199 protein-coding genes, 2 tRNA genes and 6 pseudogenes (2 of these 207 only partly in view) are annotated in these 226,652 nt (G+C 66.2%); 102 read left to right on the top strand and 105 right to left on the bottom strand.

Annotated elements, in window-relative coordinates:
* Nucleotides 1-2, bottom strand: a 2-nt sliver of a protein-coding gene (locus CHINAEXTREME_RS16885) for an ABC transporter ATP-binding protein (RefSeq protein ID WP_007140912.1). 907 nt of this gene lie to the left of the window's left edge; only 2 of the gene's 909 nt are visible here; its start codon straddles the left edge of the window (only 2 of its three bases are visible, at nt 1-2); its stop codon lies beyond the left edge, outside the window.
* A gap of 314 nt (nt 3-316) precedes the next feature.
* On the opposite strand from CHINAEXTREME_RS16885, the gene CHINAEXTREME_RS16880 reads away from it, so the two are divergent.
* Nucleotides 317-2,158, top strand: coding sequence for a histidine kinase N-terminal 7TM domain-containing protein (locus tag CHINAEXTREME_RS16880; protein ID WP_238593306.1), 1,842 nt, complete (start codon nt 317-319; stop codon nt 2,156-2,158).
* A 22-nt stretch (nt 2,159-2,180) separates the two neighbouring features.
* On the opposite strand, the gene CHINAEXTREME_RS16875 is transcribed toward CHINAEXTREME_RS16880, so the two are convergent.
* Nucleotides 2,181-4,901, bottom strand: a complete 2,721-nt coding sequence (locus CHINAEXTREME_RS16875; RefSeq protein ID WP_007140914.1) for a DNA-directed DNA polymerase — start codon at nt 4,899-4,901, stop codon at nt 2,181-2,183.
* Nucleotides 4,902-5,040: 139 nt separating this feature from the next.
* Here CHINAEXTREME_RS16875 and CHINAEXTREME_RS16870 point away from each other — a divergent pair, with 139 nt between their 5' ends.
* The 3 genes from CHINAEXTREME_RS16870 (at nt 5,041) to CHINAEXTREME_RS16860 (ending at nt 7,817) form a co-directional block, all read left to right on the top strand.
* Nucleotides 5,041-5,739, top strand: coding sequence for a hypothetical protein (locus tag CHINAEXTREME_RS16870; protein ID WP_238593305.1), 699 nt, complete (start codon nt 5,041-5,043; stop codon nt 5,737-5,739).
* Nucleotides 5,740-5,789: 50 nt separating this feature from the next.
* Nucleotides 5,790-6,191: a universal stress protein gene (locus tag CHINAEXTREME_RS16865; protein ID WP_007140916.1), complete on the top strand. Its 402-nt coding sequence runs from the start codon at nt 5,790-5,792 to the stop codon at nt 6,189-6,191.
* A 108-nt stretch (nt 6,192-6,299) separates the two neighbouring features.
* On the top strand, nt 6,300-7,817 hold the full coding sequence (locus tag CHINAEXTREME_RS16860; protein WP_007140917.1) for an MATE family efflux transporter: 1,518 nt from the start codon (nt 6,300-6,302) through the stop codon (nt 7,815-7,817).
* 6 nt (nt 7,818-7,823) lie between these two features.
* Here the strand turns inward: CHINAEXTREME_RS16860 and CHINAEXTREME_RS16855 are convergent, their stop codons facing one another.
* The 4 genes from CHINAEXTREME_RS16855 to CHINAEXTREME_RS16840 all read right to left on the bottom strand — a co-directional run bounded on the left by CHINAEXTREME_RS16855 (nt 7,824) and on the right by CHINAEXTREME_RS16840 (nt 10,344).
* Entirely contained in the window at nt 7,824-8,348 is a 525-nt protein-coding gene (locus CHINAEXTREME_RS16855) for a hypothetical protein (protein ID WP_007140918.1), read from the bottom strand.
* A 426-nt stretch (nt 8,349-8,774) separates the two neighbouring features.
* Nucleotides 8,775-9,050 carry a DUF7521 family protein gene (locus CHINAEXTREME_RS16850; protein WP_044962062.1) on the bottom strand — a complete coding sequence of 92 codons (276 nt, stop codon included), beginning with the start codon at nt 9,048-9,050 and terminating at the stop codon, nt 8,775-8,777.
* A 95-nt stretch (nt 9,051-9,145) separates the two neighbouring features.
* Entirely contained in the window at nt 9,146-9,493 is a 348-nt protein-coding gene (locus tag CHINAEXTREME_RS16845) for an ArsR/SmtB family transcription factor (protein WP_007140920.1), read from the bottom strand.
* Nucleotides 9,494-9,591: 98 nt separating this feature from the next.
* Entirely contained in the window at nt 9,592-10,344 is a 753-nt protein-coding gene (locus CHINAEXTREME_RS16840; RefSeq protein WP_007140921.1) for an alpha/beta hydrolase family protein, read from the bottom strand.
* A 420-nt stretch (nt 10,345-10,764) separates the two neighbouring features.
* Between CHINAEXTREME_RS16840 and CHINAEXTREME_RS16835 the strand changes: the two genes are divergently transcribed.
* From CHINAEXTREME_RS16835 to CHINAEXTREME_RS16815, 5 genes are all read left to right on the top strand, one after another.
* Nucleotides 10,765-11,889, top strand: a complete 1,125-nt coding sequence (locus tag CHINAEXTREME_RS16835; RefSeq protein WP_029601758.1) for a polysaccharide deacetylase family protein — start codon at nt 10,765-10,767, stop codon at nt 11,887-11,889.
* Nucleotides 11,886-13,259 carry a hypothetical protein gene (locus tag CHINAEXTREME_RS16830; protein ID WP_007140923.1) on the top strand — a complete coding sequence of 458 codons (1,374 nt, stop codon included), beginning with the start codon at nt 11,886-11,888 and terminating at the stop codon, nt 13,257-13,259. Before CHINAEXTREME_RS16835 ends, CHINAEXTREME_RS16830 begins: the two co-directional genes overlap by 4 nt.
* 99 nt (nt 13,260-13,358) lie before the next feature.
* A complete protein-coding gene (locus CHINAEXTREME_RS16825; RefSeq protein ID WP_007140924.1) occupies nt 13,359-14,975 on the top strand; it encodes a lipopolysaccharide biosynthesis protein in 1,617 nt (538 codons plus the stop codon).
* Nucleotides 14,976-15,046: 71 nt separating this feature from the next.
* Entirely contained in the window at nt 15,047-15,184 is a 138-nt protein-coding gene (locus tag CHINAEXTREME_RS21555; RefSeq protein ID WP_007140925.1) for a hypothetical protein, read from the top strand.
* Nucleotides 15,185-15,868: an alpha/beta fold hydrolase gene (locus tag CHINAEXTREME_RS16815; RefSeq protein WP_076738758.1), complete on the top strand. Its 684-nt coding sequence runs from the start codon at nt 15,185-15,187 to the stop codon at nt 15,866-15,868. It begins immediately after the preceding gene.
* 34 nt (nt 15,869-15,902) lie between these two features.
* Here the strand turns inward: CHINAEXTREME_RS16815 and CHINAEXTREME_RS16810 are convergent, their stop codons facing one another.
* A complete protein-coding gene (locus CHINAEXTREME_RS16810) occupies nt 15,903-17,021 on the bottom strand; it encodes a DUF354 domain-containing protein (protein ID WP_007140927.1) in 1,119 nt (372 codons plus the stop codon).
* A 178-nt stretch (nt 17,022-17,199) separates the two neighbouring features.
* On the opposite strand from CHINAEXTREME_RS16810, the gene CHINAEXTREME_RS16805 reads away from it, so the two are divergent.
* From CHINAEXTREME_RS16805 to CHINAEXTREME_RS16795, 3 genes are all read left to right on the top strand, one after another.
* Complete coding sequence (locus CHINAEXTREME_RS16805; protein WP_010546851.1) at nt 17,200-18,621, top strand: prenyltransferase/squalene oxidase repeat-containing protein; 1,422 nt, start codon at nt 17,200-17,202, stop codon at nt 18,619-18,621.
* The gene (locus tag CHINAEXTREME_RS16800) at nt 18,618-19,913 is read left to right on the top strand and encodes a glycosyltransferase (protein ID WP_007140929.1); all 1,296 of its coding nucleotides are present in this window, start codon (nt 18,618-18,620) and stop codon (nt 19,911-19,913) included. Before CHINAEXTREME_RS16805 ends, CHINAEXTREME_RS16800 begins: the two co-directional genes overlap by 4 nt.
* Nucleotides 19,914-20,067: 154 nt before the next feature.
* Entirely contained in the window at nt 20,068-21,087 is a 1,020-nt protein-coding gene (locus tag CHINAEXTREME_RS16795) for a GNAT family N-acetyltransferase (protein ID WP_007140930.1), read from the top strand.
* Nucleotides 21,088-21,124: 37 nt separating this feature from the next.
* Here CHINAEXTREME_RS16795 and CHINAEXTREME_RS16790 read toward each other — a convergent pair whose 3' ends face one another.
* From CHINAEXTREME_RS16790 to CHINAEXTREME_RS16775, 4 genes are all read right to left on the bottom strand, one after another.
* Nucleotides 21,125-22,435, bottom strand: a complete 1,311-nt coding sequence (locus tag CHINAEXTREME_RS16790) for a DUF7405 family protein (protein WP_007140931.1) — start codon at nt 22,433-22,435, stop codon at nt 21,125-21,127.
* Nucleotides 22,436-22,445: 10 nt separating this feature from the next.
* Nucleotides 22,446-24,371, bottom strand: coding sequence for a twin-arginine translocation signal domain-containing protein (locus CHINAEXTREME_RS16785; RefSeq protein ID WP_007140932.1), 1,926 nt, complete (start codon nt 24,369-24,371; stop codon nt 22,446-22,448).
* Nucleotides 24,372-24,532: 161 nt separating this feature from the next.
* A complete protein-coding gene (locus tag CHINAEXTREME_RS16780) occupies nt 24,533-26,176 on the bottom strand; it encodes an alkaline phosphatase family protein (RefSeq protein ID WP_076738757.1) in 1,644 nt (547 codons plus the stop codon).
* Between the two features lie 128 nt (nt 26,177-26,304).
* Nucleotides 26,305-27,384 carry a polysaccharide deacetylase family protein gene (locus CHINAEXTREME_RS16775; protein WP_007140934.1) on the bottom strand — a complete coding sequence of 360 codons (1,080 nt, stop codon included), beginning with the start codon at nt 27,382-27,384 and terminating at the stop codon, nt 26,305-26,307.
* A 561-nt stretch (nt 27,385-27,945) separates the two neighbouring features.
* On the opposite strand from CHINAEXTREME_RS16775, the gene CHINAEXTREME_RS16770 reads away from it, so the two are divergent.
* Entirely contained in the window at nt 27,946-29,163 is a 1,218-nt protein-coding gene (locus CHINAEXTREME_RS16770; protein ID WP_029601760.1) for a carboxylate--amine ligase, read from the top strand.
* Nucleotides 29,164-29,207: 44 nt separating this feature from the next.
* Here CHINAEXTREME_RS16770 and CHINAEXTREME_RS16765 read toward each other — a convergent pair whose 3' ends face one another.
* Entirely contained in the window at nt 29,208-29,492 is a 285-nt protein-coding gene (locus CHINAEXTREME_RS16765; protein ID WP_007140936.1) for a hypothetical protein, read from the bottom strand.
* A gap of 110 nt (nt 29,493-29,602) precedes the next feature.
* Here CHINAEXTREME_RS16765 and CHINAEXTREME_RS16760 point away from each other — a divergent pair, with 110 nt between their 5' ends.
* Entirely contained in the window at nt 29,603-30,838 is a 1,236-nt protein-coding gene (locus CHINAEXTREME_RS16760) for a sulfatase (RefSeq protein ID WP_007140937.1), read from the top strand.
* Between the two features lie 126 nt (nt 30,839-30,964).
* On the opposite strand, the pseudogene CHINAEXTREME_RS16755 reads toward CHINAEXTREME_RS16760, so the two are convergent.
* From CHINAEXTREME_RS16755 to CHINAEXTREME_RS16715, 9 genes and pseudogenes are all read right to left on the bottom strand, one after another.
* Nucleotides 30,965-31,609: pseudogene (locus CHINAEXTREME_RS16755) on the bottom strand (RNA-guided endonuclease TnpB family protein); the annotation flags it as partial.
* A pseudogene (locus CHINAEXTREME_RS16750) lies at nt 31,608-32,257 on the bottom strand (transposase); the annotation flags it as partial. The pseudogenes CHINAEXTREME_RS16750 and CHINAEXTREME_RS16755, both read right to left, overlap by 2 nt.
* Nucleotides 32,258-32,312: 55 nt before the next feature.
* Nucleotides 32,313-32,954: pseudogene (locus tag CHINAEXTREME_RS16745) on the bottom strand (RNA-guided endonuclease TnpB family protein); the annotation flags it as partial.
* Complete coding sequence (locus CHINAEXTREME_RS16740; protein WP_004056662.1) at nt 32,951-33,106, bottom strand: DUF2080 family transposase-associated protein; 156 nt, start codon at nt 33,104-33,106, stop codon at nt 32,951-32,953. The pseudogene CHINAEXTREME_RS16745 and the gene CHINAEXTREME_RS16740, both read right to left, overlap by 4 nt.
* A 200-nt stretch (nt 33,107-33,306) precedes the next feature.
* On the bottom strand, nt 33,307-34,980 hold the full coding sequence (locus tag CHINAEXTREME_RS16735; RefSeq protein ID WP_029601725.1) for a hypothetical protein: 1,674 nt from the start codon (nt 34,978-34,980) through the stop codon (nt 33,307-33,309).
* Between the two features lie 314 nt (nt 34,981-35,294).
* Nucleotides 35,295-36,854, bottom strand: coding sequence for a flippase (locus CHINAEXTREME_RS16730; protein ID WP_007142970.1), 1,560 nt, complete (start codon nt 36,852-36,854; stop codon nt 35,295-35,297).
* A complete protein-coding gene (locus CHINAEXTREME_RS16725) occupies nt 36,854-38,551 on the bottom strand; it encodes an alkaline phosphatase family protein (RefSeq protein WP_029601724.1) in 1,698 nt (565 codons plus the stop codon). Before CHINAEXTREME_RS16725 ends, CHINAEXTREME_RS16730 begins: the two co-directional genes overlap by 1 nt.
* A gap of 214 nt (nt 38,552-38,765) precedes the next feature.
* Nucleotides 38,766-40,649 carry a hypothetical protein gene (locus CHINAEXTREME_RS16720; protein ID WP_007142968.1) on the bottom strand — a complete coding sequence of 628 codons (1,884 nt, stop codon included), beginning with the start codon at nt 40,647-40,649 and terminating at the stop codon, nt 38,766-38,768.
* Nucleotides 40,650-40,980: 331 nt separating this feature from the next.
* Complete coding sequence (locus CHINAEXTREME_RS16715; RefSeq protein ID WP_007142967.1) at nt 40,981-42,030, bottom strand: DUF1616 domain-containing protein; 1,050 nt, start codon at nt 42,028-42,030, stop codon at nt 40,981-40,983.
* A 321-nt stretch (nt 42,031-42,351) separates the two neighbouring features.
* On the opposite strand from CHINAEXTREME_RS16715, the gene CHINAEXTREME_RS16705 reads away from it, so the two are divergent.
* The 3 genes from CHINAEXTREME_RS16705 to CHINAEXTREME_RS16695 all read left to right on the top strand — a co-directional run bounded on the left by CHINAEXTREME_RS16705 (nt 42,352) and on the right by CHINAEXTREME_RS16695 (nt 46,695).
* Nucleotides 42,352-43,362 (top strand): lipid II:glycine glycyltransferase FemX, encoded by a 1,011-nt coding sequence (locus CHINAEXTREME_RS16705; protein ID WP_007142966.1) that lies wholly within the window; start codon nt 42,352-42,354, stop codon nt 43,360-43,362.
* 324 nt (nt 43,363-43,686) lie between these two features.
* Nucleotides 43,687-45,303 (top strand): alkaline phosphatase family protein, encoded by a 1,617-nt coding sequence (locus tag CHINAEXTREME_RS16700; RefSeq protein WP_007142965.1) that lies wholly within the window; start codon nt 43,687-43,689, stop codon nt 45,301-45,303.
* Nucleotides 45,304-45,498: 195 nt separating this feature from the next.
* On the top strand, nt 45,499-46,695 hold the full coding sequence (locus CHINAEXTREME_RS16695; RefSeq protein ID WP_007142964.1) for a tyrosine-type recombinase/integrase: 1,197 nt from the start codon (nt 45,499-45,501) through the stop codon (nt 46,693-46,695).
* Between the two features lie 134 nt (nt 46,696-46,829).
* Here the strand turns inward: CHINAEXTREME_RS16695 and CHINAEXTREME_RS16690 are convergent, their stop codons facing one another.
* From CHINAEXTREME_RS16690 to CHINAEXTREME_RS16650, 9 genes are read right to left on the bottom strand one after another with little or no spacing between them, the layout of a single operon-like run.
* Nucleotides 46,830-48,671, bottom strand: coding sequence for a Na(+)/H(+) antiporter subunit D (locus CHINAEXTREME_RS16690; RefSeq protein ID WP_007142963.1), 1,842 nt, complete (start codon nt 48,669-48,671; stop codon nt 46,830-46,832).
* Nucleotides 48,668-50,581, bottom strand: coding sequence for a proton-conducting transporter transmembrane domain-containing protein (locus CHINAEXTREME_RS16685; protein ID WP_007142962.1), 1,914 nt, complete (start codon nt 50,579-50,581; stop codon nt 48,668-48,670). Before CHINAEXTREME_RS16685 ends, CHINAEXTREME_RS16690 begins: the two co-directional genes overlap by 4 nt.
* The gene (locus CHINAEXTREME_RS16680) at nt 50,581-52,146 is read right to left on the bottom strand and encodes a monovalent cation/H+ antiporter subunit D family protein (protein WP_007142961.1); all 1,566 of its coding nucleotides are present in this window, start codon (nt 52,144-52,146) and stop codon (nt 50,581-50,583) included. Before CHINAEXTREME_RS16680 ends, CHINAEXTREME_RS16685 begins: the two co-directional genes overlap by 1 nt.
* Entirely contained in the window at nt 52,139-52,495 is a 357-nt protein-coding gene (locus CHINAEXTREME_RS16675; RefSeq protein ID WP_007142960.1) for a cation:proton antiporter subunit C, read from the bottom strand. The genes CHINAEXTREME_RS16680 and CHINAEXTREME_RS16675 overlap by 8 nt, the downstream gene beginning before the upstream one ends.
* The gene (locus CHINAEXTREME_RS16670; RefSeq protein ID WP_007142959.1) at nt 52,488-53,066 is read right to left on the bottom strand and encodes an MnhB domain-containing protein; all 579 of its coding nucleotides are present in this window, start codon (nt 53,064-53,066) and stop codon (nt 52,488-52,490) included. The genes CHINAEXTREME_RS16675 and CHINAEXTREME_RS16670 overlap by 8 nt, the downstream gene beginning before the upstream one ends.
* Nucleotides 53,067-53,606: a DUF4040 domain-containing protein gene (locus CHINAEXTREME_RS16665; protein WP_007142958.1), complete on the bottom strand. Its 540-nt coding sequence runs from the start codon at nt 53,604-53,606 to the stop codon at nt 53,067-53,069. It abuts the gene before it with no gap.
* Nucleotides 53,603-53,962 carry a monovalent cation/H(+) antiporter subunit G gene (mnhG, locus tag CHINAEXTREME_RS16660; protein ID WP_007142957.1) on the bottom strand — a complete coding sequence of 120 codons (360 nt, stop codon included), beginning with the start codon at nt 53,960-53,962 and terminating at the stop codon, nt 53,603-53,605. The genes CHINAEXTREME_RS16665 and mnhG overlap by 4 nt, the downstream gene beginning before the upstream one ends.
* Nucleotides 53,959-54,246 carry a cation:proton antiporter gene (locus tag CHINAEXTREME_RS16655; RefSeq protein ID WP_007142956.1) on the bottom strand — a complete coding sequence of 96 codons (288 nt, stop codon included), beginning with the start codon at nt 54,244-54,246 and terminating at the stop codon, nt 53,959-53,961. Before CHINAEXTREME_RS16655 ends, mnhG begins: the two co-directional genes overlap by 4 nt.
* A complete protein-coding gene (locus CHINAEXTREME_RS16650; RefSeq protein ID WP_029601721.1) occupies nt 54,243-55,280 on the bottom strand; it encodes a monovalent cation/H+ antiporter subunit E in 1,038 nt (345 codons plus the stop codon). Before CHINAEXTREME_RS16650 ends, CHINAEXTREME_RS16655 begins: the two co-directional genes overlap by 4 nt.
* A 258-nt stretch (nt 55,281-55,538) precedes the next feature.
* Between CHINAEXTREME_RS16650 and CHINAEXTREME_RS16645 the strand changes: the two genes are divergently transcribed.
* Entirely contained in the window at nt 55,539-56,738 is a 1,200-nt protein-coding gene (locus CHINAEXTREME_RS16645) for a thiolase family protein (protein WP_007142954.1), read from the top strand.
* A 106-nt stretch (nt 56,739-56,844) separates the two neighbouring features.
* Nucleotides 56,845-57,921, top strand: a complete 1,077-nt coding sequence (locus CHINAEXTREME_RS16640) for a quinone-dependent dihydroorotate dehydrogenase (protein ID WP_007142953.1) — start codon at nt 56,845-56,847, stop codon at nt 57,919-57,921.
* Nucleotides 57,922-57,944: 23 nt separating this feature from the next.
* Here CHINAEXTREME_RS16640 and CHINAEXTREME_RS16635 read toward each other — a convergent pair whose 3' ends face one another.
* The 3 genes and pseudogenes from CHINAEXTREME_RS16635 to CHINAEXTREME_RS22565 all read right to left on the bottom strand — a co-directional run.
* The gene (locus CHINAEXTREME_RS16635) at nt 57,945-58,184 is read right to left on the bottom strand and encodes a hypothetical protein (RefSeq protein WP_007142952.1); all 240 of its coding nucleotides are present in this window, start codon (nt 58,182-58,184) and stop codon (nt 57,945-57,947) included.
* A 319-nt stretch (nt 58,185-58,503) separates the two neighbouring features.
* Nucleotides 58,504-59,886: an allantoinase AllB gene (gene allB, locus CHINAEXTREME_RS16630; protein WP_010546829.1), complete on the bottom strand. Its 1,383-nt coding sequence runs from the start codon at nt 59,884-59,886 to the stop codon at nt 58,504-58,506.
* 289 nt (nt 59,887-60,175) lie between these two features.
* Nucleotides 60,176-60,350, bottom strand: a pseudogene (locus tag CHINAEXTREME_RS22565) (ABC transporter permease); the annotation flags it as partial.
* 244 nt (nt 60,351-60,594) lie between these two features.
* Between CHINAEXTREME_RS22565 and CHINAEXTREME_RS16620 the strand changes: the two are divergent.
* From CHINAEXTREME_RS16620 to CHINAEXTREME_RS16600, 5 genes are all read left to right on the top strand, one after another.
* On the top strand, nt 60,595-61,602 hold the full coding sequence (locus CHINAEXTREME_RS16620; protein WP_044962021.1) for an NAD-dependent epimerase/dehydratase family protein: 1,008 nt from the start codon (nt 60,595-60,597) through the stop codon (nt 61,600-61,602).
* A 194-nt stretch (nt 61,603-61,796) separates the two neighbouring features.
* Entirely contained in the window at nt 61,797-62,150 is a 354-nt protein-coding gene (locus CHINAEXTREME_RS16615; protein WP_007142949.1) for a hypothetical protein, read from the top strand.
* Between the two features lie 139 nt (nt 62,151-62,289).
* Entirely contained in the window at nt 62,290-62,532 is a 243-nt protein-coding gene (locus CHINAEXTREME_RS16610) for a hypothetical protein (protein ID WP_007142948.1), read from the top strand.
* A gap of 199 nt (nt 62,533-62,731) precedes the next feature.
* Complete coding sequence (locus tag CHINAEXTREME_RS16605; RefSeq protein WP_007142947.1) at nt 62,732-63,229, top strand: helix-turn-helix transcriptional regulator; 498 nt, start codon at nt 62,732-62,734, stop codon at nt 63,227-63,229.
* A gap of 166 nt (nt 63,230-63,395) precedes the next feature.
* A complete protein-coding gene (locus CHINAEXTREME_RS16600; protein ID WP_076738756.1) occupies nt 63,396-65,414 on the top strand; it encodes a DUF7282 domain-containing protein in 2,019 nt (672 codons plus the stop codon).
* Nucleotides 65,415-65,690: 276 nt separating this feature from the next.
* On the opposite strand, the gene CHINAEXTREME_RS16595 is transcribed toward CHINAEXTREME_RS16600, so the two are convergent.
* Together CHINAEXTREME_RS16595 and CHINAEXTREME_RS21935 are read right to left on the bottom strand one after the other, a co-directional pair.
* Complete coding sequence (locus tag CHINAEXTREME_RS16595; RefSeq protein ID WP_007142945.1) at nt 65,691-66,194, bottom strand: DUF7344 domain-containing protein; 504 nt, start codon at nt 66,192-66,194, stop codon at nt 65,691-65,693.
* Between the two features lie 189 nt (nt 66,195-66,383).
* Nucleotides 66,384-66,554 carry a DUF7563 family protein gene (locus tag CHINAEXTREME_RS21935; RefSeq protein ID WP_007142944.1) on the bottom strand — a complete coding sequence of 57 codons (171 nt, stop codon included), beginning with the start codon at nt 66,552-66,554 and terminating at the stop codon, nt 66,384-66,386.
* 646 nt (nt 66,555-67,200) lie between these two features.
* Here CHINAEXTREME_RS21935 and CHINAEXTREME_RS16590 point away from each other — a divergent pair.
* From CHINAEXTREME_RS16590 to CHINAEXTREME_RS16580, 3 genes are all read left to right on the top strand, one after another.
* Nucleotides 67,201-67,533, top strand: a complete 333-nt coding sequence (locus tag CHINAEXTREME_RS16590) for a winged helix-turn-helix domain-containing protein (protein WP_007142943.1) — start codon at nt 67,201-67,203, stop codon at nt 67,531-67,533.
* Between the two features lie 301 nt (nt 67,534-67,834).
* Nucleotides 67,835-68,110 carry a PadR family transcriptional regulator gene (locus CHINAEXTREME_RS16585; RefSeq protein WP_007142942.1) on the top strand — a complete coding sequence of 92 codons (276 nt, stop codon included), beginning with the start codon at nt 67,835-67,837 and terminating at the stop codon, nt 68,108-68,110.
* 323 nt (nt 68,111-68,433) lie between these two features.
* Nucleotides 68,434-69,444, top strand: a complete 1,011-nt coding sequence (locus CHINAEXTREME_RS16580) for a DUF1616 domain-containing protein (protein ID WP_007142941.1) — start codon at nt 68,434-68,436, stop codon at nt 69,442-69,444.
* A gap of 274 nt (nt 69,445-69,718) precedes the next feature.
* Here CHINAEXTREME_RS16580 and CHINAEXTREME_RS16575 read toward each other — a convergent pair whose 3' ends face one another.
* On the bottom strand, nt 69,719-70,255 hold the full coding sequence (locus CHINAEXTREME_RS16575) for a DUF7344 domain-containing protein (protein ID WP_007142940.1): 537 nt from the start codon (nt 70,253-70,255) through the stop codon (nt 69,719-69,721).
* Between the two features lie 457 nt (nt 70,256-70,712).
* Here CHINAEXTREME_RS16575 and CHINAEXTREME_RS16570 point away from each other — a divergent pair, with 457 nt between their 5' ends.
* The 6 genes from CHINAEXTREME_RS16570 to CHINAEXTREME_RS16545 all read left to right on the top strand — a co-directional run bounded on the left by CHINAEXTREME_RS16570 (nt 70,713) and on the right by CHINAEXTREME_RS16545 (nt 77,069).
* Nucleotides 70,713-71,300, top strand: a complete 588-nt coding sequence (locus CHINAEXTREME_RS16570; RefSeq protein ID WP_007142939.1) for an acyltransferase — start codon at nt 70,713-70,715, stop codon at nt 71,298-71,300.
* A complete protein-coding gene (locus tag CHINAEXTREME_RS16565) occupies nt 71,297-72,538 on the top strand; it encodes a DegT/DnrJ/EryC1/StrS family aminotransferase (RefSeq protein WP_007142938.1) in 1,242 nt (413 codons plus the stop codon). The genes CHINAEXTREME_RS16570 and CHINAEXTREME_RS16565 overlap by 4 nt, the downstream gene beginning before the upstream one ends.
* Entirely contained in the window at nt 72,535-73,575 is a 1,041-nt protein-coding gene (locus CHINAEXTREME_RS16560; protein ID WP_007142937.1) for a Gfo/Idh/MocA family protein, read from the top strand. The genes CHINAEXTREME_RS16565 and CHINAEXTREME_RS16560 overlap by 4 nt, the downstream gene beginning before the upstream one ends.
* On the top strand, nt 73,575-75,077 hold the full coding sequence (locus CHINAEXTREME_RS16555) for a nucleotide sugar dehydrogenase (protein ID WP_007142936.1): 1,503 nt from the start codon (nt 73,575-73,577) through the stop codon (nt 75,075-75,077). Before CHINAEXTREME_RS16560 ends, CHINAEXTREME_RS16555 begins: the two co-directional genes overlap by 1 nt.
* Complete coding sequence (locus CHINAEXTREME_RS16550) at nt 75,064-76,209, top strand: glycosyltransferase family 2 protein (protein ID WP_044962014.1); 1,146 nt, start codon at nt 75,064-75,066, stop codon at nt 76,207-76,209. The genes CHINAEXTREME_RS16555 and CHINAEXTREME_RS16550 overlap by 14 nt, the downstream gene beginning before the upstream one ends.
* A gap of 236 nt (nt 76,210-76,445) precedes the next feature.
* On the top strand, nt 76,446-77,069 hold the full coding sequence (locus CHINAEXTREME_RS16545) for a trimeric intracellular cation channel family protein (protein WP_394295317.1): 624 nt from the start codon (nt 76,446-76,448) through the stop codon (nt 77,067-77,069).
* 28 nt (nt 77,070-77,097) lie between these two features.
* Here the strand turns inward: CHINAEXTREME_RS16545 and CHINAEXTREME_RS16540 are convergent, their stop codons facing one another.
* The 5 genes and pseudogenes from CHINAEXTREME_RS16540 to CHINAEXTREME_RS16520 form a co-directional block, all read right to left on the bottom strand.
* Nucleotides 77,098-78,210 (bottom strand): DUF354 domain-containing protein, encoded by a 1,113-nt coding sequence (locus tag CHINAEXTREME_RS16540; RefSeq protein WP_007142933.1) that lies wholly within the window; start codon nt 78,208-78,210, stop codon nt 77,098-77,100.
* A 72-nt stretch (nt 78,211-78,282) separates the two neighbouring features.
* Entirely contained in the window at nt 78,283-79,275 is a 993-nt protein-coding gene (locus CHINAEXTREME_RS16535) for an NAD-dependent epimerase/dehydratase family protein (RefSeq protein ID WP_007142932.1), read from the bottom strand.
* Nucleotides 79,272-80,214: pseudogene (locus tag CHINAEXTREME_RS16530) on the bottom strand (DUF362 domain-containing protein). The gene CHINAEXTREME_RS16535 and the pseudogene CHINAEXTREME_RS16530 overlap by 4 nt, the downstream one beginning before the upstream one ends.
* A 2-nt stretch (nt 80,215-80,216) precedes the next feature.
* On the bottom strand, nt 80,217-81,389 hold the full coding sequence (locus tag CHINAEXTREME_RS16525; RefSeq protein ID WP_007142930.1) for a Gfo/Idh/MocA family protein: 1,173 nt from the start codon (nt 81,387-81,389) through the stop codon (nt 80,217-80,219).
* A 305-nt stretch (nt 81,390-81,694) separates the two neighbouring features.
* The gene (locus CHINAEXTREME_RS16520) at nt 81,695-82,657 is read right to left on the bottom strand and encodes a polysaccharide deacetylase family protein (RefSeq protein ID WP_010546826.1); all 963 of its coding nucleotides are present in this window, start codon (nt 82,655-82,657) and stop codon (nt 81,695-81,697) included.
* Nucleotides 82,658-83,037: 380 nt separating this feature from the next.
* On the opposite strand from CHINAEXTREME_RS16520, the gene CHINAEXTREME_RS16515 reads away from it, so the two are divergent.
* Together CHINAEXTREME_RS16515 and CHINAEXTREME_RS16510 are read left to right on the top strand one after the other, a co-directional pair.
* Nucleotides 83,038-84,630: an alkaline phosphatase family protein gene (locus tag CHINAEXTREME_RS16515; protein ID WP_029601717.1), complete on the top strand. Its 1,593-nt coding sequence runs from the start codon at nt 83,038-83,040 to the stop codon at nt 84,628-84,630.
* Nucleotides 84,631-84,735: 105 nt separating this feature from the next.
* A complete protein-coding gene (locus tag CHINAEXTREME_RS16510; protein ID WP_007142927.1) occupies nt 84,736-85,164 on the top strand; it encodes a hypothetical protein in 429 nt (142 codons plus the stop codon).
* Nucleotides 85,165-85,267: 103 nt separating this feature from the next.
* Here the strand turns inward: CHINAEXTREME_RS16510 and CHINAEXTREME_RS16505 are convergent, their stop codons facing one another.
* Nucleotides 85,268-86,593 (bottom strand): hypothetical protein, encoded by a 1,326-nt coding sequence (locus CHINAEXTREME_RS16505; protein ID WP_010546825.1) that lies wholly within the window; start codon nt 86,591-86,593, stop codon nt 85,268-85,270.
* A 416-nt stretch (nt 86,594-87,009) separates the two neighbouring features.
* Between CHINAEXTREME_RS16505 and CHINAEXTREME_RS16500 the strand changes: the two genes are divergently transcribed.
* From CHINAEXTREME_RS16500 to CHINAEXTREME_RS16490, 3 genes are all read left to right on the top strand, one after another.
* Complete coding sequence (locus tag CHINAEXTREME_RS16500) at nt 87,010-88,800, top strand: hypothetical protein (protein ID WP_007142925.1); 1,791 nt, start codon at nt 87,010-87,012, stop codon at nt 88,798-88,800.
* Between the two features lie 383 nt (nt 88,801-89,183).
* Nucleotides 89,184-90,131 carry a hypothetical protein gene (locus CHINAEXTREME_RS16495; protein ID WP_029601716.1) on the top strand — a complete coding sequence of 316 codons (948 nt, stop codon included), beginning with the start codon at nt 89,184-89,186 and terminating at the stop codon, nt 90,129-90,131.
* A 481-nt stretch (nt 90,132-90,612) separates the two neighbouring features.
* Complete coding sequence (locus CHINAEXTREME_RS16490) at nt 90,613-92,391, top strand: hypothetical protein (RefSeq protein ID WP_007142923.1); 1,779 nt, start codon at nt 90,613-90,615, stop codon at nt 92,389-92,391.
* A 527-nt stretch (nt 92,392-92,918) separates the two neighbouring features.
* Here CHINAEXTREME_RS16490 and CHINAEXTREME_RS16485 read toward each other — a convergent pair.
* Nucleotides 92,919-93,518 carry a DUF7344 domain-containing protein gene (locus tag CHINAEXTREME_RS16485; protein ID WP_010546824.1) on the bottom strand — a complete coding sequence of 200 codons (600 nt, stop codon included), beginning with the start codon at nt 93,516-93,518 and terminating at the stop codon, nt 92,919-92,921.
* Nucleotides 93,519-94,257: 739 nt separating this feature from the next.
* Here CHINAEXTREME_RS16485 and CHINAEXTREME_RS16480 point away from each other — a divergent pair.
* A complete protein-coding gene (locus CHINAEXTREME_RS16480; RefSeq protein WP_007142921.1) occupies nt 94,258-95,223 on the top strand; it encodes a transcription initiation factor IIB in 966 nt (321 codons plus the stop codon).
* On the opposite strand, the gene CHINAEXTREME_RS21930 is transcribed toward CHINAEXTREME_RS16480, so the two are convergent.
* Together CHINAEXTREME_RS21930 and CHINAEXTREME_RS16475 are read right to left on the bottom strand one after the other, a co-directional pair.
* Nucleotides 95,216-95,392, bottom strand: coding sequence for a hypothetical protein (locus tag CHINAEXTREME_RS21930; RefSeq protein ID WP_007142920.1), 177 nt, complete (start codon nt 95,390-95,392; stop codon nt 95,216-95,218). The two genes, CHINAEXTREME_RS16480 and CHINAEXTREME_RS21930, sit on opposite strands and share 8 nt — an antisense overlap.
* 63 nt (nt 95,393-95,455) lie before the next feature.
* Entirely contained in the window at nt 95,456-97,183 is a 1,728-nt protein-coding gene (locus tag CHINAEXTREME_RS16475; RefSeq protein WP_007142919.1) for a methyl-accepting chemotaxis protein, read from the bottom strand.
* 157 nt (nt 97,184-97,340) lie between these two features.
* Between CHINAEXTREME_RS16475 and CHINAEXTREME_RS16470 the strand changes: the two genes are divergently transcribed.
* On the top strand, nt 97,341-99,296 hold the full coding sequence (locus CHINAEXTREME_RS16470) for a DEAD/DEAH box helicase (RefSeq protein ID WP_007142918.1): 1,956 nt from the start codon (nt 97,341-97,343) through the stop codon (nt 99,294-99,296).
* Between the two features lie 188 nt (nt 99,297-99,484).
* Nucleotides 99,485-101,350 (top strand): ATP-binding protein, encoded by a 1,866-nt coding sequence (locus CHINAEXTREME_RS16465; RefSeq protein ID WP_007142917.1) that lies wholly within the window; start codon nt 99,485-99,487, stop codon nt 101,348-101,350.
* Between the two features lie 5 nt (nt 101,351-101,355).
* Here CHINAEXTREME_RS16465 and CHINAEXTREME_RS16460 read toward each other — a convergent pair whose 3' ends face one another.
* Complete coding sequence (locus CHINAEXTREME_RS16460) at nt 101,356-102,486, bottom strand: DegT/DnrJ/EryC1/StrS family aminotransferase (protein WP_007142916.1); 1,131 nt, start codon at nt 102,484-102,486, stop codon at nt 101,356-101,358.
* Nucleotides 102,487-102,755: 269 nt separating this feature from the next.
* On the opposite strand from CHINAEXTREME_RS16460, the gene CHINAEXTREME_RS16455 reads away from it, so the two are divergent.
* Together CHINAEXTREME_RS16455 and CHINAEXTREME_RS16450 are read left to right on the top strand one after the other, a co-directional pair.
* The gene (locus tag CHINAEXTREME_RS16455; RefSeq protein WP_007142915.1) at nt 102,756-104,387 is read left to right on the top strand and encodes an alkaline phosphatase family protein; all 1,632 of its coding nucleotides are present in this window, start codon (nt 102,756-102,758) and stop codon (nt 104,385-104,387) included.
* A 3-nt stretch (nt 104,388-104,390) separates the two neighbouring features.
* Nucleotides 104,391-105,407, top strand: coding sequence for a lipid II:glycine glycyltransferase FemX (locus tag CHINAEXTREME_RS16450; RefSeq protein WP_007142914.1), 1,017 nt, complete (start codon nt 104,391-104,393; stop codon nt 105,405-105,407).
* Between the two features lie 26 nt (nt 105,408-105,433).
* Here CHINAEXTREME_RS16450 and CHINAEXTREME_RS16445 read toward each other — a convergent pair whose 3' ends face one another.
* Nucleotides 105,434-105,766, bottom strand: coding sequence for a MarR family transcriptional regulator (locus CHINAEXTREME_RS16445; RefSeq protein WP_007142913.1), 333 nt, complete (start codon nt 105,764-105,766; stop codon nt 105,434-105,436).
* Nucleotides 105,767-105,988: 222 nt separating this feature from the next.
* Between CHINAEXTREME_RS16445 and glmM the strand changes: the two genes are divergently transcribed.
* Nucleotides 105,989-107,335 (top strand): phosphoglucosamine mutase, encoded by a 1,347-nt coding sequence (gene glmM / locus CHINAEXTREME_RS16440; protein WP_007142912.1) that lies wholly within the window; start codon nt 105,989-105,991, stop codon nt 107,333-107,335.
* A gap of 216 nt (nt 107,336-107,551) precedes the next feature.
* On the opposite strand, the gene CHINAEXTREME_RS16435 is transcribed toward glmM, so the two are convergent.
* Entirely contained in the window at nt 107,552-107,761 is a 210-nt protein-coding gene (locus CHINAEXTREME_RS16435; RefSeq protein WP_007142911.1) for a DUF7563 family protein, read from the bottom strand.
* 406 nt (nt 107,762-108,167) lie between these two features.
* Here CHINAEXTREME_RS16435 and glmU point away from each other — a divergent pair, with 406 nt between their 5' ends.
* Nucleotides 108,168-109,355: a bifunctional sugar-1-phosphate nucleotidylyltransferase/acetyltransferase gene (glmU, locus tag CHINAEXTREME_RS16430; protein ID WP_007142910.1), complete on the top strand. Its 1,188-nt coding sequence runs from the start codon at nt 108,168-108,170 to the stop codon at nt 109,353-109,355.
* A gap of 279 nt (nt 109,356-109,634) precedes the next feature.
* Here glmU and glmS (CHINAEXTREME_RS16425) read toward each other — a convergent pair whose 3' ends face one another.
* Nucleotides 109,635-111,449, bottom strand: coding sequence for a glutamine--fructose-6-phosphate transaminase (isomerizing) (gene glmS / locus CHINAEXTREME_RS16425; protein WP_007142909.1), 1,815 nt, complete (start codon nt 111,447-111,449; stop codon nt 109,635-109,637).
* 780 nt (nt 111,450-112,229) lie between these two features.
* On the opposite strand from glmS (CHINAEXTREME_RS16425), the gene CHINAEXTREME_RS16420 reads away from it, so the two are divergent.
* On the top strand, nt 112,230-114,305 hold the full coding sequence (locus CHINAEXTREME_RS16420; RefSeq protein WP_007142908.1) for a cation:proton antiporter: 2,076 nt from the start codon (nt 112,230-112,232) through the stop codon (nt 114,303-114,305).
* Nucleotides 114,306-114,467: 162 nt separating this feature from the next.
* Nucleotides 114,468-114,653 (top strand): DUF5786 family protein, encoded by a 186-nt coding sequence (locus CHINAEXTREME_RS16415; RefSeq protein ID WP_007142907.1) that lies wholly within the window; start codon nt 114,468-114,470, stop codon nt 114,651-114,653.
* Nucleotides 114,654-114,810: 157 nt separating this feature from the next.
* Here CHINAEXTREME_RS16415 and CHINAEXTREME_RS16410 read toward each other — a convergent pair whose 3' ends face one another.
* From CHINAEXTREME_RS16410 to CHINAEXTREME_RS16385, 6 genes are all read right to left on the bottom strand, one after another.
* Nucleotides 114,811-115,656 carry a helix-turn-helix domain-containing protein gene (locus CHINAEXTREME_RS16410; RefSeq protein WP_007142906.1) on the bottom strand — a complete coding sequence of 282 codons (846 nt, stop codon included), beginning with the start codon at nt 115,654-115,656 and terminating at the stop codon, nt 114,811-114,813.
* Between the two features lie 378 nt (nt 115,657-116,034).
* Nucleotides 116,035-119,358 (bottom strand): bacterio-opsin activator domain-containing protein, encoded by a 3,324-nt coding sequence (locus CHINAEXTREME_RS16405; protein WP_007142905.1) that lies wholly within the window; start codon nt 119,356-119,358, stop codon nt 116,035-116,037.
* Between the two features lie 202 nt (nt 119,359-119,560).
* Complete coding sequence (locus CHINAEXTREME_RS16400) at nt 119,561-119,983, bottom strand: universal stress protein (protein ID WP_007142904.1); 423 nt, start codon at nt 119,981-119,983, stop codon at nt 119,561-119,563.
* Nucleotides 119,984-120,128: 145 nt separating this feature from the next.
* A complete protein-coding gene (locus CHINAEXTREME_RS16395; RefSeq protein WP_007142903.1) occupies nt 120,129-120,803 on the bottom strand; it encodes a cytochrome c biogenesis CcdA family protein in 675 nt (224 codons plus the stop codon).
* The gene (locus tag CHINAEXTREME_RS16390; protein WP_007142902.1) at nt 120,803-121,447 is read right to left on the bottom strand and encodes a TlpA family protein disulfide reductase; all 645 of its coding nucleotides are present in this window, start codon (nt 121,445-121,447) and stop codon (nt 120,803-120,805) included. The genes CHINAEXTREME_RS16395 and CHINAEXTREME_RS16390 overlap by 1 nt, the downstream gene beginning before the upstream one ends.
* A 2-nt stretch (nt 121,448-121,449) precedes the next feature.
* The gene (locus tag CHINAEXTREME_RS16385; RefSeq protein ID WP_007142901.1) at nt 121,450-122,265 is read right to left on the bottom strand and encodes an SCO family protein; all 816 of its coding nucleotides are present in this window, start codon (nt 122,263-122,265) and stop codon (nt 121,450-121,452) included.
* A 262-nt stretch (nt 122,266-122,527) separates the two neighbouring features.
* Here CHINAEXTREME_RS16385 and CHINAEXTREME_RS21550 point away from each other — a divergent pair, with 262 nt between their 5' ends.
* The 4 genes from CHINAEXTREME_RS21550 to CHINAEXTREME_RS16370 all read left to right on the top strand — a co-directional run bounded on the left by CHINAEXTREME_RS21550 (nt 122,528) and on the right by CHINAEXTREME_RS16370 (nt 126,144).
* Nucleotides 122,528-122,701, top strand: coding sequence for a hypothetical protein (locus tag CHINAEXTREME_RS21550; protein WP_156875547.1), 174 nt, complete (start codon nt 122,528-122,530; stop codon nt 122,699-122,701).
* 206 nt (nt 122,702-122,907) lie between these two features.
* A complete protein-coding gene (locus CHINAEXTREME_RS16380) occupies nt 122,908-124,734 on the top strand; it encodes an alpha,alpha-trehalose-phosphate synthase (UDP-forming) (protein ID WP_007142899.1) in 1,827 nt (608 codons plus the stop codon).
* Nucleotide 124,735: 1 nt separating this feature from the next.
* Complete coding sequence (gene otsB / locus CHINAEXTREME_RS16375; RefSeq protein WP_007142898.1) at nt 124,736-125,626, top strand: trehalose-phosphatase; 891 nt, start codon at nt 124,736-124,738, stop codon at nt 125,624-125,626.
* 167 nt (nt 125,627-125,793) lie between these two features.
* Nucleotides 125,794-126,144, top strand: coding sequence for a winged helix-turn-helix domain-containing protein (locus CHINAEXTREME_RS16370; RefSeq protein ID WP_007142897.1), 351 nt, complete (start codon nt 125,794-125,796; stop codon nt 126,142-126,144).
* A gap of 98 nt (nt 126,145-126,242) precedes the next feature.
* On the opposite strand, the gene CHINAEXTREME_RS16365 is transcribed toward CHINAEXTREME_RS16370, so the two are convergent.
* Together CHINAEXTREME_RS16365 and CHINAEXTREME_RS16360 are read right to left on the bottom strand one after the other, a co-directional pair.
* Nucleotides 126,243-127,049, bottom strand: coding sequence for a hypothetical protein (locus CHINAEXTREME_RS16365; protein WP_007142896.1), 807 nt, complete (start codon nt 127,047-127,049; stop codon nt 126,243-126,245).
* A gap of 60 nt (nt 127,050-127,109) precedes the next feature.
* On the bottom strand, nt 127,110-127,415 hold the full coding sequence (locus tag CHINAEXTREME_RS16360) for a hypothetical protein (protein ID WP_007142895.1): 306 nt from the start codon (nt 127,413-127,415) through the stop codon (nt 127,110-127,112).
* 263 nt (nt 127,416-127,678) lie between these two features.
* Here CHINAEXTREME_RS16360 and CHINAEXTREME_RS16355 point away from each other — a divergent pair, with 263 nt between their 5' ends.
* Complete coding sequence (locus CHINAEXTREME_RS16355; RefSeq protein WP_007142894.1) at nt 127,679-128,251, top strand: DUF5804 family protein; 573 nt, start codon at nt 127,679-127,681, stop codon at nt 128,249-128,251.
* Nucleotides 128,252-128,309: 58 nt separating this feature from the next.
* On the opposite strand, the gene CHINAEXTREME_RS16350 is transcribed toward CHINAEXTREME_RS16355, so the two are convergent.
* The 3 genes from CHINAEXTREME_RS16350 to CHINAEXTREME_RS16340 all read right to left on the bottom strand — a co-directional run bounded on the left by CHINAEXTREME_RS16350 (nt 128,310) and on the right by CHINAEXTREME_RS16340 (nt 131,274).
* On the bottom strand, nt 128,310-129,062 hold the full coding sequence (locus tag CHINAEXTREME_RS16350) for a hypothetical protein (RefSeq protein WP_238593304.1): 753 nt from the start codon (nt 129,060-129,062) through the stop codon (nt 128,310-128,312).
* Between the two features lie 82 nt (nt 129,063-129,144).
* Nucleotides 129,145-130,119, bottom strand: coding sequence for a PLP-dependent cysteine synthase family protein (locus CHINAEXTREME_RS16345; RefSeq protein WP_007142892.1), 975 nt, complete (start codon nt 130,117-130,119; stop codon nt 129,145-129,147).
* A gap of 93 nt (nt 130,120-130,212) precedes the next feature.
* Complete coding sequence (locus CHINAEXTREME_RS16340) at nt 130,213-131,274, bottom strand: Leu/Phe/Val dehydrogenase (RefSeq protein WP_007142891.1); 1,062 nt, start codon at nt 131,272-131,274, stop codon at nt 130,213-130,215.
* A 161-nt stretch (nt 131,275-131,435) separates the two neighbouring features.
* On the opposite strand from CHINAEXTREME_RS16340, the gene CHINAEXTREME_RS16335 reads away from it, so the two are divergent.
* Both CHINAEXTREME_RS16335 and CHINAEXTREME_RS16330 read left to right on the top strand, forming a co-directional pair.
* Nucleotides 131,436-131,765 (top strand): hypothetical protein, encoded by a 330-nt coding sequence (locus CHINAEXTREME_RS16335; protein WP_007142890.1) that lies wholly within the window; start codon nt 131,436-131,438, stop codon nt 131,763-131,765.
* Nucleotides 131,766-132,010: 245 nt separating this feature from the next.
* Nucleotides 132,011-132,382 (top strand): TlpA family protein disulfide reductase, encoded by a 372-nt coding sequence (locus tag CHINAEXTREME_RS16330; protein WP_007142889.1) that lies wholly within the window; start codon nt 132,011-132,013, stop codon nt 132,380-132,382.
* Nucleotides 132,383-132,418: 36 nt separating this feature from the next.
* Here the strand turns inward: CHINAEXTREME_RS16330 and CHINAEXTREME_RS16325 are convergent, their stop codons facing one another.
* Nucleotides 132,419-134,659, bottom strand: a complete 2,241-nt coding sequence (locus CHINAEXTREME_RS16325; RefSeq protein ID WP_007142888.1) for a thioredoxin domain-containing protein — start codon at nt 134,657-134,659, stop codon at nt 132,419-132,421.
* Nucleotides 134,660-134,719: 60 nt separating this feature from the next.
* Nucleotides 134,720-135,217 (bottom strand): small multi-drug export protein, encoded by a 498-nt coding sequence (locus tag CHINAEXTREME_RS16320; RefSeq protein ID WP_007142887.1) that lies wholly within the window; start codon nt 135,215-135,217, stop codon nt 134,720-134,722.
* Nucleotides 135,218-135,366: 149 nt separating this feature from the next.
* Between CHINAEXTREME_RS16320 and CHINAEXTREME_RS16315 the strand changes: the two genes are divergently transcribed.
* Nucleotides 135,367-135,783, top strand: coding sequence for a hypothetical protein (locus CHINAEXTREME_RS16315; protein WP_007142886.1), 417 nt, complete (start codon nt 135,367-135,369; stop codon nt 135,781-135,783).
* A gap of 109 nt (nt 135,784-135,892) precedes the next feature.
* Here CHINAEXTREME_RS16315 and acnA read toward each other — a convergent pair whose 3' ends face one another.
* The 6 genes and pseudogenes from acnA to CHINAEXTREME_RS16285 form a co-directional block, all read right to left on the bottom strand.
* A complete protein-coding gene (gene acnA / locus CHINAEXTREME_RS16310) occupies nt 135,893-138,658 on the bottom strand; it encodes an aconitate hydratase AcnA (protein ID WP_007142885.1) in 2,766 nt (921 codons plus the stop codon).
* 111 nt (nt 138,659-138,769) lie between these two features.
* Nucleotides 138,770-139,642 (bottom strand): fructosamine kinase family protein, encoded by an 873-nt coding sequence (locus tag CHINAEXTREME_RS16305; protein WP_007142884.1) that lies wholly within the window; start codon nt 139,640-139,642, stop codon nt 138,770-138,772.
* A gap of 14 nt (nt 139,643-139,656) precedes the next feature.
* Nucleotides 139,657-140,220: a dihydrofolate reductase gene (locus tag CHINAEXTREME_RS16300; RefSeq protein WP_007142883.1), complete on the bottom strand. Its 564-nt coding sequence runs from the start codon at nt 140,218-140,220 to the stop codon at nt 139,657-139,659.
* A gap of 1 nt (nt 140,221) precedes the next feature.
* Nucleotides 140,222-141,239: pseudogene (gene thyA / locus CHINAEXTREME_RS16295) on the bottom strand (thymidylate synthase).
* Nucleotides 141,240-141,302: 63 nt separating this feature from the next.
* The gene (locus tag CHINAEXTREME_RS16290) at nt 141,303-143,348 is read right to left on the bottom strand and encodes a prolyl oligopeptidase family serine peptidase (protein WP_010546820.1); all 2,046 of its coding nucleotides are present in this window, start codon (nt 143,346-143,348) and stop codon (nt 141,303-141,305) included.
* A 104-nt stretch (nt 143,349-143,452) separates the two neighbouring features.
* Nucleotides 143,453-144,421, bottom strand: coding sequence for a C-terminal binding protein (locus CHINAEXTREME_RS16285; protein WP_007142881.1), 969 nt, complete (start codon nt 144,419-144,421; stop codon nt 143,453-143,455).
* Between the two features lie 165 nt (nt 144,422-144,586).
* Between CHINAEXTREME_RS16285 and purD the strand changes: the two genes are divergently transcribed.
* On the top strand, nt 144,587-145,936 hold the full coding sequence (purD, locus tag CHINAEXTREME_RS16280) for a phosphoribosylamine--glycine ligase (RefSeq protein WP_007142880.1): 1,350 nt from the start codon (nt 144,587-144,589) through the stop codon (nt 145,934-145,936).
* Between the two features lie 4 nt (nt 145,937-145,940).
* On the opposite strand, the gene CHINAEXTREME_RS16275 is transcribed toward purD, so the two are convergent.
* The 7 genes from CHINAEXTREME_RS16275 to CHINAEXTREME_RS16250 all read right to left on the bottom strand — a co-directional run bounded on the left by CHINAEXTREME_RS16275 (nt 145,941) and on the right by CHINAEXTREME_RS16250 (nt 152,933).
* Nucleotides 145,941-146,297 (bottom strand): hypothetical protein, encoded by a 357-nt coding sequence (locus tag CHINAEXTREME_RS16275; RefSeq protein ID WP_007142879.1) that lies wholly within the window; start codon nt 146,295-146,297, stop codon nt 145,941-145,943.
* A gap of 93 nt (nt 146,298-146,390) precedes the next feature.
* The gene (locus CHINAEXTREME_RS16270; protein ID WP_007142878.1) at nt 146,391-147,953 is read right to left on the bottom strand and encodes a globin-coupled sensor protein; all 1,563 of its coding nucleotides are present in this window, start codon (nt 147,951-147,953) and stop codon (nt 146,391-146,393) included.
* Between the two features lie 372 nt (nt 147,954-148,325).
* Entirely contained in the window at nt 148,326-149,672 is a 1,347-nt protein-coding gene (locus CHINAEXTREME_RS16265; RefSeq protein WP_007142877.1) for an aminotransferase class III-fold pyridoxal phosphate-dependent enzyme, read from the bottom strand.
* Nucleotides 149,673-149,722: 50 nt separating this feature from the next.
* Complete coding sequence (locus CHINAEXTREME_RS16260) at nt 149,723-151,018, bottom strand: MgtC/SapB family protein (RefSeq protein WP_007142876.1); 1,296 nt, start codon at nt 151,016-151,018, stop codon at nt 149,723-149,725.
* A 221-nt stretch (nt 151,019-151,239) separates the two neighbouring features.
* Nucleotides 151,240-151,515, bottom strand: a complete 276-nt coding sequence (locus CHINAEXTREME_RS16255) for a PadR family transcriptional regulator (RefSeq protein ID WP_005576842.1) — start codon at nt 151,513-151,515, stop codon at nt 151,240-151,242.
* Nucleotides 151,516-151,976: 461 nt separating this feature from the next.
* Nucleotides 151,977-152,123: a hypothetical protein gene (locus tag CHINAEXTREME_RS21925; RefSeq protein WP_007142875.1), complete on the bottom strand. Its 147-nt coding sequence runs from the start codon at nt 152,121-152,123 to the stop codon at nt 151,977-151,979.
* Between the two features lie 132 nt (nt 152,124-152,255).
* Nucleotides 152,256-152,933: a hypothetical protein gene (locus CHINAEXTREME_RS16250; RefSeq protein ID WP_007142874.1), complete on the bottom strand. Its 678-nt coding sequence runs from the start codon at nt 152,931-152,933 to the stop codon at nt 152,256-152,258.
* Between the two features lie 236 nt (nt 152,934-153,169).
* On the opposite strand from CHINAEXTREME_RS16250, the gene CHINAEXTREME_RS16245 reads away from it, so the two are divergent.
* The 3 genes from CHINAEXTREME_RS16245 (at nt 153,170) to CHINAEXTREME_RS16235 (ending at nt 156,514) form a co-directional block, all read left to right on the top strand.
* Nucleotides 153,170-153,931 carry a DUF7117 family protein gene (locus CHINAEXTREME_RS16245; protein ID WP_007142873.1) on the top strand — a complete coding sequence of 254 codons (762 nt, stop codon included), beginning with the start codon at nt 153,170-153,172 and terminating at the stop codon, nt 153,929-153,931.
* Between the two features lie 217 nt (nt 153,932-154,148).
* Entirely contained in the window at nt 154,149-156,140 is a 1,992-nt protein-coding gene (locus CHINAEXTREME_RS16240; RefSeq protein WP_007142872.1) for an OPT family oligopeptide transporter, read from the top strand.
* Nucleotides 156,141-156,163: 23 nt separating this feature from the next.
* Nucleotides 156,164-156,514 carry a PqqD family protein gene (locus CHINAEXTREME_RS16235; protein ID WP_007142871.1) on the top strand — a complete coding sequence of 117 codons (351 nt, stop codon included), beginning with the start codon at nt 156,164-156,166 and terminating at the stop codon, nt 156,512-156,514.
* Between the two features lie 4 nt (nt 156,515-156,518).
* Here CHINAEXTREME_RS16235 and CHINAEXTREME_RS16230 read toward each other — a convergent pair whose 3' ends face one another.
* Nucleotides 156,519-157,424 carry a bifunctional methylenetetrahydrofolate dehydrogenase/methenyltetrahydrofolate cyclohydrolase gene (locus CHINAEXTREME_RS16230; protein ID WP_029601712.1) on the bottom strand — a complete coding sequence of 302 codons (906 nt, stop codon included), beginning with the start codon at nt 157,422-157,424 and terminating at the stop codon, nt 156,519-156,521.
* A gap of 177 nt (nt 157,425-157,601) precedes the next feature.
* Nucleotides 157,602-158,552, bottom strand: a complete 951-nt coding sequence (locus CHINAEXTREME_RS16225) for a hypothetical protein (RefSeq protein WP_007142869.1) — start codon at nt 158,550-158,552, stop codon at nt 157,602-157,604.
* Between the two features lie 192 nt (nt 158,553-158,744).
* Here CHINAEXTREME_RS16225 and CHINAEXTREME_RS16220 point away from each other — a divergent pair, with 192 nt between their 5' ends.
* Complete coding sequence (locus CHINAEXTREME_RS16220) at nt 158,745-159,446, top strand: hypothetical protein (protein ID WP_007142868.1); 702 nt, start codon at nt 158,745-158,747, stop codon at nt 159,444-159,446.
* 21 nt (nt 159,447-159,467) lie between these two features.
* Here CHINAEXTREME_RS16220 and glyA read toward each other — a convergent pair whose 3' ends face one another.
* Nucleotides 159,468-160,715 carry a serine hydroxymethyltransferase gene (glyA, locus tag CHINAEXTREME_RS16215; protein ID WP_007142867.1) on the bottom strand — a complete coding sequence of 416 codons (1,248 nt, stop codon included), beginning with the start codon at nt 160,713-160,715 and terminating at the stop codon, nt 159,468-159,470.
* A gap of 185 nt (nt 160,716-160,900) precedes the next feature.
* Between glyA and CHINAEXTREME_RS16210 the strand changes: the two genes are divergently transcribed.
* From CHINAEXTREME_RS16210 to CHINAEXTREME_RS16175, 8 genes are all read left to right on the top strand, one after another.
* On the top strand, nt 160,901-163,192 hold the full coding sequence (locus CHINAEXTREME_RS16210) for a hypothetical protein (RefSeq protein WP_029601711.1): 2,292 nt from the start codon (nt 160,901-160,903) through the stop codon (nt 163,190-163,192).
* 524 nt (nt 163,193-163,716) lie between these two features.
* A complete protein-coding gene (gene tbsP / locus CHINAEXTREME_RS16205; protein ID WP_007142865.1) occupies nt 163,717-164,535 on the top strand; it encodes a transcriptional regulator TbsP in 819 nt (272 codons plus the stop codon).
* A gap of 346 nt (nt 164,536-164,881) precedes the next feature.
* The gene (locus CHINAEXTREME_RS16200; RefSeq protein WP_007142864.1) at nt 164,882-165,166 is read left to right on the top strand and encodes a hypothetical protein; all 285 of its coding nucleotides are present in this window, start codon (nt 164,882-164,884) and stop codon (nt 165,164-165,166) included.
* Between the two features lie 161 nt (nt 165,167-165,327).
* On the top strand, nt 165,328-166,032 hold the full coding sequence (locus tag CHINAEXTREME_RS16195; protein ID WP_007142863.1) for an RNase P subunit p30 family protein: 705 nt from the start codon (nt 165,328-165,330) through the stop codon (nt 166,030-166,032).
* Nucleotides 166,016-166,693, top strand: coding sequence for a class I SAM-dependent methyltransferase (locus CHINAEXTREME_RS16190; RefSeq protein ID WP_007142862.1), 678 nt, complete (start codon nt 166,016-166,018; stop codon nt 166,691-166,693). The genes CHINAEXTREME_RS16195 and CHINAEXTREME_RS16190 overlap by 17 nt, the downstream gene beginning before the upstream one ends.
* Nucleotides 166,690-167,184, top strand: a complete 495-nt coding sequence (locus tag CHINAEXTREME_RS16185; protein ID WP_007142861.1) for an Rpp14/Pop5 family protein — start codon at nt 166,690-166,692, stop codon at nt 167,182-167,184. The genes CHINAEXTREME_RS16190 and CHINAEXTREME_RS16185 overlap by 4 nt, the downstream gene beginning before the upstream one ends.
* Before the next feature lie 4 nt (nt 167,185-167,188).
* Nucleotides 167,189-167,944 (top strand): archaeal proteasome endopeptidase complex subunit alpha, encoded by a 756-nt coding sequence (gene psmA / locus CHINAEXTREME_RS16180; RefSeq protein WP_007142860.1) that lies wholly within the window; start codon nt 167,189-167,191, stop codon nt 167,942-167,944.
* Nucleotides 167,945-168,376: 432 nt separating this feature from the next.
* A complete protein-coding gene (locus tag CHINAEXTREME_RS16175) occupies nt 168,377-169,102 on the top strand; it encodes a ribosome assembly factor SBDS (RefSeq protein ID WP_007142859.1) in 726 nt (241 codons plus the stop codon).
* A 61-nt stretch (nt 169,103-169,163) separates the two neighbouring features.
* Here CHINAEXTREME_RS16175 and CHINAEXTREME_RS16170 read toward each other — a convergent pair whose 3' ends face one another.
* Nucleotides 169,164-169,484, bottom strand: a complete 321-nt coding sequence (locus CHINAEXTREME_RS16170) for an FUN14 domain-containing protein (RefSeq protein WP_029601710.1) — start codon at nt 169,482-169,484, stop codon at nt 169,164-169,166.
* A 352-nt stretch (nt 169,485-169,836) separates the two neighbouring features.
* On the opposite strand from CHINAEXTREME_RS16170, the gene hflX reads away from it, so the two are divergent.
* The 3 genes from hflX to CHINAEXTREME_RS16155 all read left to right on the top strand — a co-directional run bounded on the left by hflX (nt 169,837) and on the right by CHINAEXTREME_RS16155 (nt 172,812).
* Nucleotides 169,837-171,138, top strand: a complete 1,302-nt coding sequence (gene hflX, locus CHINAEXTREME_RS16165; RefSeq protein WP_007142857.1) for a GTPase HflX — start codon at nt 169,837-169,839, stop codon at nt 171,136-171,138.
* Nucleotides 171,139-171,298: 160 nt separating this feature from the next.
* Nucleotides 171,299-172,456 carry a thiolase family protein gene (locus CHINAEXTREME_RS16160; protein ID WP_007142856.1) on the top strand — a complete coding sequence of 386 codons (1,158 nt, stop codon included), beginning with the start codon at nt 171,299-171,301 and terminating at the stop codon, nt 172,454-172,456.
* Nucleotides 172,453-172,812, top strand: a complete 360-nt coding sequence (locus tag CHINAEXTREME_RS16155) for an OB-fold domain-containing protein (protein WP_007142855.1) — start codon at nt 172,453-172,455, stop codon at nt 172,810-172,812. Before CHINAEXTREME_RS16160 ends, CHINAEXTREME_RS16155 begins: the two co-directional genes overlap by 4 nt.
* Nucleotides 172,813-172,827: 15 nt before the next feature.
* On the opposite strand, the gene CHINAEXTREME_RS16150 is transcribed toward CHINAEXTREME_RS16155, so the two are convergent.
* Nucleotides 172,828-173,736, bottom strand: a complete 909-nt coding sequence (locus tag CHINAEXTREME_RS16150) for a DUF7547 family protein (protein ID WP_007142854.1) — start codon at nt 173,734-173,736, stop codon at nt 172,828-172,830.
* Nucleotides 173,737-173,855: 119 nt separating this feature from the next.
* Here CHINAEXTREME_RS16150 and CHINAEXTREME_RS16145 point away from each other — a divergent pair, with 119 nt between their 5' ends.
* The 3 genes from CHINAEXTREME_RS16145 to CHINAEXTREME_RS16135 all read left to right on the top strand — a co-directional run bounded on the left by CHINAEXTREME_RS16145 (nt 173,856) and on the right by CHINAEXTREME_RS16135 (nt 175,837).
* Nucleotides 173,856-174,515 (top strand): DUF7504 family protein, encoded by a 660-nt coding sequence (locus CHINAEXTREME_RS16145; RefSeq protein WP_029601708.1) that lies wholly within the window; start codon nt 173,856-173,858, stop codon nt 174,513-174,515.
* A 55-nt stretch (nt 174,516-174,570) separates the two neighbouring features.
* A complete protein-coding gene (locus tag CHINAEXTREME_RS16140) occupies nt 174,571-175,323 on the top strand; it encodes a ribonuclease H-like domain-containing protein (protein ID WP_007142852.1) in 753 nt (250 codons plus the stop codon).
* Between the two features lie 85 nt (nt 175,324-175,408).
* Nucleotides 175,409-175,837 (top strand): acyl-CoA thioesterase, encoded by a 429-nt coding sequence (locus CHINAEXTREME_RS16135; protein WP_007142851.1) that lies wholly within the window; start codon nt 175,409-175,411, stop codon nt 175,835-175,837.
* A 76-nt stretch (nt 175,838-175,913) separates the two neighbouring features.
* Here the strand turns inward: CHINAEXTREME_RS16135 and CHINAEXTREME_RS16130 are convergent, their stop codons facing one another.
* The 6 genes from CHINAEXTREME_RS16130 to CHINAEXTREME_RS16105 all read right to left on the bottom strand — a co-directional run bounded on the left by CHINAEXTREME_RS16130 (nt 175,914) and on the right by CHINAEXTREME_RS16105 (nt 180,127).
* Nucleotides 175,914-176,207, bottom strand: a complete 294-nt coding sequence (locus CHINAEXTREME_RS16130; protein WP_007142850.1) for a HalOD1 output domain-containing protein — start codon at nt 176,205-176,207, stop codon at nt 175,914-175,916.
* A gap of 957 nt (nt 176,208-177,164) precedes the next feature.
* Nucleotides 177,165-177,238: transfer RNA gene (locus tag CHINAEXTREME_RS16125), tRNA-Thr, on the bottom strand.
* 16 nt (nt 177,239-177,254) lie between these two features.
* Nucleotides 177,255-177,833 (bottom strand): GNAT family N-acetyltransferase, encoded by a 579-nt coding sequence (locus CHINAEXTREME_RS16120; protein ID WP_007142849.1) that lies wholly within the window; start codon nt 177,831-177,833, stop codon nt 177,255-177,257.
* A gap of 288 nt (nt 177,834-178,121) precedes the next feature.
* On the bottom strand, nt 178,122-178,793 hold the full coding sequence (locus CHINAEXTREME_RS16115; RefSeq protein ID WP_007142848.1) for a CBS domain-containing protein: 672 nt from the start codon (nt 178,791-178,793) through the stop codon (nt 178,122-178,124).
* A 151-nt stretch (nt 178,794-178,944) separates the two neighbouring features.
* Complete coding sequence (locus CHINAEXTREME_RS16110; protein ID WP_007142847.1) at nt 178,945-179,706, bottom strand: GTP cyclohydrolase III; 762 nt, start codon at nt 179,704-179,706, stop codon at nt 178,945-178,947.
* Between the two features lie 94 nt (nt 179,707-179,800).
* On the bottom strand, nt 179,801-180,127 hold the full coding sequence (locus tag CHINAEXTREME_RS16105) for a DUF5785 family protein (protein WP_007142846.1): 327 nt from the start codon (nt 180,125-180,127) through the stop codon (nt 179,801-179,803).
* Between the two features lie 123 nt (nt 180,128-180,250).
* Between CHINAEXTREME_RS16105 and CHINAEXTREME_RS16100 the strand changes: the two genes are divergently transcribed.
* Nucleotides 180,251-180,799 (top strand): type IV pilin, encoded by a 549-nt coding sequence (locus CHINAEXTREME_RS16100; RefSeq protein WP_007142845.1) that lies wholly within the window; start codon nt 180,251-180,253, stop codon nt 180,797-180,799.
* A 103-nt stretch (nt 180,800-180,902) separates the two neighbouring features.
* On the opposite strand, the gene mct is transcribed toward CHINAEXTREME_RS16100, so the two are convergent.
* Entirely contained in the window at nt 180,903-182,075 is a 1,173-nt protein-coding gene (gene mct / locus CHINAEXTREME_RS16095) for a succinyl-CoA:mesaconate CoA-transferase (protein ID WP_007142844.1), read from the bottom strand.
* Nucleotides 182,076-182,212: 137 nt separating this feature from the next.
* Between mct and glmS (CHINAEXTREME_RS16090) the strand changes: the two genes are divergently transcribed.
* The 6 genes from glmS (CHINAEXTREME_RS16090) to CHINAEXTREME_RS16065 all read left to right on the top strand — a co-directional run bounded on the left by glmS (CHINAEXTREME_RS16090) (nt 182,213) and on the right by CHINAEXTREME_RS16065 (nt 188,043).
* On the top strand, nt 182,213-182,668 hold the full coding sequence (glmS, locus tag CHINAEXTREME_RS16090; RefSeq protein ID WP_010546818.1) for a methylaspartate mutase subunit S: 456 nt from the start codon (nt 182,213-182,215) through the stop codon (nt 182,666-182,668).
* Nucleotides 182,669-184,117 (top strand): methylaspartate mutase subunit E, encoded by a 1,449-nt coding sequence (locus CHINAEXTREME_RS16085; protein WP_007142842.1) that lies wholly within the window; start codon nt 182,669-182,671, stop codon nt 184,115-184,117.
* Nucleotides 184,117-185,406, top strand: coding sequence for a methylaspartate ammonia-lyase (locus tag CHINAEXTREME_RS16080; protein WP_007142841.1), 1,290 nt, complete (start codon nt 184,117-184,119; stop codon nt 185,404-185,406). Before CHINAEXTREME_RS16085 ends, CHINAEXTREME_RS16080 begins: the two co-directional genes overlap by 1 nt.
* A gap of 7 nt (nt 185,407-185,413) precedes the next feature.
* Nucleotides 185,414-186,481 carry a 2-methylfumaryl-CoA hydratase gene (gene mch / locus CHINAEXTREME_RS16075; protein ID WP_007142840.1) on the top strand — a complete coding sequence of 356 codons (1,068 nt, stop codon included), beginning with the start codon at nt 185,414-185,416 and terminating at the stop codon, nt 186,479-186,481.
* 34 nt (nt 186,482-186,515) lie between these two features.
* Nucleotides 186,516-187,559, top strand: a complete 1,044-nt coding sequence (gene citE / locus CHINAEXTREME_RS16070) for an L-malyl-CoA/beta-methylmalyl-CoA lyase (RefSeq protein ID WP_007142839.1) — start codon at nt 186,516-186,518, stop codon at nt 187,557-187,559.
* Between the two features lie 91 nt (nt 187,560-187,650).
* Nucleotides 187,651-188,043 (top strand): nuclear transport factor 2 family protein, encoded by a 393-nt coding sequence (locus CHINAEXTREME_RS16065; protein ID WP_010546817.1) that lies wholly within the window; start codon nt 187,651-187,653, stop codon nt 188,041-188,043.
* A gap of 163 nt (nt 188,044-188,206) precedes the next feature.
* Here the strand turns inward: CHINAEXTREME_RS16065 and CHINAEXTREME_RS16060 are convergent.
* Together CHINAEXTREME_RS16060 and CHINAEXTREME_RS16055 are read right to left on the bottom strand one after the other, a co-directional pair.
* A tRNA-Ser gene (locus CHINAEXTREME_RS16060) sits at nt 188,207-188,290 on the bottom strand.
* A gap of 67 nt (nt 188,291-188,357) precedes the next feature.
* Nucleotides 188,358-189,140, bottom strand: a complete 783-nt coding sequence (locus CHINAEXTREME_RS16055; protein ID WP_029601704.1) for a glycosyltransferase family protein — start codon at nt 189,138-189,140, stop codon at nt 188,358-188,360.
* A 143-nt stretch (nt 189,141-189,283) separates the two neighbouring features.
* Here CHINAEXTREME_RS16055 and CHINAEXTREME_RS16050 point away from each other — a divergent pair, with 143 nt between their 5' ends.
* Nucleotides 189,284-189,508 carry a hypothetical protein gene (locus CHINAEXTREME_RS16050; protein WP_007142836.1) on the top strand — a complete coding sequence of 75 codons (225 nt, stop codon included), beginning with the start codon at nt 189,284-189,286 and terminating at the stop codon, nt 189,506-189,508.
* Between the two features lie 22 nt (nt 189,509-189,530).
* Here CHINAEXTREME_RS16050 and CHINAEXTREME_RS16045 read toward each other — a convergent pair whose 3' ends face one another.
* The 5 genes from CHINAEXTREME_RS16045 to CHINAEXTREME_RS16025 form a co-directional block, all read right to left on the bottom strand.
* A complete protein-coding gene (locus tag CHINAEXTREME_RS16045; RefSeq protein WP_007142835.1) occupies nt 189,531-190,151 on the bottom strand; it encodes a uracil-DNA glycosylase in 621 nt (206 codons plus the stop codon).
* A gap of 133 nt (nt 190,152-190,284) precedes the next feature.
* Nucleotides 190,285-190,575: a hypothetical protein gene (locus tag CHINAEXTREME_RS16040; RefSeq protein ID WP_007142834.1), complete on the bottom strand. Its 291-nt coding sequence runs from the start codon at nt 190,573-190,575 to the stop codon at nt 190,285-190,287.
* A gap of 2 nt (nt 190,576-190,577) precedes the next feature.
* Nucleotides 190,578-191,666 (bottom strand): Mrp/NBP35 family ATP-binding protein, encoded by a 1,089-nt coding sequence (locus CHINAEXTREME_RS16035; RefSeq protein WP_007142833.1) that lies wholly within the window; start codon nt 191,664-191,666, stop codon nt 190,578-190,580.
* A 118-nt stretch (nt 191,667-191,784) separates the two neighbouring features.
* Entirely contained in the window at nt 191,785-192,600 is an 816-nt protein-coding gene (locus CHINAEXTREME_RS16030) for an aminoglycoside N(3)-acetyltransferase (RefSeq protein WP_007142832.1), read from the bottom strand.
* A 77-nt stretch (nt 192,601-192,677) separates the two neighbouring features.
* Nucleotides 192,678-193,007, bottom strand: coding sequence for a hypothetical protein (locus CHINAEXTREME_RS16025; protein ID WP_007142831.1), 330 nt, complete (start codon nt 193,005-193,007; stop codon nt 192,678-192,680).
* A 391-nt stretch (nt 193,008-193,398) separates the two neighbouring features.
* On the opposite strand from CHINAEXTREME_RS16025, the gene CHINAEXTREME_RS21700 reads away from it, so the two are divergent.
* The 3 genes from CHINAEXTREME_RS21700 (at nt 193,399) to CHINAEXTREME_RS16015 (ending at nt 196,977) form a co-directional block, all read left to right on the top strand.
* Nucleotides 193,399-193,782 (top strand): hypothetical protein, encoded by a 384-nt coding sequence (locus CHINAEXTREME_RS21700; protein ID WP_162276104.1) that lies wholly within the window; start codon nt 193,399-193,401, stop codon nt 193,780-193,782.
* Nucleotides 193,783-194,703: 921 nt separating this feature from the next.
* On the top strand, nt 194,704-195,555 hold the full coding sequence (locus CHINAEXTREME_RS16020; protein ID WP_007142830.1) for a translation initiation factor eIF-2B: 852 nt from the start codon (nt 194,704-194,706) through the stop codon (nt 195,553-195,555).
* Between the two features lie 138 nt (nt 195,556-195,693).
* Nucleotides 195,694-196,977 (top strand): TIGR00341 family protein, encoded by a 1,284-nt coding sequence (locus CHINAEXTREME_RS16015; protein ID WP_007142829.1) that lies wholly within the window; start codon nt 195,694-195,696, stop codon nt 196,975-196,977.
* Between the two features lie 95 nt (nt 196,978-197,072).
* Here the strand turns inward: CHINAEXTREME_RS16015 and CHINAEXTREME_RS16010 are convergent, their stop codons facing one another.
* Complete coding sequence (locus tag CHINAEXTREME_RS16010) at nt 197,073-197,807, bottom strand: ThuA domain-containing protein (protein WP_007142828.1); 735 nt, start codon at nt 197,805-197,807, stop codon at nt 197,073-197,075.
* A gap of 288 nt (nt 197,808-198,095) precedes the next feature.
* On the opposite strand from CHINAEXTREME_RS16010, the gene CHINAEXTREME_RS16005 reads away from it, so the two are divergent.
* The 5 genes from CHINAEXTREME_RS16005 (at nt 198,096) to CHINAEXTREME_RS15985 (ending at nt 203,768) form a co-directional block, all read left to right on the top strand.
* Complete coding sequence (locus CHINAEXTREME_RS16005) at nt 198,096-199,211, top strand: Gfo/Idh/MocA family protein (protein ID WP_007142827.1); 1,116 nt, start codon at nt 198,096-198,098, stop codon at nt 199,209-199,211.
* Between the two features lie 190 nt (nt 199,212-199,401).
* Nucleotides 199,402-200,727 (top strand): ABC transporter substrate-binding protein, encoded by a 1,326-nt coding sequence (locus CHINAEXTREME_RS16000; protein ID WP_007142826.1) that lies wholly within the window; start codon nt 199,402-199,404, stop codon nt 200,725-200,727.
* 32 nt (nt 200,728-200,759) lie between these two features.
* Nucleotides 200,760-201,737 (top strand): carbohydrate ABC transporter permease, encoded by a 978-nt coding sequence (locus CHINAEXTREME_RS15995; protein WP_007142825.1) that lies wholly within the window; start codon nt 200,760-200,762, stop codon nt 201,735-201,737.
* Complete coding sequence (locus CHINAEXTREME_RS15990; RefSeq protein WP_007142824.1) at nt 201,737-202,606, top strand: carbohydrate ABC transporter permease; 870 nt, start codon at nt 201,737-201,739, stop codon at nt 202,604-202,606. Before CHINAEXTREME_RS15995 ends, CHINAEXTREME_RS15990 begins: the two co-directional genes overlap by 1 nt.
* Before the next feature lie 10 nt (nt 202,607-202,616).
* The gene (locus tag CHINAEXTREME_RS15985) at nt 202,617-203,768 is read left to right on the top strand and encodes an ABC transporter ATP-binding protein (RefSeq protein WP_007142823.1); all 1,152 of its coding nucleotides are present in this window, start codon (nt 202,617-202,619) and stop codon (nt 203,766-203,768) included.
* Between the two features lie 22 nt (nt 203,769-203,790).
* Here the strand turns inward: CHINAEXTREME_RS15985 and CHINAEXTREME_RS15980 are convergent, their stop codons facing one another.
* The 4 genes from CHINAEXTREME_RS15980 to CHINAEXTREME_RS21920 all read right to left on the bottom strand — a co-directional run bounded on the left by CHINAEXTREME_RS15980 (nt 203,791) and on the right by CHINAEXTREME_RS21920 (nt 207,669).
* Nucleotides 203,791-204,537 carry a DUF4013 domain-containing protein gene (locus CHINAEXTREME_RS15980; RefSeq protein WP_007142822.1) on the bottom strand — a complete coding sequence of 249 codons (747 nt, stop codon included), beginning with the start codon at nt 204,535-204,537 and terminating at the stop codon, nt 203,791-203,793.
* Nucleotides 204,538-204,635: 98 nt separating this feature from the next.
* A complete protein-coding gene (locus CHINAEXTREME_RS15975; RefSeq protein WP_007142821.1) occupies nt 204,636-206,315 on the bottom strand; it encodes an acyl-CoA synthetase in 1,680 nt (559 codons plus the stop codon).
* Between the two features lie 153 nt (nt 206,316-206,468).
* Entirely contained in the window at nt 206,469-207,200 is a 732-nt protein-coding gene (psmB, locus tag CHINAEXTREME_RS15970) for an archaeal proteasome endopeptidase complex subunit beta (RefSeq protein ID WP_007142820.1), read from the bottom strand.
* A gap of 301 nt (nt 207,201-207,501) precedes the next feature.
* Nucleotides 207,502-207,669 (bottom strand): hypothetical protein, encoded by a 168-nt coding sequence (locus CHINAEXTREME_RS21920; RefSeq protein ID WP_007142819.1) that lies wholly within the window; start codon nt 207,667-207,669, stop codon nt 207,502-207,504.
* A 336-nt stretch (nt 207,670-208,005) separates the two neighbouring features.
* Between CHINAEXTREME_RS21920 and CHINAEXTREME_RS15965 the strand changes: the two genes are divergently transcribed.
* The 4 genes from CHINAEXTREME_RS15965 to CHINAEXTREME_RS15945 all read left to right on the top strand — a co-directional run bounded on the left by CHINAEXTREME_RS15965 (nt 208,006) and on the right by CHINAEXTREME_RS15945 (nt 211,731).
* A complete protein-coding gene (locus CHINAEXTREME_RS15965; protein ID WP_007142818.1) occupies nt 208,006-208,362 on the top strand; it encodes a DUF555 domain-containing protein in 357 nt (118 codons plus the stop codon).
* A gap of 124 nt (nt 208,363-208,486) precedes the next feature.
* Nucleotides 208,487-210,013, top strand: coding sequence for a DUF790 family protein (locus CHINAEXTREME_RS15960; RefSeq protein ID WP_007142817.1), 1,527 nt, complete (start codon nt 208,487-208,489; stop codon nt 210,011-210,013).
* 460 nt (nt 210,014-210,473) lie between these two features.
* The gene (locus CHINAEXTREME_RS15950) at nt 210,474-210,737 is read left to right on the top strand and encodes a glutathione S-transferase N-terminal domain-containing protein (RefSeq protein WP_007142815.1); all 264 of its coding nucleotides are present in this window, start codon (nt 210,474-210,476) and stop codon (nt 210,735-210,737) included.
* A 61-nt stretch (nt 210,738-210,798) separates the two neighbouring features.
* Complete coding sequence (locus CHINAEXTREME_RS15945; protein WP_007142814.1) at nt 210,799-211,731, top strand: VOC family protein; 933 nt, start codon at nt 210,799-210,801, stop codon at nt 211,729-211,731.
* A gap of 4 nt (nt 211,732-211,735) precedes the next feature.
* On the opposite strand, the gene CHINAEXTREME_RS15940 is transcribed toward CHINAEXTREME_RS15945, so the two are convergent.
* Both CHINAEXTREME_RS15940 and CHINAEXTREME_RS15935 read right to left on the bottom strand, forming a co-directional pair.
* The gene (locus tag CHINAEXTREME_RS15940; protein WP_007142813.1) at nt 211,736-212,335 is read right to left on the bottom strand and encodes a DUF7122 family protein; all 600 of its coding nucleotides are present in this window, start codon (nt 212,333-212,335) and stop codon (nt 211,736-211,738) included.
* Nucleotides 212,332-213,240 carry an RsmB/NOP family class I SAM-dependent RNA methyltransferase gene (locus CHINAEXTREME_RS15935; RefSeq protein WP_007142812.1) on the bottom strand — a complete coding sequence of 303 codons (909 nt, stop codon included), beginning with the start codon at nt 213,238-213,240 and terminating at the stop codon, nt 212,332-212,334. Before CHINAEXTREME_RS15935 ends, CHINAEXTREME_RS15940 begins: the two co-directional genes overlap by 4 nt.
* 220 nt (nt 213,241-213,460) lie before the next feature.
* Between CHINAEXTREME_RS15935 and CHINAEXTREME_RS15930 the strand changes: the two genes are divergently transcribed.
* The 5 genes from CHINAEXTREME_RS15930 (at nt 213,461) to CHINAEXTREME_RS15910 (ending at nt 218,415) form a co-directional block, all read left to right on the top strand.
* The gene (locus CHINAEXTREME_RS15930) at nt 213,461-214,837 is read left to right on the top strand and encodes a geranylgeranyl reductase family protein (RefSeq protein WP_007142811.1); all 1,377 of its coding nucleotides are present in this window, start codon (nt 213,461-213,463) and stop codon (nt 214,835-214,837) included.
* Between the two features lie 73 nt (nt 214,838-214,910).
* Nucleotides 214,911-216,374 carry an amidase gene (locus CHINAEXTREME_RS15925; RefSeq protein WP_010546816.1) on the top strand — a complete coding sequence of 488 codons (1,464 nt, stop codon included), beginning with the start codon at nt 214,911-214,913 and terminating at the stop codon, nt 216,372-216,374.
* A gap of 66 nt (nt 216,375-216,440) precedes the next feature.
* Nucleotides 216,441-217,280, top strand: coding sequence for an aldo/keto reductase (locus tag CHINAEXTREME_RS15920; RefSeq protein ID WP_007142809.1), 840 nt, complete (start codon nt 216,441-216,443; stop codon nt 217,278-217,280).
* Nucleotides 217,281-217,388: 108 nt separating this feature from the next.
* Nucleotides 217,389-218,159, top strand: a complete 771-nt coding sequence (locus tag CHINAEXTREME_RS15915) for a hypothetical protein (RefSeq protein ID WP_044961989.1) — start codon at nt 217,389-217,391, stop codon at nt 218,157-218,159.
* Nucleotides 218,160-218,223: 64 nt separating this feature from the next.
* Nucleotides 218,224-218,415, top strand: coding sequence for a DUF7333 family protein (locus CHINAEXTREME_RS15910; RefSeq protein ID WP_007142807.1), 192 nt, complete (start codon nt 218,224-218,226; stop codon nt 218,413-218,415).
* A gap of 73 nt (nt 218,416-218,488) precedes the next feature.
* Here CHINAEXTREME_RS15910 and CHINAEXTREME_RS15905 read toward each other — a convergent pair whose 3' ends face one another.
* From CHINAEXTREME_RS15905 to wecB, 3 genes are all read right to left on the bottom strand, one after another.
* The gene (locus tag CHINAEXTREME_RS15905; RefSeq protein WP_007142806.1) at nt 218,489-220,420 is read right to left on the bottom strand and encodes a methyl-accepting chemotaxis protein; all 1,932 of its coding nucleotides are present in this window, start codon (nt 220,418-220,420) and stop codon (nt 218,489-218,491) included.
* A gap of 195 nt (nt 220,421-220,615) precedes the next feature.
* Nucleotides 220,616-221,587 carry a phosphoadenosine phosphosulfate reductase family protein gene (locus CHINAEXTREME_RS15900; protein WP_007142805.1) on the bottom strand — a complete coding sequence of 324 codons (972 nt, stop codon included), beginning with the start codon at nt 221,585-221,587 and terminating at the stop codon, nt 220,616-220,618.
* A 142-nt stretch (nt 221,588-221,729) separates the two neighbouring features.
* On the bottom strand, nt 221,730-222,866 hold the full coding sequence (wecB, locus tag CHINAEXTREME_RS15895) for a non-hydrolyzing UDP-N-acetylglucosamine 2-epimerase (protein ID WP_007142804.1): 1,137 nt from the start codon (nt 222,864-222,866) through the stop codon (nt 221,730-221,732).
* A 538-nt stretch (nt 222,867-223,404) separates the two neighbouring features.
* Here wecB and CHINAEXTREME_RS15885 point away from each other — a divergent pair.
* From CHINAEXTREME_RS15885 to CHINAEXTREME_RS15875, 3 genes are all read left to right on the top strand, one after another.
* Nucleotides 223,405-223,725 (top strand): hypothetical protein, encoded by a 321-nt coding sequence (locus CHINAEXTREME_RS15885; protein WP_007142803.1) that lies wholly within the window; start codon nt 223,405-223,407, stop codon nt 223,723-223,725.
* A gap of 314 nt (nt 223,726-224,039) precedes the next feature.
* Nucleotides 224,040-225,500, top strand: a complete 1,461-nt coding sequence (locus tag CHINAEXTREME_RS15880) for an outer membrane protein assembly factor BamB family protein (RefSeq protein ID WP_081605847.1) — start codon at nt 224,040-224,042, stop codon at nt 225,498-225,500.
* Nucleotide 225,501: 1 nt separating this feature from the next.
* Entirely contained in the window at nt 225,502-226,140 is a 639-nt protein-coding gene (locus tag CHINAEXTREME_RS15875; protein WP_007142801.1) for a PH domain-containing protein, read from the top strand.
* 303 nt (nt 226,141-226,443) lie between these two features.
* Here the strand turns inward: CHINAEXTREME_RS15875 and CHINAEXTREME_RS15870 are convergent, their stop codons facing one another.
* Nucleotides 226,444-226,652: the end of a DUF7110 family protein gene (locus tag CHINAEXTREME_RS15870; RefSeq protein ID WP_029601700.1), read on the bottom strand. The gene runs 373 nt beyond the window's last position; 209 of the gene's 582 nt are visible here — the last part of the coding sequence; the start codon falls outside the window, past its right edge; the stop codon is at nt 226,444-226,446.

The following is a 226,652-nucleotide window of genomic DNA, read 5'->3' as shown; positions in this document are numbered from 1 at the left end:
ATAGTACTCTGTCACCTGAAGAGTGGGTCGTATCACTGATAACGGTTTCGTATCCAATTGGATACGATATCCTATCCGCAAAATAATTTTTTGAATACGTAACTCCACTTTTATTCGTAGTACTTGTCGGACGGGATTCGAGAACCCGAACGGCCAACGATATAAAAACCGTTCGTACGTCGGTTTCGGTTTCGATCGCCGAATCGGTCGGGACTACAGCGGCGCAGGACGTCCTCTCGACTCGCTTCTCGTCGTCGAGTCCCTGATAAATCATGCGAAGACTTATCAAACGGAATGGAATATGGGGATCCATCCGATGGGTTGGCAATTTACCGCTCGCTTTCTCCCGCTTTTCGTCGCCGCGACCCTCGCTGTGATCCTTTGCGTGCTCGCGATCCGGAATCGACAACGGGACGAACGAGCGGTCCCGCTCGTCGTCGGCGTGTTGCTGGGTGCCGGGATCTGGGCAGGGGCCGACGCGCTACGGCTTGCGCGTACCGATCTCGCCGCGAAATTCCTCCTGCACAACGTCCGGTTCGTCGGGTCGACGTTGCTCGTCCTCTCCACGCTGCTCTTTACCCTCGAGTATACGAATCGCGACGAGCGGGTCACGACGCGCACGGCCGCGGCGCTGGGCGCGCCGTTTCTCGTGACGCTCGTCCTCGTCTGGACCGATCACACGGCGACTCACGATCTGATCAGGACGAGCGTGGAACTCGCCGTCGTCGACGGGTTAGCCGTCGCCGAGTTCGCGTTCGGCCCCGCCTTCTACCTCAACGCTGCTTACTCCTACACGCTACTCGCGACCGCGCTCGCGCTGTACCTGCTCGAAATGCTCAGGACGCAGGGCCGGGTGTATCGTCGCCAGTGTGCGACGCTCGTGACGGGGATGCTCGTCCCGTGGGTACTGAACGCGCTGTACCTTCGAGGAACGACGGTGGTGGATCTCACCGGCGTCGGCCTCGTCGTGACGGGGATCGCCTTCTACGCATCGCTGTTCTGGTTCCAGTTGCTCGACCTGGGACCGATCGCCAGGAGCACCGTCGTCGACGAGATCGAGCACGGCGTCGTCGTGGTCGACGCCGAAGGCCGCGTAGTCGACGTCAACGAGACTGCAGTGTCGGTATTCGGTCGCTCCCGGGTCGACCTCGTCGGGTCGGACGCCGGGTCGTTGCCGAACTCACCCCCTGACCTCGCCGAGCGCCTCGCACGGGAGGAACCGGTCCACGACGAGGTGACGGTATCGGTCGGGGACGGCGCGCGACACTTCACCGTCGACGTCTCGCCGATCGCGGTTCGGGACGGTCACCACGCCGGCCACGTCGTCCTCTTCCGTGACGTTACCGAGCAACGCCAACGGCAGCGCGAACTCGAGCGCCGCACCGAACAACTCGAGACCCAGACCGACCGACTCGAACGGCAGAACGAGCGGCTGGATCGGTTCGCGAGCATTCTCTCTCACGACCTCCGGAACCCACTTACCGTCGCCCGCGGGTACGTCGAGACCATGGACGAGGACCGACCGCCGGATCCGGAACGGCTGGCAGCGATCGAGGAGTCGCTCGACCGGATGGACGAGATCGTCGACGACGTGCGAACGCTCGTCCGCCAGGAAAGCGAGCCGACCGACCGCGAGCCCGTCGACCTGCGGGCCGTCGCCACCGACGCCTGGAACGGGACCGCGACGAAAGACGCCTCCCTCGTCGTCGAGACTGACCGGACGATCCGCGCTGACCGGAGTCGTCTCCGACAGCTGCTGGAGAACCTGTTCCGGAACGCGATCGATCACGGCCCGGACGACGTCACCGTCCACGTGAGCGACTTCGAGGACGGGGGATTCTACGTCGCGGACGACGGCCCCGGGATCCCCGAGTCCGAACGCGAGACGGTCTTCGAGGAGGGGTACACGACCAGCGAGGGCGGGACGGGCCTCGGACTGGCCATCGTCTCGAGCGTCGCGGATGCTCACGGCTGGTCGATCGAGCTACTCGAGAGCGACGGCGGCGGTGCCCGGTTCGAGGTCGTCACCGGGAACGAGGACGGCGATGCCGATGCCGACACCGAGAGCGCGAGCACCGAGCCCCCCGTGAACCGCCGGGACCGGGAACCGTTCGACGATCGAGGATCGTCCCAGGAGCCCCCGTCTCTCGTCGACTAAACCCGGCGTAGCCGACCCGGGCTCACATGAAACTATCCAGGCCGGTCTGTTCCTGGCCCGACTTCACTTCCTCCCAGGAAACGTCCAGCGCCTCGAGGATGCGCTCGATCGGTCCTTTCAGGGTCTTCTCGAGCATCTTGTCGTAGTCGACCTCGAACTCCTCGGGGATCTGGTCCTCGTACTCGAAGCAGATCACGTCGGGGTCGCGCTTGAACGCGCCGTAGAGCGGATCGCGCTGTGGATCGAATCCCTCCTCCGATTCCATCCGCCGGAAGAAGGCGGGATCGACCCGCTCGAGGTAGAGCCGCTTTGGCTTGCTCCCGCGCTGGAAGTTGGTGTCGAGCAGGAGGTTGGCGTACTTCGCGCCGCGGACCTGTGCGGTATCGGTATCGTAGTTGTCGAGTCGCTTGCCGATCCCGCCGGGGATGGCGATGTCCTCGAGGCTCACGTCGCCGGCCAGCACGTCCTCGATAACGCCGTTGACGTACTCCTTGGCCCCTTCGACGTCGCCTTCCTTGACTATCGTCTCGATGACCTCGTGTTGGACCTCCTTAGTGATCGGGGCGATGTCCGAGCGCTGGTACTCGAAGCCGACGATGTCTATCGTGTCGACGTCCTTGCCCTCCTTCCAGGTGATGTGACCGGCGTAACGTTTCTTCTTGCCCGCCTGGAAGAACCGCCGGTAGAGCTTCTCGAACTCGATCTGGAAGCGGTGGTCCTCGGCGTTCAGGTCCTCGCGCGCGAAGTCCTCGTAGCGTTCGTTGATGTACTCCTCGATCTCGAAGGACTGCTCGAGGGCCTCGTCCTTCGAGACGTCGGGACCGAGCTCGAGCATGACGCTGTCGGTGTCGCCGTACGCGACTTCGTAGTCGAGTTCGTTGGCGGCGGTTTCGGTGAACTCGATGACGTCGCGGCCGGTCGCGGTGATCGCCGATGCGGCCTCCTTGTCGTAGAGCCGGAACTGCTCCCAGCCGGAGACGCCGTACAGCGAGTTCATGATGACCTTCACCGCGCCCTGCTGACGGTCGTACTGCTCGTACTCGGGCGTGCCGGGCTCGTGTTCGTCGCGCAGCGACTTCTTCTCCTCGCGCTCGGCGAGCAGTTCCTCGATCATCTCCCGGTTGACGCCGTCGGGTTCCTTCCGGAAGTGGGTCCCCGTCGGCGCCTCGTAGGTCTCGCCGTCGTACGTCTCGGGGTCGACCTTCGTCTCCGGCGAGGCGTTGATCGTCACCATACACATCGGGTACAGCGACTTCAGGTCGAGCACGGTGACGTTCTCCTTGACCCCCGTGATCGGCTCGAAGACGGCGCCGCCCTCGTACTCCTCGCCGCCCTCCTGTTGGCCCTTCGATGGGAGCGCGAAGCGGCCGTACGCCTGGTGGAGGACGTACATGTCGACCGCGTCGCCCGGCGTCGGGGCGTCCTCGAGTTTACAGCCGACGAACGACCGCACCTCGTCCCAGAACGGGATGATCTCCTGCTGGCGGTCGAGTTCGACGCAGAGTTCGACGTCCCGGAGGTTGTACTCGAGCAACTGAGTGGGGTCGTCCTCCCAGAGGTCGCCGATGTCGCCGGCGTATCGCTCCTTGCCGACGCCGAGCTCCTCCTCGCCGACGGCGTCGAGCCGGTAGGAGTCGAGTTCGGAGAAGACCATCCGCTGGTAGCCATAGAGGAGGTCGAAGACGACCCGGCCCTTGATGTCGGGGCCGCCCCAGTTGCTGCGCCAGACCTCGTCGACCCGCGAGAGCCGATCGATCTCGAGATCGTAGTCGTGGGTCCCCTGGAGTTCCTCGAGGCGGTCGAGGAAGTACGGCGCGTCGAAATCCTCGAAGTTCCAGCCGGTGAGGACGTCGGGATCGGTCTCCTCGACGTAGTCGACGAACGCCTCGAGCATCGCCTCCTCCTCCTCGAAGGCCCGGACTTCGTGGTCGATCTCGCCCTCGATCGGGTCGTACTCCTCGATCTCGGCCGGGATCTCGCCGTCGCCGATCGGCGCCTCGTAGAGCCACATGACGTACTCGTCGCGGTAGGAATCGTGGCTCGTGAGACAGACGATCGGCTCCTCGCCGTCCTCGGGGAACCCCGAACGGTCGTCGACCTCGATGTCGAACGTACAGATCCGGGGATCGGCGTCGACGTCCGCCGGTTCGACCTCCTCGTGGGGGACCACGAGCGAGCCGTCCTCGGCGCGGCGCTCGGGTACCCGCAGCCCGCTCCGGATGTCCTTGTCGATCAGGAACCGGTTGGGGAACAGGATGTCGGCCTCGTAGTGTTCGAACTCGTCGCGGACCTTCCCGACGTCACGGGGAGTCTGACCGAAGATCCTGGTCAGTCGCTCCCCGCGGATGCTCTCGTAGGGCTCGCCGTCGTCGTCCGTCTCCTCGCTGCCCGTCAGCCGGTCGTACTCCTCCTCGGGCGGCCGCTCGAGGCTGTCCGTCGGCGCGTAGAAGTACGGCCGGAAGCCGACGACCTGGACGTGCTCCAGTTCGCCGTCGGGCGTCCGTCCGAAGACGTGCATGATCGGCCGTTCCTCGTCGCCGTAGCCCGCGACGGTGTAGTCGACCTGCATCACGGCGAGGTCGAGTTCGCCGTCGGATTCGGGCAGCGTTTCTTCGACGACGTCGATCACGTCGGCCGCGCCGCCGCCGTCCCCGGCGACGGCGACCGCCTCTTCCTCCGGTCGGTCCTCGGACTCGGGTGGGGACGAGAACTCCGCGAGTCCGGTCTGGCCCGCCTCAGTCATGATAGCTGGCTTTGCAGTCGCCGGATAAAAACCCCCGCAATCCGCGGACGCCGTCGTCCTCGCCGGCCGGTTCCGGCGTCGATGACTGTCCCGTACCGGTGAAAAATGATTGATTGGTCCGGTCGGAAAAGGCCGGAGTATGCCACACCTCGAGCGGCGTGTGACGAAGCGGTCGACCGATCGCATGGCCCTGCCCGCCGTCGGCGCGCTCGGACTCGAGTCGCTCCTGCTCGACGGCGTCGACCCGGGTTCGCGGCTGGGTGGTAGCCTTCCCGACTTCCTGGTGCGAACGGATCGCGATCCGGACGACAGACCGACCATGGCGGCGAGCGATCGTTCTTCCGGCCCCAACGAGGGCGGACAAAGGGCCAGCGAATCGAACCCAGCCTCGAGCGTGTCGACGGACGAAACCGAACTCGAGGGTGGTGACGAAGGCGGCTTCGAGGCGACCGATGAGGTCGAGACCGACGGCGTCGAGGTGACGGTCCACGACTGCGAGACCGTCCGGATCGAGGGATCGGTCGACGAGGTGATTCTTGCGGCGTTCTGGTGGGACGAATCCGGCCTCCTCGGGACGATCGCGGAGCCGATCGGCGGCGTCGACGGCGAACGAGTCATCAGCGTCTCCGACGCGTTCGGCTCGTTCGCTCACGGACCGATCCTGTCGGAGGTCCAGGGGTTCCGGGCCGGCACGCCGACTGTCCCCGGCAACGGCGACTGGACCGTCTCGAACCCCAGTCTCGAGCGGTGTATCGAGCGCGTTCGCGACCGCTACGACGGCCCCGGGGACCTCGAGGGGCCGTTCCCGGACTCCGAGGGCTCGGAGCGGAAGCGATAGCGGACCGCTGGGAACCGTCTTTAGCACGCCCATCGAATGATTCACCCACGATGTACGACGCTATCCTGGTCCCGACCGACGGGCGGGACAACACCGAGCGAGCGATCGAGGAAGCCGTCGGCCTCGCCGTCGCCCACGACGCTACCCTCCACGCGCTGTACGTCATCAACTCCGCACAGGTCGCGCCGGGGATCGACTTCGACGACCTCGAGCCGATCGGCGAGGAGGCCGTCGAACACGTCGCCACCCGGGCCGAAGCAGCGGGCGTCGAGGACGTCCGGACCACGGTCCAGCATGGCCTTCGCCACCGAGCCATCCTCGAGTACGCCGACGAGGCGGACGTCGACCTGATCGTCATGGGCCGGAACCGCGGCCTGGAACGGTTCCTCCGGAAGAGCGTCTCGGACCAGGTCGCCGAGTCAGCCTCGAGGCCGGTGTTGGTCGTCGAGTAGCGAGGGTGGGACCGCGACCCGTGGCATAGTGTATCGATTCGAAACCGGATCCGTCTGCCGGGTCGAGAAGGCCTTTTATCCGGTGTTGATTAGCCCGAGTCGATTCCCGTGGTTCGTACCGTTCCCAACCCGTTTCGGCTCGCGATCCTCTGGATCGGGCTCGGGCTCGCGAAGCTCGGCCTGATCGAGGCCGAGCGAGCGCGCCGAACCACGGACCTCGCCTGGCCGCGGATCGTCACCGGGCTCGCCCGGATGTCGAAAAACGCCGTCGACGTCGCGATGGTCGGCGTCGGCGTCGGATCGGCGGCCATCGCCGGCGTCGGGTTCGCCTCGCCGTTCTGGGGCCTGGCGTTTGCCTTCGGCGGCGGCGTCGCCGGCGGAACGATCGCGCTCGTTTCCCAGCGTTACGGCGCGGAGACGTACGATCAACTCGGACAAGCCGTCCGCTCGAGCGCCCTGCTGGTCGTGGTAATCACGGTCCCGATCACCGCGACCTTCTGGCTCGTCCCGACGAAACTGATCTCGCTTCTCAGTTCGGACGCCGAGGCGATCGAACTGGGGGCGACCTACCTGCGGATCGTCGGCCTCGGCGTCCCCTTCGCGGGGCTCAATCTGGTCGGGAGCAGGACCTTCGTCGGGATGGACGACGCCTGGACGCCGATGGTCGTCCGCGCGGGCGGTGCGGTCGCGAACATCGTCCTCAACGCCGTGTTGATCTTCGGTCTGGGGCTTGGCGTCACCGGTGCGGCGATCGGGACCGTGCTCGCGAACGTCGCGGTGACGGCGACGTTCGCCGTCGGACTGATCGCGGGCCGGCTGCCGGGAGCCGGGGAGTTCCCGATCAGCGTCGACCCGACGGGGAGCTACGTCCACGAGCCGACGGTCCGCGATCTGACGACCATCGGGCTCCCCGTGCTCGGGTCGAAACTCGTCTGGACGGCCGCCGAGTTCCCGCTGCTCGGCATCGTCGACCTGTTCGGCCAGCGGACCGTCTCGGCCTACGTCATCGCCCGCCGCATCCTGGGGCTGATGAACACGCCGGGCTGGGGGTTCGGACTCGCGGCCTCGAGCCTCGTCGGACAGGAACTCGGCGACGGCGACGAGCTACGCGCCGAACGGTTCGGCCGGGAGATCGTCCTGTTCTCGACGGCAGTCTACGCCGTCGGGGCGGCGATCGTCTTCGCCTTCGCGGAGCCGATCGTCCTCGCGTTCACGAACGAACCGGCCCAACTGGCCGTCGGCACCGCGGTGACGCTCGTCCAGGTCGCCTGCGTGGCAGTCGTCCTGAAGGGGGTCTCGACTGGCGCGGCCGGAGCCCTCAGGGCGAGCGGCGATACGCGGTGGCCCTTCTACAGCCAGTTGCTCGGGATGTTCGGGCTCGCGATCCCGCTAACGTATCTCGGGGCCGTCGGCCTCGAGATCCCGTCCTGGACCGTCCCGATCCCGGGGCTCGAGGCAACGACCCCCGCGGTTTCCCTGCCGGCGATCGGTCTGCTCGGGCTCTATCTGGCCTTCCTCGCCGAAACCGCCGTTCCCGCAGCCATCAACTACTACCGGTTCTGGACCGGCCGGTGGAAGGCGATCAGTCGCGACTATCGGCCGGACTCGGTGCCCAGCGACGACTGAGGGCCGTCATTTCGACTCCGACTCCGACTCCGAATTCGACTCCGACTCCGATTCTGCCGTCGCATCGGGCACGGGAACGACAACGACCGGCCGGGACGTTCCCTCGAGAACGCCGTCCACGACCGATCCCGCGCCGGTCGAACCGTCGCCGTTCGCTTCGGTTTCGCTGGAGGAGGTCGTCCGCCCCACGATCACTTCGTCGACTTCGTGCTCAGCGGCGACCTCGGCGAGGGCGGGGGCGAGGGCAGTGTCGCGATACTCCGTCCGAAGCGTGTCGACGAACGGCAGCCTGACACGAGCGACGTTTAGCGCCTCGCGGGCGTCGCGTTCACCCGGTTCCTCCCCGTCGCCGACCCTGTCGCCGACCCTGTCGCCGACCCTGTCTCCGACCCTGTCGCCGTCCTCGTCGCCGGACGCGGCGACGGCGATAACCTCGATTTCCTTGCCGTCACCGGCACCCCGTCGCTCGAGGTAATCACAGACCGCCGCGGTGGCGTGTACGGAGTCGGTGCCGACGAGATACACTTGCATACCCGCTCGAGCGGCCGATCGAAGAAGAACGTACGGGATCGATCGATTCTTGCCTCACTGCTCGCCGGCGGCGTTTTCCGACCCAGAAAACGCCCTCCCGACTCTATTAGTACCCCCAGTAAAGGAAAGGCTGGGGAGATCACAGGTCCGGTTCCCTCACACCACGTGATCCCCCGCTTCCCGACCGCCGGATCGAGCGACAGTCCGCACGCGGGAGCCCGCCACCTCTGCCCCGCCAGGTGACCTCGCGTCCGTCGTTCGGTCCCCTCGCCCCCTTTCGTCCGCCCTGTGGTCCGCTCCGCTTCGCTTCGGCCCGACCGAACCGGCGCAGTCGGCCCCGATACGCCTGCGTCTGGACCCGGTTTCTCTCACTGTCACGTCTCTGGCGAAATCGAACGTCGGAAGCCTCGAGATTCGGCGTCCGGGTCAATGCCGCCCGTACAGCGAATAGGTGATCGCCACGAGCCCGAGCAGTCGGCTCACGTTCTCGAAGAAGACGGTCGCGACCTGCTGTGCGTCGGTAAACGTGTTGATCGTCACGTTCACGAGGAACGGACAGAGGGTGAGCAACAGCAGGCCGATCGCGAGGTAGAACATCGACGGCGCATCGTTACGGCGGTACCCCCGATACGCCTGGTACGCGATGACCGTCCCGATCAAGGCGACGAGAAAGAGGCTCGCGACGGTCAGGAGTTCGAACATCGTCGCCTCGTCGATCCTGACGACGTCCGCGCTGGCTCCGGGGCCCGTTACGGCCTCCGGTTCGAACCCAGTACGGATACTGATTCCGTCCCCGATCATCGTATCCCCTCCCACATTCGGGTGAATCTGTCCGCGACGTCTTCCTCACGGTAGGATAGTTCGAGATCGAAGGCGCCGTCCTCCAGCGTCAACTCGAGTCGCTCGAGGTTCGCGCTGTAGACGCTGTAGTGGTTCCCGTCGGGGGCGAGCTCCGTCTCTTCGGTGACGAGCCGACACTCCTCGAGGCGATCGAGGCGGCGATAGATCGTCGGCAGGGACGCGTCACACCGTTCGCTCAGGGTGCTGGCAGACATGGGTTCGACGCTCGTATGGGTGAGGATCTCCCGGGCGTACTCGTCGTCGAGAACGGCGAGCACCGTCGACAGATCCGACTCCTCACTCACTGGTACCCGGTCGTTCCGGCAGTAGTATCAAAAACGGTCCGGTTTTTCTGACCGAGAAAACGCCCGACACAACCGGTCGTTCGTTCCGGTTTTCGCCTTCACACGTCCAGCCGGGCCAGCCAGTCGACCGTCGACTCGAGCAGTCGATCCTCGGCGACGCTCGAGAAGCGGTGTCCTTCGCCCGGAACCGCCCGGAGGAGGACGTCCGTCTCGAGCCGGCGGGCAGCCTCGAAACTGTCCTCGATCGCGACCGATCCGTCCTCGCGGCCGTGGACGATCAGGACCGGCACCGAAAGGGCGTTCACGACGTTCTCGAACGCGTACGAATCGAGATCCTCGAAAAACCGGCCGTCGATGGACCGGCCCTCGTCGAATCGGCATTCGCCCTCCCGGTGGACCGTGGCTCGATAGTTGTCGAACGCCCGCGCGTAGGTCACGGGCGCTCGGGCGACGATCGCCGCGACGTCCTCTCGGTCAAGTGCGGCGTGGAAGGCGACCTTGCCGCCGAAACTCGAGCCGAAGAGGACGGTCGACGGAGGATCGAAGTACTCGAGGACGGCCTCGAGGTCGGCGATGCGGTTGCCGAGCGTCGCGTCGGCGAAGGAACCGTCGGCGTCGCCACAGCCGCGGAAGTCGAACCGGACGGCCTCGTACCCCTCGGCGGCGGCGCGCCGACAGCGGCGCTCGTAGCTCCCGGACTTGTCGCTGAGGAAGCCGTGGCAGCAGACGAACCAGGCGTCGGTCGCGCCGTGATCGGTCCGGTCGCTCGCGGTCGCGCTCGAGTCGGGTCGGTGGTGGACCGCGACGACCGACTCGCCGTCGGCGACGGGAACGTCGTGGGTTTCGGGCATCGGGTGGGGGTACGGGCTCGAGTCGGGAGTACGCTCCTCTTCGTCGTGGCATCACACTCGAGGGGGCGACGGACAGGTCGAACACGGTCGCACCTCCCCCGCTCGGACGAAACCGCGGTAGGCGGGCCGTAACCCCCGCCCGAACGTGGCCGTCGGCCCGGTCCGGAAGTACGGCCTCATTTACTATCGTATCGATCGCGGAGAGTGTACGGACGAGATGACCGAACCGATTGCGAACAGGTACCGCCCGTCCCCGCCGCCGTGCAAAGGCGTCGTTCGGGCCGATTGCGGCCGATCGTCGACGAGGCGCCGCTCGGACTCGTTCGCGCGCGATGGCGTCGACATCCACGGCACCGGAACCGGAACCGATTCCGGAAACGGAAACGGAAACGGAAACAGAAACGGAACGGGGGGACGACCATGAGGACGGATCGCAGTCGTCGCCTCGAGGCCGACGCCCTCCCCGACGACGCCGAGTTCGCGCTCTGTCTCACCCACGACGTGGATCGCCCCTACAAGGGGCTCCGCGGGTTGTACTATGCGACCCAGGAACGGCCCGGTTACCACCTCCGGACGCTACTGCCGGGATCGAACCCCTACTGGCAGTTCGAGTCGATCATGGAACTCGAGGCCGACCTGGGGGTACGGTCGGCGTTTTACTTCCTCAACGAACAGCACCTGCTGGCCGAACGACCCGTCCGGGAGTGGTTCTCCCCGTCGAACTGGGTACAGCATCTCGGCCGGTACGACGTCACCGCCGACGAGGTAGTCGAGACGATCCGCGCGCTCGACGACGGCGGCTGGGAGGTCGGCCTGCACGGGTCGTACCACACCCGGGACGACCGAGACCGGCTTCGGGAGGAGAAGCAAACCCTCGAGCGCGTCCTCGGGAAACCGGTTGCGGGCGGCCGACAGCACCATCTCCGGCTGGCGGTGCCCGACACGTGGGACCACCACCGTTCGATCGGCCTCGAGTACGACGCGAGCCTCGGCTCGGCGGCGGAGTGTGGGTTCCACTACGGGTATCGCCCGATTCGGCCGTTCGAGGACAATGGGAGCGACTTCCTCGTGTTCCCGCTGACGATCATGGACCAGGCGCTGCCGGACCCCGGGACCGAGTTCGAGGCCGCGCGGCGCACTTGCGAACGCCTGTTGCTCGACGCCGCGAGAAACGACGCCGTGATGACCGTCCTCTGGCACCCGCGATATTTCAACGAGCGGGAGTTCCCCGGCCATCGACGCCTTTACCGGTGGCTCGTCGAGCGGGCGGCCGAAATGGGCGCGTGGATCGGCTCTCCGGGTGCGTTCTGCCAGCACCTCGAGGGGGAAATCGAAGTCGAAGCCGAAGCCGAATCCGACGCTGACGCCGAGTTGGATGCCCGGGACGACCCGGAGGTGACGCCGGTGACAGGGTCGAAAGCGGACTCGGACGGGAAAACCCGCCCCGCTCGAGAAACCGACCCCGGTGGAGTCACGGACGCTGCCGACCCGACCGAGTCGGAACCGGTCGGCACCGACTCGCCGACGGCGAGGGGTGAATCGTGACCCGATCGAACCCCGCGACGGTCGTCGCCGTCGTCGCGCTCGTCGTGTTCGGGACAGTCGGCGCGACCGGAATCGCGACGGCCCAGAGCGGATCGGGGGCAGGCGCGGGCGGCGCCGTGATCGGAACCGGCGCGTCGGCCCAGTTGTCTGCCGACTCCTACGTCGTGGAACAGGGCGACGCCTGCCGGCAGATCGAGCCGCTATCGACCGCCGAGTCAGTCGAGTCGTTCTACGACTACCGGAACCACGACACCCACCCCGAGGGGGTCGACCGGATGTACAGCTCCTACGGCACGGAACACCTCCAGGAGAACAACGCGAGCCTGCTCTTCCTCCACGAGGGGACCGACGGGATCAGTCTCGTCATGGTCCACGACCGCGTCGACGGCAACACGACGGGCGGCGTCGCGACGTTCGACATCGTGGGGCTTCCCCACGAGTCCGAGTGGGTCGTCAAGAACGATGACTACGATGGACCGACCAACATGGACGAGTTCGACCGCGGCGACGGCTGGGCGAGCGCTTCCTGGATCTGGATCGAGAGCCGGACCGCCGGCGGCGCGATCCAGGGCGGATTGAACGAACCGTTCGCCGCGACGATTCACCCGGCGTTCAACGAGGACGCGGAGTATTACGACAACGACGACCTCTCCGTCCCCGACTGGTACGACGGCGGCGAGATCGAGGAGTGGCACGTCCTCTCCGGCGACGCCGACGACCCCGAGCGCGCAGCCTTCTCCTCGCTCGAGGAGCCGGTGACGATTCGGACGGGAACCTGCGACGACCCGTCGGTGAGCTACGACCGCACCGACGACGGGATCGGCGCCACGATCGACGGCGCGTCGCCGGACGACGTCGTTCGCCTCCAGCCGACCAACGGAACGGGCGACGCCGTCAGGTTCGATCACGTCGACGTGACCGGCCTCGAGGGCGAGGAGACGGTCACCTTCGAGAGCCGTGAACCCGACGACCTCCCCGCCTCGCCGGCCGACCGCGAATCGCTGGGATCGCTCGACGGCTCCGCGAGCGGGAACGTGACGGCGACGGTCACCGTCAGCGTCCGGGCCGACGTGCTCGAGGAACGGGGTCTCGATCCCGACCGCGTGGCACTCTACGAGGCCGACGGGGACGACGGCTGGAGCGAGGCCGACACGTCACTAACTGACGAGACGGGAACGGCCTACTACTACACCGCGGAGGTCTCCTCGCTCGAGGCGCTGACGGTCGCGGAGACCGGAGAGGCCCCGGCCACGGACGGCGGCTATGCCTCGGCTATTCCGGGGTTCGAACTCGGTGCGGCCGCCGGCGTGATTGCGCTGCTGACCGTCGCGCTGGCGGTGAGATATCGGTCCCGATCGGGATCGGAGTAGATCCGGACCGGTCGGGCCACCCACGGGCCGTACGGCCACGTCTATCAGTTATCGAGAATTTTAACTCCCGGAGCGGACTCCCGGTGAGTAGATACCGTCGTGAGCAGCGAGTTACGCGAGGAGCCGAGAGGAGAAGAGCAGGACGGGGCGGATCCGGGAGCCGAGCCCGAGACCGAGACCGAGCCACGCACGGACGTTGCCCCCGACGAGCGCGAGGCCCTGCTGACGATCGCCCACGGCGCGGTCGTCACCTCCGGCGGCGTCTCCGTCCAGCGCGGGCTGGTCGCCGCGACGGAGTTCGTCCTCGCGCGGGGGCTCGGCCCCGTCGCGTACGGCGTGTACGCGCTCGCCTGGCGGATCGCACAGTTGCTCGTTCGGCTGGTCACGTTCGGGAGCGTACCGACCCTCCAGCGGTACGTGCCCGCGTTCGAGGACGATCCCGCGCGGCGGTCGCGGGTCGCAGGACTGGCCTACGCCACCACGACGGGCTTTGGCCTGGCCATCGCCGCGGCGGTGTGGGTCCTCGCGCCGCGGATCGACGCGGCCACGGTCGACCACCCATCGTTCCCGCCGGCGATGCGGCTGTTCGGCGTTCTCGTCCTGTTGCTCGGCGTCCTGATGATCTACGCCGCGCTCTTTCGCGCCGTCGGTTCGGCTCGCGGTGAGGTGATCTTCAACAAACTCCTCCGACCGGCGGTGCGGCTGGTCGGCGCGCTCGTCGCCCTCGCGCTCGGCTACTCCGTCGTCGGCGTCGCCGGCGCGTTCGTCGCGTGTGCCGCCGCCCTCGTCATCGTCGGGTTTCCGGCGACGACGAGCGCGACCGGCATTCGGCCGCGGCTCAGGGGCGCGCGGGCCGAAGTCCGCCGGTTCTACGATCACGCGGCGCCGGTAGCGATGAGCAGCCTCGGGAAGGTGTTCCAGAACCGCGTCGACATCCTGCTCGTCGGCGCGCTACTCTCGGCGACGGCTGCGGGGGTCTACAACGTCGTCCTCGTGTTGATCTCGATCGCGTGGATCCCCCTGCTCTCGTTCAATCAGCTGTTGCCCCCGGTCGCCTCCGAACTCCACTCGAGCGACAGGATGGAGACGCTCAACGCGGTCTACTCGTCGGTGACCCGTCTCATCGTCACCGCCGTCGTTCCGGTCCTGGCGGTCCAGGCGGTGTTCGGCAGGGAACTGCTGGCGCTGTTCGGGGCGACCTACGCCCGGGGATACCTCCCGCTGGTCGTCTACCTCGGCGGCGTGTTCGTCGGCAGCGCCGTCGGAGCGACTGGCTGGCTCCTGATGATGACGGACCACCAGTACGCCCGGATGGCCCTCGACTGGCTGCTCGCGGCGTTGAACGTCACGCTGACCTACGCGTTCGTTTCGGCGTTCGGACTCGTCGGCGCGGCGCTTGGCACCTCGCTCGCGATCGCCGTCCAGAACTCGTTGCAGGTCCTGTTGCTCCGTCGGTTCGAGGGGCTGTGGCCGTTCGACGCCACGTACCTCAAGCCGCTGGGGGGCGGCGTCGTCATGGCCGGAGCGATGCTCGGCGTGCGGTCGGCGGCGGACGGAGCGCCCGCCGTTGCAGTGGGGATGGTCGTCGGGCTCCTCGCCTACGTGGCGACGTTGCACCTGTTAGGGGTCGATCCCCGCGATCGGCTCGTCGTCAGCGAACTCGCCGTCCGTTACCGCGAGGACCTCGTCGGGATAATGTCACGGTACCGGGCGTAGCCGACACCCGGTCGACCGCGAACGGTGGCCAGGGGAAGGTATATCCCGCGCGGTCGAGTGTCGAACGCAACGTGAACGAACGGTTGCCGGAGGACTGGGTGGACGACGACGTCAGGGTAAACGGCGTCCGGATTCGCTACCTTCGGACCGGTGGGTCGAGCAGGCCGCTCGTCGTCGCACACGGCCTCTACGACGACGTGCCGAGCTGACTGCCGCTCGTCTCGGACCTCGACGCCGAGTACGACGTCGTCGCGTACGACGCCCGCGGTCACGGGCTGTCGGACGCGCCGCCGACGGGGTACTCGGTCGCGGACAGAATCGACGACCTCCTCGGGCTCCTCGAGGAACTCGGCCTCGAGTCGCCGGTCCTCCTGGGTCACTCGACCGGCGGGAACACGGTCATGGCGGCTGGGGCTCGCCGGCCCGAGCGACCGCACGCGATCGTGGCGATCGATCCCGCCGGCCTGCTCGATCTCGAGCCGGACCCGAAGGTGCGCGAGCGTCGCACTCGCGAGCGGATCGAGGAGTGGCACGAGCTGTCGGTCGAGGAGTTGCTTTCCGTCGAGGAGGGTCTCCAGGACCTCGTAGCGACGGGCAACGAACGACTCGCACGGCTGCTCACACGTGCCCGACAGCGCGTGCATCCCCGCGCCGCCGCGGTCACCCGTCACGGGTTCGCCGATCCCGAGGAAATCTATCCGGAGATCGCTGCCCCGACGCTGGTCCTCCGTGCGGACGGCGACGAACGACAGCGGGAGCGCGACCGAACCCGGTGTGCCCGCCTTCCGAACGGTCGTCTCTATCACGTCGACGGGGCGGGCCATACGGTCGTGCGTGACGCTCGCGAGGAAGCAACTCGAGCCGTCCTGGAGTTTCTCGACGAGGTACCGTAGCCGATTTCGAGGCTCGCGACGAACCGTTCCCCGGTCAGTCGCCGCCGATGCCGACCGACTGTGCCGGCTCCTGTTCCGGCCGCCGTCCGAACTGACGAACGGACTCCACCTCCTCGACTCGGCCGCGGACGTTCGCCACGTCGACGATGATCTCCGTGAGGTTCGCCGTCCCCGCGAGGAACTCGTCACGGCGGCGTTGCCAGGTATCCTCGACGGTGTCGTCGGCCAGCAACTCCTCGACGCGCTCGAGGATGGCGTCGGCCTCGGCGACGTTGTGGATCAGTCCCTGGTTCTCCAGCGCGACGAAGTTGCCCATGTCGTCGTCGCCCACGAAGGAGTTCGAGCGGATCGCGGGCGTCCCGAGCAGGGCTGCCTCGGTCACCATCGTCTGGGTGTCGGCCACGAGCAGGCTCGCCTCGGCGAGCGCGTCGTGCATCAGCGCCGGGTGGAGGTCGAACCGGCGAGCCGGCAGCCCCTCGAGGTCGGCCTTGCCGCTCTCGTCGGAGACCAGGACGGTGACGTCCTCGGCGAGGCGCTCGACGATCCGGCGGCGATCCGCGCCGGTCAGGCCGTGCTTGCCGACGTCGTGCTGGGAGCCGAAGGCGTTGAGCCGAAGGAGGGCGAACCGCTCGTCGGGCTCGAGTCCCAGTTCTGCCCGGACCTCGGGGGTAGGCTCGTACGTGTCGGGATGGAGGTACGCACACTCCTTGAATCCGGGGAAGACGTAGTGGTGTTCGCCGAGGTTCTTGCGGAAGGTGTTGGGCGTGAGGATCGCTCGGGCGAACGGCGTCGAGATCGTGTGGTCGAACGACGCCGGCTCGGAGTCGATGAGCAACACCGTCGGCGTCCGAACGACGGCCCCGGTGTGGGCGGCGTACCCGCCCATCCCGAAGATCAGGTCGGGGTCGTACCGCCTGGCGAGGCGGATCGCCCGGGCGTAGTGGGCCGGTAACCGACTCAACAGCGACCCCTTCGAGGTGTCACACGAGCCGTAGACCTCGTAGGGCAGGTCGTACCACTCGAGCAAGTCGACCGTACAGGTGTAATCCCGCGCGAGGACCAGGACGTCGTCCCCGCGAGCCGCGAGCCGCCCGATCGCGTGCTTGTACAGGTGGACGTGCGCCGGCGTATTCGTAAAGAACAGGTATCTCATGCTGACGGTATCGTCTCCTGACCGAACGGTGAGCGGCCGAGGGGGTTTGTTATCGGGCTCGTACCGACCGTAACGACCACCAGACGGCGGGACAGTCCCCTCCTGACCGTCGCGGCGCGAGGGCGGACCGGCGGTAGCGAGCGTATAATAATAGGAATACGTTGCCAGGTGTCCGTAGATGCAGTCTCAGGGTAGTAGCGACACGGACGGCGAGACGCGACCGGCGGGTATGTACCGACTCGAGGACGAGGGCGACGTCGACGTGGGCGGAGACCGACGCGAGCGATATCTTTCCGTACTCGATTCGACGCTCGCGTACGCTCGTCGCCGGGATTACGTCGGCCCGGACTACGGTGACGGGCTCAGTAGCCGGCTGTTGCAGGCGCTGCCGATCGACAACAGGTGGCTCAACCTGGCCGTCCAGGAGACGGTCAAACGCTCCCCGGTCGACGTCAGACCGATCTTCCGCGTCGAGGAACGGCGCAACTACAAGGGGGCCGCGCTGTTTACGATGGCGAACCTGAACTACTACGACCTGGTCGGTGACGGCACCGAGACGGATCCCTCGCTTGCCGCGTTCGACCCGCTGCTCGAGGCCGATCGGCTCGCGGACTGGCTGATCGAGGAACGCATCACCGACTACAGTGGCTTCTGTGGGGGCCACCGTCATCCGATCCAGCACCTCCACACGAAGGGGGTCCCGAGCGATCCCGACATCGTGTCGACGGCCTACGCGGTCCGGGCGCTGCTCGAGGTCGCGCGGTTCGCCGGGCGCGAGGACGTCGATCTCGACCCCGAGACCCGCGAAAAGTACGCCTCTCACGCGGAGCTCGCACGGACGGCGGTTGACTTTCTCGTCGAGGACCTGAACTACCGCGAGGTCGATGACGGGGCGAAGATCGACTACCACATGAACCACCCCGACGACTCCTACACGATCAACGCCGCGGCGCTCGGGGCATCCATGCTCGTCGATCTCTACGACTACTTCGGCGACGACGACCTCCGCGAGCGGGCGACGAAGATCCTCGACCACGTCGCGGCCTGCCAGACCGACCGCGGCGGCTGGCCCTACCGGCTCCCGGCCGACGCCTCCCACCTCTCGATGGACAACCATCACAACGGGTTCGTCGTCGAGTCGTTCCAGCGGTACCGCGACATCGTCGGCGACGACCGGTACGAGGAGACCCTCGAGGACGCACTCGAGTTCTACCGCGACGAACTGTTCGCACTCGACGGCGCGCCGAATTTCGACGAGGAAAACGACTATCCGCGAGACATTCACGCGAGCACTCAGGGGATGCTCGTCTTCGCCCGGGAGGGCGAGCTCGAACTCGCCGAGCGTATCCTCCGGTGGACCCTCGCTAACCTCCAGGTCGAGGGCGAGCAGGGCCGGTTCTACTACCGCAAGTACCGCCACCACACGAAGCGGGTCACGCTGATGCGGTGGTGTCAGGGCTGGATGTCGTACGCGACGTCGGAGTTCCTGCTGGCCTGTGCCCGGCGGGACCGAGACCCGGAACGTCCTCTCGATGCCGAACCAGCCGGAGGCGACCGAGAGATCGACCGACGGGAGGCCGCACCGACGCCCGAGACATGAGCCGCCCCGCCACGGAAGGTCCGGCCGACACACTCCCGGACGCGGGCTCGAGGCCGGACACGGAAGCGAACGACGCCTCGAGCGACGACCGCCCCGGCCGGACCCCGCCGGACCCGTTCGGCTCGGATCTCGCGGGTTCCGTCGACGACGCCGATCCGGCACCCGAGGAGGCGCGGGTCCTCGTCGTCTCCGGACTCGGTCACAAGAACGAGCGCCACTACGGCCCGCTTTCCGACGTCGCCGGGGAGACGACGCTCGTCTGCCTGAATCCGCGTCACGATGTAGAGTCTGCGAAATACCGCGAGGTGCCCGACGTCGGCCCGCGGCCGCTGCGGCTCGTCCTCCTGTTTTTCGTGGCGCTGCTCGAGGGGTACCGAACCGAGTACGACGCGGTCGCCTCGATCTCGCTGTTCCCCTACGGGCTCTACGCGCTCGCCCTGAAGGCGGTCTACGGCTATCCGGCCTCGTTGGGGATCATCGGGATCGACCTGGACCACCACGCTCGGCAGTGGTACGGCCCGCTGCCGCGGTGGGCGTTCAGACGCTTCGACGCCGTCTCCGTGCCGGGGCCCTCCCACGCCGCGGACCTCGAGGACTGTGGCGTCCCCCGCGAGCGGATCGAGATCCTGGCGAACGCGATCGACGTCGAGCGGTATCGGCCGGCCGATCGTGGGACTGGCGACGCCGAGGACGACCATGACTACGACTACGACTACGAGTTCATCTGGGTCGGCCGCTTCAGCGAGGAGAAAGCCCCCATGCGGTTCGTCGAGTCCCTCGTCGCGCTCGAGAAGCGGGACTCGACGGGCGAGTTCCGGGCCGTCATGGTCGGCGACGGCCCGCTCCGGGACGCCGTCGCCGCGACCCTCGAAGCCCACGGATTGGGCGACCGGGTCGATCTTCCCGGCTGGGTCGACGACCCCCGTCCCTACTACCGGCGGTCCGCGACTTTCGTCCTCACCTCCCGTCGCGACGCCCTGCCGCTCGTGATGCTCGAGGCGATGGCGTCGGGACTGCCGCCGGTGGTGCCGTCGGTCGGTTCGGTCCCCGACGTCGTCACGGACGGCGAGAACGGTATCGTCGTTCCGGATCGGGACCCCCGGAGTTTTGCGGCGGCGATGGATCGCTGTCTGGCCGATTCCGACGAACGCGACGGGTGGGCCGATCCGGGGACGAACGCGACCGCGGTACGATCCTCGTTCTCGTACGAGCAGGCTGGCGACGACTGGCGGCGGATCCTGGCGACGCTCGTCCGGTCCCGTCCCTGTCCCCGTCCCCGTTCCCGTTCCTGACCTCAGTCCCGGTCTCGGTCTCGATCTCGATCTCGAGCGACCGAGGCGTAACTGGATCTCCCCCACTTACTTTCGACCGACGAGGTGGAAGGCGGCGGGTTATCGCCGGTAGCGACGCGATAACAAAACGAACACTCCCAGTACGACGACCTACATGGACATCGAACGACTGGACCTCGAGCGGTGGGGCGACGCGCTTCCCAGGTCGGGGTTCGAAGTCTTCCACGATCCGGACGCGCTGGCCGTGCTCGACGCCCACACCGACGCCGAACTGCGGCTCTACGGCGCGTTCAAGGGTCAGCAAGCCGTCGGCCTCCTCCCCGTCTTCGTCGACGAAAACGCCGTCGGTCGAACCGTCTTCTCGCCGCCGGTTTCGATGGGTGTCCCCCGGCTCGGTCCGATCATCGACCCCAACAGCCCGAAGCGACGCAAGTGGGAGCGGATCAACGCCGAACTGGCGGCGGGCGTCCTCGAGGACGTCGAGGCCGACCGGCGATCGACGCTGTTCCGGATGACCTGTTCCGTCGGCTACGACGACCCGCGACCGTACGGCTGGAACGATCTTTCGGTCGAACCGCAGTTCACCTACGTCGTCGACCTCGAGGGCTGTAGCAACCTCGAGGACGCGATGGCCGGCTTCAGCAAGAGTCTGCGAAACGAGATGCGCCGCTACGACGACGTCGATCTGACGATCGAGACGGAGGGAATCGACGCCGCCCTGCGGATCTACGACGACGTCGTCGACCAGTACGCGGAGTACGACGACGAAGCGCCGATGACCCCGCAGTTCCTCCGTGACTTGCTCGTGACCCTCGACGACGACAGGTGGCGAACCTACGTCGCCCGGACGCCCGACGGGGAGTACAAGAGCGGCATCCTCACGCTGTTTTCCAACGACCTGGCCTACTACTGGCAGGGCGGAGTGACCGCATCCTACGAGCACGTCAGCGTCAACAACCTCCTGCACCGGCGGATCCTCGAGGACGTCGTTACCGATCCGGACCTCGAGTCGATCGAGGGGTACGACCTCGTCGGCGCGAACACGGAACGGCTCTGTGAGTACAAAGGGAAGTTCAACGGTGAGTTACGGCCCTACTACGTGGTTGAATCGTCGGGCCTCGAGATGCAACTGGCGAAGTCGGCCTACCAGCGGGTGAGTGGCTCGCTGAAATGAGCCGTTTGACCGCCGAGTGTCGGAACTGGCGTCCCGCTTACCGTTCGGGATCTGGTCTCGGTAGCGCCCGATGTGTCCGCGGCGGGACGAGATAACTCCCCCAGTGCCGGAGCCGGAGGTACCGGAGAATGCCGTTGCTTTGGCGTGGACCGAGCCCGTGCTGTCGGAATTCCTCGCCGACCATCGCTTCCCGTACGCGCCTGAACTCGGACATGGTCCGCTGGAGGGAGACGAAGTGGACACCGCAACGATTTCCGTCAGTCGTATTCACGTCCCGTCGTAGCAACACCGGCTGCCCGTTTTCGCGTTCCCGGGCGAGCTTTTGGGCGTGGCCGACGGTGTTGCGCTCGCGAGCGTGCTCGTGAACGTCGTCGACGACAGTGTCGATGCCGGTCGAACTCCCGAGTCGCTCACCGTACTCGCCGACTGCGTTTCGCTCGGCGTGCTTGGGGCTGAACAGTTGCGCCACGCGTTGCTCGTGGTCGCTCTCCTCGAACCACGCGCCGAGTTCGAGCTCGAGCGTCTCGAAATGCTGGATCGATCCGTCGGCGAACGGCCCCTCCTGGATCGTTACCCGGTCTTCGGTGGCCTGACTCTCGCGAAAGCCGGAGCGGAATCCCATGAAGAACGGGGCTTCCTCGGGAACCGGTTCGCTGTCAGGGATCCCCTCGAGGCCGCGCTGTCGTTCGGCCGGAAGGCCCCGTCCGACGAACCCCGTTCGGCGGTCAGTCCGCTCGAAAACGCTCTCGAGAGACGTCGACAGCGAGTGTCCGTTGAGTTCCGTTCGGTCCCCGAACAGCGCCTCCTCGACCGCGAGTACCACGGCAGGCTCGTCGCTCCCGAGGTGTAACAGCGCATCGGTCGTGTCCACCGTCACGTCGCTCTCGGCGGAGAGCGTGACGATCGGGTCCGGCGTCGGGAGATCGACGGCCTCGTCGAGGGTCGCGTCGAACCGGTCGAAATACGCCGGCGTGTACCCGAGCGTAAAGAGGAGTCCGGAACTGCTCCACTCGATGGCCCGTTCGACCCCCTGTAACGCGGCAGTGACGGTTTCCCGGGTGGCGGAATCCGGGTCGCTGGACAGCGAGAGGTTGAGGAACACGTGATGGGACGGCGGCTCGACGTTCCCGTCTCGATCCGTCTCCAGCACGTCGTTCCACGCGTGCTGTCGCTCGGGAAGCGAGAGCGGCTCGGCGACGCCGTCGGGGACCTCGAGTGCGGCGCCGTTCTCGAGACACGCCGCGAGAGCGACGGTTCCGCCGGTAGCGACCGCCGAGCGCAGAAACGCCCGGCGGGAACGCACCCGGGTTTCACTCGTCTCCGTCCGATCGTCCGTTGGTGGGGACATCGGTGTGCGATCAGTACCCGGACAGCGTTAGCCGCGCAGTCGTGACGAAGTTGGTCACTCCTGCCGGGTACGGCAGCTGGTTCGTCGACCCGAGCATAAGTAGCCAGACGATGAGCCGCTCCCCCTGGATCGGCTGTTCGTCGACGTACTGTGCCGGATGATACAGTTCGGAGACCGCGTCCTCGTCGTACAGGCGATGGGCCGGATACTCGCCCGGTCCAATCTCGTCACTATCCCGACGAACGACGACGAGTTCCAGCGTTTCGTCGAGCGGAACGTCGACGGTTTCCGTCCCGTCGGGGTTGCTGAATCTGGCGATCGTCCCCGGTTCGCCCTCGAGGTAAAACTCCGATTCGGGCGTCGTCCACTCGTCGCCGTCGAACAGTTCCACCGCCGTGCCGTCTTCCGTCCCGGGAGTGATGTCGATGGCCTGGGTGGAGATGTAGTGGGGAACGACCGGCTCCTCGTAGGTGCCGTTCTCGCCGTAGCTATCGGCGTTTTCCTCGAGCTTCTGCATGAAATGAGTCATAAATCCTGGGCCGGCCCGACGGAAGACCGGCGTCAGTACGCCGTCCTCGTAGAATTCGTAGGCGATGTCGTAATTGTAGGGGCCAAACCGGACGCCGGAGTGAAAGTCGATGCTCTCCCGTCCGATCGCGCTTGAGTGATAGTGGCTCTTCAACTGGAACCCGTTCGGGACGCCCTCGCGGGCCGGGAAGTCGAGTTTGCCGAGGAGTCCCGGGCCGCCGGTGACCGAGCTGTGGACGTCCCAGAAGAGGAGGTCGCCGCTGAAGACGGTATCGTCGTCCGGGAAGTACCACTCGCGAGTGTTCCGGCCCTCCCGTGGCGGCAGGTAGTAGCCCGTGTAGGTAATCGGGGAGTCCATCGCCTCGAAAACGGGGCTATCGTTGTAAGCAGCGGAAACGGTCGCGCCGTGAACTGCGGATTGCTCCCACTCGATGGTCCACCCGTCCTGCTCGAAGGACTCCGCCGGCGGTTCGATCCGGTGGTAGCCATCGTTGGCCGTATAGTAGGGTCGTTGTTCCGTCGGGACGTCGGGAAGGGCCGCCAGCATCGATTCCGAGCGCGGCTCGATCGTCTCGGCCAGCCGGTAGAGGGGATACTCTACCGCGTGATCGACGACGGCAACGTCGACGAGGTCGGGATTTCCCGGCTCCGAACCGTCGATGAGCGCGCTGATAACCCGGAGATCACCGTCGTCTTTCACGTGCATGACTGCAGTCGACCCCTCCCCGTGGCGGAGATCCGCCTGGCCGATTCCAGCGTACCCGCCCGCTGCACCCTTCCAGGACGGATACCACTCCCGGTCGGTCATATCCCCGAAGGCGTCCTGGACCGTCTCGGTTCGATGAATCAGCTGCCCGATCTCCATCTGGGCGGGATTCTGCGTTACCGTCCACGTCACGTCCTGGGGCTCGGTGATCTCGAGGGCGACGAGCTCGTCGCGATAGCGATCGACGAGTCCGTAGACGGTTCGGCGATTCTCCGCCGTCACCTCGAATTCGGCCTCGTCGCCGTCGGGGAACCCCTGTTCGTCGATACGCAGCGAGGTCGGCCCCTGAATACTGATCGTTTCCAGGTGATTCGTGAGAACCTCGTAGGCCTCGAAGCTGCCGATCCAGTCGGTAACGAGGTCGTTGACCTCCGGATCGGCGAGCAGCGTCTCGATGGCCCGTCGCTTTCGAGAGGCGTGTATACGCTCGTAGTTGCCGTTCTCGAACTGCCGAGCAGAGGCGAACCCGGCGGTCTCCAGGCGGAGTGCGGGGATCGAGGCTGCCCCGTCAGCGTCGGACTGAGGCCTATCTGCCGGCGCTTCACTCGGGTCGGAATCGCTACAGCCCGCAAGCGTCGCGACACCGCCACCGACCGCGGCTAATTTCAGCCACCTTCGTCTCGAAAACTCCCGGTTGACCATTATGCCAGCGGTACATCACTATGGCATAGGAAGCTTGTGCCGCGTTTCAAATTCCGGTACTGTCGCGACCGGTTTCCCGACCGGGTCACCGTACAAACCCAACAGCGATCTCCAACGACTGCCGGACGCTCGCTCGAGTAGCTGGCGCCGCTCGGACGGACTCACCCCATATATCCGAGGCCTTTCAGGCGTTCCTCGACGTCGTCGAAGTCCTCGTCTTCGCTCCCGTCTCCACCAGCACCGGTGGCCGCCTGCGTCCCCACGTTCCGGACCGTCGGATCCGTGTCGGTCTCGAGCAACTCGGTCCGCACGTCGCCGTCGACCCCGGCTGGGATCGGCTCGCCGATGCTGTGCAGCAGCGTCGGAGCCACGTCCGCAACCGAGAGGTCGGGGGGCCCCCCCGCCTCGCTCGAGCCGTCGATCGTCGGCCCGCGGGCGAAGAACACGCCCTCGCTGCGGTGGCTCGCGGCCTTCTTCCCGGCGGATTCGAAGACGTCGTCGGCGAGCCGCGTCTTCTCCTCGTAGCCGTCCTCGCCGACGAGGATCAGGTCCGGCGAGGCCTCGTCGTCGGGGAAGGCGTCGTCGCCGTCGTAAATCGACAGGACCTGCTCGCCGGTTTCGGGATCGGTGACCTCCTCGAAGGCGTCTCGAAGTTCGCGCTTGACCGAGTCCACGTTGGCGGGCGCGACGGTTCCCTCCGCGAACCGCTCGGTGTCGTTGACGTAGACGTAGCTCGGACCGTGTGCGAACGCGATCGTGTCGTCGAAGTCGACGTCGTACAGCCCGTGGTCGCCGGGTACCTGCTCGGCGACGCCGTCGACCAGTCCCTTGGGAAGCGACTGGATGAACCGTTTTTCGTCGATCCCGACCCGTTTCAGGGCGCCGAGGACGTTCGACTTCGTCACGCCGAGGCTGGCCAGCGAGCTGCCGGCCGCGCTGCGGTCCTTCCGCGAGAGGAACCCCTCCCGCTCGAGGACCGCGTTCAGGTTGACGAACGTCGAGATCGGGCCGAAACCGTGGTCGGAGGCCACGAAGAGGTTGGCGTCGTGTTCGTCGGCGTACTCGAGGACGTCCCCGAGGATGTCGTCGAGCAGTGTGTAGTGCTCGAGGATGACGTTCTCGTCCCAGATGAGATGCTGGAGGCGGTCGGGCGCGGTGAACACGAAGAAGAAGAGCCGCCAATCGTCGACGTCCATGAGGCGGTCCATGAGGGCACGACGCGCCGCGACCAGGGAGTTCAGGTCGTCACGGAACCGGGCTTCCTCGCCGGCGTAGTCGTACCAGTTGAGCCCGATCCGGTAGTCGGGAATCTCGTCGTCGATCTCGTCGGCGAGGCCGTCGGGGTGAGCGAACCGCTCGTTGGTCGCGGGGGACATCATCCCCGCGACCATCTTCCCGTCGATTTCGCTTGCGGGATAGGTCATCGGGACGTTGCCGACGACGGCCGGCGAGAGCAGGTCCCACAGCGCCGGTTGCTCCCGGTCGGCGCTCGTGTTCATCTGCTGGGTGTAGTCGCCCTCGACGCGCTGGAAGCCGTAGATGCCGTGGTTGTCCGGCCGTGCACCGGTCGCGATCGTCGGCCAGGCGGCGGGCGTCGTCGGCGGCGTCGTGCTCTCGAGCGGCGCGGCGACGCCCTCGTCTCGGAGGCGACGGAACGAGGGGAGTTCGCCGGCGTCGATCCAGTCCCGCAAGAGGTTCCAGGGGACGCCGTCGATGCCGAGGACGAAGGCGCGGTCCGTATCGCTGGCTCGAGTTCGCGCTCCAGTACCGTTTCCAGTTCCGTTTCCAGTTCCAGTTCGAGTCATAGAGGCGGGTTCGTTCGTCACCCCACCGGGAGCACTGATTGTTATGGCCGGGGTTACCGCTCACAGCAAGGGAGTAACGGGACGAACCCACCCGCTCCTCGCTCCTCGCTCCTCCGAGATCGGACTGACTACCGGTTCCGTAGCTCCGAGGCAACAGGCGCGTCGGCGTCGCTCTGCCCGCGATCGGAGCGAACCAGCGGCGCTTCGGGGTCCGGCTCCGGCTCCGGTTCCAGCTCGAACCCGCGTTCTCCGAGATCCCGTTCGGTCGCCGGTTCCGCCGGCGCGTCCAGTACGTTCCTCGCGACCTCGGCCATCGTCTCGACACGTAGGTCGGTCTCCCGGCGACGCTGGTCGAGGTACTCGAGGATTCGCCGGAGCCGCCGGACGTTACGGGGCGTCGTGAGGTCGTTGGGGTGGAGCCAGAGGTGACAGATCTCGTCGCCGTTTGCCGCGGCCGCCGCGTCGATCCCGCGTTTCGCTTTCCGGACGACGGGGTCCCCGGCGATCGGCTCGACGAGCGATCGGGCCATCCCCTCGAAGGAGAATAGACACAGCGAGCCGGGAACGTCGACGAGCCCGCCCTCGTCGACCGTCGGCTCGACCAGCGGGGGCGGCGTCCGGCCGACGGAGTAGCTGGCGAACTTGCCGACGGGGTACAGCCACGGCCGATCGTACCACCGCGAGGGACCCCGTCCGCGGTAGCAGGTGACGTCGTACTCTACGAGGACGTCACGGTGCCCGACGACGTTGCGCGGGAACACGAACGACTCGAGGTCGATCCCTCGATCCCGGGCGACCTCGCGACAGGCCTCGAGTTCGGCCGCGGCGACCGCACGGTCCGTCGTCTCGCCGTCGAACAGGACGTGCGAGAAGGAGTGACAACCGATCTCGTGGTCGACGTCGGCGTCCTCGATGCGGTCGATCAGGTCGGGGCCGAACCAGCGGTCGCAGTCCGCGCCGGTTCCGCCGGGATCCGGGGCGAACCAGCCATCGTCGGCCGCCGGGTGGGACGAGTGGTGCCCATCACAGTCCTCGAGGAAGAGGTGGCCGACCACGGCCCAGGTGGCCGGCACCTCGTAGGCGTCCAGCCACTCGACCAGCCGCCGCCACCCGAGTCGGGCGCGGTCGATCCGTCGCTGGGGTGGGTCCTCGAGGTCGTGGAACCCCCACGCGAGTTCGGCGTCGATGGAGAGGACGACACGCCCCATACTACGGTTCCCTCCGGCCGAAATCGGCCGGGCGTGTGACGGTTCCGGCTCCAGTGCCGGTTTCGCGACCGCTGCTCGGTTCGGTTCGGTTCGCGGCGACGGGAAAGAAGAAGCCCCGTCGCCGTCGGCCGCCGGTCATCGTCGCCGCCGTTCGATCGATGCGCGTCATAGTAGTTCGGTCTTCGGTACGGCGCTCGGATCGGTACCTCCTGTTACAGAGGTTGATTTGTTAAGTATGAATACAGTTACTCGGGCCGTTTCGTCTAGGCGGTTCCTACCGCGGACTCCAAAAACGCTCGTCCCAGCCCGATTTGCGGTCCGGACCGAGCGGCAGCCGGCGACGACGGGTTACTCCGTTGTTAACTAACGTTCAGAATCCGATATGACCTGTCATGATCGACGACGACGCGGGATCGCGCCGGCCTCGAGCGGATGGTTCGTCTCGGATGGGACCGCGAGTCGCCGGGGCGGCCTCCGTTCGGACGCAACACGGCACCGGAGTCGAAGGTGGTCTCGATGGCTAAAGCCGGCGAGGGAACGATCGACGCGGACGGCGAACCGATGGCCGTTGCGGACGACTGGGCCGACTCCTCGGTCGCGGTGCCCGCGATCACGGCTCCGAGCACCCTCGCGTGTTTCCGATCGCTCGGAGGGCGGGACGGCACCGACGTGCGAACGATCGCGCTGGCCGAACGCGACGGGATTCCTGCGACCCGCTCGAGGTACTGCGACGAGACGGTCCCGGTGCCGTCCCCCCACGAGAACCTGATCGCGTACAAGGACGCACTGCTGTCGGTCGCGATGCGGCCCGACGTGCGGACGATCATTCCGGTGCGGGACGTCGATGTCTACGTGCTGGCGAAGTACAAAGACGAGTTCGACGGCTACGTGAGCACACCGTGGCCCGACCTCGAGACGCTCGCGGCCGTCCAGGACCGGGTGCAGTTGTTCGACGCCGCGGAGACCGCCGGTGTCTCCGTCCCCGACACCGCGTTACTGGACTCGACTGACGACTGGGACTGGGACCGCGAGTGGATCGTCAAGGCACGGTACTCGATCCTCGTCGACGAGTACGTCGACCGCTGTACGCCGGCGGAGTACCTCGATCCGCCCAAGACCGAGTACCTCCCATCGGGCGTCGAACCTGACGTCGACCGCCTCCGGCAGGAGATGAACCACGTCCCCCTGCTCCAGGAGTACGTTCCCACGACCGAGGAGTACGGGTTCTTCGCGCTGTACGACCACGGGGAGCCGGTGGCGACCTTCCAGCACCGACAGCTCCGGGGCTACAGTTACGCCGGCGGTGCGAGTTCGTTCCGGGAGTCGGTCCGAATCCCGGCCCTCGAGGAAGCGGGCCGGGACCTGCTGGACCACCTCGAGTGGCACGGACTGGCGATGGTCGAGTTCCTGCGGGACGACGAGACGGGAGAGTTCAAACTCATGGAGATCAACCCGCGGTTCTGGTCGTCGCTCCCGTTCTCCGTCCAGGCGGGCGCGGATTTCCCCTACTACTACTGGCAGCTCGCGAACGGGAAACGAGAGGAGATCGACCACGAGTACGAGGCGGGGCTGGCCGGCCACCTGTTGCGTGGCGAACTCCTGTATCTACGGTCGATCCTCGTCGATGACGTCGAACTGGCCGAGAAACCGTCCTTCTGGTCGGCGGTCGGCGAGATCGCCCACTCGATCGTCGAACATCCCCGGTTCGACTGCGCGAGCGTCACGGACATGCGGCCGTTCGTCCGCGACATGCTCGACGCCTACGACGCGTACAAGTAGCCGATCGTTTCGTTTTTCGTACTCTCTACGTGTGGTCGACGAGTTCAGTCCAGATATCCAAGCGATTTCAGCCGCGCTTCGACATCGGCTTTCTCGACGGTGTCACCCGCGTCCGCGTCCGCGTCCGCGTTCACACCCTCGTCACCGCCGTCGATCGGCTCGTCGAGGCGAGCGAGGACCTCCTCGAGTGCATACGCGGCGTACTCGTCGACGGTGTCGAACTCGCTGTGGTCGAGTCGCGATTCGATGCCCTCTACGACCGTCGTCGGTAGTTCGACCGTCGTCGACGTGACGTACGATGACGTTCGGTCCGCGTCGTTTCGGCCCATCGTACTCCCCTCTATGAGTGTCAATCGAATTGTTATGTGTTCGCTTCTATCGGCCGACGGCCTGACAGCCGTCCTATAACTAAATCCGCTGTAACGAATTTCACAGCCCGATGACCGACAGCGAGGACGTGGTACTGATAACCGTCGACAGTCTCCGGGCCGACCACTGTGGCTTCATGGGGTACGACGAGGACGTTACGCCGACGCTCGACGATCTCGCCGAGGAGGGGCTCGTGTTCGAGAACGCCATCGCTCCCGCTCCTGAGACGAACAGCTCCGTGACGACCATGTTCACGGGGCACTACCCGAACCCGGACCGCGAGTGGGACGCCGACGAGGTCATGCCGGACATCCAGCGACATATGTGGACGCGACACACGCTCCCGGAGCGGTTCCGCGAACTGGGCTACGAGACGGCCGGCTTCACTGCCAACCCCTGGACGTCCCGGTACTTCGACTTCGATCGGGACTTCGATCACTTCGTCGATACGATGGACGAGAACGCTACGAGCGAGTTGATGGACGACCGCCGGAACGGCGGCGTCGCGAACCTGGTCGTCGCACCGATCCTCAACTGGTGGCAGGATCAGAACATGTTCATGTCGTGGGAGCGGCTCTACGAGGGGATCCTCGAGTGGGTCGAGGACGTCGAGTCCCCGTATTTCCTGTGGATCTTCCTCGTCGACGTCCACATGCCCTACCTCCCGCCGGACGAGTATCGGACTCACTCGCGGCTGTTGACGTATCCGGCGAACGGATCGCTGTTCCTCGAGAACCTCGATCTGCCGCTCCAGTCGCCGTTTCACGACGTCCTCGTCCGCACCTACGACGATTCGATCCGGTACACGGACGCGTTCCTCGAGCAGTTCGTCGACGACGTCGACGGCGACCCCCTGATCGCGGTCGTCGGCGATCACGGCGAGGAGTTCGGCGAGAACGGCGTCTACGGACACGGATCGAAGGTCTCGGAGACCGCCCTGCACGTCCCGTTCGTCGTCGCAAACGGCCCGTCGGCGAACGTCGAACGTCCCGTGTCGCTGCGGCGGATGCCGGAGTTGCTGACGGCGCTGGCGACCGATGGCTCCTACGAACACGTCCTCGAGCCGACGGTTCGGGGTCGGAACTACGATCCGGCCGTCGCCGTACGCGGAACCCGCTGGCGATACGAGTGGCGGGAGTCGGGAGAAAAGGTCGAAGTCAGGCACGACGACTCCTGGGAGGAACGGTCGATACCGGAACTCGAGCGGATCGGACGGGAACTCGTCGACGAACACCTCGAGTGGGAACGCGAGAGAACACGCATACACGAGGCTGCGGCGGACGTCAGCCGCATCGAAGCGCTGTAACTCCGTCGGTCAGTTCCCGCCCGGGTACCCGGGCCACAGGAATCGCCGGTACGGAACCGGGCTCGAGACGGCCGTTTTCGCGCCAGTGAACAGCCACGGGCACGGTGGCCCGTGGCTTCCCGTGGATTAGTCAGACACTCCCGCGACACCATCGGTCTGATAGCCTCGGACAGTGTCGTGGGTCACGGTCGGGGCGTCCACGGCCCCCGATGCCTGCCGTCGCACCTTCCGAACAGTGGGGAGGTTGTTGAGAGCAGGCACATTCCAATCCTGATGCTTCTCGATGCCTTTCACGGCGATGTTGACGCTTGCACCACGGTCACTGTGGTCTTGGTGGGAACACGATCGGCACTTGAACCGCTTCTTGTTCCGATTCGCACGCTCGGCGTGCCCGCACAGCGGACACCGTTGACTCGTCTTGTACGGGTCAATCCACCTAGTCGGGATTCCCTCGAACGCAGCCTTGTACGACGTATAGAACTGAAGGGCGCGGAACGGGAGGTGGTGCAAGCGCCGATTCATCCGCGTGCCGTAGTCGATACTGTCGCGCATCTCTTTGAGGTCTTCAAAGACAATGCACGGCTTCTCGAACCGCTGACCCCACTCCACGATGTGTCGAGACACCTTGTGGAGCCGGTCACGGACGAACCGTTCCTCACGCCCTTCGAGCGCGTCGTGGATACTCTCCTTCCCCGTGTTCTGCACGCGCTTCCGCATCGTGAAGTAGCGGTGACGCTCGAACTTGATTTCGGGAAAGTCGATAACCAATGATGTCATCGTAGATCGTGTAGTCGTCGGTACAGAGAATCACCGTCTCATCGCCTCGGTCGGCAATCTCCTCGTCGACATCTTCGAGATTCTCTCGAACCAGAAATTCAACTCGTCCGTCGCTCCGACGGACGAGTGTCACGACCGGCGGTTTGTCCGACTCGAAGCTTCCTCGCCCCTTTTTTTGAGTCCGCGCTTGCGCGGACTCTCCTCTTTCTTCTCAATCCCTTTCTCGCCTGCTGTCACGTAGATCTCATCAGCTTCACACACCTCTGAAAGCGTCAGGTCGTCCAGTTCACCGCACATCTCTTGGAGATCATGGCGGAAGTTCAACACCGCCTCGTAGTCCCGCTCCAAGTCCGATGCGATCTGTGTCGTCGGCACAGATCGCATCTCCTTGATCATGTAGAACATCTCCTCGATGGGGAACTTCCGATGCTCGAAGACCGAATTCGTGAGGTCGTTGAAATATGTCTCACACCCCTTGCAACGGTACTGTTGAGCGCCTTTCCCCGTCGTCCCCTTCTTGATGACTGGGTTGCTCTCCCCGCAGTAGACACACGACACCGTCGCGCCGAATCGGGCGCGACGGAGTCGCTCGTAGCAGTCGTCCGGATTGGGAAGGAACACTTCTACCGAGTCCCTGTCCATCAACAGCAACCAACGAACTCCTCGCTACTGGAAGTTACGACTGGTCGGGATGAGCGACCAATGAATCCTCCACTCCATCCGCTGAGAGCGCGGTGAGTGCTACGTTGTCCTCGTTCACGTCCATCCCGACAACCGTCCGTGAGTCCTGCTTGTCTCGGACGGTCTGCTCAGTGTTGATGACGTTGACGTGCAACTCGGGATTGTCGTCGTGGAACAGGGCTTCTGCCGTCCCAATCTTCCACTCATCACTCGTGAGTGCGGTCTTGAGAATGTCGAGGTGGGCGTCGTCTCCTTCGAGAACGCCCTTGACGTGCTTGTAGGGTTTCGCGCTGATTCGGAACGCCACGTCACCGTCGTCGGTGGTCGACAGGTTGTACCCTTCCTCGTAGTTTGCTCGGAGCGGGTACGCACCGTCCTTGGTGTGGCTCGGCTGGCCGAAGTCGTCGTACTCGTGGTAGTTTTCCATCGCCCCGAGTGCTTTGGCGACGACACGCTGAGTCGTGTTCTTCACGAGACTTGCGTCGTCAGCCACGCGGTCGGGGATTGCATCCCAGTCCACGCCTTCTTTGGCGAGGCGAATGGTTTCGTTGTACGCTGACCGCGCTTCGAGGCAGGCGTCGTACAGCAGGCTCTCGTTGTCACTCTGGATGTCGAGCTGGAAGTCAAGCGTCTTGACGAGAGCCTGTACGTCGGTCATTCTTCGTCTTGTTCGGTCGGTTCTGAGGTGCGGACGACTTTCACGTCTGCGCCACGCCAGCGTTTCGGGACGGTGACGTGGGCGCTGTTCCCGAACGGCTTGACCTCACCGTCCAGAACTTCCTCGCCGTCGATTTCAAAGCGATTCGACATACCTACGTATATCCTTTGGATATACTTAAACGTGGTGGTTAGTCGGGGATAGTGTCGGGCTTCACCCCCACGCACGGTGGCGCGGGGCACTCGCCCTTGCTAACAAATGTAGACGAACGTGATGAACGAGACGAACGCGGGGCCGTCAGGTGAGATTACGTCAGGTCAGTTCAGGTTCGAGTCGTTCGGTACGGGAGGAATCACTCGTCTCGAGCGTCGTACTCGAGGTGAACCTGTGCGTCACCGAGCAGGCGGAAGTCCGTGATGTCACCTTCGAACCAGTACGCGTCGAGCCAGTTGCCGACGGCACCGCGAACCGTCCCGTCCTCGATCTCGTCCTCGTCGTCGATCGAGGCACCCATCCGTTCGGCTTTCGTGACCGATCCGTCGACCGTGAACGAGTACGTGCTCGGTTCGGACGCTTCGCGGCCGTCGATCACGAGGGCGTGGGGGAGACGGTCGGGGTCGTCGCTTCCCTCGGTGTCATCGCCCTCGTCGTCCTCGCTCCCGTCGGTTTCGTCCTCGTCCCACGAGCCGACACCCTCCAGCGCGCTCAGATCGAACTCCTGGCCGTTGACGACGGCGGTAACGGTCGCGTCCGATTCGACGGCGGTGATCGCCCCGTCGACGTGGAAGTCGTCGACGTAGCCGCCGAGATAGCCCGCGATCTCGAATTCGTCGCCGTCGGACGTGATACCGTCCCGGTACGGATCGTCGGGGTTCGTGTTCGCGTACTCGCCCGTTTCGGCGCTACCGAGCCCGGAAATGCGGTACTCGACGGCCTGGCTTCCCGAACCGGCCTCGAGCTCGAGGTGGTTGGCGGCGTCGTCGCGCCAGACGTCGTCGATGGACCGGTCCTCGTCGTCGGGCTCTTCGGGCGGCGACGGGTCGGGGGTAGAGCCCGAGCCCGAGGCGGCGTCCTCCGCACTGAGCGGAACGCCCGCGACGTCCGATGGCTCGAAGCGCTGTGGCGAGCCGACGGATTCGCCGTGGATCGCGTTGAGCGACGATTTGCGCACGCGAGCATCGTCGAACCGGCAGTTTTCGACGGTCACTTCCGCACCCGTCTCCCAGCCCGCGCCGGCCTGGATGTCGCGTCCGGCCCGCGCACCGGAGAGGTCGCAGTCGATCAGCGTCGGGTTGTTGTAGAAGCCCCAGAAGCCGCGGTCGCCGCCGACGGCGACGCAGTTCTTCAGGGTCGAGCCGTCGGTGCCGAGCCGGAAGTTCGAGGCCTGACAGTCGGCGGCGAAGGAGTTGCTGATGTGGACGTCACCGTTACCCCCAGGGATCGAGTGGTGATCGGGGTTCCCCGGTGCGCTGGCGTAGATCGCGTTGTCGGGACAGTTCTGAATGTTGACCCGATCGATGTGCAGCGTGCCGCGGTGGCGCGGAGAGACGAAGATACCGGTGATCCCGGGGTACGTGTTGTCGTTCTCGTTGCCCATGAAATAGAAGTTCTCGATGTGTCCCTCGGCATCGGGGCTGTTGACTCGGCAGGCGATCACCTGGTTCTTCTCGAAACTGTCCCAGTTCCCGCGGAGACCGACGTTTCGGATCGTCCAGTCGTCGGCCATCGCGTTGATGTTGAACGACGCGTTGTCAGCCGTGATGTCGATCAGGACGTTCTCGAACGTTTCACCGTCGCTCAGCGTTTTCGTTCGCGTCTCACCTGGCCCGAGTTCGATCACGTCGTACTCCTCGTTGCCGCCAGCTGCGGCCGCGTTGCCAGCAGCGACCGACGCTGCCGCAACGCCCCCGGCCACCTTCATGTACGATCGACGACCGAGTAATGAGCTATTACTGCCTTTTCCGCCGTCTGTAGGCGCTCTATCGGACGCTTTGCCGTCATCCAGTTCCGCAAAGTCGCGTGCCATGCGTCCGGTTAACTGAATCATAACGATATAAGTTTTATCTTCCAGTAGGTCACATTCGATTAAGTATTCATCAATTCATGAGGATACATTCATGGAATAATGAATAAAGTGCCATATTGTTAAATATTCCATGAGGTGTCTGCGCCGGGACCGGGGGAGACCACGAGTCACGACCGGATACGAACCGTTTCAGCAGCGCACTCGAGAGGAGTCAACCAGCCCGTTCGGTAACAGGACCCACGTCGCTTTCGCCGAGAGCAAGGACTGTGGGCGGAACGGCCCCGAATAAATACCGGATTACTCCCCGGAACGAGCTAGTTCGGGGAACTCGCGTCGGAGATCGCCTCGTCGCTCTCCCCGTTGGGGAGCCACCGTCGGACGAACGGAAGCGAGACGCCGACCGTGTCCTCGAGGACGTCGACGACGACCGCGTCGTTGGCCTCGAGGCCGCCGGCGACGGCGACGACGCACAACGACGTGAGGCCGGCGACGACCAGGAACGGACCGATCGTCAGCACGGAGATCGAGATCGCCGGTGCCAGCACGTACGCGACCGGGAGCAAGACCGCGGGAAGCGAGAGATACGTCCGGTTCGCGGCGGGTGAAAACGGCGTAATCCCGTACTGGACCGCAAGGACCGTACAGATCACGAGATGCAGCGAGATCAGCGATGTGACCGAGGCGAACCCAGCGCCGAGGAATCCGTAGCGCGGGATGACGATCAGGTTGATCAAGACGTTAAGCGCCAGTGCGGCGACGTTGCCGACGGCGATCCAGGAGGTCGCGCCGAGTGCCGACAGCGTCTCCCGGTCGCGTCCGGCAGCGGCGCTGAAGAAGAAGCCAGCCGCGAGAACGGGCAGGACGGTCGCCGCGTCCGCGTATTCGGGCCCGAAGAACAACCCGATGACGTCCTCCGGAAACACGACGAACAGCAGGAACGCCGGGAAGGTAACGACGTAAACCCATTTCGTCGTCGTCGCGTAGATGTCGTCGACGGCCTCGCGGTCGCCTTCCGCGTCGAGTCGCGAGGCGATCGGGAGATAGAGGAACCCGAAGGCCGAGAGGACGACGAGTAACCCGCCCGCGATCGGGTAGGCCGCGTCGTACATGCCGACCTCGTAGGAACTGCGGAAGTAGCCGAGCATCAGGGTGTCCGTCCGGGTAAGGAGGATGCTCACGACGGTCGAGACCACGAGCGGCGCGGAGAACCGGACGAGTTCGGGCACGTGCGTCCTCACGTCCCCGACCAGCGGCATGAGCCGTCCGAGCAGAACGTGGGCGACGACCAGCGCGATGACGGACGCGAGGAGATAGGCGACGCCCGCGGCTGCGATTCCGAAGCCGGCCAGCAACAGTGCGGCGATCAGCCCGATCCGCAGGCCGGGATCGAGCACGTCGCGGACGACGGTCCGATAGACCGTGTTCTCGTGGCCACGAATCCCCGCGACCGCGATCCGAAAGCCCGCGACGAACGGGAGCGAGACCGCGAGCAGGCGGACGAACGTCACCGCCTCTCCGGTTTCGAACAGTCGATCCGCGAGCGTCTCCGCGAAGAGGAACATTGCGGTCCCGAACGCGACCGACAGCGGAATCGCAACGAGCAGTCCGCTCACCCAGACGCCGCGCTTGTCGGACGTCGAGTCGTACCGCGGAATGAACCGGGAAACGCCCTGGGTACAGCCCGCCAGTGCGATCGTCACGGAGACGGTCAACAGCGCGAGTCCGACGCTGACCTCGCCGTAGGCATCCGGCGAGAGCAAGCGACCGATGACGATCCGTTCGGCCAACTTGGCGGCCGAGCCCATGATGCCGCCGACCATCACGATCGCCGCACTCGAGAGCAACGCGGAGAGTTCGCGCGCCTGGTCGGCCATCAGAGGTACCCGAGGTCCTCGAGTCGTTCGGTCACTTCGCCGTCGTCGGCGGTCGGCTCGACGGTCGTCCGCCCGTAGGGGATGTCGCCGTAGTCACTTCGGCGGACGTCTGCCGAGAGGACGCCGGGCGGTACCGACCCCGTCATCCGTTCGGGGACCGGACGGTCGAGTAGCGCCATCGCGATCGGGGCGACGTCGGTGAGCGAGAACCGATCCGGTCCGGAAGCTGAGAAGGCGGGTCCGGCACCGATGAACACGCCGTCGCGCTTGTGGTTGTACGTGTCGACGCTCACGAACCGCCGCCCGTAGAGGGTACTCGAGACGAGGTGGTTCATGTCGGTCGGGAGGAAGCAGACGTCCGGCGCCCGGTCGACGTAGGGGCCGTCGTAGAGCTCCTCGCGCCGGCAGACGTACTCGAAGACCGGCTCGCCGTCGGGCGTCTCGAGGTCGCCAAGTATCTCGATGATCTCGTCCCTGGTCGACTCGTAGGCCGACTGTGGGACGACGCCCTGGGAGTCCCGGCCGGCGACGTTGATCCGGACGCCCATCCGGGTGCCGTCCGCGCAGTACGCCCGGGAGTTGCGCCAGTCGACGCTCTCGGTGGCGGCCGATTTGACGTCGTCGGGGGCCAACCGGAGCAGGGTCGACTCGAGGCCGACGCGCTCGGCGGCGGCGTAGACGTCGGCCGGTTCGACGCCGACGCGTGAGGCGAGGCGTTGGCCGGCACGGACGGTCCCCTCGAGGAGGGGCGAGGACCCGTTGCCGCCGTTCCGTGCCGTTTCGGCTCTATCGTCGGCCGGCCCCGGACCCTGGCTCGGGCCCGGACCGCCGGAGCCGTTACCCTCGACCAGCGATGCCTTCTCCGTCCCGATGGTCGGTCGATCCGTCTCGTCGGTCGTCTCGACGAAGCCGTGATCCCGGAGGACTTCGTTGACGTGAACGTTGTAGCCGGTGACGGGACCGATCCCGTGATCCGAGCAGACGACGACGTTGACCGCGTCGTCGTCGACCGCCTCGAGCACGTCGCCGACCAGCCGGTCCGCGGCCGCGTAGATCCGTCGAAACGCCTCGTCTCGCTCGAAGTTGTGGAAGACGGCGTCGGTCTTCTGAACCTGTAGGACGGCGAGTTCCCACTCCTCGCGCTCGACCAGTTCGACCGCCGCGCGTCGACGTTGTTCGATCAGGTCGAGGTAGCCCTCGAACTTCTCGTCTTTGTCGTCGCTGACTTCCGCTCGTGAGTAGATGGTGTACTCCTCGCCGATCGCTGCCGACAGCTCGTCGCGGATCCCCTCCGGATGGCCCGGGTCGTCCTCGACGGCGAGGTAACCGGGCACGAGCGCGCCCTCGATCGGCTCGGCGGGATGGGTCACGGGGACGTTCATGACGATCGATCGACCGCCGTCCCGGGAGTGAGAGAGGTAATCCCAGAGCGCGGGTCGGCGAACGTCGCTGCGGGAGACGAGTTGCGCCTCGTCGGGGTAGCCGTCGTAGGCGAAGAACCCGTAGACCCCGTGGTGGCTCGGATCCGTGCCGGTGTACATCGAGGGCCAGGCGCTGCCCGTCCACGGCGGGTGGGTCGACTCGAGGCGCGCCTCGAGGCCGCGTTCCCGGAGCCGCTGGAGGTTGGGGGTGGCGTCGGCGAACCGGTCCACGTAGCGGAAATCGAGCGCATCGAGTCCGATGACGACCGTCTTCATCGTTCCCGCCCCCTCCACGAGGTTGCAGAGACGATCGGAGCGTGACTCGGGGCCGGGTCGATACCGTCACCGTCGTGGTCGACACGTCGCTTTCGAGTCGGGTCGTTCGGCCGATTCATTACTCGAACGGACCGTCGTCGCGTGCTTTGTTATCGCGCGGTTTCGGGACAGTAGTAGCTCCAAAACCCGGCCGCCCCGCGGTGTGGCGAGCCGATCAGGCGGGACTGTCGCCGCCGTCGATCCAGTAGAGGTGGAACTCGCCGTTCGACCGGAGTCGATCGACCCCCGGCTGAGAGTCGACCGCATCGAGTTCGCTCTCCGTGTGCCGGAGTTCCCGGTAGGCGACTGTCTCCCGCTCGTAGTCGGACCTGGTGAGGACGAGGTACCGATTCTCGTCGTACTGCTCCGCGAGATTCGAGCCGAGTCCGCCCTCGGGAGGCCCCTCGTGAAGCCGCATCCGATCCTCGTTTCCGTTGATCGCGTCGTCGTATCGGTTCGGACCGTTCCGGAGCCCGACGAACGGCACGTCCTCGACGCTCTCGTCGAACGCAGCCTCGTAGCCGCCCATCTCCGCCTCGCTGACGTGTGGCGACGCGTTGTACGTGTACGGCGAGGGGAAGACGGCCGCAAGCGAGAGCACGAGCAACAGCGCGAACCCGACCGCGAACAGCGGTCGACCACCCGGCAGCCGCACGCTCATCCTCGAGCGGGGCCCTCTCGAGTCGGTCGCCCACGCGTAGAGCCCGAACAGCGCGATCGAGCCCAGAACCGTGACGAAGACCATCATCAGTCCGAACACGCGGAAGTGCATCGTCGAGTCGGGGGCGACGAAGTAGATCAGGAACAGCGGTCCCAGCCCGAGCAGGGCGACGGTGAAGTACGTCGTCTCCGGTCGGACCCGCCGCAGCAGCGAGGACCGCGAGATCACGATCCCCGTCACCAGCGCGGCGGCCAGCAGCGTGAACACGAGCTGTGCGAGAAACAGCTTGACGAACACCTCCGTCAGGCTCCCGCCGATCGCGGACAGCGACGCGCCCTGTGCCGCGACGGTGTCGGCACCGCCACGGCCCTCGAGGAGGAACTCGACGGCAGCGCCGAGGTAGTGCCCGGCCATCCCGCTGAAGAAACCGTGGTTCGACGTCCAGACGAGAAAGAGCGCGATCAACAGGAGCGTGTGGCCGTAGACGGTCGACTGGCCGGCGACGCGCCCGTCGCTCGCGACGCGGCGTGCGAGGAACTGAACGAGGGCGATCCCCGCCAGGGCGACGATCAGGTGGGCCACCAGCTGTGGGTGGTAGACGACGGTCGCGACCGCGGCCAGTGCAAGGAGCGTGCCGGTCGCCGAGACCGTCGCGGTCGTCCGGTCGGCACGGACGTACCGGATCAACAGGTAGAAAAACAGCGCCGAGAACATGACCGCCTGCGACATCGCGTGGGCGGACATGTACATCGAGATGGTCGTCACCGGCAGGAGGAGGAAACCGGCGAACGTCGCGATCGTGACCGCTCGCCGGTCCTCGACGATCGTGCCGACGCACAGCGGGACGAACGTACAGAACACGAGCACCGCGAGCAACACCACGTAGAGCATCGAGCGTGCCAGCGGCGTCCCGAGGACGGAACTGGTGAGCACGGTCACGGTGTGAATCCCGGGGTAGTAGAGGTCGAACGGAACGATCGTCCCTTCGCTGATGGCCCGGGCCCAGCCGAGGTGGGTCAGGGAATCGTGACGGCCGAAGAAGCGGTAGCCGCGGACGATCGGCAAGCCGGCAAAGAGGGCCATCGAGAGCCCGCCGAGCAGCAGGGCGACGGGTCTGGTCCTCGTTCTCGTTCTCGTTCCCGTTCCGGTTCGGCCCCTCGAGTCGTCGGTCCGGTTCTCGCTTCCGCCCGGCGGGACGAACGCGACGGTCAGGGCGATCGCCGCCGCCAGCAGGAGGCCGGCCCAGACCAGCGGCGGGGTCGAGGTGAAGATCGACAGTTCGTACCCCGTCGCCGGGGCAGAACGAGCCAGGAAGGCGCTGCCGGCGAGGGCCAGAAACCCGATCGCGAGGGCGAGTTTCCTGAACGGTTCCGCGTTGGCGACTGTGTGGGGAGACATTCGAATTGCTCCGTCGTTGTCCCGTCGTAGCCCTTGTTATTCTCCGCATTCCGGACGTGTGATGGAGGCTACCGCCCGAACCTCGATCGGACCAGCAGGACCGTCGAGCGCCCGTCGAATGGGCGGGAGACCGGTCCGCGGTCGCTGGTCTCCGGGCGGGCCCGTAACGGAGCATAGCCGCTCGAGCGGGACCGAACGATCGGCCTCTCTCCGATCGGAGACTGCGACGGGAAACCGACGACGGACATGCGGAGGAAGGAGGGAGGCACCTGCGAAAACGAACGCTTCGAAGAAAGGTGACCTCGAGCGTCGGGTCGCCGATCGTCGCTCGTTACTCGACCTCGGGATCGTCCTCGATCTCGACCCAGAAGTGGGCGTGCCGGTAGGCGTCGTCGGTCGTCGGGTCCTCCGGCACGTCGCCGGCGAACAGCATGACGGCGATCCGGACCTCGCCCGCCTCGGCTTCGGGCGTCACCTCGCGGTCGCCGCGGGCAGTCGCGCCGTCGGCCACGCTGTAGTCGACCCGGCGGAGCTCGTTGCGCTCGAGAACGGTGCCGTCCCCATCGACCCACTGTTCCTGGACAACGACGGTGTACTCCATCGATTCGCCTTCCTGGTTCTCGACGGCGATCGTGACCGGGATCGACTCGCCGGGTTCGACGCTATCGGCGTGATCGCCGACCACGTACTCGCCGGACTCGTCCTCGGTGAGCAGGCGGAGATCGGTGTATCGCTCCCCGTCCTGTGGCGCTGCGAGTCCGTACCCGACGGACGTGAGCGCGAGGAGTACGCTGACGACCAGGACGAGGTTGATCGCGGTCGCAGTCAGCGATCGACTCCCGAAGATCGCCGCGCGGAGCCGTCGGAGCTTGCCATCGAGTCCGAGGCAGTACCGGTCCCGCGGGGAGACGCGAATCCGACGGATGGCGGCGAACGCGGTCGTGACCAGGACGAATCCAGTGACGGTGCCGACGATCGTCGTCGTCTCGAACCGCCAGGAGAGGGCGGCGATTCCCAGGCCGAGCAGCGGCAGCACCGCGAAACTCAGCCCGAACGCGAGCGCGGCGCGTTCGGCGTCAGTCGGGGACTCGGTCTGGCCGATTAGCGAGCCGTCGCCGCCGTCGGTGTCGGTCCCGGTGTCGACTCCAGCCCCTCGAGCACGGGGGAACAGGGTCGAGACGACGGCGTACCCCGGTGCGAGAAAGAGCAGCGGGGCTCCGACCGCGGCGCGGAGGACCGGCGACGAGACGTCGACGACCGCAAGGAGCGTGGCCGCTGCGAGGGCGAATCCGGTCAGCCCGACCAGGTCGGTCGGGACTCCCGCGAACGGCCTGCGGCCGACGCCGAGCGGTCGTACCGTTCGAATCAGACGTTCCTTCATCCATCGACGCGTCGACCGGTTCGGGCATTGTTACTGGTCGCATAACCGACTGTCAGGGATCGACGACCGTTCGGCGCTCCGAACGATGGTCGGACACACCCCCGCGTTAGCGTTGTGGAACCGCGAAACTGTCGTCCCGTCGCCCGTCCACACGCAGCGGAGCGACCGCTCCCCGGACGACGGCGGAAATCGGGCGCTTACAAAGTGCCCTCGTCTCGAGGTCGTCTCTATGAACCAGCATCGACGAGCGGGCGGTACGGAACTCCGATCGCACGCGGTCCAACGCGGGCGCGAGACGGCGGTCGACCGGGGAGGGAACGAATGAGCGTCAACGTCCGCCTCGCGACCGAGGAGGACCGGGATCGCTGGAACGGCTACGTCGAGCGCTCCCCGCAGGGCCGGTTCTGGCACGAACTCGAGGCCCTCGAGATCCAGGCCGAGTACGCGGGCGCAACCGTACACCCGCTGATCGGGTTCAAGGGACAGGAACCCGTCGGCCTCTTTCCGGTCTTCGAGATCGACAAGAAGGTCGTCACGACGGCGTTCTCCCCGCCGCCACACCTCCGGGTTCCCTATCTCGGCCCCGCGTTCCTGAACATGGGGAAACTGAAACAGCGCAAGCGCGAGAGTCGGAGACAGGCGTTCGTCGACGACTGCGCGGAGTGGATCCGGTCGGAACTCGCGCCGAAGTACAGTCACGTCCGGACGGCGACGGCGTTCGAGGACGCTCGCCCGCTCGAGTGGAACGAGTACGAGGCGTCGCCGGAGTACACCTACGTCGTCGACCTCGAGCGCGACCGCGACGACCTCCTCGGGTCGTTCAGCAGCGATGCGCGGAGCAACGTCCGCAACGCGGACGAGGACGCCTACGAGATCACGGTCGGCGGGCGCGAGGAAATCGAACTGATCGTGGACCAGGTCCGGAACCGCTACGAGTCCCAGGGAATCGACTTCCGCGTGCCGGCGGCGTTCGTCCTGGATCTCCACGAGCGGGTCGAGGGCGGCGAGATCCGCCCCTACACGCTGCGGGTAAACGACGAGTTCGTCGGCGGCATCCTCGCGGTCGAATACGGCGACACCACGGGGCGATGGCTCGGCGGCGTCCGTACGGACGCCGACGTCGACCTCCCGACGAACGACCTGCTCGACTGGGCCATCATGGAGGACGGCATAGAGCGCGGCCTCGCCGGCTACGACCTCGTCGGCGCGGACAACCGCCGGATCAACCGGTACAAGGCGAAGTTCAACCCCGATCTGCGGACCTACTACAGCCTCGAGTACGGGACCTGGGGGATGCGACGGATCGCGTCGCTGTACGATTCGGTGAAGTAGCGGCTGGGTCGTTTTCACGGACTCTCGTTCGATCGGTCGATGGCTGGTCGGTGGCTGACCGACGGCTGGTTGGCGGCTGATCGATAGCTGGTCGACGAATGGTCGACGCTCGAGCGATTCGTTTCGAGTGATCGTCATGGTATCGAGTCGATCATCGAGCCGTCGGTTCTCCTCGCCCGAACGACGGGGCCGATCGCGACCACGGTATCGGAGCCGGGAACCGATCGAAAGGGGCCCCGCGAGCGCCGACGAACCGCCGAAAGCGACGGATTCGGCGCGTAACCGCATCCATAACCAAGGCGGATCCTCGCGGACGTTCCCTCGATGGACGACCGATCCTCGCTCCGGACGCTGCTGGTCGGTATCGACGCGGCCTGCGAACGGGTGCTCGAGCCGCTCGTCGCCGACGGCGAGGTGCCGACCCTCGAGTCGCTGATCGACGATCCCGACGTAGCGAGCGGCCCGCTCGAGTCACAGATCCCGCCGTGGACGGCCAGCGCCTGGCCGTCGCTGTACACCGGGAAAAACCCCGGAAAACACGGCGTCTACGGCTTCCTCTCCTTCGATGGCTACGACTGGGACGTAGTCAACGCGACCGACGTCCGCGAACGGGCGCTGTGGGAACTGCTCTCCGATCGTGGACTCACGAGCGTCGTCGTCAACGTCCCCGTCACGCATCCACCCCGCGAGTTCGACGGGGCGCTGATCCCGGGGTACACCGCGCCGGAAGACCCGGGCTGTCACCCCGAGGGGTTGCTCGACGACGTTCGCGAGGGGATCGGCGAGTACCGCGTCTACCCCGACGAGGACGGCGACCGCGCCGAAACCTACAGCGACTGCGCTCGAATGCGCGGCGAGGCGTTTCGCTACCTCGCCGACCGGTACGAGCCGGAGTTCGGCTTCCTCGAGTTCCAGGTCACGGACTCGATCTTCCACAAGGAACCCGACAACGACGCGGCGATCCGCGAGATCTACCGGGAGGTCGACCGCCAGGTGGAAGCGATCCTCGAGGAACACGACCCGGACAACGTGATCCTCACAAGCGACCACGGAATGGGACCCTACGACGGCCAGGAGTTCCGTATCAACGAGTTCCTCCGCGACGAGGGGCTCGTCGAGACCGAGCGCGGCGGCTCGGGGATGCCCACCTGGGCGACCGTTCGCGACGACTCGCTCAAGCAGGGCGAGGATCGAACCGACCGAGATCCCGGGCTCGGCGAGCGCGCCATGGCGTCGGCCGCCCGGCTGGGACTGACGAGCCAGCGCATCGGGGCCGTTCTCCGCCGGTTCGGGCTCGGGGAGGTGGTGGCGAGCTACGCGCCGACCGGGCTCGTCAATGCCGGCGCGACCCAGGTCGACTTCGAATCCTCGCGCGCGTACGTTCGTTCCCGAATCGAACTCGGCGTCCGCATCAACCTCGAGGGGCGGGAGCCCGACGGCGTCGTCCCGCCCGCGGAGTACGAGGCAGTCCGGACGCGGGTCATCGACGCCTTGCGGTCGGTGCGGACCCCCGAGGGCGAGCGGGTGTTCGAGACGGTCGCACCCAGGGAGGAGTTCTTCCACGGCCCCGAGACGGACGATGCCGTCGACGTCGTGGCCGTTCCCGCCGAGTTCGATCACTTCCTCTCGGCGACGCTGCGCGGCGACTGGTTCGGTCCGCCCGCCGAGCCCTGGAACCACAAACTCGAGGGGATCGTCGCCGCGAGGGGTGCGGACGTAGACGAGGCGGCCGGGATCGGGGACGCCCACCTGTTCGACGTCGCGCCGACCGTGCTGGCGACGCTCGACGTGCCGATCGACGACCGGATGGACGGCACGCCGCTGCCCTGCGTCGACCCGTCGGGCTACCGCAGTTACCCCCGGCTCGACGACGACCGCTCGGTCGCGACGGCCGACGACGCGGTCGAGGATCGGCTGGCGGACCTGGGCTACCTCGAGTAAGCGTCGGGAGAGGTCGGCGGGATCGAGGGGTGGACGTGGACGACGGCCACGGAAAAGGCGAGGGCGAAACACAGATTTACGGCAGTGACCGAGTAAGAACTGTACGATGATCCGTCGCGTCGACTCCGGTGTTCGACCCCGGACAGGGGCTCCAGCAACGTCGGACTCGAGCGACAACCCGGGGGTGATCCCGGCGTGACCGACGCCCTGCCCTCGGACTCGGGCGCCGCGGAGGACTGCGACCGCGACCGCGTCGCCGTCGCCGACGCGGTCGACGCCTACCTCCAGCGCAAGTCGGTCGGCGACCCCGACGGCTCCGGGGCCGGTGCGTACGCGGCCAAGGCCGGATCGATCCTGCACCGGTTCGCCGACTGGCTCGAGCGGGAACACGACGTAGTCGCGATCCGAGCGCTCGAGGCCGATCACATGCGCTCGTACGCCCGCGAACTCCGGGAGCGAGCCGACGGTGGGACGTACACGGCCTCGACTGCCCACACCTACTACGCCGTCGTCCGGGCGTTCCTCTCGTGGTGCGTTCGCGGGGGAATCGTCCCGGAGAACCCGGCGACCGACAGGGACGCCGAAGCGGCGCTCCCCGACGCCTCGAGCGCCTCTGCCGACGACGACCGCTGGAGCGCCGACTCCCGGCGACGCCTCGAGCGCTACGTCCGCGAGCGCGCACTCGAGGCCGACCGGGAGAATCCCGACGAGCGACGGACCTGCCTTCGCGAGTACGCGATGGTCGCCCTGCTCGCACACTCCGCGGTCCGGGGATCGGAGCTGTTCCGCGTCCCCGAAGACGACCGCCGGGCGGGCGCGACGTGGGACGACGTCGACTTCTACGACGGGACGATCCGCGTGCTCGGCAAGTCCCAGCGACAGGAGGACGTCACGCTGCTCGCCCCGGCCCGGACGCCGCTGCGCCGGTACGGCGTCGTCCTCGACCCGCCGTCGAACGACTGGCCGCTGTTTCCGACGCGTCACGCCCCCTCGATCGCTCGTCGGGTACGCGAACGGCTCCGGGAGCGCGGGCACGACGACGACGAGATAGCGGCGATTCTCGAGGACCGGACGGCGACCGAGGTGGCACGCGAACGCGCCATCGCGCCGCCCGCGATCACGACCGAGGGAGCCCGGTCGGTGCTCAAACGCCTCTGTGCGGACGCGGGGATCGAGGTCGACGGCGATTACCTGACGCCGCGAGGTGTCAGCGGCAACACCGGCAACGACGCGGACGGCAGAACGGCGGCCGAAGGGGAGCACGGCGGCACGCGCGACCGGCGCGAGGCGACGCGGTCGAAGCCCGCGCTTCGGACCTCGAGCGAGGAACGAGCGATCGCCGTTCCAGAGCGGCGGCCGTCGTCCGTCGCGGAGTCGACGGACGCGGAGTGAGTCGGGAGGTCGTCTCCCCGGATCCCCGCTTCTCCTCGGGGCCCGGTGTGTTCTCTGTTCTCCTCGAGCATCGAACGTCCGTTCGGGACGCCCCGTGACTCGAGTCGAAAACCGGTACCGACTGCCAGGGCCGCTCAGCTAACGAGCAGCCACAGGACCACCGTCAACACGATCGTTAGCAGGAGCACCGTCGTCCCGATCGTCGTCCGGAGGTGGATCGTCGATGGCTGTCCGCCGTCGGCCGGCCGGCGCTCGTCGACGTCGACCATCGGGATCCGGCGTGCGGCCTCCTCGACGGCCAGTACCGGGTTGTTCCCGATCCAGTAACACCGCGTGACGAACCCGACGACGGCGGCGTCGACCGCCGCGTACGTCTCGGTCACCGCGAGCATCGACCAGCGCCCGAGGTAGTACCCCGCCGGGAAGACGACCCGGGCCGGATCGGAGAGGTCGAGTTTCGAGAGCGGTTTGCGGACGACGACGAAGGTGACGGCCGCGACGCCCGTCAGGATCCCCGCCGTCTCGAGGTGGCTCGCACTGTAGGGGTGCAGGTGACTCTCGCCGCCGTAGTACTCGAAGGCGTGGGTACCCTCCTCGATCAGCGGCGCGAGGTCGGCAAGCCCCTGCCACCAGACGCCGAAGAGGAGACAGGCGCCACCGAGGCCAAACATCGCGACCGTCTGCCCGGGTTTGGCGTCGGGCACCGAGATGTCACTCTCACCGTGGAAGAAGACGTAGTAGCCGAGTTTGATGAACGAGAGCAGGGTCCCGATCGCGCCGAGCCACAGGAGATAGTACAGCGCCTGGTACTCGGGTTGGCCGTAGTAGCCCGGATCGGCCGCGTCGAAAATCATCCCCTTGCTGACGTAGCCGTTGAAGCCGGGGATGGCGGTGATCGACAGGGCACCGAGGCCGAACCCGACCGCAGTCAGCGGCATTTCCCGCCAGAGGCCGCCGAGCTTGTACAGGTCCTCTTCGCCGGTGCGATAGATGACGACGCCGACGGCCATGAACAGGAGGCTCTTGAACAGGATGTTGTTGAACAGGTGACTCATCGCGCCGGCGGTTGCGAGATGCGAGCCGATCCCGATCCCCGCGACGATGTAGCCGATCTGGGCCTGGATGTGGTACGACAGCAGCGCCCGCATGTCGTGCTGGAGGAGCGCGAAGGTCGCCCCGTAGACGGACATCACGCCGCCCATGTACGCGACGTAGATCGTCAGATCGCTTTCGGCGCCGACCGGGAACGCCCGGTAGAGGACGAACGCGCTCGTCTTCGTCGTGAACACCGAGAGGAACACCGACGCAGCGATGTGGGGCCGTGGGTACGTGTCGGGTAGCCAGACGTGTAGGCCGACGAAACCGACGTTGACGCCCATTCCGATCACGGCGAGCAGCGCCGGGAAGCCGGCTGCAATCCCGGAGCCGTCGTAGACGAACGTGCCGGCTTCCACGTAGTGAGCGGCGACCGCGAGAAGGACGATCACGCCCCCGGTGCCGTGGAACAGCGCGTACCGGAAGCCGGCCCGGACGGCCTCGCCGCCGTAGTGCCAGACGACGAGCGTACTCGTCAGGGCCATCAGCTCCCACATGAACACCAGGACGAGCCAGTCGCCGGCGAAGGCCGCCCCGAGCGACGATGAGACGTAGGCGAGCGCGATGGCCGTCAGCTCCCGGCTGGCCTCGCTCGAGTAGGCGTAGATAACCGAACAGACCCCGAGGAACCCGAGGCCGATCCCGACGAGCCGGGAGAAGTCGTCGACGTAGTAGGGGACGACCTCGAAGTGGCCGAGGAAGGTGCCCGCGAGGTGCTGTCCCTCCGGGGCGGTCAGCGAGATCGCCAGGACGGCCGCGAGGCTGAGCGCGCCGACGGCGTAGCCGGCGATCCGCGGCAGGACGAGCACGAGCAGCGCCGCCGCGAACACCAGAAGGGGCGGGTACGCGACGGAGAGGAGTTCGAGTTCGGTGCCGATCATTCGGCGATCACCTCCAGTGCTTCGGAAAGCGACAGGCCCTGTAACTCACCGAACGATTCGACGTCGAAGACCCCCTCGACGATGGTCGTCGCCACCTCGAGGAAGACGGCGGTGTCGGGGACGATTCCGAGGACGACCGCGCCGGTCGCGATGACCGCGATCGGCGCGATCATGAGCCAGGTGCTCTCCGCGAACGGGGAGCGCCGTTCCCACCCCTCGGCCGGCGGACCGCCGGTGAGGTGGTCCTCGTGGTCGCCGTGGTGGTCGACGGTACCGACGCGTTCACCCCCGCTGTCGGTCTCCCCGGGGACGGTGTGGTCGCTCGGGTACTCGTCGACGGCGTACTCGTAGTCGTCTTCCGTCTCGGTTCCGGCTTCGGTTTCGGTCGCTTCCGCCGCATCTTCGGCCCCGCCGCCGTCGGTCGCCACGCGGTCCTCGGCGAAGTACGACTCGAAGACGCCGCCCCGCGAGAACTCGAGGACGGGTTTCGCGTCGTGGTGGTCCTCGCTCTCGAAGAAGGCCGTGTAGACCACCGGCCAGAGGTACGCGATGTTGAGCACGCCCGAGAGGAGCAACGTGCCCGCGAACAGCCAGTACTCGCCGCCGACGTAGCCGGCACCGAGCAGCATGTAGAACTTGCTGACGAAGCCGGCGATCAGGGGCATGCCGGCCATCCCCGCCGCGCCGATCGCGAACGCCGACATCGTCAGCGGCATTCGCTTGCCGATGCCGGCCATCTCGCTGACGTAGTCGGTGTGGGTCTCGACGTGGATCGCCCCCGCACAGAAGAACAGGGTGAGCTTCGCGAACGCGTGGGCGGGGATGTGAAAGAGCGCGCCGACGACGGCGTAGGGATGCAACATCGAGAGCCCGAGCACGATGTAGGACAACTGGGCCGTCGTCGAGAACGCGAGTCGCCGCTTGAGGTGGTCCTTGCGCATCGCGATAATGCTCGCGGCGGTCAGCGTAAACGCCGCGACGATCGCGACCGGGACGTTCAGCCCGACTTCACCGATCCCCGGCACGGAGAGCGGTAGGTCGTGGATGAGCCCTGGACCGTAGACCTCGAGGATGACCCGTGCGACGCCGAACGCGCCGGACTTGACGACCGCGACGGCGTGGAGCAGCCCGGAAACGGGCGTCGGCGCGACCATCGCGTCCGCCAGCCAGGAGTGCAAGGGCATGACCGCGGCCTTGACGCCGAAGCCGGCGATCAGCAGGAAGAACGCAGCCTGGGCGTAGCCGGGTTCGGCGGCCGCTGCCTCGGCCAGCAGTTCCATCCCGCCGGCCTCGAAGGCCGTCGTCGCCGTCCCGACGGTGCTCGTGAGCCAGTAGACCATGACGGTCCCGGCGAGCAGGAAGACCCCGCCGCCGAAGAACGTGTACGTGAGGTACTTGCGGCCGGCGACGCGGGCCTCGTGGTCCTCGTTGTGTGCGACCAGTGGATAGGTCACGAGCGACAGCAGTTCGTAGAAGACGAAGATCGTCACCAGGTTCGCCGCGAAGGCGATCCCCACAGCGGTCGAGAGGCTGGCCGCGAACGCCGCGAAGAAGCGGGTCTGGGAGTGTTCGTCCAGTCCCCGCATGTAGCCCGCGGCGTAGAACGACGTGAAGATCCAGAGGAAACTGGCGAGCATGGCAAACAGCATGCCGAGCGGATCGGCCCGCAGCGCGAAGTCGACGCCGGCGAGGAACTCCACGCCCAGCGAGTCCGCGAGGCTCCACTCGTAGACGGTCCCCGACAGGACGCCGGGGAGCATGCTGGCGACGATTGCGAACTTCGAGACGGCGGCCAGCACGGACCACCCCTCGCGCACGTTCGGCCGACGATACGACGCGACGATCAGAACGACCGCGATCGCCGACACCAGGACGGCGGCCAGCGGTCGAACGCTTTCGACGGTCACCATCAGTTAAACACCTCCGAGACGAACGGATCCAGCAGTTCGAAGAACGCGCCGCCGGCGAAGCCGAGCGCGATCGCGCCGACCGCGGCGACGACGACCAGCGCGACCATCCCGACGGAGACCGCGCCCGGCACACCCCTGTCGAGCGGCGAGGAGCCGTCGCCGTCCCCGCCGTCCGCCGCGACGGGCTCGGAGGGGTGGGCCGCCTCGAGCGGACTCGCCGGCGTGAAGTACATCTTCTCGATCAGTCTGGCGGTGTAGGCAAGCGTCAACATCGTGCTGAGGAAGATGACGGCTGCGACGGGCCACTGTTCGGCCCGGACGGCCCCGAGGCCGATGTACCACTTGCCGACGAAGCCGACCGCTGGCGGGACGCCGACGAGCGCGATCAGCAGGGCGGCCGTCCCCCCGGCGGCGACGGGTCGGTTGTTCGCCAGGCCCGCGTACTCGTCGACGGTCCGGGCGCCATAACTGACCGAGACGAGGCCGACCGCGGCGAACAGGCCGGCCTTCATCAGCCCGTGGCCGACGAGGTGGATGGTCGCACCGACGAAGGCGGTCTCGTTGACGAGGCCGTAAGCGGCCACGATCAGCCCGAACTGCGAGACGGAAGAGAACGCGAGCATCCGCTTGACGTCCCGCTGGATCACCGCGAGGGTGCTGCCGGCCAGGATCGACACCGTCCCGACGGTGACGACGATCTCTGTGAGATAGGGTGTCGACGTGAGGAAGTCGGGACCGAACACGGTGTACATCACGCGCCCGAGCGCGTACGCCGAGGCGGTCGATACGAGCGCGGCGACCAGCGGCGTCACGCCGTCGGGTGCGTGCTGGTAGGCGCTGGGCTGCCAGGTGTGTAACGGCCACTGGGCGACCTTCAGCGCGAAGCCGACGAAGATGAACGCGAACGCGGCCCGAACCAGCACCTGCGCTTCTGCTTCGGGGATCGCCAGTGCGAGTTCGGCCATGTTCAGCGTCCCTGTCGCCATGAAGAGAAAGGCGACGCCGGTCAGGTAGATCGAGGCCCCGATCGTCCCCAGGATGAGGTACTTCAGGGCCGCGACTGCCGACTCCGGGCCGTCCCCGCTGGCGATCAGGGCGTAGGTCGCGAGACTCGAGATCTCGAGGAAGACGAACAGGTTGAACACGTCGCCGGTCAGCGAGATACCGAGCAGGCCGCCGGTCAACAGCAGGTAGGCGCTGTAGAAGGTGTTCCCGCGCGGGCCGCCGCGGCGGGTGTACGCGAGCACGCCCGCCGAAATCGTCGCGACGAGGACGACGATGGCCGTGGAGAACTCGTCGGCGACGAGTTCGATCCCGTAGGTCCGCGGATAGCCGCCGAGGTTGTGGATCACCGCGCCGCGCGTGTAGACCTCGGCCGCGAGCGCGAGGGCGCCGGCGACCAGTCCGACGGCGGTAATCGCGGCGACTGTCCAGCCGGTCCGGTCGAACCGCAGACCGAGCGCGACCGGAGCGGCGGCCATGAGGATCGGCGTGACGATCAGCAGGACCGGAACGAGGTCGACGATCCCGGAGAGAACGTCCGGGAGCAGTTCGACGCTACTCATCGGCGCGCACCTCCCTGAGCGTGTCTTCGCGGAGCGTTCCGTACTCCGAGTAGATGCGGATGACGAGCGCCAGGCCGACCGCCGTCATGGCGATGCCGACGACGATGGCGGTCAGCACGATGACCTGCGGCAGCGGACTGGCGACCGGCCCGTCGGCGGGCACGATCGGTGCCGACCCGCCCTCGACGTAGGCCATGGCGATGAAAAACAGGAAGATCGCCGACTGGAAGAGACTGACGCCGATCAGCTTCTTGACGAGGTTCTCGTTTGCGATAACCATGTAGATCCCGATTCCGAACAGGACGAACAGCAGGACGTAGGCGTACTGCGTCGCGAGTAGATCAATCATCGTCGCTCACCTCCGTATCCGAACTGCCAGCGCCGCGTCCGCGTCCGCGACCGCGTCGCTCGGCCGGCGTTTCGGCACCCGTTTCGGTTCTCGCTCCGTTCTGCCGGTCCGGGGTAAATCCGGCCGCCATCGCGAAGAACAGCGTGATGATGACCGACGAGACGATCAGCGAGATGCCGCCGATCTCGATCGCCTCGAGGCCCCACTTCTGCTTGATCCCGAGTTCGTAGTACAGCCGGTCGTACTCGAGGAAGTTCCCGCCGAGCGCGATCATCCCGAGGCCGACGGCGGTAAAGATCGCGACACCGCCGGTGGCGAGCCCTACGAGCACCCCGTCCCGTAGCCAGCGGCGGGTTGGGTCGATACCGAAGGCGAACGCTAGCATCAACACGGTGACGCCGACGATCGTCCCGCCCTGGAAGCTCCCGCCCGGCGTGTTGGCCCCGTGAAAGACCAGAAAGAGGCCGTACGTGAGGGTGAAAGGAGCGATGATCTTGACGGAAGTCATGATTACCTGGCTCTCGGTGTAGGTGTCGTCGTAGGAATCGGTTCGAGAGTTAGCGTCGGACATTTAGGCGAACACCTCCCGGTTCAGCGCGAGCAGCGTCGAGATGCCCGCGGCGAAGACGACGACCGCCTCGCCGAAGGTGTCGAACCCACGGTAGGCGGCGAGCACCGCCGAGACGGCGTTGTGGATACCGGTCTGTTCGTACGTGTTCTCGATGTAGTGCTGGGTCACGTCCTCGTTCGACCAGACCGGAGTCGTAGTGCTCCCGAGTTCGTACATCTCGGGCAGTACGGTGGCCGTGAGGACGACGACGAGCGCGCCGACCGCGACGACCGCCGGCACGTCGACCCGCTCGAACAGGTGGTCCGTCGACGGTCTGGCCGTCCGCGCGATGGTCAGCAACAGCAACAGCGTCGTCACGCCGGCGCCGATCGCGGCCTCGGTCATCGCGACGTCCGGGGCTAGCAGGAACGTATAGAGGATCGCCATCCCCAGGCTGTACGCGCCGAAGACGATGATCGTCGAGAGCACGTCACGGAACAGGGCCGTGGCGACCGCCGACGCCAGGATGAACACCGCAAGCGCGTAGGCGAACGCGCTCATCGCTTCTCACCCCCGTCGGCGACGGTCTCGGCATCGGTCTCCTCGCCTTCGTTCGCCAGCAGCGGTTCGACCCCCGTCTCCGCCGCGGAGCGGGCGATCGCGTGGGCTGCGGTCGGGTTCGTGACGAACACGAAAAACAGCAACAGGACGGTGTAGACCGTCACGTGGCGCCAGCCGAAGGCCAGGGCGACCCCGGCGAGAGCGAACCCGGCCCCGAGCGTGTCCGTCTGCGAGGCGGTGTGTGCCCGCGAATAGATGTCCGGCAGCCGGAGGATGCCAACCGTCGAGACGAACGTGAAGAACACGCCGAGTCCGAGCAGGACGACGGCCGCCCAGAACCGCAGCGTTTCGATCACAGGACACCACCTCGTTCGACGGTGAACTTCGAGATGGCGACCGACATCAGGAAGTTCAGCAGGGCGTAGATCAGCGCCACGTCGAGGAACCACGGCTGGTCGAGTGCGACGGCCAGCAGCGCCAGAATGACGACCGTGTTGGTGCCGAGCACGTTCACGGCGAGCAGTCGATCCTGGGTCGTCGGCCCGACGACCGCGCGGTAGAACATCGCGATCGCGAGCACGACGAACAGGCCGGCTGCGACGAGGAACGCCTCCTCGAGGGCGAACGGTTCGGGGATCACAGTTCGTCACCTCCGACGACGTCCGCGTCGTCGCGCTCCCGCGGTGAGGCGATCGCGCCCGCCGCTTCCCGACCGTAGAAGACGAACCGGATCGCCTTCTCGAGGCCGCCATCGAAGAGGTCCTCGCGAGCGGACGGGATCAGCGTGTGGACCAGCAGTCGCTGATCGTCGGCGCGGACGGTCAGCGTCCCCGGCGTGAGCGTGATGCTGTTTGCCAGCGCAGTCAGTGGGAGTCCGCTGCGGACGCGGGCGTTGACCCGCGTCAGCGTCGGCTCTATCGGCATCGACGGACGGAGGATCACGGCCGACACCGCGATGTTCGCCCTGACGATCTCCCAGAGCAAGTACGGGATGTACAGAATGAACCGACCGACACGGATCGGCGACCGCACGCGGTCCAGCGGGAACGAGAACGTGACCTGTGCGAGTGTCGCCGAGACGATCCCAGCGACCGCGACGCCGGTCACGATGTCGAACCAGTAGAACGGATCCCCCAATACGAGATAGAAGCCAAAGGAGATCCAGAACGTCGCGAACAGCTGGTCGAACCGCTGTCCGCCCGTGACCAGTCGCCCGTGTCGTGCCGGTCGGTCGACCGGTGCTTCGTCGTACGAGACCCCCCGGCGGTCGAGTTCGCGCTCGAGTGGCTGGAGTATCCGTGCGGTAACCCCGGGCTGGTATTCCGGATCGAGCACGATCCTGTCGATTTCGCGGTCCCTGGCGTAAGACGCGAAGATCTCCGCGTAGTCCCGCGGTCCGAAGAGGTATTCGTCGGTGCCAAGCGCCGCCGTTTCGATCCGTACCTCGGCGTCGCCGGCGTCTTCCTCGGCCCAGTTGCGAGCCCGGGAGAGCAGTTCCTCGGCCTCGTCGGCCTGGGTGCGCCCCTCGGGCATCTCCTCGTCGTACGGGAGCGCGACCACCAGATGACACTCGAGTTCGTCGGCGTCCTCGAGGCCGGACCGGATGGCGTAGTCGACCGTCTGCCGAACAGTCACCGTGTCCGACAGCGGTACGAGCACTCGGTTAGCCGCCACGGCCCATCCCCTCGGGTGGCCGTCGTTTGCTACTCATGGCTCTTTTCGTTAGTCGATGCAAGCGTTAGCCGGAGGAAAACGGTTTCGTTATTCCCGCTCCCGGATTCGACCCGCAACTGGGAGCGACGGGGCCGAGAGCAGCCAGTGTCCGGATTCGCCCGTTCGTTTCGGGAGTGGATGAGCGACGACACGACCGGCGATCCGCCGAGGGCTGTAAGTCCGTAAACGTTCATTTTCCCTGACGTTGTACAGCCGGTCATGGCACGGAACGCCGACGCTGACGCCGATACCGACGTCGTGCTGGTCGACGGCGCACGCACGCCCCACGGAACGTTGCTGGGATCGCTGGCGGACGTGGACGCCGTCGAACTCGCCCGCACGGCGATCGACGGACTCCTCGAGCGTGCCCCGGTCGACGGCGGCGACGTCGACTGGGTGGGCCTTGGCAACGCCATCCAGGCGGGAATCGGCCAGGTACCCGGTCGACAGGCCGTCGTCGAGTCCGGACTGCCGAACGCGACCCAGACCACGACGGTCAACGAGGCTTCCGGCTCCGGGCTCCGGGCGATCACGCTCGCGGCGGACCGGATCGACGCCGGTCGGGCGGACCTCGCGGTCGCCGGCGGCTTCGAGTCGATGACCAACGCCCCCTGGATCCTCCCCGACTACCGGAAAGGGCGACGTCACGGCGACGTTCGGATCAAGGACTCGATGATCCTCGACTCGCTGTGGGACCGAAACCTCGACGTCCACATGGGAGAGATCACCGAGCGACTGGTCGATCGCGAGGGTATCTCCCGCGAGGCCCAGGACGAGTACGCCCTCGAGAGCCATCGACTCGCGGCCGAAGCGATCGAGTCCGGCACGTTCGACGAGGAGATCGTGCCCGTCGAGACGGGGGACGAGCACGTCGGGCAGGACGAAGGGCCGCGTCCGGACTCGACGCTCGAGGACCTCGCCGAGTTGCCGACCTCGTTCCGCGAGGAGGGAACGATCACTCCGGGGAACGCCTCGAAGCTCAGCGACGGTGCGGGGACCGTGTTGCTCGCCGACGCCGAAACAGCGGACGAACGCGGCCTCGAGCCGATGGCACGGCTGGTCGACTACGACCTGGTCTACCGGGACCCCGACGAGTTCAACGAGGCCGTCGGGGACGTCGTCGCGGGACTGCTCGAGCGCAACGACCTCGCTGTCGCGGACGTCGACGCCTACTGGATCAACGAGGCCTTCGCCGCGCAGTCGGTGTACGTCATGGAACGGCTCGGGATCCCCCGCGAGCGGATGAACCCCCTGGGCGGCGCGGTCGCCTTCGGTCATCCGATCGGCGGCTCCGGTGGCATGCTCGCGACGAGCCTCGCGTACCAGTTCCAGCGCGAGGACGCCGAACGCGGCATGGTCGGCATGAGCGTCGGCGGCGGCGGGGCGATCATGGCGCTGCTCGAGGAGCCGTCGCTGTAGCGGTCGGCGGGGTCGAAGTCGACGTCCACGTCCACGTCCACGTCGACGCCCGCTCGCGTCACCACAGTCCGGGACGTTTACCATCCGGCCGCACCATCTCCCGGCAATGACGCTGTACTCGCGGGTTCGTCCACTCGCGTTCAAACTGCCGGCCGAGACCGCCCACGATCTCGGCAAGCGGACGCTCCGGGCGGCCCAGTCCACGCGACCGACCAGAGCGGCGCTGTCGTACGCCTACGGCTACGACCACCCCGCCCTCGAGGTCGACCTGTTCGGCGAGACGTTCCCGAACCCAGTCGGCGTGGCCGCCGGGTTCGACAAGAACGCCGAAATGACCCACGCGCTGGCCGCGCTGGGCTTTGGCTTCGTCGAGATCGGGACCGTCACGCCGTACCCCCAGGAGGGAAACGATCGCCCCCGACTGTTCCGCCTGCGGGAGGACCGCGGGATGATAAACCGGATGGGCTTCAACGGCCAGGGGATGGAGCGCGTTAAGGAACGCCTCGAGGAAGACGGCACGCCCGGCGTCCCGCTCGGGGTCAACGTCGGGAAAATGAACTCCTCGACGGCCGACGAGGCCATCGAGGACTACCGGCGCGTCTTCGATCGCCTCTCGCCCTTTGCCGACTACGTCGTCGTCAACGTCTCCTGTCCCAACACCCCAGAGGAGTTCGACGAATCCTCGCCCGAACACCTCGAGCGGATCTTCGAGACGCTCGCGGCCGAAAACGACGCGGACGTGCCGATCCTCGTGAAGATCGGTCCCGACTCGCCCGAGGAGTCGATCCTCGAACTCGTCGACATCGTGCGCGAGTTGGGTGTCGACGGCATCGTCGCCACGAATACCTCGACGACCCGCGAGGGCCTCGAGTCGCCCGAGCGTGAGGAGTGGGGTGGACTGAGTGGGAAGCCGATCGCGGACCGGTCGACCGCCGTGATCCGGGCGATCGCCGAGCATACCGACGGCGAGTTGCCGATCGTCGGCGTCGGCGGGGTCGACTCCGCCGAGAGCGCCTACGAGAAGATCCGGGCGGGCGCGTCGCTCGTCCAACTGTATACCGGGTTCATCTACGGCGGCCCGTCGACGGCGAAACGTATCAACCGAGGACTGGCGGCGCTGCTCCAGCGAGACGGGTTCTCCTCGGTCGAGGACGCGGTCGGGGCGGATCTCGAGCTCGAGTAACGGACGCAGCGCGACAAGGAGCCTTACGACGGGGCGTTCGACGGATCCGGGTCGTCGATGGCATCGTCGAGGCCGTGCAGTTCCGCGGGACCGACCGCCTCCTCGGCACGTTCCTCGCGCAACTCCCGGGTCGTTGCCTCCTCGCGTTGGGTTTCGACCGTCGGCTCGGCCTCGCCGTCGGTCACGGAGAGGTACACCGACCGGAGTCGTTCCGTTCTATCCGTCTCGGAGTCGCCTTCGACGTCAGCGTCGGTCGCAGTCATGGATCGATCCCTCACCCGGTGGAAGGCCCGTGAGGTGAATATAAAGTGTGTGTTACTCTCACTTACTGGGAACATTCGAGCGCTCGAGAACGTCCCGAGCGCCGGCGGATCCGGGAACGAAAACTGCACGAGGGAAGCCCCGCACGGCAGGGGCTATTCTCGAGCGGGCGCATCGAAACCCGCGCGGATTAAATCCGGCCTATCGGTTCCTCACCCGGCTCAAACCACTCGTTTGGGCCGTGATGACTTCCCCTTCCGCTCATAACCGTCCCTCGCTGACGTGATGAGCCAGTTGTGATGGGGAGAAGACAGTATTCGATCAGGTCGCTGAATCGTCGTCTACCTCGACTCGAGTCCCGTACCCACTCTCACCGACCACGTCGCCGTCCTCGTACACCACCTCACCACGAACCACCGTCGCAACGGCCTTGCCGGTGAACGACTCCCCGACGAACGGCGTCACGCAGTTCTTCGAGTGCAACGCCGAACTATCCTCGAGCGTCCACTCCTCGTCGGGGTCCACGATCGTGAAGTCGGCGTCGGTCCCGACCTGCAGCGATCCCTTCTGCGGGTACATGCCCCAGACCTGAGCGGGCCGCATCGAGTGGCGGCGGACCCACTCCTCGAGGGTGAACCGGCCCTCGTTTACGAACGACAGCATCACCGGAACTTCGGTCTCGAGACCGACGAAGCCCGAGGTCGCGTCCCAGGTGTTCCCGAAGGGATCGTCGACCTTCTTCTCCTCGGGGGTGTGGGGTGCGTGATCGGTCGCGAAGCAGTCGATCGCACCCCCCTCGATCCCGACCTCCCAGAGCCGCTCCCGTTCGTCGGCGTCCCGGATCGGCGGCTGGATCCGCGCCGGATTCCCTTTTTCGCGCATGACGTCCTCGGTGAACCAGAGGTAGTGAGGCGTCGTCTCGGCGGTCACGTCCACGCCGCGGTCCTTCCCGCGGGCGACGGCCTCGGCCGCCGACCCCGAGGAGACGTGGAACATGTGGATCTTCGCGCCGGTCTCCTCGGCGAAGGTGATCATCCGCTCGACGGCCTCCTGCTCGGCGATCACGGGCCGGGAGTGGGAGTGATCGATAGGATCGTTCCGGCTCTCTTCCTTGAACTTCTCCGTATAGTAATCGATGATCTCGCCGTTTTCCTCGTGGAAGCCGAGTCGCTTCCCCGTCTCCCGGATGCGCTCCATCGCCTCGAGGATCTCCCCGTCGCTCGGCGGCGGCACGTCCCCGACCGTCGAGCCGAGGAAGACCTTGTAGCCGAGGACGCCGGCGTCGGAAAGCGCCGGGATCTCGTCGAGGTTCTCCGAGGTGACGACCGCGTAGCTCTGAAAGTCGACGTGGGCAGCGGCCTCGCCGCGGTCGTACTTCAGTTCGAGGCGGTCGGCGCTGTCGATGACGGGGTCGGTGTTGGGCATCCCGACGACGGTCGTCAGGCCGCCGGCCGCTGCGGCGCGGGTGGCCGACTCCCAGTCCTCCTTGTACTCGAGGCCCGGCTCGCGGTTGTGGATGTGACAGTCGACGATACCGGGGACGAGTACACGGCCCTCGCCATCGACGACGCGATCGGCGTCGGGCAACCGGTCGCTTCGGCCGACGGCAACGATGGTGCCGTCCTCGACGGCGACGCCCGCGTCCGGCGTTCGGCCTGCGGGGGTGACCACGGTACAGTTCCGCACGACGAGATCGACGGTCATTGGCCAGCGGTTGTCGAGGCGGGCGCATATAGCTTCGGTTGCCCGGTCGACGAACCCCTGCCTCGAGGCGTCGATCGATGCGGCGACCGCGATCAGATCCCCAGCGCGTCGCCGATCGCCTCGCGGACCGGAACGAGGGCTTCGTCGGTTCGATCGCGCGCTCGAGCGACGTCGACGTCGATCTACCGCTCGACGGAGCCGGGCTGGTCGTCGAGGACGACCACGTGGTCCGCGAGGGAGGTCGTTTCTTCGACGTCGTGGGTGGCGAGCACGGTCGTCTGCTCGAGTCGCTCGCGAACCTCGAGCAGGTCCCGGTCAACGTCCCGGATTCCCGTCGAGAAGTTGAGGTACACCGGCAAAAACGCCCCGAGCGCGATGAGGGTCACCTTCACGTCCTCGCCGATGCCGAACCACAGGAGGAACAGCGGCACCCACGCCAGTGACGGGATGTTTTTCATGTTTCGGCCGGCGGATCGGTCGGTACCGGCGTTCGACGGGCAGTAGGGGCACAAGGGACCCGAACGCTCGGTTTCCGGGACCGTCGAGAGTCGATTTCCGGACGTGGTAGGTATCGGTACCATTTACGCGAACCCACGACGCTGCGTCAGCGCTTCGAGAGAGCCAGTTCGGCCCCGATCTCCGCGTAGAGACCATCTACGGAGCCATAGGCGAGGGATACTAAACGGCGTGCACGACGTCGGTCCGGCGATGGCTACGCCACCGATCCGTGACCGGACGATACTCGTCACCGGCGGTGCCGGGTTCATTGGGAGCCACCTCGTGGACGCGCTCGCTCCGGACAACGACGTACGCGTGCTCGACGACTTCTCGAGCGGCCGTCGGGGAAACCTGCCCGACGACGATGACGGCGACGTCGACATCGACGTCTACGACGGCGACGTCGGTGATCCCGACCTGCTCCGGCGGGCCGCCAGCGGAGCCGATCTGATCTTCCACCAGGCCGCAATCGTCTCCGTCACGCAAAGCGTCGACGAGCCCTGGGAGAGCAACCGGACGAACCTCGACGCCGGCCTGCTCGTGCTCGAACAGGCCCGGCGGGAGGACGCACGGGTCGTCCTCGCCTCGAGTGCGGCGATCTATGGCCACCCCGACGAGCTTCCGGTCTCCGAGACGGCGACGACCGAACCGACTTCCCCTTACGGAATCCAGAAACTCGCCCTCGACGGGTACGCCCGTCGCTACGAGGAGTTGTACGATCTGCCGACCGTCGCCCTGCGGTACTTCAACGTCTACGGGCCACGCCAGCAGGGCCCCTACAGCGGCGTCATCTCGACGTTTCTGGAGCAAGCAAGCGCCGGCGAGCCGATCACGATCCAGGGGGACGGCGAGCAGACGCGCGACTTCGTCCACGTCACGGACGTCGTCAGGGCGAACCTCGCCGCGGCGACGACCGACGCCGTCGGCGAGGCCTACAACGTCGGGACCGGGGATCGAACCTCGATCCGGGAACTCGCCGAGATAATAAGAGAGGTGACCGATTCGGCCTCGCCGATCGTCCATACGGAGCCGCGACCGGGCGACGTTCGCCACAGCGGAGCCGACGTATCGAAAGCCCGGCGCGACCTCGGGTTCGAGTCACGGGTTGATCTCCGGGCCGGTATCCACTCGCTCGTCGACGGTGGGCGCCGTGGAACCGAACCGGGTTCCGGGGAATTCGTCCTCTCGGACGGGGGAAACACCGATCTTACCGACTGAAAGGCGACGGTATCGTGAGGACCGGCACCTGTTCCGTTCGATCACGGTCGCCACCGCGGTCGCCCACCCTGTTGGCGTGATCGTTCCCCAAATACGATGAATGACGTATTGTTTACGCTTCCGTGCGGTTAACGTGCGATCCAGTCCGTGTACGTGAGAGATAACTAACGGTACGGAGGGATTCACCGCCGAATATGATCGATAGCCTCATCGTATTCGGCGTCAGCCTGCTGATCGGCGCCCTCGGGATTTTCATGGGCGCGAAAGTAATCGTGGATGCGGAGAACTACACGTACGCGATCGGCACCGCGTTGATCGGTGCCATCGTCTGGGCCGTCGTCGGCTTTTTCTTCGGGTGGATTCCGCTTCTCGGACCGTTGCTCGTATTCGTCTCCTACCTGGCGGTGATCAACTCCCGATACCCCGGTGGCTGGGTCGACGCGGCGGCGATCACGATCGTCGCGTGGGTCTCGGTACTGGTCGTCCTCTACGCCCTCGCAGTGCTCGGCGTTACCGGATTCGATGCTGTCGGCGTCCCGGGTGTCTGAGTTCCCACCCGCGCGTCGTCGACTCGAGGCGACGAAAAGCAGTATTACTCGCTGAACCCGGATCGAATCCGACCTAATCGTCCCGAACGTCCGACCGAGTTTATTCGAGGCCTTCGCAAACGGCCTTCTGCGCCCCGGTATGGAACGCGAACTCGTCGTGGCGGTGGCGCTTGCGCTCGTGGTCGTCGTCGCCCTCGCAGGGTGTGGCGGTCCGGGCGATGCGCCGGAAGAGGACGACGATGATCCGGACGAACAGCCGCCGGACGAGACGGACCAGACGGACCAGACGGACGAGACGACCGACGACACGCCGGACGAGGCTCCCGGCGGTCATCTCTCCATCGGCGATCGGGTCCACGTACCGTGGTCGTCGCCCGGCTAACCGGGACCGCCGCTCGAGTTCGCCATCGTATCGGGGGTGGACCGACACGGCACTGGGGCGAACCGATCGATAGTCACACCTGTCATTCCCTGTGAGATACAGAACAATAAATAACAATAAATGAATTATAAAAAACACTTTGTAGAGCGGTCACGACGGTACAGAGACGAGTGAGCGACCACCACCCAACTTACATGCCATGAGACGCCATTTCCGACATTCGGGTAGTATCGTCGCTCTCACTCTCTCGTCGAGCGAATTCTCCGTCGGGATCGAGTTCGGTTCCTACGGGCCGGTATCGTACGGCCGGGAACCGATCCTCCAGCTCGGCGGGGGGCCACACGTCGCCGCGGCTGTCGGGATCATCGGGCTCGCCTTGCTCGGGGGGTTTCTCGCGATCCGCAATCGGCTCGAAAAGGGGGAGTCCATCGGGAACGACCGGGAACCGGATCAAGAGGAGTTCATAACCGATCGGGAACGGGTTCGGCAACTGATCAACGAGAACGGCGGCCGCATGAAGCAATCACGGATCGTCGACTCCGTCGACTGGTCGAAGGCGAAAGTCAGCCGTTTACTGGCCGAACTCGAGGAGGAAGGCAAGGTCACGAAGCTTCGGCTGGGCAGGGAGAATCTCGTCTGTTTACCGGACCACGAACCCACTGCCTCGAAGTCCCGCGAACAGCCGCAAAACGAATAGTTAGGACCCGAGTCGGCGACAAAACACCGGGTTTCCGAATCGAACGGACGCGGTGGGAGCCCGCGAACGTCAGCTTGGTCGGCCTAGTCCGGTGTTTCCACCCGAAAGCGTTGTAGCGGTTTATGCAGCGATACGACGACCTTCGCATGCCTTTACGGCAGTTAACATGAACGCACGCAACCAGGCGCTCGTAGTACTCACCGCGTTGATGATGGTGTGCTCGAGCGGGGCGATGGTCGCCGCAGCCGGTGCCGGCGCACCGGCAGCAGTCGACGAGCACGATACCGACGTCGACGCAGGAGAAGAGGCTGTACAAACACAAGACGAAGACGAAGAGGAAAACGATGACGACGATGAGGAGGAGGTAGAACTCGAACCGGACGAACCTGAAGACGACGGCCAACAAGGCGCGTACGTAACCTTCGAGGATCAGGCTACTGACGGCGACACGGTCGTCGTCGACGAAGTGACGATGGCGAACGGCGGCTTCGTGGTGATCCACGACAGTCGCCTCCTGCTCGACGACCCCGACGCGCCGTTCGACAGCGTCATCGGCGTGTCGGAGTACCTCGAGGCGGGGACCCACGAGAACATCGAGATCACGCTCGACGAACCGCTCGAGGAGTCCGAGACGCTGTTCGCGATGCCGCACCGTGACACGAACGACAACCAGCAGTACGACTTCCTCGGAAACGAGGATCTGGAGCCGGGTGAAGCGGACATCCCGTACCTGACGCCGGATGGTGAGGCGGTGACTGACGACGGTGACGTTACCGTCGAAGCCGTCGACGAAGCGCCCGACGAAGACCTCGACGATGAAGACGAACTAGACGAGGAACCCGAAGACGAACTCGATGACGAACCGGTCGACGAACCGGATGAGGACATCGACGAGGAGCCTGAAGAGGACGTCGACGAGATTCCCGAAGAGATCGCGATCGACGTCGTCATCGAACAGGCGACGATATTCACGTACGTCGACCACGGCGACGGGATGCCGGTCGACGACGTAAACGACATCGACGCCGACGACGGACTCGACGACGCCGACGACGGCGACCTCGAGGACGATACCGACGGTGTCGATGATAACGATGGTCTCGACGACGAGGACGAGAGCGACGATGATGACGAACTCAACGATGACGACGAGTTGGATGACGACGAGATGCACGACGACGAGTTGGATGACGACGAACTCGACACGAACGACGAGTCGAATGACGACGGAATGAACGGCGCAGTCGAGGACGAACTCGAGGACGAGACCGGACTCGAGGTTACCGAGGGCGGACTCGACGTATCGATCGAACAGGCTACCGTGACGGCGCTCAACGGCGATATCGATGGCCTAGATGACGTCCAGGACGACGAGTCGGACCAAATCGACGAAGAAGAGCCCGAAGACGCCGAGGATGACGAATCGGACGGGATCGAAGACGATGAATCGGATGAGCTCGAAGACGACGAACCCGACGAAATCGACGAAGAAGAACCCGAAGACGTCGAGGACGACACTGACACCGAAGTAACTGTCAGCGACGCCACCGTCTTCGCGGTGCTCGAAGGTGCCGAACTACTCGAGGACGGCGACGGAACCGCCGCTCAGCAGGACGATAGCGTCGGGGTGTCCGTCGATAGCGCGACGATCTTCATCGTCGTCGACGCCGAGGATATCGACGACGAAGGAGCGACTGAGGAGCCAGTCGACGAGGAAGACGGACTCGACGATGAAGACGACGGCCTCGATGACGAGGACGACATGAACGAGGACGACGGCCTCGACGATGAAGACGACAGCCTCGATGACGACGAACTGAACGACGAGGACGGCGAGGAATTCGAGGAAACCGACGGCCTCGAGGACGAACAACTCGACGTCATCTTCGAACAGGCGACGATCTTCGTGTACGTCGAAGAACCCGACGCCGTTGGCGAGCCGGTCAACGGGGAAGACGGCCTCGAGGATGAGGATGGGCTCGACGACGATGATGGCCTCGATGACGAAGACGACATGAACGAGGACGACGGCCTCGAGGAAGACGACGAACACGATACCGACGAGCAGATCAGCATCGTGGTCGAACAGGCGGACATCTATCTCTTCGTCGAGGACGGTGACGACCTCGACGAGGACGAAGCAGTAACCGAACCGGGAGCCGCGATCGGCGCTCTCGCCGGCTGATCGGTCCGTTCTTTTTTATTCAGGCACTCGCACCGATCCGGTGAGCGGATCGGACGTCGGTCGCTACTGACACGGATTGCTGTCCCGATGTACCGACGCAACTGCGACCCGCGCGGCGGTTGCGCCGGAACTGGCGTCCAGTAACCCGTATGACAGGGTCGATAAAAACCGACGGATCCGCGAGTCACGCCAGACGTCACGGGAAACGATCCGAGTCGGAGCGACGGGCAGCACGACGCTGCTACTGTTCGGTGGACCGATAAACCAAATCGGCACTCACTCGAGCAAGCGGTACAGACTGCTCGCACCGATCGCAAGCAGTACTACGACGCTCCAGAGTACGGGATCCAGGCTCGAGAGCATCGGCAGTTCCAGCCCCGAGAGCGCGATGATACCCAGGCCGACGACGCAGGCGACGACGTGGAGCTGGAGGACGCGGGAGGGATCGTCGTCGTGGCCGTCGACGTACGTGAGCACGTCGTCGAAGTTCGGCCCGGGGTGGATCGTCTTGGTGTCCGAATCGTATTCGATCACTGCGTCCTCCTCGAGTTGCGGCAGATGTGTCTGCTGGAGCGAGACGTAGACGCTCTTGTAGAGGTTGTTCGGAACCGGAGTCGTGTCCGACTCCGTGGCGGCGATCTCGTTGGCGACGTCGGAAACGTCGATCTGTCCCGACTCCTGGGCGAGCAGTTGAACGATTGCGCGCCGTCGGTCATTACCGAGGATGTGGAAGACCTCGCTTTCCGCCAGCGGACCGGAGCGACTCGTCTGGACGGACATTATGAGGAAGAGATTCCCCGATTGCCTTCGGCGAGCAGTCCATCACCGACCATCGTACACGTCTGCCCTATTTGCGAACCACCGACTTTAACCTGCTGTATTTTTTACAGAATAAGATGTTTGAAATGATTGGACTATCGGGAACGAAAACGAGCCGTTACGGCCATCTCGAGCGAATCGCTTCGATCCTCAGCCGGTCTCCTCCTGTGGGAGGTGGCCGCCGGACTGCATTTCCCGGTACGTCGTACAGCCAGGACAGCCGTGGACGATATCCCCGTTGTCACCGAAGACGCGTGCGAACTGCTGGGTGACGTGGGTGCCGCAGTTTCGACAGCGAGCCCCTGCCGTCGACGATTCCATCGGTCGCCAGTTTTGACGTTGTGGTGTCATAGGTGATGGGTGATGGGTATTGGGTGTTGGGTGTTGGATGTTCCGAGCGTGGAGATCGCGAACGGCGACGAGAGCACCGTCCGCCCGATTGGTTCGATTGGGTCGGTCAGTCCGATCGAGCTACGAGCGTCCGTATCGCCCGCGGTGTGTCGTACACAGTACACCCAGGGGAGCAGATGCGAATAAAGGACGGAGACCGTTCAGCCACGGAACGACCGCGAGCGCCGAGAAACACGGTGTTTGAGCGCCGAGATCGGATTTGAGCGAGCCACTGCGGGGCAGTTCGGGCCGATCCGCGACGCGCTCTTGTCAACGTGAATTCAGACGGGTTGGTCCGGGTTCGGTTTCCGGAGCCGCGGTTCGCCGTCGATTAAGCGCGTCGAAATCCGATATTTCCGATCGGAAACTCGATGTTTCGGCTTCGAATGATGGTCTTTCCCCGAATAAGGTGGATCGTTATAAAATACTCCGATCGCTTACCGGTCGTAGCGCTGGATAGTAATGGTGGTATGCGCGACGACGATCCACGGCATCCCCGGAGCCCCCGTATCGACACCTCTCCCGATCGAGAGCGAACGGACCCGCCGAACTGAACTGACCGACAACGACACCGACGATGTCTACGCAAGCGAGTAACACCCGAACCGAACCGTCCCCGGACTCCGCCGCACAGCTCGACGTCCTCGGCGACGAGTGCGCACGAACTATCCTCGTCGCGACCAGCGAAGGGCCGAAAACGGCCAAGGAATTGACCGATCGGACGGATAGCTCCTCCGCTACGGTGTATCGACGCATCAACAACCTGCTCGAGACCGACTTCCTGGCGGAGTGTGTCAGGTTCGAGGAGGACGGTTCACACACCACCGCCTACGAGGCCACGATCGATCGACTCAGTATCGACGTCGGCCCCGGCGGAATCGACGTTTCCCTCTCGGCGGCGGAGGAATGACGGCCCGTCTCGTCTCTCGGAACCGACAGCTCGACGCGGCAGGCATCGGTTACGCGATTTAGGTATTCCCGTTCTCTCGGGCCGGAATCGGGCTCGGTCCCAGCGGATTCGTGAAGTCACGAAACGGCGGTCGCGACCGTGAGCCGAACGACAACCCCGAGACTGCTGACGATCACGGAACCGTTTCGTTCATCGGAACGAACATTTAGTTCCCGGAGGAAAATATGAAAGAAGCACTAACAGGCCTGTATGATACGGATAACAAATATCTACTCAGTGGAACGGTCACTGTGATTGAGCAATGCACGATCTGACCGGCTTCCAGCGAGATCTGCTGTACGTGATCGCAGGGGCGGATCGACCGTCGGGCCAGACCGTCAAAGACGAAGTCGAGAAGTATTACAGCTCCGAGATCAATCACGGTCGACTGTACCCGAACCTCGATACGCTCGTGAACAAGGAGCTCGTCGAGAAAGGCCAACTCGACAGACGGACGAACTACTACGCGATCACGGAAGCCGGTCGCCAGCGCATCGCCGAGCGCCGCGAGTGGGAAGAGCAGTACGTCGACTTCTGACGGCCTCGAGCCCCGGCCCCCAGTTTCCGTTGCTGATCACACTCCCTTCTGACGGGACCTGTATCCCCATCCAAACGGCCCCCGATTTCGATTCGAGCGGCCGACAGACGCCCTCGAGCGGCGTATTTCGGTTCGAATCGGTCGATTTCGTTCGACGTTCTCCAGTCGCGTGCGTTTCGAGGCCGTCGACCGGCTGGGCCGGCCGAGAACCGAACAATAGTACGGTCATAACAAAACGGTTGAACCTCTTTCCCCACATTCGAAATGACACGACCGTCCGAAGACGAGTCACGTGCGAGTCGAGGAGAACGGGGGGATCGTCGATGAGCTTTCGAACGGCGACGCGGACACGGCTCGGGTCCATCCGGAAGTACCCGACCGACCTCGCGGTCGTCTCAATTGCGGCCGTCGTGGCGTACCTCGTCGTGACGTCGGTTCCCCCCGGTACCGAGATCCGGCTGTTCGTCACGTTCGGTCTCGCGCTGTTCTTTCCGGGGTACGGGCTCGTTTCGGTGCTGTTCCCGGCCGAAGCGCGCAACGCCCGCGAGGCGGCCGCGACCGAGGCGGAGACTCGCCCTCGAGGGATCGACGTGGTCGAGCGACTCGGGCTCTCGTTTGCGCTATCGATCGCGGTCGTTCCCCCGATCGTGTTGCTCCTGGGGGTCACTGAGTGGGGGGTCACGCCCGAACCCGCTGCAGCGGCGCTCGGGGTCGTTACCGTAGCGTTCGCCCAACTCGGGGCAGTGCGACGGCTTCGAACTCCCGAAGCCGATCGGTTTACCTTCTCGCTCGCGTCGCGGATCGCTCGAGTCCGCCGGGTCGGCTCCGGTCTGCAGGTTAGCTCGGTGCTGCTCGTGATCGCGATCGGGGTTGCCGTCGGTGCGCTCCTCGTTGGCTTTCTCGCACCGGCAGCGACCGGCGGTTTCGCCGAACTGGCGCTCTACTCCGAGAACGAGGACGGCGACCTCGTGGCCGGGGACCTCCCGGACGAGGTCGCGCCCGGTGAGTCGGTGCCGATCACGGTCGCGATCGAGAACCACGAGGACGAGCAAACGGAGTACACGGCCGTCGTCCAGCAACAGACCCTCGAGAACGGCGAGGTCGTCGAGCGGACGGAGCTCGGACAACTCGAGAGCAGCGTCTCCCCGGGAGACACCGCGACGAGGGAGTACGAGGCGACGCCGACGGCGGCACCGGGTGAAACGGTCCGGATCAGCGTCCTCCTCTACGAGGGCGAACCCCCGGTGGAGCCGACGAACGACAACGCCGTCGAGGACACCTACTTCTGGGTGACGGTAACTGAGGACGCCGCGGACGGAACTGGCGACACGTAGCGGCCTTCGGTTCCGATACGGCTTCGGTGGTATTGCTTTTCCGTCGGTGGACACGTCGTTCGCGTCCCCTGGCTCGGCGATATATCGGGCTACCCCGCTCGAGCGACCCGCGAGCGTGACTTACGTGTAACTCGAGTGGTCGGTGGTCGTCTGAACGCAGGCGGGAGTCGACATCGGAACGCACTGTCGACTGTGGGGTCGAAACCGTGGGGTCGAACCGGTGAGAAGTGTGGAGGGCGACCACCGACCCGCAGGTGTCTGAACGACTGTCTCGTTATCGACTCGCGGGTCCGAACGGTAACTGCACCTCGGGCCGTCGCGAGACGTGCTGTGCGATCGAGATCGCGAGGACGGCGACACACAGGACCAGGACGACGAGCGGCGCGGCGGCCGCGGTCGCCGGGCCCAGGGAGAGCCAGGCTCCGACGAACGCCGCCGCGCCAACGGCGGTCACGACCGCGTAGTAGCGGTGCCACGGACGTTCGGCGCCGACGTGTCGGTCGAGGTACGGCTCGAACACCTCCTCGTCGGGGAGGAGTTCGATCCTGTGGCCGTCGGGATCCCAGTCGACGATCCCGTGATCCTCGAGCATCGGCAGGTGCGTCTGGTACAGGGAGATGTACACGCGACGCCGCTGTGTCCGCGTTACGTCGTCCGGTTCGGTGTCGTTCTCCCAGGCAGCGACCTGTTCGACCAGCGGCGCGAGATCGCAACTGCCGCCGCGTCGTTTCAGGTACTGGACCGTTCGACGCCTGCGAGCGTTACTGAACACGTCGAACAGTTCCGCCTGTGTGAGTTCGCGTTCAGACATGGGTGCCCTCGCGGTCCCGAATCGACTGTCGATCGGGGGTGTTCGGATACCTCACACCACCGAGTGCCATACGGGTTCCCTTTACTATCGCTCGGCTACCCGATCGAAATCGAATTGTACCCGTTAGAGCTCGTGACAGACGCCTAATCCGACGATTCAGCGATCGGAACCTTTCGAACCGCCGGTGTCGGGGGCGAGCGACGCTCGCTCGCGGGGTCGAGCAGACGCGGGTTACGAGCCCTGTAGTTCGTGGCTACGGACCCGTCAGGTCGGGGATAACAAAACCTCGTTACCCGCTGTATCAGGACGATTCCCACCCGGGTATCGAGTAACCAATGACACAGCGCCAACTACGACGACGATTACGAGTTCAGGGACGGACGACGGGACCGCCGCGCCCGCGCCCGACCCGGCCCGCGAGTCGACCGATCAGTAGCGGACGAACGGAGGTGAGCGGATGAGCAGCCAGCGACCCGTCGTGCGCGGCGACGACTGTACGATCGCGGACGACGCGACGGTAGGCCACGGCGAGTTCGACGAGCCGACGCGGATCGGCGACGGAGCCACGATCCGGTCCGGGTCGATCGTCTACGGCAACGTGACGATCGGTGACGAATTCACGACCGGCCACGACGTCCTCGTCCGGGAGGCGACCACCATCGGCGACGACGTCCTCGTCGGCACCAAGACGGTCATCGACGGCCGGACGACGATCGGCTCCCACGTTAGCCTCCAGACGAACGTCTACGTCCCGACCCAGACGACCATCCGGGACAACGTCTTCGTCGGTCCAGGGGCGGTCCTGACGAACGACCAGTATCCGATCCGGGTCGACACCGACCTCGAGGGGCCGACCCTCGAGACGGGGGTGTCGGTCGGGGCGAACGCGACGCTGCTGCCGGGCGTGACGATCGGCGAGAACTCGTTCGTAGCTGCCGGCTCCGTCGTGACGGAGGACGTGCCCCCGGATAGCCTCGCGGTCGGCTCGCCGGCGACCACCCGACCGCTGCCCGAACCGCTGAGCGGGACGAATCAGATCGCATGACCGACACGAATTACGATACCGATACCGATACCGATACGCAGCAGGAGGCCGAATCGGACGCGAATCCCGGAGGGAGGTCGGAACCGCAGGTCGAGGTGACCGTAGACGTCGAGGGGATGGATGCAGACGCCGACTCGGACGGCGTTTCGATCGCGGATCCCGACGTCAGCCCGGCCGCCGTCGAACGCGTCGCCTCGCTCCTCGAGGACGGCACACTCGCGGACGGCCCGGAAGTCAGGGCCTTCGAGGAGGAGTTCGCCGCCTACTGCGGGACCGAGGACGCCGTCGCGACGTCGAACGGGACGACGGCGCTGCACGCCGCGCTCGAGGCGCTCGGCGTCGAGGGCGGCGACGCTGTCGTTACCTCCCCGTTCTCGTTCGTCGCGAGCGCGAACGCGATCCGACTCGCCGGCGGCAAACCCGTCTTCGCTGATATCGATCCCGAGACGTACACGCTCGATCCGGAAGCCGTCGAGCAGGTCGTCCGTGACCGGTCGGACGTCGTCGGGATCCTTCCGGTCCACCTCTACGGGCTGCCCGCGGACGTGCCGGCGCTGGTCGACGTCGCGGACGATCACGACCTGTTCGTCCTCGAGGACGCGTGCCAGGCCCACGGGGCCGAGATCGACGGCGAGCGGGCCGGCGAACTCGGCGACGCGGCCTGCTTCTCGTTCTACCCGACGAAGAACATGACGACGGGTGAGGGCGGCGCGGTCGCGACCGACCGGGAGGACGTCGCCGAGCGGGTGACCCGGTACGTCAACCACGGCCGGGCCGAGAGCGGTACCGGCGGTTACGACCACGTCGAACTCGGGCACAACTACCGGCTGACCAGCCCCGCGGCGGCGATCGGCCGCCACCAGCTCGAGCGCCTGCCCGAGTTCACCGAGGCACGGCGGGAAAACGCGGCCTACTACGACGAGGAATTCGCCGACCTGCCGGTCGAGACGCCGACGGTACCGGCCGGCTACCGGCACGTCTACCACCAGTACACGATCCGGACCGACGACCGGGACGCCCTCGCGGAGACGCTCGAGGACCGCGGGGTCGATACCGCGGTTTACTACGGGACGCCGATCCACCGCCAGCCGGCCTACGAGACCGTCAGCACGGCCGCGGCGCGGTTCCCCGAGGCCGAACGGGCGGCCGACGAGGTCCTCTCCCTGCCCGTCCACCCGGGCGTCTCCGAATCGGATCGCCGAACGGTCGTCGACGCAGTTTACGAACACTACGAATGAGCGAACACAAACTCTCCACGTCCACGCCGATGTCGCGGGCTGTCCGCGCGGGCGTCGTCGGCGTCGGTGCGATGGGCGAGAACCACGCGCGCGTCTACAGCGAACTCCCCGGCGTCACGCTCGCGGGGATCTCGGATCACGACGCCGACGTCGCCGAACGCGTCGCCGAGGAGTACGGCACCGACTCGGTCCCCCTCGAGACGCTGCTCGAGCGCTGTGACGTGGTCACCGTCGCGGTGCCGACGCCCGCCCACCACGAGGTCGTCTCGCGCTGTCTCGAGGCGGACGTCCACGTCCTGGTCGAGAAACCGATCGCCCAGACGGTCGAACAGGGCCGGGAACTGGCCCGCACGGCTCACGAGCGCGGACTCGTCCTCCAGGTGGGCCACATCGAGCGGTTCAATCCGGCGGTACGGACGATGGCCGACCTGATCGACGACCTCGAGGTGATCAGCCTCGAGGCCGAACGGCTCGGGCCGCCGATCGATCGCACCGCGCCCGGTAACGTCGTCTTCGACCTGATGGTTCACGACGTCGATATCGTCGGCTCGCTGCTCGGGGCCTCGCCGGACTCGGTGGCTGCGATGGGCACCCCGGACGGCCGGTACGCGACGGCGACGATGGAGTACGACGACGTCGTCGCCACGCTGACCGCGAGCCGCGTCACCCAGAAGAAAGTACGGAAGCTCTCGGTAACCGCCCGGGAGTGTTTCGTCGAGGTGGACTTCCTCGAGCAGTCCGTGCTGATCCACCGCGACTCCTACCCCGAGTACGTCAACGACGAGGGGCAGAACCGCTACCGACACGAGAGCGTCGTCGAGCGCCCGCGGATCGACAACGGCGAGCCGCTGCGCCACGAACTCGAGTCGTTCGTCGAGTCCGTCCGGTCGGGTACGGAGCCCGAGGTCACCCCCGAGGACGGAATCGAGGCGCTCGAGACGGTGTTGGCGATCGACTCGCTGGTCGACGCCGACCGGTCGAGTCAGGACCACGAACGAGCGCAGGATCCGAGCCAGGACCGGGAGGTGGAGATCTGATGGCCGCGGATACCGACGAGGACGCCACGGAGAGCGCGCCCGTCCCGCTGTACGACTCCTCGCTCGCCGAGTCCCGACAGCGCGAGCACCTGCTCGAGGGCGACGTGCCGGTCGCCGTCTACGGCCTCGGCAAAATGGGCCTGCCGCTGGCGGCCGTCTACGCCGAGACGACCGGCGACGTCACCGGCGTCGACGTCGATCCCGACGTCGTCGAGACGATCAACGAGGGCGAGAGCCACGTCGTCGGCGAACCCGGGCTGGCCGACCTCGTCGCGGAACAGGTCGAGCAGGATCGACTCGAGGCGACAACGGACGGCCCTGCCGCGGCCGACTGCGCTCGCGTCCACGTGATCATCGTGCCGACGCTACTGGACGAGGAGAACGAGCCGAACCTCGCGACCGTCGAGTCCGTCGCCGAGGACATCGCCGCGGGACTGTCGCCGGGCGATCTGGTGATCGCCGAGTCGACGCTGCCCCCGGGCACCTGCCGGGACGTCCTCGAGCCCCACCTGGCGAGCGAGAGCGGCCTCGATCCGGACGAGTTCGGGCTGGCGTTCTGTCCAGAACGGACGTCCTCCGGCACCGCCCTGCGGGACATCCGCGGGGAGTACCCGAAGGTCGTCGGCGGGATCGACGCGGAGAGCACCCGCGCCGCGAGCCTGCTGTACGACGAGATCACGGACAACGAGATCCACCCCGTCTCCGACGCGACGACCGCGGAGGCCGTCAAGGTCTCCGAGGGGATCTACCGGGACGTCAACATCGCCCTGGCCAACGAACTGGGGCGTCTCGCCGACGAACTCGGGATCTCCGTCCGGGAGGCGATCGGGACGGCCAACGACCTGCCGATGTGTCAGCTCCACGACCCCGGCCCCGGCGTCGGCGGCCACTGTATTCCGTACTACCCGCACTTCCTGCTGTCGAAGGCCCGAGAGCCGATGGACCTGACACGGACCGCCCGGCGCGTCAACGACACCATGCCGACCGTCGTCGTCGACCGCCTCGAGCGGGAACTCGCGGCCGAGGGAACCGACCTCGCGGACGCGTCGGTGGTCGTGCTCGGGATCACCTACCGTCCGGGCGTCGAGGAGACCCGCGCGTCGCCCGCGCTCGGCGTGATCGACGAACTGCACGACAGGCGCGCGGACGTGGCCGGCGTCGATCCCCTGGTGGATCCCGCAGACTACTGCGCCCGTCCCGTCGGGATCGACGACCTCGAGTCGGAGTCGTTCGACGCCGCCGTGCTCGTGACCCCACACGAGGAGTTCGACCGCATTGAGTGGGCAGACCTCGAGCCGATGGTGGTCGTCGACGGCCGGGACGCCGTCGACCTCGACGGGACGGAACACCGCGAGTACACGCTCGCGGGGTCCGCGTCGGGACGCGCGCCGCGGCCGGACACGGCCGTGGAAGCCGACGACGCCCCTCGAGAGCCACCGGAAACGAGCGCGGACCCGACCGAAGTCAGCAGAACCGATGGAGGAAACGATGTACAAGGGTAAATCGATCGCCGTCGTGGTCACGGCCTATCAGGAAGCGTCGTTCGTCGGACGGGTCATCGAGACCGTCCCCGAGTACGTCGACCGGATCTACGCGGTCGACGACGCCTCGCCGGACGATAGCTGGGAGGTGATCACCCGGGTCGCCGAGCGGATCAACGAGTCGACCGAGCCCGGTCACGAACTGGCGGTCGCAGACGGCGGCGACGGGCGACGCGTCGTCCCCATCCGGCACGACGAGAACCGCGGCTACGGTGCAGCGGTCAAGACCGGCTACCGGCGGGCCGCGGCCGACGGCATCGACGTCGTCGCCGTGATGAACGGGGACGGCCAGATGGACCCCGAGATTTTGGACCGGATCATCGACCCCGTCGTCACCGGCGAGGCCGACTACGCGAAGGGGAACCGGTTGCTCTACCCCGAGGACCGCGAGGGGATGTCGACGTTCCGGTTCGTCGGCAACGCCATGCTGACCGGGCTCTCGAAGTTCGCCTCCGGCTACTGGACGATCGGCGACCCGCAGAACGGCTACACCGCCATCTCGCGGGAGGCGATCGAGGAACTCGACCTCGAGGAGATCACGGACGAGTACGGCTTCCTCAATCACATCCTCACGCACCTGAACGTCGAGGGACTACGGGTGGCGGACGTCGCCATGTCGGCCGTCTACGGCGACGAGGAGAGCAGCATCGAGTACACGTCGTTCGTCCGGTACGTCTCCCTCCTCCTGCTGCAAAGCTTCTTGTGGCGGCTCAAGCGCCGCTACGTCGTCGAAGGATTCCATCCCGCCGTGGTCTTCTACGGCACCGGGACGGCCGGGATGGCCGGTGGCGCGGCCGGACTGGCAGGTTCGATGAGGCGACTGCTCCGCGGCGAGGACGCCCTCGCCGAGTCGGTCGCCTCCTTCGCGACCCTGCTACTCGGGGTCTGCTCGCTGGCCACCGCGATCCGGATGGACGCCGAGGAGAGCGAGCACCTCGAGGTGACCCGCTACGAGTACGAGGCGGAGACCGACGCGAACTCCGTGACTCGCTCGGGGTCGACGTCGCCGCCGGCAGTCGAGACCGACTCGAGCCGGGAACTCGAGGGATCGGCGGCGACCGGGCGAGCCGAACGGAATCGACCCCTCGACTGATTCTCGATCGCCCGGGAGGGGTGAGGGCGGTGCGTTCCGCGGGGAGAGCCGAGAGCGAGTAGTAGTCGGTCCCGGCCGTCGAGCGACGGGCGGCAAGCGGCGTCCGCAACTCGAATGCCGGTCGGCGCTCTCGCGGTCCCTTGCGGAGGGCGCAGTGCTCAAGAGGTCCCTTCCCGTACCTGCGGGCAGTGATCCGGGAGTTCGTCGCAGTCGCGTTCGGAGACCCGTTCGCCGTCATGAACACGGTCGGCCTGATCGCGTTCGCGCTCGTGGGCTCCTCGAAGGCGATCCGCGAGGAGTTCGATCTGTTCGGGATCGCCGTCGTCGGGCTGGCGATGGCCTTCGCCGGCGGAGCGACCCGTGATCTCCTCGTGAGCCGGGTGCCGCTGGCGCTGCAGTCACCGATCGAGATCGCGCTGGGGCTGATCGGCGTCGGCCTGGCGATCGGCCTGAGCGCCGTCCTGTCGTCGCCCGACACCCACCCCATCACGCTCGTCTCCGACGCCGTCGGACTCGCGGCCTTCGCCACGACCGGCGCGATCGTCGCGACCGAAGCGAACGTCTCGGCGTTCGGCGTCGTCGCGATCGCCACGATCAACGCGGTCGGCGGCGGCGCAGTCGCCGACGTCCTCCTCGATCGTGCGCCCTTCATCCTCTTCGACGACTTCTACGCGAGCTGTGCGGTCCTGGGCGGGAGCGCGTACTGGGCGGCGGTCACTGTGGGCGCGGCGGGTACCACCGCCGCGGCGCTCTGTGCGACCGTGACCGTCGGGACGCGGCTGGCGGCGGTGACGTACGGCTGGCACCTCCCGACGATGCAGACGCTCGGGTTGATCGGCAATCGAGCGACCGACGAATAGCGGGCGCGAACGTTCTCCGAGCGACGGACTACGGACGCCCCGACGCCGTGGCCGACGCCGGCCGCAGCACCGCCCTCGAGGACCGCTCGAGTTCCTCGAGGTCGCCCGCCGCTTCCGCCACGTCGACCAGCAGGTCGGTCAGGTTCACGAGGTCCCCGACGTAGGTCCGGCGCCGCCGTCGCCAGCGGGCGTCGGCCCCGTCGTCTGCGAGCAACTCTATTGCACGGTCCCGGACCCCGGCGTAGCCGTCGAACTGTTCGGCGAGGCCGACCCGCTCGAGTTCCCGGAACTCGCCGTACTCGTGGTCGTCGGTGCCCCGATATCGCAGTGCCGGCGTCCCGAGCAGGCCCGCCTCGGTGACCATCGTCCCCGTGTCGGCGATCAGCAGCGACGCCTCGGCCATCGCGTCGTGGATCAGTGCGGGATGGAGATCGTACGGTCGGGCGGGCAGGTTCCGCAGGTCCATCTCGCCGCCCTCGTCCGAGACGAAGACGGTCGCACGCTCGCTCAGCCGATCGATCAGGTCCCGCCGCTGTTGCCGGGTGAACCCCTCGAGGCCCGCGTCGTGGAGCGCGTCGAGGGCGTTGAACCGGACCAGCGCGTACGGCTCGTCCTCGTCGACGCCGAGGTACTCGCGGACCGCGCCGTCGGCCTCGAAGACCTCCGGGTGGAGATACGCACACTCCTTGAAGCCGTCGAAGGTGTAGTGGGAATCGCCGAGATCCCGACGCGTCACCCGCGGCGAGAGGATACAGTCGGCGAACGGTCGCGAAACGGTGTGGTTGAAATCGCCCGGTTCGTCGTCGAGCACGAGCACGGTCGGCGCTCGAGCGACCGTTCCCGCGAGGGAAGCGTAGGGGCCCCGCCCGAAGACGACGTCCGGCTCGAACCGCAGCGCCTCGCGGACGATCGAGACTATCTGATCGCCGAGTTCCCGAGCGATCGAAAGCGTGGAGGAGGCAGCCACGTCGTGTTCGCCGTAGCGTCGGTAGGGGAGGCCGTAGAACTCGAGTAGGTCGGTCGTACAGGCGTACTCACGGGTCAGGACGAGGACCTCGTGGCCCGCGTCCGAGAGTCGATCGACGGCGTGACGGTACAGGTGGACGTGTGCAGGCGTGTTCGCGAAGACCAGAATCCGCATCGGGTTCCTCAAGGGCCGCTCCGGGCTTTGTAATAGGAACCGTACAGGCGCTCTCGGGGCCGTTACAGGGGATTAGTCCATGAATTCCTCTCGGTACCACTCGAGGGTCTCGGGGAGGTGAGCTTCCAGCGGCCGGTACTCGTAGCCGAGCTCCTCGCTCGCCTTCTGCGAGGTGTAGAACAGGCGCTCGGTCGCCAGCCGGGCCATGTCACGGTTGAACGGGAAGACCTGCCGGTTCGTGACCGCCCCGACCGTCTCCGCGACTGGGCCGGCCGCACGGATCGCTGTCGCGGGGACGCGGACCCGTGCCGGCATCGCTGACCCGTTGGCCGCGTCGGCGATCCGCCGGACCGCGCGATCGTACGTGAGGTTCTCGCCGCCGAGGATGTAGTGGTCGCCGGTCTCGCCGCGCTCGTAGGCCCGCACGATGCCGTCGACGACGTCGTCGACGCCGACGATGCTCAACCCGCCGGGGAGGTGGGCCGGCATCGTCGGCTCGAGGCCCATCGCCAGTAGTTGCGGCGTAAACGACTCGTCGCCGGGTCCGAAGACCGAGGTCGGGTGGACGGTGACCGCGTCGCCGCCGTCGTCGCCGTCCGCGTAGCGATCGACCAGCCGCTCGGCGGCCGCCTTCCCCTCCTGGTAGGCACCGATCGGGTCCGCGACGTCTTCCTCGTCCGCGAACGCGTCGCCGTTGCCTGGTCGGCGGGTGCCCGCCGTGCTGGTGAACACGAGGCGGCCGACGTCGTCAGAGTCCCGGCAGGCCTCGAGTACGTTCGCCGTGCCGTCCCGGTTGACGCGAACGACGGTGTCCGGATCGGCGCTCCAGAGGCCGACGCCGGCAAGGTGAAAGACCGCGTCCGCGCCGTCGACGAGCGAGCGCAGCGTCGGCCCGTCGAAGAGGTCGCCGACGTACCACTCGACCTCCGAGTCGGCGAGGCGACCGCGGTCCGAACTCGGCCGGCTCAGCCCGCGCACCGCCCAGCCGTCCGCGAGCAGCCGTTCGCAGAGGTGCGTACCGAGGAAGCCGGTGGCGCCGGTGACTGCAGCCGTTCGTCCAGTCATCGTCTCGCCTCGAGTTGCGGCGGCACGGCGTCGTTGCCCACGGCGGCGTAGAGCCGGTAGGCCACCGAGACGGCCGGGTGCGTGTCGTCGGCGGGCGGCAACTCGCCGTCGGGCATCCGTTCCCGGAGCGTCTCGAGGTCCGGCACGTCGCCGATCGGGGAGACGGTGATCGACGCGTCGTCCCCCTCGAGGGCGGCCGACAGCGCGTCGTCCGACGGGAGGTCCCGGTCGAGCAACACCGCGCCGAGGGCGTCGACGGCGGTCGTGCCCCCCGCCGTAGGTCGTCGCGGCGTCTACTACCGTCCAGGCGGGATCGATCGTTCGCACCGCACCGACGACGGCCGCCGGGTCTTCGTCGGATCCCGCCACAGTGGAGCCGCCGGAGCCGACGACTCGAGCGATCGCCCGCATCCCGCCCGCCACGGTCCCGGCCTCGGTCGGCCGCAGCGTCGGCACGGGGACGACGCCCCCCTCCACGAGCCGTTCCGGGATCCGGAGGTCGACCGCTCGATCCCCGTCGGAGACGGTCCTGAGCGACCGGCGCCCATCCGCGAGGTCGACGAGGTCCGCGTCCGCGTCGGCCCGCTCGAGCGCCTCGCGATACCCCAGATAGGCGGCCGTGCGATCGAAGTCGATTCGGTCGTCGCTCGCGCCAGCGACGGCTACGTCCACGTCAGGGTGATCGTGGCGGATCGCCGCCGCGACCGCGCCGACCACGGCCGGATCCGTCACCATCCCGGAGGAGGGGTGAAACGGGTAGTGTGCGTCCGGGAGGATCGTCACACGATCGACGTCGGCCGCGATTTCGACGCCTTCGAGCAAGTCCGCCACCGCGGGTCGGAAGCGGTCGAGTCGCCGCTCGAGGTTCGGTGTAAAGCCGGTTCGGGCGTCGCCGTCGGCGCGTATCACGCGCACCGTCGGATCGCCGGACACAGTCATGGTTACAGGGTCACCTCCGCTTCGTCCTGGTCTCGGTCACCGTCTCGGTCGCTGTCGCGAGCGTCCGCCTCCGATTCCAACGGATCCTCGTCGCGCTTCCGGGCGTCCTCGGCAGCCAGTTCGTACGCCCGCTCGGCCAGCGCGAGCGTCCGCCTGCCGTCCTCGCCGTCGATCGGCGGCGACTCGCCCGCGCGAACCGCGTCGCAGAAGTCCTCGAGCGCCCGGTAGTGGGCCTGCAGGTAGAAGGTCGGACCGAACACCGTCGGCTCGTCGTCGGTGACGCGGCTCGCGACGTTCTTCAGGGCTTCCCTCGCCGCGTCGACGTAGATGTTGTCGGGCAGGTGGTCCTCGTTGCTGATCGTCCCCGTGACGCCCTCGAGCCGTAGTCGGGTGTTCACCTCGGGGAGTTCCTCCCACTGGTAGGAGCCACAGTGCAGCGTGATCGTCGTCCCGGTCTCGGGGGCCTCGAGGAGCACCGTCGCCGCGTCCTCGACGGGAATCTCCAGGGTCGTACCGAGCGACGCGCTCCGCACCTCGAGTTCACCGAACAGGTGCTCGAGGACGTCGAAACAGTGGATGCCGAGCTCGAGCAGGGAGCCGCCGCCGGCCGCCTCGGGGTCTAACGGCCACGACGCGGGGGCGGAGTCGGCCGGAGGCCGACCGAGCGGGCCGTCGTTGAGCCGCGTCATCGAGGCGTAGGGGACGTGTCCGACTGCACCGTCCGCGTATTCCTCGGCGACGCCGACGATATCGGGCTGGTATCGCAGCGTGTGGTCGACGCCGACCGCGATGGCCCCGTCCGCCGCGGCCTCGAGGAGTCGATCCGCCTCGTCGGTCGAGCGAGCGAGGGGTTTTTCGACGAAGACGTCGACACCGGCTTCGGCGGCCCGTTCGACCGCCTCGCGGTGGAGGACGGGCGGCAACGCGACGACCGCGACATCGAGGGCTTCGGCCTCGAGCAGCGCCGCGTAGTCGTCGTAGGTCCGGGCCACGCCGGCGCGTTCGGCGCGCCTGCGGTTCTCCGGAACGGCGTCGGCGGCGGCGACGACCTCGACGTCGGCCATCGCCCGTGCCGACTTCAGATGTACCATGCCGATATTTCCGACCCCGAGTACCCCCAGTCGGAGCGTACTCGAGTCGGTCCGCCGGCTGAACGGTGACGAAAGCGAGAGCATCTGGCAGAGAGGGAGCGGTCTGCGGGCTTTGTTATCTGCGACGTACAGCCTCGGGGGAGTGAGTAGCCGTTCCCGTGGCTGGTGGTGATCGATCGGCCTACCGAATTAGGCGTCAGCAACGGTCGAACGGTCCCAACCGCCTCGGTACCGTTTCATACGGATCCTGTCCCGATGGACCGGCGCACCCGCTGCCGGGTCGCGGGTGTGCCGGAACTGACGGACAGTACCCCGTATCAGGCGTCGGCTGCAGGGTCGAATCGAACCACTCCGCCCGATTCGATGCTACAGTCTTGACTGGACCGCCACTAGTCGTCGTCGGCCGTCTTCGTCTCCGATCCGCCGTCGGCCGCGACGGTCCCGCCGTCGACCCCGCGGGTGACGGCGAGCCGTTCGGCGACGTCGCCCATCGTCTCGACGGCGAGGTCGGTCTCGGACCGGCGACGATCGAGATAGGAGAGGATCGCCCGCATACGCCGGTCATCCCGCTCGCGAGTGAGGTTGTTCGGGTGGAGCCACATGTGGAACAGGCCGTCGTTTCGTACCGCCTGATCGATCCCCCGTCGAGCCTGGACGACCATCGGATCCTCCCAGATCGACTCCGCAACGGTACGTACCGGCCCCTCGAACCCGAACAGGAACAGCGAGGCCGGCACGTCGATCAGGCCGTACTCGTCGACCGTCGGCTGGACGAGCATCGACCGCGACCGGACCGTCGAGTCGACCAGCCCCCGGACCCCGTCGTAGGTCGGCGATCGCCCTCTGTACGCGGAGATCCCGTGTTCGGCGAGCACGTCGCGATGTCCGACGTCGTTACGCGGGTAGACGAACGAGTTGACCGACTCACCCCACTCGTCGGCGATCTCGAGACTGCGCTCGAGTTCGGCCTGTGCGATCTCACGGTCAGTCTCCGGCCGTCCGAAGAGGACGTGGGAGAACGAGTGGCTGGCGAACTCGTGATCGACGTCGGAGTCGACGACGCCCCGGACGAGATCGGGGGCGAAGCGCAGGTCCTCGCGGTCCGTCCACTCGCCGCGTTCGCGGTCGAACCAGCCGTCTGGCGCGGGGTGGTCGGCGTGGACGCCGTCACAGGACTCGAGCATCAGGTGTCCGACGACGGCCCAGGTCGCGGGCACGTCGAACTCGGCGCAGAGATCGAGCATTCGACGCCAGCCGCGGCGGCCGGATTCGAGCCGCTCGAGCGGCGGTCGTTCGAGGTCGTGAAAGCCCCAGCCGAGTTCGGCGTCGAGCGATATCACGACGCTACCCACGGAACCCACCACCGGTGTTCATGCTCGTCAGTCTGTGGACCGAACGGTTTTGTTATTGATCGCCTTTCGATAGCAAGGCGGCCCGAGACGATCGTTTCTGAGTCGCTACGGCGTGGAGTGACGAACGGTCCGCCGGTTACGAGGACGATGAGCGATGCTCGACTATCGATCCACGAACCGAACCGATTCGACGCCCAACAGTTCCTCCGTCGGAGAACGTCGTCGCCGCGAACAGTAGGCCGAGCCAACAGCTGCGGTCGCCCGGGGCGGCCGAGGTAAGGTCATCGAACGACGACAGACAGGGCGACCGACACGCCTGAACACTCCTTATAACAAAGCGTCAATCGGGTCACCTCCACGACAGCAGGCTTCTCGCAATCATGAGCGGATCTTCCCCCACGTCACAGCGAGCGTTCGTACTCGGCCTCGACGGCGTACCGTGGCGATTGATCGAGCGGTGGAGCGACGAGGGCGAACTGCCCAACTTCGCGAAACTCCGCGAAGAAGGAGCCTCCGGCCCGCTCGAGAGCACGACGCCACCGACGACACCGCTCGCGTGGCCGTCGATCGCGACCGGCGTCTGGCCGGACAAACACGGGATCTACGGCTTCCAGAACCTCTCTTCGGAATACTCCCACGAGATGTACACCAGCCACGACGTGAAGCAGCCGCCGCTGTGGGAGCAGATCTCGCCGGCCCACATCGGCAACGTCCCGATGACCTACCCGGCGCGTGAGATCGACGGCACGATGGTGACCGGGATGATGACGCCGTCGACCGAGCGGGAGTTCACCCACCCGCCGGAGCTCAAAGACGAGATCGACCGCCGGATCCCCGACTACGAGATCAGTCTCGAATACCCCGAATACGCGGATCGGCTGGACGACTTCGAGACCGCCGTCTCGGAGATGCTCGCGGACCGGCGCGAACTGATGCGCCTGCAGATGGACAACGCCGGCGACGACTGGCGGCTGTTCTTCTTCGTCTACACGGCCCCCGACCGGTTCCAGCACCTCATCTGGGACATGGACCGGCTGCTCGAGCACTACCGGTCGCTCGACGACGTTCTCGGCGAGGTGATGTCGTACACGGACCGCCACGACGCCGACCTCTACGTGGTCTCGGACCACGGGTTCGGGGAGATCGAACAGCTTGTCTACGTCAACCACATCCTCGAGCGGGAGGGGTACCTCTTCAGGCGCGAGGACGAGGGAACCCGGGGGGCGCTCGCGAGCCTCGGCATCTCCCGGGACCGCATCCGGGACGCGCTCCAGCGGGTCGGTATCTCCGAGGAGGTGCTCGTCTCGAAGCTCCCGCGGCGACTGCTGGATACGGTCGCCGAGCAGATCCCCGGCGATCACGCCCTCTACGACGTCGACTACGAGCGGACGGTGGCGTTCGTCCACGACGCCGGCAACTGCTACATCAACGACACCGCACGGTTCGACAACGGCGTCGTCGATCCGGAGGACGTCACGGAAATAAAGACGGAGCTAGCGGCGGTGTTCGAGTCGGTTACCGATAGCGAGGGCCGCCAACTGCTCCAGGTCTACGACGGCGAGGAGCTGTTCCCCACCGACGAGTCGTCGCCGGATCTGATCGTCAACGGGATCGACGGCTACGAGTCGCGAAACGCGATCGCCGACGAGCCCTTCGGCGACACCGGAACCTACGCCGCGAGCCACCGCAGCACGGGGATCGTCCTCTGTCGCGGCCCATCGATCGACGCGGGGGCGACCTTGCGCGGCGCACGCGTCGTCGACGTCGCGCCGACGCTGCTACACGGGATCGGCGAACCGGTCCCGAAGAACGCCGACGGCAGGGTGCTGTTCGACGCCTTCGACGAGGAGGCGACGCCGGCCACCACGAAGGTCAGGCGGTCCGACGTCTCGCGGCTCGAGACCGACGACGACGTCGACGAGGACTTCGACGACGTCGAGGATCGGTTGAAGGGCCTGGGGTATATGGAGTAGTGGGGTAGCGGGGTAGCCGGGAGGACAGCCGACCCGTCGGTCCCGGCTTTACTCGAGCGTTTTCGCAAGCACGAGTTCTACACTGGTCGCGAGCGTGGGCGTCGTATGGTCGACGACGACCTCGAACTCGAGCGCGACCTCGGCGAGGCGACGATCGTGTACGAGGATCCCGACGAGGGGACGGTCCGGAAGACGGTCCCGAACGAGCACGTCGCGTACTTCCAGGACCACTGGATCATCAAGACCGACGAGGACGAGGAGGGCAACGACATCGTGCGACGGATCCCCTCGAAGCGGGTCCACTACGTCGAACGATCGGTCGAACGGTTCGAAGAGGAGGTGGAGACGCTGGTCGACCAGGTCCAGTCGTTCGCATCGGAACTCCGGACCAAGATCCCGGTCGGCGGGGACGACGAGGAAGGGACCGAACGCAGCGGGGAGACCGAACCGCTCGAGATCGACATCGACGAGGGCGAACCCGGCGGCGGAACCGGAGACGCGAACCGACCCGGCGGCACGGACCGGGACGAGTGATACGGGTCACTGTCCGTCAGTTCCGGGGCACCCGCCGCACGGGTCGCGGTTGCGCCGGTCCATCGGGACAGGGATTCGTATGAAATGATGGATCCGACTGCGGTCACTGCGAGCGGACGCGATCCAGTCCCGACTGGATCGATTTCCAGGTCGGATAGGCCACGTTGTAGACGCTCGCGGGCGTGTTCCGCGCGCCCGCACGAAGAAGCCGGTGGGAGAGCGGCGACTCCGCCTCCGAGACGAGCGCCTCGAGATCCGTCTCGACCAGCCACTCGAAGAAGCGGCGTTCGGCCGGAGATTCCGGGTCCGTCTCGCGGGCTCGCTCCCGGATGTCCGCCCACATATACCGCTCGTCCTGGCCGAGTTCCCATTCGCCGCGTTCCATGGCTCGCCGGATCTCGTCGTACTCCTCGTGGGAGAACGGGTACCCGTGTGCGGTCGGATCGAGCCCGGACAGCCGGAGACCGACGGCCGTCCGGTAGCATTTCTCGCACTCGCCGCAGTTGCCGTCCATCCGCCGGTTGCAGGTCTGAAGCTCGAGAGTAGGGGCCTCGGCCTCGACGTAGTCGGCGATGACGTCGACCCGCTCCTGGCGGGTGAGTTCGTAGCCGTCGTGGTGACACCGGGTGCTGGCCCACCGGACGCGGTCGTCGATTGCCGGGCACGAGCCCCACTCGAGGTCGATGCCCTCCCAGTGGGTCGCGGCGACGTACACGTCCTCCACGCCGCGGACGTACGCCATCGGAGCGCACAGCCCCAGCAGGCCGAGGCCGTGACCGACGGAACTGTACCAGGCCCCGTCGACGCGGTGTCTGTAGTGGGCAAGCAGCATGGCGTGGTCCAGCGCCTCGAGGGCGTTCGTCTCGAGGAAGGCGGTGTCGAGGTCCCGCTCCGCGGCGAACGACGAGACGCGCTCCTGGAGGTCGGCCCAGTCGCCGTCGTCCTCGGGATCGGGCGTGATCGTCCACCCGCGGATGCTCGCGAGGATCGGCTCCTCGTCGCGGTGGCGAACGTACGAGCACGTCGAGTCGACGCCGCCGGTAAACAGCAGGGCGCTCTCGCCGCCGTCGCCGTCGGGATCGGGGTCGGAGTCGGGGTCGGCGTCGATCGTCCGGCGGGCGTAGAGGTCCCCGCCCTCCATGAACTCGTACATCGACTCGAGGACCCCCTGGACGTCTTCCAGTGCGTGGGCGAAGGTCTCGTCGACCTCGTCGACGTAGACGTCCGCGCCGTTCGCCCAGGCGACGGGACAGACGTTCGCGAGTACCGGAATAGCGAGGACGCCGTCTGGGACGTCCTCGATCGGGCGGTCGTAGGTGACTTCGAATGGCTCCCCCGTGAAGAACCGTTCCACCCGCCCCCGCGGGCGCACGTCGCACTCGAGACTCCTGCCATCGGCGGTGATATCGTCGATAACGATCGCTGACATGCTGAAAGCCGTTGCTCCGAGACATCACGACCGTCGTCAAAAACTATCGGTATCGTTGATCCGTCGTCGCAGCCGAAACGTCTCCGTAGCGACGACGCCGTTCGGATAGGATCGGCGTACACGGTCGAGAGGGCTGGATCGTGATCGAAGCCGTCGTCGCCGACCACTCGAGTCCCCGATCCGGGTTCCGTCCTGCGATCGGTCGGTCCTCGGGGGGATCGTCCGCTCGTCGAGCGTCGCCTGTACGCTGCCGAAACGAGCAGTCCCGTTCTCCCCCGGGAACGCCCCGAGAACCGCCGATACCGTGCTCGAGCGGTATGAGCCGTATAACAAACTCCGGTATCGGTGAGGGGTTTCCAAGAGATGCGTTTCGACGTGACGCGAACCGAACGCGAGACGGAGGGGAGACCGAACCGATGAGACGAACGATACTCGAGGGCGTGTTCGCGGGCGGATTCGTCGCCGTCGCGGCCGGCGTTCTCTTCGCGCGCGAGAACCCGGCGACGGGGTACGAGTCGTCCGTCTACGCGGGCACGCCGTCCGCGACGTGGGCCGCGTTCGCGCTGGCGCTTGCGATCGCCGTCGGCACCGCTATCGTCTGTCGCGGCTGGTACCAGGGGGTCGGGATCGGCCTGGGCACGCTGACCGTCACCGCCATCGTGAGCCTCCCGGTGATCCGGAACTACCGGTACGCCGGGATGGGTGACGCGATGACCCACCTGGGCTGGACACGGGACATCGTCGGCGGCAAACTCGAGCCCCACGAACTGTTTTACCCGGCCGTCCACTCGATCGGGTCGGTGCTGGGCGAGGTCGGCGGCATCCCGGTCGAACGGGCGTTGCTGATCACGATGGTCGTCCTGTTCGTTCCCTTCCTGGTGTTCGTTCCGCTGGTCGTTCGGAACGTTAGCGGGAGCGCTGCGGCGATCGGGTTCGGCGCGATCGTCTCCTGGATGGTACTGCCGGTCAACAACGTCGCGACGCACATGGGCGTGCACACGAACTCGAACGCACTGTTTTTCGTCCCGGTGGTCGTCTTCGCGGTCGTCGCGTACCTCCGGCGGCGGGCGGTCATCGAGCGACTACCGCTCGGTCTCTCGCCGTTCAGCGTGCTTATCTTCCTGAGCGGCGTCGCGCTCCTCCTGATCCACCCCCAGCAGATGGTCAACGTCGTCGTCCTCGTCGGCGCGATCGCGCTCGTCCAGTTCCTCGCACGCCGCCGGTACGACGACCACCCGATGCTCGAGCACCCGACCGCGTACGCACACGCGGCGGTCCTCGGACTCGTGTTCCTCGCCTGGTCGGCCTCGAACGAACGGTTCAGGGACGCGATCTCGAGCGTCGTCTACGGACTCTTCGCGGCGGACGTAGGGGCCGGAACCGAGGTCGGCCAGCGCGAGGCGTCGCTGGCCGAGATCGGCGGCAGCATCGGCGAACTGTTCGTGGCACTGTTCCTCGACGCTGCGATCATCGGCCTCATCGTCGGGCTGTTCGTTCTGGCGATGTGGCTGGGCCGGACGAAGGTCGAACGGGAGACGGCCGCGTTCGTCACCTACCTCGCGCTCGCGTTGATTCCGCTCGGCGGGATCCTGGCGCTGTACTTCGTCGGCACCCCGACGATGGCGTTCCGCCAGATCGGCTTCATCTACGTCGTGTTGACGATCCTCGCCGGCGTCGCCGTCGCCCACCTCGCCGGCGGCCTCGGGCGGTTCGTGACTCGCCCGGGGGCGAACGCCATCGTCGCGCTCGCTCTCGGTGCGTGTCTCATGCTGGGACTGCTGACGGTCTTCACCTCGCCGCTTATCTACGACCCCGGTCAGCACGTGACCGACCAGCAGTTCAGCGGCTACGAATCGAGCTTCGAGCACGCCGCCGAGGACCGACCTCATGCCGGCCTCGGTTACGATCCCTACCGGTACGACCACGGCCTCTACGGCCTCGAGCGTGAAGACGTGCTCAGCGGCGCGACGATCGAGACGGGCGAGGTCGACCCCGACCGGTTCGGAGCGGGTAACTACAGCGGGGCCTACCACGGCGTCGACTACTACCTGACCGTCACGGAGTACGATCTCACTCGCGAGGTCGACGTCTACCAGGAACTCTACTACAGTGAGTCGTCGCTCGCCGAACTCGAGTCCAGCCCCGAAGCGGACAAGGTGATTTCGAACGGCGAGTTCTCGATGTACGCGGTCGACGGCACGGAGTAACACGCTGTTTCGTCGATCGGTTCGTGCCGCGCTCGGCCGCGCTCCTTCAACCACGCTTCGCGACCGCCCGAGTCCGACAGTAATCGACTACTGTTCGCTTCCTCGAGCGTGACTCTGCGGCCGGCTGACTCGTTTCCCGGGCAGCGCCGACTCCGAGCCCATCTCGAAAAACGGCTATAGAACGACTCTGACCGGAGTAATAGACTTTTTATCCGGAAAACATCCCGTTGTGACGGCCGTTTCGGCCCGGCTTTCGTTCGTATCTTCGTGAACGAAGTAGAGTAGATTGTGTCCAGAACAATATCGTTACAAAGTATTTGCGTAAATTTAATCGATGGCTCTAAAGAAAAGTTTATGGGCGTAAGTCGGAGTTACCCAAGTGTATGGCGCAGCATCCCCGAACGTCCGAGACGGACGAAACTTCGATTGCAGACCGTAACAACGGATTAACCCGCCGAAGCTACGTGCGCTCGCTCGCTGCGGTCGCGACTGCGGCGACCTCCGTCGGCGCGGCCGCCACTGCGGCCGCCGACGGAGACGACTACGAGGTCATCGAGGCCTCGGGCCAGACGATCACCATCGACTCCGGTGAGACCTGGGAGAACAAGCTGATCGACATGACGACCGGCCAGGACGTGGTCATCACGGCACACGGCACCGACTGGACGATCCGGAACGTCGGCTTCAAGGGGGAAAACACGTCCGGCACCGGATCGGCCACGTTCGGTATCTCCGACACCGACCCGAGCGGCTCGAGCACCATCGAGAACGTCTACCTCGGTGACGGCTCCGACAGCCGGAACGCGAGCTCGAGCGGTCACGGCCAGACCGCGTTCTGGGTCGACCCCGACCACGCCGGCCACATCGACTTCGAGAACGTCAACATCCAGGGGTTCGCGGACAACGCGATCTACGGCTCGGCCCCCGGCACCGGCGCGGGCGGGACGATCCACATCGACAGTAGCTTCGCCGCGAACTGTTACGTCTCTCACTTCCGTCTCGCGACGGAGGGGAGCAAGGTGACGAACTCGAGCGTCTACGTCGACGACGAGGGCTACGCCGGCCGCGGTATCTGGGCGTGGGCCCCCGGCACGATCGAGGTCGAGAACTGTCAGATCGAGATGAACGGGCAGAACACGGCCATCGACGCCGGCGCGAACGGCAAAGCGACCGACGTGGTCGTCAAAGACACCGACTACGACGATGCCGCAGGGATCAGCGAACACGCCGGCTCGAACGTCCGGCTAGGGGACGACGTCGGCACGGACCCCGAGCCGTTCATTCCCGAGGGCGTCCCGCGCAGTCCGGAAGAAGCCGCCGCCGGCGACTGATCGACGGACCTCGCTGACGCAGCTCTCCGTGGTGGGATTGCTGCACCCCTTCCTCCGTTTCGGTCTCCGTCTCGGTACCCGTCGACACGACGTCGCCCCGGTTCCCGCCGACGCTTTCGGTCGAGTCGTTCTTTTTCGCGATTCCCACTCGAGCGCTGTCCACGATCGTTCGTTCACCCGATCGCGTTCCTGCAGTCGAGGATGCATCGCAGTCCACCCGTCCGACGCCGTCGGATACGGACGGTTCGAGTCGGTAAGACGGTTTTACCCGACAACGACGTGGAACGTATATTCACGAAACGGGCCGCGACTTGGGTAATACTAGTTTACTTCCGGCAACGGCACCCGATTCGTCGCCGTTGTGACCGGCGACGAAAAGTAAAAATTCTATGAACGAACAGTGTGTACTGTATTACAGTCAGTAAATTTTAGTCCTAGATAAAGAGAAAGTTTATGCCGGTAGTTTCCAATTACTGGATACATGGCACGCGAACCTTCGGTACCGGACGACGAATCGCTCGGGGACGATGACGACGGGACGGCGGCAAACGACGGTAATACCGGATTACTGGATCGGCGGTCGTACGTCAAACTGGCCGGCGTGACGGGTGCGGCCGCCGCGGTAACCCTTCCGGGAGCCGTCACCGCCGACGAGGAAGACGAGGGATACGAAGAGATCACCGCCCGTGGGCAGGTCATCAGGATCGGCCGCGGGGAGACGTTCGAGAACAAACTCATCGATCTCACGACCGGCGACAGCGTCCTGTTGCTCGTCGAGGGCGGCGACTCCGTCATCCGGAACGTCGGATTCGAGGGGCTTCACCGCGGCGACGAGTTCATGATCTCGATCAACGCGCCCGGCGGCGACGTCCTCGTCGAGAACGTTTACCTCGGCGACGGCTCGACCAAGGAGGGCGAAAGCTTCGTCCACGGCCCCGGCGCCGTCTTCTACCACAAGCAGGCCGGTTGCGACGTGACCTTCCGACACTGTAACGTCCAGGGGTGGCCGAACAACGGCTTCTACTGTTCGAACACCGCCTCCGGCGGCTCGGTCCGGTTCGAGAACTGCTACGGGAAGAACAACGGCGTCTCCACGTTCCGGGTCGCCGGCGGAAACGACGCTGTCGTGAACTGCGTCGCCTACAACGACGGCACCGACTACGGCCCCGGCTGGGGCGGCTACACCGAGGACGCCGGTCGCCCGCTGTGGGTCTGGCCCGGCGGAACGGTCGAGGTCCGAGACTCGGAGTTCGCCGCGGGATCGTACCCCTACGCGGCCGTCATGCGCAACAGCGGATCCGCACGGATGACCGGCGGCGCGATCAAGGGACAGGTTCAGGGCAGCGGCCTCCGACGCTCCGACGTCTCGAGTGCACCGGACCTCTCGCTGCCGGAGGGCGTTCCGACGTCGGCCCGCGAGGCCGCGGCGGGCGGGTCCGACTCGAGTGTCGAGCGGAGTGACGACGGCCTCCCGCACGTCCTGCTGTTCGACGGCGACGAGTCCGACGTTTCGCGATACGAGTTCGTCGTCGACGGCGAGGTCGAACCCGCGACCCACGATGGCGCGACGATCGACGAGGAAACCGAGATCGAGGACGATACCGTCTACGGGGTCGTCGCCGACTGGAAGGACGCGTTCCGCTTCGACGGCGACATCGAGACGCTGACGGTCGACGGCCCGGCGACGGTCCTGCTCGACGGCGAGGAGGTCGACCCCGACGAGTTCGGCGAGGAACTGCCCCACACCCTTACGGTCGAGGGGCAGGGCGAGCCGACGAGCTACGAGATCACGGTCGACGGAACGATCGAGTTCGACGGCGACGAGGACCCCGACGACGAGGCGACGACGGTGTCGGGATCGACGGTCCAGAGCTCCGTGACTGACGCGAGCCAGTCGTTCCGGTTCTCGGGGACAGTGACTGACGTGGCGATCATCGAGGGTGAGGCCGTCGTCACCATCGACGGCGAGGAGATCGATCCCGACGAGTACGGCGACGACGAACTGCTACCCCACGCGATCCTCATCGACGGGACCGACGCGGAGGAGCCGACGACGTACTCCTTCGAGGTCTCCGGGAAGATCGTCGAGGCGAGCTTTTGCGATCTCACGATCGACGACGAGCGCGTCTACGAGGACGGCGTCGTCCGCGGCGCGGTCGGCGACGACCGCGACGCGTACTGGTTCGACGGCGGCTTCGAAGACTTCAGGCTGCTGGGCGATGCGTCGGTCGACGTCCAGTTCAACGCCCGCAACCAGTAGCCGGGCGCTGGTCCTCCAGACACCTCGATACCGCTACGGCGCGTACTCGAGTTCGGCTCGATCTGAGATCGCGGCTGGAGTCCCCCAGTCGCGACTACGTAGTCGGTGTCGCGTAGGAAAGTGGCTCCCGCGCCTGGAACAGCAAGCTGGCACGCGAACTGCTCCGGTACTGGATGACGGTCGCCGGGAGCCACTCGACAATACGCGGGGCACGACTAAAAGTCCTTCCTGAATTTTCCCGCGAGGCGGGGAGTCGGAAGTCGGGGACGTGATCGGAAATAACAGTGGCCACGAACACCGGAAACGGGAGAGACGAGGGCGGACTCGTCGCCCTTTCCTGTAATACGAGGCCGTGAGACGCCGGAAAGGCCACAGCGAGAACTGGGATGGGACGATGGGACGATGGGACGAACGATCGACGCTCGAGACTCGTGACCCGAACTCGAGTTCGATTTCCGGGACTCGAGGCGAGATTCGGGGCGGAGGACACGGAACGCGGAGCACGAAGGATCCGCGGGTCGGCGACGTCACTCGATTCGGTCCAGTTTGCCGTCGACGGTTCGCTCCTGTTTTCGGTTGGCCACGGCATGGGTGATCGAGAGGCCACAGAGCGCAACGAGGATGGCTCCGGCGAGTCCGATCGTCGGGATGGCGGAAAGCACCGGTGCCCCGAGGAACGCGCCCCCGACCAGGACCGCGCCGATCGCGCTCAACGCGCCGTACCATCGGTCCCACCGATCCTGTTGATGCGACTCCGTATCCAGGTACATCATGAGGAGATCGGCGTTGTCCGACAGCGAGATCAGGCCCCGATCCTGATCGTACTCGACGATTCCGGCGTCGTCCATCTTGGGCAAGTGGGTCTGGTAGAGGGCGACGTAGACGCGCTTTCGCTGGTCGGAACTGAGCGCGTTGACGTCCGTATCGTTCTCCCAGGCCGCGATCTGCTCGGCGAGTTCGCCGAGGGTCACGGTCTCCTCGGCCTCGAGCAGGTAGGCGAGCACTTCCCGTCGGCGACGGTTCTTGAGGAGTTCGAAAATGACGTCCTTCGAGAGTCGTTCGTCGTCCTCTCCGTCACCGACGGACGAGGCGAGTTCGTCGGGCAAAGAGGTATCGATCGACGACATTATCGGGGCCCTCCGGCGGCCGGACCCGGGGACAACGTCCGGCTTCGCCACCGCGTGCGGTCGAGAACGTCGCCGCGGTTCCGGCCCGGCAACGACCGCTGTACGTCCAAACGGCGATTCGCAGTCACGATTGACACACCAAGTTGTACACCAACGAAGATACTCTTAAGCACGGTCACGTTTCGCAACGGCTGCAAAGCCGGTACGGAGCGGCTTCGATCCCCGTGACTCGAGGCGGGTCGCGGGCGGCGCGTACGGCGATCCGACCGGCCAGACCCGGGACGACGGTATCGACCGATTTGGGGAGCGTATCCGGGGCGTACTTCGGGTCGGACCGGCGGCCGCCGCCGGGCCCTCGAGGCTCGGGGAGTGGGTCGGCAACGGGGCACTAGTCGAACGTTTGGCTCCAACGACATAAATTCGCGCCACGGTTCTGTATCGAAAGCGACATTTACGGGGTGAACGTCCGATTTACGGAGCTGGCGCCGTGGAACGATCGATACGATTCATGTCACGGCGTGGCATCCGAAGGGATGGGCCGAAGCGACCGGCGCACTCGCTTCGCCCGGAGACGACCGATGGGACACGGCGTCGGCGCGGGTTTCGAACGGTTCCGAACTGGCGGCGTCGGAACCCGTGCCGATTATTTTCTCTCTCAGGTAGCGTGCCGGTAAGTCGGGCTTTCCCACGAAACCATGTTACCCCCTTACAATGCCTGCAGGCTTTCAGAGCGATACGGATGACACAGCCCATCATCGACCACGCGAGAAGCGAACATAGCAAGCAGGAACCCGAACGGGAGACGGAGCTGTGTCCCGAATGTGAGACCGACACCATCGTGCACGATCCGGACCGCAGCGAGCGCGTCTGCGAGCAGTGCGGGCTCGTCCTCACGGAGGATCCCATCGATTACGGCCCGGAATGGCGCGCATTCAACGCCCAGGAGCACGACGAACTGTCGCGCGTGGGCGCACCGCTGACCCAGTCGATGCACGACCGCGGGCTGACGACGACGATCGACTGGCGAAACAAGGACGCGAACGGCCGCTCGATGTCCGCCGAAAAACACGGACAGATCCACCGGCTCCGGGTCTGGCAGGAGCGCATCCGAACGAAAAACGCCGGCGAGCGAAACCTCAAGTACGCCCTCTCGGAGATCGACCGCATGGTCAGCGCGCTCGGCGTCCCGACCCCGGTCAAGGAAACTGCAAGCGTCATCTACCGGCGCGCCCTCGAGCAGGACCTCATCCGCGGACGGTCGATCGAAGGCGTCGCCACCAGCGCGCTCTACACCGCCTGCCGCAAGGAGGACATCCCCCGCAGCCTCGAGGAGGTAACGGCTGTCTCGAGGGTCGACCAGCGCGAGATCGGGCGCACCTATCGCTACATCGCCGACGAACTCGACATCAACCTCGAGCCGACCAACCCACGCCAGTTCGTGCCCCGGTTCTGTTCGGAACTGGACGTCGGCAAGGATGTCGAGACGAAAGCCGTCGAAATCATCGAACAGACCACCGAGCAAGGGCTGCACTCGGGCAAGTCGCCAACTGGCTTCGCCGCGGCGGCGATCTACGCGGCCGGACTACTCTGTGACGAGACGATCCCGCAGCGTGCGGTCGCGGAGACGGCACAGACGACCGTCGTCACGGTCAGGAACAGGTACCGGGAACAGCTGGACGCGATCGACCAGGCGCCGGCTACATGATCGACCGGTCGTCCGCCGAGTACACGTCCTCGTCGACCAGCGCGTGAAGATTGTCGTACGGGACGAACGCCACGAGCTGATCCGTCTCGTCGTAGAGTTCGAACCCCTTCTCGCCCTGCTCGTACCGGTCACAGAGGATCTGTCCTTCGGGAAGGATGGCGCGGTACATACGCACGGGTACGTCGGCCTCCCGCATATACTGTTCGCCGGGAGTGAGACGCGGCCGTCCGCGTCAGCCCTCGACCGTGAAGGCCTCGAGCTGTCCGTTCAACTCCGCGGCCGTCCGTGACAGCGACTCCGCCGCGCCGGCGATCTCCGAGACCGTCGCCGTCTGTTCCTCGGCGGCTGCCGCGACGCTGCTGGTCTCCTGAAGGGTCCGTTCGCTCTGTTCGGTCGCCTCGTCGACCATCGTCACGACGCCCTGGCTCGTCCGGGCCTGCTCGTCGGTCGCCTCGTTGATCGACTGCACGCCGTCGTTTGCCTCCTGCACCCGGTCGGCGATCTCCTCGAGCACCTCGAGGCTCTCCTCGATCGTCTCGGCGCCGTCGGCGACTTCGCGTTGCATCGTCTGAATCTCCTCGACCGCCTCCTGGGCCGACGCCTGGACGTCGGTTACCATCTCGTCGATTTCGCCGGTCGCGTCGCCGGTCTCCTCCGCGAGGGACTTGATCTCGCTGGCGACGACTGCGAACCGGCTCCCGTCGCCGGTCGCACGGGCGGCCTCGATCGAGGCGTTGACCGCGAGCAGGTTCGTCTCCTCGGCGATCTCGTCGATCAGGGTGACGACCTCCGTGACCGCGGTGAGTTCCTCGTCGAGGGCCTCGATCCGCTCGACGATCGCCTCGGTCCGTCGCTCGAGGCGATCGAGCTCCTCGATGGCGGCGCTGGCCGTTTCGCGGCCGGTGCGGGCACTGTCGGCGGCCTCCTCGGAGACGTCCGCGACCCCGTCGGCCGTCGACGCGATCTCCTCGATCGTCGCCGAGAGGTCGCTCATCTCGTCGAGCACCTCCTCGAAGCGGTCGTTCTGCTCGTCGGTCGCGACCGAGATCTCCTCGGCGGACTCGCTGACCTCCGCGCTCGCGTTCTCCATCTCGGCGACGCTCGTCGAGACCTCCGTCCCGACCTGGTCGACCTCGTCGGCCATCGTCTGGATCCGGTCGAGCGTGGCCGAGACGTCGTCGAGCATCGCGTTCAACCCGTCGGCGATCTCGACCATCGCCTCGTGGTCGCTCTCGACGTCGACGCGGTGGGTGAAATCGCCCTCGGCACACCGCTCGAGGACGTCCCGGCACCGCTCGGCGTCGGCCTCGAGGGCGGCGTTGCGCTGTTCGACCTCCCGGCGCTGCTGTTCGATCTCCTCCCGGCTCGCCTCGAGTTCGTCGATCCGTTCCTCGAGCCCGGTTCGCATCCGCTCGAGGGAGTCACCGAACTCCCCGGGGACCTCCTCCTCGAGGACGTCGGCGTCGAACTCCTCGCGGGCGAGGGCGTCGGCCTGGTCGCCGACGGTGGTCAGGTACGCGTGCATCGAGACGACGGACCGTTGCAGGTCGCCGACCTCGTCCTCCTGGTCGGGTGTCGGCGGGTGGGTATCAAGGTGGCCGTTCGCGATGTCGTCCGCGACGGTCTGGATCTCCTGGATCGGTCGGATGATGTCCTCCCGGGCGATCAGCATCGTGTTGACGAACGCGACTACGGCGAGGAGGAACACGACGCCGGTGAGCACGATCTGTGCGGTCGGGAACACGGAGAAGGCTTCGCCCGGTCCGAGGAAAACGACCGGAAGCGCGAAGACCGCGATCGTTCCGAGAAACTGCAGGACGACCGCCGCGATCATCTTCCGTTCGGCGCTTTCCGTGATCTCCAGGCGATCCATCATCCCCCAGAGGATCGCCTCGTACCGGCCGCGGAGACCTCCCCCTCCGTCGGTGGCGTCGACTCGCTCGGTCGAAACAGTTGACATACCCAAGTAATCCGATGAACGACACTTAAGCGCGCTGGCTGTTTCCACTCGGTCGGAACGGGGCGGATGGCCCTGGCAACCGAGCGACGCCGGCCGACTCCCGGCGGTCGGTCCCCGAGCGAAATGGGTTTACCCACACCGCCGTTACGGCCCGCCAGTGACCGACGAACGATCCTCGTCCGCCGACGCCGGTAGCGACGCCCGGGACGACCCCGCCAGCACCGACTCGTCCGACGAACCCGGCGCAGACGTCGAATCGTCCGGAGACGAGACCGACGCCTCGCGGCTCTCGCTCGACCGCTTCCACGAGGCCTGTCAACAGGTGGGACGACCAGTCCTGACCGCCGACGCCGTCGCCCGCAGCCTCGAGCGGTCCCAGGAAGCGGTCAGCGAAGACCTCGAGGCCCTCGCCGAGGCGGGTTCGGTCCAGCGGCTCTCCGTCTCGAACGACCCCGTCGTCTGGTACCCCTCGGAACTCGAGGATCTGACCGAGGAGGAACGGGTCGTCGTCTTCCCCAAGCGCCGCGAGATCGTCGTCGACAGGCCGACGCAGTTCACGCGTGCACAACTGTCCCAGTTCGCCCACCTCGCCGACGGGAACGGCGAGGAGGGCTACCGCTACGTCGTGCGGCCGGAGGACGTCTGGCAGGCACCCCACGACGAGTTCGAGGCCCTCGCCCGGACGATGCGCCAGGCGCTCGGCCAGCGCTCGGAGGAACTCGAGGAGTGGGTCCGCAGCCAGTGGGAGCGGGCCCGCCAGTTCCGGCTGTACACCCACGAGGACGGCTACACCGTGCTCGAGGCCCAGACCCCAGAGGTCATGGGCAACGTCGCCCGCCAGAAGTTAGACGAGGAACACGTCCACGCGCCCATCTCGGACACGGAAGACTGGGTTCGGGAGGGGGCCGAAGCAGCGATCAAACGGATCCTCTACGAGGCGGGCTATCCCGTTCAGGACCACCGCGACCTGGACGCCGGCGACGCGCTCGAGGTGGACCTCGAGGTCTCGCTGCGTGACTACCAGCGGACCTGGGTCGACCGGTTCGCCGAGGCCGGCGAGGGCGTCTTCGTCGGACCGCCGGGCAGCGGCAAGACCGTCGCCGCGATGGGCGCGATGGCCGAGGTCGGCGGCGAGACGCTCGTCCTGGTACCGAGTCGGGACCTCGCGCGCCAGTGGGCCGACGCCGTCGTCGAGTACACCAGCCTCGGCCCCCACCAGGTTGGCCAGTACCACGGCGGACAGAAGAACGTCCGCCCGGTGACGATCGCGACCTATCAGATCGCCGGGATGGACCGGCACCGCTCGCTGTTCGACGACCGCGAGTGGGGGCTCGTGATCTTCGACGAGTGCCAGCACGTCCCCTCGGACGTCTACCGGCGCAGCACCCACCTCCAGTCCCAGCACCGTCTCGGGTTGAGCGCGAGTCCGATCCGCGAGGACGACCGCCAGACAGAGATCTTCACGCTGGTCGGCCCGCCGATCGGTACCGACTGGCAGGCGCTGTTCGATGCCGGCTTCGTCGCGGAACCCGAACTCGAGATCCGGTACGTGCCGTGGGGCGACGACGAGCAGCGAAACGCCTACGCCTCGGCGGAGGGCCAGGAGAAGTACCGCATCGCGGCCCGTAACCGCGGGAAGGTAGACGAGGTGCGGTTCCTGCTACGGGACCACCACGACGCGAAGGCGCTGGTGTTCGTCGACTACTTAGCGCAGGGTCGCGAACTCGCCGAGGCCCTCGACGCTCCCTTCCTCAGCGGCGAAACCCCGCACCACGAGCGCCGGCGGTTGCTCGACGAGTTCCGTCGGAACGAGCGCGACCTGCTGATCGTTTCCCGGGTCGGCGACGAGGGGATCGATCTCCCGACCGCGGACCTGGCGATCGTCGCCTCGGGGCTTGGGGGGTCGCGGCGACAGGGTACCCAGCGGGCGGGCCGGACGATGCGTCCCGCGGGCGGCGCGCTCGTCTACGTGCTCGCGACCCGCGGCAGCCGCGAGGAGGAGTTCGCGCGACGGCAGTTACAGCACCTGGGTCGGAAGGGGATGACGGTCCGCGAGCGGACCGTGGATCGAGAACCGGACGGGGAGGAGGCCGACTCGAGCGAAGCGACCTGACCGGACGCCGTCGGCCTCCAGGTACGGAACCGTCGCGTCGCTTCGCCGACCGCTCGAGCCCCGGGCTCGAGGCCAATATTCAAGGTACCACGATCGGACTGTACGGATAGTATGAACGACGCGGTCGCGAGCGAACGCGTACGCCAGGACGCGACGGCTCTCGAGGTCGAGACAGAGGTGAGCGAGCGGTGAGCGACGACGGCGACCAACAGCGCGAGATCCTCGTCGGCGAGACCGACGACGGCGACGACCTCTACCTGCCGGTCGTCGAGTTGCTGACCGGGCGCGGCTTCGTGACCGGCAAGTCGGGGTCGGGGAAGTCCAACACCGCCTCCGTCATCGCGGAGGAACTGCTCGAGGCCGGCTTTCCCCTGCTGATCGTCGACACCGACGGCGAGTACTACGGGCTGAAAGAGGAGTACGAGATGCTCCACGCCGGGGCCGACGAGGAGTGTGACATCCAGATCGGGCCCGAACACGCCGAACAGATGGCCGAACTCGCCCTGGAGGAGAACGTCCCGATCATCCTGGACGTCTCCGGCTATCTCGACGAAGACGTCGCGGACGAACTGTTGCGCAAGATCGCCCGCCAGCTGTTCGTCAAGGAGAAGAAGCTCAAGAAGCCGTTCCTGCTGGTCGTCGAGGAGGTCCACGAGTACATCCCCGAGGGCGGTGGCGTCGGCGAGACCGGGAATCTGCTGATCAAGATCAGCAAGCGCGGCCGGAAACACGGGTTGGGCATCCTGGGGATCAGCCAGCGGCCCGCCGACGTCAAGAAGGACTTCATCACCCAGGCCAACTGGCTGGTCTGGCACCGGCTGACCTGGAACAACGACACGAAGGTCGTCGGCCGGATCATCGACACCGAGTACTCTGAACTGGTTTCCGACCTGAACGACGGCCAGGCGTTCGTCCAGACCGACTGGACGGATGTCGAAGTTCGCAAGGTGCAGTTCCGCCGCAAGCGGACCTTCGACGCCGGTGCGACCCCCGGCCTGGACGACTTCGAGCGACCAGACCTCAAGTCGGTCTCGGACTCCCTCGTCGGCGACCTCGAGAAGATTTCCGAACGGAAGGAACGCGAACAGGACCGCATCAACGAACTCGAGAACGAACTCGAGAAGAAGGAGAAACGGATCGAGACCCTGGAGGACGAACTCGAGTCGGCCCGCGATGTCTCCTCGGCGGCGAGACAGATGGCCGACGCGCTGACGCGGCCGGAGACGTTCCAGACGCAGTTGCCCGACGAGAGCGCGGCCGGTGCCGGGGCCGGGCCCGGTAGCGAGGACGTCCGTCAGCTTCACGAAGAGATCGTCGACCTCGAGACCGAACGGGACGAACTCGAGGAGAAGCTGGCGGATCGAGAGGACCGTATCGAGAAGCTCGAACTGCAGGTCGAGTCCCGTGCCGACGCGATGGAACGGCTCCGCGAGGAGAACGAGCGGCTGCGGGAGCGGGTCCGGAGACTCAAAGAGCGGCTCGATTCCGGTTCCGGTTCCGGTTCCGATCCCGTCCCCGATCCCGATACCGGCTCGGCTACCGACTCCGAAAGCGCCGCCGAGGCCGACGACGCGATCGTCCAGGCCGGCGGCGATCCGGTGGAGTTCGGCTACACGGACCCGGGATCGGCTCCGGACGGCGAGTCGGCCGAGACCGACATACGAACGGCCGGTGCGGAGTCGGCCGGGGCCACAGCCGGGTCGGGGGGCGACGACGGCACGGCGGTCGACGGCGACTCCGGACTCGTCGTCGCGACCGACCAGGAATCGCTGGCGGATCGGCTGGCGTCGACACCGCTTGGCGAACGGCTCGAGGCGGCGAGCGAGCGGTCCCAGTGTTCGGTCGAGACCGCCGGGCAGGTGCTCGGCGTCCTCGCGCGGGACGAGCCCCTCGAGACGGAGGCCATCGCCGAGCGCGTCGAGCGCTCGCCGGTCGCGGTCCAGGGACTGCTTTCGGAACTGCGCACGGAATCGGTGCTCGATCGCCGGGACGAACGCTCCTACCTGCTCGAGGACGACGTCAGGTCGACCCTGCTTTCGGTCGAGAACGACTGATCGGCCTACCGGCGCAGTCGGTCGCCGAGGGCCGCGATCCTCCCCGGTTCGATTTCCTGGTGAACGGGAAGCGTGACGATCTCACGGGAGAGCCGTGTCGCCGTCTCGTACTCCGGATCCTCGAGGACCTCGTCCGAGAGTCGCGGCCAGGTGTGGCCCCCGACCCCGGCGGTCTCGAGTTCCGTGAGGAACGCGTCCGGACGGGCGGCCCGGACCGGAAACGCCTGCGGGCAGATCCCTCGCGGCAGCGAGTCGTAGACCGGCTCGAGGTCGGCTCGCTCGCCGAGAACGTCCAGCCACGCGCGGTAGTTCGCCCGGCGAGCGGTTCGTATCTTCTCGGGGTCGGAATCCTCGACGATCCGCATCGAGAGCTTCGACATCCGTACTTTCGAACGCTCGTACCGGGCCTTCGGGCCGCCGACCGCCGGTGCGTCGCCGTCCCCTCGTTCGGACAGAATAGCCTCGACCGAGCGTCTGAGCATCGCGTTCGACTCGAGGACGTCGCCGACGAACGACTTGAGGACGAACCGACAGTCGGCGGGGCCGATTCCGTCACGAACGCCCGCGAGGTCGGAGGGCTCGTACCCCGCATGCACGTCGTCGCCGGTGAGATAGAGGATCGCCCCGTTCGGGACCGGCAGGAGCTTCCAGAGACTCGTGATCCCGAGGTCGCCGAGGGTACCGAGGAGCCGTCCCTCGAAGCGGCTGATCGGTGCGTGTGCGTTGTCGTCGACGTGGTACCAGCCGCGGTCGGCGGCGATCGCCGCCACCTCCTCGAGGCCGGGCTGGGGGAACCCGAAGTAGTCGACGGATACGACCGCCCCCGTATCGTCGTCGGCGCGGCGCTCGAGGTCAGCGAAGTCGGGCGCGAGCGTCGGCTGGACGGCGTAGTACCGCGGCTCGAGACCGAGTTCGTACAGCGGTTCGACGACGCCGTCCGGCAGGTACGCCGGGAGGAGGACGTTCCCTCCGGGCTCGAGTACCCCGGCCAGCCCGTCCCGAAGCGCGACCTTACCAGACCCGTAGTAGGCGAACGCCCGCGCGTGGCGATCGAAAAACGAGTCGAGGCCGGCGGCCCGGCCGTGGCGGCGTCGCGATAGCGCCTCGACGGTCAGCGACGGTACGTCGTCGATCATCCCTGCGAACGGCCGAGGGATCCGGTATCGCTCCCCGCACTCGTGGTGATCGGTGTGCTATGCATGGCGGATCCACCGTTTCCGGGCGCGTCCTTAGTGATTCGGCGGATACGGGTACCGGGTCCGCGACAGTCCGCGCTTACAGGGCGACCGCGGAACAGAACGGGCAGGGCGGCGTTCGACGCCGGTTCGATGCCGCTCCGGAAGAGCCGGCTTACACGGTGCAAAACACTCGCATAACAAAGCGGTGACGGGTAAACCGCTGGCCTATGACGGAGACGACCGGCGACACCGACCTCGAATTGCTCGTCGTCGGACTCGACGCCGGCTGTCGGCCCGTGCTCGAGCCGCTGTTCGACTCGGGGGCGGTGCCGACGCTACGGCAGTTGATCGAGTCCGGCACGGACGGGCCGCTCGAGTCACAGATCCCGCCGTGGACGGCGAGCGCCTGGCCGTCGCTGTACACCGGGAAGAACCCCGGAAAACACGGCGTCTACGACTTCCTCGCGTTCGACGGCTACGACTGGGACGTGGTGAACGCGACGCACGTTCGGGAACGGCCCGTGTGGGAACTGTTGAGCGAACACGGCTACACGAGCGTCGTCGTCAATCTCCCGGTCACCCACCCCGCGAGGCCGTTCGACGGTGCGTTGATCCCCGGAATGACCGCACCCGAGGACCCCGACTGTCACCCCCAGGGAGTCCTCGAGGACGTCGAAATCGCCTGCGGCGGCTACCGGATCTATCCCCAGAGCGGTCCGGAGGCGAACGGGTCGATCGAGTCCTACGAGCGCACCGCCGAGAAACGCGGGAAGGCGTTTCGCTACCTCTGTCGGCGGATGGAGCCGGAGTTCGGCTTTCTGCAGTTCCAGATCACCGACTCCGTCTTCCACGAACGGCCCGGCGACGGGAAGGCGATCCGGGCCGTCTACGAGGCGGTCGACCGACAGATCGAACGGACGCTCGAGGAGACCGAGCCCGACAACGTCCTGATCGTCAGCGACCACGGGATGGGAGAGGTGACGGGCCACGAGTTCCGGATCAACGAGTTCCTGCGCGATGGTGGCTACCTGACCGGCACCGAGGACGGCGGCGGGATGCCCAACTGGTCGAAGAGCTGGGAGAACGACCTCCTCGAGGGCGAGGAGGCCGGCGAACACGGGGAGAGCCTGCCGGAAAAAGCGTTGAACGTCGCTGCCCGGTTCGGACTTACCACCCAGCGCGTGGCCGCCGCGCTCGATCGCGTCGGCCTCAAGGAGCCGATCGGCAGGCGCGTCCCGAACGACCTCATCCGGGCCGCGAGCGAAGGGGTCGACTTCCCCGAGTCGCGTGTCTACATGCGCTCGAAGAGCGAACTCGGGCTCCGGATCAATCTCGAGGGCCGGGAACCCGACGGACGGGTGCCCGAATCCGAGTACGAACGGGTCCGCGAGGAAGTGATCGACGAACTATCGGCGGTCCGGACGCCCGACGGCGAGCCGATGTTCGACGCCGTCGTGCCCCGCGAGACGTACTTCGAGGGACCCCACGTCGACAAGGCACCCGACATCGTGACGGTGCCCGCCGACTTCGACAACGCCCTCGTCGCCGACCTCGGCACGGAGCAGTTCGGCGAACCGATGGAGCCGTGGAACCACAAGCGAACCGGCATCGTCGCCGCGAGGGGACCGGCCTTCGACGAGGACGTCCCGCTCGAGGACGCCGGGGCGACGATCTTCGACGTCGCGCCGACGATCTGTGCGCTGTTCGACGTGCCGATCGACGCGGCGATGGACGGCCGGCCGCTGCCGATCGTCGATCCGGGAGCTGAAGCGGAGTACCCCGCTTACGAGCCGGAGCCGGTGACCGCGACCGACGACCGCGTCGTCGAGGACCGCCTCTCCGATCTCGGCTACCTCTAACCAATGAGTATCGAAGTCACGACGCTCGATCCGTGGACCGACGCCGACGAGTGGAACCGGTACGTCGAACGCTCCGACGGGACGAACCCGTTTTTTCGCGCCGAGGCGCTGCGACTGCAGGCCGACGATACCGGGACGACGCCGCACCTGCTCGTCGGATTCAAGGGTCAGGAAGCCGTCGGCCTCCTGCCGATCTTCGAGTACAATCGCGGTCCCATTACCGGCGCGTTCTCCCCGGCGCCCCGGTCGTGGTCCTGTTATCTCGGTCCCGCGACGCTGAACGTCGCCAAACTGAAACGACGCAAGGCCGACCGGCGAGTCAGGCGCTTCCTCGAGGGGGCGATCGAGTGGATCGCGCGGGAAATCTCACCGGTCTACACCAAGATCGTGGCCGCGGAGTTCGAGGACGTGCGGCCGTTCGTCTGGAACGACTTCGACGTCCAGCCAGGGTACACGTACGTCGTCGACCTCGCCGGCGCCGGCGACGAGGAGGAACTGGCGAAGCGGTTCAGCAGCGACGCCCGGAGCAACGTGCGCAACGCCGACGAGGACGCGTACGTCGTCGAGGAAGGGGATAACGAGGACGTGGGTGAGATCGTCGACCAGGTCGCCCGGCGGTACGAGAGTCAGGGCCAGTCGTTCCACCTGAGTCCGGAGTTCGCCCGGGCGGCCCACGCGACGCTGCCGGACGGGTCGATCCGCCCCTACGTCTGTCGCGTCGACGGCGACACCGTCGGTGGCATCCTGGTGGTCGAGTCGGACACCACCCGGTATCGGTGGCAGGGCGGGGTCAAGCCCGACGTCTCCGTCGATCTGGCGATCAACGACCTGCTCGACTGGCACGTGATGCGCGACGGGCTCCGGGACGGGCTCGAGCGATACGACCTCGTCGGGGCCGGCGTCCCGAGCATCAACCGGTACAAGGCGAAGTTCAATCCGGGGCTCGAGACGAATTACACGATCACCTCGGGCGCGTTCGGCCTGGATCTGCTCGTCGACCGGTATCGGAAACTGCGGTAGCGGCCGGTTTCACTTCGACCACTCGTTCACTCGGGAATCCAGTACTTCGACTGGCGTGCATCCTCGAGACAGACACGGCTGGCGACCAGTTCCTGGCCCTCGAGTTTGTCGAGCGCGTACCGGACGGTCCGGGAACAGAGCCGTGACTCGCCGGCGATTTCCTCCTGGGTCAGCGATCCCTCGTACTCGAGAACCTTGTAGACGAGTTTGGCGCTGGGCGGGAGGTCGGTGACGGCGGCTTCGGCGTTCGGGTTCGGATCGAGATCGGGTTCGTGCTCGAGGTCCGGGTCGGGTTCGGTTCGGGTCCCGGACTCGGCCTCGTCGACGTCGGACTCGGAATCGCGGTCGGTAGCGCTCATACGATCGTACCGAATCGTACGCCGGTCAGCGGTATATACGATCCAGACGGTTCAGAAATCTAGGGATGTACTACTCCCGCTCGAACGGTCCGATACCGCCGCCGGATCGGTGTCGCTCGCTCCCGACCGTTCGGCGGCGATCGACCGACGCCGTCGGGTGCTCGAGCGCGCCCGAACGGTAGTCCCCGCATAGTAAGGGCGTGGCCCCCGTCACCGACGGGTATGTTCGGAACCAGCGGGATTCGCGGAACCGTCGGCGAAGACGTGACGGCAGCCCTCGCACTGTCCGTCGGGCGGGCAGTCGCCTCCGAGGGGTACGACACCGTCGTCGTCGGGCGGGACGTCCGCGAGAGCGGATCCGTCCTCGTCGACGCCGTCGCGGCCGGCCTCCGGGAGTGTGGCGCGGACGTCGTCGAGGTCGGCGTCGAGTCGACCCCGACGATCGCACGCTCGATCGCGGCGCTCGAGGCCGACGCTGGGGTCGTGGTCACGGCCTCGCACAACCCGGCGACGGACAACGGGATCAAACTCTGGACGCCGTCCGGGAAGGCGTTCGGCCCCGAGCAGCGGGAGGCGATCGAACGCCGCGTTCGCGAGGACGACTACGACCTCGCACGGTGGGACGGGCTCGGCGACCGCCGGGAGCACGGCCGCGCGCGGAACGCTCACGCCGAACGGATCGCCGACGCGGTCTCGCTCGAGCGGACGCCCTCGGTCGTCGTCGACCTCGGCAACGGGGCCGGTGCGGTCACCCCCGACGTACTGGACGACCTGGGCTGTGACGTCCAGACGCTGAACGGACAGCCCGACGGCTCCTTCCCGGGGCGGCCCAGCGAACCGACCGCCGAAACGCTCGAGACGCTGTCGACGGTCGTCGCCAACACCGACGCTGAGTTGGGGATCGCCCACGACGGCGACGCCGATCGAACCCTCGCGGTCGACGAGACGGGGACGTTCGTCCCCAAGGACGCGTTGCTTGCCCTGTTCGCTCGAGCGGCGGTCCGCGAGCACGGCGAGCGAGGGGTCGACGTCGCCGCGCCCGTCGACACGAGCCTGGCGGTCGACGACGCGGTGGCGGACGTCGGCGCGTCCGTGATCCGGACCAGGGTCGGGGACGTTTACGTCGCGGAGCGGACGACCGACGAGGGAGTCGTCTTCGGCGGCGAGCCGAGCGGGGCCTGGATCTGGCCCGAGGAGAGTCGCTGTCCCGACGGCCCGCTCGCGGCGGCGAAACTGGTCGAACTGGTCGCGAACCGGGGTTCGCTGTCGGAGCTGGTCGGCGAGATCGAGCAGTACCCGATCCGGCGGACGTCGCTCGAGGTCGACGACAAGGCGGCGGTCGTGACGGCGGTTCGCTCCCGCCTGACCGACCGATACGACGAGGTCGACACGCTGGACGGCGTTCGTGTCGAAACGGAGGACGGCTGGTTCCTGGTTCGCGCCAGCGGGACCGAACCCCTCGTTCGGATCACGGCTGAGGCCCGATCGGAGGCGGCCGTCGATCGGGTGTTCGACGAGGCGAGCGAGGCGGTCGAGGAAGCGATCGATCGGGTCGCAGCGGGCGGGTGATACGGATTACTGTAACCATGTACCGGCGCAACCGTGACCCGGGCGGCGGTTGCGCCGGAAATGACTTACAGTGAACCGTACGAGGCCGGCGAACCGACGGCGACCGATGGGACGGGTGCGCCGCGGTGTCGATCGGGTTCGAGGCCGCGGCCGAAGCCGAGATCGGGGAGCCCCCGTTCCCCGAGTCGGACGACCGGACCGGCGACCGAACGTGGCTTATCGGGCTTCCTTGGGAATGAAGTCGGAGGTCTTCATCTCGCGGTAGGTCGCACACTCCGGACAGGCGTGAACGACGTCGCGATTGTCCCCGAAGACCCTGGCGAACTGTCGCGTGACCTGGTTCCCGCAGTTGACACACCGGGGGGCGCTCGTCTGTTCTCGAGACGTCATCGGCGTCCACTTGGCGTCGGATGGTTCCGTCGACATCACCAACGCGTTGCCACAGAAGGGTATTTACTATAGACTGCATAACTCCGTTCCTCGAAGTTAGTCTCGGATTTAGACCGGGTGATCGGCCCGTCCATACGACCTCGCTACCTCGCCGTCTCGCCCGGTTCCCCGCCGGAAATTCAGTATTTCTTACCGGTAATAGGTCGTTTATGGGCCGGTTATGGGGTCGCGATCGGTGCGGTTCCGCCGCGAGCGACGAACCGGTCCGGTTCTCGAGAGCCGTGGCGGATCGATCGGCTCCGGTTGACCCGTTCCGGTAGCCTCCGACCGGTACGCCACTTCATCCGAATCGAGGGACGGGGATGGCGTCGCCCCGCGTTCGGGGCGCGTACGACGGGTAGATGCTGCATATTTATCCCCGGAATCGCCCTACGTTGGCGTCATGAAAGCTGTCGTTCTCGCGGCGGGTAAGGGAACGCGGATTCGACCGCTCTCGGAAACCGTGCCGAAACCGATGCTGCCGGTCGCCGACCGGCCGCTGGCCGCCCACGCCGTCGACGCGGCGATCGGTGCCGGGGCCGACGAGGTCGTCCTCGTCGTCGGGTACGAGGCCGACGTCGTCCGGAACTACTTCGGCGACTCGTACCGCGACGTCCCCGTGTCCTACGCCGTCCAGACCGAACAGAACGGGACGGCGGACGCCGTCGACGCGGTCCGCAGAGCAGGGCTGCTCGAGGGACCGTTCGCCGTCCTCAACGGCGACAACCTCTACGACCCCGCGGCGATCGAACGGCTCTTCGAGCGGGCGCCGGCGGTCGGTGCCGTCGAAGTCGAGAATCCCCGCAACTACGGCGTGCTCAGCACCGACGACGGGACGATATCGGGTATCGTCGAGAAACCCGACGATCCGCCGACGAACCTCGCGAACGCGGGCGCGTACGCCTTCCCCGCGAAGGCCCGCGAGTGGCTCGAGGTGCCGGCAAGCGAACGCGGCGAACGCGAGATCACGGACGTACTCGCGCGGGTCATCGAGGAGTTCGCCGTCACGCCTGTCACCGTCGATCGCTGGATGGACGTCGGCCGCCCCTGGGAACTGCTCGAGGCCAACGAGTGGAAGATCCGCGAACTCGACCGGCGGATCGACGGCGAGGTGAGCGACTCGGCCCACCTCGAGGGCGACGTGGTCGTCGAGGCGGGCGCGACGGTGAAACCGGGCGTCGTGATCGAGGGGCCGGCGCTGATCCGGTCGGGCGCGACGGTCGGGCCCAACGCCTACGTCAGGGGTGCGACGCTGATCGGCGAGAACGCGTCGGTCGGCAACGCCGTCGAGATCAAAAACAGCGTCCTCTCGGCGGGGACGTCGGTCAGCCACCTCTCGTACGTCGGGGATAGCGTCCTCGGTCGCGACGTCAACTTCGGCGCGGGGACGACCGTCGCGAACCTCCGCCACGACGACGCGGACGTGAAGTTCACCGTGAAAGGCGACCGCGTTTCGACCGGCCGCCGGAAGTTCGGCGTCGTCGCCGGCGACGGCGTCAAGACGGGGATCAACACCAGTCTTACGCCCGGCCTGCGACTCGACGCCGGGGCGACGACGCGTCCGGGCGAGACGGTCGACCGGGATCGGTAGCCCGGATCCGGACGTATCAGGTGCGGTATTTATAGCGAATCGGATCGGTTTTCAGCGTGGGGGGTGACGATCGGTAGCACGCGTTGTGCCACCGCCGAAGCCCTCCGGTTGCGCCCGAGAACGCAACCTCGCCGAGCGCGAGTCGTTTCCGACCGACGCCGTCCGGACGGGGGCTACGGGGGTGGCTTCGCGTCCCGCGGCCTCGGGGCCGCACTCGGCGACCGGCGTCCCTGTTCGTTCGTCTCGAAGAAAAGGGGGATCGGGACCGTCGCGCGGACACTACTCGACTGTAACGCTTTTCGCCAGGTTCCGCGGCTTGTCGATCGGTCGTCCGAGGAGGTCGGCCGCGTAGTACGAGACCAGCTGGAGCTGTACGTTCGCGAACAGGCCCGCGAGGTCGGAGTCGACGTCCGGGATCTCGAGGTGGTCGTCGGCGACCTCGACCGCGCGGTGGTCCGCCGGACAGACCGCGATCACCGGCGCGCCGCGGGTCTGGGCCTCCTCCGCGTTTTTCAGCGTCTTCTCGTCCTCTTCCCCGGTGAAGATCGCGAACACGGGTGTCTCGGGGGTCACCAGCGCGAGGGGCCCGTGTTTGAGTTCCCCGGAGGCGAAGCCTTCGGCGTGTTCGTAGGTGATCTCCTTGAACTTCAGCGCACCCTCGAGCGCGACGGGGAAGCCGAGCCCGCGACCGATGAAGAAGAACGCCTCGCTGTCGAGGTAGTGGCGGGCGACGGCGTCGGCCTCGGAGGTTTCGAGCAGGTCGTCGATCCCTTCGGGCATCCGGGCGAGATCCGGCAGAAGCGACTCGAGGTCGGCAGGCACCTCGCCGCGGGTGTCGTCGGCGATCCGCTGGGCCAGGAGGACGAGCATGACCGCCTGCGAGGAGAACGTCTTGGTCGCCGCAACGCCGATCTCGGGGCCGGCACGGATGAACAGCGCGTCGTCGGCTTCGCGGGCGGCGGTCGACCCCACGACGTTCGTGACCGTGAGCGTGTCCGCGCCGTGGCGTTTGGCGCGTCGAAGCGCGCTCAGGGTGTCAGCCGTCTCGCCGCTCTGGGAGACGGCGATGACCAGCGTGTCGTCGTCGACCGGCGGCGCGGCGACGCTGTACTCGTTCGCCAGCAGCGCCGTCGCCTGCACTCCGGCGCTGTTCAGGGCGAGCGAGCCGTACAGCGCGGCGTGGTAGGAGGTTCCGCAGGCGACCAGCTGGACGCTGTCGACGCCCTCGAAGGTTCCGGGGTCGAACCCCTCGAGCGAGATCCGTCCCGCCTCGGGGTCGATGCGGCCCTCAATTGCCTGGGCCAGCGAGGTCGGCTGCTCGTGGATCTCCTTGAGCATGAAGTGGTCGTACTCGCCCTTCCCGGCCTGTTCGGGGTCCCAGTCGACGGTCTCGGGCGTCCTGTCGATCGGCTCGCCCTCGAGGTCCGTGAACTCGATCCCGTCCTCGTCGACGATCACCACGTCGCCGTCCTCGAGGTAGACGACGCTGTCGGTGTACTCGAGGAAAGCGGGCACGTCACTGGCGAGGAAGAACTCGTCGTCCTCGATGCCGACGACCAGCGGCGACCCCTTCCGGGCGGCATAGAGGACGTGCTCGCCCGAGAGCATCGCCGCGACGGCGTAGCTGCCCTCGAGTTCGTCGATCGCGCGGCGGAACGCGGCCTCGTTGTCCATTCCCCGGTCCAGGTAGTACTGGATCAGGTGGGGGATGACCTCCGTATCGGTGTCGCTGGTGAACTCGTGGCCGCGCTCGCGGAGCCAGGACTTGAGTTCGGCATAGTTTTCGATGATGCCGTTGTGGACGACGGCGACGTCTGTCGTCCCGTCAGTGTGCGGGTGGGCGTTCTCGTCCGTGGGTGGCCCGTGGGTGCTCCAGCGGGTGTGACCGATCCCGACCTCGCCCTCGAGGTTTTCGTCGGTGACGGCGTCTTTCAGTTCGTCGACCTTGCCGGAGCGTTTCTGGACGGCGATCCCGGAGCCGTTCTGGACCGCGACACCCGCCGAATCGTAGCCACGGTACTCGAGGTTCTCGAGTCCGGTCAGTAGCGTCTCGAGAGCGTTACCATCGCCGACGTGACCGATGATTCCACACATGTGCGATCACCTGGTACCCGTTTCCGGGGCGGTGCGGGAGTCGGAGCGACCGTCGGATGCGCGGCCGTTCGTCCGCGTCGGACGTGCGCCGGGGGGCGAACGATCCCCCGCCGAGCGTCCGCCCGAGAGCGTTCTTCGAGCGACGAAGCGGTACGTGGACATGATAGATACGGAAGCAATCCTGGCCCATTACTATAGATAGGCTACCGCGGCCGGTAGCGTCGGGGTAATTCGTTCGAGATAGTTTGCGGCTAATCCGACTCGAGATGGGGGAGACCGGACCGATCGCGCTCGTAAACGGGACGTTCGTCCACTGTTTTCCGAAACATGGGTATCTTTTTGTCATTCTGTGGCACAGGTGGCGGAGTATGTCAACCGAACACCCCCGAAGTCGGAGGGTACAGGCGATAAACGGAGGCAGGAACGCCGATCGGCGACCCTCGCTCGATGCGTCGTCCGTTCCCGGGTTTCGGCGCTCCGTCCTGGAGTCGACGGTCCCATCAGTCCGATAACAGCGGCGTACACCCCCGAATCCGGTGCGCTCTCGAGTCTACCGCTTCCGACCGACGTCGCCGCTCGCGGCGACCGCCGGGTCGTCGTTCGCCGTGCCGACCCGACCATGGAAAAGCAACGGTTTATTGTCCCCAGCCGTCACGTTTCGCAACGACTAGGGCGTCGGAAACGGCGCTCTACGCCGCCCGTTCGCCACACTGTCGCCGACGATCGCGAGAGCAGCACTGGACCGAGAACTGCCGACCGCGTCGCCGCCGCCCCACCATCATGTCGACCCTGACCCCGACCCCCACGCCACAACTCGTCGACCTGCCCAGGTTCCCGCTCGAAGAACCGGTCCTCGTCTTCGCGGTAGCGATGGCGATCTTCCTCGCCGGGCCGCTGTTCGTCAAGCGGCTCGGACAGCCGGGCATCGTCGGCGTCGTCGTCTTCGGCGCGTTGGTCGGGCCCGGCGCCCTCGAGGTCGTCGAGCACGGGGACGCGATCGTGTTGCTCGGGGAGGTGGGGCTGATCTACCTGCTGTTTACCGTCGGGCTCGAACTCGACTTGCGGGGGTTCGCCGAGGCCCCGGAGAACGCGGCACTGTTCGGCCTGACGAGTTTCTTCCTGCCCTTTATCGTCGGAACGGTCGGGGCCCACGCGGTCCTCGGCCTCGACCTCTGGGCCGCGCTGTTGCTCTCCTCGGTCTTCGCCTCGCACACGCTGCTGGCCTACCCGGTCGTCAATCGGTACGGCGTCACGAAGAACCGCGCCGTGACGGCCGTCTTCGGCGGCATCCTCTTTACTGATACGCTCGCGCTGGTCGTGCTCGCGATCGTCGTCGGGGCCACCGGCGGCGAACTGACCGGCTGGCTGTTCGTCTCCGTCGCGATCTCGCTGCTCGTCCTGTTCGCCGCCGCGTGGTACGTCGTCCCGCCGGTCTCGCGGCGGTTCTTCCGCAACTTCAGCGAGGAGAGCTACTTCGAGTTCCTGTTCGTGATGGTCGCGATCTTCGCCACGGCCGCGCTCGCCGAACTGCTCGATCTCTCGCCGATCCTGGGGGCGTTCGTCGCCGGCATCGCCCTGAACCGGCTGGTCACGGAAGGAGGGACCCTGATGAACCGTATCGAGTTCGTCGGCAACGCCTTCTTCATCCCCTTCTTCCTGCTACACGTCGGAATGCTCGTCGATCCCGGGGTCATCTTCGACGGGCCCCGGACCCTCCAGATCGCCGGCTTCATCGTCGCCGTCATGATCGTCACGAAAGGCGGCGCGGCCTGGCTCGTCGCCCGGGTACAGGGGTACAGCCGTCACGAGCGCGACGTCATCTTCGGGCTCTCGACCGGCCAGGCCGCCGCGGCACTGGCGATCACGCTCGTCGGGTTCGAGGCCGACCTGTTCGGCCTCGAGGTGCTCAACGCCGTCGTCCTGATGTTGCTCGTTACCGCGCTCCTGAGTCCGTGGGTCACCGAACGGGCGGCGAACCGGCTCGCCCTCGAGCGCGACCCCGGCGACGACGCCCGCAGCGCGACCGATCCCAACATCCTGTTGCCACTGTCGCACAACGCGGAGCTCCAGCAGCGGCTCCTCGAACTCGCCTTCCTCATCAAGGGCGAGCGGGGTTCGGAGCCGGTCCACCTGCTGACGGTCGTCCAGCCGGACGAGGGCGACCCCGAGCAGCGGATCGCCGAGACGGACGAGGACCTCGAGGAGTTGGCGGCGATGGCGAGCGCGGCCGAGGTACCGATCGAGACCGAGATCCGGATCGATCACAACGTCGCTTCCGGGATCGTCGAAGGGGGCGTCGAGGTCCGGGCCAACCAGATCATCATGGGCTGGGACGCTCGCGAGAGCCTTCGGCACCGGATCTTCGGCGGCATCATCGACCAGGTGCTCGAGCGGAGTTCGCTCCCGGTGCTGGTCTCACGGCTCGGCCACCCGATCAATACGACCCGGCGTATCTTCGTCGTCGTTCCCATCGGCGCGGACCACCACGAGGGGTTCTACGAGGCGGTCCACCTGGTCAAGCGGATCGCCGCCTCCCTGGGGGCCGAACTGACCGTCCTCGTCGTCGAGGGGTCGGACCACCAGTTCGAACAGCTGTTCGCCTTCGTCGAGGAGGAGGCCAGCGCCGAGTTCGAGTCGATCGAAGCCTGGAACGGGCTCCTGCCGACCCTCGAGCGCGAGAGCGGCGAAGAGGACCTCATCGTCGCGATTTCGCCCCGTCGGGGCGACGTCGGCTGGCACTCGGAACTCGAGGATCTGCCGGCGCGGCTGGCCGATCTTCCGCCCGAGTCGTTCATCGTGATCCACCCGCGACAGGGCGAGCCGGAGTACGATCGTCAGTACCTCCGGTTCAAGTGACCGTGATTGAGGGATCGGCCCGTGCGGTCGGGTTCCGACGGGGACGAGGTTCTCGAGTGCAGTTCGACGGCGGGGGTTCCCGTTGGCTCGATTACAGTGGGACGGCGTCGCGGAGAGGTCGCGAACCGCCACACCTTTGAACGACCTTGCCGTTGTACGGGTATGGGTTTTGGTAGCTACGACGAATCCGAACAACAGCAGCAGACGGCCGACGACGACGAGGACATCGAAGCTGTCAACGTCCACGAGAACGACCACGACGGCGAGATGTCCTTCGAATCCGACGCCTCGACCGACGAACTCGTCTCGCAGCTCGGGGCGATGAAAGACGACGACAGCGACGACTGACCGGCCGGCGTCCCCTCGGTCAGCTCTCGAGTTCGAGTTCGAATTTCGGGCTCGACGCTCGAAACTCGAGGACTGAGCTTCACGGCGATCATGTTTTCTCTTCGTGTGCACCGAACGAACCAGCGACAGCACTGGGGCCGCCCTCTACCGCGAGAAATCAGGACAGCGTCGCGCCACAGAGCTGGCCGATCGCCCGCCGGAGCCGCTGTGAGACTGCCGACTTCGAGACACCGATCCGGTCGGCAAGCTCGTCCTGGGAGATCCCCCGCGGCACGTCGAAGTACCCCTCCTCGTAGGCGGTCAGGAGCAGGTCCTGCTGTTTCTCGGTCAGCGCGACGACGCCGTCGTCGCCGTCGTCCGAGACCCGCAAATAGTCGACCGTCACGGAGACGCCCCGCTCGTCACAGTCGGCGTTGAACGCGACGAGGTCGTCCCGGCTCGGGAACCGGAACTGCCCACACCAGCCGTCCCCGTCGCGGCAACTCGAGAGTTCGAGGAGGTGTGCCCCCACTTCGGCAGCCCGGTCGACGAACGTGACCGTGCCCTCGGCGACCGCAACGCGATAGACGCATCCCTCGCTGTGTCGGTCGAGCAGGACGGGGTCCGCGACGGTCGGATCAGTCTCGAGGGCGGCCTCGAACTCGCTAAATGCGGTACCTCGGACGGTCAGGAACACGAGCGTTCGGCCGTCGACGGCGGTCCAGTACTCGGGTTCGACCGTGACGTCCGGCGTTCGCCGCAGCGTCGGCCGCAGGAAGAGATCGGGGTGATCGAGTCGGAGTTGGGCGACGACGCCCCCATCGGCCCGGGATCGGACGGCGCTGTGGTCGGGACTGCGTTCCTGTTCGCGTGCGTGTTGGTGTTCGTGTCCGTGTCCGTGTTCGTGCTCGCGTTCGGGTTCCGACTCCGGTTGCGGTCCACGGCCGGACCGCTCGCGTTCGTACTCCCCGTGTTCCGGCTCCGGCTCACTTTCGTTTTCGGCGTCGGCTACGTCGATGCTCACGATTCGATCCCTCCGACCCACGAATCATCGCTGTAATCGCTCGTTACCGGGAACGCGCTCATCGAATAGACGATTCGACGCCGAACGTATGGTCGTGGCCGCTATACAGGCAACTGTCAACACAGCCGATATCAATACCTATTCATCGGTCCATTCTCGATCACGTCAGCGCTGACAAGAAAAACGAAGTTTCTCCGCCCATCGATGGTTGTCGTCGTGGCGATCTCTCGGTAACAGCGTACTACTCGCGTCCCAGCCGATCGGTCGAGTCCGGCCGACGTGGGCCCCTGGAATCGAACCGAAGCGGTCACCGCCGTTCACGGTCGGCGCGCTCGAGTCGAGTAAATCCGCTATTGGGCCCGCGACGTTCGTCCGGGCTCATTCGGGCGCACTGAACCGCTCGTCGAACAGCAGTTCGAACAGTTTCCCCTCGGCCAGCCGGAGGTGCCGGCTGAAAGTCGGCTGGGAAACCCCCAGCGACTCGGCGACTTCCTCGCCGGTACTCTCCCGCGGCCAGGCGAAAAAGCCGCCGTAATAGGCACTCTCGAGGGTCCTGAGCTGCCGTTCCGAAAGTCGATCCCGAAGTTCGGCCTCGAAAGGACGTGTCGGCCGCGCGGCCCGGTCGCGCTCGCGGCGTGCGAGGAGTTCCGTGCCCGGGTACGCGCGCTCGAGCGCGTCGAGGAACGGCCGGACCTCGAGCGACCGGGAGAGTTCGATCACCAGCCGGACCCGGTCGTCGACCGCTCGCGCCGAGCACAATACCCCGCCGTGGGCCGCGATCCGCTCCGCGACGGTCGTGCCGGCGAACTCGAGTTCGACGAGTTGCGAGCCGGCGTCCCCGGCATCGCCGCCGACCAGCTCGACCGACTCGAGGTCGGACACGGAGTCGGCGGCCAACTGGAGGGGGTCGTTCTCGGTGGCCGTGTTCTCGTTTCCGTTCCCGGCCCCGGTTGCCGCCGCATCATCCGCCGGCGCGATCGCACAGTAGACGGTCGCTCCCCCCGAGGACCGCGGGACGACGGCTCGCACGTCGACCCGCCGGCCGACCTGCTGGCCGACCCGCCGGACGAACGCCGCGAACGGTTCCGAGTCGTCCCGGAACACGACCTCGAGTTCGACGACGCCGTCCGCCAGCAGCGCGCGTTCGCGCTCGAGCGAGCCGATCGCGTACGCCGCGACCCGGGCGAGGAAGCCGACGATACGCCGGAGCCGGTCGCCGAAGGCCCCGGATCGCTCGGCGTACGCGGTGACCGTTCCGTACCGGAACTCGTCCCGGTCGTGGGAGAGCGGAACGCTCAGCGCCGACCGGAAGCCGGCCTCGCGGGCACGACGCCGTTCGCCGTTGGAGTCGTCGGGGTCGGTGGCCGCGTCCGCATCGGTCCCGGTCGGCGCAGCCTCGAGGTCGTCGACGACCGTCGCCTCGCGCCGCGCCGCCGTTCGACCCGTCGGGTCCGGAGCCTCCCGATCGACGGGGAGCTCGAGCCCGTCCAGCAGATCGGCAACATCGCGGCCGGCCCGGGCCCGCGGTGTGACGGTCCCGCTGCCAGCGTCGACGCCGCCGACCCAGACGACCGCCGTCGTGCCGCCTGCCCCGTCGGTTTCCCGTCGACTCCCGTCGCCGAGTTCGACGAGCCCCTCACACAGTCGCCGTTCGACCGCCTCGCGGCTCCGCGCCTCGAGCAGTGACCGCGCAAGGTCCCGGGCGTCGGCTTCCAGGGTCAACTCGCGCTCGAGCCGCGAGCGGTCGCGCCGACAGGTCCGCAGGCTCGACTCCCGGGCGAACCCCGCGAGCGCGATCGCAGCTCCGTCCGCGATGGCTTCGACCGCCTCCCGGTCGCGGTCCCGATCGAGGGACTCGAACGCCAGCGGTTCCGGGCTCGTCGCGAGCGCGACGCCCGCGTCGCCGACGGGTACGACCAGGGCGCGCTCGGCGTCGATCCCCGCCGCCGCGAGGAAGTCGCCGAGTTCGTCCCGATCGACGGCCGCCGGTCCCGGGCGATCCTCGAACAGCGCGGCCGTATCGTCGCTCAGCCGATCTCCGTCGATAATCGGCGGCTCGAGCGAGGGGCTCGGGCCAGCCGTCTCGACCGCGGCCGGGCTGTACCGGTCCTCGTCGGCGCGGTACCAGACCGCGAGGTCGGCCTCGGTGCGCTCGAGCAGCGTCTCGAGGACTGTCCGCCGGACGCTCCCGGCGGTTTCGGCCCGCCCTATCGCGGTGAGCGCGCGGCGAACGGCCGACAGCGCACCCGCGGCGGAACGCCTCCGATCTCGAACGACACAGAGGGCCCGGGTTCGCTCCCGACCGGGCGCCCGGAGCGGGGCCACGTAGACGTCGACCGGCACGCCGTCGTCGACCGCGAGTTCGCCCCGGACCGGTTCCATCCACCGTACGATCGACGACTGCGCTCGCTCGTGGACAGCCGCGGCGAGATCGTCGTCGAACAGCCGCGCAACCTCGCGGCCGACGAGGTCGGCCTCGCCATAGCGGTCGGCCAGCGACCGGTTCGCGAGTTCGATGGTCCCGTCGTCGACGACTGCGATCCCGTCCTCGAGCGCGTCGACGGCCGACTCGAGGACCGCGAGCCGGTTCGATTCGCCGCCACCGTCGTGTTGCTCTCGAGCGAGGACGGTGAGGCCACCGTTCGCGGCCGCGTCACCCTCCCGGTTCGGCGCTGCCGACACCGTGAACGTCGTCGTCCCATCCTCGTCGGAGACGGTCGCCTCGAAGCGCACGCTCGAGGCGGACGCGACCGCCTCGCGGAGTTCGCGGCCGAACTCCTCCCGGAGTTCCCCCCGGAGGACGTCCCAGACGACTCGTCCTGGCTCCGGATCGTCCGCGAACAGCCGCCCTGCCGCCGCGTTCGCCCAGCGGAGTTCCCAGTCCGGGCCGACCGCGAACAGCGGCTCCTCGAGGCGATCGATCGCGTCGCGAACGTCCGACGGGGCAGTCGCACCCGGAAGCGCCGCCGTCGCGACGATCCCTCCGAGAGCGGGATCCTCGAGCCGGTTGGCCAGCGTCAGCGTCGCGACGCGCCACTCGCCGTCGACGCTGCCGATCCGGACCGCGAGCCGGTCTGTCGCACCGAACGGTCCGTTCGCGATCCGCTCGAGCGCCTTCCGAAGGATCGATCGATCGTCCGGGTGAATCAACCGCTCGAGAGGCGTCCGCTCGAGTTCGCCCGGCGCGTACCCGAACCGATCCTCGACGGCCGTGCTCGCGTACGTGACGGTACCGTCGGGCTCCAGGAGCCAGATCGGCGCGTCGGCGCTCTCCACGAGCGCGCGGTGGCATCGGTCGGCCGCCCGCTCGGCACGACGCCGACACTCGGCGATGTGTCCCACTCGGGCCGCGAGAACTTCCGCGGAGGCGTCGGGCGAGACCACATCGGTCGCGCCGGCCTCGAGCGCGCGTTCGACCGCGCCGTCGTCGGTCACCGCGACGATCGGAACGCCGTCGGCGGTCGACTCGAGCAGTTCCCGGCCGGTCTCGCCGGGAAACTCACAGAGGGCGCAGTGGACGTCCTCCCGGTCCAGCCGCTCGCGTGCCCCCTCGAGCGTTCTCGCGCGTACCACTGCGGCGGGGACCAGTTCGGCGGCGAGCGCGTCGGCCGTCGCGTCGATCCGGGGCGAGTCGCCCGCGACGAGCACGCGCAGGGCGTCGCCGACGACGGTCGCTCCGCCGGGGTCGCCGCGTCCGTTCATCCGTGTCTCACCAGTAACGCTCCCACCGCCGAACGACGTGGATCTCCGGGGACCGCGGCCGACCGAGAACGAAGGCCGTGCGGTGGGTCGCGGTACGACGGCGTACGCCGGGCACGCGGTTAATTATCACACTCGTACCTCGCAGTAAGACGGTGTTTCCCACCGCGTGGAGACCGGTCGGGGCCCGATCCCGACTCGCGGACTACGATCGCTCGCGAACCGTCACGACCGGAACCGGCGCGTTCCGGACGACCTCCTCCGCGACGCTGCCCAGGAGGATCTTGTCGATCCCGGATCGCCCGACCGTGCCGACGACGATCGCATCGATCGGGTTCGCCTCCGCGACGGCGACGATCTCCTCCTGGGCGACGCCGTGGCGGATCGTCGTCGTCGCCTCGAGGCCGGCGTTCTCGGCCTCGCGTGCGGCTTCCTCGGCCGCCTCTCGAGATTCGCCCTCGACGTCGCTTCGCATCTCGTCGCGTCGGTCGGTGCTGTGCGGGCCTTCCTCCGCGACCGACACGACGTGCAGGTCGGCCTCGAGTTCGCGTGCGAGCTGGATCGCGTGATTTGTCGCTCGCCGCGCCCCGTCGCTCCCGTCCGTCGCGAGCAGTAGATCCGAGTACATCTCGTCTGCCCTTCGCCGGTCGGACGAATACGCTTCGGACCTGCTGGTGCCGGGCGTACTTCACGCGAGTGGAACGTTCCGGGTAGGTTTCGACTCGAGGGGGTGAGGGGGGAGAGGGGGGAGAGAAAGACGAAGCCGAAATCGGTCAGAAGACGTTGTACACGACGATGGCGAGGTAGAGCTGCCCGATCCCGGCCAGTATCATGATCGCGCCCGCGAACTGCTTGAGCTGATTGCTGTAGGCCGCGAGTCTGCCGGCGCCGGCAAGCACTCCCATTCCGGTCGCGACGGTTAGCGAGATCATCAGCAGAACGATACTGCCGACGTACGTGCCGAGAACCAGTGCGGCATCGACGAGCGGCATCGAGACCGCCTGCCCGACGACGGGGAGGAAAAGCGGCAGCGCACAGCCGGCACCCGCCAGCGCGTAGCCTGCCCCGAACACGCCGAACCCGAGCACGCTCGAGCGCCGCTGCGGGAGCGCCACCGACAGCGAGGGAGCCCGATCGAACAGGATCAGGAGCCCGAACCCGAGCACGATAACGCCCATGATGGGCTCGAAGTAGAGGATGTTCGACATGACCCCGTGGCCGACTCGATAGGCGATCGCGAGGATCGCGGTGAACGTCACGAGGACGCCGAGACCGGCGATCAGCCCGCGGCTGACCGCACCGCCGACCGAGGCGTTTTCCCCTTCGGTCTGGCTCACGTAGAACCCGACGTAGCCCGGTAACAGCGGATAGGCACACGGGGAGAAGAACGTCCCGATCCCGGCGCCCAGCGCCACCACGATCCAGGTAAGGACGTCCGGCTCGATCATCAGGCATCCTCCCCGCTTTCGGAGTCGGAGTCAGAGTCGGATTCACCGCCGTCCTCGAGGTCGAGCACGGCCTCGATCTTCGAGACGATCTCGTCAGCGGTCTTGATGCCGCTGGCCGACCATCGAATTCGTCCGGACGTGTCGATCGTCATCGCCGTTGGGTACTTGGTGACACGATAGCTCAGTTGCGCCGCCGGGTCCAGGCCGACGGTCCACTGTCCGCCGTGTTCGTCCCACCACTCGGCCAGTTCCGCCTCGGTAACCATTCCGTCCTCTCCGACCGACTCGCTGGTGATCGAAATGAACAGGACCTCGTCGCCGATCCGCTCGTGGGCCTCGGCGAGCGCCGGCATCTGTTCCTTGCAGGGCGGACACCAGGTTCCGAAGAAGTCGACGAACGTCGGCCGGTCCGTCGCGGGGACGAGAACGGTTCCGGCCTCGCTACCCGGTGCGTCGACCGTCTCGATTTCGACCGGGTCGTAGCTGTCGCCGCCGTCGCCGCTGTCACCGCCGTCGTCCCCGGTACTCCCGTCGGCGCCGTCACCGAAGTCGTCACCCGTCGGGAGCCCGTACACCGCTGCGACACCGGCTCCGCCGACGATACCGAGGCTTCCGAGTCCGGCGAGAATATCCCGTCGTCGCATGGTTATGCGGTGTTCGAGTCCGATTCCGATTCAGTTTCGAGGTCCAGTTCCGAGTGCTGTCCCGCGACGACCGCCCTCGTGTCCTCGAGCACGCGCTGTGCGCCGCCGCCGAGATCCTCGTTGAGGGCCTGCGGATACGATCGTTCCACGATCCCGTCTTCGTTCGCCAACAGTATCAGATTGATGTGATCGAAGCTGTAGCCGTGATCGTGGCCGTCGTGGTCCTCTCGGTCCTCGAGTTCGTCCTCTTCGACGCGCCGGATTCGCATGCCGAAGTCGTCGTGGAGGGTTTCTTTCCCTCCCTCGTAGCTTTCGGGTCGCAGGAAGTGCCAGTTGTCGGCCTCGTGGTCGACGCCCTGCTGGGCGGCGAACTCTGCGAGGGCCGCGGCGTCGTCCCGTTCTGGATCGAACGTCATCGCGAGCAGCGAGATGTCGTCACCGTACCCTTGCTCGGCCGCGTCGGCCTGAATGCGCTGGAAGTAGGTCATCAGCGCGGGACAGGCCCCGTCGGGACAGGAGGTGAAGAAAAACGTCATCAGAAACGAGCGCTCGCCGACGAGATTCTCGAGCGAGACGGGGTCCCCCCCGATAGGATCCGGGAGCGTAAACTCCGGGAACCCCTCGCCGTGGATCGGGTGCGAGGGATCGCCCCGGGTCTGTTCCGGTGGCTCGAGGACCGTCGAGCCGTCGCCCCAGTGGGTCTCGTCGGACTCGTCGCCGCCGACGGCACCCAGAGAGTCCTCGAGACAGCCCGCCAGGCCGGCAAGCCCCACCGTGCCCGCCGCCCCGAGCGATCGCAGATACGTTCGGCGTTCCATGTGCGGTTGTTGGGCGGAGCGATCAAATGTCCGTTGGTACGCGTGCCGAACTGCGGCCGGACCGCTACGTGTCAGTTCGGATTGTACGCCTCGAGTGTCGCGCCCGTCGGGCGTACAGCCGGGATACCGGCGCGGAAGGCGCTCGCTTCCGACAGTTTGACGGCGTAAACGCCACCGTACGGAAGCGAACGGTTCGAAACAGGACGAAACCGGCGCGGTACGGCTGGTATAACTATCGGCCGGGGTGGCATACACCGCCGACATGTCGCGATCGAACCGCTCGAATATGGACATCGGGTGCCCGAACTGCGATGCAACGGTCTCCGCGTCCGTCCCGCCCGGTCCCGGCATCGGCGGCGACGACTCGAACCGACTCCAGGGAAAAAACGCGCGCTGTCGGAGTTGCGGCCACGAACTCGAGGTCTACTATTACTGACCGACGGCACGAGCTATCTTCCTTTTTCGACGTGTCCCCGCCGTCCCCGTCGTCCCTGTGGGAGTCGCCGCCTCGAGACAGTCGGCGTTCGGAAACCGTACGGTTCGGCGACCGGTTCGTCCGGACGAACGAGGGGAAAAAGTATTGGATCCCCTGCGGTTGCAGGCCGCGAATCAACCAGTGGCGGCGCTGTGATATTGCAGCGAATGCGACCTACCGACGAGCGGTCGTCGTCGACGCACTGGGAGTCACCGTACAGACGGGCAGACGAGGGCGGTCGGCCGCGGGGAGGAGACACGGGTACCGATCCCAACCGCGAACGGACCGATGCGGACGGACGCGACGGCGGACCGGTCTGTCCCGGGTCGCTGATCGTCGTGTCCAACCGGCAGCCGTATCGCCACGAGTACGAGTCGGCCGACGGAGTGGACGCCGGGAACGGGGCCAACGCCGACCCCTCGATCACGGTCGACGAACCGACGGGCGGGCTGACCGCCGGTCTCGACCCCGTCGTCCAGCGAACGGACGGCACCTGGATCGCCTGGGGCGACGGCGACGCGGACTTCGACGTCGCGGACGAGGACGGCTGCGTCGCGGTGCCGCCGGGGGAGGAAGCCTACACCCTCCGCCGGATCGACCTCCCTGAGGAAGCCGTCGACTCGTACTACTACGGGTTCAGCAACCGCGTGCTCTGGCCGCTCTGTCACGGCTTCCCGGAACTGGTCGAGGACCGGGCGAACGACTTCGAGTGGTACCGCACCGTCAACGAGCAGTTCGCCGACGCGGTGGCCGAACACGCCGACGAAGACTCCATCGTCTGGTTTCAGGATTACCACTTCGCGCTCGCGCCGCGGATGGTCCGGAACGCAGTGGCCCCCGGAACCACCGTCGCGCAGTTCTGGCACGTCCCCTGGCCCGCGCCCTCGACGTTCCGATACTGTCCCGCGGGCGGCAACGTCCTCGAGGGGCTGCTCGGGAACGACCTCCTCGGGTTCCACGTCGACCGCTACGTCGACCGGTTCCTCGAGTCGGTCGAGCGGTTCCTGCCGGCGGCGAGGGTCGACCGGAAGGGCCGAACCGTCCACTACGAGGGGACGACGACGCGGGTCGTCGCGACCCCGATGGGCGTCGATGCCGCGGGCTACGACCGTGAAGCCCGGGAGGTCGGTTCCGGTGCGGGCGTCCTCGAGTCGCTGCGCTCGGAGTACGACGTCCCACACCCGGACGACGCCGTCATCGGCCTCGGGGTCGACCGCCTCGATTACACGAAGGGGATCCCCGAACGCCTCGCCGCGCTCGAGCGGTTCTTCGAGCGCTACCCGGACTGGCGCGGCGAGTTCACCTTCGTCCAGAAGGCGACCCTCTCGCGGACGGACATTCCCACCTACGAGCGCCACGGTGACCTGGTCCGCAGCGAGGTCGAGCGGATCAACAGCCGCTTCGGCACCGACGACTGGCAGCCGGTGATCTACACGGAGGACTACCTCGAGGAGGCGGAACTCTGTGCGCTCTACCGCCACGCGGATCTATTGGTCGTCAGTCCGCTGGTCGACGGGATGAACCTCGTCGCACAGGAGTACGTCGCCGCCAGCGTCGACGACACCGGCGACACGTTGCTGTTGAGCGACCGGGTCGGCGCACACGACCTGCTGGGGTCACACGCGATCACGATCGATCCGTCGGACATCGACGGGATGGCCGAACGGATCGCGGACGCACTCGAGATGCCGATCGACGAGCGACGGCGACGGATGCGGACGCTCCGTGATCGGGTGTTCGACGCGGACATCGAGCGCTGGATGAGCGCGCAGTTCGACTGGATGCGTCGGCTCCACGGCGATCCGAGTCGGTCCGGCGGAAGGCGACAGGAGCAGGGACGGGGACGGAAACGACCGTGCTCCGATTCGGGACTCGAGTCGGACTCGGAGTCCGGGATGGAGTTCGACGCTGACCCGGATTCGGACGCGGATTCCGACTCCGACTCTGACTCCGACTCCGACTCGAACCACCCCGAACGAACACCTCCCGCATAACATGACGGCCCGAAGCGAAGCGGTCTCCGCCGACTCGGTTCCGGTCTCCCTCGAGCGACGACTGCCTCGCGTCCGCGAGCGGATCGAGGGCGGCTCCCGGCTCCTGCTCTGTCTGGACTTCGACGGGACGCTCGCCCCCATCGTCGACGAACCCGACGAGGCGGCCCCGACCGAAGACAATCGGGCGGCGGTCGCCGCCCTCTCCGACCATCCCGCGATCGACACTGCGATCGTCAGCGGCCGCGCGCTGGCCGACGTCCGCGAGCGGATCGACGGCCCGTCGATCTACGCCGGCAACCACGGACTCGAACTCGCCCGCGAGGGGTCGGTCGCCGTCCATCCCGTCGCACGGAAGCGCGCCAGGCTGATCGAGGCCGTCTGCGAGACGTTAGAGACCGCCCTCGATCAGGTCCCGAACGCCCGCGTCGAGAACAAGGGGGTGACGGCGACGGTCCACGTTCGGTCCGTCCCGACCGCCGCCAGGCCCGTCGTCGCCGAGCGGACGCGCGCGGTCGTCGACCGGCTTGCAGGCGACGACCTCGAGATTTCGACCGGGAAACGCATCCTCGAGATCGAACCCGCGGTCCCCTGGGGAAAGGGGAACGCGGTGGCGCTGATCGCGGCGGACGCGCCGGCCGACGCCGTCCCGATCTACGTCGGCGACGACGTTACCGACGAGTCCGCGTTCCGGACCGTGTTGCCCGAGGGGATCGCCGTTCGCGTCGGCGGCTCGGTACCCTCCGCGGCCTCCTGTCGGGTCGATGATCCCGACGACGTGACGACGTTCCTCCAGTGGCTCGGGACGGCGGGGATCGATCTGCTCGATCCGCCCGACGCATCGTGGACCGACGAGCCCGCGTTCCCGGGCGACGACCGCCCCCACGTGTCCTAGCCCGACGGGAACGCGCTGCTCGAGGTTCCGCGAGTCGGTTCGTGACTACGTGAACTGTCGACACCGATCGCGATACTTGTTGTCAATAGCTACCCCGAACTGTCGGACCTGAGCCGAAAGTATTAGTTACCACTGGAAATATACCTACAGTACGAGAGTGAACGAGAGTGAAGCTGCGCCAACCTACTGACTTCCTGATCCTCGAGGCGCTCGAGGACAAGGGACGGAACGTCGCAACGAACCTTGCAGCCCACACGGGCAAGAGCCGAAAGAACATCAACACCCGACTGCCGGTCCTCGAGGACTACGGTCTCGTCGACAAGATCGGACCGGCCGAGCGGTCCGGTCTCTACGAGATCACCTCGAAGGGGAAGGCAGCGCTGGTGTACCGCGATCAGTACGGTGAGGTCGACGACTTCGAGGACCTCATCGAAGGCCCGAACGCCGGTACCGTCGACGACCCCGAGGCCCAGGCCGGGTTCGTTCGCGGCGAAGACGAAGAAGACGACGAAGAATAATCTCCGGACTTCGACTCGAGAAATTCCGCTTTTCGGTTGGTCCCCGATACTCGTTACCACTCCGTACGGGGAACGTCGGTCGTCCGCCCGCGGAGCCCTTACGGCCTCACGCCGCCGGCGTACGTCTCGAGTCGACGGCGAGCACAGCCGGAAAACGAGAGCGTGATCGCCCGGTCGCGGCCCGTCGTCGCCGGATACGGCGCTCCGCAGGCCGACCGATCGCCGTCGTACGACGACGAGAACGCGTACGTGCTCAGCATCGGCGTCGCGACGACCGTCCCACCGGACCGGAAGACGACGCCGTGATCGTGATCGAGGCCGAGCGCGTGGCCGACCTCGTGGAGCAACACCTGCATCGTCCGCGTCGACGTCGTCAGCGGCACGATCGGGTGGTCGACGGAGGTGTCCACGGCTTCAACGTCCTCCGCGTCTTCGGCGTTCGACGCGGTCGCCGGCAGTTCGTCAATCGGCTCGAGCGCGGCGAGGTGTCGCGCTCCGCCAACTGACGCGACGTGCGGGAGTCCATAGCCCGTCGGTGCGTCGACCATCCCGCCGTCCGTGACGAGCAGGTTCACGTCCGCGACCGGCTCGAGGTCGCTCGCGCCGACCAGCCCACCGGCCAGCGTCAGGGGCCACTCGCCGCGGGTCGTGACGCGAGCGCCGTCCTCGTGAGCGACCGCCACCGTCCCGCCGAAGGAAAGCTCGAGCGACCAGTACGGCAGGTCGAGGAACCGCTCGAGGTACTCCCGGATCCGTTCTCGGACGCCGTCGTAGCCGGCCGCCCGTTCGGAGCGCCAGACACGGACGGCGAGCGTGTCGACGGTCGACCGATCGTGGCGCGTGTACGCGAACGCGCCGATCGATGCCGCCGAGCCGACCGCGCCGAGAAACGTCCGCCGGTTCACGACGGCCCGTTTCGCGGCCCATGGCTCGAGTCCCGGGGTTCACATGGCCGCGTTTTATCGTCACGGCTGGACCGCAGGCCTCCGCGACGGGCACCTGCGCGTGTCGACCGCCAGCGTCGCCTCGCCGACGACCCTGACCTCGAGCCAGCGCGGGACGTTTGCCGGCTCGATCGGCGTCAACATGAGCAACACGCCCTCGTCGGTCTCGACCAGCCGCCGGTCGGGACCGGGGTCGCGCTGGCGCAGGCAGCGACGCCACTCCCCGATCCGGAGCCGTCGTCGCACCTGCCAGGCCGTGTAGTAACGCCCGTTCGATCCCTCGAGCAGTTCCAGTTCCTCGAGCGGGGCGTTCGGCGCTACGGCCACGTGAGACCACCCGCGGCGGCCGTGCCGTCGGCTCCGCTCCCGTCCTCGCCGTCGCTGTTTTCGACTCGCACGTCGCTCCGGTCCATCGTCGATATCGCTCTCGTCGGCGCGTTCGACGCCCGGTGGCCCCATCGACGCTCGGGTTTACATGCGAGAGCTTTAAGAAATCGTGAGAGTCTTCCACACTGGAAGACCGTCCGCGAACGACTGTCCGGACGACGAACCCGAAACCCACATTACGGCCACGCACCCACCACAGGACAGTGACTCGCGTCTGTCTCATCGGGAACGACGACGTCAACCTCCAGTACGAACTCCTCTCCCGGGAAACTTCCCGCGAGGCACTCGCGACGTACGACCTCCGGCGGCCGTTCGAGAACTCGCTCGCCGTCCGGACGGTCAGCGTCGGCGCGGCCGTCACCCTGCTGAACGACCTCCAGTGGTACCTCACGCGGTTCGTCGACACGGCCCTGGTCCAGGAGCCGAGCATCAGCGACGAGGAGTGGCTCTCGCGGTCGCTCGCGACCCAACTCCGGAACGGCGACGTCGAGCCCAGGGAGACCGACGAGTTCTGTAAAGTCTACGGGCTCGAGCGGGTCGACAGGGGGGAACCGAACGCAGCAGCGGAAAGAGACGGGGACGGGGCCGAAGACACCCAAGACCGCGCCGACGACAGCGACGCCGAGAACGGGGGCGACCGCGAGGCCGACGCGACGCTCCGATTGGTCGAACCGCTGTACGTGCGCCGGACGGACGGCGAACTCCCGGCCTACGACCTGCGGGAGGTCGAGGAGACGCTAGTCGTTCGGCTCACAGAATCGGAATATTCCCCCTGACGTCGGCCGTCACTCGTCGTTTTTCGGGCCTCGAGGACGACGACAACGCCGGGAACGGCTACTCGTCGGTGGCGGTCTCCGCCGTCGCCGTGTCGACGCCGATCCCCCGCTCGTGTTTTCGGCCCTCCTGGTCGACGATCGTCGCCGAGAGTTCCGTAACGGGCTCGTCCTCGAAGACCACCCGAACGAGGAGCGCGACCGCCGTAATCTGTTCCGCGCAGGCCTGTGTCTCGTCCTGGCCGTCGCTCACGCTGGCCTCGACGACCAGTCGCTCGTCGTCCCCGTCCCCGTCCCCGTCCCCGTCCCCGTTCTGCTCCTCGAGTTCGATTCCCTCGAGCACCAGCTCGTGACAGAGGTCCGAGCCTTCGGCCTCGAGAGCGACCAGAATAGCGTCCTCGAACCCGGTTTCCTCGACGAATTCGGACGCCCCGTCGTCCGATCCGCGTTCCTCGAGCCAGTCGTCGGCGTCGTCCGCGTCGAGCAACAGTGCTGCCTCCGGGCTCGCGGGGACGTCGGGGTGCTGGAAGGCGTAGGTCTCGGAAGAGAAGCCGTCGCCCTCGTCGGCGTCGTCCGTGTCGCTGGTGTCACTGGTGTCGTCGGTTTCGTCGCCCCCGTTCGCTCCACCGTCGGTTTCGCCGTCGGACTCGTTTCCGTCACCGGTCCCATCGTCGTCGGTTCCGTCGTCGCCAGTCGATCCCGAGACGTCGCCGAACTCGTCGTCGAGACAGCCGGCACCGAGCGCGAGTACGCTTGCAGTGCCGGCGAGAACGGTCCGCCTGGAACGCATCGGTCCGGAGGGTCGTCGTGCCATCGTATCCGAGCGTTTCAGGGGAACAGTAAAGACCGTTCCCCAAGGTAAAAAACGCGTTTTGTCAGCCGATCCGGAAGGACGGTCAGTCGAACAGCCCTGTCGAGAGGTACCGCTCGCCGCTGTCCCAGAAGACGGTCACCACCAGCGGGCAGTCCTCGGCCCCCCGCCCCCCGTCCGTCTCGGGCGAGGCGACTTCGTCGAACGCGCCGACGACATCCGGGCAGTCGGTCCCCGGTTCGGCGATCTCCGCGGCCACCTGGCGGGCGATCAGGCTCGTCGCGCCGCTCGACTGCCCGACGAGAATTCCCTCCTCGCGGGCGAGGCGGCGACACTCCGCCTCGGCGTCCTCGAGGCGAACTGTCTCGACGCGGTCGATCAGGTCCCGGTCGAGGTTCTCGCTGACGAAACCCGGGCCCATTCCCTGGAAGTCGTCGTTTCCGGCCTTCCCCGTCGAGAGGACGGCGTTACGGGCGGGTTCGAGGGCGACGATTTCCATCTCGGGGAACTCCTCCCGGAGTCGTCGGCCCGTGCCCGAGATCGTTCCGCCGGTGCCGACGCCGGCGACGAAAGCGTCGATTTCCCGGTCGCCGACCTGTTCTACGATCTCCTCGCCGGTCGTCCGGTAGTGGGCCTCCGGGTTCGCGGGGTTGTCGAACTGGCCGAGCTGGATCGCGCCCTCCTCGACGAGGTCGTCGGCCCTGTCTCGGGCATCCTCCATGGTACCGTCGACGAGCTCGAGGTCGGCCCCGTAGGCCGCCATCACCTGCCGGCGCTCCTCGGACTTGTCCGACGGCATGACGATGGTCAGGTCGTAGTCGCGGGCGGCGGCGACCAGTGCGAGCCCGATCCCCGTGTTCCCGCTCGTGGGCTCGACGAGCCAGTCGCCGGGCTCGATCCGGCCCTCGCGCTCTGCGGCCCGGATCATTTCCCGTGCGGGACGGTCCTTCGCCGAACCGCCAGGGTTGAAGGATTCGATCTTCGCGGCAACCGTCGCCCCCTCCGGCGAGTCGACCTGGACCAGCGGCGATCCGATCGTGTCCAGGATACTTGCCTTCATTACACCCGCATAAGGGGTGGATACGTAAACGCGTGCCGGACGTCGGCAGTTCGTGCCGGTGTCGGGCGTCCGGATCGATCCCCAGCTATCGATCTACTCCGCCGGAACGGCGGTTTCGTCGGTCGACTCGGCGTTTTCGATGCGCTCCTCCGCGTACTCCTCCGCGGCGGCGAGCACGGTCGTGTCCTGGTGCTCGGCCCGGTCGATCATCTCACTGAGGCGGTCGCCGATCGCGGCCGCCTCGTCGAAGGCCTCCTCGCGGGTCCCGCCGAGGTACTCCTTCGCGACCGTGATCAGGCCGCCCGCGTTGATCACGTAGTCCGGCGCGTAGACGATCCCCTCCTCGCGAAGCGCCTCGGCGTGTCGGCGCTCGGCCAGGACGTTGTTCGCCGCACCGGCGACGATGTCACACTCGAGTTGCGGGATCGTGTCGTCGTTGACGACGCCGCCGACAGCACACGGTGCGAAGACGTCACAGGACTCCTCGTAGACGTGTTCCGGTGTGACGGTGTCGACGTCGTGTTCGTCTGCGAACGCCGCGACGTGATCCTGGTCGATGTCCGAGACGGTGACGTCGGCCCCATTGTCCGCGAGTTCTTCGGCGAGCGCCTGGCCGACCTTCCCGAGTCCCTGGACGACGACCTCGAGGCCCTCGACCGACTCCGTCCCGTACACGTGGTCGGCACAGGCCTGGATGCCGCTGAAGACGCCGTGTGCCGTGATCGGCGACGGGTTCCCCAGGCCGTCGCTAGTTCCGACGGCGTAGTCGGTCTCGCGGCGCACGATCTCCATGTCCTCGACGCCCGTATTGACGTCGACCGACGTGATGTACCGGCCGCCCAGGTGGTCGACCGCGCGACCGTAGGCCTCGAGCAGGTCGTCCGTCTTGAGTTCCTCGGCGTCGCCCACGATGACGGCCTTCCCGCCGCCCAGCGGGAGGTCGGCGGCCGCTGCCTTGTAGGTCATCGCCTCGGAGAGCCGCAGCACGTCCTCGAGGGCGTCGTCTTCCGTGTCGTAGTCGTAGAAGCGCGTGCCGCCGAGGCTGGGCCCGAGCGCCGTGTCGTGGATCGCAACGATCGCCTTGAGCCCCGTTTCGGGATCAGTGAAGTACGATACCTGTTCGTGGCCGCGGTCGTCGATCGAGTCAAATACCATACTATAACTCTTTGGTTTGGCGTAAAAATTCTACCGACTCCGAGACGGGTTCGACGTCCCGCGGGTGGGCGCCGGATTCGCTGGACGGGCCGTCGGTGGTGAGCTGAAACCGGCCGGCGGTTCGTCGGAGACTTTTTGTCGGGTCGCTATGACGTCGTGGTATGGACGGTATCGTTTTCTTTCGGACGGAGCGCCACGACGAGGTAGTCGAGTTCTACCGCGAACTGGGTGCGACGGTCTGGCGGGAACAGCCCGACTGCACCATCCTGCAGGCTGGTTCGTTCCGGTTCGGGTTCTGCGACCGCGAGTCCGCGGACACGGAAGGCATCGTCACGTTCGTCTTCGACGACCGGACCGGCGTCGACGACGCCTACGACGACCTGGCGGATACAGCGGACGAGGAGCCACGGTACAACGAGACCTACGACATCTACCAGTTCTTCGCGTCCGATCCCGAGGGCCGGACGGTGGAGTTCCAGACGTTCGAGTAACGTCGTGACTCGCACGGCTCGATGCCTCGAGGAGTACACCGCAAGAAAACGCTGAGTGGCACCCCAGGTACCACGTGCCTCTGACACCGAGGCGGTTGAGAATAGTTTACGAAATCGCATTAATCTTTGCACGTCGGACAGCGTTTCACCTACCGATCCGAACACAGTCCGGAACACGTTCGGCTCCTCGCGAGAACCCTGTCGGAAACACCGTCGTTAAGCCGGCGGGGCCGCAAACCGTGAGTATGAGTCTCGAGACGCTTACCCCCAACCCGACGTGGGACGCCGCCTCCTACGAGGACGCGGTCGATACGCTTGCAGCGCACAACGACGACCTCGTCTACAAGGTCTGGGGCGGCGACTGGTGCAAGGACTGCCGAAAGCTACTGCCCGACCTCGGCGCGGCCCTCGAGGCGGCGGCGGTCCCCGACGACCGGATCGAGGAGTACGCCGTCGACCAGGACAAACAGGGCCCCGGCGTCGACGAGTACGGGGTCGAGTACATCCCGACGGTCGTCGTGGAGACGGACGACGGCGAGGAGGTAACGCGGTTCGTCGAGGAGGAGGACCTGCCGCCAGCGCTCTGGCTGGCCGAGCGGATCGACGAGGAACTGTAGCGCCGCCGACTCCTGCTTTTCCCGCCGTCCCCGCTTTCAGAACGGGCTCTCGAGGTCGTCGTCCTTCCGGTTCTCGTCGTCACTGCCGCCGGTCTCGACGGCGACCGCCGCGTTCCCGGCAAGCCACTCGAGCGCGTCGTCAACGTCGTGGGTCGGCGGCGAACACGTCCGGCCGCGGCAGACGTACAGCGTCGGCTCGTCGTCCCGTGCTTCGCGACCGGCCCAGATCGGCGGCGCGTCCTCGAGTCCGAGTCGGTCGAGCCACGCCTCGAGTCCGTCTTCGGTCGGCGGCCGTCGCGCGATCAAGCGGTCGGGGTAATGGCCCGTCGCGAACGCCTCGCGCCACTCGTCGGGCACCTCCTCGGCCGCGACCGTCACCTCGAGTGCGCCCGACTCGAGTCGGTCGGCGCCGAGACACAGCGTCGCGTGCTGGAGCGGACTCCCCTCGAGTCGGTCCACGTGGGTCCCGAGGACCGTCTCGGCGAGTTCCGCGTAGTCGGCGTCGGGGACGAAGCTCTCGAGCGCGAGCAGCGTCTCGACGGCGACGCCGGCCGCCGAGGGCGTCGACTGGTCGCCCAGCTCCTGGGGCCGCGTGACGAGGTCTTCGCCGCTCTCGGGGGTGAAATACAGCGTCCCGGCTTCCTCGTCCCAGAACTCGCCTTCGATCTCGCGGGCGAGGTCGAGCGCGAAGGCGAGGTGGTCGACGTCGCCGGTCGCCTGGTAGCAGGCGAGCGCGCCGCGGGCGAGGAAGGCGTAGTCCTCGAGGTAGCCGTCGATGGCGACGTCATCGTCCTTGTACCGCCGCGAGAGGCGCCGTTCGTCGGCGTCCCAGAGTCGTTCGCGAACGAACTCGAGCGCGTCGACGGCCATCGTCGCGTACTCGTCCTCGCCGAGGGTCATCGCGGCCTCGGCACAGGTCGCGATCATGAGGCCGTTCCAGCCCGCCAGCACCTTCTCGTCGCGGTTCGGGCGGGGCCGTTCCTCGCGGGCCGCGAACAGCCGTTCGCGGGCGTCCGCGAGTCGCTCTCGCACCTCGCTCTCCTCGAGGTCGAACGACTCGGCGAGGTCGGCGACGGACCGTACGCGGTTGGGCTGGTTCTCGCCCTCGAAGTTGCCCGACGCCGTGATATCGTACCGCTCGCAGAACAGTTCGGCGTCGGTCTCGTCCTCGAGCACGTCGCGGACCTCGTCGGGGGTCCAGACGTAGAACGCCCCCTCCTCGCGTTCGCCGGTCTCGGGGTCCTCGCTCTGGGCGTCCAGCGTGGCGAAGAACCCGCCCTCGTCGTGGGTGAGTTCGCGGTCGACGAACGCGAGGGTCTCCTCGACGACCTCGGCGTACCGGTCGTCACCCGTCAGTCGATACCCCGTCAGGAACGCCCGCGGGATCTCCGCGTTGTCGTACAGCATCTTCTCGAAGTGCGGAACGGTCCAGTCGCGGTCGACGCAGTACCGGTGGAAGCCGCCGCCGACGTGGTCGTAGAGCCCGCCCGCGGCCATCGCGTCCAGCGTCTCCTCGAGCACCTCGCGGTACGTCTCCCCGCCCGTGCGGTCGGACGCGCGGGCCAGCACCCGGAGCCGCGAGGGCTGGGGGAACTTCGGCCCGTCGGAGCCGAAGCCGCCGTACCCCCGATCCGCGCTCCGGACCGCCGCGTCGGCGGTCGTCTCGAGCAGGTCGCTCGAGGGCGGCGTGGGCTCGGTCGATTCGGCGACGGCCGCGTCCCCGGGTCCGCCCGTCCCCGGCGTCTCCTCGAGTTCGTCCCGCGCCGCGTCGGTCCACTTTTGGGCCCGGTTCTCGATCTCCTCTCGGTCCGTCTCCCAGGAGTCGATCACGTTCTCGAGGATGTCGACGAACCCGGGCTGGCCGCGTTTCGACTCCTTCGGGAAGTAGGTCCCGACGTAGAACGGCTTCCCCTCGGGCGTGAGCCACGCCGAGAGCGGCCAGCCGCCCCGCCCGCTGACGAGCTGGCAGACCGTCATGTAGATCGAGTCGACGTCGGGCCGCTCCTCGCGGTCGACCTTGATCGGGACGAAGTGGTCGTTCAGCAGGTCGGCGACGTCCTCGTCGGCGAAGCTCTCCTCCTCCATGACGTGACACCAGTGACACGCCGAGTAGCCGATCGAGAGGAAGATGGGGACGTCGTGTTCGCGGGCCGTCTCGAGGGCCTGTTCGTCCCAGGGCTGCCAGTTGACGGGGTTGTCCGCGTGCTGGCGCAGGTACGGGCTCTCCTCCTCGTCGAGGCGGTTTCGGTCGGTCGGGGACGCGCTCGGTTCGCTCATGGGGGCGTCTACGGCTGGCGCTTGTAAAAGCCCGACGTACGTCCCTCCGCTCGAGCGGGCCTACGCGAGCCCCAGTACCGAGAATCCGTACACCGAGACCGCGACCAGCACGATCGTCCACGCGAAGATGCCGGCCGTCATCCAGGCCGCAACCAGCCGGCTCCGGCTACCCGAAAGCAGCGCGACCAGGGCCGCAACGTGGACGCCGGCCAGCACCGGCCCGCCGACCGCCAGCCCCGGCAGGCCGTACCGGTCCCAGAGCCGCCGTGCTCGCGCGTACCGGTCGCTCGGCTCCGATCGGTCGCCGCGGCGACGCCGTAGCCAGGCTGCGACCCGCCGGTAGAACACGATGAGTGCGTACACCGAGAGCACGTTGCCGGCGAACGCGACGACACCCGTGACGACGGGGTCCAGCCCCAGTCCGATCGCGATGGGGACGACGACGAGGATCTCGATCACCGGGATCGCGGCGAAGACGAACACCAGCAGGTACCGGACGAGGCCGGTCGCCTCCTCGAGGCTCGAACCGACGTCGACGAGTAGCGGGGTGAGTGACATAGTAAACGGCGTGGAGGGCTGGAGCCGGCGAACCGTGAGGGAAACCACTGCGCCGGCCCGCGTACGGTGTGTCGTAGGGCGTACCGACGACAAATACGTGGCGCTCCCGGCCACCGAAGAGTTATTTTTCCGAACGGTAAACGGCGAGCATGGTCACGCTCCGGCGGCACCTGACGACCGAGCGGCCGCGGCTGGCCCTCGCGGTGGTCGCCGCCGTCGGAGCGACGACCACGACGGTGCTCGTCCCGCTCGGACTCCTCGGCATCGGTACATCGGGGCGTCCGGGGATAGTCGGCTTTCGAGTCGCGTTCGGGCTGATTCCGGCGGTAGCCGGCGCGATCTGCGGACTGTATCGGCTCGGCCTCCCCGCAGCCGTCGCGTGCGGTCTCGCTCCCGGCGGGACGTTCTACCTCGTCGTGGTCGTCGGGGCCGCCCTCGAGGTCGGCACCGTCGGCGGCGGGGACGCACCACTCGGTCCGCTTTCGGTCGTGCTGACCGCGCCGAGTTTCGTCCTGGCGCTGGTCGGCTTCGTGGCCGGTCTAGCGGTCGCCGCCGTTCGCGGGTGACCGGCTGATCGCACTCCCGTCACGGGTCGATGGACCGCTCCTCGAGAGCGTCGACCGGCGTTCTAACGACGAAAACGGGCGGCGGGAATCCCGGCCAGTCCGGGCGACCTCAGTTCAGTTCCTCCTGCAGCAACTCACGGAGCACCATGTGAAGCACGCCGCCGTGTTCAACGTACTCGACCGCTGCCGGCGTGTCGACCTGCGCCGTGACCGTGAACTCGGTGACATCGCCGTCCTCGGATTCGGCCGTCACCTCGAGTTCCTGATTCGGCTCGAGGCCGTCCTCGAGTCCTTCGATGGTGAAGTACTCGCTTCCGTCGAGGCCGAGTTCTGCCCAGCCGTCGCCGTCCTCGAACTGCAGCGGGAGGACGCCCATACCGATGAGGTTGTCCCGGTAGATCCGTTCGTAGCTCTTCGCGATGGTCGCGCGGATTCCGAGCAGGTCCGTCCCTTTCGCGGCCCAGTCGCGGCTCGAGCCGGTACCGAACTCGTCGCCGGCGGTGACGACCAGCGGAGTCCCCTCCTCGCGGTAGCGTTCGCTGGCCTCGAAGACCGTGGTGTCCTCGCCGGTGGGGTGGTGGACGGTGTAGCCGCCCTCCTTCCCGTCGAGCATCTCGTTCTCGATCCGGACGTTGGCGAAGGTTCCGCGCATCATGACCTCGTGGTTCCCGCGACGCGAGCCGTAGGTGTTGAACTCGTGGGGGGAGACGCCGCGCTCTTTCAGCCACTGGCCCGCGGGCAGGTCCTCGCCGAACTGGCCGGCGGGGCTGATGTGGTCGGTCGTCACCGTATCGCCGAGCGTCAGCAGACAGCGCGCGTCCTCGACGTTATCGACGCCGGGTTTCTCGAGCGGGAACTCCTGGAAGAACGGCGGCTCGCGGATGTACGTCGACTCGTCGTCCCACTCGTAGACGTCGCCCGTCGGCGCGTCCAGCGCCTCCCAGCGCTCGTCGCCCTCGTAGACCTGCGAGTACTTCTCCTCGAACAGGTCGGGCGAAACGCTCCCGTGGATCGCCTCGTGGATCTCCTCGGCGTCGGGCCAGACGTCCTCGAGGTACACGTCTTCGCCCTCGGCGTTCGTGCCGATCGGCTCCTCCTCGAGGTCGACGTCCATCCGGCCGGCGAGCCCGTAGGCGACGACCAGCGGGGGGCTCGCGAGGTAGTTGGCAGCGATCTTGGGGTGGATACGGGCCTCGAAGTTGCGATTGCCCGAAAGGACGCTGGTCGTCCAGAGGTCGTGGTCGTCGATGGCCGCCTCGATCGGGTCCGGCAGCGGCCCGGAGTTGCCGATACAGGTCGTACAGCCGTAGCCGACGACGTGGTAGCCGAGTTCCTCGAGGTAGGGCAGCAGGTCAGCCTCCTTCAGGTACTCCGTGACGACCCGGCTGCCCGGCGCGAGCGAGGTCTTGACGTACTCGGGCACCTCGAGGCCGGCCTCGACGGCGTTTTTCGCGAGGAGTCCAGCCGCGAGCATCACCGACGGGTTCGACGTATTGGTACAGGACGTGATCGCGCTCACGAGGACGTCGCCGTGACCGATTTCGACCTCCCGACCGTCCTCGAGTTCGACGGCGACTTTCTCGTCGAGCCCGAGACCGGGGCCGGCGTCGCTCGAGTCGACCGTGGCCCCGCCGCCGTCGCCGACAGCGGGTTCGCCGCCGGAACCGATCACGCCCTGCTCCTCGAGCAGGCTCGGGAAGTGCTCGTCCAAGTCGCCCATCGGAATGCGCGAGTGGGGCTTCTTGTGGCCCGCGAGGCTGGGTTCGACGTCGCCGAGGTCGAACTCGACGACCTCCGTGTATTCGGGTTCCTGCTCCCCGAACAGGCCCTGGGCCTCGAGGTACTCGCGGACGAGGTCGACGTGGTCGGGGTCCCGCCCCGTCAACTCGAGATACTCGAGGGTCTTCTCGTCGACGGGGAACATGCTGATCGTCGACCCCTGTTCGGGGGCCATGTTCGAGATGGTCGCCCGGTCCGCGACCGATAGCTGGGAGACGCCGGGGCCGAAGAACTCGACGAACTTGTCGACGACGCCGACCTCGCGCAGCCGTTCGGTGATGTGGAGGACGAGGTCCGTCGCGGTCGCGCCCTCCGGCAGTTCGCCCTCGAGACGGACGCCGACGACCTCCGGTAGCGACATGGTGATCGGCTGTCCGAGCAGCGCGGCTTCGGCCTCGATCCCGCCGACGCCCCAGCCGACGACGCCGATGCCGCCGATCATGGGAGTGTGGCTGTCCGTGCCGACGAGCGTGTCCGGGAGGAGCCACTGCTCGCCGTCCTCCTCGCGCGCGTGAACGACCTCCCCCAGGTGCTCGAGGTTCACCTGGTGGACGATGCCCGTCCCCGGCGGGACGACCTCGAAGTCCTCGAAGGCCTCCTGGGCCCACTTGATCGCGCGATAGCGCTCCTCGTTGCGCTCGTACTCGAGTTCGACGTTGCGCTCGTAGGCCTCGTCGCTGCCGAAGTAGTCGACCTGGACGCTGTGGTCGATCACGAGGTCGCAGGGCACCTCGGGTTCGACGGCCGTCGGGTCGACGCCCTTCCGATCCGCGGCCGAACGCAGCGCCGCGAGGTCGACGACCGCGGGGACGCCGGTCAGGTCCTGCAGGACGACGCGGGAGGGCTGGAAGGGGACCTCGGCGTCGGGCACGTCCGGTTCCCAGGACGCCGCCGCGCGCACGTGGTCGGCGTCGATGGTCTCGCCGTCCGTATGTGCCTTGCGCAGCACCGACTCGAGCAGGATCCGGATGCTCACCGGCAGTTTCTCGAGGTCACAGAGCCCCTGCTCCTCGAGCACGGTGAGGTCTGCCATCTTGTACGTCTCGCCGTCGCGTTCGAATTCCCGGATCGCCTCCGAGAAGTCATCAGTTGACATATCCCGAACTTGTGAGTCTGTGTATTTGAATCCCCCGAGAACCGCCCGTAGAGGTAATTGAAACCCGTCATTTGTCGGCCAAAGCTCGTCTTTATAGCTGCCGGTCGGAGATCAGTACCCCAGTCCATCCAGCGTCGACTCGAGGCGCTCGACGTACCGTCCGCCGAACAGCAGGACGTGAACGAGCAGCGGATAGAGCCGGTAGACGTACCGTCGCCGGTCGAAGAAGCCGGGTTCTATCGATCGGTGTTCCCGGTACCGTTCGAAGAACGGGTCGCCGAACGTGTCGGTCCAGTCGACGTACGCGAGTTCGACCTCCGGGTGGGCGTAGTACGTCGCGGGGTCGAGAAACGCCGTCACCCGCCCCTCGACCGAGAGCACGTTCGTCCTCCAGACGTCGCCGTGGATCAGCGCGGGGTCGTCCGGTTCCGCGAGCAGGGTCTCGAGGTCGGCGGCGACCGCGTCAATGCGTTCGGCGAGCCGCGAGGGGAGCTCCCCGTCCTCGAGCGCGAGTCGTTCGACGTGCTCGAGGCGGTGCTCGCGGTAGAACTCGATCCACGAGTCGGTCCACGGGTTCGGCTGCCGGACCGGCCCCGTGAGCGTGTCGCGTTCGAGGCCGAACGCGTCCGCAGTGTGTTCGTGTAGCCCCGCGAGGCGGTCCGCCGCGTCCCGGGCGACCGTGGCGTCGTGGTCGGTCGACCCCTCGACGTACTCGAGCACCAGCAGGTCGTCGTCGGCGTGGTACACGTCGGGAACGGGGAGCGTGCTCTCACGGGCGAGCGTTCGGAGCATGAACGCCTCGACCGACAGCGGCGTCCGGCCGACCTTCGCGACGACGCGGGTGCCGTCCGCGAGGTCGACCCGGTAGGCCGAGCCGATCTGCCCGCCCTCGAGTTCCCGCGCCTCGGTCGGGGCGGAGTCGTCCTCGAGGTCGAGCGCGCGGGCGACGGCGGCGACGACCGCCTCCCTGCCAGGATCGGACATCGAATCCACCCTCGTCAGTCCCGCCGGACGTACTCGACGAACGCGAAGCCGTCACGCTCGTCGCGGTCGGCTTCGATCCAGTCTTCGGGATCGATCGCGGGGAAGTAGGCGTCGCCCTCGGGGTCGTCGTGGATCTCCGTGACGACCAGCCGATCCAGCACGGGCAGGAACCCCTCGTACACCGTTGCACCCCCGGCCACGAAGATCCGATCCGCCCCGTCGTGGCGCTCCCGGGCCGCGCGGTCGGCCCGTTCGACGGCCTCTGTGAGCCCGTTCGCGACGACGGCGTTCTCGGGCGTCTCGAGGTCCTGGCTCGTCAGGACGACGGTCGTTCGTCCCGGGAGCGGGTCGCCCAGCGTCTCGAGGATCCCCTCGTAGGTAACCCGACCCATGATCACGGGGTGGTCCATCGTGGTCTCCTTGAAGTGGGCGAGGTCCGCCGGGAGGTGCCATGGCATCTCGCCGTCGGCCCCGATAACGCCGTTGTCGGCGACGGCGACGATGCCGACGAGTTCGCGGTCGGTGGCCTCGGCGGCCTCGAGTGCGGAAATCGTCTCCGAATTCGGCTCCCCGGCCATGCTACTCGGCGACCCCGAATTCGATCCCGTCGTGGGACTCGTAGTCGCGCAACTCGACGTCGTCGGCCGTCAATTCGTCGATGGAGACGTCCGCGACTTCGAGCGTCGGTCGCTCCAGTGGCTCCCGCGAGAGCTGCTCGAGCAGCCCGGGGACGTGATCCAGTCGCTCGTCGCCCTCGGCCTCCGGCGGGCGCTTCGGCCTCGAGCCACTCCCTGATCTCGAGGTACCCCTCGCGGTCGTCGACGGCCGCGAGCCGGGACTGCAGGGCCTCGAGGTTGTCGGCGTACCACTCGCCGCGGTCGCCGCGGCCGCAGTAGACGTGGGCGTCGACGACGGTGTGAGCGAACGTGCCGGGCTCGAAGCCGGTCTGCTGTGCGACGACCTTCGTCAGGAGCGCGTACGCGGCGATGTTGAACGGCACGCCGAGCGCGATGTCGCCCGAGCGCTGGGTCAGGTGGCAGTTCAGGCGGTCGCCCTGGACGTTGAAGACGAACGTGTAGTGACAGGGCGGCAGCGTGGAGACGGCCGCGTTCGCGGGGTGCCAGGCGTTGACGACCAGTCGCCGGGAGTTGGGCGAATCGGAGAGCGTGTCGATCACGTATCCCAGTTGGTCGAACGTGCGCCGACCGTCCGCTTCCTCGGTGACCCACTGCTGGCCGTCGTCGGGCCAGGACTCGCCCGGCAGTCGTGCGTCGTCCTCCGGGACCGGAAACCGTCGCCAGAAGCGGCCGTAGGCGGTGTCGAGGTGCCCCTCTTCGTCCGCCCAGGCGTCCCAGATTTTCGTCTCCTCGCGGAGGTTCCGAATGTGTTCCTCGCCGGAGAGGTACCAGCAGACCTCGTGGATCATCGAGTTCCACCGGTAGCCGTCCATCTTCTTGGTCGTCAGTAGGGGGTACCCTTCCCCGAGATCGACCTCGTAGTGCTCGCTGAACGACGAAATCGTATCGACGCCGGTCCGGTTCGGCTTGTAGGTCCCCGTAGAGAGCGCGGCGTCGACGAGATCGAGGTACTGTTGCATCGTCGCTCCTTTTCGTGCGGCCGTTCTTTAGCTTTCAGTTCCGTCCCGCCCGCGCCCGTCGCGTTACGGTGCCACGTACTCGACCTCGAGTTGGTCGAAGACGAACGACCAGTTGTCGAGTTGCTCGTCGACGACCATCCAGGTCGGCTTGCCGGTGCCGTGGCCGGTGTCGCGGTTGGTCTTGCAGAGGAACGGGCCGCCGTCGGCGACCGCCTGCATGCGGGCGGCGGTCTTCCAGGCGTGAACCGGGTGGACCCGGGTGTCGCCCTCGGCCGTTTTGAAGAAGACGGGCGGGTACTCGGTTCCGCTCTCGACGTTGTGGTACGGCGAGTACTCCTTGATACACTCGTAGGCCTCGGGATCGTCGGGCGAACCGTACTCGCTCGTCCAGGACGCCCCGAGCAGGAACGTATGGAACCGGAGCATGTCGAGTAGGGGAACGTGACAGGAGACGGCACCGACCAGGTCGGGCCGCTGGGTCAGCACCGCGCCGACGGTCAGACCACCGTTCGATCCGCCCTGGATCGCCAGCCGCTCGCTCGAGGTGTACCCCTCGTCGAGCAGGTACTCCGCGGCGGCGATCATGTCGTCGAAGGTCTGCTGTTTGTCCTCGTGGCGGGCGGCCTCGTGCCACTCCTTGCCGAACTCGCCGCCGCCCCGCAGGTTCGCCTGCGCGTAGACGCCGCCGGAACGGAGGAACTCGCGGCCGAACGTCTGGAATCCGGGCGTCAGGCTGTTCTCGAACCCGCCGTAGCCGTACAGCAGGGCAGGGTTGTCACCGTCCCGCTCGAGGTCGGCGCGGTGGACCACGAACATCGGGACCTCGGTGCCGTCGGCCGACTCGTAGCGGACCTGCTCGACGGTCAGGTCGAACCCCAGGCCGACGTCCGGCCGATCGAGTTCCTCGGTCTCGTCGGCCCCGAGGCCGTAGCGGAACACTGCGGGCGGATGGTCGAACGACTGGTAGCCGAAGAACGCCTCGGGGGCGTCGCGGTTCCCGGCCAGTCCAGTGACGGTGCCAGTGCCGGAGCCCGGTAACGCGACCGATCGCACGTGCTCGCCCTCGAGATCGAAGACCTCGAGTTCGGAGACGGCCGCACGCTCGTACTGGACGAGCAGCCGATCGTCGGCGATCGTCGCGCCCTTCACGATGCCCTCGCGCTCGGGGATGACTTCGGGCAAGTCGGCGGGATCGACCTCGCCGACCTCGCCCGACAGATCGAGTTCGAGGAACCGGTAGTAGGGGGCGTCCAGATCGGTCCGGACGTACGCGGTGTCGCCGTGGAGCAGCGGCGTGTAGAAGTGGTCGGCCTCCGTGATCACCGGCGTCAGTTCGACGTCACCGACAGGAGCGTAGTACAGGTCGCTTCGCTCCCAGCCGGTCACGAACGCGACCAGCAGGTGCTCGCCCTCCCGGTCGGTCGAGAGGATTGGCCAGGTCGCCGGGTCGTCGACCTCGGCCACCAGCGCGTCCTTCTCCGGATCGTCGCCGTGTTCGTGGTAGCGGATCTCCTTCTCGAGTTGGGCCTCGCCCTCCAGCCCGGTCCGACCGTAGTAGAAGCCGTCGGGCGTCCACGCGAACATCCCCGCGTTCGCCCGGCCGAGGTCGGGCAACTCCTCGAGGACGTCGCCCGAGGAGACCTCGATGACGGTCACGTCGTACAGTTCGTCGCCGCCCTCGTCGACGCCGTAGGCGAGACGCTGGCCGTCGGGCGAGACGGCCCACCAGCCCATCGACTTCGTGCCGTCCTCGCTGAACTCGTTGGGGTCGACCAGTACCTCGCGGTCGGCCTCGAGCGACTCCCGGAAGTAGAGGACGGGCTGATCGTCGTCCGGTCGCTCGACCTCCTGGAAGTAGCCCGTCGGCGCGGGCGCGATCGAACCGTAATCGGTCGTCCGCGCGAGATCCTCGAACCGGGGTCGCAACTCCTCGCGGACGTCGACCGACTCGAGGTAGGCGTCGGCGTACTCGTTCTGTTTCTCGACGAACTCGTCGACGGCCTCGTCGTCACCGTCCTCGAGCCAGAGGTACGGGTCCTCGACGAGGTCGCCGTGGCGTTCGTAGCTCGTGTTCTCGCGTTTTGTCTGGGGAGGGCTACCCGGCTGCATACCGCACCGGTTCGAACGGAAGGTCATTGAAACGACCGGTCGCGGAAGTCACGGCCGAGGAATCGCTGGGAGCGCCGGAGCCGGCGTCGACACCCGGACCGCGCTCACGACCAGGGGTCCGGATCGATGGCGTGGTCGGGTTGCTGCCCGTCGAGGGCCTGCTCGAGTTGGCGGGCGATCGTCCGGTTCAGATCGTCGTAGGCCTCGAGGGACTGCCAGCCGCTGTGTGGCGTGATGACGACGTTCTCGAGGTCTCGAAGCGGCGTCTCGCCGGGTGGTTCTTCCGCGAGGACGTCCAGCCCCGCGGCCGCGATCTCGCGGTTCTCCAGGGCCGTCGCGAGGTCGCCCTCGTCGATGATCCCGCCGCGACCGACGTTCACGAGGACGGCGTGCTCGGGCATCCGCTCGAACGCGTCCGCGTCGAAGAGTCCCCGGGTCTCCTCGGTCAACGGGGCGTGGATCGAGACCGCGTCGGACTCCGCGAGCAGTTCCGGAAACTCGACGAGACGGCCGCCGTACTCCTCGACGACCTCCTCGTCGACGTACGGATCGTAGACGAGCACCTCGAGGTCGAACCCCTCGACGTACTCGGCCAGTCGCCGAGCGATCCCGCCAAAGGAAACGAGACCGAGCGTCGAGCCGGGGACGCGCCGCATCGGCCGATCGGTCTCCCAGCTCCACTCACCGTCGCGGATTTCGCGGTCGGCGGCCGGGATCCGCCGTCGGCACGCGAGCAGGAGGCCGAACGCGTGCGTCGCGACCTCGGCGGTGCAGTAGTCCGGCGCGTTCGTCACGTGGACGCCGTGGTCGGCCGCCGCACCGACGTCAACGTTGTCGAATCCGGTCCCGGCGCGAGCGATCAACCGGAGCCCGTCGGCACGCTCGAGGGCGTCGGCGGTCACCGGCGAATGAACGTCGACGACGAGTGCGTCGGCGTCGACTACGGCCTCGGCGACGGCTGCTTCGGTGTGTGTATCCCGAACCTCCACCTCGATCCCGTTCGCCTCGAGCGCCGATCGCTGGAACTCGACGTCGACGAACGGCGTCTCGCTGATGATGACGCGCTCACTCATATATTAACTACCTTCGTAGTTCTCTCTTCGGATCAACTCCTCTTAACTGTACCCTCGGTTCCCGGTCGCCTGAAATGCCGTCGCTACCTGTTTTATACACGAACGTGCTTACTACGTGGTCGGAAAAGAACAACCTTTACAGGTTCGTGTGTCCCGCTAGCCACCATGTCCGAGACCGTGCTCCTGATCGGTGGCGGTGGCCGCGAACACGCCATCGCCCGTGCACTCGAGGAAAGCGACGCCGACCTCTACGCCTGTGCGGGGAATCGAAACCCCGGTATCGCCCGCATCGCTGAGGGCTTCGAGACGCTCGAGACGACCAACCCAGAGGCGGTCGTCGAGTATGCCGCTGACGTCGACGCAGGGATCGCCGTCATCGGACCGGAATCGCCACTCGAGGCCGGCGTCGCGGACGCACTCGAGGAGGCCGGGGTCTACGCGTTCGGCCCGAAGGAAGCCGACGCCCGAATCGAGACGGACAAGGCCTTCCAGCGGCGGTTCATGCGGGAGAACGACGTACCGGGCTGTCCGGACTTCGAGACGTTCGACGACATGGAGGCCGCCTGCGACTACATCGACGAGTACGACGGCGACCTCGCGATCAAGCCCGCCGGTCTCACGGGTGGCAAGGGCGTGAAGGTCATCGGCGATCAGGTCACCGCCGAGGAGGGCAAGGCATACATCCGCGAGTCCGACTACGACCGGATCGTCCTCGAGGAACGGCTGATCGGCGAGGAGTTTACGATCCAGGCGTTCGTCGCCAACGACACGCTCGAGACCGCGCCCGCGGTCCAGGACCACAAGCGCGCCTACGAGGGCGACGAGGGCCCCAACACCGGCGGCATGGGCAGCTACTCCGACGCGACGACTCACCTGCCGTTCATGACCGAAAACGACTACGAGGAGGCCGTCTCGATCATGGAAGCGACCGTCGACGCGCTCGAGGACTACCGCGGAATCCTCTACGGTCAGTTCATGCTGACCGCGGCGGGGCCAAAGGTGGTCGAGTTCAACGCACGCTTCGGCGACCCCGAGGCGATGAACACCCTCCCGGTGCTCGAGACGGACTTCCTCGACGTACTCACCGCTGCCCGGGACGGCGATCCGGTGCCCGAACTCGAGTTCGCCGGGCGGGCGACGGTCTGCAAGTACGCCGTTCCCGCGGGGTACCCAACCGATCCCGAAGCCGGCGCGAAGGTACAGGTCGACGAGGAGAGCGTGGCGCGAGCGGTCCGCGCAACGCAAGACTCGAGCGGCGACGAGCCGCGAGAGAGCGCCGGCGACGCCCTGCTGTACTACGCCAGCGTCGACGAACGCGAGGACGGCATCTACACGACCACCTCGCGCGCGTTCGCCGTCGTCGGCGTCGCCGACTCGATCACCGACGCCGAAACGATCGCCGAGGACGCCCTCGAGGTCGCCGGCGACGAGGGACTACACGTCCGTCACGACATCGGAAAACCCGACCTCGTTCAGCGGCGGATCGACCACGTGAACGACCTTCGCGGAGAATAACCAGCTACGGCGACGTGTCGCCCTCGTCGTCCGTGAACCCGCTGGTCTCCTCCGAAACCGACGACTGGACGTCCTCGAGGTCGATCCCCTCTCGCAACTGGTCCACGTCGATCGCGTTCTCGAGAGTCTCGACGTTCGCCACCGATCCGAGGCCGCCCTCGTCGACCGCGTTCTCGATCGATTCGGCGTCGATCGCTTCGGTGAGCGTGTCTTCGTCCTCGTTCGTCGCCGATCGCAGCGCCCGCCGTACGGCGACGAAGCCGGCGAGGGCGACGCCGCCCGAGACGACTGCGCCGGGTACGCCGTACCGTTTGTAGCCGAACTGTACCGCTTTCTTGCCGACCGTGTAGGCCCCGATCATCGTATCGGTACTCGAGTTAGCCGAGGAGCGAAAAGAGAAGTCGGCCTTCGTACGCCGACGCGTCGATGGGGACGTGGACCCGGGCCTGCGGCCCTACCGATCCGTCGTGAGTCGGGCGATCGACCGTTCGATCTCCTCGGTTCGTTCGGCCTGTTCGTTGATCGCGTCGGCGACCTCGTCCGTCTCCGCCGCGACCTCCCGGGCGTCGTCGGCGATCCGATCGATCATGCTCGCGACCTCCTCCGTGCTCGCGGCCTGGTCGTCGGTCGCGGCTGCCACCTCCTCGATCCCGGTCGAGGTCTCCCCGACCGCATCGGTGATCCGCTCGAGGCCGTCGACGGTCCGCCGGACTTCCTCGACCGCCCTGGAGACGCGTTCCTCGGCGACGTCGATGCTCTCGGTGGTTTCCTCCGTGTCCTCCTGGATGCGGTCGATCGTGTTCGTGATCATCTCGGCCTGCTCCTGGGACTCCTCGGCCAGCGACTTCACCTCGTTCGCGACGACGGCGAACCCGTCTCCCGAACTCCCCGCGTTGGCCGCCTCGATCGACGCGTTGAGCGCGAGCAGGTTCGTCTGGTCGGCGATGTCGTCGATGACCGAAACCAGGTCGTCGATCTCGTCGACGCTCTCGCGAAGCCGTTCGATGTCGGCCGAAACCTCCGCGGCGGCATCCTCGACGGCCTCGATCTGTTCGATCGCGTCCTGGGCGGCGTCGGCCGCCGTCTCCGAAATCTCCTCGGCCTCCTCGCTGGTCGCGTTGACCTCCTCGGCGCTTGCCGCGATCTCCTCGACGGTCGCCGAGAGATCCGACACTTCCTTCGACACCTCTTCTACCGACTCCACCTGTTCGTCCGTGATCTCCGCGATCTCGGCGGCACTTTCCTCGACGACGCCCGCATCCGACTCGAGGCGTTCGACCGACTCCTCGACGTCCGCCGCGACCCGTTGCTGGCGCTCGATCTCCTCCTCGATCTCGCTGTAGGACCGAATGTAGGTGTCGATGGCGACCTGCTGGTCGAGCAGCATGAGCTTCAGAGCCGAGAGGGTACGATTCCGGATCTCGTCGGTGACCGCCTCGAGTTCGGTCTCGAACGTGTCGCGGTCGATCGAGTCGGAGTCGGAGTCGTAGTCGGAGTCGTAGTCGGAGCCGGCGTCGGCGGCATCGTCACCCCCGAACCGTCGCTCGAGTGCTTCGTCGACTGCCTCGGACACGATTCCGTCGAGAATCTGCTCGTAATACAGCGAGTACGACCCCAGATAGACCTTCGGCTCGAGGTCGATCAGTTCGTGTACCTTGCCGATCCGGGCCCGGGTCTCGAAGTACGACCGGTCGTACGTCCCGTCCCCGAGTTCGCGAAGGTACTGCGCCTGCAGACCTTTGAGTTGGTCGATGGAACGCGAAGAGCGATCGAAGATCGCGTTCGTCTCGGGGTTCGACTGCAGGTGGTCGTAGAACGCGTCGACCGTTTCGTCCTCGATCGCCGCGAAGAGCGGTTTCATCTCCGCGAGTCGCGCCGCGTCCTCCTCGTCGAACTGGGTGATCCGCTTCCTGGCAGCGATCTCCCGCTCGTCGACACCGAGATCCTCAAGCAGTTCGCTGCCGTCGACATTGCGTCGCTGTTCCTCCGTCAGGGTCGTCGTGTTCGCGCGTGCCATGAGTTGAACTGAATCTAGAGATCGACCCGTCCTCCGGCGGTCCGACGGATCCGGGTCGGTCGGAACTCGGGCGGCTTGCGAGTCGTTGCCTCGGTTCCGATCCGGGCTCGGCGACGACTCGCCCCCGTCGACTGGACCACGTTCGTGTTCGTCGATGGGGAAGTCCCCGCACCGGAGCTCATATACTCCCGTGATACGACGGGGCCTAATCACTTTGCTGGCCGACTCGAGTGATTAACTCATCGGCAACTCGTCATCGATTTTCGAACTGACGAAGCGGTGTCGAATCGGCCAGTGTTCGCGGACGGAGAAAGCGGGAAAGAACAGTCCTCGATAGCCGTCGATAGACGATCGCCGGGGCGGTCGGTATCGTTACTGCGAGTCGGCGGCGTCGTCGATCGCCTCGAGCAGCAGGTCGAGCGCGAGATCGATCTCGCGTTCGGTGACGTCGAGCGGCGGCAGCAGTCGCAGCGTCTTGTGACCACAGCCGAGCAGCAGGAGGCCACGCTCGAAGGCGGCTTCGACGACGGCTTCGCGCCGATCCTTGGTGTCGAACTCGACGGCCTGCATCAGTCCGCGGCCGCGGGCGTCGACCAGTTCCGGCCGGTCCTCGACGGCGTCGTCGAGGCGACTACGGAGCTGTTCGCCCCGGGTCCGGGCGTTCTCGAGCAGGTTCTGTTCGTGAATAATGTCGATCGTGAGCGCGCCCTGCATCGAACCGATGACGTCCCCTGCACCCCAGGTCGAGGAGAGTCGCCCCTCTTCTTCGGGGAACACGTCGGAGCGGGAGATGGTCGCGCCCACGCGCAGTCCCTTCGCCGCCGTGATGGCGTCCGGTGTGAGATCGAGGTGGTCGACGCCCCACATCTTCCCGGTACGGCCGAGGCCGGCCTGGATCTCGTCGGCGATCACGTGCAGGCCGTACTCGTGGCGCAGTTGCTCGAGGTCACGCGCGAACTCGGGGTGGGCGGGCCGGTAGCCGCCTTCGCCCTGGATCGGCTCGAGGATGAGGTAGGCGACCTCGTCGGGGTCGATGACGCCCTGTTCGGGGTGGAGCTTGTCCGCGACGACGTTTCCCCCGGGGCCGTCGGTCTGCCAGTTCGACTCGTACTCCGCCTGCGTGGAGGGATAGGGGACGCTGACGATGCCCGGCACTTCGGGGAAGCCCTTCCGGTGGACCGTTTTCGAGCGGTTCAGCGAGAGCGCACCGAGGGTGCGACCGTGGAACGCGCCGTCGGTCGTGAACCCGCGGTGGCCGCCGGAGGCGTAACAGATCTTGATCGCGTTCTCGACGGCTTCGGCACCGGAGTTCGAGAGGAACACCCGGTCCATGTCGTAGTGGTCGGTCGCGTCCACCAGCCGTTCCATCAACTGGCTCGGCCCGGGGAGGTCGGGATCTGACGGAGACCCGCCTGCGCTCACGTAGAAGTCCTGGCCGGCGATCTTGAGCGGGTCGACCAGATCGAACTCCTCGAGTTTCCGCTGGAGGGTCGGGTTGTTGTACCCGAGCGGGGAGGCGGCGACGTGACTCGTGAAATCGAGCAGGACGTTGCCGTCGACGTCGGTACAGAACGGTCCGGTCGCCTCGGCGCTCGCGTCCCAGACGAACTCGTAGACGTACGTACTCGGGGCGGCGAACTCGTGGTGGTAGTTGGCCCACTGTTTCGCTCGTTCGCCTGGCATCTCCTCGACGCTCGGCTCGGCAGTCTCTCTGTCCATATGTGAATATCTACCTTTAGGGGATTAAAATAATTCGAAAGACGTCCCGCCTAGATAACCAAAAGGACCGATGCTGCGGCACCACCGAGTAACAATACCGTACTGTACACCGCCACCTGGTTCCGGAACGAGTGATTCGCCGACGTCGCCGCCAGCATCGCCTTGACGACGATGCTCGAGACCGTCGCCAGAAGGATGCCGATGGTGGCTTCGGCCGACCCCAGTTGCCCGCCGCGGTAGAGGACGACCGCCGACGTGGTCGCGCCGGCGCTCGAGACGAAGCCGCTGGCAACGGCGGTCGCGTAGAAGCCGAGGGTGCCGAACCAGTCCTCGGCGAGCGACCCGAACACCAGCACGACCAGGAAGACCGCGCCGAACGCCAGGGCGTTTTTCATCGAGAACGGGCTCTCGAGTTCCATCGGTCCGGATTCGCTCCAGTCGGCAGTCGTGCCGGCAACTGCGAAAGCGATCAGGATGACCGCCCCCAGCGGGATGGCCGCCTCGACCAGAAGGCCGGTCTCGCTCCCGACGGTGAACCCGACCGCGATCGCCAGGTTCCGCGCTGCCATCGCCGCGTTCGCGAGCAAAATCGCGGCGACCGCGTACGACGAAGCCTCTGGCCGCTGGTTGACGTGATCGAGCATCGTACCGACGACCGCCGTGGACGATGCTAACCCGCCGAAAAATCCCGTAATAGCGATCCCGCGGCCGCCGTAGGTGGAGACGATCGCGTAGTTGACGATGCCGATCCCCGCGACCGCGACGACCATTAGCCAGATCACCTGGGGCTCGAGATCGATCGTGACCGTCCCGATATCGAGGGGGTACTCGGCCGGCAACAACGGGTAGATGACGAACGCGAGGATAGCGAACTCCGTCGTCGCGCGCATCTCTTCCCGGGAGAGCCCGCCCGCGAACTCGTGGAGTTCGCGCTTGAGTACCAAAAGCAGCGACGAGAGCACCGCCACCGTCACGCCCTCGATGATGTATTCGGCCGCGACGAGGGCCCCCACGCCGTAGGCGACCAGCATCGACACCGACGTCGTCAGCGACAGGCTGGTCTCCGGTTCGCCGACGAGCCCCTTGACGGCGAGCAACACGCCCTGGACGATCACGAGCAACCCGCCGAGTATCAGCAGGTTCCCGCCGACGAGCGGCTCCTCGAGGACGAGAATCGTGAAGACGGCTCCCAGCAGGCTGATCAGCGAGAAGGTCCGGATCCCGGCCGATTTCTGGGACCACTCCCGCTCGAGGCCCAGGAACATTCCGAGCGCGCCGGCCAGCGCGATCCGAACGACCGTCTCATCGAGGGGCGCGTCGCCGAGTTGCAGCGCGACCTCGTTCACTCGCGATCATTCATCGTGACCGTACATAAGCGGCCTGCCGAAGTGACGTCCTGGAGAACGGACTCGGACGAACTCGAGTGGAAAGGGAACGGAAGGCGGCGACAGGGCCAATACGAAATCGGATAGGTCGAGACGATCCGGGATGCATCGCTGTGCGGGGGAACCGCCGATTCGGTCCAGCAGCCCCGGTAGTCAGCCGCGGCTCACTGTTCGATCGGTACCTACAGGTCGACGTACTGGGCTTCCCACTCCCGGCGCGCCTCGAGTTCCCGCTGTCCCCGTCGAGTGAGTGTGTAGAAGTTGGTGCGCCGGTCGCGTCGTCCTTTTTCGACGAGCCCCTTGTCGACGAGGGTATCGAGGTTCGGGTAGAGCCGCCCGTGGTGGATCTCTTTCTCGTAGTACTCCTCGAGTTCCTCCTTGATCGCGAGTCCGTGCGGTTCCTCCTCCCCAGCGATCACGTAGAGGAGGTCACGCTGAAATCCTGTCAGGTCGTACATTGGGAAAGTACTACTCGTACTTACTGTCGAATTTTAATAAGGCTATCGGGATCGTTCCACTGGAGGCGTCAAATCACCAACGATGAGGGCCATATCGAGGATATCTGAATGATAATTACCGTGATCGATTCGCCCTCGATCCACACATAACGGCGAGGTCATGTTTAGGGTACGTGACGTACGTTTCCGTATTCTTATACTGGGTCGGGTGAAGAGATGCCGGCACGTCGTTCGGATCACTACGGAGCGCGCAGCCGCGACTGGTCGATCAGTGACACAGAGTAAACAGGAAAGCAGATCGCGTGACGTGAAAAGAGTCACGCGATCGCTTGCCGCCCTGAATTGGTCCCCGCTGACGCTTCGGCCCTCCAAGCGAAGCGTCATCTGAAAGAATCCGCCGATTATACTTAAATGCATCGAAATCAGATCCGGTTTTGATAAGTCACGGATCGATGACCGTCTTAGATGTGTTCCTCTTCGAGCACCCAGCCGATTGCGCGCTTGTAGTAGGTGAACATCTCCTCAACGCCGTCGTGGCGCATCTCGTCGCTCTCGAGGTGTTCCTTGAGGAACTCGTACTGCTCGCGGATTTCTTCTTCGTCGCGCATACTCGTGAGTAACGGCCGAGCATCAAAAAAGTGGACGGGCGGTCGGGCGGACCGGTACGTGCCGGATATCGACTGCGCGGAACAGGGGAATGGAATCCGCTACCGGGAACGGAACCGGAAACCGAGTGCCGATTAGCTGTCGCTTTCGTTGCCGTCTTCCGAATCTTCCGTCTCCTCGCCGTCCATCCCGCCGTCTTCGCCGAGCGTCAGCGTAACCTCCTCGTCGGCGCCCTCGATCGTGACTTCGTCTTCGGCTTCGTCGCCTTCGTGTTCGGCGGTGACGAGGTAATCGCCGTCCTCGAGTTCTTCGAACTCGACCTCGCCGTTTTCGTCGGTTTCGTCCTCGTCCATCGGTTCCTCGTCTTCCATCCCGTCTTCTTCGTCGGTGGTGTCTTCCTCGTCTTCGGTATCGGTGTCGGTTTCGTTGTCCTCGGTGTCCTCGTCCGTTTCGTTCCCGTCGGTTTCGTCTTCCTCCTCCATCTCGTCGTCCATGCCCATCCCGTCTTCCTCGAGCTGGACCGTCGCGCCCTCGACGGGTTCTTCCTCTTCGTCTTCGACGGTGACGGTCAGGGTGTACGTCTCGCTCTCGCCGTCCTCTTCCTCTTCCTCTTCCTCTTCTTCCTCGCCGTCACCCGTTCCGTCCTCTTCTTCTTCGGTACCCGTGTCATCGTCACCGGCGGGTTCCTCTTCGTCGTCACCGGCTGGCTCCTCTTCTTCACCGCCATCGTCCGCACAACCGGCCAAAACGAGCGCACTCGCGGTACCTGCTGCGGCGACGAACTTGCGACGGTTCAGTCTTTGATGGGACATATCCCTGGATAGGACGTTTCTCTTGGTTTCAGTGTGGCCTGCAACTGCCGTACGTTAATCACCCGTTGAACGGAGTACAGCCTCTCGTGACCATCATCGCCGATGAATCGTTCTCTCGCGGGGGTTTGCGCCGATATTCTCCTCTCGAGTCACGGACGAAGGGGTGAGTAGTGGTCCCCCCATCTCCCTTCGGCGACTCCGTGGCCTCTTTCCCGCTGGTTCCCCTAGTATTGCACATGAAGATCCGGGGCGAGCGCGAGTGCAAGGAGTGTGGGACCCGCTGGTCCTACTACGAAACCGGGAGCATCGACTGTCCTGGGTGTGGCAGTCTCCACAGCGTCGGTGTCGACGAACGGACCGAACACACGGACCTGCAGGTAGCCTTCGACCTGACGCCGGTCCGCAACGACGTCGACGACGCGTCGACCAGTGAACTCGCGGAGCGGGCACGGGAGCGCTGCCGCGAGTACGTCCGCCGGCGCGGGTTCGTCAACGGGGGCACCCTCCAGAGCCTCGACGATACCTATCTGGCAGCGATGGAACTGCTCCACGTCGCCGACGTGGTCGCCCGCGTGATCGACCCGGAGCGCGACGACCGCGAGGAACTGTACTTCCTCTCACTGCTCCGGGATGCCGACACCGGCGACCGGCCCCCCGCGACGGACGTCCCCGTATCGTTAGCGTCCGCCCGCGGACTCGCGTACGCCAACGCCGTCCGGGAGTACCGCCGTGACCTTCGCACCTGGATCGAGGAACGCGACCGGGAACTGACGACCGCGGAACGGGCCGCACTCGAGACGCTCGGCGAACACGTCAAACGCCTGCGGATGCTCGACGGCGACGTCGACCCAGAGATCGCGGAACGGCTCGTCGAAGCGACCCGCGACCTGGCGAACGGCCTGCGGGGCGACGAAATCGCGTTCACACGGGCCCAGGACGGCCTCGAGAACCTCGAGTTCGACGGCGGGAAAGCGAACGGCCGGTTCGGCGGGGACTGAAGCGGCTGCCGGCAGTATCGACCGGTCACGGGCCGGTCTTGCGGGACGGTAGGGGAATTGACACTCCGGTCGCAGATCTTGCCGCTCTTATACCATCGGTCGAGAAGGTCCGAACGATTGGACCGTCCTCCATCGGTCGACTGCGACGGCCCGAAGATTCGTTTCGTCGCGGACCGGCCGAAGCGAGCCATCGATCGCGGGCGTCCACCACAGAACCATGGCACACGGACCACCGGAAGAGCACCAGCAGGCGAACGACAGTCGCACAGTTCGCGAACGATCGGCGGAAGAGGGACCATCCCCGTACGTGCCCGCAGGGAAGCGCGTCGCCGAGTTGACGATCAAGGCAGTCGTCATCGGTCTCGCGCTCAACGTGGTGATGTTGACCGCGAACATGTACCTCGGGATGCGCTCGGGGATGACGATCAGCGCGTCCATTCCCGCGGCAGTCATCAGTATGGGGCTGTTCTACGGCCTCCGCCGGATCGGCGTCGGCGGAACCATCCTCGAGAACAACATCGTCCAGACGATGACGTCGGCCGGCGAGGCGCTGGCAGCGGGGGTCATCTTCACGATCGCCGGCGTTACCTTCCTCGACCAGCCGATCGACGTCGTCAACACTGCCGTCGTCGCGGCGCTCGGCGGCCTGCTCGGGATCCTCTTTATGATCCCCATGCGTCGCTATCTCATCGTCAAGCGCCACGAGGAACTCCCCTACCCGGAGGGGACGGCCTGTGCGGACGTCCTCGAGGCGGGGTCCCGCGGTGACGAGGGCGTGAAACTCATCTCCGTTGGCTTTCTCGTGAGTTTCGTCTACATGTGGCTGGCCAACGGGATGGCCGCCTTCCGGACGACGCTCGAGACGGCGTTTACGGCCGGCGAAACGGAAGGGTTCGCCATCGGCGGCGACTTCACCCCCGCGCTCGTCGGCGTCGGCTACATCATCGGGCCACGAATCGCGGGCTACGTATTCGGCGGCGGCCTGATCGCCTGGATGATGCTAATCCCGCTGTTGATCACCGGCGGGTTCGTCCCCGAATCGGCCGCCGACGCGGCGCTGATGGCACAGGCGAACGCGGTCTGGGACGCCTACATCCGCTACGTCGGCGCGGGCGCGATGATCGTCGGCGGCTTCTACGCGATCGTCTCGATGCGCGGGACGATCGTCGACGCCCTGGGAACCGCCGTGGCGGAGATCCGCGGCTCCGGATCGGCCGCGAAGGGCGAGCGCAAGCGTACCCAGCGGGACCTTCCGATGAAGATCGTCGTGATCGGTGCGGTTCTGATCGCGCTCGCGCTCGTCGCGGTCCCCCAGGTACAGGTCGGCCTCCTCGGCGGCTTCATCGCCGTGATCGCCGCGTTCCTCTTCGTCGCCGTCTCGGCGTACCTCGTCGGGGTCGTCGGCAGTTCCTCGAACCCCGTCTCCGGGATGGCCGTAGCGACGATTCTGATCGCCGCGCTGGCGCTGCGCTCGGCCGGCGTCACAGACCCCGTCGTGGTGCTGATGACGGCCTCGGTCGTGGCCATCGCCGCGGCGGTCGCCGGCGACACCTCCCAGGACCTCAAGACCGGCTACCTGCTCGGTGCGACCCCCCGGAACCAGCAGATCGCACAGGTGATCGGGATCGCCCTCTCGGCGCTGTTCGCCGGCTGGGTCCTCTACTTCTTCCACCAGGCCTACGGCATCGGCAGCGACACCATCCCCGCGCCCCAGGCCGGAATGATGGCGCTGATCTCTGAGGGCGTCCTCACCGGCACGGCCCAGTGGGGAATGATCCTCATCGGCGCCGTCTTCGCGTTCGTCCTGATCCTCATGGACGTCCCCGTCCTGCCCTTTGCCGTCGGGATCTACCTCCCGATCACGCTCGCGACGCCGATCTTCCTCGGGGGCCTGCTCCGTGCGGGGATCGACCGCTACGTCGCCCGCCGCGACGACAAAGACGGCACGCTCGCCGAGCACGCGACCTCGAGAGGCCGGATCGTCGCCGCCGGCCTGATCACCGGCGAGGCGATCATGGGAATCGTTATCGGCACGTTCTACATCGCCGGGATCGGCAACAGCGACGGCGCACCGTTCCCGCTCGGCCTCGACGCGGGGACCCAGACGATCCTCGGCGTCGTCGCCCTCGTCGCGCTGGTGGGCCTGTTCACGGCCAGCGTGCTTCGGAACGCGCCCGACACGGCGGCCGGCAACGCGACCGATCGGTGAGAACCGTCCACGCTATCACTCTCATGAGCACCCACGCGCCGGACGCGATCCCCCGACGAACCGCCGACGACTGGGTGGAGCGTGTCGTCGACGGCGAGCGTCGCGTCACCGTCCACTGGACGAAGACGCCGCGCAACCGGGTCGACGCGTTTCTGTTCGATCTGTTCGGGACCGATCTGGACCGCGAACTCGCGCTGGACCCGGTCGGGACGACCGTCTGGCGCCACTGTGACGGCGACCACACCGTCGCGGAAATCGCGTCGATCGTCGCCGAAACTCACGACGCCGACCGCGTCGAACCGGTCGACGAGACGCTCGCGCACTTCCTCCTGCAACTCGAGGAGCGGGGGCTGATCGAGTTCGAGGACGGGTGATGGGTCAGGGCAACTCGACGTCGACGCCTTCCTGTAGACTCGCGGCCTTGACCGTGTTGTAGAGCAACATCGCGCGGGTCATCGGGCCGACGCCGCCGGGCACGGGGGTGATGGCGCTTGCCTTCTCCGCGGCGCTCTCGAACTCGACGTCGCCGACGAGTTCGTATCCCTTCTCCGTGTCCGCATCGACGCGGTTGACGCCGACGTCGATCACGACCGCTCCCTCGCCGATCATCGAGCCGTCGACGAGTTCGGGCGCGCCCGCCGCCGCGACGACCACGTCCGCGCTCCGGGTCTTCTCGGCGAGGTCTTCGGTCCGCGAGTGGCAGACCGTCACCGTCGCGTTCCCGTCGTCGGCCTTCTGGATTAGTAGGTTCGCGAGCGGCTTGCCGACGATGTCAGAGCGGCCGACGATCGTCACGTCCGCTCCCTCGGTCTCGACGCCGGCGGCCTCGAGCAATTTCTGGACGCCGTGGGGGGTACAGGGTCGGAAACGGGCGTCGCCGGCCACGAGGCGGCCGACGTTCTCGGGGTGGAAGCCGTCGACGTCCTTCGCGGGGTCGACGCGGCGGATGACCTCGCGGTAGTCGACGTGGTCCGGGACCGGGGCCTGGACGATGTAGCCGTGGACGTCGTCGTCCTCGTTGAGCGCGGCGATCTCGTCGTACAGCCGTTCGGGCGGCGCGTCGCCGTCGACGTCGACGTGGTAGCTCTCGATGCCGACCTCCTCACAGTCCCGCTGTTTCATGTTCACGTAGGTCTCGCTGGCGGGGTCGTCACCCATCAGGACCGTCGCCAGCCCCGGCCGCGCGCCGGCGTCGGCTAACGTCTCGATGGCGTCGGTCAGATCGTCGCGGATCTCGCTCGCGACGGCGTTGCCGTCGATGATCTCGGCGTCGATGTCCGTCATACGCGAGACGGCGGTCGCGAGGGTAATCAACCCTCGGGTTCGTGCCCAATACGCGGTGACGAATCGCATCTAATACCCATATTCGTGTACAACAAGTCGGCTGCGAAGGGCCGTTCGCCCCATCCTCGCCCACACCGGTCCTCCACCACACGCCCTATCGGACGGTCGGGCACGTCGTCACCGGCCCGTTCCCGGCTCGGAGACCTCCCACTCCGCCGTGTCGCGTTCGCTCGTCACCACGACGTCGTACTCGTACTCCCCCTCGAGGTCGTCGTCCCCCTCGTCGGCGGCCTCGAGCAGCCGATCGGCCTGTCGCTTGTGGGCCTCCCGGGCCGTCGCGAGCGCGTCCGGATCGACGTCGACGTCGACGTCGGCCGCCTCGAGTTCGGGGGCCAGCCGCTCCACCCAGGCGTCGTCCTCGAGCAAACAGATCGCGCGGTCGTCGACCGTCACCGGAACCGTACCTGCGACGTGGTTCCCTGCGTCGACGAGGTTGTGAGTCCGGATGGCCTCTAGAACACCGACCACGTCGGACTCGGGAACGTCGTTCGGCGCGTCCGCGAGCACGCCGTCGAGCACGACGGGATCGATCGGCGCGTCCATCGTCTCGGGTCGCGGCGTCGGATCGGCGTCGCGTTCGTGGTCGATCGTCCCTTCGGCGACGGGGTCACTCTCGCCGGCGCTTTCGGGCAGCGGCTCCTCGCGGTAGGGCTCGCCGTCGCCGAACCGGACGGGAACGAAGCCGACCGTTCCGCCGGCGGTGATCGGGTCGAACAGCAGCGGCCGGTCGGGATCGTACGCCTCGAGGTCGAGCCCCAGCCCTTCGGGCGGAGCCGCCCGCACGATCGGATCGGGGACGGGAACGACGAGCGCGTCGTCGTCCTCGAGGACCCGTCGCGGGTACGGCGCGTCGCCCGTCTCCGCGTCCGCGATGGCGCTGCAGACGAGCATGGGCAGGTCCCCATGCTCGTCGACGCCCCAGTCGACGTCGTCGCCGGCCGACGCGTCCATGAAGTCGGCGACCGGTCCGAGTTCGAGCGCCAGTTCCGAGGCCGCCGTCTCATCGGTCTCCCGGAGCGCGAGCAGCCGATCATCGTCGAGGATCGTTCCGGTCGGTCGGGTGGACATACCGCCGGTAGGAGCACCCGGAGGAAAAGCCGCGTGCCGGCAATTGGCAGGGCCGGCGAATCGGATACGGGTGACCCGAGGCGAGGGGCGGGACTCGAGCCGAGGTGACAGCCGCCGATTCCCCGTGAATCCACGTCAGTCGGTACCGCGTTTCATGATGGATTTATTATAATTGGGTGTGTGTCACACAGTATGGCGGATACAGATCCGTTCGGTCGCGCGATCCGCGACCACTACCTCGGCGAACGCTCCGCGCCACTGATCGACCGCGACGGCGACGACACGCGCGAGCACGGGATCGAGGAGTGGTACTTCGGCGATCACGAGGAGGGAGCCTGGCGGGACGAGTGGCTGGACGGTCCGCTGCTCGATATGGGCGCCGGCGCTGGACGGGACGCGCTGTACTATCAGGAGCGATTCGAGACCGTCGCCATCGAGGTCAGCGAGCACCTCGTGGAGACGATGCGGGCTCGTGGCGTCGAGGACGCCCGCTGTGTGAACATGTTCGCGCTCCGCGACCACTTCCCGCGCGATCGGTTCCGATCCGCTCATGCGATCGGGACGCAGATCGGGTTGGCCGGCTCGATGGCGGGCGTCCGGGAGTTCCTCGCGGACCTCGCGTACGTGACGACCCCGGAGGCCACCGCCGTCCTCGACAACTACGCGCCGGAACTCGAGGCGACGAGCGACGTCTTCGCCTACCGGGAGGACCCCGCCCCGGGCCTCGCGTACCGGGTCTACCACGAGGAGTACGAGGGGGAGGTCGACTCGACGCTCGTCTTTCGGGTCTTCAGCGTCGACCGGCTACGGGAAGCGACGATCGGGACGCCGTGGGAGGTCGCCGCGACCGATTACGGGGACGTGCAGTGGCGTGCGGTCCTCGAGAAGCGCTGAAATAACGGCGAGCGTCGGCGCTTACTCGTAGAGCGGGTTCTCCTCGCAGAGTCGGTCGACCTCCTCGCGGACCTCGGCGAGAACGGTCTCGTCCTCGGGGGCGTCGATTACGCGAGTGATCAGGTCGCCGACCTCGCGACAGTCCGCCTCGTCGAAGCCGCGCGTGGTCAGCGCAGGCGTGCCCGCGCGGATCCCCGAGGGGTCGAACGCAGACCGGGTCTCGCCGGGGACGGTGTTGGCGTTGAGGACGATTCCGGCCTCCTCGAGCGCCTCCTCGGCGTCGCCGCCGGAGGTGTCGGGATGGCTCTCGCGCAGATCCACGAGCACGAGGTGGTTGTCGGTGCCGTCCGAGACCAGCGAGAACCCGTTCTCGGACAGCGACTCGCCAAGCGCCTTCGCGTTGGCGACGACCTGTTCCGCGTACTCCTCGAACTCGGGCTCGAGGGCTTCCTTGAAGCCGACGGCCTTGCCGGCGACGTTGTGCATGAGCGGGCCGCCCTGGCCGCCGGGGAAGACGGCGGAGTCGACGTCGTCCGCGTACTCCTCGTCGCACATCACGATGCCGCCCCGGCCCGAGCGGATGGTCTTGTGGGTCGAACCGGTGACGAAGTCCGCAATGCCGACCGGCGAGTCGTGGACGCCGGCGGCGACCAGGCCCGTGATGTGGGCGATGTCCGCGAGGTGGTAGGCGTCGACGTCGTCGGCGACCGCCTGGATGCGCTCCCAGTCGATCTCGCGCGGGTACGCGGAGTACCCCGAGACGACGATGTCCGGCTCGAACTCCTCGGCGAGGTCGGAAAGCCCCTCGTAGTCGATGTAGCCCGTCTCGGGATCGACCTCGTACTGCTCGACCTCGTAGAGCTGCCCGGTGAAGTTGGCGGGGTGGCCGTGGCTGAGGTGGCCCCCGTGGGTCAGGTCCAGCGAGAGGATCCTGTCGCCGGGCTCGAGCATCGCGAAGTAGACTGCCTGGTTGGCCTGGGTTCCCGAGTGGGGCTGGACGTTGACGTGCTCGGCGCCGAACAGTTCGGTCGCCCGTTCGATCGCGAGCTCCTCGACCTCGTCGGCGTACTCGCAGCCGCCGTAGTACCGCGAGCCGGGATACCCCTCCGCGTATTTGTTCGTCAGGGCGCTCCCCTGGGCGTCGAGAACCGCGGGGCTGACGTGGTTCTCGCTCGCGATCATCTGCAACGTCGACCGCTGACGGTCTACCTCGTTCTCGAGCGCATCGGCAACGGCAGGATCGACCTCCCGGACGTGCTCGTGGTCCATGTGCGATAGGGTGACTGGCAATCGTATAAGTGTACCTTTCCCGAGCGCTCCCGTCCGTCTCCGGCGTCTGCCGCGGACGCAACGGCTCGACGTCGCCGATCGAATCTCCTGAACCAGTAGATATAATTATCAGTACCGGCCCATCCAGTACAACTAACTAATCGCGGCAACATTCCGCTGCTCGAATGATAGAGTGGGAGTTGGACGACCGGGCGCTCCGCGTGACCGACGCGGATAACGCCGAGTTGTCCGTTCAGGCCGAGGATCTCGCCGTCGACGGCGACGGTCCCGGCCTCCCGCGGCCGGTCGACGATACGATCGTCGCGCGCACCTCTCGTCTCTCCTTTCCCCACGCCGTCGTCTACGCGTTCTCGCTCGGATCCGACGGGGTGGGCGTCGACAACGCCAGCAGGAGCAGTCCCGAATCGGCCGCCGGCGAACGCCGCTACGAACTCGATCCCGGTGGAGACCCGCTTCGGTTACCTCCCGGCGAGTACGTCGTCGACGTCGACACGGAGATCAAGACCTATCTCCGGTTCTCCGGCCGGGCCACCATCGAGAAGACCCCGGACTTCGAATCGGTCGTCGTCTCCTTTCCCCGCCGCACCCGCGTCGTCCTCGGGTTCCGGAGCCGTCACGAACGCCCCGCCGGAACGATCACCGTCCCCGACGACCCGACGCAGGTCGCGGACGCTGTCTCCCACCTCGCCGCCTCCCACAAGACCACCGGCCCCGAACGCTCCTACCCGACCCTTCGGGGCCACCCGCCGTTGCTCGAGGCCGGCGACGAACTCGCGGTTCCGGACTGCATCGCCGCCGATACACCCGAAACCGGGATCGAACTCGTCGTGCCGCCGATCTACGAGGCCCTGTACGTCACCGCACCGCTCGCCTACTACCTGCAGGCGACCGTTCGCACGGACCCAGCCCTGGGCGGCACCGGCGACGGAGTGGGCGGCACTCGCCGCGGGCAACGCCGCGCCGAGGGACCACGTCTCAGGCTCCTCGACCACGGGATCGAACGGGAGCTATCACCGATGCCGGCGCTCGAGCGCGACGTCGAGCGCCTGCTCCGGAAGACGTTCTTCCTCGACTGTCTGGTCCGCAACGCCGGCCCGTACGGGACGACGCTCGCGGAGAGCAGCGTTCTCGAGGCGCTCGAACTGGACGCGGACGCGCTGTACGAGGCCGACCCCCAGCGACGGCTCGCGGCCTACCTCGAGGTCCCCTTCACGGCGATCGAGCATCGCCTGCCGGAGTGGCACCTCTCGACGTACGTCGCGCCGGAGTTCGGCCGCCTCGAGACGTTGCCGTTCCTGCTCGACCGAATGAGCTTGATCTATCGGCCCCGAACGTCGACGCTCGAAGGCCAGGAGTTGATCGAACGGTCGCTCGAGGACTTTTACCGCGGTCCGAAGCCACAGGGTCCGGCACAGTCGACGGAATCGACGACAGCCGACCGCGCCAGCACCGGCGAGGTCGCGTCCGTCGACGTCGTCAAACCCGAACTCCGGCACGGTCGCGTTCACGGCTGGCTCGCCGAGGGGGTCCCCATCGACGTCTTCAAATCCGCGCCGGGAGCCTACCAGAACCGCCTCGACTACCTCGAGCGGGCGAGCGACGGGACCTCGATCCGGATCGTGCTCAACGACCCCGAGATGGCGGGCGAAGGGGACGCCGTCGCCGAGATCTACCGTCGCCGGTCGGACGAACTGTCGATCGACGTCGCCGTCGAGGAATCGCTCACGACCGCCGAACTGGCACGGACGTTCGAAACGAACCACGACTTCGTCCACTACATCGGCCACTGCGAAACCGACGGGTTCCGGTGTCCGGACGGCAACCTCGCAGTCTCGAGCCTCGAGCGGTGTAACACCGAGACGTTCTTCCTCAACGCCTGTGGTTCCTACTACGAGGGTCGAGCCCTGATCGAGAAGGGAAGCGTCGCCGGCGCGGTGACGTTCTCGCGAGTACTCAACGACCACGCCGTCCGGGTCGGGTCGACGTTCGCGAAACTGCTCGTCCACGGGTTCAGCATCGAGCGTGCGATGCGACTCGCACGTCGTCGCATCATGATGGGGAAAGATTACGCGGTCGTCGGCGACGGTACCCACTCGCTCACGCAGGCGGACCACCGGCTCCCGACGACGGTGACGATCGAGTCGCTCGACGGAGAGGACGAGGTCGGCGACGGGGGACGGCGGAGCGGAAACGGGGCGGCGAACCCCAACGCTCTCGAGGGAAGCGATCGGTACTTCGTCACGCTCGACTGTTACGCGACGGGCGAAACCGGCGGCTACTACCATCCCCACACCGGGGTCGACGAGTACGCCTACCTCTGCGGGAACGAGGCCGCAGTGATACTCTCGGGGACGGAACTGGCGATGCTGCTCAAAGAGACGGAGGCGTCGGTGATCTACGACGGCGATCTCTACTGGTCCGGGGAACTGTGGCCGCGGTTCGAGAGTGGCCAGTGAGATCACTGCCGATCCCCTGGGCTCAGCTTCGGAAGGCACTGTCCGTGCTCGTCGTCGCTTCGTCCGGGCCCGGATCGGAATCAGTGGCGGGACGGAGTGGGATCAGAAGCAGGATTAGGATCGGGATCCGCCGTCCGTGCTAGATCAGGGTCCGCCGTACGTGCTAATACCCTTCGCGTGAACTGTTTCCGACTTCGTTCGTTCGGACTGTTCGCTACCGTGTCCGTTCGCGACCCACCACGGTCGCTGTCCTCGATCACCCATGCGGTTCGGTAATCACAGATGAAGGTTATATATTTACTGTAAGTTAAAAAACATGACATCCGCAGCGAGGATTTCCGAATCGACCTTTCGAATAACCGAGAGACGGGTCCGTACCACCGCCATCGACCCGACGGGATCGGCCGAGTTCGATACCGGGCCGTCACGGAGAAAATTACCGGTTGACCGCCGAGAGCAGAAGTTCTGCCGGGTCAACGGCCGACAAAATTAAGTAACTTTCTCACGTTTACTTCTGTATAGGCATGACCTCGAATTTACTCAATCACCAGATTGACGATATCCTCGAGAGTGTGCTCGAGGACGCGAGTGGGGACATTTACATGGTCAACCCCTCGTGGGAAGGAATCGAGCAGTTCGTCTCCGTCGCGACCGGGTTCGACGACTCGCTTCCGACCGTCCACATGCTCGCCGACGAGCGGACGCTTAAGGACGTCATGGACGACTTCATCGTCGCCTCGAACGCCGCCGACCTCATCAGCCAGGACGCGCTGGCGCTCCGAACGCTCGAGGAAGCCCCCGAGAACTCGCTGCTGATCACGGAGGACCGTATCGTCGCGATCGTCCACGCCGGCGACCGCGTCGGCGGCCTCGTCACCGAAGACGAGAGTTTCGTCGAGGACACCTACGACACCTACGCGGCCCGCTGGGAGAGCGCCGAGACGTTCAACCTCCGCACGCCGCCGATCACGGACGTTCAGGAGACGCTCTCCGACGAAATCGGCCCCGATGCGGAGGAGGACTTCTCCGCCATTCTGGACTCCCTGGAGACCGCCCGCGGCGACGGCGACGGACTCGACGAGGTCACCATCTCGCTTTTGGTCGCAGCCAAGAACGAGGCGCTGCTGTACGACATCAGCAAATGGGGGGAAGACGTCGGGATCGCATCCAAGGCGACCTTCTCGCGGACGAAGACCAAACTCGAGGATATGGGCCTGATCGACACCGAGAAGGTTCCGATCGACGTCGGTCGCCCGCGTCTTCGTCTGAAGATCGGCGACGAGCGCCTGCAGGAGGCCGACAACGGTCAGCTCGCGACGGTCGCGCAGTCTATTCTCAACTAACAACCTTTTACTCTGCGTTTGTTTCGCGCCGACGGCAGCGTAGCTGCCGCACGGCGCGCCGGCACTCGGTAAAAGGTTGATCAAAAGCACTCCTCCTTCCGTTCGTTCGTCCTTTCAGTCCTCCCTCACGTCAGTCGTCGGCCCGCTCGCTCCCTACGGTCGCTCGCGGTCGTATCGGGTGATGGCCTGCCCTCCCCCGGGTCGTGCGCCCTCACTTTTGTTCGGACGCACTCCCGGCCACGTGATTCTGCACGTACTTCGGTAGCGAATTGAGAGTTACTTCCGGCGGGACGAGCGGTCGGCAGATACATATCCCCCGTGTCGGTAGTGTCGTCTCAGTGTAACGATGGAAGCCTGGAAGCTCTATGCCGTCGGCCTCGGACTGGGACTGGTCGGAACGCTCGTGACTGTCGTCAGCCTCGTACTATCAGGGTTTGTGGCCGGCAGCGTCATCGTACTGGGAGCGGCGTTCACCTTCGCGGTCAGTCTCACCAACGTCTCTAGAGCGGATTCGAATCGAGACCATTTGTTGATCTACCGCATCGGCAACTGGGTCGGTGCCGTCATCGTGATCGCTAGCGGTCTCCTGATGCTCATAGTCGGAATCCTGTCTTTCAGGACGTTCGTGTAACGGTCATCCCGTCATCGGCTGACGCAACTTCGGTACGCCCGTTTGGTTCGACTTTCAGTTCGGGCTCGGAACTGACGACTACTCCCTCGAAGCGGAATTCCGTATTCGGTCGGTCGCCGCATGACGCAAACCACAAGTCGCCGCCTCGAGATCCCTCGAGTATGTACGAGGCCGTCCACGCCCACCCCGACGGACAGAGTACGGTCGCCAGGCTCGCCAAGACGGCGGCCGACTACGGCTTCGAGGGCGTGGTCGTGCGCAACCACGCGGGCGCTCGAGCGGAGTACGACCCCGACGAGATCCGCGACGAGTACGGAGTAGACGTCGTCGAGGGGATCGAGATCCGAACGAACGACCCACAGGAGGCGAGCGGCGCGGTCGGGAACCACCGGCCCGACGAGACGATCGTCACGGTCGCCGGCGGCTCGACCGCGATGAATCGCTTCGCCGTCGAAAACGAGAAGGTCGACGTGCTCGCCCGTCCGATGACCGACGACGGCGACGTCAACCACGTCGTCGCGAAGGCGGCCCTCGAGAACGGCGTCCGCCTCGAGTTCGACCTCTCGCGAGTGCTCGCCGATCACGGCGGTCGGCGGGTTCGAGTGCTCCAGTCGCTGCGGAAACTCTACGAGATCGTCGATCACTACGACGCGCCCTACGTCGTAAGCGCGACGCCGACCACACACCTCGAGTTCCGGGCGCCCCGCGAACTGGCCGCCCTCGGAGAGCAGATCGGACTGCCGGCGGACTTTATCGAGGACGGCCTCTCGGAGTGGAGGAATCTCGCCGAGCGCAATCGGCACATCCAGTCCGAGTCGTTCATTGAGCCCGGGGTCGAACGTGGCAGGTATGAAGAAGAGCATTGAGGATCACGCCGCCCGGTTCGACGAGGTTGCCGGGGAGTACGACGAGGACCAGTCCGACGAGTACAGGGCCTGTGCGAACCTGGTGATCGAACACGCCGACCCCGACGCCTCGGATACCGTTCTCGATCTCGGTACGGGGACCGGTGCGATCGCGCTCGCGCTGGCTCCCGACGCCGACCGGGTGGTCGGCCGGGACATCAGCGAGGGGATGATGGAGGAAGCGAAGCGGAAGGCCGACGAGCGGGGCCTCGAGAACCTCGAGTTCGATTACGGCCGGTTCCGCGACCCCGAGTACGACGGCGAGGTCGACGCCGAATCGTCGGAGACGCCTCGAGCCGACACTCGGTCCCCTCGCGTGGACGTCGTCACCTCGAACTTCGCGATGCACCACCTCTCGGACGAGGAGAAACGCGAGGCCATCGAGACGATCGCCGACCTCGAGCCACGCCGGTTCGTGCTCGGTGACGTGATGTTCTTCGGCGAACCCGACCCGGATGAGCCGTTCTACTCGCCGGAGGTCGACGACCCCGCCACGGTCGGCACGCTGGCGGACGCCTTCACCGACGCCGGCTTCTCGCTGACGGCGGTCGAACGCGTCCACGATCAGGTCGGCGTGCTGGTCGCCGAACGCGGCCGGGTGACGGACGACGGCCAGGAATGAAACACCTCCCGAAGCATCTCCGCCCGCGGTGGCGCTACCTCGCCGTCGCCATCGAGTCGTGGCCCGACGCCGACATCGATCGCCGGGCGTTCCAGCGAGAACTGTGGTACGCGGGTCAGAACCTGCTCGGCGATCCCGGCAGCGCAGCGGCCGATCTCACCGTCGTCAGGTTCGCGTTCGGGGACGGAACCGGGCATGCGCTGGTCAAAGTCCGTCGAGGGGAGACCGAGCCCGCTCGAGCGGCGCTGGCCTGTATCGACGGGATCAACGGCTCTCCCGTCGGAATTCGAGTCTGCGGTATCAGTGGCACGATCCGTGCCGCTGAAGAAAACTATTTAGGACGCGGCCGGCAAGATTTGGAAGAGAGAAACGTCGTGTTCGGGAACGAGGAGCGAGTCGCCGTCGTACGCGATGGCGACGGATCTGCAGACGTGCGACTCGCAGACGAATCGTTCACGGGCGCGACAGACCTCGATTACGATTTAGCGTGATACTATGCAGGGACAAGCCCAACAGCAGGCGTACGACCGAGGCATCACGATCTTCTCGCCGGACGGCCGACTCTACCAGGTCGAGTACGCCCGCGAGGCGGTCAAACGCGGTACGGCAAGTATTGGCGTCCGAACACAGGACGGCGTCGTCCTCGCGGTCGACAAACGAGTTCCCTCCCCGCTGCTCGAGGACTCGAGCGTCGAGAAGCTCCACAAAGCCGACGACCACGTCGGAATCGCGAGCGCCGGTCACGTCGCCGACGCCCGCCAACTGATCGACTTCGCGCGCCGCCAGGCGCAGGTCAACCAGCTGCGCTACGGCGAACCGATCGGCGTCGAGACGCTGACCAAGGAAGTTACCGACCACATCCAGCAGTACACCCAGGTCGGCGGTGCACGCCCGTTCGGCGTCGCCTTGATCGTCGGCGGGATCGACAACGGCGAACCCCGCCTGTTCGAGACCGACCCGTCCGGCACCCCCTACGAGTGGAAGGCCCTGGCCGTCGGCGCCGACCGCGGCGACCTCCAGGACTACCTCGAGGAGAACTACGACGAGGAAGCCGACCTGGACGGCGGCATCTCGCTCGCGCTCGACGCCCTCGCGTCGGTCAAAGAGGGCGGTTTGCTCCCGAACGAGGTCGGACTCGCGACGATCGACGTCGAGTCCGAGCGCTTCGAGCAGTTCGAGCAGGACCGGATCGAGACCCACCTCGAGGAGAACGACCTGCTCCAGGAACCGGACGAGACCGAAGACGAGTAACGTAATCGAGTCGTATCGAGACTCGGCCCGGGCCGGCCCGGGTCCGATCTCGACCTTGGCTCCGATCGCTCGCCGGTTTCCCGGTCGGGCGATCGGCGACCCGGCCGCCCGCATCCGGCGGATGGGACGCATCCGTTTTCCGTTCCGACCAGTTCTCGAGTCTCTTCGCTCTCCACAGTGCCCTCCCTATCGGCTAAGTCGAGGCCCGAACGGTTCGGTAGACGGATGTCGCGTTCCCGAAGGGACCTGACCGCGAATCTGAAGCGGTTTACACACCGATCGCGAAGCCGCCATGTGATCGGGGGTGCATCGACTTTCAGTAGCTACTATAGTTCGCTCCGCCTCCGCGATCCCCCTCGAGGCCGACCGCACGCCGCCCCGACCGCCGCCGTCAGGAAAAGCTCTTTTACCCGTCCGGGGGAACTCATCGGTATGATATCACTCGACGAGGCGGTGACTGCGCGACTCGAGTCACACGGGGCGCGCTTCGAGGTACTGGTCGATCCGGACGCGGCCCTCGAGATCAAGCGCGGCGAGTTCGAGGGCGACCTCGAGGACGTCATCGCCGCCGAGGACGTCTTCGAGGACGCCTCCCGAGGTGACCGGCCGGCCGAGAGCGACCTCGAGAAGGTCTTCGACACGACCGATCCCCTCGAGATCATTCCGGAAGTGATCAAGGAGGGGGAGATCCAGATCACGGCCGAGCAGCGCCGCGAGATGCAAGAACAGAAGCGCAGGCAGTTGATCGATACCATCACGCGCAACGCGGTCAACCCGCAGATGGACAACGCTCCACACCCGCCGGAGCGCATCGAGAACGCCCTCGAGGAGGCCGGCTTCACGGTCGATCCGATGGAACCGGTCGAGAACCAGGTCGACGATGCGCTCGACGCGCTTCGACCCGTGATCCCGATCCGGTTCGAGGAGGTGACGGTCGCGGTCCAGGTGCCCGCCGACTACGCGGGCAGCGCCCAGGCGAAGATCCGGCAGTTCGGCGACCTGGAACGCGAGGAGTGGCAGCCCGACGGCTCGTGGATCGGCGTCGTCACCTTCCCCGCAGGGATGCAAAACGATTTCTACGACGTGGTCAACGAACACTCGAGCGGCGAAGCCGAGACGGAGATCGTCAAGGACAAGGACGACCTGAAGACCCGGTAACCGGGGGTAACCGAGTCTCGGTCGAGCCGGGATCGACCCGAGTTCTTCGAAAACGGGGTCGCTATCCGCGGTGGTACCCGATCAGGAAGCCGCTCGCGAATCCGGCCCCGATCGCGACCACCGACAGTGCCGACTCGAGCCAGTGGACCCCGACTCCGGCCGCCTGCATACTATCGCCGCTCCCGATCGCGCCGGCCGTAAGCCGCTCGTAGTCGACGACGACGATGCCCTGGGACTCGAGGTACCGAAAGAGCATCAACTCGACACCGAGGACGATCGCGAGCAGTTTTGCGACGCGTTTCGTTCCATACCCCACCAGCGCGCCGAGGACGGCACCGCCGCCGAACTCGAGCAACAGCGTCGTCGGATCGACCGAAAGCATCAGATCCAGCATTCGAGCCGTCGATAATTACTGTTGCGTTGTCCTGTTTGCCGAAGAGAGAAACCGACGGCGGGGATAGTCGTGAGGTCCCGCTCGACGTGGCGCTGCCGAGCAGCAAGAATTTCCGGGCGCGGCATTCAAGACGGTCGGATACGTACGGAACGGTATGGCTGAGGCTCGTCTAACGGAGGTGTTCGACCGCCATCGTTAGTCGATTTCGAGCGGCATCGTCGACCGATCACGGCCACGACCGGAGCCGTCAGTCCGCCGCAGACGGAACCGAAAACGGCCACGACGATCAGTCACGTCCGCGGGCGAGCCAGCAGGCAGCCCACCAACAACTCGTACTCGCATGAGAGCGATCATCGCAAAACGCGTCGACTCCGGCACGCCCGACACGAGCGAGATCCGCGACCTCGCCGAGGCGGCGGGATACACCGTCGTCGGCGAAGTCACCCAGTCCCGACGGGCCGATCCCGCCCTCCAGATCGGGGAAGGGAAAGCCGAAGAACTCGCGACGAAAGCCGCGGAGACCGACGCTACGACCGTCATCTTCGACAACCGGCTCGGCCCATACCAGACGTACAACCTCGGACAACTGCTCCCCGAGGGCGTCGAGGTGATCGACCGGTTCACGCTGATCCTCGAGATCTTCGGCCAGCGTGCCCAGACCCGCAAGGCGCAACTCCAGGTCGAACTCGCCGAACTCCGGTACGAACTCCCCCGGGCCGAGGCCAAGACGAGCCTCGCGAAACGGGACGAACACCCCGGGTTCATGGGGCTCGGCGAGTACGACGAGAGCCGCGAACGGGACATCAAAGACCAGATCAGCCGGATCAAGGACGAACTCGAGCGGATCGAACAGACCGAGGAGCACCGGCGCGAACGCCGCCGGGATTCGGGCTTCGATCTGGTCGCACTCGCCGGCTACACGAACGCCGGCAAGTCGACGTTGCTACGCCGAATGGCGGCGGACCTCGACGTCGACGAGAACGAGGACCTCCACCGGGACCTCGAGTCGACGGCCGAGTCACAGGACAAACTGTTCACGACGCTGGGGACGACGACCCGACGGGCCGACATCGAACCTCGCGACGTGCTGGTGACCGACACCGTCGGGTTCATCAGCGACCTGCCCCACTGGCTCGTCGAATCCTTCAAGTCGACGCTTGACTCCGTCTACCGGGCGGATCTGGTCTTGCTCGTGGTCGACGTCAGCGAGCCGATCGAGGAGATCCACGAGAAGATCGTCACCAGTCACGACACCCTCTACGAGCGCAACGAGGCCCCGATCGTCACGGTCCTGAACAAGATCGATCAGGTGAGCGACGAGGAACTCGCGGAGAAACGCGAGGCGCTGTCCTCGCTGGCCCCGAACCCGGTCGCGGTCAGCGCCCGCGAGGGGACCAACGTCGATGCCCTGCTCGATCGGATCGACGACGAACTCCCGGACTGGGAGGAAGAACGGCTCGTGCTCCCGATGACCGAGGACACGATGAGCCTCGTCTCGTGGATCCACGACAACGCGAACGTCGAGGACGTTACCTACGGCGACGACGACGTGTTGGTCTCCTTCGAGGCTCGCCCCGCGGTAATTTCACAGGCGCGCTCGCGCGCGAGCGAGTTACAGGCGACGGCGCCGGAGTCGGCCTGACGGCGGACCACAGCGCACTCGTTTTCCGCCTTCCGTTCGTCCTGGCCGCTCGAGCAGGGAGAGACGGCAGTGAGTCCTGCGGAGGCCTCGAGCCGTACGGACCGACAGGACGCCGCGATCGACCCCACAATATAAATCGGAGACTCGAGTCCAGTAGGATATGGAACGTGTTGCAATCATCGGCGCCTCGATGACCCAGTTCGGGCAACGCGAGGACGAGTGGATCCTCGATCTCCTCGCGGAGGCCGGACTCGAGTGTCTCGAGGACGCGGGCGTCGACGCGGCGGACGTCGAACACCTGTACGTTTCGAACATGGCGAGCGGCGAGTTCGAGGGCCAGACCGGCGTCCCGAACGCGCTCGCACACGACATCGACGCGGTACCGGCCTACACCCAGCGAGTCGACCAGACCAGTTCCAGCGGCGGCGCAGGGATCTACGCCGCCTGGCAGTCGGTCGCCAGCGGGGCAAGCGACATGACCCTGCTCGTCGGTGGGGAGAAGATGACCCACCGGACGACCGGCGAGGCGACCGACGTGATCGCGTCGCTGACCCACCCCGCAGAGTACAAACACGGCGTCACCCTCCCCTCGTTCGCGGGGCTGACCGCGCGCCACTACCTCGAGAAGTTCGACGCGCCCCGCGAGAGCCTGGCGAAGGTGGCCGTCAAGAACCATCGCAACGGCGTCGACAACCCGAACGCCCAGTTCCGGAAGGAGATCGACGAGGAGACGGCCCTGGAGTCGCCGATCGTCGCCGACCCGCTGCGGCTGTACGACTTCTGTCCGATCACGGACGGCTCGGCCGCGCTGATGCTCTGCCCGGAGTCGGTCGCCGAGGAGTACACCGACGAGTACGTCGTCATCTCCGGGATCGACGGCGCGACGGATACACACGTCGTCCACGAGCGCGAGGACCCGACCGTGATGGGCGGCGTCGTCGAGAGCGGGAAGGGCGCCTACGAGATGAGTGGCTACGAACCCGAGGACGTCGACGTCGCGGAACTCCACGACATGTTCACGATCCTCGAGTTCCTCCAGATGGAGGGACTGGGCTTCGCCGAGCAGGGCGAGGCCTGGAAACTCGTCGAGGACGGGTACACCGAACGCGACGGCGAACTGCCGATAAACACCTCGGGCGGGCTCAAGTCCAAGGGCCACCCGCTCGGCGCCAGCGGCGTCGCACAGGGCGTCGAGATCTACGAACAGCTCATGGGCGAGGCCGGTCCGCGACAGGTCGATGCGGACGTCGGCCTCTGCTGTAACGTGGGCGGGTTCGGCAACTGCGTCATCACCACTATCATGGAGGCAGCACAATGACGATGGAAGCGATCCGCTACGAGGACGGTTCGATCGGTTACCCCGGCCACCCGCGCGGCCCGGGCGGCGCGGAGCCGGCGGAGACGATCGATCTGAGCGAGTATACGGCCGAGGTCGTCACCTGGACGACCTCGACGGCGACGCCGCCGGGGGTTCGCGAACCCAACACGATGGCGATCGTCGAGTTCGACGTGGAGGGCGAGTCGGTCCGCGCGCTCGGCCAGGTCACGACCGACGACGTCGAGACCGGCGACGAGGTCCGGCCGGTCCATGTCGACGAACTCCGGGAGCCCGGCGCAGGCATCCGGGAGCCCGACAGCCAGGACTGGGACGGCTACCGGTTCGAGCCAGTCTAACGGGTTCGGTTCGTTTCACTCCTCGTTTTCGTTATCGTCGTCTCCCGTACCCTCCGACCGGTCCTCAGGATGCTCCTCTGACTGCTCCTCCGACCGTTTCCCCGATCGCGAACCGACGTCTGAATCGGGGTCGACATCGTCCCCCTCGGTTTCACCGACGTCGGTCGCCGACTCGTCCTCCGGAGCGGCGTGTTTGTCGGGGTCCGCTCCGGTCTCGACCTTCTCGTCCGGGCCGTACTGGTCTTTGAGCGTCTCGAGTTCGGCATCCACGTCGATCGTCGGGTCCGGTTCCGGGCTCGAGTCGGCCTCGATTCCCGTATCGGACTCCTCGTCGGTCTCCTCGGGTTGCCCCTCCTGGATGTCAATGCTGATCGCCTCGCTTCGCTCGCTCGATCGTCTCTCCCATCCGTCCGGCCTCCTGCTCGCGTCACCGTCGGTCGCCGACTCGCAGTCCGTCGTCGCCTGCCGGAGTCGCTCGTCGACCTCGTCACGGAGCTCTCGAGCCTCCGAGAGGAGGTCGCTCGCCTCCTCGTCGGCGGGGAGCGCCCCTTCGGAGGCCGCTCGCTGGAGTTGTCCGAGGACGGTATCGAGTTGGGTCAACGTGGTTTCACGGAGTGAGGCTGCGCGGTCGCCCGCGACAGTCGACGCCTCGTCGGCCCGATCCCGGACCTCGCGTTCGGTTCTGACGAGTTCAAGCCCTCGCTGAAAGCTCTCGAGGGCGCGCACGCTCGCCTTGAGGACGGCCAGCGCGGCCGGCAGCGCTACCTCGTCGGTGAAATCGAGCAGCTCGCGCGGCGTCGGCGGACGCAGCGGCGGCCGTAGCGACCGGCGGCGGGACGAGGTCGACTCGAGTTCCCGGCGAAGCTCGTCGACGGTCCGGGTGAGTTCGCGGATCGCTTCGGCGAGCTCGTCGTTGTCGGCCATACCGATCCTACGGGAGCCGGTGTAAAAAGCCGGGTGGTCAGATGAGAGCCCACAACGCGGGTTTCTAGGGACGCGATGGCCGCAATATTTATTCCTGAATGTTGTATTTGTTATGTCGAATGGTGACGGAATACGGGAGCGGGGGGACCGATCTGGGGACGTTCGCGCGGACGCTCGAGCGGCTCAAGCGGGAGGGGTGTAACGTCTTGCTGGTCGGCGCGAACGCCACGGACTGTCACGGCGTCGTCTGTCGCCGACTCTGTGGGGCCGCAGGGCCGGAACCGCGACGCCGGCTGTTCGTCACCGACGGCGAGGGACCGGTCGCCGAGGACGCCGCGATGGAACGGGGGAAAGCATCCGGAAACGGGGCGGCGGTCCGTGACGCCGAGCACGTCGGCGAGACGATCCGGATCGACGAGCACGACTCGCTCGGGACGATCGGGATCGATATCGTCGAAGCCATCGACGACCTCGAGGACGAGGTCGGCGGGTTCGCGCCGTCCGAACTGCGGCTCTGTATGGATTCGGTCGCCGACCTCCTCCGAGAGCACGACGCCGAGCGCGTCTTCAGACTGCTTCACGTGACGGCCTCTCGCGTCGATCACATCGACGGGATGGGCCACTACCACCTTCCGCTCGAGCGCGACCACGACGCCGTCAACCTCCTCGAACCGCTGTTCGACGCGGTCGTCGAACTCCGGGTCCGGTCCGATGGCGACCGCCGCGAACAGCGGTGGCATCTCCGCGACGGGGAGACCACCGACTGGATTTCGCTGTAGTCGCGGCCCGTGGCCGATCCAAGCGCTTTTGTTGCTTCCGTGCCCCCGATCCCCTGTGCGAATCGAGAACAGCTTCATTCCCGTTCGGGGGGTCGGCGAGAAGACCGAGCGACGCCTGTGGGAAGCGGGGGTCACGCACTGGGACGAGTTCGACGGCAGCGTCGTCGGGGAGACGCTGGCAGACCGGATCGACGCGTTCATCGAAGAGGGGCAGCGACACCTCGATCGTGGCGACGTTTCGCCGTTCGCGGAGAAACTCCCGGCTGCGAGCCGCTGGCGGCTCTACGAGAACGTCAGGGAGGAGACCTGCTTCCTCGACATCGAGACGACGGGACTCGACGCGAGCTGTAACGACGTGACGACGGTCAGCCTCCACCGCGGGGGCGAGACGAAGACCTTCGTCAAGGGCCGGGATCTCACTGCGGATCGGCTCGGCCGGGAACTCGAGTCGTCGTCGCTCCTGGTCACGTTCAACGGCCAGCGGTTCGACGTCCCCTTCCTCGAGACCTGTTACGACCTCGACGTGTCGGTCCCGCACGTCGACCTCATGTACCCCTGCAAGAAGCTGGGGCTGGACGGAGGGTTGAAACAGATCGAACGGGACGTCGGCATCGACCGCGAGCTGGACGATCTGAGCGGCCGGGACGCCGTCCGACTCTGGCACGAGTACGAACGCGGCGACGAATCGGCGCTGGAGACGCTGGTCGAGTACAACCGGGCCGACACGCGGAACATGGAGCCGCTGATGGACGTCGTCGCCGACAGGCTCCACGAACGGGTGTTCGAGGCCGCACGCCCTTCCGAGTGAGGATCGTGGCGCTGTGCCGGCCTGCTCCGCGTGTGAACGGACGGCCCGTCGCTCGCGGAACGGTACGCATACGACGGTCGGCCGCGTGTCGACGGACGTGAGCGACGTCAGTGACGACTCCGATTACGATTACGAGGTCGAACTGGAGGTACGGCTCCGGGACATCGATTTCATGGGGCACGTCAACAACGCAACGTACGCCACGTATCTCGAGCAGGCCCGTGAAGCGTTTTTCCGGGACGCACTCGGCGTTTCGCTCGTCGACACCGGGACGGTTCTGGTCAACCTCGAGATCGACTACGTTCGCCCGATCGCGGCCGACTCGGACGTTACCGTGGCGGTCGACGTGCCGGAACTCGGCGACTCGAGTCTTCCCCTCGAGTACGAGATCCGGGCGGACGGCCGGCGTGCGGCGACCGCGAGTACCGTACAGGTCGTCCGCGATCCGGACACCGGCGATTCGGTTCCGTTACCCGACGAGTGGCGCTCCCGGATCGAAACCCACTGGGAGTAGATTCGGGACGGCTCCGAGCGATCGATGGAAGCGGAGACCGAGAGCGAACGACCGAAAGCAGACAGACCGAGCGCGTCTACGGGAGTGAGTGCTCGGATTCGGAAACGTCGACTTCCCCCTCGCTCGTGACGACGACGTGGTATCCGCAGAACTGGAACTCGACCTGTCCCGTTCCTCGAGGGGTCCCATCCTCCCGAGGAGCGAACAGCGAGTCCAGCGCTTCGGGGTTGACCACGTCGTACAGCGCGTCGTATTCGGGGGGTTCGATTTCGGTGGGATCGACGCCCTCTCGTTCGGCGATCGCAGCGATTACCTCGAAGCTGAGCGGCTGGACGTCGTCACCTTCCGTACGGTCGACTGAGAGTAGCATTGACCGGACGCTTTCCTCGGTCGCACATAAATCCTATGGGCCTAACCCAATATTGATGCTGTTGTTTGGGTATTGTACACCATACATGGCCATTAAGGAATTATTTGGTCAGTGTCAGCGATAGAATTTTGCTACATTCATACTATCCTGGAGAAAAGTCGACGAAAGCTATCCTTCAGGCAGGCCTTGTAAGCCCGCAAGGGGCAGCGGAAACCGAAGCGGACAGGTGCAACCGCTCGACGATGTCAGGAACGGAACGACGATGGCGTCCGGGTGAAAGACACGGGGATCCGGGGGGGCTCTTCATACGGACGTTCGATACCAATCCCCAACGGACCGCCGAGCGTGAAACGATCGTCCCCGGCGAATAGCGACCGCCGATGCGGGACGGGGCGATAGAACGGAACGTTTATGATCTTCCTGACTGAACAGTCAGTTGGCGAGGAACCAGGTGGACCTCCTGACATACTGCTCGATCGCACTCTCGGACCCGTTCCTCGCCAGCGCCGATTTCCTCCGATCACCTCATTGCTGACGCGACCCCCACCCTCCGTTCGGGGATCGACGGCTTCGAATACTCTTCAGGAGCACCCGTCCCTCTCCCTCTTCTTTCGATAACTCCGAGAAAGTGCATCCAGCATTCGGCTACGGAGCAGTAGCCGCCACGATTCCCACCGCCGATCCGCCGATCCCGATCGACCCCAGAATCGGACCGCTGCGGAGATCCAGGGAACAGAAAGTTGATAATGTACCTGACTGAACGGTCAGTTGGGGGCGGCGGCGAGACGCCCCGATCGACCGCCGTTACCCCACCGGACCATCTCCACCCTTCCGAACTCTGTGGGACGTGACTCTTTTGACCCCGGTCTCGCACCACCGGGGTTTGGGGAGTAAAACTGCGCGCGCGCGTTACTGGAGTCTCGAGACCAATCGGTAAAAGACCAGGTTCGGGAAGGAAGCCAGGGGTGGGATTTGAACCCACGAAATCTCGATTACAAGTCGAGTGCATGAACCGCCCATGCTCCCCTGGCGCGAGACATGCTGCAGTTACCCGTCCTCCTTTGAGTGTGTGTCGTTTTCCGACCGGTCGTCGAGCGAACGCTGCATTCCGACCCGGAACGGGTCGTATCCCTGTTCCCGGTAGAACCGGCGAGCAGCGTCGTTCTCGGCCATCACCTCGAGTGTCATCACCTCGATGCCCTGCTCGGCGAGTCTGCGTTCGGCGGCCTCGAGCAGCGCCGTCCCGATCCCCCGGTCACGGTAGGGTGGTTCGACGTAGAGGTTCGTGAGCGTTCCCCGGTCGGTGTCGAGTTCGAGGGTCCCGTGTTCGATCGAGAAAGAGGCGAACCCCGCGATGTCGCCGTTTATTCGCGCGACGAGGAGCCCACCCGCGGTACAGTGGGCCGCGAGCGTCTCCCGCATCACGTCGCGGTTCGGCTCGGCACGAACCGCGGATTCGTGGCGGCGCTGGTCGCGAGCCAGCCGCACCCACAGTTCGGTGATGGCGTCGATGTCGGCGGTCGTCGCGGGTTCGATTTCGATGCTCGAGTCCATGTTATCCTCCCCGTTCTCGTCCTCGTTCTGGTCCCCGTCCTTGTCCTCGTCCTCCGCCGAGTCCGATGTCATCGTCTCATCGGTTTGCGTCCGTCGCCTCGAGCGACGGCGACGCGTTTCCCTCCTCGATCGGACGGACACGAACGGTAGTCTCCTCGGCGTCCGGGGCATCGACGGTGTCGATCATTGTCGCTCACATCCACTGCCGCACCCGAAAGGTCTTTTTATCGTATCGGTCGGCCAGTCTGACTATCATCGATACTGGTCTCTTCCGGACGAAGATCGATGGGACGGAACGAGGGAGAATCGCGGTGTCGGAAGGAGTGCGGGGTCGTGTGCGGCCGACGGCGAACCCGTCGGTCAGACCGTCCGGCAGTCCGAACAGACGAGCTGGCCGTTCGACTCCCACAACGAATCAGCGAGCGAACCACAGGCCTCGCAGACGCCCTGCGTGGAGTACTCGTCACCGCCGTTGGGCAGGACCGATGACTCGCCCTCCTCGGTCCCGAGCGGGGGCTCTCGGGCCAGGTCGTCCGATATCGGTTCCCCTTCGGCCCCTGTCTCGGAGCCGGTCACGGCGGTCCCCGGGTTCGTTCCGGCACCGGTGCCGGGGTCGGTCGATCGCGGTGGCGTCACCGTCCCCTGGAACGATCCCGCCGCAGCGATGACGTCTCGCTGGGTGACGAGGCCGAGAACCTCGCCGTCGGTTTCGTCCTCGACGACGACGTTGCGGATGTTCTCCCGGGCCATCAGGTTGGCCGCGTCGGAGAGCGACCGATCCGACGAGACGGAGATTACCGGCGTCGTCATTACTTCGCCGACCGTCGTTTCGGCGGGGTCGTGCTCCTCGGCGACCAGTCCGAGGACGTCCCATTCGGTCATGATTCCGACCGGGTCCGTCCCCCGAACGACGAGCACCGCGCCCGCCCGTTCCTCGCGCATGAGTTTGACGGCACCCTGGACGGAGTCCGATTCACTGACCCCGACGTATTCGGTCGTCAGGACCTCCTTGACCGACAGTTCCGATTCCATACTCGAACAATGATCGCAGACGGGCTAAAAACTACCTCCGCCACGCTTAAGCGCGTCGCTGACGAAGTTTCTCCGTTCGGGTGATTTCCCCCGAAACGGGGACGTCGGAACCGACTGCGTCAGTATAAAAGGGCATCCCGGCGGAGCGGGTCTACCACTCGAGTTCGACCCGGGTCCCGTCGGCACGACAGGTCTCGAGGGCGTGTTTCGCCGCGAAGCCGGCGTCGTGGGCTGTCTCGCCGCGGCCGACGCCGACCTGGAGGCTGACGTCGACGGCGTTCTCGACGTGGTGGATCGCCTCCTCGTAGTCGGCCTCCTCGAGGTCTGGACAGACGACGATCACGTTGTCGCCACCGACGAAAAACGAGAGGCTGTCGTGGGCGTACCGCATGTGCCGCATGAGTTCGGCGTACCCCTGTTCGATCTCGATGAACGTGTCGAAGGCGTTGAGTTCGTCCGTGTAGTTGCCGGTCGCGTTGATCACGTCGAAGTGGGCGATCTGGACGTCGTCGGCGGTTCGGTGGGCCTCCTCGATGGCCCGGCCCTCGAGACACTCGCGTCGGTCTTCGTCCTGGGCGCTCCCGGCCTCCTGCAGCCGCTCGGTCGCGTCCGACAGCGCGTGAACCGGGTCGGTGCCGGTGGCGACGCCGAGGCTGAGCGTGACGGGGTAGCGGTTTCCGACTGACTCCTGTAACAGTTCGTGGTCGGTCATCGAGAGGCCGTTGGTGACGGCGATCATGTTGTCGAAGCGGGTGAAAAAGACGTAGCCGCCTCGAGCGCCGACGAACTGCGAGATGTCGGCGAAAAGTCGCGACTGCAGCGTCTGGAGATCGGCTTCCCGACGGGGCTCCGGCGTCACCGTCCACGGACCGTAGTTGTCGATCTGGACGAGCGTAACCTGCGTATTTGTCACGGTGAGCGATTCTTTCGAACGCCGTCGTATAAGTGATACGTAATCCAGATTCGTGATGCGCCAGGAGGAGCGGTCGTGTCGGCGATCGCGGGCGTTACGCGTGGACCTTCTCGGGATCCTCGCCCTGCGGGTGGTACGTCCAGAAGTCCCCCTCGCGCATGGCCGCCCCGACGGCCTTGTGCATGTCGACGATCTCCTCGAACTCGTCGTCGTCGATGTACTCGAAGATCTCACTCATCGCGACGACCGTCTCGTGGTTGATGCGGATCGGGTAGTCGCCGTACTCGTCGACGAACTCCGCGACGTCGAGCGGGAAGTCCTCCTCCTCGTCGACCTTGTCCGCGATGATACGCATGTCGTACTTGCGCATCCCCTCGCTGCCCTCCTCGCCGTCGGGATCGACTGGCCACTCGTTGCTCATACTCGAACGTGTGCAGGGGTGTTGCAAAAGGGTTACTCTTGGTGGCCATCGGCGACCGGTTCGAGCCTGCGGGAACCACACCGGATCTTTTTCGTACGGTCGTTCCCATCCCGAGAAAGGGCAATGAACCACCGGGGGACGAGTTCGGTCGTCGGCGTCGTGTTGCTGGTCGCGATCACCGTGATCCTGGCCGGCTCCGTCGGCGTATTCGTGTTTTCGCTCGGGGGGACGCCGTCCGAACCGGGACCCGTCGCCGGAGCGACGGCGGATGCGACCTTTACGCTCTCGGGCGCGGCGAGCTGTGACGGGGAAGTGGTCAGGTTACGCCACGTGGCCGGCGATCCCGTCAACGTCACCGATATGGAGGTCACGGTGCGGATCCGGGGCGGCGAGATGGAAGCGACGCTGACGAATCTTCCCTCGGAGGACTCGAGTCTCGACGACGACCACGTCGACGGCGACACCGACGTGATCGATCAGAGCGGCTGTGCCGGCGGCGTTATCGTCGACTCGAGCGACGACCCGCCACGGTGGAACTCCGGGTCCGTCGTCGAGTTCAGGGTGAACCACGGCCCGAGCACTACGGACCTCGAGTCGGGAGACGAGATCGAGATACTCGTGACGGACACCGACGCCGGAACGGTCGTCGCGTCCGAGACGTTGACCGCCTGACAGTGTCGGTACCTCGAGCGGAGAATCCGAGACGCAGACTTCCCCGGAGAAGGGATTCAGCGACGTGAAAAGGCGATCATCAGTCGATTCGAACGACCCCGTATCAGTCGTCGGCCGGCGTCTCCGCTTCCTCGCCCAGCACTTCCTCGCGGTGCTCGTCCAGGAGGGGCGCACGTCCCCGTGGCTCCGGCGGCGTCTCCGTCATCTTGATCGGCGAACCCGCGATCTCGACCTCCGCGTCCGTCCCCGGCTGCTCCACCGGCACCAGCATGTCCCGCGCGTGGACGTGCGGGTCCGCGAAGATGTCTTCCGTGTTCTGGACCGGCGCGACCGGGACACGGCCCTCGAGCGCGTCGACGAGGTCGTCGGTCGTCCGCTCGAGGGTCCAGTCGGCGATCTGCTCGCGCAGGTAGTCGCGGTGCTCGAGTCGGGAGGCGCGGTCCGGGTACTCCTCGGCGAGGTCTTCACGACCCATGGCGGCACAGACTTCCCGCCAGTGGTTGGTGCCGAAGGCGGCGATCACGGCGTAGCCGTCGGCGGTCTCGAAGGCGTCGTAGGGGAACAGGGTCGGGTGGGAGTTCCCGCGGCGCGTGGGCGCCTCGCCGGTGTAGGACTGCTGGTAGATCGCGCGTTCGGTGAGGCTGACCATTGCGTCGTACATCCCGGTGTCGACGTACTGGCCCTCGCCGGTCTGTTCGCGGTGGTTGACGGCCGCGAGGATGCCGATACAGTTCAGCGTCGCGGTGAAGAGGTCGCCGACTCCGGGACCGACCTTCGTCGGCGGGCCATCGGCCGACCCCGTGATCTCCATGACGCCGCCCAGCGCCTGCGCGATGAGGTCGAAGGAGGGCTGGCCCTGTCGGTGCGTCTCGCCGGTCCGTGGGTCGCCAAAGCCGCGGATCGAGGAGTAGATGAGCTGTGGGTTGTGCTCGCGGAGCGTCTCGTACTCGAGGTCGTACTTCGCCATCGTTCCCGAGCGGTAGTTTTCGACGACGACGTCGGCCTCCTCGACGAGCGAGAGGAAGTCCGCGCGGTCCTCGTCGTCGCCGAAGTCGAGTTCGATGCTTCGCTTCCCCCGGTTCACGCTCTGGAAGTAGCCGCCGTAGGCCTCCGTCTCGGCGTCGTCGACGAACGGCGGGTTCGACCGAATCAGGTCGCCGCCGGGGCGCTCGATCTTGACTACGTCCGCGCCCATGTCCGCGAGCAACATCGTACAGTACGGTCCGGCGAGCACCTGCGTCAGGTCCAGCACGCGCAGGTTCGAAAGCGCACCCATGCGAAGGGGTGATGCGAACTGGCGTCAAAAACCTTTACTATCGATAATGATGTTGTGACGGTATCACACGCCCACCCCTCAAACATCATTAAGGAATATTATCATGGAAGATCATTAAGTTTATAGCCCCGTTTCTCATGATTGGGAACACGATGTCCCAAACGGTTGTCCTCGGCGTGATCGGCTCGGACGCTCACGTCGTCGGCATCACGATCCTAGAGCAGGCGTTCAGTGCGGCCGGCTTCGACGTCGTCAACCTCGGCGTCCAGACCTCCCAGGAGCAGTTCGCGGAGGCAGCGGCAGATCACGACGCCGGGGCCGTACTGGTCTCTTCGCTCTACGGACACGCCGAGCAAGACTGCCAGGGCTTCCACCAGGTGCTCGAGGAAGCGGGCGTCGACGCCGTCACCTACATCGGCGGCAACCTCGCGGTCGGGCAGGACGACTTCGAGCAGACCCGACGCACATTCCGCGAGCTCGGGTTCGACCGGGTCTTCGACTCGGAGACCGATCCCGAGGAGGCGATCGCTGCCCTCCGGCAGGATCTCGAGATCACCCCCACCGAATCGGAGCGTGTTTCTATCAGTTCCTAAATGATACGTGACGAACGCATTCCCTCCGACGAGCTACGGCGTATCGACGACGAAATCCGATCGAACTGGGAAACCGGGAGCGAGGTCGACTTCGAGGAAGCGATCTCCTACCACGAATCGCTCCCCGATCACAAGCGGTTCGCCGACGTCCTCGAGTCGGCCGACAAACCGCTCTTGCAGCCGCGGGCCGGCGTTCCCAGGCTCGACGACCAGATCGAGCTGCTGGAGTACCTCCACCGGGAGGGGCAGGCCGATCTCCTCCCGACGACCATCGACTCGTACACGCGCGACAACGAGTACGGGAAGGCCCAGGAGGGCCTCGAGAAGGCACGCGAGACGGGCGAGGACACGCTCAACGGCTTCCCTGCGGTCAACCACGGCGTCGACGGCTGCCGGCAGTTGATCGAGGCGATCGACGCCCCGATCGAGGTGCGTCACGGCACGCCCGACGCCCGCCTGCTCGCGGCGATCACCTTCGCGGGCGGCTTCCAGAGCTTCGAGGGCGGGCCGATCTCGTACAACATTCCCTACACCAAGCGCCACGGTCTCGAGGAGACGATCGAGCGCTGGCAGTTCGTCGATCGGCTGGCCGGGGCCTACACCGAGCGGGGCGTGCGGATCAACCGCGAGCCGTTCGGCCCGCTCACTGGGACGCTGGTGCCGCCCTCGATCGCCATCGCGATCATGCTAGTCGAGGGCAAGCTCGCGGCTACCCAGGGCGTGCGCTCGATCACGCTGGGGTACGGCCAGGTCGGCAACGTCGTGCAGGACGTGGCCGCCCTGAACGCCCTCCAGAAGCTCGGGGACGAGTACCTGCCGGACGAGGTCGTCGTCACGACGGTCTTCCACGAGTGGATGGGCGGCTTCCCGCCCGACGAGGCCCGCGCGAACGGCGTGATCGGGCTGGGCGGGATGACCGCCGCGATCGCCCGGCCGGACAAGGTCATCACCAAGTCTCCCCAGGAGTTCCAGGGCGTGCCGACCAAGGAGGCCAACGCCTCCGGACTGCGGACAACGAGACAGGTCATCGACATGGCTATCGAGCAGAACATCGATATCGACGGCATTCAGGAGGAACAGGAGTTGATCGAACGCGAGACCCGCTGTCTCATGGAAACGATCCACGAGCACGGCGACGGCGACGTCGTCCAGGGGACGATCAACGCCTTCGACTCCGGGGCGCTCGACGTCCCCTTCGCCCCGAGCGACAGCGCGAAGGGTGCGGTCCTCCCCGCCCGGGACGACGACGGCCGGGTTCGCATCTTCGAGTGGGCCGACCTCGAGATGGACGACGACATCAAGGAGATCCACAAGGCCCGGCTCTCGCGGCGCGCCGACACCGAGGGGCGCGACCAGTCGTTCCGGATGGTCGCCGACGACGTCGACGCGATCAGCGACGGGAAGCTCATCGGCCGACCGCGGTCCACCCAGTCCCAGGAGGGAGCCTGATGACGGGGACGGAGATCACCGGGGTCCACGCGACGCCCGGCTACGCAGGATTCTTCTTCGACGACCAGCGCGCGATCAAGCAGGGGGCCCGCCAGGATGGGTTCACCTACGAGGGAGCGCCCGTCACGGACGGCTTCGAGGAGATCCGACAGGCCGGCGAGAGCCTCGTCGTCGACGTCGAACTCGCGGACGGCCGCGTCGTCCGCGGCGACTGCGCGGCGGTCCAGTACTCCGGTGCCGGCGGCCGGGATCCGCTCTTCCAGCCCGCGGAGTACGCCCCCGTCGTCGAAGGTCCTGTCGCGGACGAACTCGAGGGCCGGGACGCGACGGAGTTCCTCGCGAACGCCGACGCGCTCGAGGAGATGACGGTCGAGGGCGACCGCCTCCACACGGCGATCCGGTACGGCGTCTCGCAGGCACTGCTCGGGGCGGCCGCCGAGGCCGCGGGAACGACGAAAACCGACGTTCTCGCGAACGCGCTCGGCACCGAGCCCGCGACGGAGCCGGTGCCGGTCTTCGGCCAGTCGGGCGACGACCGCTACGCGAACGCCGAGAAGATGTTCGTCAAGGGCGTCCCCGTCCTCCCTCACGGGCTTATCAACAGCGTCGAGAAGATCGGCGAAAACGGCGGGACGCTGCTCGAGTACGTCGAGTGGCTGGTCGAACGCTCGGAGGAACTCGGCCCCGAGGGGTACGAGCCCCGATTCCACATCGACGTCTACGGGATGATCGGCGAGATCTTCGGCGCGCCGTACGACCGCGAGGAGGTGATCGACTACTTCCGGGCGCTCGAGGAGGCCGCCGCCCCCTATCCGCTCCAGATCGAGGGGCCGATGGACGTCGGCGATCGGGCGGACCAGATCGCGGCGATGGTCGAGTTGCGCGAGGGGCTGGCCGACGCGGGCGTCGACGTCGACCTCGTGGCCGACGAGTGGTGCAACACCTTCGACGACGTGTGTGCGTTCGTCGACGCCGGCGCGGCCGACGTCGTCCAGGTCAAGACGCCGGACCTCGGCGGGATCCACCGCAGCGGCCAGGCCGTCCGGTACTGCGAGGGGACCGACACCCGCGCCTACCTCGGGGGCACCTGCAACGAGACGGCGACCTCGGCCCGGGCCTGTGCCCACGTCGCGCTCGCGACCGACGCGGCGCAGGTGCTGGCGAAACCCGGCATGGGGTTCGACGAGGGGTTCATGATCGTCGAAAACGAGATGCGCCGGACGCTCGCACGGCGGGCGCGGGCGGGACGAACCGACACGACGACCGACGAACTCACCGCAGACGACTGAGACCGACATGACCGACTGGACAGACCCAGATACGTTCGCACAGGCGCTCGAGCGCGCGGAAACCCGGGAGAAAGGCAACTGCTTCGAGGACTTCGCGGAGGGCGACGTCCTCGAGCACGACCCCGGACTCACCCTTTCCCGCTGGGGCAACGAGGAGTGGATGAGCCAGACGCTGAACCACGACCCGGCCTACTGGCGGGGGGACGCGGCCCGGGAACGCGGGTTCGACGAACCGCCGATCCACCCCGACTACCTCACGGCCGCGACCCTCGGGATCACCGTCGAGGATTTGAGCGAGAAAGGCGGCTACTTCCTCGGCCGGACCGACGTCAGGTTCCCCGGCACGCCGGTCTCGCCCGGCACCGAACTCCGCGTCGAAAGCGAGGTCGTCAGCACGTCGGCCTCGAGTTCCCGGCCCGAGTACGGGATCGTCACCTGGCGCACCCGCGGGACGGACGCCGAGACGGGCGAGACCCTGTGTGCCTACGAGCGGACGAACATGATCCCGCGCCGGGAACCCGTCGCGACCGACGGGAGCGGGGCTACCGCTACCGAGGAAGACGGCGACGGTCCAGACCTTCCAGAGGAGTTGCTCGTCCCCGAAGGTGGCTACTTCGAGGACTTCGTCGCCGCGCTCGAGGACGCCGCGGATCGGGATGCCGCCGTCGCCTATCGCCACGAGCGGGGCCGCACGCAGGACGACGTCACCGTCGCCTCGCTCCCGCTCGCGACGCTCAACACGGCCAAACAGCACCACAACGCCGACGTCATGGCCGAGGCGCCGTCGGGCGACATCGTCACCTACGGCGACGTCACCCGCTCGACCGCGCTGGGTCACGCCCGTTCGGACGAACGGACCTGGCGCGAGGTCGGCTTCGACGACGAACAGTTCCACACCTTCGTGACGCCGGGCGATACCGTCTACGCGTTCACGCGCGTCCTCGAGGCCGAGGACGACGCCTCGCGGTCGGACCGGGCCGGCACCGTCCGGTTCGAGCACATCGCCTTCAACCAGGACGACGACCCCGTCTACTCGGGGACCAGAACCGCGGAGATTCGCAAGCGACCGAACTGATACTCAACACAGACACACAACGCTCACCGATACCATGACCGACGACATCCGACTCTGCCGTACGTTCCAGACCGCACCGGCCGCCGTTCCGAAAGACGACTCGGCGAAGTACCTCGTCTCCGGCCTCGAGGCCGAGGGGTTCCAGGCCCCCGACTGGCTCGTGCCCGACCTCGAGGACGGCACCGCGCCCGATATGAAAGCCGAGGGGCTCGAGAACACGATCGAGAAGGTGCCCGAGTACGAGTTCCCGGGGGAGATCTGGCCCCGCGTCGAGTGGAGCTACGAGGACGAGTCGTTCCGCGAGAAAGGCCGGGAGCAGATCGACCGGCTCGTCGCCGAACTGGGCGACGACATAGAGGGCGTCGTCGTCCCCAAGGTCGGCCGCCTCGGGGACGTCGAACGCGCCGCGGAGGCCGTCGCCGAGGCCGAGCGCGAACACGGCTACGCGGACGGCTCGATCGGCCTCTCGATCATCGTCGAGACCGGCCGGGCCCGGTCGGATCTGCGCGAGATCGCGATGTTCGGCGCGGATTCGCGACTCACTGCACTGGTCTTCGGCCCCGTCGACTACGCCGCGGAACTCGGCGGCCGCGACCTCGGCGACGGGATGCCCCGCTGGGACGGCCTGCTCGAGGCGCTGTCGAACGAGGCCAGCGCGGCGGGCCTGCTCGCGATCGGCGGTCCGTTCGACGACCTGTTCACGGAACGTGCCGGGCTGACCTACTACAACGCCGAGGAGTACGCCGACCAGATCGAGTACGAGGCCCGGATCGGCCTCGACGGCTCCTGGTCGCTGTATCCGAAACAGACGATCCAGGCGAACACGGTTCACATGCCCACGCCCGAGGAACTCGAGCGCGACGTGAGCAAGATCGAGCGGTTCAACGCCGCCAAGCGGGAGGGAACCGGCGCTGTGACCCTGGACGGTCAGATGGTCGACGAGGCCACGTTCAAGAACTTCAAAAACACCGTCGAGCAGGTGCGGGCGATCGACGCGACCCGACCCGAGCAGACGGCCGACTACTACGACGAGGACCTGCTCGAACGGGCGCTCGAACTCGAGTTGTCCTACCGGTAACAGAACCTGTAGCAGATCGCCACCGAAGCGACTACCGGCTGAATCGGCCGTCGACCATGACCGTTTTGTGATCGGTCACGTACACGTCGGTATGGCAGATACCGACACGGGACGCGATCCGGAAGCGCTCGTCAGGGAGTACTACGACCTCGTGGACGCCGACGAATACGACGACCTCGTCGCACTCTTCACCGACGACGTTCGGTACGAACGTCCCGGACAGGGTGCGATCGAGGGCCGCGAGGCGCTGCGGCGGTTCTACGAGGCGGAACGGCCGCTCGAGGAGGGGAGCCACGAGGTACACGACCTGGTCGTCGACCGCGAGGAGGGCGTCGGCGGCCTGACGGTCGCGGTCCGTGGCACCTTTTCCGGCCGGCAGGGCGACGAGACGGTCGAGTTCGGGTTCGCGGACTTCCACGAGTTGACCCCAGCAGGGGACGCCATCGCCCGTCGCTACACGTTCACGGATCGCGACGAGGTGTGAGCCCCGCTACCGGACTCGTCATGCGGATTGGCGGTGGGTGAGGGAGAAGGGATGGGATTCGAACGACGTGACAACGGTCCGGGGGCTGAGGCTGGGGCTGGGACTTCCCTAGTTCAACTCCCATCGATGTCGCTGTTGCTCACGAATTTGTTCGCGAGAGCAACGGTGGGGATGGGATTCGAACCCATGAGGCTTGACAGCCACCTGCTCTCAAGGCAGGCGCGTTAGGCCGCTCTGCCACCCCACCTCACGTCCGCTTACCCGGTCCGCTCAAAAAGGGTTATCGGTCTCGAGTTCGGTCTCGGTCGTCCGAGTCACCCGTCGCCTTCGTCCGCGAGTTCGATCTCGTCTCCGTCCCCGACGGTCACCCCGAGTTCCTCGAGCGTCGCCTTCGTCGCGGTCGCCGTTAGCCGCCCGGCGACCGCGCGAGCCTCGAGGGTGGCCGTCGTCGCCGCGAGTCCCGAGGGGGTCGCCACTGTCGGGACCATCGGCGCGAAGCCGAGATCGAGCCCCGCCTCCCCCGTTCGGTTCGCGAGCGTCGCGTGCGACGGCGGCGCGTACGCATCCGTGAAGTCGATCGGTTCCGCGACCCCGAAGGCAGCCAGGTACGTGTGCCCGCCGGAGGACGGGCCGAGCACGACGTCGTGGCGGCGCAGGGCCATCGCCGCGCCGTCGATCTCCGAGCGTCCCACTGCGGGGGCGGTCGGCTCCAGTATCCCTGCGCTGCCGGCCTCCTCGCGCTCGAGGAGGTGCGTGACCGTGTTCCCGGCCCGCGCCGAGCGGGTCGAGCCGACCTGACGTTCGAACCGGACGTCCTCGAGGTCGCCCGTGGCGTCCTCGAGGGCGTCGGCGACGAGGTCACGGATCTCGGATTCGGGATTCGGACGGTCATCACCGACGTACTCGACGGGGAGCGTCTCGGCATCGCGGTAGTTGATCAGCACCTCGCCGCCGCTGTCGGCGGCCGCCCGAACCGTGTCCGAGACGGCCGCCTCGTAGAGGGCGACGGCGTTGGCCGCCGAGAGCGGCGTTCGTTCGACGAGTTCCGGCAGGACCAGCCCTCCCCGCGGCGGATCGACCGGCAGGACGACGATCATGTCCGTTCCTCCGTCGGCCCGACTCTTGAACGCGGCGTTTCGGCGTTTCGCTGTCCCGGTTTCGAGCCCGGCTCCGCGCAAATCACCGCTTCGACCCCGGGTCCGACGAATAAATTATACCCGTCGCGTCCGTTGGTCGCGGTATGAACGACCGTACTCGCTCCACCACCGGACTGCTCGGAACGCTCGTCGCCGTCGCGCTCGCGGCGCTGGGCGTCTACGGCTTCCTCACCGGCTTCGCGCTCGAGGATCCGGGCGAACTGTTCGCGCCGTCGATGGGCGTGCTGGTGATCACGGCCGTCGTCGTCGGGACGTTGATCCTCGTCGGCGCGCGCTCGAGGCGGTGGCGGGAGAACCCGTACTGGTGAGCGGTCGGACGGCGATCGACGCCTACCGTTCCCGTCGCCCCTTCGTCTGTCGGTAATCCGACGCCATCAGCTCCGCGAAGTGCTCGAGCCACGCCTGCGTCTGGGCGTCGCTCTGCTCGCGGGGGTCGATCATCGGCACCAGGGCGAACCCGCGCCCGCGGATGGTCGTCGCGTGAGCGTCGGGGAATGAGAGGTCCTCGACGGGGGTCGTCGTGTACTCCGTCCCGAGTTCCTCGAGGGCTCGCTCGCCGACCGGGACGAGCACCTCTGGGTTGATCGACCTGATCTCGGCGTTGAGGAAAGGCTCGCAGTTGCCGATCTCCTCGTCGGTCGGCGGGCGCTCGGGATCGCGACACCGCGTCAGGTTCGTCAGGTAGGTGTTCTCGAGGCCGGGGCGATCCGCGGGCGAGGTGGCGTCACAGAGCGCGAGTCGCTCGAGGATGCGCCGGAGCGTGGTGCCGTCGTTTTCGTTCTCGGCCTCGTCCCCGTCGCCCTCCGACAGAAACGGAACCCCGACCGCGTCGGCCCGCGCGGTGGGTCGCTCGCCGACGAACAGGAAGTCGGCCCCGACGTCGCCGTAACCGTGTACGATTTGCTCCCGAGTCTCACAGAGCGCCGGACAGTTCCGGCAGTCCTCGTCCATTCCGTACGGGTTCGCTCGAGTGTGCTGGTTCGCGTCCACGTTCGCGTTCGACTCGGCGTTCGGCGGGCAAAAGGAGTGCGGCTGGCGACGGGGTCCGTTACGGGGGAGCGACGTCGGCCCGGAACCGAGCGATTCAGCGACCGAGACCGCCTTGCTCCGTGACCTCGAGGATGAACTTGACGTTGCGGACGATCTCCTCGGGCGTCGTGTCCTCGTCCTCGTCGTAGAGGTCGCTGGTCCGATAGAGGATGTTCGCGAGCTGTTTGCTCTCGCCCGTCTCGCCGCGGACGTCGTCGGCGATTTCGCGGAGGAACTCGACGCGCTCGGGGTCGGGTTCGGGCTGGTAGCCGCCGCCGCCGTCGGCCGCCGGGGTCGAGGTCGAGGTCGGTTCGGCATCGTCCTCGGACGAACGTTCGCCAGTCATGGTTAGCGGTCGGGTGCCGTCGGTTCGCCGCCGCTCGCCCGGGAGACGTTGCGCCGGTGAACGATCCCGACGTTGTTCGCGACGTTCTCGGTGATCGTCCGGAACGCGTCGCCGGCCTCGCTGCCGTCGTCCCCGTCGCTCTCGAGCACCGTCGGCTCCCCGCCGTCGCCGCCCTCGCGGACGGCCGGATCGAGCGGGATCGAGCCCAGGAACGGCATCTCGTGGGTGTCGGCGAACTCCTCGCCACCGCCGGAGTCGAAGATGTCGTGTTCGCTCCCGCAGTCGGGACAGGCGAACGTCGACATGTTCTCGGCGATGCCCAGCACGACCGTGTCGTGTTTGGCGAACATCTCGAGGCCCTTCCGGGCGTCGTCGAGGGCGACGTCCTGGGGCGTCGTGACGATCACCGCGCCCGTGACGGGCATCGTCTGGAGCATCGTCAGTTGCGTGTCGCCGGTGCCCGGCGGGAGGTCGACCACGAGGTAGTCGAGGTTGCCCCACTCGACGTCCTCCGTCAGTTGGGTGATCACCTTGTGGACCATCGGACCGCGCCAGATGACGGGGTCGTCCTCGCCGGTGAGGAAAGCCATACTCATCAGTTTCACGCCGTACTTCTCCGGCGGGACGAGCGTCTCCTCTTCGGTCGCCATCGGCGGTTCGTCGGCGTCGACCATCCGCGGCACGTTGGGGCCGTAGACGTCGGCGTCGAAGAGGCCGACGCGCGCCCCGAGTTGCGAGAGGCCGGCCGCGAGGTTGACCGCGACGGTCGACTTGCCGACCCCGCCCTTCCCGGAAGCGACGGCGATGACGTTCTTGACGCCCGGCAGGACCGCTTCCTCGTCGCTTCCCTCGTCGCGGTCCGCGATGCTCGCCGAGAGGTCGGGCTCGAGGCCCTCCCCGAGCAGGACCTCGCGGACCTCCGCCGCGATGTCGGATTCGGTGGGCGAGTACGGGGCCCCGAGCGCGAGGTCGACGTCGACCTCGTCGCCCTCGACCGTGAGGTCGTTGACGAGCCCGAGCGAGACGATGTCGTCGCCGAGTTCCGGGTCCTCGACCGATCGGAGCAGGTCGAGAACGGCGTCTTCGTCCATGTCGGTAGGTTCGTCCGACGGTCGAAAAGGGTTGTGTTCACCGGAGAGGATCGTCGCCGCGGGTCTCGAGGGAGCGCCGGATCCGGAGAGCGATCGATCGGGGAAGGGTCGCTTACTCTTACTCCCGGTTCGCCTCGAACCAGTCGACGGCGAAGTCGACGAGCGGGCGCTGATCGAGCAGTTTCGCGTCGCCGACCCCGACCTGCCCCGACTCGAAGGCGTCCGGGTGCGCACGCTCGAAGGCCTCGCCACAGTCCGGGAAGTCGCCGTCGTCGACGTCGAGGTCCTCCCACTCGACCCACTCGCGGTCGCCGTCGACGCGGACCGCGCTCGCGTGGCTCGTCCGCTCGATGTCGATGCCCGCGCGGTACTCCGCGAGGTGGAGCGAAGTGTTCGTCGCGTGGGTGGTGCCCAGAAACAGGACTCGGCCCTCGAGGTCGTAGACCCGGGCGAGCGGCGACGACTCGCCGAGCGAGTAGTCGTACGGATGATCCCCGGTGACGAACTCGGCGTCGGCCCCCCACGCGGCGAAGGAGTGTTGCGGGTGGGCGCTCCGGCGGACGCCCGGGTAGGATCGGAAGCACTCGGCGATGGCGCCAATCCCCTGGGTCGGCGTCACGGCGGGCCGGTACGGCGGCATCTCCTCTCGAACCGTATCGTACCAGGAGTCGGGAACCGGTGGATTCCCCATGTTGGTCGGGTCCCTGTTGCCGGGCGAGTGCGTCGGCATCACGAGCGTACCGTCCTCTCCGAGGACACGCTGGAGGGCGTCGACCACGGCAGGAGCGCCACCACAGACCCACCCCAGGGAGGACAGCGAACCGTGGACCAGCACCGTCTCCCCGGCCGCCACGCCGAGGTCGCGGAGATCCGTCGTCAGCGACTCGACCGTGATCGGCTCCGACGATCGCTCTTCGGGCAGCGGATCGCTCATGGGCCGACGTCCGCGGGTCACGGCATAAGTTTCGTGGCGGAAGGGCACTCGAGCCTCGAGCCCGCCGTTCGACACGGTCACCCCATGAAGTCGAACCGCGGCCCGCCGTAGGTCGGCGGATCCGGCTCGAGTTCGACCCCTTGCTCGTAACGGACGAAGTTGAGGTAGAACGGCCGGCCACAGCCCTCGATGGGCGCGCCCTCGAGGTCGGTGACGGGGCCGTCCTCGCCGCAGACGAAGGCGATGCCGTCGGCGGCCTCTCGCTGCTCGAGGGGGTCGTCCGGGGCGGCGTACTCCCAGCCGGGCTGGGAGCGTTTCGTGACCGAACGATCCGCGAGGTCGAGCGGCCGTTCGATGCTCGTGACGGATCCACAGTGAGGGCAAGTGTATCGGACGGTAGCAGTCATTAGACGGAGATAGGTTTCGAGGGCATCTATATTTTTCATATCGCATATACACGCTCACTTGGACGTAACTATAGTAAATTGAACCATCAGTTCTAGTAATACATTTGATATGGAAAATAGAGTTCCTCGAGCATTTAGATCCCAGAATATCTAATATAGTTAGATTGCAAGAAATACAAGTTATGGTGCTAACCAGACCCAAATGGTAGGAATTGATCAGGAATTTGGATGATATTATACGAGTTATAATTAGAATTACGATAGTTTTGATCATATATACAATTAATCCCGTGAAATAAATACTACCAAATTTATTAAGATTATAAATTAGTGTAAAAACCATACTATTTTAAGTCATGAAGCACTAATCTATGTGTTGAAATAACTGAGAATGAAACGACGGAAGTTACTGATCAGTTCGTACTCAGGAGTATTATTTACCTTCTCAGGTTGTATGAAGTTAAGGCGTAATGAAAATGTTGATATTTATCTTGCAAATGTGACTAGTGATTATATCACGTTTCAGATAAAGTTTCAAACATTATCTGATCAACTAGTCCTATGCGAAAATTATGAGCTTGAGCCAAACACTCGAAGGCGCATTGAAAACGTTGTCCCGCATGGAAAATATTCCGTATCAGTGAATATCAATGGGAATCTTGTTAGTGAGAATTATCCATTTATTGAAACTGATTGTGAGGAGCAAAAACTAACTGCTGAAATTTGGGAAGAAGACGGAGAGTATCGGACTGAATTAGACCAAAACAGATGCTGAGTAGAATTCTCTGAGCATGATTTCACAGAGGACTGGACTGGGTTATGTCGTCTCAGTCTTCCGTGAGTTCCCGGCTCTCTACGATCCCTACTTGTTTCAGGTCATCACTCTTTAGAAATTCACCACCTACTTCGAAGAACGCGAAGTCACCTACTCGAACGTCTACAACGACTTAGCAGATACTACGACTCGTAGATGCTCAAACGATCGACTGGCAAGTACTGAGCGATAGGAGCCGGTCTATCTGTATAACAGGTAGCAATGTTCCGCGGACGAACGAGCGGGCACCGCCCGCTCGAATGCGATGGAGAGTTTCACATCAAAGCCTACGCCCACATAGGGAGTGAGTCTGTCCCGTCACCGACCACGACCAGTTCGATAAGGTCCTCAACCAGTGATCGAGGAGATCGAACGGGGGGTTGCGGCGGACCTTCGATTCGACGACTGATTTAGCTCGTCGTAACAGTAGCTTCTTCTTCATTCAGGGGGATGAAACTAGATCGCTCGACGGGCCAACTGACCGTCCGAGGGAGAAAGATTATTTCTGCATATCACTACTATCAATCATTCACTTAAACAGACACCTATAGCAAGTCGGCGAAGAAATCTACAACGTTAGAACGTATCTGAGAGAAGAAACCGCTGATCTCTTCCATTTCGGCGTCACTATTGGCAACGTCAGCATACCGCCAACAAAAATAGCACCTCACTCACCGTCAAACAGCGTCGTAGGCACTGGACCAACTTTCCGCGAAGTCCGGTGGGGTGGACGGTATGGCCGACGGAAGGTTGGAGTTAGAGTACGGCCTCACGAAGACTACGGACAAAGCCTAACGGATACTGTTGCTTCCAGCGAGGGTGGGGTTCGAGCCGCTGACAACTCCCGGAACACCTTTCTCCCTGACGGGAATCGATTCAGGTATGATCGACGAGACGGTCGAGGAGATCCAGGAGATGCAGACCCACAGCTCCTCGGTGGTCGCCGTCAACGCGACCCGCGCCTTAGAGGAGCTGACCGAGCGGGAGTTCGCCACCGTCGACGAGTACGTCCGCGCCCTCGAGCGCAACGGCTCCGTGCTCCGGCGGGCCAACCCCTCCCACGCGTCGCTACAAAACGCCGTCCGTGACGTCGTCGAGGACGTCGCCGAGGCCGACCCCGACAGCGTCGACGAGGCGAAGGAGCTTACCCGGGACCGCATCGACGCCGTCGTCTCGCGGGTCGAGTCCGGCAAGCGCCTGGCCGCCGAAAACGCCGTCGACCTCCTCGAGGACGGCGCGACGTTGTTGACCCACGACTACTCCTCGACGGTCATCGAGGCCCTCGAGTTGGCGACCGACGCGGGCAAGACCTTCGACGTCTACGTCACCGAGGCCCGACCCCGCTACATCGGTCGGAAAACCGCCCGCACGCTCGCGGATCTCGAGGGCGTCGACCCCACGCTGATCACCGACAGCGCCCACGGCCACTACCTCGCCGAGTGCGACCGCGTGCTCGTCGGGATGGACTGCATCGTCGAGGACACCCTCTACAACCGGGTCGGGACCTTCCCCATCGCCGCGAGCGCGGCACAGGTCGACGTTCCCGTCACCGTAGTGGGGTCGGCCTCGAAGATCGTCAGCGAGGGGTTCGTCTTCGAGACCGAGTTCCGCTCCGGCACCGAGGTGATGCCCGAACCCGCGGAGGGGTTCGACGTGGAGAATCCGGCCTACGACGCGACGCCGGTCGACCTGCTCGAGAGCGTGGTGACCGACGAGGGCCGGCAGCGGTTCTAAACGGAAAACAGCGCGAGTTTCCCGCGCCACCGTGTCCCGGACGGGGGTACTTCACTCGGAGTCGCCGCCGGTCCTGAACGTTCTCGACGGCCCAGGGACCTGGGGACGCTTTTCCTCCTTCCCCGTCGTACGGGCGATATGCGTCTCGTCCAGGTGTTCGTTCCGCGGGGACAGCTCGAGGTCGTCCTCGAGACGGCCGACGAAGCTGGCGTCGACTACGCCGTGTCCGAAGCGGCGAGTCACGGCGAGTTCGAGGCGCTCGTCTCGATCCCCGTCCCGCCCGATGCCGTCGAACCGCTCCTGGCGGCGTTTCGTACCGCCGGACTCCCGGAATCGTCATACACCGTCGTCACCGCCGCGGAGGCGATTATCTCCGAGCGGACGCCCGAGATCGACGACGGCACCGGAACCAGAATTTCCCGCGAGGAACTCGAGGCTCGAGCGCGGGAACTCGCGCCGGCCGCGTCGACGTACTTCATCCTGCTGGTGGTGAGCACGATCATCGCGACGGCCGGGCTGTTGCTCGACTCCGCGGCGACGATCATCGGGGCGATGGTCGTCGCGCCGCTGATGGGACCGGCACTGGCCGCCAGTGTCGGCGTCGTGGTCGACGACGACGAACTCGCGGCCCGCGGGGTCGTCCTGCAGGTCGCCGGGCTGGCGGCGACGGTCGCAACGGCCGCCTTTCTCGGCTGGCTGCTCCGGGGAACCGTGTTGCTCCCGCCAGGGTTCGACATCACCGCTGTCCCCCAGGTGCGAGAGCGGATCACGCCGAACGTGATCGCGCTGTTTCTCGCACTCGGTTCCGGGGTTGCAGGCGTCGTTAGCCTCGTTCGGAACGTCGGATCGGTGCTCGTCGGCGTCGCGATCGCGGTCGCGCTCGTTCCACCGGCTGCGACGGTCGGGCTCGGAATCGCCTGGTGGCACCCGACGGTCGTCGTGACTGCCGGGACCCTGGTCCTCGTCAACCTGCTCTCGATCAACCTCACCGCACTCCTGTTGCTGTGGGGCGTCGGCTACCGTCCGGAACGGACCGAACGGATCGACCGCGTCTACGACCGCCTCCGCTCGCGGGTCGTCGTGTTGTTGGTCGCGATCGCCGTCCTCTCGCTCGTACTCGGCGGCGTCACCTACGGCACCTACCAGACCGCCGCGATCGAACACGAGGTCCGGACCGAACTCGAGTCGATGAGCGACGATCCGGCATTCGAGGCGTTCCGGTTCCAGGAGGTCGGCGTCGACTACGAACTCATCGACGTCTACAGGGACGACCCCCCGTCGGTGACCGTCCTCGTCGAGCGGCCGGCCGGTGAGGCCGAATCCGCGGACTTCGCCGACCGCGTCAGGGAGCGACTGGAAGAAGCCACCGGGACCGATCTCGAGGTCACCGTAGAACTGGTCGATACGCAGCGAAGCGGGTGACGGTCGGTCCGGTGGTTACGGACTGCTGTACCGATGTACCGGCGCAACCACGACCCGGGCGGGGTTGCGCCGGAACTGACGGACAGTAACCCGTATCAGTCCCGATCGCGCTCGCGGTTGCCGAACGTCCGGCCGGAACCGCCCTTCCCACCGGTCGGCTCAGCCCAGTCGACTGCGTTGCGAAGCACCCGACGCACCTCCTCGTTCTCGTAGATCGGGTACGTCTCGTGACCCGGTCGGAAGTAGAAGATCCGGCCGTTACCGCGGCGGTAGCAACAGCCGCTGCGGAACACCTCGCCGCCCTCGAACCAGCTCGTGAACACGAGCCGATCGGGTTCGGGAACGTCGAACGGCTCCCCGTACATCTCGGTTTCGGGCAGTTCGATGTACTCGTCGATCCCCTCGGCGATCGGGTGGCCGGGGTCGACGACCCAGAGCCGCTCGGTGGCCCCGTCCTCGCGCCACTGGAGGTTACACGTCGTCCCCATGAGCCGCTTGAACGGCTTCGAGAAGTGCCCCGAGTGGAGGACGATCAGCCCCATCCCCTCGAGCACTCGCTCCTGAACGCGGTCGACGACCTCGTCCGCGACCTCGTCGTGGGCCTCGTGGCCCCACCACAGCAGAACGTCGGTCTCCTCGAGGACCGCCGGCGGGAGGCCGTGATCCGGCTCGTCCAGTGTCGCTGTTCGGATCTCGAGGCTCGAGTCCGCCGGCTGTCCGTCGGCGAGCGCGTCGGCGATCGTCTCGTGGATCCCGTCGGGGTACACCGCCGCGGCCTCGTCGTCCTCGCGCTCGTGGCGATACTCGTTCCAGATCGTAACGGTGGTCATCCCGTGGGCCTGGGCCGGCGACGTCCTTAGTTCGGCCGGTCGGCTCACCCCCTGTTCACTAGTAACAGGCGATTTCGACCGGTTCCGATCGCCCGACGAGCGCCGATCGGCGACCGACTCTCACGTCCGCATGACTGTCACGGTATCCGAGTAATTAATCGGTCACAACCCTTATTTCGATCGCTGCCCGCGTTTCGCTATGAACCGGGATCGTTCGAAATCGGGATCGAAACGACGTATTTCTGACCACTCGACACCACGACTCGGACCGAAAGGAGGTGTTTCGCGGTGATCGGCACGGGCGTCGGTGTCGGTATCGTCGGTCTCGGGGGGATGGGTCACCTCCACGCCCGTCACCTCGAGGAACTCGGCGCGGAGGTCGTCGCCGGCGCGGATCTGGTGCCCGACCAGCGACGGCGCTTCGCGGAGGAGTTCGCCGCGGAGACCTACGAAACCCACGAGGGGCTCGTCGTCGACGATGCCGTCGACGCGGTCGTCGTCACGACGCCCAACCGATTCCACGAACCGATCACCGTCGACGCGCTCGAGGCCGGCCGCCACGTCCTCGTCGAGAAACCCCTCGCGCACACGCTCGATAGCGCCGAGCGGATCGCCGAGGCGGCGGTCCGGAGCGACGCGATCTGTATGGTCGGGTTCCACAACCGTCACGCCGCGTCGATGGCGATGTTCGACGAACACCACGCACGCGGCCGCTTCGGCGAACTCACCCACGTCGAAGCCAACTACGTCCGACGGCGGGGGGTCCCCGGCCCCGGCTCCTGGTTCACCGATTCCGACCTCTCGGGCGGCGGTGCGCTGCTGGATATCGGCGTCCACGCCCTGGATCTGGCCCTCTATACGCTCGATTTCCCGGAGATCGCCGAGGTGTCGGGCGTCACGCGGACCACGTTCGGTACCCAGGAGGAGTACGCCGACCCCGAGGGGTTCGGCGACAACTGGGACGCCGAAGCCGAGACCTACGACGTCGACGACTCCGTCAGCGCCTTCATCCGGACGACCGACGGGCGGACGATCTCGCTCGAGGCCGCGTGGGCGACCAACCGCGAGGAGAGCATGGACTTCCGGATCCGCGGTACCGAGGCCGGAGCCCAGTTCGACATCGGCGACACCAACATCGAGATCCTCGAGGCCGGCACGGCCGGCGGTGACCACTACGCCGACGTCTCGCTCACCGGCGACGCCTCGATGACCGGCTACAAGAAACAGGACCGAGAGTTCCTCGAGGCGATCGTCAGCGAGACGCCGCCGACGACGAACACGGTCGAGGAGGCCCTGACCGTCCAGCGTGTCATCGACGCGATCTACCGCTCGAGCGAAACTGGCGGTTCCGTGAGCCTCGCGGAGACGAGCGAGGCGGTCGAACGGCGAACGCAGATCAACTGAACCGATTCGGCCTCCGCCGAGTTAGCCCGGATCCGACTTTTTCCTTCCGTTTTCCGCCGTTCCCCGATCGTTTCACGACCTCGGATAGCGAGTAGTGTCTCGGTGTTTCGCCCCCGATCCTAGTAGTGAGGATCAGTACCAAAGGTATTAATACGTATCATAACGATTTTTTACAGTACAGAAGTTCACTATGGATCGTAATAATTCTGATAATCGTAGTACGTCACGACGAACCGTACTACAGGGAGCGGGGACTGCAGCCGTCGTCGGCCTCGCCGGGTGTCTCGGCGGTGACGACGAAGCCGAGAGCCTGGAGGAACTGCTCGAGGAGGATCCCGACGAGTACGAACCCGTCGAAATCGGTCACTGGTGGACCGCCGGTGGCGAGGAAGAGGCGTTCCAGGCACTCGTCGAGGGCTTCGAGGAGGAGTACCCCGAGATCGAGGTCGAATCCTCCCCGTCCCCGGGCGGCGCAGGGAGCGCCCTCGAGGCCGACATCCGGAACCGCGTCGTCGACCAGAATCCCCCGAGTACCTTCCAGGTGTGGCCCGGCCAGGCGCTGACCGACTACACCGAGGAAGACTTGCTATACGACATCGAGGGCCACGTCTGGGACGACGACATGCGTGAGGCCTACCTCGACGGTCCGGTCGACGTCTCGCGACCCCACGGCGACTTCGTCGCCGTACCGATCAACATCCACCGGCTGAACAACCTCTTCTACAACGTCGACGTCGTCGAAGAGGCGGACGTCGACGTCGAGTCGATCGATTCCCCGAGCGCGCTGCTCGATGTAATGGAGACCGTCGACGAGGCGGGCTACGTCGGGATGGCACAGCAGACCCAGTCGGCGTGGTCGACCCTTCAGCTGTGGGCACAGGTGCTGCTGGGCGAGTACGGCGCAGACGTCTACGAGTCGTTCATCGAGGGCAACGTCGAGGACAACGAGTCCGAGATCCGCGACAGCCTGCAGATCGTCGTCGACTACACCGACTACTTCAACGAGGACGCGAGTTCGCTCAGCTGGGACGAGGCCAGCGGCTACATCAACCGCGGCGAAGCCGCCTTCTTCCACCAGGGCGACTGGGCCGCCGGCGAATACGAGGCCGACGACGAACTCGAGTACGGCGAGGACTGGGACCACGTCGCCTTCCCCGGCACCGAGGAGATGTACGCGCTGAACATGGACTCGTTCGTCTTCCCGAAGCACAACCCGTCGCCGAACGCGACCGTCCGGTTCCTGCGGTACGCCGGCTCGGCCGACGCACAGGAACGGTTCAACCCGGCGAAGGGGTCGATCCCGCCCCGGACGGACGTTCCCGACGACGCGTTCACTCCGTTCCTGCAGGACCAGATGGCCGACTTCGAGGGCTCGAGCGAACAGCCGCCATCGGTCGCCCACGGACTGGCGGTCGCCCCCAGCATTCAGACCGACATCGAGGGCGCGTTCGCCAACTTCATCGACAACTGGGACGTCGACGCGGCCTACCAGGAACTCGTCGACAGCTTCGACTAGGACCAGCATCGCCACTTCACCTGACCTGAGCTATGGATTCGTTACGTAACTCGTTACAACGGCTCGATCCCCGCTCCAGTCGCGGGACCGACGAGCCGGTTTCTCGGGAGCGAGAGGGGAACCGCTTCGCGCAACTCCGGGGCAGCGACTTCGTCGAGTCGATCCCGTTCTGGTTGCCGGCGACGCTGCTTGTTTTGTTGTTCGTCTACGGGGCAATCGGCTGGAACGTCGCGATCTCGTTTACCGGCTGGTCCGGTCTCGGACAGCCGGATTACACGAACTTCACGCTCGAGATGTATCGCCAGATGCCGGCCGACCAGAACTTCCGGGCCTCGCTGCGTAACACGGTCGCGCTCCTGGTCGCGTTCACGAGCGTCTCGCTGGTCGTCGGGCTGGGACTGGCCCTGCTCGTCGATCGCAAGATCCGCTTCGAGAACACGTTCCGGACGATCTACCTGCTGCCGATGGCGCTTTCGTTCGTCGTGACCGCGATCTTCTGGTCGTGGATGTACGCAAGCGACGGGCTGATCAACACCACGCTCGCCGGCGTCGGCCTCGAGGGGCTCGCGTTCGACTGGCTGGGCGATCCGCGGTTCAAACTCGCCGCGGTCATTTTCGCGCTGGTCTGGCAGTTCAGCGGCTACTGCATGATCGTCTACCTCGCCGGGCTGCGATCGATCCCGGACGACCACTACGAGGCGGCCCGCATCGACGGCGCGTCGACGCTGACGCTGTACCGGCGCGTCATCGTCCCGCAACTCCGTTCGTCCACGATCGGCGCGACCGTCGTATTGATGGTGTTCGCGCTGAAGGCGTTCGACTTCATCTACGTCATGTTCGGGGACAACCCAGGTCGATCGGCCGACATCCTCGCGGTGACGATGTACCGCCAGGCGTTCTCCGCGAGCGAGTGGGCCTACGGGGCGGCGATCGCCGTCGTCCTCTTCGCGCTCGCGCTGACGATCATCGGCCCCTACGCGTACACGCAGTACAAACGAGGTGCACTCTGATGGCAACCGAAACGAGCGACGAAAGCGGTCTGACTGGGACGGTGTCCGATCTATCGCTCAACCGTGTCGCCCTCTACGGGGCGTTGCTCGCGTTCGTCGGGCTCTACCTGTCGCCGCTGTACAGCGGCCTGACGACGTCGTTCAAGACCCAGGAAGCGTTCACCCGGACCTCGCCGCTGCAGCCGCCGCTGGGCGGGTTCACGATCGATCCCTGGGTGACCGCCGGGAGCGAACTGGCATTCTCGATGGTCAACAGCTTCGCGATGGTAATTCCCGCCGCGGTGCTATCGGCGCTGCTGGGGAGCCTGACCGCCTACGGACTGACGAAAGTCGAATGGCGCGGCCAGGCGCTCCTGCTCGCGCTGTTCCTTGCCGCGGTGTTCATCCCGTACCAGGCGGTGCTGGTCCCGCTGCGGCAGTTCTGGTCGATCGTCGACATCTCGAGCCTCCACGAACGGGGCGAACTGGTCGAACTGACGATCACGCACATCGCCTACGGGATCCCGATCTGTACGATCCTGTTCCGGTCGTACTACCAGACGCTCGACGACGAACTCATCGAGGCCGCCCGCCTCGACGGGGCGAGCCTCGCCCGGATCTACCGGAAGATCGTCCTGCCACTGTCGCTGCCGATGTTCGCCGTCACGCTGATCTACCAGTTCACGCAGGTCTGGAACGACTTCCTGTTCGCGCTGGTGTTGCTCAGCAACCGGGCGAACTACGTCGTCACCCTCGAGTTGAACGCGCTCCAGGGGTCGATGGCGACGGACTACGGCGTCCAGATGGCAGGGGCGTTCATCGCGGCGTTGCCGACGATCCTGGTGTACATCATGTTCGGGGAACAGTTCGCCAAGGGGCAGACGCTCTAACTACCACACAATGGCAGACCTCACACTCGACGACGTAAGCAAAGTCTTCGTAGAGAACGACGGCAACGAGATCACCGCCGTCGACGACGTCAGCCTCGAGATCGACGACGGGGAGTTTCTGGTCCTCGTCGGCCCCTCGGGCTGTGGGAAGTCGACGACGCTGCGGATGGTCGCGGGCCTCGAGACGGTCTCGTCCGGCGAGATCCGCCTCGACGACAGGAGGATCAACGACCAGCAGCCGAAAGAACGGGACATCGCGATGGTGTTCCAGTCGTACGCGCTGTACCCGCACATGACCGTCCGCGAGAACATGTCGTTCGGCCTCGAGGAGTCGACCGACATGCCCGACGACGAGATCGCGTCGGTCGTCGAGGAGGCGGCCGAAATGCTCGATATCGACGAGTTGCTGGACCGGAAACCGGACGACCTCTCCGGCGGCCAGCAACAGCGCGTCGCGCTCGGCCGCGCGATCGTCCGCGATCCGGAGGTGTTCCTGCTGGACGAGCCGCTTTCGAACCTGGACGCGAAGCTCCGTGCCCAGATGCGGACTGAACTCCAGCGGCTCCAGGAGGAACTCGACGTGGCGACGATCTACGTCACCCACGACCAGACCGAAGCGATGACGATGGCCGACAAGATCGCCATCCTGAACGACGGGAAACTCCAGCAGGTCGGCACGCCGCTCGAGTGTTACCACGAACCCGAGAACCGGTTCGTCGCGGGCTTCATCGGCGAACCCTCGATGAACTTCTTCGACGTCTCCTTCGACGCCCCGGACGAGCGGCTCGTCCACGACGACTTCGACTACGCCCTCTCCGCGGAGACGCAGTCGGCCCTCGACGGGACCGAAGAACTCGTCCTGGGCATCCGCCCGGAGGACATCTCGATCGGCGGGGACGCCGCCGACGACCACCGCTACGAAACCGTCGTCGACGTCGTCGAGCCGATGGGCAACGAGAACAACGTCTACCTCGCGTTCGATGAAGGCGAGGACTCGGAGACGTTCGTCGCGACGATCGACGGCCTCGAGCGCGTAGAGGACGGCGAGCGCGTCGTCGCCCACATCCCCGAGGACGCCATCCACGTCTTCGATCGGCGCACGGGTCGGGCGCTTCGAAACCGACGACTCGAGGACGAGACGGCGACCGAGCCGCAGTTGTAACTTGGAACTCCCTCCCCCGCCGCTACTTCTCTTCGCCGTCGACGTCCGCCGCCAGTCGATACCCCCGGCCTACCAGCCGCGCCGCCACGACGTGGACGTAGAATGCCGCGAAGACGGCCGCTACGCCGACCGGCGTCGCGCTCGAGAGCGCGGTCGGGAGCACGATCCAGCCGGGTGCGAGGAACAGCGCCGCGACGGTCCAGGCGATGAAGTAACTCCCGTGGCCGATCACCGACCGATACGAACGGAGTCCCAGGGCCTCGCGGAGGCTGCCGCCCGCGGCGAGCCGACCGACCGCCGCGGGGTAGACGTAGGCGAACGACAGGACGACGAGGAGGACGGCCGTCGAGATTCCGAACAGCGAGAGCGCGCCGACGAACCCGATCTCGTCGGCCGAGGCGACGGGCAGTCGACGCAGTCCGGCGACGGCGGCGGCGACGACGAATACGGGGACCACGGCGTACGCGACGGTGAGGACGGAGAGCCGACACCCCTTCCACGCCAGTCCGGCGAACGGTCGGAACCCGGGCGGGTCGTCGCAGCCACGGACGCTTCGCTCGACCACGCGCAGGAGATAGCCCAGGAGCGCGACGACGGGCACCGCGGCCAGCGAGCCGACGACGGCGACCAGCGGGAACGGGGCCGTAACGAGAGCCAACTGCACCAGGATCGCCGTCGCGATCCCGAGGACCCCACCCGTTGCAAACAGGTCCGCCGTCCGGTCGCCGCGGAAGGGATAGCGAACTCCCTCTTCGATTCCGAACACCATCCGAGCGTGTCCCTCGTTCGGACGGGGGTCGTATAACGATTTCAGTACTGCGGCGACGACCGTCGCGAACGGCGTCCGACGACTCGGGAGCGATTCTCTCAGACCGACTCGCCGGCGTCCGCCTCCTCGGTGGCCTCGTCCCGGAGTTCTGTACGCCGAATCTTTCCGGTCACCGTCTTGGGTAACTCCTCGCGGAACTCGATCTCGCGGGGGTACTCGTGGGCGGACAGTTCCTCGCGGACGTGGGTCTTGATGTCCTCCGCGAGGTCCGCGGACGGATCCGTGGTCTCGCTGGGGACGACGTAGGCCTTGACGATGGTTCCGCGCTTGCGATCCGGCTTCGGGACGACCGCCGCCTCCGCGACGGCCGGGTGTTCGCCGAGCGAACTCTCGACCTCGAACGGGCCGATGCGGTAGCCCGAGGAGATGATGACGTCGTCGGCCCGCCCCTCGAACCAGAAGTAACCGTCCTCGTCCTTGTGCGCGAGGTCGCCCGAGAGGTACCAGCCGTCGACGAAACACTCCTCGGTCTTCCCCGGTTTCTCCCAGTAGCCCGCGAAGAAACAGGGGTAGTCGCCCCGCTGGGCAATCTCGCCCGTCTCGCCGGGCTCGAGCGGTTCACCCGTCTCGGGGTCGACGATGTCGGCGGTGACGCCGGGCAGGGGCTTGCCCATGCTGCCGGGCCGGACCTCCATCGCGGGGTAGTTATTGATGATCATGTTCCCCGTCTCGGTCTGGCCGTAGGTGTCGTGGATCGTCACGCCGAGGGTCTCCTCGCCCCACTCGACGACGCCGGCGGAGAGCGGCTCACCGATCGAGAGGGCGTGACGCAGGTCGAGGTCGACGCCCTCGAGGACCTCCTCCTTCTCGCGGAGCATCCGGTAGGCGGTCGGTACGCTGAAAAGCACCGTGATCGGGTACTCGTCCAGTAGCTCGGCCCACTCCTCGGGGTCGAACTCGCCTTCGTAGGTGAACAGCGACGTGCCCCAGAACCACGCGCCGAGGGTGTTGATCGGCCCGGTCAGCCAGCCGAGGTCGCCCGTCGACCAGTAGAGGTCGTCGTCCCGGAGGTCGGCGGCGAACCGCTGGGTCGCCGCGACGCCCGTCACCCAGCGGTGTTCGTGGAGCACGCCCTTCGCCGGGCCGGTCGTCCCGCTCGTGTAGTACAGCAGTGCGTCGTCGTCGCCGCCCGTGCGGACCGTCTCGTAGGTCGCCGCGGCGTCAGCGAGCGCCGCGTCGAACTCGAGGTCGTCGTCCGCGAGGTCTCCGTCCCCGCGGTCGACGACGAGTACGTGCTCGACCGACGGCACGTCCTCGAGCGCCTCGGCGACGGTGTCGCGGTTCTCGCTCGTCGTCACCACGGCCGACGCGTCGCAGTCCGCGAGCCGGTAGGAGATGCCCTCGGGGCCGAACCGCTCGTTGATCCCGCCGAAGACGGCACCGCGCTTGAGCGTCCCGATCAGCGCGACGTAGTGTTCCGGGATTCGGGGCAAGTACGTGAACACGCGTTCGCCGCGCTCGATGCCGAGGTTCTCGAGGGCGTTCGCGAACCGGTTCGATCGTTCGGAAAGCGCCTCGAAGGTCAGGGTTCGGGACTCGCCGTCGACGCCGACCTGTCGGAGCGCGACGCGGTCCCCGCCCGCAGCGTGGCGATCACAGACCTCGTGTGCGACGTTGATCGACTCGGGCGCGTCCCAGTCCGCCTCGGCGTAGATGTCGTCCCAACTGAACGACTCGCGGGTCGACTCGTACTCCTCGAGGTTGTATTCGTCCGGCATATGTTCGGCGACAACAATGATCAATATAACTGTTATCCCGCCTCGCAGGCGATCGAAAACGGGCCAGTTTCCGGAGTCTGGGGCGAGAATCGAGTCGAGATCGGTCGCGACGCTGTCGAAGAACGATCGACGGCGAAAGCGTGGAAGTCCGCGTTAGACGACTTCGTCGAAGTCGTGGTGCCCGTGGATGTCGACGCCCTCGTCGGTGATCTCACAGAGGAAGACCCCGTTACCCGAGCCCGTGTCGCGCTCGGCGGCGGACTTGATCGAGCGGGCGGCGATCGTCGTCGCCTCGTCGTTCGAGAGGTCGTCCTCGTAGGACTGCTCGAGGTGACCGTAGGCCAGTTGCATCCCGGAGCCGGTGACGGTGTAGTCGTCCTCCATGACGCCGCCAGCGGGGTCGATGCTGAAGACGTGGCTCCCTTCGTCGTCGACGCCACCCAGGATCGGGTGGATGGCGAAGAACGGACCGCCGCGGGCGAAGTTGCCCGCGAGGTTGGCCAGCGCCTCGATGCTCATGTCCTCGCCGCGTCGGGACTCGTAGAGGTTGACCTCGGCGCGCAGCGTCGAGATGAACGACTGGGCGCCGCCGACGCTGCCGACGAGCGTCAGTGCACCGGTCGGGTGGATCTGTTCGACCTTCTGGACGTTCTTGTTCGAGACGAATCGGCCGCCGAGGCTGGCGCGCATGTCCGTCGCGATGACGACGCCGTCCTCGGTCGTGATGCCGATGGTCGTCGTTCCCGTCTTGTTGACGTTGTCGAGATCGGCCTGGGTCAGGTCGTTGCGGGGCATCGAGCCGACCTCGGGCTCGTACGGGCTCGAGCTATCGGCCAGCTGGTCGACCGTCCGAGAGAAGTCCGAGTCGTGTGTGGGCGTACGCATTGCTCGAAGGGTACGGCCGGGAAGATATAAAACCCCGGCGGTCACCACCGGCGTTTCCGCTTTCACGGCCGAACCGCAGACGTACACCCATCGGCGTCGGTGCGTCGACCGCTTTCCCTCACGACATCCGACGACAGGTCGGCTGGAGGCGTTGTGCGTCGAGCCTCGAGGGGGCCGACCCTGAGGCCCGGGACGGTTCGATCGTCGGCCGTCGGCCGTCGACCGTCGCTCGTCGTCCGAGACGCGTAGCTTGTCGGCGTCGAAACCGTCGAAAAGCTCGGATCGCGGTATCAGTCCATGGTTACTGGGCGGCTTCGTAGGCGTCCTCGACGTTGGCGAGGACCTGGTGGATCGGCAGCGTTACCCCGGCCTGTCGGGCGGCCACCGCGAGCGGCATCGCGAGGATGCCGACCACGATACACAGCTGGTACAGTGCGAACAGGGTTGCGCGGTACACGCGGGATATCATCAGCGTTCAGCCGTGGCTCAGACGAGGGCAGTATATAAGCTTTCTTGAAACACCGTTTCTATAATGGTTGTTAATGTAAGAATAGGTCGACGCCGTCGTGCGATTCAACTCGAGTTGCGCTAGCAGCAACTCGAGTCGGACCGGAGCCGAAATCCGACTATCCAGGCGGGAATCGACGGGGGGAATTCTCGTAACTTATGAGCATAATCGGACTCACGTGCGCACCTGGCCCGCGGAGACGAGCCCCGTCCAGCCGTCGCGATCGGGGAGCGTTCGCGTCGCCTCGTGACGAGTCCGAACCGCAAAGCAGGAAACCCCCCGGAACGACCACCGTATATGGGCAACTATCTCGTCGCGATGGAAGCTGCATGGCTCGTTCGTGACGTCGAAGAGATCGACGACGCGATCGGCGTCGCCGTCAGCGAGGCCGGGAAACGACTCAACCAGGAGGACATGGACTACGTCGAGGTCGAGGTCGGCGCGACGGGCTGTCCCGCCTGTGGCGAACCGTTCGACTCCGCGTTCATCGCGGCCGACACCGCCCTGGTGGGGCTCGCACTCGAGATGGAGGTGTTCAACGCCGACGGCGAGGAACACGCCTCCCGCATCGCCAAAAGCGAGGTCGGCGGGGCGCTGCGCGACGTTCCGCTGACCGTCGTCGAGGTCATCGAATCGCCGGACGAGGACGCGTAACGGCTCGACCGACGGGCGTTCGCCGCGCCCTCGAGGCTCCCCGGGGCCGCCCGCGGCCGCCCGCGACCCGCAGCCCCGATCCACGGCGGACGACTTTTGACGATGCCGCCTCGAGTGTCAGGGGATGCTGCGCAAGGAGTTCCTCCGCGTCTCGCGGGCCGGCGGCGGCTACCACCCGCAGTTCGCCGAGCGATCGGACCGGCCCCTCGCGGCCCGGGTCATCGGCACGTTTCAGGGCCACGTTGGGGAACCCCGGGGCGACCTCGAGGACGCGCTGACCGACCTCGAGCGCGAGAGCGACGACTACAAGCTCGTCCGCGGGCTCGCGGCCCTCGTCGAGCGCGAGGCGACGTTCGAAACTGCTGCGCCGATCGACCCCGAACGCGCACGCCGCGCGGCGTTCGAGGCCGCGGAGGCGGTCGGCGTCGTCAGCGAGGAGGAGCGGGCGATGGCGCTCGTCCGCGCCGGGGAATCCCTTCCCGTCTCGGCCGACGACCTCGAGCGATCCCTCTATGCCGACCTCGAGGAGCGACAGGTCCTGACCGTGGTCGAGCCGCGCTGGGACCCGGACGGCCTGCTCGCACAGTACAACCTCTCGCTGGCCCAGACCGCGCTGTTCGACGCGACCGAGCTCCGGGTGCGCTCGAGCGATCCGAAGGCGCTGGTGTCGGCGATCAAGCGACTCCGACTCATGTACGAGATCCGGCGGGACGACTCGTCGAAGGGGAACGACGCAGCCAGCGACCGCGAAATCGTCGTCACCGGACCCACGCGGCTCTTTCGATCGACGCGGCGCTACGGGACGCGGTTCGCGCGGCTCCTGCGGACCGTCGCGAGCGCCGAGGCGTGGCACCTCGAGGCGACGATCGACGACCGCGGCACGGAACGGACGCTTTCGCTCTCCCACGAGGATCCCGTCGAAGTGCCCGACGCCGAGCCCGTCACCGACGTCAGCTTCGACAGCGGCGTCGAGGCCGACTTCGCGGCCCGCTTCGAGGACCTGGACCTCGACTGGGAGCTGATCCGCGAACCCGAGCCGCTCGCGGCCGGAACGCGGGTCATGATCCCCGACTTCGCCTTCGAGTACGCCCACGGGGAGTTTCGTGTCTACTTCGAGATCATGGGGTTCTGGACCCCCGAATACGTCGAGAAGAAGCTCGGACAGCTCGAGGCGCTGGAGGACGTCGACATGCTCGTCGCCGTCGACGAGTCGCTCGGCGTCGGCGAGGAGATCGCCGCGCGGGACCACCGCGCGATCCCGTACTCGGGATCCGTGCGGGTCAAGGACGTCGTCGACGCTCTCCGGGAGTACGAGCGGGACCTCGTAGCCGAGAGCGCGGCCCGACTCCCCGACGAACTGATCCCCGAGGACGACGCCGTCGGCCTCGAGGAACTCGCCGACCGCCACGGCGTGAGCGCGGACGCGCTCGGCGAGACGGCGTTCCCCGAACACGAGCGGGTCGGTCGGACGCTGATCCGGCCCGCCGTGCTCGAGGAGGTCGACGCGGAGATCGAACCCGGGACGGACCTCGCGGCCGTCGAGTCGCTGCTCGCCGAGCGTGGGATCGGCGACTCGAGTGCCGTCCTCTCGCATCTGGGCTACCGGGTCGAGTGGGAGGGGCTCAGTGGCGGCACGGTTCGCGAACGATAACCGATACTGGACGCCCGGTATCGGTCAGCGGTGGCCCCTTCATTACTCCGAGGAACCAAAACAAAAAAACACTTACAGACCAATGATTAATTCGTTATCATGTCTGCCAGTACACCACGGACGGAACTGCCGCCTTCGATCCGTACCGGCGTTGCGGTCCTTCTGTTCGTAATCCTTGGATTCGCTCTGCTTACAGCGAACATCTTCCTGGGCATATTCAGTGCGATTGCGCTCGGAATCACCGTGTTCGTGCTTCACCTATTCCATCGGTTGGTCATTGCCATCGAGGAGATTGCCAACAAAATGTAATGGAACATATGTTTCGACTGCCGGTCGCCGTGTCGGTCCCCTCGGTCTTGCCGTCGAAACAGTTCTCCCCATCGCTGGACAGTGAAACTCATCGGACCGTGTTTCACCTGCCTGTCGAACGCGTAGGGCCGCCCGCGACGTACGGTGATCGATGCTCGAGCTCTACCAGGCTGAAGGCTGCCCGCACAGCACCGAGGTGCGCGAGAAACTCACCGAACTCGGCGTCTCCTACGTCGTCCACAACCCGCGACTGACAGGGGACGAGGGCGGGGACGTGCTCAACGGGCAGGCCCACGCCCAACTGACCGCGATCGGCGGCGAGGACTCGATCCCGTTCCTCGTCGATACCGCCCGAGAGGAGACCCGCTACGAGAGCGAGGCGATCGTCGACTACCTCGAGGACCACTACGCGTAGCGGTTCAGTAGGGAGGGCGATCGAACGTTATCCGGCTCGAGCGCGTACGGATACTATGACTATGAACCTCTCCACGCCCGGCATCCATCACGTCACGGCTGTCGCGAGCGATCCCCAGCGGACACACGACTTCTACGCCGACACCCTCGGCCTGCGGCTCGTCAAGCGAAGCGTCAACCAGGACGACACGGACGTCTACCACCTCTTCTACGCCGACCACGAGGGCCGGCCGGGAACGAGCATGACCCTCTTCCCCTATCCCGAGGCGGGCTCCGGCCGGGTCGGGACGGGACAGGTCGCGGCCGTCTCGTTTCTGGTCCCCTCGGGGTCGCTCGAGTACTGGCGCGAGCGCCTCGAGGAGGCCGGCACGGAGCCCGGCGAGGTCGTCGACCGCTTCGGCGACGACGTCCTCCCGTTCAGCGATCCGGACGGCCTCCCGCTGGAACTGGTCGCCCGTCCCGACGCTCCCGAACCGAACCTGCCGGAGAGCCCCGTCGCACACGCCCACGCGATCCGGGGTTTCTTCGGCGTGACGCTGTCGCTGACCGGCACCGAACCGACGACGGACCTGCTCACGGGGATGGGCTACCGGCAGGCGGACCGTTCGGCGGACGGGACCCGACTGCGCTACGAGACCGACGGCGACCTGGGGTACGTCGTCGACGTCCGGGCGGAGCCACAGGCTCCCCGGGGCCTCCCGGGAGCGGGCACCGTCCACCACGTCGCCTACCGGATCGACCGCGAGGCGCAAGAGGGGTGGCGGGAGTTCCTGATCGACCGCGGACTGCGCCCGACGGAGGTCATCGACCGGAAGTGGTTCGAGTCGATCTACGTCCGGGAGTACGAGAACGTCCTCTTCGAGTTCGCAACCGCGGAGCCGGGGTACACCGTCGACGAAGACCTCGAGGCCCTCGGCGAGAGCCTGGTCCTGCCGGAGTGGCTCGAGGATCGGCGAGAGCGAATCGAGGCGTCGCTACCGGCGCTGTCGACGTAGTCAGCTAGAGGTCCCGCTGTCGACCCTTCGGCACCATCGACCGCAACTCGCCGTGGACGTATAGGCCGATGCCGAGCGGCTCGAGGGCGTCCCGGTCGACGGGTTCACCGTCGCCACTCCGTTCGCCCTTCGACCCCGCTCCGACCTCGTGGGCCGCGATCAGGTACCCCCAGTCGCCGTCCCACTCGAGTTCCTGGTCCTCGCCGGCGGCGAATCGGCGTGCGCGTTCGCGATCGAGTTCGATCACACATTCGTCGGCGTGGCGGCCGAACCGCTGGACGAAGTCCGTCGTCGGCTTCCAGTGTTCCTGGCGGGTCCGCAGGCAGGTCATCCCGATCGCCTCGATCTCGACCGGCGTCGGTGCCTCGCCGCCGTAGATCCAGATCTTGCCCGCGCCCTTCTCCCAGAACGTGTGCCCGTCGAAGGTCTCCGGCGGGATCGCGAACCGGTCCGCGAAGTACTCGAGTACTTTCTCGCGGCTGACCCGGCCCTCGACGGTGCGGTCGGCGGGCGTTTCGGGGAGTCGATCGAACCGCTGGCCGTCGTTTTTCTCGAGAGGGTCGCCTCCGTCGCGTCCGTCGCGTCCGTCGCCTCCGTCCCTCATGCTGTCACCTCCAGTTTCGCCACGAAGAACCCGCCCGTATCGTTGTGGTGCGGGTAGATCCTGTCCGCCCGCTCGAGGCTCTCGTCGAACTCCTCGCCGTCCCACTCGGTGAGGCCGGGCGCGTGCTCGAGTCCGAGGTCGAACTCGACGACGCGGCAGTTCTCCTCCTCGAGGACGTGCTGGACGACCGCCTCGTTCTCCTCCGGGGCGAAGGTACAGGTCGAGTAGACGACGGTGCCGCCCGCCGTGGTGGCCTGGACGGCCCGGCGGAGAATTCCCTTCTGGATGCCCGAGACGGAGGCGATGTGGTCCTCCGACCAGTTCTCGAGCGCGTCGGGGTTCTTCCGGATCGTCCCCTCGCAGGAACAGGGTGCGTCGACCAGCGCGCGGTCGAACTCGTCGAACGAGAACGGCGCGAGCGAGTAGTTGCGCGCGTCGGCGTTGGTCACGGCGAGGTTCGTCGCTCCCAGCCGTTCGGCGTTGAACCGGAGCGCCGAGATTCGCCCGAGGTTGCTGTCGTTGGCGACCACCGTCCCCTCGTCGTCCATCAGCGCCGCGATCTGGGTCGCCTTCCCGCCCGGGGCGGCGCAGGCGTCCCAGACGCGCTCGCCGGGCTGGGGATCGAGGACGACCGGCGGAACGGCCGAGACCTCCTCCTGGCCGTGGGTAAACCCGTGGAACGAGGCCCAGGTCGCCCCCGGCGAATCCGTCTCGAGGCGCAACACCCGCGGGTTCCAGTCGGCCTGATCGAACTCGACGCCTTCCTCCTCGAGGGTGGCGGTCGCTCGCTCGACCGAGGTCTTGATAGTATTGACGCGGACGGCGGTCCCCAGCGGCCGCCGACAGGCCGCCAGAAACGCCTCGAAGTCGTCGACGATCGGTCGATACCGCTCGAGTGGCTCCATCGGGTGGCGGTTCGGGGGGACGGCGCTTGTGGGTTTCGAAGGCTCGCCCGCGGCGTCGGCCGCGAAACGGGGACCGACCCGAGGATTCCCGGGACTCCGTATCGGTTACCGGCGACGGAACGGCGGCGTATTGCCCTCCAACATCGATTTCGTCGTCAGATCACCATCAAAACACTTTCAACGAATTTTTTATTCCCCGTTTCGTCCCGACCGATGAGAAATGACTACGGAGACGGACGCTCGAGACGTCGTGGTCGTCGGCGGCGGAACCGCCGGCTGTTTCGCGGCGGCGACCGCGGCCCGTAACGGACTCGATGTCGCCCTCCTCGAGCGGAAAACCGAGGCGGAAGCCGGTCACATCGCCTGCGGGGACGGTATCAAGGGAAAGAGCACCTTCCCGGACGTGATCGACCGCGAACGGCTCAAGGAGGAGTCGTTCACGAACCGCTCGATCACCCGCGGCATCTTCGAGAACCCACGGACGGGCGAGACCCTCGAGATTCCCTTCGGCGAGTCGGGGGCCGTCGTCGACCGCTGGCAGTACGGCCAGGTGCTGCTCGACGAGACCGAACGCGCCGGCGCGGAGATCCACTACGAGACCGTTGTCAACGACGTGATCCAGCCGGACGAGCGCGTCGAGGGCGTCGTCGCCGTCCGTGACGGCGATCCGATCGAGTACGAGGCCGAGGTCGTCGTCGACGCCGCGGGCGCGCTGTCGGTGCTGCAGGACCGGGCCGACCTGACGGGTTCGACGTTCGATACTAACATCGACTACTCGCAGTTCTGTTCGGCCTACCGTGAGGTACTCGAGGTGCCCGAGCCAGTCGACTGGGCGGACGCGCTCGTGTTCAAGCCGACCGAGGAGCTAGGATACCTGTGGTATTTCCCGCGCTCCGCGACGGAGATCAACGCCGGCCTGGGGTTCCAGATGAGCGAGGAGCCGATGCACCTCGTCGACGCGCTGAGGGCGGACCTGACGAACCGCGCGGAGTTTGCCGACGCGACGGTGACGGACAAACTCGGCGCGGCACTGCCGACGCGCCGCCCCCTCGACTCCGCCGTCCATCCCGGATTCGTCGCGGTCGGCGACGCCGCAGCCCACGTCAACCCCTGTACCGGCGGCGGCATCCCGGGCGCGGCGAAGGCCGGCCACTGGGCCGCCGAGGTCGCCACGGAGGCCATCGCCGACGGCGACGTGAGCGAGGCCGCCCTGTGGCCCTACAACGAGCGCGTCCAGACCGGCTTCGGGAAACGGTTCGCCGCGATGGACTGTTACAACATCTTCGGGACCGCCCACGACCTCGAGGAACTGGTCTCCGTCGTCACCGCCATCCCTGGCCAGCAACTGATCGACGCGATCGGCAAAACCGGGACCGCCGAGATGGGCCTGGGACTCAAACTCAAGACCCTGCTCCGGACGGTCGGCCACTGGGACGTGATCTACGAACTGTACAGGGTCCAGCGGACCGCCACCTCGCTCAAGGACGTCTACGACAGCTACCCCTCGAGTCCCGACGGGTTCGACGCCTGGCGAGCGGAGCGCGATTCCGTGATGGATCGCCTCTACGAGATCACGGGCGCGGCGCCGAAGTACTGACGGCCCGCGGCGTTTCGGCCGCCGGTGAAACATCAGGGACGCTTATATCCCACGGGACCAACGGGCCGATATCGTGTCACGCGAGAGGCCCCTCACGGCGTTGTCAGCGACCGAACTCGCCGACCGGATCCGACGACGCGAGATCACTGCAACCGAGGCCGTCGAGGCCCACCTCGAGCGCATCCGCGAACGCGACGACGAGATCGACGCGTTCGTGACTGTCACCGGGGAGCGGGCGCTCGAGGCCGCTGCGGAGGCCGATCGGGCGCTGGAACGGGGCGAGGCCGTCGGCCCGCTGCACGGCGTCCCCATCGCGCTGAAGGACCTCGGCGGGCTGAAAGAGGGGGTTCGGCACACGTTCGGTTCGGCGCTGTTCGCCGACCACGTCGCGGAACGGACGGCGGCGATCGTCGAGCGACTCGAGGACGCGGGCGCGATCGTCGTCGGGAAGACGAACACGCCACCGTTCGGCCACAAGGGAACGACCATCAACGACGTCGTCGGCCCGACGGCGTCGCCGATCGACACCGACCTGAACGCCGGCGGCTCCTCCGGCGGGTCGGCCGCGGCCGTCGCAGCCGGGATGGTCCCGATCGCGACCGGCAGTGACGCCGGCGGCTCGATCCGCATTCCGGCCGCCTGCTGTGGCGTCTACGGGTTCAAACCCACGTTCGGGCTGGTCCCCGACGACGGCCGGCCGAGCGCGTTCGGGCGGTCAACCCACAACGTCACGAAGGGGCCCCTGACCAGAAGCGTCGAGGACGCCGCGCTGGCGCTGTCGACGATGGCTGGTCCCGACCCCGCCGATCCGCGAAGCGTTCCCGTCGACATCGATCCGTTCGCTGCCCTCGAGCGTCCGGCGTCGGAGCTCCGGATCGCTTACAGTCCCGACCTCGAGGCGTTCCCCGTCGAGGACGACGTCCGGGCCGTCGCCGAGGACGCTCTCGGGGCGTTCGAAGCCGCGGGCGCGACGGTCGAGGAGGTGCGGGTCGACCACGGCTACTCGATGGCCGAGCTGGGGGAGGCCGTCGAACCGACGTTCACGACGGCGATGCTCCGGGCGGCGACGACCCTCGAGGAGTCCGCCGGCATCGACCTCCGGGAGCACGAGGACGAGGTGCCGGACAGCCTCCTCGAGATGATCCGCACGGGCGAGGAGTACGGCCCCGCGGACCTCGCACGAACCGAACCCGTCAGGACGGACGTCTTCGATGCGGTCCAGGACGTGCTCGCGGAGTACGATGTCCTCGTCACGCCGACGCTTTCGCGGGTCGGCGTCGGCCTCCGCGAGGACCCCGGCGTCGCCGCCTGGGACTGGTCGCTCGCGTGGCCGTTCAACTGGACTGGCCACCCGGCCGCCTCCGCACCCGCTGGCCTGACGGAACGGGGCTATCCCGTCGGCATCCAGCTCGTCGGTCGCCGGTTCGAGGACGGGACGGTGCTCGCGGCGAGTGCCGCCCTGGAACGGGAGCGACCGTGGGACCGGCTGTACGAATTCGAGGGCGGAGCCGGGGAGGGCGGCGACGATCGGGAGTAATCCCGAAATACCGTCTCGCTGTCCGCAACCCAAACCCACTTTCCTCCTCTCTCCCTTCGTGCGAACATGACCAACTCCGCCGACGAGATTTCGCTGGAGAACTGTCCGACCGCAAGCGGCGTCCCGATGCTCGGACTCGGCACCTGGCAGAACACCGATGCCGAAGCGTGCACTGAGAGCGTCCGCACGGCACTCGAGATGGGGTATCGCCACATCGACACCGCCCAGGCCTACGACAACGAGGAGGCCGTCGGCGAAGGGATCGAACGCGCCGACGTCGACCGCGAGGACGTCTTCCTCGCGACGAAGATCTGGATCGACAACCTCTCGCGCGAGGACGTCCTCGAGACGGCCCGCGAGAGCCTCGACCGGCTCGGCGTCGACTACGTCGACCTGCTGTACGTCCACTGGCCCGCCCGGGAGTACGATCCCGAGGAGACCCTCGCGGCCTTCGACCAGCTGTACGACGAGGGCCTGATCGAGAACGTCGGCGTGAGCAACTTCCTGCCCGAGCAACTCGAGGAAGCCGCCGAGATTCTCGACGCGCCGATCCTGGCCAACCAGGTCGAGTTGCACCCGCTGCTCCCTCAGGAGCGGCTCCGGGAGGCGTGTGCGGCAAACGACGTCGAGGTCGTCGCCTACTCGCCGCTGGCCCGCGGCGAGGTGTTCGACCAGCCCGAAATCGGGGAGGTCGCCGAGAAACACGGCGTCAGCGAGGCTCAGGTGAGCCTGGCCTGGCTCCGCGAGAAGGGCGTTATCGCGATCCCGAAGGCGACCGGCGAAGCCCACATCCGCGACAACTGGGAGTCGCTCTCCCTCGACCTCGACGATGAGGACGTCGAGGCGATCGACGCCATCGACGCACGGGAACGGCAGGTCGACCCCGACTTCGGCCCCTGGAACTGACGGCTGACCGCAGCCAGAGATAATATCGTCTTATCCTCGATTGAGTAACCTGTAGGCGGCGATGAAAGAGAAGGAAAGTTTACGGTACGCCGGTATTTCATGTTGGGTATGTCCACCCGCACGCGGAGCCGTGGCGGTGGTGGGATAGTCGGTGCGGTCAAGACCGACTTACGGCGGTTACACGGGGCCTGGATGGAACTCGTCTTTCCCAGGCAGCGTGGCCGCGGCCACTCCGTCATGGGCAAATGGGAACCGGAAACGCTGCCACAGAAGATCGCCTACTACGCCTGGAGTACCCTCGGTACGATCGGTCTCCTCGTTCTGTATCCGCTGACGGTCGTCGGCCTCGCCACCCGTTACTACGCGGCGAAACTCGACTCGACCCGGACCCGTCTCGGTATCGTCGGCGTAACCGTGGTCGCGCTGGTCGGCTGGGGACTGCTGACCCTCGCCTGGGGCGTGATGTCCTACATGGAACAGATCGACATTCCGATCGCGTCGGTCATCGCCGTCGCGGCGGCAAGCGGCGTCGCGGTCGTCTCGACTGCACTCGCCGCGGCCTGTGCGAAGTTCGGCGGCCGCGCACTCACCGTCGTCCTGGCCTACCCCTTCGCGATGACCTCGCTGTTCCTGCCGCCGGTCGTCGCCGCCCTGGTGACGCCCGCTCTGGAACCGCACGTGCTCGAGCCTAGCTATGCCTTCGCCGTCTGGCTGCTCGAGAACCCGCTGTCGATCGGCGGGATCAACGAGTTCCTCTGGGCGAACTTCGAACTCGAGGGCGCGGCCTACGCGGGGATGTGGGTCGGCATCTCGTTCCCGCTTGGCTGGTTCCTTGGAATCGTCGTCGCGCTGGCGAATCTGGTTCGTCCCTCGGAGTAGGACACGCCGACGAACCGGCCCCCGGTTTCGGGAAACATAAGGGAAGCTACTCCTAACCTTGCGTATGGACTTCGACCTGAAGACCACCGCAGGCGTCTTTGTCGCGATCGTTGCGCTCGGCACCCTCGGTCTGATCGGAGCACCGATGATGACCACCGAAACCATCCTGATGATGGTCACGCCGTCGATGGCCATCTTCGGCCTCGTCATGCTCGCACTCGGTGTCAAACACGGCGAGTACCGCGCGACAAACTGAGAGAGCCGGTCGAATCGACCCTGACCGTCCTCGAGCGCGTGAGGTGCGTGTTCGAGTCCGAGACGCCGATCGACTACGCTTCTCGATCGCCGCTCGAGTTCGAGAGTTCCCGCACGTTCTCCGCGAGTTCCTCGACCGCGGCCTCCTGCTGTTCGGTCTCGCCGACGATCTCCTGGGTCGTCTCCCGCACGGCGTCCGAACTCGAGCGGAGGTCCTCGACGGTGGCCGCGACCTCCTCGACGGTCGTGGCCTGGTCGTCGTTGGCGTCGGCGACTTCCTCGATGCCGGTCGCGGCGGACTCGGCCTGTCTGGAGATTTCCCGGAACGACTCGAGGGCGTTCTCGATCTCGGCGTCAACGTCCTCGATCCGCTCGCGGGCGGTTTCGACCCCCTCGACTGTCTCGTCGGCCTGTTCGCGGACGAGCTGGATCTGGTCTGCGATCTCCTCGGTGTGACCCTGGGTCTCCGTGGCGAGGGTCTTCACCTCGTTCGCGACGACCGCGAAACTCGCGCCCGTCTCGTCGGCCTTGGCCGCCTCGATGTTGGCGTTGATCGCCAGCAGGTTGGTCTGGTCGGCGATGTCGTCGATCAGTTCGACGACCGCGTCGATCTCCTCCATGTACTCGTCGAGTTGCTCGACGGTCTCGAACAGGTCCTCGCTGGTCTCGACCAAGTCGTCGGTCACCTCGCGGGCGTCTTCACCCGCCTCGACCCCGCTGTCGGCCTCCTCGAGGGCGTCCTCGGCCGCCTCGACGACCCCGTCGGAGGAGGCGGCGACCTCCTCCATCGTCGCCGAGAAATCGCTGATCTCGTCGGCGACCGCCTCCAGCGAGTCGTTCTGGTCGGCGACCTGCTCGTCGATGCGGTACGCCGACTCGGCGGCGCGCTCGATGGACCCCTCGAGTTCCCGCGTACGGTCGTCGACGCGTTCGACCAGCGACTGGAAGTTTTCGGCCATCTCGTTGACGTCGTCGGTGAGTTCGAGCAGGGCCGGGTTGACGACGTCGTGCTCGTCCTCGAAGGTCGCGCGAGCCGACAGATCGCCCTCCCCGACCCGCCCGAGCGTGTCGGTCACCTCGCCGATCAGTTCCGTGACGGCCCGCTCGTGGAGAATCTCCTCGCTGCGGTCCTCGACGAGTTCCAGGACGGCCTCGAGGTCGCCGTCCTCATCGAACAGCGGCATCGCGAGGAACGAGATGTGCGTCTCCCGGCCCTGCTTGTCCTTGGTGACGCTCGTGTCCTCGTAGACGATCCGGTCGGCGTACCCGTACTCCTCGTCGACGCGCTCGACGTCCCAGTGGTCCTCCGCGTCGCGCGGGTTCTCGGCGACCTTGTCGACGAGGCTCCGGTGGCGACGGCCGTCGGTGTACGTGGCTGCAGCGATGGTCTCCCGGTTGTCGTCCCCGAGGAACTCCCGGTGGCCCTCGTCGAGGCCGAGGAGGCGATTGAGGGGGTCGTTGTACGCCAGTACGGTGTGATCGTCGGCGATGAGAAACGCCGGGTAGGGGATCGCCTCGAAGACGTCCGCGAGCGGAACCTCGCTTTCGACGCCCTCGTCGGCAAACGCGTCGGCCCCGACCTGTAGGTCGACCAGCGTCGCCCGCAGCCCGGACCGGAGCGCCTCGCGCGCTTCCGACGGGGAGACGCCTGCCTCGAGCGCGTCGAACGCCTCGTCAACGAGGCCGTCGACGACCGCCCCGTAGCTGGCGACGAATTCCGAGGGTGGAGCCCCCTGGCTCGCCTGCGTTCCAGCGACGTGGGCAATACGCCGTTCCCGATCGATCCCAGCCTCGGACTCGAGGACGGACGAGAGGAGCGCGGTCTGGTCTGCGACCGCGTCCGCCCCGATAGAACTCGAGTACATCGACTCGACGTCGTCGGTTCCGATCTCGAGTTCCGGTTGTTCATCCGGCGTGACTGTATCGAACTGCCGCTTTGCATCCCCGCCGTACCCTACCGCTCGCCTCGCGCTATCGATCCGCGTGTCGGCGATTCGTTCGGCCATACCTGGGAATCACACGGATCGATATTATAGTCGCAGGCCGACATGTAAACCCGTTCGCGCGCGTCGCTTCGACCCCCTTACCTTTCGGTCGTCTCACAGGGCCGCCGGAACGAGGCGAAAACGGGCAATACTGGTGTCGCCGACCGGGAGAACGGAACCGACCCGACCGAAACCGCCCGCGTTTCGATCGCTACCTCACATGTAGCCGAGGTCGCGCAGTCGCTCCATGAGGTCCTCCTTGTCCTGGGCGCGACCCGCACGTTCGGTCGTCCCCTCGAGGTCCTGGAGCCAGGCGGGGTCCTCGTCGCTTTTCTCCGTGCTGACTTCGCTGCCGAGCGAGCGGAAGCCGGCGAAGTATTTCGGCGAAATCGGGACGTCTTCCTGCGTGACACCCTCGGGGAGGTCGTCGTCGGCCTCCGGGACGTACCCCTCTTCCGGGAACTCCTCGACGGTGTCCGGGACGACGAAGTTCCAGAAGGCGTCCCAGACGGCGGCCTCGTCGAACTGGAGGATGGGCTGCACCCGGTCGTGGGGCGGGTAGATGTCGGGGTCGTGGCGCGGCGAGAAGAACGTCTCGTCGGCGCGAGCCTCCTGTTCGTCCCAGCGGACGCCGGAGATGACGCCGTCGATGTCGTACTCCTCCAGGGCGTCGTTGAGCGCGACCGTCTTCAACAGGTGGTTGCCGACGTAGGTGTCGAGCAGGAACGGGAACGTGTCCTCCTCGTACTCGAGGATCTCCCGGACGTGGTGTTGGTTGTGATCGGAGAGTTCGGAAATGTCGATCTCGTCGCCGGGTTCGAGGCCGTGTTCGTCGACGTATCCGCCGACGTCCTCGTTGCGCGCGTAGATGACCTCGAGGTCCCACTCGTCGGCCCAGTGGTCGACGAAGTCGTGGATCCCGTCGAAGTGCTGGTAGTGGTCGATGAAGACCGCCGGGGGAACCTCGAGGTCGAACCGGTCCGCGACCTCCTTGATGAAGTACAGCGTGAGCGTCGAGTCCTTGCCACCGGTCCACATGACCGCGGGGTTCTCGTACTCCTCTAGTCCCTCCCGGGTGACCTCGATGGCCTTCTCGATCTTGTCCTGAATGTGCGGGTAGTCCTCCGGATCTTCGCCGTCGCCCTCGTCGTAGTCGACGTCGACGTACTCGGGGAAGTTTGCTGACATCGTGTAATTAGATATAATTACCTCGGTAAAACCCTTTTGGGGACCGGAAACCTCTGTCGGAAGCCAGGGACGGGAGACCCGCCGGTACGGGCACGGAGTCTCCGCTGACTCCGCCGACCCCGCCGATCACCCGGCCTGTCGCTCAGTCCAGTGGCACCGCTTCGATTCCCCGAGTCGGTTCGTCGATCTCGACGTCCTCGACCTCGACCTCACCGTCGATTTCCCGCCGGAGTAGCGTAACGATCCGTCGACTCGCCAGCCCATCGCCGTAGGGCCTGGGATGTGAGTCGGGATCCCAGTCGGTCGCGAGCGCGTCCCGAATCCGGTCGGCGTCGGAGCCGACGAGCCGGTTCCAGCCCGCGTCGACCGTCTCGACCCACTCGGTCTCGGACCGCAGCGTGATACACCGCGTCTCGAGGAAAAACGCCTCCTTCTGGACGCCGCCCGAGTCCGTCGCGATCCGCTCGGCCGCGTCGAGCAACCGGACGAAGTCGAGATACCCCTGCGGTTCGATCACCTCGAGCGCGTCGGTCGTCCGCTCCCAGAGCCCGTACTCGCGGAGCCGTTCGACGGTCCGCGGATGCGCCGGGAAGACGACCGGCAGCGGCGCGTCGGCAAGCGCCGAGACGATCGACTCGAGGTTCTCCCTGACGTCGGTGTTGCGCTGCCGGTGGACCGTCGCCAGGACGAACTCGCCGTTCTCGAGGCCGAGATTCTCGAGGATCGTCGAGGCCTCCTGTGACCGCTCGCGGGCCTCGAGCAGGGCGTCGTACATCACGTCGCCGGTCCAGTAGACGCCCTCGGAGATCCCCTCCTGGGCGAGGTTCCGGACGGCCGCCTCGCTCGGGGCGAAACACAGTTCCGAGGCGTGGTCGGTCATGATCCGGTTGATCTCTTCGGGCATCTCCCGGTCGTCGCTCCGGAGGCCCGCCTCGACGTGGGCGACCGCGACGTCGCGTTTCGCGCCGACGATCGCCCCCGCAAGCGTCGAGTTCGTGTCGCCGTACAGCAGGAGTGCGTCCGGGGAGACCTCCTCCAATACGGGCTCGAGTGCGGCGATCATCTTCGCGGTCTGGCGTCCGTGGGTGTCCGACTGGACCCCCAGGTTGTAGTCGGGCTCGGGGATGTCGAGTTCCTCGAAGAAGACGTCGGACATCTCCTCGTCGTAGTGTTGCCCGGTGTGGACCAGCACCTCCTCGCCGACGTCGCGGAGCTTTCTGGAGACGACCGCGGCCTTGACGAACTGGGGACGGGCTCCGACGATCGAACAGACGCGCATCAGTTCACCTCCGCGACCGCGGGTCGGTGGGTTCGAACGTCCGGGACGATCGATCCGACGAGAAACGCAAGCGGGCGGGCGAAGCGAGTTAGAGTTGCGCCCGCGGGCATCGCGCGGAGGGACCACTCCCGTCGACTGACGTTCACCTCGGAGAGCATGTACCCGTCGTTCCAGCGGCCGGCATATCGTTATCAGCGCGCTACCTCGTGCAGCGCCGTTCTGTCGGACTATAGCGTCCAAGAACTCCGAATTCGACCGTGATACGGCTCGAACCGAGGGTTTCAGGTCACGGCCCGAACGCCTATCGAAACGATACAGTTCGGAAAGGAAACCGTTCCGAACTCCCCGAAAACGGAGGAGTCCGAACAGGAACCGCCTTCCGTCCCGAATCGGGCCGCTACTCGCGCCGGCCGTTCGCGGCCGTCCACGCCGGCGACGGTTTGCGGCCGGTTTCCGTCCATGTACGGTGACCGAACTTCAAGGAGGTCGTGATTAACGCGAACGGTGATCCGTCATCGTCCCCGACGAATCGATCGATATGACCGAGCAACCGCCCTCGCCCCCGTCACCCGGTCTACAGTCCCCCACCGCGATCGAGTCCGACGACGCTGACGCCTCCTCGGCCGGTCCGATCGTCGTAACCACCACACAACTCGCCACGACCCTCCAGGAGTGGCTCGGCAACCCGCCCGACGAGGACCTGCTCGAGACGCTGCTCCTGGAACTGGATCGACGCGACTTCCTCGAGTGTGTGGGCGTGACTCGGGACGGCGACTACCGGTGGAACGTCACCGGAACGCCGGAGCGGGTGGGTGATGCGATCGCCGAGGCCGTCGTGAGCGCGCTGCGATCGGAATAAGCGACCAGTGGACTGGCTCCCGTCTGCTGTGAGTGGCGAAGTCAACGTTTCCGGTTGGCTGCTCGTGTCGACGAGAAAGGGATAATCGAACTCGGAGTATCCGAGGGACTGAAACGTAGTCGACCGTCGGACTCCGATTGTTCGTCCCGATATTGCCCGCACTCACGCTCGGTCGGTTCGATTCCTTGGCCCAGGATAGAGCGAATACTAGCCCGACAGTGCCGAAAACCCGACTAAAGACGGTATACTAATTCATCGAAACAGTCAGATTTGCCAAAAAGTTTTATTCAGGGACACTACCATGTCCCTACAGAATGGGACTAAGCCGAAGAGCAGCCATTACGACAGGGGGAACGCTCCTATTCGGAGCAGCAATATATCCGACGTCCGTCGTCGCTAACGAGGACGAATCGGGCATAGATTGGCGATCCTTCGGGGGAGACGATGGGAATACGGGCTACAATTCGAGCGCTCGTGTACCGAAGGAGAATATCAGCGAACTGTGGAGGTTCGACGAATTCCCTGACTTTCCTTCGGGACCTGCAGTGGCGGACGGGATGGTGTACTTCGGTACCTTTGGAGGAGAGGTGTTGGGTGTCGAAGCATCGAGCGGGCAAGAAAGATGGCGCACGAGGTTGAGCGAAGAGCTAGGGGATATCCCAGACGACGTACCAACACCGGCCGTGGCTGATGGATCGGTTTATCTGGGATCGAAGAGCGGGCAGGTATTTTCGCTCGATACGACGACGGGAAAAGTCGACTGGAAGCGAAATGCAGGTTCAGAGATTACGACGCCAGTCGAGGTTTCCGACGGTCGAGTGTACGCCGTAGCCAATGGAGTGACTGCGATGGATGCGGAGTCGGGGGACGAAATCTGGGAATTTTCCGAGGACTACTTTTTCGACTCCGGCCTCGCGGTCGTCGATGGGACGGTCTACGTCGGCAGTACTGGAGGGACGATGTATGCTTTGAACTCGGACGACGGGTCCGTCGTTTGGAAATCCGACGTCGGTGATGAAGTTAGAGCCCCGCCGGCTGTAGCTGACGGAACAGTTTACATCGGGACGGACGCTGGCGATCTCTTCGCACTGGATACCGCGGATGGATCACCCAGATGGACTACCAACCTCGATCAGGAGTTGTATACCTCTCCTGCAGTTTCGGAAGAGTTGGTTTTCGCCGGTGGTGAAACGGGTTCCGGCTTTTACGCTATCGATCGGTCGAGTGGATCGGTTGAATGGGAGGCAAAAATATCTGAGAAGAGGAATAACGTCCGCGCATCCCCCGCAGTTGCTGACGGTGTCGTCTTCATCACCGATGGGGATCTACGGGCAATCGATATCGAGTCCGGCGAGGATATCTGGCGATACCCCCGGGGCGACTTCATTAGTTCGCCTCCGGCTGTCGTCGACGGTGCGGTTCTGGTAGGGAACTGGGACGCGAGTATGTATGCGATTTCTAACGAGCAACTGAAAGAGAGGATAACTGAGTTGCAACCACCCTCGTCCGAAGATTCCTCGTCGTCCCCGTCTGAAGATACCTCGTCGTCCACGTCCGGGGACACCTCTTCGTCCTCGAGTTCGTCCGAAACCGAACGATCTTCCGAGAGTAGTGAGCCGAGCACTAGCGCAACTGAAGAACCCGTGCAGCGTGGCTTCCTTTCGAACGGAAATGACGAACAGTTCGGCATGCTCAGCGACCCGTTCTTACTGACCGTCGGGGGGTTTGCACTCTCCGTGATCGGGGTACTCCATTCGATGATTGGGGGGAAGTAACGTGGCTCGAGGAAAACCCGCTCTCTGGAGTGCGCTGCTCGGGTTACCGTTCTTGGGCGCTGGCGCGTATCTGTATTGGGCAGATATCGATTTCCCATCGCTTCTCGCCGTCCCGTTCGTGCTGTTTGGCGTATTCGTTCTCGCAATGGGGATGTACGTCCACGTGGTGGCGGCCCCGAAATCCCCGACGATGCGAGACGGTGAAGAACTCATCGACAAACGTCACCCGACTCAGCGTGTTGCACTGGTGAAAGTGTGCATCGGCCTTCCGCTGCTCGCAGCTACCACGTACCTGATGTTTTTCACGATGGTTCCGTATATTTACCCGACAGTAACCCTTCTCACTGGACTCTACTTCTTCTCCACTGGATTACAGATATACTGGGCGAATAGTCTCACGACATACTATCTAACGAACCAGCGAATTGTGCGGGAGTATCGTCTCATATCCCTTATTCGGCAAGAAGTACCCCTCGATAAGGTTCGAGGGGTAGAAGAACGAAAGTCGATTACAGAAGCGTTAGTAGGCCTAGGCAATATACGGGTTGCAAGCGGTGGCGGTGGTGGTGCCCTCGAAATCGTAATGCGAAACATGGAGATGTCTACGAGTTTCGCCGATAGAATTCGCGAACAAGTGTAGCGCCACCTTTCCATCGATCGAGTATATATCGCAGGTTCTTCGTGATGAATACACTGCGGGCGTCCTTACTCGAGTCAAAGTACGATCCGACCACTCCCGTTTCCTGTGTCCGATCGTCGGGACGAATCGTTCCTCCCTGCGTCGCCCGGACGATCTCACAGATCGGGACGGTCGTGTGACCGTATCCTGCTCGCTCCTCAAACCCAGACCAGACGAGACCAGATCCGTACGAAGGAGTTTACTAGTAGCTGCCTCTATCCGGAGGTTCGGAACCACCAGTCGTGAGTTCGAATACGTATCCGATCAGTCGCTGATGAACTTGTTATCCCGCCAGTTGACGCCCGTCTCGCCGGAGCCGTGGTCGCGCGGCCCCTCGACGACTTCGATGTCGGCCGGCCGGGGCTCGCCCTCGACGATCCGGGTCGCCTCGAGGTCGCCGTTGCGCTCCGAAATGGCAGTCAGCGTTCCCTTCTCGGCTGCCTCGGCGATCTCACAGAGGACGAGAAACATCT

The organism is Halobiforma lacisalsi AJ5 (assembly GCF_000226975.2).
Lineage (GTDB): Archaea > Halobacteriota > Halobacteria > Halobacteriales > Natrialbaceae > Natronobacterium > Natronobacterium lacisalsi.
Note: the sequence above shows the minus strand (reverse complement) of the source record. Positions and strands in the feature narration are given on the sequence as shown.

Bases quoted from the DNA above. Each gene is read 5' to 3' on its own strand.
- CHINAEXTREME_RS16880 (WP_238593306.1), top strand. From the start codon at position 317: ATGGGTTGGCAATTTACCGCTCGCTTTCTCCCGCTTTTCGTCGCCGCG.
- CHINAEXTREME_RS16875 (WP_007140914.1), bottom strand. From the start codon at position 4,901: ATGACTGAGGCGGGCCAGACCGGACTCGCGGAGTTCTCGTCCCCACCC.
- CHINAEXTREME_RS16870 (WP_238593305.1), top strand. From the start codon at position 5,041: ATGCCACACCTCGAGCGGCGTGTGACGAAGCGGTCGACCGATCGCATG.
- CHINAEXTREME_RS16865 (WP_007140916.1), top strand. From the start codon at position 5,790: ATGTACGACGCTATCCTGGTCCCGACCGACGGGCGGGACAACACCGAG.
- CHINAEXTREME_RS16855 (WP_007140918.1), bottom strand. From the start codon at position 8,348: ATGCAAGTGTATCTCGTCGGCACCGACTCCGTACACGCCACCGCGGCG.
- CHINAEXTREME_RS16850 (WP_044962062.1), bottom strand. From the start codon at position 9,050: ATGTTCGAACTCCTGACCGTCGCGAGCCTCTTTCTCGTCGCCTTGATC.
- CHINAEXTREME_RS16840 (WP_007140921.1), bottom strand. From the start codon at position 10,344: ATGCCCGAAACCCACGACGTTCCCGTCGCCGACGGCGAGTCGGTCGTC.
- CHINAEXTREME_RS16835 (WP_029601758.1), top strand. From the start codon at position 10,765: ATGAGGACGGATCGCAGTCGTCGCCTCGAGGCCGACGCCCTCCCCGAC.
- CHINAEXTREME_RS16810 (WP_007140927.1), bottom strand. From the start codon at position 17,021: ATGAGATACCTGTTCTTTACGAATACGCCGGCGCACGTCCACCTGTAC.
- CHINAEXTREME_RS16805 (WP_010546851.1), top strand. From the start codon at position 17,200: ATGCAGTCTCAGGGTAGTAGCGACACGGACGGCGAGACGCGACCGGCG.
- CHINAEXTREME_RS16800 (WP_007140929.1), top strand. From the start codon at position 18,618: ATGAGCCGCCCCGCCACGGAAGGTCCGGCCGACACACTCCCGGACGCG.
- CHINAEXTREME_RS16795 (WP_007140930.1), top strand. From the start codon at position 20,068: ATGGACATCGAACGACTGGACCTCGAGCGGTGGGGCGACGCGCTTCCC.
- CHINAEXTREME_RS16790 (WP_007140931.1), bottom strand. From the start codon at position 22,435: ATGTCCCCACCAACGGACGATCGGACGGAGACGAGTGAAACCCGGGTG.
- CHINAEXTREME_RS16785 (WP_007140932.1), bottom strand. From the start codon at position 24,371: ATGGTCAACCGGGAGTTTTCGAGACGAAGGTGGCTGAAATTAGCCGCG.
- CHINAEXTREME_RS16780 (WP_076738757.1), bottom strand. From the start codon at position 26,176: ATGACTCGAACTGGAACTGGAAACGGAACTGGAAACGGTACTGGAGCG.
- CHINAEXTREME_RS16775 (WP_007140934.1), bottom strand. From the start codon at position 27,384: ATGGGGCGTGTCGTCCTCTCCATCGACGCCGAACTCGCGTGGGGGTTC.
- CHINAEXTREME_RS16770 (WP_029601760.1), top strand. From the start codon at position 27,946: ATGGCCGTTGCGGACGACTGGGCCGACTCCTCGGTCGCGGTGCCCGCG.
- CHINAEXTREME_RS16765 (WP_007140936.1), bottom strand. From the start codon at position 29,492: ATGGGCCGAAACGACGCGGACCGAACGTCATCGTACGTCACGTCGACG.
- CHINAEXTREME_RS16760 (WP_007140937.1), top strand. From the start codon at position 29,603: ATGACCGACAGCGAGGACGTGGTACTGATAACCGTCGACAGTCTCCGG.
- CHINAEXTREME_RS16740 (WP_004056662.1), bottom strand. From the start codon at position 33,106: ATGTCGAATCGCTTTGAAATCGACGGCGAGGAAGTTCTGGACGGTGAG.
- CHINAEXTREME_RS16735 (WP_029601725.1), bottom strand. From the start codon at position 34,980: ATGGCACGCGACTTTGCGGAACTGGATGACGGCAAAGCGTCCGATAGA.
- CHINAEXTREME_RS16730 (WP_007142970.1), bottom strand. From the start codon at position 36,854: ATGGCCGACCAGGCGCGCGAACTCTCCGCGTTGCTCTCGAGTGCGGCG.
- CHINAEXTREME_RS16725 (WP_029601724.1), bottom strand. From the start codon at position 38,551: ATGAAGACGGTCGTCATCGGACTCGATGCGCTCGATTTCCGCTACGTG.
- CHINAEXTREME_RS16720 (WP_007142968.1), bottom strand. From the start codon at position 40,649: ATGTCTCCCCACACAGTCGCCAACGCGGAACCGTTCAGGAAACTCGCC.
- CHINAEXTREME_RS16715 (WP_007142967.1), bottom strand. From the start codon at position 42,030: ATGAAGGAACGTCTGATTCGAACGGTACGACCGCTCGGCGTCGGCCGC.
- CHINAEXTREME_RS16705 (WP_007142966.1), top strand. From the start codon at position 42,352: ATGAGCGTCAACGTCCGCCTCGCGACCGAGGAGGACCGGGATCGCTGG.
- CHINAEXTREME_RS16700 (WP_007142965.1), top strand. From the start codon at position 43,687: ATGGACGACCGATCCTCGCTCCGGACGCTGCTGGTCGGTATCGACGCG.
- CHINAEXTREME_RS16690 (WP_007142963.1), bottom strand. From the start codon at position 48,671: ATGATCGGCACCGAACTCGAACTCCTCTCCGTCGCGTACCCGCCCCTT.
- CHINAEXTREME_RS16685 (WP_007142962.1), bottom strand. From the start codon at position 50,581: ATGGTGACCGTCGAAAGCGTTCGACCGCTGGCCGCCGTCCTGGTGTCG.
- CHINAEXTREME_RS16680 (WP_007142961.1), bottom strand. From the start codon at position 52,146: ATGAGTAGCGTCGAACTGCTCCCGGACGTTCTCTCCGGGATCGTCGAC.
- CHINAEXTREME_RS16675 (WP_007142960.1), bottom strand. From the start codon at position 52,495: ATGATTGATCTACTCGCGACGCAGTACGCCTACGTCCTGCTGTTCGTC.
- CHINAEXTREME_RS16670 (WP_007142959.1), bottom strand. From the start codon at position 53,066: ATGTCCGACGCTAACTCTCGAACCGATTCCTACGACGACACCTACACC.
- CHINAEXTREME_RS16665 (WP_007142958.1), bottom strand. From the start codon at position 53,606: ATGAGCGCGTTCGCCTACGCGCTTGCGGTGTTCATCCTGGCGTCGGCG.
- CHINAEXTREME_RS16645 (WP_007142954.1), top strand. From the start codon at position 55,539: ATGGCACGGAACGCCGACGCTGACGCCGATACCGACGTCGTGCTGGTC.
- CHINAEXTREME_RS16640 (WP_007142953.1), top strand. From the start codon at position 56,845: ATGACGCTGTACTCGCGGGTTCGTCCACTCGCGTTCAAACTGCCGGCC.
- CHINAEXTREME_RS16635 (WP_007142952.1), bottom strand. From the start codon at position 58,184: ATGACTGCGACCGACGCTGACGTCGAAGGCGACTCCGAGACGGATAGA.
- allB (WP_010546829.1), bottom strand. From the start codon at position 59,886: ATGACCGTCGATCTCGTCGTGCGGAACTGTACCGTGGTCACCCCCGCA.
- CHINAEXTREME_RS16620 (WP_044962021.1), top strand. From the start codon at position 60,595: ATGGCTACGCCACCGATCCGTGACCGGACGATACTCGTCACCGGCGGT.
- CHINAEXTREME_RS16615 (WP_007142949.1), top strand. From the start codon at position 61,797: ATGATCGATAGCCTCATCGTATTCGGCGTCAGCCTGCTGATCGGCGCC.
- CHINAEXTREME_RS16610 (WP_007142948.1), top strand. From the start codon at position 62,290: ATGGAACGCGAACTCGTCGTGGCGGTGGCGCTTGCGCTCGTGGTCGTC.
- CHINAEXTREME_RS16605 (WP_007142947.1), top strand. From the start codon at position 62,732: ATGAGACGCCATTTCCGACATTCGGGTAGTATCGTCGCTCTCACTCTC.
- CHINAEXTREME_RS16600 (WP_076738756.1), top strand. From the start codon at position 63,396: ATGAACGCACGCAACCAGGCGCTCGTAGTACTCACCGCGTTGATGATG.
- CHINAEXTREME_RS16595 (WP_007142945.1), bottom strand. From the start codon at position 66,194: ATGTCCGTCCAGACGAGTCGCTCCGGTCCGCTGGCGGAAAGCGAGGTC.
- CHINAEXTREME_RS21935 (WP_007142944.1), bottom strand. From the start codon at position 66,554: ATGGAATCGTCGACGGCAGGGGCTCGCTGTCGAAACTGCGGCACCCAC.
- CHINAEXTREME_RS16590 (WP_007142943.1), top strand. From the start codon at position 67,201: ATGTCTACGCAAGCGAGTAACACCCGAACCGAACCGTCCCCGGACTCC.
- CHINAEXTREME_RS16585 (WP_007142942.1), top strand. From the start codon at position 67,835: ATGCACGATCTGACCGGCTTCCAGCGAGATCTGCTGTACGTGATCGCA.
- CHINAEXTREME_RS16580 (WP_007142941.1), top strand. From the start codon at position 68,434: ATGAGCTTTCGAACGGCGACGCGGACACGGCTCGGGTCCATCCGGAAG.
- CHINAEXTREME_RS16575 (WP_007142940.1), bottom strand. From the start codon at position 70,255: ATGTCTGAACGCGAACTCACACAGGCGGAACTGTTCGACGTGTTCAGT.
- CHINAEXTREME_RS16570 (WP_007142939.1), top strand. From the start codon at position 70,713: ATGAGCAGCCAGCGACCCGTCGTGCGCGGCGACGACTGTACGATCGCG.
- CHINAEXTREME_RS16565 (WP_007142938.1), top strand. From the start codon at position 71,297: ATGACCGACACGAATTACGATACCGATACCGATACCGATACGCAGCAG.
- CHINAEXTREME_RS16560 (WP_007142937.1), top strand. From the start codon at position 72,535: ATGAGCGAACACAAACTCTCCACGTCCACGCCGATGTCGCGGGCTGTC.
- CHINAEXTREME_RS16555 (WP_007142936.1), top strand. From the start codon at position 73,575: ATGGCCGCGGATACCGACGAGGACGCCACGGAGAGCGCGCCCGTCCCG.
- CHINAEXTREME_RS16550 (WP_044962014.1), top strand. From the start codon at position 75,064: ATGTACAAGGGTAAATCGATCGCCGTCGTGGTCACGGCCTATCAGGAA.
- CHINAEXTREME_RS16545 (WP_394295317.1), top strand. From the start codon at position 76,446: ATGAACACGGTCGGCCTGATCGCGTTCGCGCTCGTGGGCTCCTCGAAG.
- CHINAEXTREME_RS16540 (WP_007142933.1), bottom strand. From the start codon at position 78,210: ATGCGGATTCTGGTCTTCGCGAACACGCCTGCACACGTCCACCTGTAC.
- CHINAEXTREME_RS16535 (WP_007142932.1), bottom strand. From the start codon at position 79,275: ATGACTGGACGAACGGCTGCAGTCACCGGCGCCACCGGCTTCCTCGGT.
- CHINAEXTREME_RS16525 (WP_007142930.1), bottom strand. From the start codon at position 81,389: ATGCTCTCGCTTTCGTCACCGTTCAGCCGGCGGACCGACTCGAGTACG.
- CHINAEXTREME_RS16515 (WP_029601717.1), top strand. From the start codon at position 83,038: ATGAGCGGATCTTCCCCCACGTCACAGCGAGCGTTCGTACTCGGCCTC.
- CHINAEXTREME_RS16510 (WP_007142927.1), top strand. From the start codon at position 84,736: ATGGTCGACGACGACCTCGAACTCGAGCGCGACCTCGGCGAGGCGACG.
- CHINAEXTREME_RS16505 (WP_010546825.1), bottom strand. From the start codon at position 86,593: ATGTCAGCGATCGTTATCGACGATATCACCGCCGATGGCAGGAGTCTC.
- CHINAEXTREME_RS16500 (WP_007142925.1), top strand. From the start codon at position 87,010: ATGAGACGAACGATACTCGAGGGCGTGTTCGCGGGCGGATTCGTCGCC.
- CHINAEXTREME_RS16495 (WP_029601716.1), top strand. From the start codon at position 89,184: ATGGCGCAGCATCCCCGAACGTCCGAGACGGACGAAACTTCGATTGCA.
- CHINAEXTREME_RS16490 (WP_007142923.1), top strand. From the start codon at position 90,613: ATGGCACGCGAACCTTCGGTACCGGACGACGAATCGCTCGGGGACGAT.
- CHINAEXTREME_RS16485 (WP_010546824.1), bottom strand. From the start codon at position 93,518: ATGTCGTCGATCGATACCTCTTTGCCCGACGAACTCGCCTCGTCCGTC.
- CHINAEXTREME_RS16480 (WP_007142921.1), top strand. From the start codon at position 94,258: ATGACACAGCCCATCATCGACCACGCGAGAAGCGAACATAGCAAGCAG.
- CHINAEXTREME_RS21930 (WP_007142920.1), bottom strand. From the start codon at position 95,392: ATGTACCGCGCCATCCTTCCCGAAGGACAGATCCTCTGTGACCGGTAC.
- CHINAEXTREME_RS16475 (WP_007142919.1), bottom strand. From the start codon at position 97,183: ATGTCAACTGTTTCGACCGAGCGAGTCGACGCCACCGACGGAGGGGGA.
- CHINAEXTREME_RS16460 (WP_007142916.1), bottom strand. From the start codon at position 102,486: ATGATCGACGACGTACCGTCGCTGACCGTCGAGGCGCTATCGCGACGC.
- CHINAEXTREME_RS16455 (WP_007142915.1), top strand. From the start codon at position 102,756: ATGACGGAGACGACCGGCGACACCGACCTCGAATTGCTCGTCGTCGGA.
- CHINAEXTREME_RS16450 (WP_007142914.1), top strand. From the start codon at position 104,391: ATGAGTATCGAAGTCACGACGCTCGATCCGTGGACCGACGCCGACGAG.
- CHINAEXTREME_RS16445 (WP_007142913.1), bottom strand. From the start codon at position 105,766: ATGAGCGCTACCGACCGCGATTCCGAGTCCGACGTCGACGAGGCCGAG.
- glmM (WP_007142912.1), top strand. From the start codon at position 105,989: ATGTTCGGAACCAGCGGGATTCGCGGAACCGTCGGCGAAGACGTGACG.
- CHINAEXTREME_RS16435 (WP_007142911.1), bottom strand. From the start codon at position 107,761: ATGTCGACGGAACCATCCGACGCCAAGTGGACGCCGATGACGTCTCGA.
- glmU (WP_007142910.1), top strand. From the start codon at position 108,168: ATGAAAGCTGTCGTTCTCGCGGCGGGTAAGGGAACGCGGATTCGACCG.
- glmS (WP_007142909.1), bottom strand. From the start codon at position 111,449: ATGTGTGGAATCATCGGTCACGTCGGCGATGGTAACGCTCTCGAGACG.
- CHINAEXTREME_RS16420 (WP_007142908.1), top strand. From the start codon at position 112,230: ATGTCGACCCTGACCCCGACCCCCACGCCACAACTCGTCGACCTGCCC.
- CHINAEXTREME_RS16415 (WP_007142907.1), top strand. From the start codon at position 114,468: ATGGGTTTTGGTAGCTACGACGAATCCGAACAACAGCAGCAGACGGCC.
- CHINAEXTREME_RS16405 (WP_007142905.1), bottom strand. From the start codon at position 119,358: ATGAACGGACGCGGCGACCCCGGCGGAGCGACCGTCGTCGGCGACGCC.
- CHINAEXTREME_RS16400 (WP_007142904.1), bottom strand. From the start codon at position 119,983: ATGTACTCGGATCTACTGCTCGCGACGGACGGGAGCGACGGGGCGCGG.
- CHINAEXTREME_RS16395 (WP_007142903.1), bottom strand. From the start codon at position 120,803: ATGATCGAGCCGGACGTCCTTACCTGGATCGTGGTGGCGCTGGGCGCC.
- CHINAEXTREME_RS16390 (WP_007142902.1), bottom strand. From the start codon at position 121,447: ATGCGACGACGGGATATTCTCGCCGGACTCGGAAGCCTCGGTATCGTC.
- CHINAEXTREME_RS16385 (WP_007142901.1), bottom strand. From the start codon at position 122,265: ATGGAACGCCGAACGTATCTGCGATCGCTCGGGGCGGCGGGCACGGTG.
- CHINAEXTREME_RS21550 (WP_156875547.1), top strand. From the start codon at position 122,528: ATGTCGCGATCGAACCGCTCGAATATGGACATCGGGTGCCCGAACTGC.
- CHINAEXTREME_RS16380 (WP_007142899.1), top strand. From the start codon at position 122,908: ATGCGACCTACCGACGAGCGGTCGTCGTCGACGCACTGGGAGTCACCG.
- otsB (WP_007142898.1), top strand. From the start codon at position 124,736: ATGACGGCCCGAAGCGAAGCGGTCTCCGCCGACTCGGTTCCGGTCTCC.
- CHINAEXTREME_RS16350 (WP_238593304.1), bottom strand. From the start codon at position 129,062: ATGGCACGACGACCCTCCGGACCGATGCGTTCCAGGCGGACCGTTCTC.
- CHINAEXTREME_RS16345 (WP_007142892.1), bottom strand. From the start codon at position 130,119: ATGAAGGCAAGTATCCTGGACACGATCGGATCGCCGCTGGTCCAGGTC.
- CHINAEXTREME_RS16340 (WP_007142891.1), bottom strand. From the start codon at position 131,274: ATGGTATTTGACTCGATCGACGACCGCGGCCACGAACAGGTATCGTAC.
- CHINAEXTREME_RS16335 (WP_007142890.1), top strand. From the start codon at position 131,436: ATGGACGGTATCGTTTTCTTTCGGACGGAGCGCCACGACGAGGTAGTC.
- CHINAEXTREME_RS16330 (WP_007142889.1), top strand. From the start codon at position 132,011: ATGAGTCTCGAGACGCTTACCCCCAACCCGACGTGGGACGCCGCCTCC.
- CHINAEXTREME_RS16325 (WP_007142888.1), bottom strand. From the start codon at position 134,659: ATGAGCGAACCGAGCGCGTCCCCGACCGACCGAAACCGCCTCGACGAG.
- CHINAEXTREME_RS16320 (WP_007142887.1), bottom strand. From the start codon at position 135,217: ATGTCACTCACCCCGCTACTCGTCGACGTCGGTTCGAGCCTCGAGGAG.
- CHINAEXTREME_RS16315 (WP_007142886.1), top strand. From the start codon at position 135,367: ATGGTCACGCTCCGGCGGCACCTGACGACCGAGCGGCCGCGGCTGGCC.
- acnA (WP_007142885.1), bottom strand. From the start codon at position 138,658: ATGTCAACTGATGACTTCTCGGAGGCGATCCGGGAATTCGAACGCGAC.
- CHINAEXTREME_RS16305 (WP_007142884.1), bottom strand. From the start codon at position 139,642: ATGTCCGATCCTGGCAGGGAGGCGGTCGTCGCCGCCGTCGCCCGCGCG.
- CHINAEXTREME_RS16300 (WP_007142883.1), bottom strand. From the start codon at position 140,220: ATGGCCGGGGAGCCGAATTCGGAGACGATTTCCGCACTCGAGGCCGCC.
- CHINAEXTREME_RS16290 (WP_010546820.1), bottom strand. From the start codon at position 143,348: ATGCAGCCGGGTAGCCCTCCCCAGACAAAACGCGAGAACACGAGCTAC.
- CHINAEXTREME_RS16285 (WP_007142881.1), bottom strand. From the start codon at position 144,421: ATGAGTGAGCGCGTCATCATCAGCGAGACGCCGTTCGTCGACGTCGAG.
- purD (WP_007142880.1), top strand. From the start codon at position 144,587: ATGTCCGAGACCGTGCTCCTGATCGGTGGCGGTGGCCGCGAACACGCC.
- CHINAEXTREME_RS16275 (WP_007142879.1), bottom strand. From the start codon at position 146,297: ATGATCGGGGCCTACACGGTCGGCAAGAAAGCGGTACAGTTCGGCTAC.
- CHINAEXTREME_RS16270 (WP_007142878.1), bottom strand. From the start codon at position 147,953: ATGGCACGCGCGAACACGACGACCCTGACGGAGGAACAGCGACGCAAT.
- CHINAEXTREME_RS16265 (WP_007142877.1), bottom strand. From the start codon at position 149,672: ATGGACAGAGAGACTGCCGAGCCGAGCGTCGAGGAGATGCCAGGCGAA.
- CHINAEXTREME_RS16255 (WP_005576842.1), bottom strand. From the start codon at position 151,515: ATGTACGACCTGACAGGATTTCAGCGTGACCTCCTCTACGTGATCGCT.
- CHINAEXTREME_RS21925 (WP_007142875.1), bottom strand. From the start codon at position 152,123: ATGCGCGACGAAGAAGAAATCCGCGAGCAGTACGAGTTCCTCAAGGAA.
- CHINAEXTREME_RS16250 (WP_007142874.1), bottom strand. From the start codon at position 152,933: ATGTCCCATCAAAGACTGAACCGTCGCAAGTTCGTCGCCGCAGCAGGT.
- CHINAEXTREME_RS16245 (WP_007142873.1), top strand. From the start codon at position 153,170: ATGAAGATCCGGGGCGAGCGCGAGTGCAAGGAGTGTGGGACCCGCTGG.
- CHINAEXTREME_RS16240 (WP_007142872.1), top strand. From the start codon at position 154,149: ATGGCACACGGACCACCGGAAGAGCACCAGCAGGCGAACGACAGTCGC.
- CHINAEXTREME_RS16235 (WP_007142871.1), top strand. From the start codon at position 156,164: ATGAGCACCCACGCGCCGGACGCGATCCCCCGACGAACCGCCGACGAC.
- CHINAEXTREME_RS16230 (WP_029601712.1), bottom strand. From the start codon at position 157,424: ATGACGGACATCGACGCCGAGATCATCGACGGCAACGCCGTCGCGAGC.
- CHINAEXTREME_RS16225 (WP_007142869.1), bottom strand. From the start codon at position 158,552: ATGTCCACCCGACCGACCGGAACGATCCTCGACGATGATCGGCTGCTC.
- CHINAEXTREME_RS16220 (WP_007142868.1), top strand. From the start codon at position 158,745: ATGGCGGATACAGATCCGTTCGGTCGCGCGATCCGCGACCACTACCTC.
- glyA (WP_007142867.1), bottom strand. From the start codon at position 160,715: ATGGACCACGAGCACGTCCGGGAGGTCGATCCTGCCGTTGCCGATGCG.
- CHINAEXTREME_RS16210 (WP_029601711.1), top strand. From the start codon at position 160,901: ATGATAGAGTGGGAGTTGGACGACCGGGCGCTCCGCGTGACCGACGCG.
- tbsP (WP_007142865.1), top strand. From the start codon at position 163,717: ATGACCTCGAATTTACTCAATCACCAGATTGACGATATCCTCGAGAGT.
- CHINAEXTREME_RS16200 (WP_007142864.1), top strand. From the start codon at position 164,882: ATGGAAGCCTGGAAGCTCTATGCCGTCGGCCTCGGACTGGGACTGGTC.
- CHINAEXTREME_RS16195 (WP_007142863.1), top strand. From the start codon at position 165,328: ATGTACGAGGCCGTCCACGCCCACCCCGACGGACAGAGTACGGTCGCC.
- CHINAEXTREME_RS16190 (WP_007142862.1), top strand. From the start codon at position 166,016: ATGAAGAAGAGCATTGAGGATCACGCCGCCCGGTTCGACGAGGTTGCC.
- CHINAEXTREME_RS16185 (WP_007142861.1), top strand. From the start codon at position 166,690: ATGAAACACCTCCCGAAGCATCTCCGCCCGCGGTGGCGCTACCTCGCC.
- psmA (WP_007142860.1), top strand. From the start codon at position 167,189: ATGCAGGGACAAGCCCAACAGCAGGCGTACGACCGAGGCATCACGATC.
- CHINAEXTREME_RS16175 (WP_007142859.1), top strand. From the start codon at position 168,377: ATGATATCACTCGACGAGGCGGTGACTGCGCGACTCGAGTCACACGGG.
- CHINAEXTREME_RS16170 (WP_029601710.1), bottom strand. From the start codon at position 169,484: ATGCTTTCGGTCGATCCGACGACGCTGTTGCTCGAGTTCGGCGGCGGT.
- hflX (WP_007142857.1), top strand. From the start codon at position 169,837: ATGAGAGCGATCATCGCAAAACGCGTCGACTCCGGCACGCCCGACACG.
- CHINAEXTREME_RS16160 (WP_007142856.1), top strand. From the start codon at position 171,299: ATGGAACGTGTTGCAATCATCGGCGCCTCGATGACCCAGTTCGGGCAA.
- CHINAEXTREME_RS16155 (WP_007142855.1), top strand. From the start codon at position 172,453: ATGACGATGGAAGCGATCCGCTACGAGGACGGTTCGATCGGTTACCCC.
- CHINAEXTREME_RS16150 (WP_007142854.1), bottom strand. From the start codon at position 173,736: ATGGCCGACAACGACGAGCTCGCCGAAGCGATCCGCGAACTCACCCGG.
- CHINAEXTREME_RS16145 (WP_029601708.1), top strand. From the start codon at position 173,856: ATGGTGACGGAATACGGGAGCGGGGGGACCGATCTGGGGACGTTCGCG.
- CHINAEXTREME_RS16130 (WP_007142850.1), bottom strand. From the start codon at position 176,207: ATGCTACTCTCAGTCGACCGTACGGAAGGTGACGACGTCCAGCCGCTC.
- CHINAEXTREME_RS16120 (WP_007142849.1), bottom strand. From the start codon at position 177,833: ATGACATCGGACTCGGCGGAGGACGAGGACAAGGACGGGGACCAGAAC.
- CHINAEXTREME_RS16115 (WP_007142848.1), bottom strand. From the start codon at position 178,793: ATGGAATCGGAACTGTCGGTCAAGGAGGTCCTGACGACCGAATACGTC.
- CHINAEXTREME_RS16105 (WP_007142846.1), bottom strand. From the start codon at position 180,127: ATGAGCAACGAGTGGCCAGTCGATCCCGACGGCGAGGAGGGCAGCGAG.
- CHINAEXTREME_RS16100 (WP_007142845.1), top strand. From the start codon at position 180,251: ATGAACCACCGGGGGACGAGTTCGGTCGTCGGCGTCGTGTTGCTGGTC.
- mct (WP_007142844.1), bottom strand. From the start codon at position 182,075: ATGGGTGCGCTTTCGAACCTGCGCGTGCTGGACCTGACGCAGGTGCTC.
- glmS (WP_010546818.1), top strand. From the start codon at position 182,213: ATGATTGGGAACACGATGTCCCAAACGGTTGTCCTCGGCGTGATCGGC.
- CHINAEXTREME_RS16085 (WP_007142842.1), top strand. From the start codon at position 182,669: ATGATACGTGACGAACGCATTCCCTCCGACGAGCTACGGCGTATCGAC.
- CHINAEXTREME_RS16080 (WP_007142841.1), top strand. From the start codon at position 184,117: ATGACGGGGACGGAGATCACCGGGGTCCACGCGACGCCCGGCTACGCA.
- mch (WP_007142840.1), top strand. From the start codon at position 185,414: ATGACCGACTGGACAGACCCAGATACGTTCGCACAGGCGCTCGAGCGC.
- citE (WP_007142839.1), top strand. From the start codon at position 186,516: ATGACCGACGACATCCGACTCTGCCGTACGTTCCAGACCGCACCGGCC.
- CHINAEXTREME_RS16065 (WP_010546817.1), top strand. From the start codon at position 187,651: ATGGCAGATACCGACACGGGACGCGATCCGGAAGCGCTCGTCAGGGAG.
- CHINAEXTREME_RS16055 (WP_029601704.1), bottom strand. From the start codon at position 189,140: ATGATCGTCGTCCTGCCGGTCGATCCGCCGCGGGGAGGGCTGGTCCTG.
- CHINAEXTREME_RS16050 (WP_007142836.1), top strand. From the start codon at position 189,284: ATGAACGACCGTACTCGCTCCACCACCGGACTGCTCGGAACGCTCGTC.
- CHINAEXTREME_RS16045 (WP_007142835.1), bottom strand. From the start codon at position 190,151: ATGGACGAGGACTGCCGGAACTGTCCGGCGCTCTGTGAGACTCGGGAG.
- CHINAEXTREME_RS16040 (WP_007142834.1), bottom strand. From the start codon at position 190,575: ATGACTGGCGAACGTTCGTCCGAGGACGATGCCGAACCGACCTCGACC.
- CHINAEXTREME_RS16035 (WP_007142833.1), bottom strand. From the start codon at position 191,666: ATGGACGAAGACGCCGTTCTCGACCTGCTCCGATCGGTCGAGGACCCG.
- CHINAEXTREME_RS16030 (WP_007142832.1), bottom strand. From the start codon at position 192,600: ATGAGCGATCCGCTGCCCGAAGAGCGATCGTCGGAGCCGATCACGGTC.
- CHINAEXTREME_RS16025 (WP_007142831.1), bottom strand. From the start codon at position 193,007: ATGACTGCTACCGTCCGATACACTTGCCCTCACTGTGGATCCGTCACG.
- CHINAEXTREME_RS21700 (WP_162276104.1), top strand. From the start codon at position 193,399: ATGAAACGACGGAAGTTACTGATCAGTTCGTACTCAGGAGTATTATTT.
- CHINAEXTREME_RS16020 (WP_007142830.1), top strand. From the start codon at position 194,704: ATGATCGACGAGACGGTCGAGGAGATCCAGGAGATGCAGACCCACAGC.
- CHINAEXTREME_RS16015 (WP_007142829.1), top strand. From the start codon at position 195,694: ATGCGTCTCGTCCAGGTGTTCGTTCCGCGGGGACAGCTCGAGGTCGTC.
- CHINAEXTREME_RS16010 (WP_007142828.1), bottom strand. From the start codon at position 197,807: ATGACCACCGTTACGATCTGGAACGAGTATCGCCACGAGCGCGAGGAC.
- CHINAEXTREME_RS16000 (WP_007142826.1), top strand. From the start codon at position 199,402: ATGGATCGTAATAATTCTGATAATCGTAGTACGTCACGACGAACCGTA.
- CHINAEXTREME_RS15995 (WP_007142825.1), top strand. From the start codon at position 200,760: ATGGATTCGTTACGTAACTCGTTACAACGGCTCGATCCCCGCTCCAGT.
- CHINAEXTREME_RS15990 (WP_007142824.1), top strand. From the start codon at position 201,737: ATGGCAACCGAAACGAGCGACGAAAGCGGTCTGACTGGGACGGTGTCC.
- CHINAEXTREME_RS15985 (WP_007142823.1), top strand. From the start codon at position 202,617: ATGGCAGACCTCACACTCGACGACGTAAGCAAAGTCTTCGTAGAGAAC.
- CHINAEXTREME_RS15980 (WP_007142822.1), bottom strand. From the start codon at position 204,537: ATGGTGTTCGGAATCGAAGAGGGAGTTCGCTATCCCTTCCGCGGCGAC.
- CHINAEXTREME_RS15975 (WP_007142821.1), bottom strand. From the start codon at position 206,315: ATGCCGGACGAATACAACCTCGAGGAGTACGAGTCGACCCGCGAGTCG.
- psmB (WP_007142820.1), bottom strand. From the start codon at position 207,200: ATGCGTACGCCCACACACGACTCGGACTTCTCTCGGACGGTCGACCAG.
- CHINAEXTREME_RS21920 (WP_007142819.1), bottom strand. From the start codon at position 207,669: ATGATATCCCGCGTGTACCGCGCAACCCTGTTCGCACTGTACCAGCTG.
- CHINAEXTREME_RS15965 (WP_007142818.1), top strand. From the start codon at position 208,006: ATGGGCAACTATCTCGTCGCGATGGAAGCTGCATGGCTCGTTCGTGAC.
- CHINAEXTREME_RS15960 (WP_007142817.1), top strand. From the start codon at position 208,487: ATGCTGCGCAAGGAGTTCCTCCGCGTCTCGCGGGCCGGCGGCGGCTAC.
- CHINAEXTREME_RS15950 (WP_007142815.1), top strand. From the start codon at position 210,474: ATGCTCGAGCTCTACCAGGCTGAAGGCTGCCCGCACAGCACCGAGGTG.
- CHINAEXTREME_RS15945 (WP_007142814.1), top strand. From the start codon at position 210,799: ATGAACCTCTCCACGCCCGGCATCCATCACGTCACGGCTGTCGCGAGC.
- CHINAEXTREME_RS15940 (WP_007142813.1), bottom strand. From the start codon at position 212,335: ATGAGGGACGGAGGCGACGGACGCGACGGACGCGACGGAGGCGACCCT.
- CHINAEXTREME_RS15935 (WP_007142812.1), bottom strand. From the start codon at position 213,240: ATGGAGCCACTCGAGCGGTATCGACCGATCGTCGACGACTTCGAGGCG.
- CHINAEXTREME_RS15930 (WP_007142811.1), top strand. From the start codon at position 213,461: ATGACTACGGAGACGGACGCTCGAGACGTCGTGGTCGTCGGCGGCGGA.
- CHINAEXTREME_RS15920 (WP_007142809.1), top strand. From the start codon at position 216,441: ATGACCAACTCCGCCGACGAGATTTCGCTGGAGAACTGTCCGACCGCA.
- CHINAEXTREME_RS15915 (WP_044961989.1), top strand. From the start codon at position 217,389: ATGTCCACCCGCACGCGGAGCCGTGGCGGTGGTGGGATAGTCGGTGCG.
- CHINAEXTREME_RS15910 (WP_007142807.1), top strand. From the start codon at position 218,224: ATGGACTTCGACCTGAAGACCACCGCAGGCGTCTTTGTCGCGATCGTT.
- CHINAEXTREME_RS15905 (WP_007142806.1), bottom strand. From the start codon at position 220,420: ATGGCCGAACGAATCGCCGACACGCGGATCGATAGCGCGAGGCGAGCG.
- CHINAEXTREME_RS15900 (WP_007142805.1), bottom strand. From the start codon at position 221,587: ATGTCAGCAAACTTCCCCGAGTACGTCGACGTCGACTACGACGAGGGC.
- wecB (WP_007142804.1), bottom strand. From the start codon at position 222,866: ATGCGCGTCTGTTCGATCGTCGGAGCCCGTCCCCAGTTCGTCAAGGCC.
- CHINAEXTREME_RS15885 (WP_007142803.1), top strand. From the start codon at position 223,405: ATGACCGAGCAACCGCCCTCGCCCCCGTCACCCGGTCTACAGTCCCCC.
- CHINAEXTREME_RS15880 (WP_081605847.1), top strand. From the start codon at position 224,040: ATGGGACTAAGCCGAAGAGCAGCCATTACGACAGGGGGAACGCTCCTA.